The sequence below is a fragment of the Chitinophaga pendula genome (assembly GCF_020386615.1).
Lineage (GTDB): Bacteria > Bacteroidota > Bacteroidia > Chitinophagales > Chitinophagaceae > Chitinophaga > Chitinophaga pendula.
The window spans coordinates 4,267,691-4,498,376 of sequence record NZ_CP077769.1 but is presented as its reverse complement, the minus strand read 5'-3'; the positions used below and the strand labels follow the sequence as shown (position 1 = coordinate 4,498,376).

General features: G+C 47.5%; 206 protein-coding genes, 1 tRNA gene and 1 CRISPR repeat array (2 of these 208 cut by a window edge). Of the genes, 116 read left to right on the top strand and 91 right to left on the bottom strand.

Annotated elements, in window-relative coordinates; translation table 11 throughout:
- A protein-coding gene (dacB, locus tag KTO58_RS16015; RefSeq protein ID WP_095838400.1) for a D-alanyl-D-alanine carboxypeptidase/D-alanyl-D-alanine endopeptidase crosses the window boundary here: on the bottom strand, positions 1–428 show its beginning. It extends 988 nt beyond the left edge of the window; only the first 428 of its 1,416 coding nucleotides appear in the window; the start codon lies at positions 426–428; its stop codon lies beyond the left edge, outside the window.
- Positions 429–658: 230 nt separating this feature from the next.
- Between dacB and KTO58_RS16010 the strand changes: the two genes are divergently transcribed.
- Together KTO58_RS16010 and KTO58_RS16005 are read left to right on the top strand one after the other, a co-directional pair.
- Positions 659–1,912 carry a CinA family nicotinamide mononucleotide deamidase-related protein gene (locus KTO58_RS16010; protein WP_095838401.1) on the top strand — a complete coding sequence of 418 codons (1,254 nt, stop codon included), beginning with the start codon at positions 659–661 and terminating at the stop codon, positions 1,910–1,912.
- Positions 1,913–1,988: 76 nt separating this feature from the next.
- Positions 1,989–3,347, top strand: coding sequence for a dihydrolipoamide acetyltransferase family protein (locus tag KTO58_RS16005; RefSeq protein WP_095838402.1), 1,359 nt, complete (start codon positions 1,989–1,991; stop codon positions 3,345–3,347).
- Between the two features lie 85 nt (positions 3,348–3,432).
- On the opposite strand, the gene KTO58_RS16000 is transcribed toward KTO58_RS16005, so the two are convergent.
- The 4 genes from KTO58_RS16000 to rbp form a co-directional block, all read right to left on the bottom strand.
- Complete coding sequence (locus tag KTO58_RS16000; protein ID WP_095838403.1) at positions 3,433–5,829, bottom strand: TonB-dependent receptor; 2,397 nt, start codon at positions 5,827–5,829, stop codon at positions 3,433–3,435.
- Between the two features lie 145 nt (positions 5,830–5,974).
- Positions 5,975–7,189, bottom strand: a complete 1,215-nt coding sequence (locus tag KTO58_RS15995) for a helix-turn-helix domain-containing protein (RefSeq protein ID WP_157752907.1) — start codon at positions 7,187–7,189, stop codon at positions 5,975–5,977.
- Positions 7,190–7,300: 111 nt separating this feature from the next.
- The gene (locus KTO58_RS15990; protein WP_225859783.1) at positions 7,301–8,437 is read right to left on the bottom strand and encodes a peptide-N-glycosidase F-related protein; all 1,137 of its coding nucleotides are present in this window, start codon (positions 8,435–8,437) and stop codon (positions 7,301–7,303) included.
- Between the two features lie 273 nt (positions 8,438–8,710).
- Positions 8,711–9,034 (bottom strand): RNA-binding regulator, encoded by a 324-nt coding sequence (gene rbp, locus KTO58_RS15985; protein ID WP_095838407.1) that lies wholly within the window; start codon positions 9,032–9,034, stop codon positions 8,711–8,713.
- A gap of 250 nt (positions 9,035–9,284) precedes the next feature.
- Here rbp and KTO58_RS15980 point away from each other — a divergent pair, with 250 nt between their 5' ends.
- Positions 9,285–10,004 (top strand): hypothetical protein, encoded by a 720-nt coding sequence (locus KTO58_RS15980; RefSeq protein WP_095838408.1) that lies wholly within the window; start codon positions 9,285–9,287, stop codon positions 10,002–10,004.
- Between the two features lie 9 nt (positions 10,005–10,013).
- On the opposite strand, the gene KTO58_RS15975 is transcribed toward KTO58_RS15980, so the two are convergent.
- From KTO58_RS15975 to KTO58_RS15945, 7 genes are all read right to left on the bottom strand, one after another.
- A complete protein-coding gene (locus tag KTO58_RS15975; RefSeq protein ID WP_095838409.1) occupies positions 10,014–10,631 on the bottom strand; it encodes a DUF4230 domain-containing protein in 618 nt (205 codons plus the stop codon).
- 58 nt (positions 10,632–10,689) lie between these two features.
- A complete protein-coding gene (locus KTO58_RS15970) occupies positions 10,690–11,202 on the bottom strand; it encodes a cupin domain-containing protein (protein ID WP_095838410.1) in 513 nt (170 codons plus the stop codon).
- A gap of 2 nt (positions 11,203–11,204) precedes the next feature.
- On the bottom strand, positions 11,205–11,654 hold the full coding sequence (locus tag KTO58_RS15965; RefSeq protein ID WP_095838411.1) for a GNAT family N-acetyltransferase: 450 nt from the start codon (positions 11,652–11,654) through the stop codon (positions 11,205–11,207).
- Between the two features lie 121 nt (positions 11,655–11,775).
- On the bottom strand, positions 11,776–12,615 hold the full coding sequence (locus KTO58_RS15960; protein ID WP_157752908.1) for a helix-turn-helix domain-containing protein: 840 nt from the start codon (positions 12,613–12,615) through the stop codon (positions 11,776–11,778).
- A 414-nt stretch (positions 12,616–13,029) separates the two neighbouring features.
- Positions 13,030–15,849, bottom strand: coding sequence for an alpha/beta hydrolase family protein (locus KTO58_RS15955; RefSeq protein WP_095838413.1), 2,820 nt, complete (start codon positions 15,847–15,849; stop codon positions 13,030–13,032).
- 324 nt (positions 15,850–16,173) lie between these two features.
- Complete coding sequence (locus KTO58_RS15950; RefSeq protein ID WP_095838414.1) at positions 16,174–17,859, bottom strand: RagB/SusD family nutrient uptake outer membrane protein; 1,686 nt, start codon at positions 17,857–17,859, stop codon at positions 16,174–16,176.
- An 18-nt stretch (positions 17,860–17,877) separates the two neighbouring features.
- On the bottom strand, positions 17,878–21,147 hold the full coding sequence (locus KTO58_RS15945; protein WP_095838415.1) for a SusC/RagA family TonB-linked outer membrane protein: 3,270 nt from the start codon (positions 21,145–21,147) through the stop codon (positions 17,878–17,880).
- Between the two features lie 341 nt (positions 21,148–21,488).
- Here KTO58_RS15945 and KTO58_RS15940 point away from each other — a divergent pair, with 341 nt between their 5' ends.
- Positions 21,489–22,238 (top strand): DeoR/GlpR family DNA-binding transcription regulator, encoded by a 750-nt coding sequence (locus KTO58_RS15940; RefSeq protein WP_095838416.1) that lies wholly within the window; start codon positions 21,489–21,491, stop codon positions 22,236–22,238.
- Here the strand turns inward: KTO58_RS15940 and KTO58_RS15935 are convergent.
- The 4 genes from KTO58_RS15935 to KTO58_RS15920 all read right to left on the bottom strand — a co-directional run bounded on the left by KTO58_RS15935 (position 22,235) and on the right by KTO58_RS15920 (position 26,218).
- Complete coding sequence (locus tag KTO58_RS15935) at positions 22,235–23,131, bottom strand: DMT family transporter (protein WP_095838417.1); 897 nt, start codon at positions 23,129–23,131, stop codon at positions 22,235–22,237. The two genes, KTO58_RS15940 and KTO58_RS15935, sit on opposite strands and share 4 nt — an antisense overlap.
- Before the next feature lie 63 nt (positions 23,132–23,194).
- The gene (locus tag KTO58_RS15930) at positions 23,195–23,941 is read right to left on the bottom strand and encodes a polyprenol monophosphomannose synthase (protein WP_095838418.1); all 747 of its coding nucleotides are present in this window, start codon (positions 23,939–23,941) and stop codon (positions 23,195–23,197) included.
- A gap of 69 nt (positions 23,942–24,010) precedes the next feature.
- Entirely contained in the window at positions 24,011–24,784 is a 774-nt protein-coding gene (locus KTO58_RS15925) for a 3'-5' exonuclease (protein WP_095838419.1), read from the bottom strand.
- Positions 24,785–24,862: 78 nt separating this feature from the next.
- Positions 24,863–26,218, bottom strand: coding sequence for a UDP-N-acetylmuramate--L-alanine ligase (locus KTO58_RS15920; RefSeq protein ID WP_095838420.1), 1,356 nt, complete (start codon positions 26,216–26,218; stop codon positions 24,863–24,865).
- A gap of 353 nt (positions 26,219–26,571) precedes the next feature.
- On the opposite strand from KTO58_RS15920, the gene ytxJ reads away from it, so the two are divergent.
- The 4 genes from ytxJ to KTO58_RS15900 all read left to right on the top strand — a co-directional run bounded on the left by ytxJ (position 26,572) and on the right by KTO58_RS15900 (position 35,302).
- Positions 26,572–26,904, top strand: a complete 333-nt coding sequence (gene ytxJ, locus KTO58_RS15915) for a bacillithiol system redox-active protein YtxJ (protein ID WP_095838421.1) — start codon at positions 26,572–26,574, stop codon at positions 26,902–26,904.
- Between the two features lie 116 nt (positions 26,905–27,020).
- Complete coding sequence (locus KTO58_RS15910; RefSeq protein ID WP_095838422.1) at positions 27,021–27,581, top strand: UbiX family flavin prenyltransferase; 561 nt, start codon at positions 27,021–27,023, stop codon at positions 27,579–27,581.
- A gap of 28 nt (positions 27,582–27,609) precedes the next feature.
- Positions 27,610–28,026, top strand: a complete 417-nt coding sequence (gene aroQ, locus KTO58_RS15905; protein ID WP_095838423.1) for a type II 3-dehydroquinate dehydratase — start codon at positions 27,610–27,612, stop codon at positions 28,024–28,026.
- 376 nt (positions 28,027–28,402) lie between these two features.
- On the top strand, positions 28,403–35,302 hold the full coding sequence (locus tag KTO58_RS15900; protein WP_198315222.1) for a LamG-like jellyroll fold domain-containing protein: 6,900 nt from the start codon (positions 28,403–28,405) through the stop codon (positions 35,300–35,302).
- A gap of 96 nt (positions 35,303–35,398) precedes the next feature.
- Here the strand turns inward: KTO58_RS15900 and bioB are convergent, their stop codons facing one another.
- The 5 genes from bioB to KTO58_RS15875 form a co-directional block, all read right to left on the bottom strand.
- Positions 35,399–36,391, bottom strand: a complete 993-nt coding sequence (gene bioB, locus KTO58_RS15895; RefSeq protein ID WP_095838425.1) for a biotin synthase BioB — start codon at positions 36,389–36,391, stop codon at positions 35,399–35,401.
- Positions 36,392–36,502: 111 nt separating this feature from the next.
- On the bottom strand, positions 36,503–37,606 hold the full coding sequence (locus tag KTO58_RS15890) for a M42 family metallopeptidase (protein WP_095838426.1): 1,104 nt from the start codon (positions 37,604–37,606) through the stop codon (positions 36,503–36,505).
- 69 nt (positions 37,607–37,675) lie between these two features.
- Entirely contained in the window at positions 37,676–38,527 is an 852-nt protein-coding gene (locus KTO58_RS15885; RefSeq protein ID WP_157752909.1) for a UbiA prenyltransferase family protein, read from the bottom strand.
- Between the two features lie 85 nt (positions 38,528–38,612).
- Positions 38,613–40,151, bottom strand: coding sequence for an acyl-CoA carboxylase subunit beta (locus KTO58_RS15880; RefSeq protein ID WP_095838428.1), 1,539 nt, complete (start codon positions 40,149–40,151; stop codon positions 38,613–38,615).
- A gap of 90 nt (positions 40,152–40,241) precedes the next feature.
- Positions 40,242–40,685 (bottom strand): hypothetical protein, encoded by a 444-nt coding sequence (locus KTO58_RS15875; RefSeq protein ID WP_095838429.1) that lies wholly within the window; start codon positions 40,683–40,685, stop codon positions 40,242–40,244.
- Positions 40,686–40,886: 201 nt separating this feature from the next.
- Here KTO58_RS15875 and KTO58_RS15870 point away from each other — a divergent pair, with 201 nt between their 5' ends.
- A complete protein-coding gene (locus KTO58_RS15870) occupies positions 40,887–41,870 on the top strand; it encodes a LuxE/PaaK family acyltransferase (RefSeq protein WP_095841542.1) in 984 nt (327 codons plus the stop codon).
- Positions 41,871–41,934: 64 nt separating this feature from the next.
- A complete protein-coding gene (locus KTO58_RS15865; protein ID WP_095838430.1) occupies positions 41,935–42,798 on the top strand; it encodes a hypothetical protein in 864 nt (287 codons plus the stop codon).
- A gap of 4 nt (positions 42,799–42,802) precedes the next feature.
- On the opposite strand, the gene KTO58_RS15860 is transcribed toward KTO58_RS15865, so the two are convergent.
- The 4 genes from KTO58_RS15860 to KTO58_RS15845 form a co-directional block, all read right to left on the bottom strand.
- A complete protein-coding gene (locus KTO58_RS15860) occupies positions 42,803–43,510 on the bottom strand; it encodes a DEAD/DEAH box helicase family protein (RefSeq protein WP_095838431.1) in 708 nt (235 codons plus the stop codon).
- Positions 43,511–43,746: 236 nt separating this feature from the next.
- A complete protein-coding gene (locus KTO58_RS15855; protein ID WP_095838432.1) occupies positions 43,747–44,496 on the bottom strand; it encodes an HvfC/BufC N-terminal domain-containing protein in 750 nt (249 codons plus the stop codon).
- Positions 44,483–45,313 (bottom strand): HvfB family MNIO-type RiPP peptide maturase, encoded by an 831-nt coding sequence (locus tag KTO58_RS15850; protein WP_095838433.1) that lies wholly within the window; start codon positions 45,311–45,313, stop codon positions 44,483–44,485. Before KTO58_RS15850 ends, KTO58_RS15855 begins: the two co-directional genes overlap by 14 nt.
- Positions 45,314–45,420: 107 nt before the next feature.
- Entirely contained in the window at positions 45,421–45,741 is a 321-nt protein-coding gene (locus tag KTO58_RS15845) for an HvfA family oxazolone/thioamide-modified RiPP metallophore (protein WP_095838434.1), read from the bottom strand.
- Positions 45,742–46,408: 667 nt separating this feature from the next.
- On the opposite strand from KTO58_RS15845, the gene KTO58_RS15840 reads away from it, so the two are divergent.
- Positions 46,409–47,590, top strand: a complete 1,182-nt coding sequence (locus tag KTO58_RS15840) for an acetyltransferase domain-containing protein (RefSeq protein ID WP_095838435.1) — start codon at positions 46,409–46,411, stop codon at positions 47,588–47,590.
- A gap of 56 nt (positions 47,591–47,646) precedes the next feature.
- Here KTO58_RS15840 and KTO58_RS15835 read toward each other — a convergent pair whose 3' ends face one another.
- Complete coding sequence (locus tag KTO58_RS15835; protein WP_095838436.1) at positions 47,647–48,609, bottom strand: ion channel; 963 nt, start codon at positions 48,607–48,609, stop codon at positions 47,647–47,649.
- A gap of 150 nt (positions 48,610–48,759) precedes the next feature.
- On the opposite strand from KTO58_RS15835, the gene KTO58_RS15830 reads away from it, so the two are divergent.
- A complete protein-coding gene (locus tag KTO58_RS15830; RefSeq protein WP_095838437.1) occupies positions 48,760–49,758 on the top strand; it encodes a zinc-binding dehydrogenase in 999 nt (332 codons plus the stop codon).
- A 64-nt stretch (positions 49,759–49,822) separates the two neighbouring features.
- Here the strand turns inward: KTO58_RS15830 and KTO58_RS15825 are convergent, their stop codons facing one another.
- Both KTO58_RS15825 and KTO58_RS28930 read right to left on the bottom strand, forming a co-directional pair.
- Positions 49,823–52,849: a glycosyltransferase family 117 protein gene (locus KTO58_RS15825; RefSeq protein ID WP_225859782.1), complete on the bottom strand. Its 3,027-nt coding sequence runs from the start codon at positions 52,847–52,849 to the stop codon at positions 49,823–49,825.
- A gap of 127 nt (positions 52,850–52,976) precedes the next feature.
- Complete coding sequence (locus KTO58_RS28930; protein WP_095838439.1) at positions 52,977–53,204, bottom strand: helix-turn-helix domain-containing protein; 228 nt, start codon at positions 53,202–53,204, stop codon at positions 52,977–52,979.
- A 548-nt stretch (positions 53,205–53,752) separates the two neighbouring features.
- Between KTO58_RS28930 and KTO58_RS15815 the strand changes: the two genes are divergently transcribed.
- From KTO58_RS15815 to KTO58_RS15785, 7 genes are all read left to right on the top strand, one after another.
- Complete coding sequence (locus KTO58_RS15815) at positions 53,753–54,421, top strand: HAD family hydrolase (protein WP_095838440.1); 669 nt, start codon at positions 53,753–53,755, stop codon at positions 54,419–54,421.
- A 36-nt stretch (positions 54,422–54,457) separates the two neighbouring features.
- Positions 54,458–55,642: an MFS transporter gene (locus tag KTO58_RS15810; protein ID WP_225859781.1), complete on the top strand. Its 1,185-nt coding sequence runs from the start codon at positions 54,458–54,460 to the stop codon at positions 55,640–55,642.
- A 159-nt stretch (positions 55,643–55,801) separates the two neighbouring features.
- Complete coding sequence (locus KTO58_RS15805) at positions 55,802–57,271, top strand: L-tyrosine/L-tryptophan isonitrile synthase family protein (RefSeq protein ID WP_157752910.1); 1,470 nt, start codon at positions 55,802–55,804, stop codon at positions 57,269–57,271.
- 11 nt (positions 57,272–57,282) lie between these two features.
- Positions 57,283–58,710 carry an L-tyrosine/L-tryptophan isonitrile synthase family protein gene (locus KTO58_RS15800; RefSeq protein ID WP_095838443.1) on the top strand — a complete coding sequence of 476 codons (1,428 nt, stop codon included), beginning with the start codon at positions 57,283–57,285 and terminating at the stop codon, positions 58,708–58,710.
- A gap of 139 nt (positions 58,711–58,849) precedes the next feature.
- Entirely contained in the window at positions 58,850–60,181 is a 1,332-nt protein-coding gene (locus KTO58_RS15795; protein WP_095838444.1) for a DEAD/DEAH box helicase, read from the top strand.
- A gap of 286 nt (positions 60,182–60,467) precedes the next feature.
- Complete coding sequence (locus tag KTO58_RS15790) at positions 60,468–60,677, top strand: hypothetical protein (protein ID WP_157752911.1); 210 nt, start codon at positions 60,468–60,470, stop codon at positions 60,675–60,677.
- Positions 60,678–60,780: 103 nt separating this feature from the next.
- Positions 60,781–61,833, top strand: coding sequence for a hypothetical protein (locus KTO58_RS15785; RefSeq protein WP_095838446.1), 1,053 nt, complete (start codon positions 60,781–60,783; stop codon positions 61,831–61,833).
- 81 nt (positions 61,834–61,914) lie between these two features.
- Here the strand turns inward: KTO58_RS15785 and KTO58_RS15780 are convergent, their stop codons facing one another.
- From KTO58_RS15780 to KTO58_RS15770, 3 genes are all read right to left on the bottom strand, one after another.
- Positions 61,915–62,079: a hypothetical protein gene (locus tag KTO58_RS15780; RefSeq protein ID WP_157752912.1), complete on the bottom strand. Its 165-nt coding sequence runs from the start codon at positions 62,077–62,079 to the stop codon at positions 61,915–61,917.
- A gap of 49 nt (positions 62,080–62,128) precedes the next feature.
- Positions 62,129–62,287: a hypothetical protein gene (locus KTO58_RS15775; protein WP_157752913.1), complete on the bottom strand. Its 159-nt coding sequence runs from the start codon at positions 62,285–62,287 to the stop codon at positions 62,129–62,131.
- 297 nt (positions 62,288–62,584) lie between these two features.
- Positions 62,585–62,749: a hypothetical protein gene (locus tag KTO58_RS15770; RefSeq protein ID WP_157752914.1), complete on the bottom strand. Its 165-nt coding sequence runs from the start codon at positions 62,747–62,749 to the stop codon at positions 62,585–62,587.
- Positions 62,750–62,942: 193 nt separating this feature from the next.
- Between KTO58_RS15770 and KTO58_RS15765 the strand changes: the two genes are divergently transcribed.
- Entirely contained in the window at positions 62,943–63,305 is a 363-nt protein-coding gene (locus tag KTO58_RS15765) for a nuclear transport factor 2 family protein (RefSeq protein WP_225859780.1), read from the top strand.
- A gap of 6 nt (positions 63,306–63,311) precedes the next feature.
- Here KTO58_RS15765 and KTO58_RS15760 read toward each other — a convergent pair whose 3' ends face one another.
- Complete coding sequence (locus KTO58_RS15760; RefSeq protein WP_095838447.1) at positions 63,312–63,935, bottom strand: hypothetical protein; 624 nt, start codon at positions 63,933–63,935, stop codon at positions 63,312–63,314.
- 191 nt (positions 63,936–64,126) lie between these two features.
- On the opposite strand from KTO58_RS15760, the gene KTO58_RS15755 reads away from it, so the two are divergent.
- A complete protein-coding gene (locus tag KTO58_RS15755; RefSeq protein WP_095838448.1) occupies positions 64,127–64,492 on the top strand; it encodes a hypothetical protein in 366 nt (121 codons plus the stop codon).
- Positions 64,493–64,570: 78 nt separating this feature from the next.
- Here KTO58_RS15755 and KTO58_RS15750 read toward each other — a convergent pair whose 3' ends face one another.
- Positions 64,571–66,478 carry an AAA domain-containing protein gene (locus KTO58_RS15750; RefSeq protein ID WP_095838449.1) on the bottom strand — a complete coding sequence of 636 codons (1,908 nt, stop codon included), beginning with the start codon at positions 66,476–66,478 and terminating at the stop codon, positions 64,571–64,573.
- Positions 66,479–66,553: 75 nt separating this feature from the next.
- On the opposite strand from KTO58_RS15750, the gene KTO58_RS15745 reads away from it, so the two are divergent.
- Positions 66,554–67,483: a phosphatase PAP2 family protein gene (locus tag KTO58_RS15745; protein WP_095838450.1), complete on the top strand. Its 930-nt coding sequence runs from the start codon at positions 66,554–66,556 to the stop codon at positions 67,481–67,483.
- Between the two features lie 9 nt (positions 67,484–67,492).
- On the opposite strand, the gene trhA is transcribed toward KTO58_RS15745, so the two are convergent.
- From trhA to KTO58_RS15730, 3 genes are read right to left on the bottom strand one after another with little or no spacing between them, the layout of a single operon-like run.
- Positions 67,493–68,128, bottom strand: coding sequence for a PAQR family membrane homeostasis protein TrhA (gene trhA / locus KTO58_RS15740; RefSeq protein ID WP_225859779.1), 636 nt, complete (start codon positions 68,126–68,128; stop codon positions 67,493–67,495).
- A gap of 60 nt (positions 68,129–68,188) precedes the next feature.
- Positions 68,189–68,410 carry a hypothetical protein gene (locus KTO58_RS15735; RefSeq protein WP_095838451.1) on the bottom strand — a complete coding sequence of 74 codons (222 nt, stop codon included), beginning with the start codon at positions 68,408–68,410 and terminating at the stop codon, positions 68,189–68,191.
- A gap of 60 nt (positions 68,411–68,470) precedes the next feature.
- Positions 68,471–68,854: a VOC family protein gene (locus tag KTO58_RS15730; RefSeq protein ID WP_095841544.1), complete on the bottom strand. Its 384-nt coding sequence runs from the start codon at positions 68,852–68,854 to the stop codon at positions 68,471–68,473.
- A gap of 172 nt (positions 68,855–69,026) precedes the next feature.
- Between KTO58_RS15730 and KTO58_RS15725 the strand changes: the two genes are divergently transcribed.
- Both KTO58_RS15725 and KTO58_RS15720 read left to right on the top strand, forming a co-directional pair.
- Complete coding sequence (locus KTO58_RS15725) at positions 69,027–70,130, top strand: winged helix DNA-binding domain-containing protein (RefSeq protein WP_095838452.1); 1,104 nt, start codon at positions 69,027–69,029, stop codon at positions 70,128–70,130.
- A 50-nt stretch (positions 70,131–70,180) separates the two neighbouring features.
- The gene (locus KTO58_RS15720) at positions 70,181–70,783 is read left to right on the top strand and encodes a hypothetical protein (protein ID WP_157752915.1); all 603 of its coding nucleotides are present in this window, start codon (positions 70,181–70,183) and stop codon (positions 70,781–70,783) included.
- Positions 70,784–70,831: 48 nt separating this feature from the next.
- On the opposite strand, the gene KTO58_RS15715 is transcribed toward KTO58_RS15720, so the two are convergent.
- Positions 70,832–71,398, bottom strand: coding sequence for a dihydrofolate reductase family protein (locus tag KTO58_RS15715; RefSeq protein ID WP_095838454.1), 567 nt, complete (start codon positions 71,396–71,398; stop codon positions 70,832–70,834).
- A 230-nt stretch (positions 71,399–71,628) separates the two neighbouring features.
- Here KTO58_RS15715 and KTO58_RS15710 point away from each other — a divergent pair, with 230 nt between their 5' ends.
- Entirely contained in the window at positions 71,629–72,609 is a 981-nt protein-coding gene (locus KTO58_RS15710; protein ID WP_095841545.1) for a GlxA family transcriptional regulator, read from the top strand.
- A 191-nt stretch (positions 72,610–72,800) separates the two neighbouring features.
- On the opposite strand, the gene KTO58_RS28810 is transcribed toward KTO58_RS15710, so the two are convergent.
- A complete protein-coding gene (locus tag KTO58_RS28810; protein ID WP_255408047.1) occupies positions 72,801–72,932 on the bottom strand; it encodes a hypothetical protein in 132 nt (43 codons plus the stop codon).
- 203 nt (positions 72,933–73,135) lie between these two features.
- Between KTO58_RS28810 and KTO58_RS15700 the strand changes: the two genes are divergently transcribed.
- Positions 73,136–73,942 carry an AraC family transcriptional regulator gene (locus KTO58_RS15700; RefSeq protein WP_095838455.1) on the top strand — a complete coding sequence of 269 codons (807 nt, stop codon included), beginning with the start codon at positions 73,136–73,138 and terminating at the stop codon, positions 73,940–73,942.
- 52 nt (positions 73,943–73,994) lie between these two features.
- Positions 73,995–75,440, top strand: coding sequence for an alpha/beta hydrolase (locus KTO58_RS15695; RefSeq protein ID WP_095838456.1), 1,446 nt, complete (start codon positions 73,995–73,997; stop codon positions 75,438–75,440).
- A 47-nt stretch (positions 75,441–75,487) separates the two neighbouring features.
- On the opposite strand, the gene KTO58_RS15690 is transcribed toward KTO58_RS15695, so the two are convergent.
- The gene (locus KTO58_RS15690; protein ID WP_095838457.1) at positions 75,488–76,225 is read right to left on the bottom strand and encodes an SDR family NAD(P)-dependent oxidoreductase; all 738 of its coding nucleotides are present in this window, start codon (positions 76,223–76,225) and stop codon (positions 75,488–75,490) included.
- Positions 76,226–76,348: 123 nt separating this feature from the next.
- On the opposite strand from KTO58_RS15690, the gene KTO58_RS15685 reads away from it, so the two are divergent.
- A complete protein-coding gene (locus KTO58_RS15685; protein ID WP_095838458.1) occupies positions 76,349–76,819 on the top strand; it encodes a GNAT family N-acetyltransferase in 471 nt (156 codons plus the stop codon).
- Between the two features lie 13 nt (positions 76,820–76,832).
- Here the strand turns inward: KTO58_RS15685 and KTO58_RS15680 are convergent, their stop codons facing one another.
- Positions 76,833–77,906, bottom strand: coding sequence for a class I fructose-bisphosphate aldolase (locus tag KTO58_RS15680; protein WP_095838459.1), 1,074 nt, complete (start codon positions 77,904–77,906; stop codon positions 76,833–76,835).
- Positions 77,907–78,045: 139 nt separating this feature from the next.
- Here KTO58_RS15680 and KTO58_RS15675 point away from each other — a divergent pair, with 139 nt between their 5' ends.
- Positions 78,046–79,002, top strand: a complete 957-nt coding sequence (locus KTO58_RS15675; protein ID WP_225859778.1) for a Nif3-like dinuclear metal center hexameric protein — start codon at positions 78,046–78,048, stop codon at positions 79,000–79,002.
- A 376-nt stretch (positions 79,003–79,378) separates the two neighbouring features.
- Positions 79,379–80,134, top strand: a complete 756-nt coding sequence (locus tag KTO58_RS15670) for a M57 family metalloprotease (RefSeq protein ID WP_095838460.1) — start codon at positions 79,379–79,381, stop codon at positions 80,132–80,134.
- A 128-nt stretch (positions 80,135–80,262) separates the two neighbouring features.
- Here the strand turns inward: KTO58_RS15670 and KTO58_RS15665 are convergent, their stop codons facing one another.
- The 5 genes from KTO58_RS15665 to KTO58_RS15645 form a co-directional block, all read right to left on the bottom strand.
- The gene (locus KTO58_RS15665) at positions 80,263–81,591 is read right to left on the bottom strand and encodes an alkaline phosphatase family protein (protein ID WP_095838461.1); all 1,329 of its coding nucleotides are present in this window, start codon (positions 81,589–81,591) and stop codon (positions 80,263–80,265) included.
- A gap of 17 nt (positions 81,592–81,608) precedes the next feature.
- On the bottom strand, positions 81,609–83,024 hold the full coding sequence (locus KTO58_RS15660; RefSeq protein WP_225859777.1) for a hypothetical protein: 1,416 nt from the start codon (positions 83,022–83,024) through the stop codon (positions 81,609–81,611).
- Positions 83,025–83,037: 13 nt separating this feature from the next.
- Positions 83,038–86,181: a TonB-dependent receptor domain-containing protein gene (locus KTO58_RS15655; RefSeq protein WP_095838464.1), complete on the bottom strand. Its 3,144-nt coding sequence runs from the start codon at positions 86,179–86,181 to the stop codon at positions 83,038–83,040.
- Between the two features lie 167 nt (positions 86,182–86,348).
- Positions 86,349–87,332 carry a FecR family protein gene (locus KTO58_RS15650; RefSeq protein WP_225859776.1) on the bottom strand — a complete coding sequence of 328 codons (984 nt, stop codon included), beginning with the start codon at positions 87,330–87,332 and terminating at the stop codon, positions 86,349–86,351.
- A 75-nt stretch (positions 87,333–87,407) separates the two neighbouring features.
- Positions 87,408–88,010: an RNA polymerase sigma factor gene (locus KTO58_RS15645; protein ID WP_157752918.1), complete on the bottom strand. Its 603-nt coding sequence runs from the start codon at positions 88,008–88,010 to the stop codon at positions 87,408–87,410.
- A gap of 98 nt (positions 88,011–88,108) precedes the next feature.
- On the opposite strand from KTO58_RS15645, the gene KTO58_RS15640 reads away from it, so the two are divergent.
- Both KTO58_RS15640 and KTO58_RS15635 read left to right on the top strand, forming a co-directional pair.
- Positions 88,109–88,585, top strand: coding sequence for a GNAT family N-acetyltransferase (locus tag KTO58_RS15640; protein WP_095838468.1), 477 nt, complete (start codon positions 88,109–88,111; stop codon positions 88,583–88,585).
- A 53-nt stretch (positions 88,586–88,638) separates the two neighbouring features.
- Positions 88,639–89,133 carry a DinB family protein gene (locus KTO58_RS15635; protein ID WP_095838469.1) on the top strand — a complete coding sequence of 165 codons (495 nt, stop codon included), beginning with the start codon at positions 88,639–88,641 and terminating at the stop codon, positions 89,131–89,133.
- Positions 89,134–89,186: 53 nt separating this feature from the next.
- On the opposite strand, the gene KTO58_RS15630 is transcribed toward KTO58_RS15635, so the two are convergent.
- A complete protein-coding gene (locus tag KTO58_RS15630; RefSeq protein WP_095838470.1) occupies positions 89,187–91,547 on the bottom strand; it encodes an ABC transporter permease in 2,361 nt (786 codons plus the stop codon).
- Positions 91,548–91,828: 281 nt separating this feature from the next.
- On the opposite strand from KTO58_RS15630, the gene KTO58_RS15625 reads away from it, so the two are divergent.
- The 4 genes from KTO58_RS15625 to KTO58_RS15610 are packed head-to-tail and all read left to right on the top strand — an operon-like array spanning position 91,829 to position 96,799.
- Positions 91,829–93,493 carry an acyl-CoA dehydrogenase family protein gene (locus KTO58_RS15625; protein WP_095838471.1) on the top strand — a complete coding sequence of 555 codons (1,665 nt, stop codon included), beginning with the start codon at positions 91,829–91,831 and terminating at the stop codon, positions 93,491–93,493.
- 60 nt (positions 93,494–93,553) lie between these two features.
- Entirely contained in the window at positions 93,554–95,059 is a 1,506-nt protein-coding gene (locus KTO58_RS15620) for a sensor histidine kinase (protein WP_095838472.1), read from the top strand.
- The gene (locus KTO58_RS15615) at positions 95,059–96,057 is read left to right on the top strand and encodes a DUF4407 domain-containing protein (RefSeq protein WP_095838473.1); all 999 of its coding nucleotides are present in this window, start codon (positions 95,059–95,061) and stop codon (positions 96,055–96,057) included. Before KTO58_RS15620 ends, KTO58_RS15615 begins: the two co-directional genes overlap by 1 nt.
- Before the next feature lie 28 nt (positions 96,058–96,085).
- The gene (locus KTO58_RS15610) at positions 96,086–96,799 is read left to right on the top strand and encodes a LytR/AlgR family response regulator transcription factor (protein ID WP_095838474.1); all 714 of its coding nucleotides are present in this window, start codon (positions 96,086–96,088) and stop codon (positions 96,797–96,799) included.
- 4 nt (positions 96,800–96,803) lie between these two features.
- On the opposite strand, the gene KTO58_RS15605 is transcribed toward KTO58_RS15610, so the two are convergent.
- The gene (locus tag KTO58_RS15605; RefSeq protein WP_095838475.1) at positions 96,804–97,568 is read right to left on the bottom strand and encodes a metallophosphoesterase family protein; all 765 of its coding nucleotides are present in this window, start codon (positions 97,566–97,568) and stop codon (positions 96,804–96,806) included.
- A 173-nt stretch (positions 97,569–97,741) separates the two neighbouring features.
- On the opposite strand from KTO58_RS15605, the gene KTO58_RS15600 reads away from it, so the two are divergent.
- The 4 genes from KTO58_RS15600 (at position 97,742) to KTO58_RS15585 (ending at position 101,586) form a co-directional block, all read left to right on the top strand.
- Positions 97,742–99,097, top strand: coding sequence for a thioredoxin family protein (locus tag KTO58_RS15600; protein ID WP_095838476.1), 1,356 nt, complete (start codon positions 97,742–97,744; stop codon positions 99,095–99,097).
- Positions 99,098–99,170: 73 nt separating this feature from the next.
- On the top strand, positions 99,171–100,040 hold the full coding sequence (locus tag KTO58_RS15595; protein ID WP_095838477.1) for a helix-turn-helix domain-containing protein: 870 nt from the start codon (positions 99,171–99,173) through the stop codon (positions 100,038–100,040).
- A gap of 117 nt (positions 100,041–100,157) precedes the next feature.
- Positions 100,158–100,946 (top strand): alpha/beta fold hydrolase, encoded by a 789-nt coding sequence (locus KTO58_RS15590; protein ID WP_095838478.1) that lies wholly within the window; start codon positions 100,158–100,160, stop codon positions 100,944–100,946.
- Between the two features lie 133 nt (positions 100,947–101,079).
- The gene (locus KTO58_RS15585; RefSeq protein ID WP_225859775.1) at positions 101,080–101,586 is read left to right on the top strand and encodes a hypothetical protein; all 507 of its coding nucleotides are present in this window, start codon (positions 101,080–101,082) and stop codon (positions 101,584–101,586) included.
- A 41-nt stretch (positions 101,587–101,627) separates the two neighbouring features.
- Here the strand turns inward: KTO58_RS15585 and KTO58_RS15580 are convergent, their stop codons facing one another.
- Together KTO58_RS15580 and KTO58_RS15575 are read right to left on the bottom strand one after the other, a co-directional pair.
- Positions 101,628–102,347 (bottom strand): LytR/AlgR family response regulator transcription factor, encoded by a 720-nt coding sequence (locus KTO58_RS15580; protein ID WP_157752920.1) that lies wholly within the window; start codon positions 102,345–102,347, stop codon positions 101,628–101,630.
- Between the two features lie 5 nt (positions 102,348–102,352).
- Entirely contained in the window at positions 102,353–103,057 is a 705-nt protein-coding gene (locus KTO58_RS15575; RefSeq protein ID WP_157752921.1) for a sensor histidine kinase, read from the bottom strand.
- A gap of 618 nt (positions 103,058–103,675) precedes the next feature.
- Between KTO58_RS15575 and KTO58_RS15570 the strand changes: the two genes are divergently transcribed.
- The 4 genes from KTO58_RS15570 to KTO58_RS15555 all read left to right on the top strand — a co-directional run bounded on the left by KTO58_RS15570 (position 103,676) and on the right by KTO58_RS15555 (position 109,165).
- Positions 103,676–104,593 carry a hypothetical protein gene (locus KTO58_RS15570; RefSeq protein ID WP_095838482.1) on the top strand — a complete coding sequence of 306 codons (918 nt, stop codon included), beginning with the start codon at positions 103,676–103,678 and terminating at the stop codon, positions 104,591–104,593.
- A 505-nt stretch (positions 104,594–105,098) separates the two neighbouring features.
- On the top strand, positions 105,099–105,353 hold the full coding sequence (locus KTO58_RS15565) for a mersacidin/lichenicidin family type 2 lantibiotic (RefSeq protein WP_095838483.1): 255 nt from the start codon (positions 105,099–105,101) through the stop codon (positions 105,351–105,353).
- Between the two features lie 80 nt (positions 105,354–105,433).
- Entirely contained in the window at positions 105,434–108,676 is a 3,243-nt protein-coding gene (locus tag KTO58_RS15560; RefSeq protein WP_095838484.1) for a type 2 lanthipeptide synthetase LanM family protein, read from the top strand.
- 15 nt (positions 108,677–108,691) lie between these two features.
- Positions 108,692–109,165 (top strand): cysteine peptidase family C39 domain-containing protein, encoded by a 474-nt coding sequence (locus KTO58_RS15555; RefSeq protein WP_095838485.1) that lies wholly within the window; start codon positions 108,692–108,694, stop codon positions 109,163–109,165.
- Here the strand turns inward: KTO58_RS15555 and KTO58_RS15550 are convergent.
- Together KTO58_RS15550 and KTO58_RS15545 are read right to left on the bottom strand one after the other, a co-directional pair.
- Positions 109,162–109,935: a LytR/AlgR family response regulator transcription factor gene (locus tag KTO58_RS15550; protein ID WP_095838486.1), complete on the bottom strand. Its 774-nt coding sequence runs from the start codon at positions 109,933–109,935 to the stop codon at positions 109,162–109,164. The two genes, KTO58_RS15555 and KTO58_RS15550, sit on opposite strands and share 4 nt — an antisense overlap.
- The gene (locus KTO58_RS15545) at positions 109,886–110,716 is read right to left on the bottom strand and encodes a sensor histidine kinase (RefSeq protein WP_157752922.1); all 831 of its coding nucleotides are present in this window, start codon (positions 110,714–110,716) and stop codon (positions 109,886–109,888) included. Before KTO58_RS15545 ends, KTO58_RS15550 begins: the two co-directional genes overlap by 50 nt.
- A gap of 796 nt (positions 110,717–111,512) precedes the next feature.
- On the opposite strand from KTO58_RS15545, the gene KTO58_RS15540 reads away from it, so the two are divergent.
- The 6 genes from KTO58_RS15540 (at position 111,513) to KTO58_RS15515 (ending at position 118,531) form a co-directional block, all read left to right on the top strand.
- Positions 111,513–111,902 carry a hypothetical protein gene (locus tag KTO58_RS15540; protein ID WP_225859774.1) on the top strand — a complete coding sequence of 130 codons (390 nt, stop codon included), beginning with the start codon at positions 111,513–111,515 and terminating at the stop codon, positions 111,900–111,902.
- Positions 111,874–113,217 (top strand): aspartate kinase, encoded by a 1,344-nt coding sequence (locus KTO58_RS15535; RefSeq protein WP_198315226.1) that lies wholly within the window; start codon positions 111,874–111,876, stop codon positions 113,215–113,217. Before KTO58_RS15540 ends, KTO58_RS15535 begins: the two co-directional genes overlap by 29 nt.
- 182 nt (positions 113,218–113,399) lie before the next feature.
- Complete coding sequence (locus tag KTO58_RS15530) at positions 113,400–115,583, top strand: biosynthetic peptidoglycan transglycosylase (protein WP_095838490.1); 2,184 nt, start codon at positions 113,400–113,402, stop codon at positions 115,581–115,583.
- The gene (locus KTO58_RS15525; RefSeq protein ID WP_095838491.1) at positions 115,561–116,454 is read left to right on the top strand and encodes a polysaccharide deacetylase family protein; all 894 of its coding nucleotides are present in this window, start codon (positions 115,561–115,563) and stop codon (positions 116,452–116,454) included. Before KTO58_RS15530 ends, KTO58_RS15525 begins: the two co-directional genes overlap by 23 nt.
- A gap of 35 nt (positions 116,455–116,489) precedes the next feature.
- Positions 116,490–117,062 carry a class I SAM-dependent methyltransferase gene (locus KTO58_RS15520; protein ID WP_095838492.1) on the top strand — a complete coding sequence of 191 codons (573 nt, stop codon included), beginning with the start codon at positions 116,490–116,492 and terminating at the stop codon, positions 117,060–117,062.
- A 407-nt stretch (positions 117,063–117,469) separates the two neighbouring features.
- Positions 117,470–118,531, top strand: a complete 1,062-nt coding sequence (locus tag KTO58_RS15515) for a glycosyl hydrolase family 18 protein (RefSeq protein WP_157752923.1) — start codon at positions 117,470–117,472, stop codon at positions 118,529–118,531.
- Between the two features lie 128 nt (positions 118,532–118,659).
- Here the strand turns inward: KTO58_RS15515 and KTO58_RS15510 are convergent, their stop codons facing one another.
- Positions 118,660–119,634, bottom strand: coding sequence for a glycoside hydrolase family 43 protein (locus KTO58_RS15510; RefSeq protein ID WP_095838494.1), 975 nt, complete (start codon positions 119,632–119,634; stop codon positions 118,660–118,662).
- A gap of 195 nt (positions 119,635–119,829) precedes the next feature.
- Here KTO58_RS15510 and KTO58_RS15505 point away from each other — a divergent pair, with 195 nt between their 5' ends.
- Entirely contained in the window at positions 119,830–121,038 is a 1,209-nt protein-coding gene (locus KTO58_RS15505; RefSeq protein WP_095838495.1) for a S41 family peptidase, read from the top strand.
- Positions 121,039–121,221: 183 nt separating this feature from the next.
- On the opposite strand, the gene KTO58_RS15500 is transcribed toward KTO58_RS15505, so the two are convergent.
- Together KTO58_RS15500 and KTO58_RS15495 are read right to left on the bottom strand one after the other, a co-directional pair.
- Positions 121,222–121,863, bottom strand: a complete 642-nt coding sequence (locus KTO58_RS15500) for a YceI family protein (RefSeq protein WP_095838496.1) — start codon at positions 121,861–121,863, stop codon at positions 121,222–121,224.
- A gap of 48 nt (positions 121,864–121,911) precedes the next feature.
- Positions 121,912–122,901, bottom strand: coding sequence for a ligand-binding sensor domain-containing protein (locus KTO58_RS15495; RefSeq protein ID WP_095838497.1), 990 nt, complete (start codon positions 122,899–122,901; stop codon positions 121,912–121,914).
- A gap of 207 nt (positions 122,902–123,108) precedes the next feature.
- Here KTO58_RS15495 and KTO58_RS15490 point away from each other — a divergent pair, with 207 nt between their 5' ends.
- From KTO58_RS15490 to KTO58_RS15480, 3 genes are all read left to right on the top strand, one after another.
- On the top strand, positions 123,109–124,023 hold the full coding sequence (locus KTO58_RS15490; RefSeq protein ID WP_095838498.1) for a winged helix-turn-helix domain-containing protein: 915 nt from the start codon (positions 123,109–123,111) through the stop codon (positions 124,021–124,023).
- A gap of 176 nt (positions 124,024–124,199) precedes the next feature.
- Positions 124,200–124,559 carry a hypothetical protein gene (locus KTO58_RS15485; protein WP_157752924.1) on the top strand — a complete coding sequence of 120 codons (360 nt, stop codon included), beginning with the start codon at positions 124,200–124,202 and terminating at the stop codon, positions 124,557–124,559.
- 357 nt (positions 124,560–124,916) lie between these two features.
- Positions 124,917–125,345 carry a VOC family protein gene (locus tag KTO58_RS15480; protein WP_095838500.1) on the top strand — a complete coding sequence of 143 codons (429 nt, stop codon included), beginning with the start codon at positions 124,917–124,919 and terminating at the stop codon, positions 125,343–125,345.
- 119 nt (positions 125,346–125,464) lie between these two features.
- On the opposite strand, the gene KTO58_RS15475 is transcribed toward KTO58_RS15480, so the two are convergent.
- The 4 genes from KTO58_RS15475 to KTO58_RS15460 all read right to left on the bottom strand — a co-directional run bounded on the left by KTO58_RS15475 (position 125,465) and on the right by KTO58_RS15460 (position 128,131).
- Positions 125,465–125,974: a hypothetical protein gene (locus tag KTO58_RS15475; RefSeq protein ID WP_198315227.1), complete on the bottom strand. Its 510-nt coding sequence runs from the start codon at positions 125,972–125,974 to the stop codon at positions 125,465–125,467.
- A gap of 95 nt (positions 125,975–126,069) precedes the next feature.
- Positions 126,070–126,909, bottom strand: coding sequence for a chromate resistance protein ChrB domain-containing protein (locus tag KTO58_RS15470; RefSeq protein WP_095838502.1), 840 nt, complete (start codon positions 126,907–126,909; stop codon positions 126,070–126,072).
- Positions 126,910–127,207: 298 nt separating this feature from the next.
- Positions 127,208–127,525, bottom strand: a complete 318-nt coding sequence (locus KTO58_RS15465; RefSeq protein WP_095841547.1) for an RNA recognition motif domain-containing protein — start codon at positions 127,523–127,525, stop codon at positions 127,208–127,210.
- Positions 127,526–128,047: 522 nt separating this feature from the next.
- Positions 128,048–128,131 (bottom strand) — tRNA-Leu (locus tag KTO58_RS15460).
- Positions 128,132–128,243: 112 nt separating this feature from the next.
- On the opposite strand from KTO58_RS15460, the gene KTO58_RS15455 reads away from it, so the two are divergent.
- Positions 128,244–128,606: a DUF1304 domain-containing protein gene (locus tag KTO58_RS15455; RefSeq protein WP_095838503.1), complete on the top strand. Its 363-nt coding sequence runs from the start codon at positions 128,244–128,246 to the stop codon at positions 128,604–128,606.
- Here the strand turns inward: KTO58_RS15455 and KTO58_RS15450 are convergent.
- Positions 128,575–129,180, bottom strand: coding sequence for an OmpH/Skp family outer membrane protein (locus KTO58_RS15450; RefSeq protein ID WP_225859773.1), 606 nt, complete (start codon positions 129,178–129,180; stop codon positions 128,575–128,577). The genes KTO58_RS15455 and KTO58_RS15450 overlap by 32 nt on opposite strands.
- A gap of 184 nt (positions 129,181–129,364) precedes the next feature.
- Between KTO58_RS15450 and KTO58_RS15445 the strand changes: the two genes are divergently transcribed.
- From KTO58_RS15445 to KTO58_RS15415, 7 genes are all read left to right on the top strand, one after another.
- Positions 129,365–131,809 (top strand): glycoside hydrolase family 95 protein, encoded by a 2,445-nt coding sequence (locus KTO58_RS15445; RefSeq protein WP_095838505.1) that lies wholly within the window; start codon positions 129,365–129,367, stop codon positions 131,807–131,809.
- A 225-nt stretch (positions 131,810–132,034) separates the two neighbouring features.
- Positions 132,035–134,608 carry an AfsR/SARP family transcriptional regulator gene (locus tag KTO58_RS15440; protein WP_095838506.1) on the top strand — a complete coding sequence of 858 codons (2,574 nt, stop codon included), beginning with the start codon at positions 132,035–132,037 and terminating at the stop codon, positions 134,606–134,608.
- Between the two features lie 531 nt (positions 134,609–135,139).
- Positions 135,140–138,367, top strand: coding sequence for a SusC/RagA family TonB-linked outer membrane protein (locus KTO58_RS15435; protein WP_095838507.1), 3,228 nt, complete (start codon positions 135,140–135,142; stop codon positions 138,365–138,367).
- A gap of 11 nt (positions 138,368–138,378) precedes the next feature.
- On the top strand, positions 138,379–140,115 hold the full coding sequence (locus KTO58_RS15430) for a SusD/RagB family nutrient-binding outer membrane lipoprotein (RefSeq protein ID WP_225859772.1): 1,737 nt from the start codon (positions 138,379–138,381) through the stop codon (positions 140,113–140,115).
- 14 nt (positions 140,116–140,129) lie between these two features.
- Positions 140,130–141,233: a glycoside hydrolase family 99-like domain-containing protein gene (locus KTO58_RS15425; protein ID WP_157752925.1), complete on the top strand. Its 1,104-nt coding sequence runs from the start codon at positions 140,130–140,132 to the stop codon at positions 141,231–141,233.
- 160 nt (positions 141,234–141,393) lie between these two features.
- Positions 141,394–142,125 carry a DJ-1/PfpI family protein gene (locus KTO58_RS15420; RefSeq protein ID WP_095838511.1) on the top strand — a complete coding sequence of 244 codons (732 nt, stop codon included), beginning with the start codon at positions 141,394–141,396 and terminating at the stop codon, positions 142,123–142,125.
- Between the two features lie 174 nt (positions 142,126–142,299).
- Positions 142,300–142,512 (top strand): hypothetical protein, encoded by a 213-nt coding sequence (locus KTO58_RS15415; protein ID WP_095838512.1) that lies wholly within the window; start codon positions 142,300–142,302, stop codon positions 142,510–142,512.
- Between the two features lie 43 nt (positions 142,513–142,555).
- Here the strand turns inward: KTO58_RS15415 and KTO58_RS15410 are convergent, their stop codons facing one another.
- The 10 genes from KTO58_RS15410 to KTO58_RS15365 form a co-directional block, all read right to left on the bottom strand.
- Positions 142,556–142,999: a DUF983 domain-containing protein gene (locus KTO58_RS15410; protein ID WP_095838513.1), complete on the bottom strand. Its 444-nt coding sequence runs from the start codon at positions 142,997–142,999 to the stop codon at positions 142,556–142,558.
- A 12-nt stretch (positions 143,000–143,011) separates the two neighbouring features.
- Positions 143,012–143,896 carry an AraC family transcriptional regulator gene (locus KTO58_RS15405; protein WP_095838514.1) on the bottom strand — a complete coding sequence of 295 codons (885 nt, stop codon included), beginning with the start codon at positions 143,894–143,896 and terminating at the stop codon, positions 143,012–143,014.
- Between the two features lie 224 nt (positions 143,897–144,120).
- Positions 144,121–144,267 (bottom strand): hypothetical protein, encoded by a 147-nt coding sequence (locus KTO58_RS15400; RefSeq protein ID WP_157752926.1) that lies wholly within the window; start codon positions 144,265–144,267, stop codon positions 144,121–144,123.
- A 118-nt stretch (positions 144,268–144,385) separates the two neighbouring features.
- Complete coding sequence (locus tag KTO58_RS15395; protein WP_095838515.1) at positions 144,386–145,150, bottom strand: LytR/AlgR family response regulator transcription factor; 765 nt, start codon at positions 145,148–145,150, stop codon at positions 144,386–144,388.
- On the bottom strand, positions 145,147–146,220 hold the full coding sequence (locus KTO58_RS15390) for a sensor histidine kinase (RefSeq protein ID WP_198315228.1): 1,074 nt from the start codon (positions 146,218–146,220) through the stop codon (positions 145,147–145,149). Before KTO58_RS15390 ends, KTO58_RS15395 begins: the two co-directional genes overlap by 4 nt.
- A 4-nt stretch (positions 146,221–146,224) precedes the next feature.
- Complete coding sequence (locus KTO58_RS15385) at positions 146,225–147,211, bottom strand: NAD-dependent epimerase/dehydratase family protein (RefSeq protein ID WP_095838517.1); 987 nt, start codon at positions 147,209–147,211, stop codon at positions 146,225–146,227.
- 19 nt (positions 147,212–147,230) lie between these two features.
- Positions 147,231–148,040 carry an SDR family NAD(P)-dependent oxidoreductase gene (locus KTO58_RS15380; RefSeq protein ID WP_225859771.1) on the bottom strand — a complete coding sequence of 270 codons (810 nt, stop codon included), beginning with the start codon at positions 148,038–148,040 and terminating at the stop codon, positions 147,231–147,233.
- A complete protein-coding gene (locus KTO58_RS15375) occupies positions 148,033–148,674 on the bottom strand; it encodes an START domain-containing protein (protein ID WP_095838518.1) in 642 nt (213 codons plus the stop codon). The genes KTO58_RS15380 and KTO58_RS15375 overlap by 8 nt, the downstream gene beginning before the upstream one ends.
- A 256-nt stretch (positions 148,675–148,930) precedes the next feature.
- The gene (locus tag KTO58_RS15370; protein WP_095841548.1) at positions 148,931–149,758 is read right to left on the bottom strand and encodes a ThuA domain-containing protein; all 828 of its coding nucleotides are present in this window, start codon (positions 149,756–149,758) and stop codon (positions 148,931–148,933) included.
- Between the two features lie 149 nt (positions 149,759–149,907).
- On the bottom strand, positions 149,908–150,513 hold the full coding sequence (locus KTO58_RS15365; protein WP_095838519.1) for a beta-class carbonic anhydrase: 606 nt from the start codon (positions 150,511–150,513) through the stop codon (positions 149,908–149,910).
- Positions 150,514–150,895: 382 nt separating this feature from the next.
- Here KTO58_RS15365 and KTO58_RS15360 point away from each other — a divergent pair, with 382 nt between their 5' ends.
- From KTO58_RS15360 to lepB, 3 genes are all read left to right on the top strand, one after another.
- Positions 150,896–152,404, top strand: coding sequence for a glycosyltransferase family 39 protein (locus KTO58_RS15360; protein WP_095838520.1), 1,509 nt, complete (start codon positions 150,896–150,898; stop codon positions 152,402–152,404).
- A gap of 163 nt (positions 152,405–152,567) precedes the next feature.
- Positions 152,568–152,768, top strand: coding sequence for a TonB-dependent receptor (locus tag KTO58_RS15355; protein ID WP_095838521.1), 201 nt, complete (start codon positions 152,568–152,570; stop codon positions 152,766–152,768).
- Positions 152,769–152,975: 207 nt separating this feature from the next.
- Positions 152,976–154,160 (top strand): signal peptidase I, encoded by a 1,185-nt coding sequence (gene lepB / locus KTO58_RS15350; RefSeq protein ID WP_095838522.1) that lies wholly within the window; start codon positions 152,976–152,978, stop codon positions 154,158–154,160.
- A 138-nt stretch (positions 154,161–154,298) separates the two neighbouring features.
- Here lepB and KTO58_RS15345 read toward each other — a convergent pair whose 3' ends face one another.
- Positions 154,299–155,981, bottom strand: a complete 1,683-nt coding sequence (locus KTO58_RS15345; protein ID WP_225859770.1) for a lectin — start codon at positions 155,979–155,981, stop codon at positions 154,299–154,301.
- A 435-nt stretch (positions 155,982–156,416) separates the two neighbouring features.
- On the opposite strand from KTO58_RS15345, the gene KTO58_RS15340 reads away from it, so the two are divergent.
- From KTO58_RS15340 to KTO58_RS15325, 4 genes are all read left to right on the top strand, one after another.
- Positions 156,417–156,821, top strand: a complete 405-nt coding sequence (locus tag KTO58_RS15340) for a DoxX family protein (RefSeq protein ID WP_095838523.1) — start codon at positions 156,417–156,419, stop codon at positions 156,819–156,821.
- Between the two features lie 53 nt (positions 156,822–156,874).
- Entirely contained in the window at positions 156,875–157,279 is a 405-nt protein-coding gene (locus tag KTO58_RS15335; protein ID WP_095838524.1) for a VOC family protein, read from the top strand.
- 193 nt (positions 157,280–157,472) lie between these two features.
- Complete coding sequence (locus KTO58_RS15330; protein ID WP_095838525.1) at positions 157,473–158,813, top strand: vanadium-dependent haloperoxidase; 1,341 nt, start codon at positions 157,473–157,475, stop codon at positions 158,811–158,813.
- Between the two features lie 632 nt (positions 158,814–159,445).
- Positions 159,446–159,925, top strand: a complete 480-nt coding sequence (locus KTO58_RS15325; protein WP_095838526.1) for a hypothetical protein — start codon at positions 159,446–159,448, stop codon at positions 159,923–159,925.
- Here the strand turns inward: KTO58_RS15325 and KTO58_RS15320 are convergent.
- From KTO58_RS15320 to KTO58_RS15290, 7 genes are read right to left on the bottom strand one after another with little or no spacing between them, the layout of a single operon-like run.
- Complete coding sequence (locus KTO58_RS15320; protein WP_095838527.1) at positions 159,912–161,159, bottom strand: sensor histidine kinase; 1,248 nt, start codon at positions 161,157–161,159, stop codon at positions 159,912–159,914. The two genes, KTO58_RS15325 and KTO58_RS15320, sit on opposite strands and share 14 nt — an antisense overlap.
- Positions 161,143–162,516, bottom strand: a complete 1,374-nt coding sequence (locus KTO58_RS15315) for a sigma-54-dependent transcriptional regulator (protein ID WP_095838528.1) — start codon at positions 162,514–162,516, stop codon at positions 161,143–161,145. Before KTO58_RS15315 ends, KTO58_RS15320 begins: the two co-directional genes overlap by 17 nt.
- 30 nt (positions 162,517–162,546) lie before the next feature.
- Entirely contained in the window at positions 162,547–163,746 is a 1,200-nt protein-coding gene (locus KTO58_RS15310; protein ID WP_095838529.1) for an ABC transporter permease, read from the bottom strand.
- A 28-nt stretch (positions 163,747–163,774) separates the two neighbouring features.
- The gene (locus tag KTO58_RS15305; protein WP_095838530.1) at positions 163,775–164,998 is read right to left on the bottom strand and encodes an ABC transporter permease; all 1,224 of its coding nucleotides are present in this window, start codon (positions 164,996–164,998) and stop codon (positions 163,775–163,777) included.
- Between the two features lie 24 nt (positions 164,999–165,022).
- On the bottom strand, positions 165,023–165,688 hold the full coding sequence (locus KTO58_RS15300) for an ABC transporter ATP-binding protein (RefSeq protein ID WP_095838531.1): 666 nt from the start codon (positions 165,686–165,688) through the stop codon (positions 165,023–165,025).
- A 10-nt stretch (positions 165,689–165,698) separates the two neighbouring features.
- A complete protein-coding gene (locus KTO58_RS15295; protein ID WP_095838532.1) occupies positions 165,699–167,195 on the bottom strand; it encodes a TolC family protein in 1,497 nt (498 codons plus the stop codon).
- Positions 167,196–167,200: 5 nt separating this feature from the next.
- Entirely contained in the window at positions 167,201–168,451 is a 1,251-nt protein-coding gene (locus tag KTO58_RS15290; RefSeq protein WP_095838533.1) for an efflux RND transporter periplasmic adaptor subunit, read from the bottom strand.
- Between the two features lie 261 nt (positions 168,452–168,712).
- Between KTO58_RS15290 and KTO58_RS15285 the strand changes: the two genes are divergently transcribed.
- Genes KTO58_RS15285 through KTO58_RS15275 form a run of 3 tightly spaced genes read left to right on the top strand, consistent with a single transcriptional unit; the run spans position 168,713 to position 171,129 of the window.
- Positions 168,713–169,720 carry a c-type cytochrome gene (locus KTO58_RS15285; RefSeq protein WP_095838534.1) on the top strand — a complete coding sequence of 336 codons (1,008 nt, stop codon included), beginning with the start codon at positions 168,713–168,715 and terminating at the stop codon, positions 169,718–169,720.
- Between the two features lie 26 nt (positions 169,721–169,746).
- Entirely contained in the window at positions 169,747–170,202 is a 456-nt protein-coding gene (locus KTO58_RS15280) for a DsrE family protein (protein ID WP_225859769.1), read from the top strand.
- A gap of 15 nt (positions 170,203–170,217) precedes the next feature.
- A complete protein-coding gene (locus KTO58_RS15275; RefSeq protein WP_095838536.1) occupies positions 170,218–171,129 on the top strand; it encodes a molybdate ABC transporter substrate-binding protein in 912 nt (303 codons plus the stop codon).
- A 110-nt stretch (positions 171,130–171,239) separates the two neighbouring features.
- Here KTO58_RS15275 and KTO58_RS15270 read toward each other — a convergent pair whose 3' ends face one another.
- On the bottom strand, positions 171,240–172,595 hold the full coding sequence (locus KTO58_RS15270) for a hypothetical protein (protein ID WP_157752927.1): 1,356 nt from the start codon (positions 172,593–172,595) through the stop codon (positions 171,240–171,242).
- Between the two features lie 109 nt (positions 172,596–172,704).
- On the opposite strand from KTO58_RS15270, the gene KTO58_RS15265 reads away from it, so the two are divergent.
- The 9 genes from KTO58_RS15265 to KTO58_RS15225 all read left to right on the top strand — a co-directional run bounded on the left by KTO58_RS15265 (position 172,705) and on the right by KTO58_RS15225 (position 179,538).
- The gene (locus KTO58_RS15265) at positions 172,705–172,968 is read left to right on the top strand and encodes a hypothetical protein (protein ID WP_095838539.1); all 264 of its coding nucleotides are present in this window, start codon (positions 172,705–172,707) and stop codon (positions 172,966–172,968) included.
- A 233-nt stretch (positions 172,969–173,201) separates the two neighbouring features.
- Positions 173,202–174,053: a hypothetical protein gene (locus tag KTO58_RS15260; protein WP_095838540.1), complete on the top strand. Its 852-nt coding sequence runs from the start codon at positions 173,202–173,204 to the stop codon at positions 174,051–174,053.
- A gap of 89 nt (positions 174,054–174,142) precedes the next feature.
- On the top strand, positions 174,143–174,535 hold the full coding sequence (locus tag KTO58_RS15255; protein WP_095838541.1) for a nuclear transport factor 2 family protein: 393 nt from the start codon (positions 174,143–174,145) through the stop codon (positions 174,533–174,535).
- Between the two features lie 296 nt (positions 174,536–174,831).
- The gene (locus KTO58_RS15250; protein WP_225859768.1) at positions 174,832–175,698 is read left to right on the top strand and encodes an STAS domain-containing protein; all 867 of its coding nucleotides are present in this window, start codon (positions 174,832–174,834) and stop codon (positions 175,696–175,698) included.
- Between the two features lie 5 nt (positions 175,699–175,703).
- Positions 175,704–176,099 (top strand): STAS domain-containing protein, encoded by a 396-nt coding sequence (locus tag KTO58_RS15245; RefSeq protein ID WP_198315293.1) that lies wholly within the window; start codon positions 175,704–175,706, stop codon positions 176,097–176,099.
- Positions 176,080–176,493 carry an anti-sigma regulatory factor gene (locus KTO58_RS15240; RefSeq protein WP_198315231.1) on the top strand — a complete coding sequence of 138 codons (414 nt, stop codon included), beginning with the start codon at positions 176,080–176,082 and terminating at the stop codon, positions 176,491–176,493. Before KTO58_RS15245 ends, KTO58_RS15240 begins: the two co-directional genes overlap by 20 nt.
- Positions 176,486–177,535, top strand: coding sequence for an ATP-binding protein (locus KTO58_RS15235; RefSeq protein ID WP_095838543.1), 1,050 nt, complete (start codon positions 176,486–176,488; stop codon positions 177,533–177,535). The genes KTO58_RS15240 and KTO58_RS15235 overlap by 8 nt, the downstream gene beginning before the upstream one ends.
- On the top strand, positions 177,507–179,132 hold the full coding sequence (locus KTO58_RS15230; protein ID WP_198315232.1) for a sensor histidine kinase: 1,626 nt from the start codon (positions 177,507–177,509) through the stop codon (positions 179,130–179,132). The genes KTO58_RS15235 and KTO58_RS15230 overlap by 29 nt, the downstream gene beginning before the upstream one ends.
- Positions 179,133–179,142: 10 nt before the next feature.
- The gene (locus KTO58_RS15225) at positions 179,143–179,538 is read left to right on the top strand and encodes a response regulator (protein ID WP_095838545.1); all 396 of its coding nucleotides are present in this window, start codon (positions 179,143–179,145) and stop codon (positions 179,536–179,538) included.
- On the opposite strand, the gene KTO58_RS15220 is transcribed toward KTO58_RS15225, so the two are convergent.
- On the bottom strand, positions 179,525–180,121 hold the full coding sequence (locus KTO58_RS15220; RefSeq protein ID WP_095838546.1) for a dihydrofolate reductase family protein: 597 nt from the start codon (positions 180,119–180,121) through the stop codon (positions 179,525–179,527). The two genes, KTO58_RS15225 and KTO58_RS15220, sit on opposite strands and share 14 nt — an antisense overlap.
- Before the next feature lie 201 nt (positions 180,122–180,322).
- Between KTO58_RS15220 and KTO58_RS15215 the strand changes: the two genes are divergently transcribed.
- A complete protein-coding gene (locus KTO58_RS15215; protein WP_225859767.1) occupies positions 180,323–181,354 on the top strand; it encodes an SDR family NAD(P)-dependent oxidoreductase in 1,032 nt (343 codons plus the stop codon).
- A 53-nt stretch (positions 181,355–181,407) separates the two neighbouring features.
- Positions 181,408–182,235 (top strand): AraC family transcriptional regulator, encoded by an 828-nt coding sequence (locus tag KTO58_RS15210; protein ID WP_095838547.1) that lies wholly within the window; start codon positions 181,408–181,410, stop codon positions 182,233–182,235.
- A gap of 136 nt (positions 182,236–182,371) precedes the next feature.
- A CRISPR array of direct repeats spans positions 182,372–184,245; the repeat unit is 30 nt; unit sequence GTTTCAATTCTTCAATAGTCCAATTAAAAC.
- 208 nt (positions 184,246–184,453) lie between these two features.
- On the opposite strand, the gene cas2 is transcribed toward KTO58_RS15210, so the two are convergent.
- The 9 genes from cas2 to KTO58_RS15165 form a co-directional block, all read right to left on the bottom strand.
- Entirely contained in the window at positions 184,454–184,717 is a 264-nt protein-coding gene (gene cas2, locus KTO58_RS15205; RefSeq protein WP_095838548.1) for a CRISPR-associated endonuclease Cas2, read from the bottom strand.
- The gene (gene cas1b, locus KTO58_RS15200; RefSeq protein ID WP_095838549.1) at positions 184,718–185,722 is read right to left on the bottom strand and encodes a type I-B CRISPR-associated endonuclease Cas1b; all 1,005 of its coding nucleotides are present in this window, start codon (positions 185,720–185,722) and stop codon (positions 184,718–184,720) included.
- Positions 185,723–185,731: 9 nt separating this feature from the next.
- Positions 185,732–186,277 carry a CRISPR-associated protein Cas4 gene (gene cas4, locus KTO58_RS15195; RefSeq protein ID WP_095838550.1) on the bottom strand — a complete coding sequence of 182 codons (546 nt, stop codon included), beginning with the start codon at positions 186,275–186,277 and terminating at the stop codon, positions 185,732–185,734.
- Between the two features lie 2 nt (positions 186,278–186,279).
- Positions 186,280–189,066 carry a CRISPR-associated helicase/endonuclease Cas3 gene (locus tag KTO58_RS15190; RefSeq protein ID WP_095838551.1) on the bottom strand — a complete coding sequence of 929 codons (2,787 nt, stop codon included), beginning with the start codon at positions 189,064–189,066 and terminating at the stop codon, positions 186,280–186,282.
- Positions 189,050–189,817 (bottom strand): type I-B CRISPR-associated protein Cas5b, encoded by a 768-nt coding sequence (gene cas5b / locus KTO58_RS15185; protein ID WP_095838552.1) that lies wholly within the window; start codon positions 189,815–189,817, stop codon positions 189,050–189,052. The genes KTO58_RS15190 and cas5b overlap by 17 nt, the downstream gene beginning before the upstream one ends.
- Before the next feature lie 10 nt (positions 189,818–189,827).
- On the bottom strand, positions 189,828–190,742 hold the full coding sequence (locus tag KTO58_RS15180; protein WP_095838553.1) for a type I CRISPR-associated protein Cas7: 915 nt from the start codon (positions 190,740–190,742) through the stop codon (positions 189,828–189,830).
- Positions 190,743–190,774: 32 nt separating this feature from the next.
- Positions 190,775–192,691, bottom strand: a complete 1,917-nt coding sequence (locus KTO58_RS15175; protein WP_095838554.1) for a hypothetical protein — start codon at positions 192,689–192,691, stop codon at positions 190,775–190,777.
- On the bottom strand, positions 192,688–193,470 hold the full coding sequence (gene cas6 / locus KTO58_RS15170; protein WP_225859766.1) for a CRISPR-associated endoribonuclease Cas6: 783 nt from the start codon (positions 193,468–193,470) through the stop codon (positions 192,688–192,690). Before cas6 ends, KTO58_RS15175 begins: the two co-directional genes overlap by 4 nt.
- A gap of 425 nt (positions 193,471–193,895) precedes the next feature.
- Entirely contained in the window at positions 193,896–194,249 is a 354-nt protein-coding gene (locus KTO58_RS15165; RefSeq protein ID WP_095838556.1) for a winged helix-turn-helix transcriptional regulator, read from the bottom strand.
- Between the two features lie 550 nt (positions 194,250–194,799).
- Here KTO58_RS15165 and KTO58_RS15160 point away from each other — a divergent pair.
- From KTO58_RS15160 to KTO58_RS15120, 9 genes are all read left to right on the top strand, one after another.
- Positions 194,800–195,288: a thioredoxin family protein gene (locus KTO58_RS15160; protein ID WP_095838558.1), complete on the top strand. Its 489-nt coding sequence runs from the start codon at positions 194,800–194,802 to the stop codon at positions 195,286–195,288.
- Between the two features lie 7 nt (positions 195,289–195,295).
- Positions 195,296–196,228, top strand: coding sequence for a hypothetical protein (locus KTO58_RS15155; RefSeq protein ID WP_095838559.1), 933 nt, complete (start codon positions 195,296–195,298; stop codon positions 196,226–196,228).
- Positions 196,229–196,238: 10 nt separating this feature from the next.
- Positions 196,239–196,697, top strand: coding sequence for a YHS domain-containing (seleno)protein (locus KTO58_RS15150; RefSeq protein WP_095841551.1), 459 nt, complete (start codon positions 196,239–196,241; stop codon positions 196,695–196,697).
- A gap of 37 nt (positions 196,698–196,734) precedes the next feature.
- Entirely contained in the window at positions 196,735–197,175 is a 441-nt protein-coding gene (locus KTO58_RS15145) for a YHS domain-containing (seleno)protein (RefSeq protein WP_095838560.1), read from the top strand.
- Between the two features lie 22 nt (positions 197,176–197,197).
- Complete coding sequence (locus KTO58_RS15140; RefSeq protein WP_095838561.1) at positions 197,198–197,614, top strand: DoxX family protein; 417 nt, start codon at positions 197,198–197,200, stop codon at positions 197,612–197,614.
- On the top strand, positions 197,611–198,114 hold the full coding sequence (locus KTO58_RS15135; RefSeq protein ID WP_095838562.1) for a DinB family protein: 504 nt from the start codon (positions 197,611–197,613) through the stop codon (positions 198,112–198,114). The genes KTO58_RS15140 and KTO58_RS15135 overlap by 4 nt, the downstream gene beginning before the upstream one ends.
- Complete coding sequence (locus KTO58_RS15130) at positions 198,102–199,895, top strand: NRDE family protein (protein WP_095838563.1); 1,794 nt, start codon at positions 198,102–198,104, stop codon at positions 199,893–199,895. Before KTO58_RS15135 ends, KTO58_RS15130 begins: the two co-directional genes overlap by 13 nt.
- The gene (locus KTO58_RS15125; RefSeq protein WP_157752929.1) at positions 199,892–200,539 is read left to right on the top strand and encodes a LysE family transporter; all 648 of its coding nucleotides are present in this window, start codon (positions 199,892–199,894) and stop codon (positions 200,537–200,539) included. The genes KTO58_RS15130 and KTO58_RS15125 overlap by 4 nt, the downstream gene beginning before the upstream one ends.
- Before the next feature lie 270 nt (positions 200,540–200,809).
- Positions 200,810–201,589, top strand: coding sequence for an SDR family oxidoreductase (locus tag KTO58_RS15120; RefSeq protein ID WP_095838565.1), 780 nt, complete (start codon positions 200,810–200,812; stop codon positions 201,587–201,589).
- Positions 201,590–201,653: 64 nt separating this feature from the next.
- Here the strand turns inward: KTO58_RS15120 and KTO58_RS15115 are convergent, their stop codons facing one another.
- Complete coding sequence (locus tag KTO58_RS15115) at positions 201,654–202,574, bottom strand: alpha/beta fold hydrolase (RefSeq protein ID WP_095838566.1); 921 nt, start codon at positions 202,572–202,574, stop codon at positions 201,654–201,656.
- A 283-nt stretch (positions 202,575–202,857) separates the two neighbouring features.
- Here KTO58_RS15115 and KTO58_RS15110 point away from each other — a divergent pair, with 283 nt between their 5' ends.
- The 21 genes from KTO58_RS15110 (at position 202,858) to KTO58_RS15010 (ending at position 225,081) form a co-directional block, all read left to right on the top strand.
- Complete coding sequence (locus tag KTO58_RS15110) at positions 202,858–203,442, top strand: TetR/AcrR family transcriptional regulator (RefSeq protein ID WP_095838567.1); 585 nt, start codon at positions 202,858–202,860, stop codon at positions 203,440–203,442.
- A gap of 398 nt (positions 203,443–203,840) precedes the next feature.
- Positions 203,841–204,257 (top strand): hypothetical protein, encoded by a 417-nt coding sequence (locus KTO58_RS15105; RefSeq protein ID WP_095838568.1) that lies wholly within the window; start codon positions 203,841–203,843, stop codon positions 204,255–204,257.
- Between the two features lie 398 nt (positions 204,258–204,655).
- On the top strand, positions 204,656–205,159 hold the full coding sequence (gene nusG, locus KTO58_RS15100; RefSeq protein ID WP_095838569.1) for a transcription termination/antitermination protein NusG: 504 nt from the start codon (positions 204,656–204,658) through the stop codon (positions 205,157–205,159).
- Between the two features lie 32 nt (positions 205,160–205,191).
- Positions 205,192–206,166 (top strand): JmjC domain-containing protein, encoded by a 975-nt coding sequence (locus tag KTO58_RS15095; RefSeq protein WP_095838570.1) that lies wholly within the window; start codon positions 205,192–205,194, stop codon positions 206,164–206,166.
- A 14-nt stretch (positions 206,167–206,180) separates the two neighbouring features.
- Complete coding sequence (locus KTO58_RS15090) at positions 206,181–207,152, top strand: cupin domain-containing protein (RefSeq protein WP_095838571.1); 972 nt, start codon at positions 206,181–206,183, stop codon at positions 207,150–207,152.
- Positions 207,153–207,190: 38 nt separating this feature from the next.
- Complete coding sequence (locus tag KTO58_RS15085) at positions 207,191–208,150, top strand: cupin domain-containing protein (protein ID WP_095838572.1); 960 nt, start codon at positions 207,191–207,193, stop codon at positions 208,148–208,150.
- An 11-nt stretch (positions 208,151–208,161) separates the two neighbouring features.
- Positions 208,162–209,091 carry a peptide arginase, FlmR/OhkR family gene (locus KTO58_RS15080; RefSeq protein ID WP_095838573.1) on the top strand — a complete coding sequence of 310 codons (930 nt, stop codon included), beginning with the start codon at positions 208,162–208,164 and terminating at the stop codon, positions 209,089–209,091.
- Between the two features lie 53 nt (positions 209,092–209,144).
- On the top strand, positions 209,145–210,164 hold the full coding sequence (locus KTO58_RS15075; RefSeq protein ID WP_198315234.1) for a glycosyltransferase family 2 protein: 1,020 nt from the start codon (positions 209,145–209,147) through the stop codon (positions 210,162–210,164).
- Positions 210,165–210,193: 29 nt separating this feature from the next.
- A complete protein-coding gene (locus KTO58_RS15070) occupies positions 210,194–212,149 on the top strand; it encodes a S41 family peptidase (RefSeq protein ID WP_095838575.1) in 1,956 nt (651 codons plus the stop codon).
- 56 nt (positions 212,150–212,205) lie between these two features.
- Positions 212,206–213,663 carry a FlmE/OhkG family radical SAM/SPASM peptide maturase gene (locus KTO58_RS15065; protein ID WP_095838576.1) on the top strand — a complete coding sequence of 486 codons (1,458 nt, stop codon included), beginning with the start codon at positions 212,206–212,208 and terminating at the stop codon, positions 213,661–213,663.
- Between the two features lie 15 nt (positions 213,664–213,678).
- Positions 213,679–214,836 carry a S8 family peptidase gene (locus KTO58_RS15060; protein WP_225859765.1) on the top strand — a complete coding sequence of 386 codons (1,158 nt, stop codon included), beginning with the start codon at positions 213,679–213,681 and terminating at the stop codon, positions 214,834–214,836.
- 10 nt (positions 214,837–214,846) lie between these two features.
- Positions 214,847–217,183: an ABC transporter permease gene (locus KTO58_RS15055; RefSeq protein ID WP_095838578.1), complete on the top strand. Its 2,337-nt coding sequence runs from the start codon at positions 214,847–214,849 to the stop codon at positions 217,181–217,183.
- Between the two features lie 17 nt (positions 217,184–217,200).
- Positions 217,201–217,467: a hypothetical protein gene (locus KTO58_RS15050; protein WP_157752931.1), complete on the top strand. Its 267-nt coding sequence runs from the start codon at positions 217,201–217,203 to the stop codon at positions 217,465–217,467.
- Between the two features lie 9 nt (positions 217,468–217,476).
- Complete coding sequence (locus tag KTO58_RS15045; RefSeq protein ID WP_095838580.1) at positions 217,477–218,292, top strand: cupin-like domain-containing protein; 816 nt, start codon at positions 217,477–217,479, stop codon at positions 218,290–218,292.
- A gap of 31 nt (positions 218,293–218,323) precedes the next feature.
- A complete protein-coding gene (locus tag KTO58_RS15040; protein ID WP_225859764.1) occupies positions 218,324–220,066 on the top strand; it encodes an ABC transporter ATP-binding protein in 1,743 nt (580 codons plus the stop codon).
- A gap of 46 nt (positions 220,067–220,112) precedes the next feature.
- Entirely contained in the window at positions 220,113–220,289 is a 177-nt protein-coding gene (flmA, locus tag KTO58_RS15035) for a FlmA family RiPP peptide (protein ID WP_157752932.1), read from the top strand.
- A gap of 80 nt (positions 220,290–220,369) precedes the next feature.
- Positions 220,370–220,738 (top strand): hypothetical protein, encoded by a 369-nt coding sequence (locus KTO58_RS15030; RefSeq protein WP_225859763.1) that lies wholly within the window; start codon positions 220,370–220,372, stop codon positions 220,736–220,738.
- 31 nt (positions 220,739–220,769) lie between these two features.
- Entirely contained in the window at positions 220,770–221,843 is a 1,074-nt protein-coding gene (locus KTO58_RS15025; RefSeq protein ID WP_095838583.1) for a lysophospholipid acyltransferase family protein, read from the top strand.
- A gap of 54 nt (positions 221,844–221,897) precedes the next feature.
- Positions 221,898–223,193, top strand: a complete 1,296-nt coding sequence (locus tag KTO58_RS15020) for a LicD family protein (RefSeq protein ID WP_095838584.1) — start codon at positions 221,898–221,900, stop codon at positions 223,191–223,193.
- An 11-nt stretch (positions 223,194–223,204) separates the two neighbouring features.
- Positions 223,205–224,095, top strand: a complete 891-nt coding sequence (locus tag KTO58_RS15015) for a glycosyltransferase (protein WP_095838585.1) — start codon at positions 223,205–223,207, stop codon at positions 224,093–224,095.
- Between the two features lie 101 nt (positions 224,096–224,196).
- The gene (locus tag KTO58_RS15010; RefSeq protein WP_095838586.1) at positions 224,197–225,081 is read left to right on the top strand and encodes a carboxypeptidase-like regulatory domain-containing protein; all 885 of its coding nucleotides are present in this window, start codon (positions 224,197–224,199) and stop codon (positions 225,079–225,081) included.
- Here KTO58_RS15010 and KTO58_RS15005 read toward each other — a convergent pair.
- Positions 225,054–226,730: a glycosyltransferase family 9 protein gene (locus tag KTO58_RS15005; protein WP_095838587.1), complete on the bottom strand. Its 1,677-nt coding sequence runs from the start codon at positions 226,728–226,730 to the stop codon at positions 225,054–225,056. The genes KTO58_RS15010 and KTO58_RS15005 overlap by 28 nt on opposite strands.
- Before the next feature lie 250 nt (positions 226,731–226,980).
- Between KTO58_RS15005 and KTO58_RS15000 the strand changes: the two genes are divergently transcribed.
- The gene (locus KTO58_RS15000; RefSeq protein ID WP_198315235.1) at positions 226,981–228,819 is read left to right on the top strand and encodes a S8 family peptidase; all 1,839 of its coding nucleotides are present in this window, start codon (positions 226,981–226,983) and stop codon (positions 228,817–228,819) included.
- 10 nt (positions 228,820–228,829) lie between these two features.
- Positions 228,830–230,011, top strand: a complete 1,182-nt coding sequence (locus KTO58_RS14995; protein WP_095838588.1) for a ComEC/Rec2 family competence protein — start codon at positions 228,830–228,832, stop codon at positions 230,009–230,011.
- 9 nt (positions 230,012–230,020) lie between these two features.
- On the opposite strand, the gene KTO58_RS14990 is transcribed toward KTO58_RS14995, so the two are convergent.
- The gene (locus tag KTO58_RS14990; RefSeq protein ID WP_095838589.1) at positions 230,021–230,257 is read right to left on the bottom strand and encodes a VF530 family protein; all 237 of its coding nucleotides are present in this window, start codon (positions 230,255–230,257) and stop codon (positions 230,021–230,023) included.
- Positions 230,258–230,379: 122 nt separating this feature from the next.
- Between KTO58_RS14990 and KTO58_RS14985 the strand changes: the two genes are divergently transcribed.
- A protein-coding gene (locus KTO58_RS14985) for an RNA polymerase sigma factor (protein WP_095838590.1) crosses the window boundary here: on the top strand, positions 230,380–230,686 show its 5' portion. It continues 302 nt past the right edge of the window; only the first 307 of its 609 coding nucleotides appear in the window; the start codon lies at positions 230,380–230,382; the stop codon falls past the right edge of the window.

Sequence of the window (230,686 nt, the reverse complement as noted above, 5' to 3'; positions counted from 1 at the left end):
TTTATGGCATCTACCCAATCCTGGAGGACGACGTTGTCTTTATTTTGTTGGTAGCGGGGGCTGCCAAGGGAGGGATCGCCGGCACCTTTAATAATGATATTGCCCTGGAGGGTGCCATTGGTGTGGATGTTGCCATCGTAGGCGACGGTGGTTTTGTACTGGTAGTTGCTACCCAGCAGGCTGAGTGCGGTGGTGGCGGTGATGATTTTGAGGACGGAGCCTGGGGCGAGTGCTTGCTGGGATCTGTCTTCGAATATCCGGGTGCCGGTCTGTGCATTGATGACGGTCATCGACCAGGAGGCATATTTCAGCTGAGGGTCTTTGGTGAGGGTGGACAATGCGGACTGGAGTTGCTGGGCGGTATTTTGAGCGTGGAGTGCGCTGGTAATTCCGAGTAAACAGACACTTGCTAGGATACGTTGGATCATGGGGCAATTTAGTTAATTCCTGCAGTACGTGTATATTGAACAATCTTTAAATAAACGCGGAGCAAGCGGGAGGAATGTTCAGCTGATAAGGGGCTGGTGGCGGGTAATGTATATTTTTGCCCCGAGAAAATTACAAACTATCGATTCTGGTATGAGGGTTGGTGCCGGCGCGCGGTTTTAATTGCTAAAACCAACGTACTTTTATTGCTCAAAATTCAAATATAAGAAGCGTGGAAAAAGTTACGGCCAGTATTGTTACTATCGGTGATGAGTTACTGATAGGGCAGACGATAGATACTAATTCTGCCTGGATGGCGCAGGAGCTGAATAATATCGGCATCTGGGTACAGCGGCGTGTAGCCGTAGGAGATACCAGGGAAGCCATCTGGAAGGCGCTGGAAGAGGAAGGCGCTAATTCGCATATTGTGTTGATAACAGGGGGTTTGGGACCTACTGCCGATGATATTACGAAGCCGGTGCTGGCGGAGTATTTCGGAGGTGTGCTGGTACAGGACCCGGAGGTGTATAAGACGGTGATGCAGTTATTTGAGAGTCGTGGATTGCCGATACTGCAGCGTAACCTGGATCAGGCGTTGGTGCCGGATGTGTGTACGGTGATCCCTAACAGCCGGGGTACTGCTCCGGGGATGTGGTTTGAGCAAAACGGTCGGGTATATGTATCGATGCCTGGTGTGCCTTTTGAGATGAAGGGGATGATGGAGCGTACGGTGCTGGCGAAGTTGCAGGCGTATTTTGAGACGCCGGTGGTATTGCACCAGACGTTGCTGACGGCGGGGCTAGGAGAGTCTTTTATAGCGGAGCGGCTGGTGGATTTTGAGGCGCAGCTGCCTGCTCATATCAAGCTGGCGTATCTGCCTAGTTTTGGTTTGCTGAAGTTGCGGTTGACGGCCTTTGGAAAGGATAAGGTATCGACGGCGGCGGAGGTGTCTATGCATTTTCATCAGTTGAAGGAGTTGTTGCCTGATATTACGGTGGCGGACCAGGATATTCCTTTGGCTGCGGTGGTAGGGCAGTTGCTGGTTGCGCGGGGTAAGACGGTAGGTACGGTAGAGAGTTGTACGGGGGGGTATGTGGCGCACAGTATTACACAATTGTCTGGTAGTTCTGCCTGGTATAAGGGCAGTGTGGTGAGTTATGCGAACGAGGTGAAGACGGCGGTGGTGGGCGTGGAACCTGCGACGCTGGTGCGGGATGGAGCGGTGAGTGAGGCGACGGTGCGGGAGATGGCTGCGGGGGGACTGCGGGTGTTAAAGACGGATTATGTGATCGCTATTTCCGGTATTATGGGGCCTGACGGCGGTACGCCGGAGAAGCCGGTGGGGACGGTATGGATAGCGGTGGCTAATGCGGCGGAGACGATCTCTTTCAAACACCAGTTGCGGTATGAGCGCATGACGAATATCCGGATTACGGCCACCTATGCGCTGAATGAGCTACGGAAGCTCCTATTGGCGGATCAATAGCCCGCAGGTGTGCAAAACATTGCAGGTAATTAAATTCCCTTATTTTTGTCGACATTAAAACGCTAAAATCAATCTTATGGCTATTGTAGAACTGGTAATGCCTAAAATGGGAGAGAGCATCATGGAAGCCACCGTGTTGCGCTGGCATAAAAAGCCCGGGGATCATGTGAAGGTGGATGAGACGGTGCTGGAGATCGCTACGGATAAAGTGGACAGTGAGGTACCTTCCATTGCTGAAGGGGAAATTACCGAGATATTATATGCTGAAAATGACGTGGTGCCTGTAGGTGCAGTGATCGCCCGTATCAATACTACTGCGGAAGCTGGTGTAGCTACTCCTGTTGCTCCTGTTGCTCCTGCTGCTGGGGGATCTGTTACTGCGCCTGTTGCTGAAGCGGCTGCTCCTGCAGCTGAGCCGGTGCAGAAGAGTGGTGGTGCGCGTTTCTATTCTCCGCTGGTGCTTACTATAGCGCAGCAGGAGGGTGTAAGTTTTGCTGAGTTGGAGAACCTGCCTGGTAGTGGAAATGAAGGTAGGGTGACCAAAAAAGATATCCTGGAGTATGTAGCTGCCCGTAAGCAAGGCAAGGCGCCGGCTGGAGCTACGCAACCTGTTGCTGCTCCTGTTGCTCCTGTTGCTGCTGTCGCTACTGCTGCTCCTGGGGCGCCGGCTACCCGTGCGGAAGTGATAGCTGTACCGGTAGCGGGTAGTACGCCTTCTTATGGTGGTAATGTAGAGATCATCGAGATGGACCGTATGCGTAAGTTGATCGCTAACCATATGGTGCATAGTAAACATACGAGTCCGCATGTGACGAGCTTTGCGGAGGCAGATGTGACTAACCTGGTGATGTGGAGAGAGCGTGTGAAGAAAGGGTTTGAGAAGCGGGAAGGGGAGAAGATCACTTTCACGCCTTTATTTGTAGAGGCGGTAGTGAAGTGTATCAAGAAGTTCCCTTTGGTGAACTGTTCACTGGACGGCGACAAGATCATCCTGAAGAAAGATATCAACATTGGTATGGCTACGGCGTTGCCTAGTGGCAACCTGATCGTGCCGGTGATCCGTAATGCGGACATGCTGAACCTGGTAGGGTTGACCAAGCAGGTGAATCACCTGGCTAATGCTGCGCGTCAGAATAAACTGAAGCCGGAGGATACGCAGAGTGGTACTTTCACGCTGACGAATGTAGGTACTTTTGGTAGCTTGATGGGGACGCCTATTATTAACCAGCCGCAGGTGGCGATATTGGCGGTGGGTGCTATCAAAAAGCGTCCGGTGGTGATAGAGACACCTCATGGGGATGCTATTGCCATCCGTCATATGATGTACCTGTCTTTGTCTTACGATCACCGTATCGTGGACGGTTCTCTGGGATCTACATTCCTGAGTGCTGTGGCGCAGGAGTTGGAGAATTTCGATGCGAACAAGGAGTACTAGAATCCTTTATCATAATATTTGAAAGGCTGCTCTATACGGAGCAGCCTTTCTTTTTTTGGGGTTGTATCTATGTCAGGATCATCCGTTATTGAGCTGCCCTTTTGAATTCTTCTGTATTTCCCTGTGTCCTTTTCTTCACATTGATCTTATTGTTGCCAAAGCTGTAGCTGAGGGAGAGCCTGACGAAGCGGCTGCTGTAGTTTTGTGCGTATACTTGCCGGATACCGTTGACGGTGGAGGCATAGTCTTTCAGGGTATTGGTATTGAAAACATCGTTGATCAGCAGGGAGAGCTGGAGTTTCTTATCCAGGAGGCTTTGTTTGATACCGATATCCAGGCCGGACATGTAGCCCACGGAGAACAGGCCTCTTTTGAAGGGGGAGCTGTAGGAGTAGTCTACCTGGAGGGCGGTGTTTTTGCCGAGGTTGAAGGTGTTGTTGGCGGCGCCGAAGAACTGGACACCATTCATGGGAGTGGCGTTGATGTGGTTGGTGAACCTGGTGTTGGAGCCCATGATGCTGAGATTGATCTGTGTTTGCCACCAGGGGGTGATATTGTTGCTGTATGTTTCGCTGATGCCGAAGTAGGCTTCGCGGAAGTAGTTTTGGCGGCTGATGATCTGGATGTTGGTCGCCTGATCGGAGGTAAAGACGGTACCGAAGCCATTGGTGGTATTGGAGAAAAAGAGGCTGGTGCGCCAGGTGCTGCGATATACATGTGATAGTTCGAAGTTGTCTACGAATGACGGCTGCAGGAAGGGGTTTCCTTCGGAGTAGCTGTTACTGTTAATATAGGCACGGGCAGGGTTCAGGTTTCTGAATCCGGGGCGATTGATCCGGCGACCGTAGTTGAACATCCAGGTGTTTTTAGCATTGGCTTTGAAGGAGAGAAAAGCAGTTGGAAACCATTTCAGGTATTCGTTGGTGTTAGTTTCTTTTGTATTGAGGGAGTGGCCTTTGGTGCTGGTATGTTCTGCGCGGAGGCCTAGTTGGAGGCTGAATTTGCTGCCGAAGTCACGGGCACCATTGATATATATAGCCTGGTTATTTTCGCGGTAGTTGAAGTCATTGGAGCGGTTGGGGTCCCATTCGGGGGGGCCGGAGAGGGTATTATAATAATTGACGGAGGCGCGGCTGTCGATGATGCTCACTTTAGCGCCATAGGAGAGGCGGGCGAACTTGAGCGGGTGTTCTATATCGATTTTGAAGCTACCGTTGCGGATGTGTTGGTTGGAGACGTTCCTGGCGGCCTGTATGGCGTTGAGGAATTTGCCGGCGGGGTTGTAGCTGTTGGCGACGAAGTTGTTGTCGAAGCCGGAGTTGAAGTCGAAGAAGTCGATATCGAATGACAGCTGGCGGCCGAGGGTATCGAGGCGGGATACCAGGTGTGCGTTGGCGGTGTGGCTGGTGATACCGAGGATGTTGGTCGCGTCGTTGATGAGGAGGGAGTCGAGTTGATTAGCGGCGTTGTGGATACCGATGGTGATGACATTATTGGTGTTGGGGGTGCTGTGGCTACCCATGTATTGTATACCGATCGTGGTGCGATCGGAGAGGTCGTAGTCGAGGGCCAGGCCGCCGGAGATATTGTTCTCTTTTTGTTTGCCTGAGACGTTGAGGTTCCAGGGGCCGGCGGGGTAGTAGGTGTTGATATCTTCGCGGGTGTGGATGGCGCCCAGTTTTCCGCCCAGGTTGGCGGAGAGTTTTATCCTGTTTTTATTATAGAAGAAGTTGTTACGGAGGTTGAAGGCATTGTATCGTTGTTGGTCGGCGGAGAAGGAGGTTGTATTTTTCCAGGCGTTGGCGGCTCCTTTTTTGAGGATGATGTTGATCAAGCCGCCGGTGCTGCCGGCATCGTAGCGTGCGGGTGGGTTGGAGATGACTTCTACGCTTTTGATATCGTTGGCGGAGATGGTGTTGAGGTAGTCGACGAGGTCGGGGCCGGTGAGTTCTATGAGTCTGCCATCGACCATGACGCGGGCGGCGCCGCGGCCCAGCATGCTGATATTGCCATCTTTGCCGATGATGATGCCCGGGGCGCTTTTGATGGCGTTGATGCCGTTGCCGCCGATGGCGTTGATGTTGTTTTCCACATTGAGGACGAGGCGATCGGCTTTGTATTCGATCATTTTTTTCCTGGCGGAGACGATGACTTCGGCGAGCTGACCGGTTTTTTCGGTCATGTGGATGGTGCCGAGGTCGGTGTCTTTGTCGAGTTGGACGGAGGAGGACCAGTCGTTGAGGCCGAGGAACGATATTTTGACGGTGTAGTGGCCTGGTTTGGCGGTGAGGATGAAGGAGCCATTTTCCTTTGTAAGGGCTCCGGTGGTCATTTGACCACCTGCGTCAGTTAGGATGACGTTAGCCCAGGCTACAGTACTTGTTTTTTGTAATACGGTTCCTTTTAATTGTATCTGTGCGAATGTGCCTTTTGTGTATAAGAGGCTGATGATAATGATGATGATTGTGATGATCCTTTTCATAGTATTCCGCTTTTAGAGTGTTCGATTTAGTCGGATGACACAAAGGTGCGGAAGCGGTAAACGGGCGGCGGCCGACTAAAAAAAGTCGAACTGATTTTTGGGCAGGAAAAGGGTACGAGATTAAAAAGGGACGTTCGACTTTTTTCTAACTATTTGATAGTGAATTGTTTTTGTACTGAGTAGGGGTGAGACCTGTTTGTTTTCGGAAGGCGGTATTAAAGGAGGATTTGGAGTTGAAACCGACCTGATAGAATACTTCTTGGATGTTGAGGTCTTTTTGGGAGGGGTCTCGGAAGATGCTCATGGCTTTTCGGATGCGGTATTCGTTGATGAAATCGAAGAAATGTTGGCCGATGTGGTGGTTGATGAGGAGGGAGAGGTCGCGTACGGGTATTTTGGTTTGAGCGGCCAGTTGTTGGATGGTGATGGCGGATTCGAGGAACGGTTCGGTGACCTCCATGTGTTTGCGGAGGAATTCGATGCGTTCGGTGATGGCGGGGTCTTCTTTTGGTGTTGATGGTGCGGAGGAATTGGGTTCGGAGGTATGGGGAGCCGGAGTACGGGTTGCTGGGATATGGGATGCTTGGGAGGGTGGCGGTGTATCCAGTTCGGCTACCAGTGGAATACGGGAGTCGATGCCGCGGAAGAGTTCGGGGGTGTACATTACTTTGAGGACGATCCAGCAGAGGATGCCCAGGAAGAGGAGGGTGACAAATATCTGGATGTAGTAATGCGTGTAGACATAGCCGTATAGGCGGAAGGCGCCTTTGATGATGCCCAGCAGGTGTGCCAGGGCGGTGATGATGGTGAGTTGCATGAGCCATTTGTAGCTATAGCTGTCGGCATCGGCGTAATTTTCCAGGAATTGTTTTTTGTACCGGTATAGGGTAACGAACATGGCGATGCTGTATCCGAGGGTTTGGAGGTGGCCGATGGCAAATATGAGTCTGCCTTCGATGGAGGTGTTGAAATGTTGGAGTAAGTCAGCGCGGGTGGGATCGTTGGCGAGATAGAAACGCGGTACGACTACCAGGATGACCAGGAAAAAGGGGATGGTATGGAGCAGGTGTATGGGTCGGAGGCGGAAGTTGGCGTAGCAGACGGATACGACATAGAGGTAGATAAGGGGGGCACCGAGGTAGGGCAGGTGGCTTCTTATCATGTTGTAAACAAGGTGTTCGTTGGAAAACTGGTAGGTAAAGAACACACTGATATCGATGGCGTTGAGCAGGAAACAGGCTGCGAGGAGGCGGTTGCTTAATGTACGGCTGCCTTTGACGGTAAGCAGGTAGAGATTAAGCAATAATGTAACAAAAAACGCCAGTAAGCTGATATTACCAAGTATGCTATAATTTTCCATTCGCGGTGATTCGAATGGAAAACTACGGAAATACGCTGTTTTTGCAAGTAGATAAAAAGGCATTTACCACTTTGGTAAATGCCTTTATTTATGATAAGGAGTATAGAAGGTTTAGATTTTTTCGCCTGCGATGTAGATAGAGATTTTGAAATAGTTCTTTGCATCGGCTTTGGCATTGACGATATCGAGTTTGACGGTGTGGGAGCTGCCTGCTTCGATGTTGCCGGAAATATTGATGGTATGTGGTGTTACGATATTGGAGGGGCACCAGTTGCGCGGGCTGGATGATATATCTTCGCTGCGCATGGTGTTGGGGCCGCAGGCTTCTTTGGAGGAGAAGGTGCCTATCTTTGTGCCATCCCAGCTGACGTTGTGGGTGCGATAGTTATATTCTTCTCCGCCGAAGTCGGCGCCCCAGGCTTGTGAGATGACGATGATCCTGGCATTTTTCAGTTTATACGGGACGGTGATTGTCTGGGAGAAGGTGCGGGCGTTGGAGCCATCGGTATTTTTGATGGTGCCAAACTGTACGGCCTGGATGTAGGTGGGGTTGGGATTGGAGCTGCTGTTGTCGGCGGTGATCTTGAGGTCGGCGGTGAAGGTTCTTTTTTCGCCGGCGAGGTTCCAGTCGTAGGCGTGGCCTTCGGACTTTTTGCCTGTCCAGTCGACGCCCCATGCGCTGAGGCCTACCCAGCAGGAGTCTTCTCCGGTGAGGAGGGAAGCGACGTCTTTGAGATTAAAGGTATATGGTACGGATTGTATGGACTGGTACCAGAAGAAAAAGGGGGTGATATAGAGGTAGCCGGTTTTGGGTGTGAAGTTGAGTAATTTTTGTTTGGCGGCGGCATCGAAGGAGATGTTGTTATTAAGGATGGCTTTTACGACGGAGTCGCGGATGAAGAACAGCTGGCCATCGCGGTCGTAGCCATCCCCCTTTTGGTAGATACGGAGTTCGCCTTTGATGTTGGCGGTGGGGTTTACTTTGTTGCGGAGGCTGATCTTTTTGAGAGCGACGGTGTTGTCGAGGTAGATGATACCATCTTTTTCCTTGTAGAGAGGGTCGGCGTATCCGTTGTAGAAGTCGAGGCTTGTAAAGATGTCTTCGGAGTAGTTGCCGGTGAGTGCGTTGGCGGCGGTGTTGTTTTTGACTGGCAGGGAGGTGTTGAGATCTTCTGTCAGGTTTTGTTTACAAGCGGAAAAGGCGATGGTGGTGGCTAAGAGCCAGGTTGAGATGGAGATTGGTTTCATAAATGGATTTATCGGGTTATGTGATGATGAATCCGGGGGATTGGGTCCCGGATCTGTTTCATTGTTCATACTATGCGGAGTGCGTGGAATGCGGGTTTGCGGTTTGCGGATAAGGCAGGCTTTACGGGCGCTGTCTTCGCTGATAGGGCCACACAATATAAAGATACGGAGGGAGGGGGTTTTTACCCAGGGGGGAGGGGATAAATTACAAATGGCTCCCTGGGGGAGCCATTTGCGCTGGTTTAGGACCAAATAAGGTAAGCACCAACTGAATTAATAACGACGATCACGACCGCCGCCGTAACCACCGCCGCCGCGGTTGAATCCACCACCACCTCTGGAATTATTATTCGGTTGTTTTGGTCTAGCTTCGTTTACCATTAATTGTTTTCCTTCTACCTCACTGCCGTTCAAACTTTCCATAGCCTTTGCTGCTTCTTCCTGGTTGGGCATTTCCACGAATCCGAAACCACGTGAGCGGCCAGTTTCATGGTCTTTGATGATCTTAGCGGAGGAAACTTCTCCAAACTCGCTGAATATTTGGTGAAGGTCCTCATCGTTCAACCTGTAGTGCAGGTTGGCTACGTAAATGTTCATGACTAAAAAATTAAAAAAATTAAAAATAATACTGAAGTTAGGGAAATTAGTTTAATAAAAAGATACCCTTTAGAAATAATTTGCAAACGGTGGCTTATTTGGCAGGTTTCAAGGGGTGTTAATCCTTTACTGCATTGAAATACAATGGTTTCAGTAAGTGTTGAAAGTAAAGGGGAGGAGGGGTGAGGAAGGGCAGGATTATGGTGATTTTTTCGTAAATTAAGTACATAATCCATTAAGTTTAATTTGTATGGGTACATTAAGCGAAACCTGGTTTGCGGACGGGTATATAGACTTTGAACTCAAAAAGTACACGCTTTTATCTTACCTGCAGGAGATTCATCGTCATTTTAATGAAACGAGGTTATATCCTCAGTTGGCGGATGTGATCTTTCACTACAACAATCTGATTGCTTTTAAGGAGAACAAACAATCGTTGCAGCAGCGGTTTCCGAAGCGGCTGAACGGGGTGAACCTGGAGCGTTTGCAGTTATTGTATGAGCAGATTGTGGCGGATGATGAGATGATGACGGAGTTGGAGGATATCATTCAGTATGCGATCCGGAAGATGGATCATACGATCCGGGATGGTACGGAAATATTTGAGTTTGTGGAGGGCAGTATGCAGATACACCCGGTGGGTTTGATTCCATTGGATATCAAGGAAGGGTATTTATTGCTTTGTGATGGCCGGTACCGGGATACGTTGGTGTATGAGTACCGGTTGACGATCTTCGAGCGGCATGATGAGCAGTACCGTGGTATTCACCTGCATTATGTGGAAGGTTATCCGCAGGATCTGTCGCATACGGCGGAGCATATCAAGACGTTGCTGATACGGCAGCGTAACCAGTTGCCTAACCCGGCGGTGTACCGGGTGGAGACGAACCTGGTGGCGCCTGTAGCGGAGACGTTGTTGCCGGTGGCGAAGCGTTTGCTGGTAAAGTATATTGCGCGGAATGCTGCTTAGGCTACCGATTTATGGCAGTGCTGGTATGGAAGAATCGCCATCGAAGTGTATTTCGAGGGTATGATCTTTCAGGAAGGGTTGGTAGTATTGGGTGATGATCTTCCGGATCTTTTGTTTGGACTGCTCTATATACGTGGTATTTTTTTCCAGTTGACCGCGGGAGGACTGGTATAGTTTCTTTTGTACATCGGTGTAGGTGTCGTCGTCCTGGAAGAGGAGCCATCCTTTTCTGGTGGCGGTTTCCATTTTATCGACTTTGAGTTCGTAGCTCAGTAGTTTGGGAGCGGGGAGGTTGACGGTGATTTTTTTATCGCTTACTTTGACGGAGAAGTTATTTTTATCTATATCGACCCCATATTTAGCCAGGTAGGGTACGGAGACCCAGATGGTATTTTCCAGGAATGTTTTTTTCATGTTGTCGGACCAGTCATTTCCCTGGTTGACGTTGCTTCTTTTGATGCTGGCTACGCCTTGTACTTCGAGGCTGGACAGTTCGGCTATTTCCTGTACGATGAGGTTATTGGATAGTATTTGTTGATTGACATTTTTGCTACCGAACTTTTGTCCCAGCCAGAAGACCAGTACGATGAGCAGCACGGCGAGTAATGTTCCTATCAATTTTTTCATGAGATAATTTTTCTGCTGATGCTACTACCATTTCCGTGCCTGTGGCGGGAATTGGTTATTAGCGGGTGAGTTCGCCGATGAGGTTGGCATGTTGTGGATATTGTGTCTGGAGGGTGTTTCGATCTGCCAGTTCGAAGTCTTCGAAATCGAAGCCAGGTGCGACGGTGCAGCCGACGAGTGCGAATGTGCCTGGTGTTTCTATGCGAGAGGCGAACCAGTTACCTGCTTTGATGACTACCTGTAGATTTTCGCCCTGCTGGATATTTTTGCCCAGCATATGTTTGGTGAGGGAGCCGTCCTGTTCTATTTCGTATATGTATAGCCGTTGTCCATCGTAGCAATGCCATATTTCGTCTGCGGCGATGCGATGGAAAGCGGAGAATTCTCCATGTTCGAGGAGGAAATAGATAGCTGTGGCGGCGTTGCGGTCGCCTTTAATGGCGGCGGGCAAGGCTGTCTTGGGAAGTATGAGTGAGGAGCGGTATGTTTCGCGGAAAGCGCCTCCTTCTACGTGGTGTGTGAGGGAGAGTTGTTCGCGCCAGTATTGTGCGGTATAAATGGCTTGGCCCATGGTTATTGCTTGTTTAATGTTTGATAGATGTCTGGGTTATGAATGTGCATAAAAGGTTCCGGATTTTGAATGGCGGAGAATCCGAATTGGCTATATAGTCCATGTGCGTCGGAGGTGGCGAGCATCCACCGGCGTAGGCCTTGTAGTTCGGGATGGGCGAGTATGTTTTGTACCAGCCATTTTGAGAGGCCCTGGCCGCGGAATCGGGGTATGATGAATACGTCAGCGAGGTAGGCGAAAGAGGCACGGTCGGTGATGACGCGTGCGAATCCGATCTGGGTATCCTGTTGATAGAGGCCGAAACACAAGGAGTTGTTGATGGCACGAGCTACTATCTCATATGGGACGTTTTTTGCCCAGTATGATTCTTCGGAAAGGAATTTGTGGATAAGCGGTATATCCAGTTTTTGCGGGTCGGTATTGATTGTGAAGGTATTCTGATGTACTAGCATGGTTTATTTGAATAGGAGGTTTGATACAAATTTAGGTGCTTAAGGTAAAGAATATAAGTAAATAAAAAGAGCGGTAACGCAGGGGGCTGCCTTACCGCTCTTTTTTATTGGATTTTATATCTTATCCGGCAGCTGCTACGTGCATGTCTGTATGCGGGAGCATAGCGGTGATGGTGGTATTGATGGCTGGCTCGAAGAAGGAAGGGGATTGCCCGTTGAAGTAGAGGTAATCTTTAATAAATACTGCTTCGTTGTAATAGCCATTGTTTTGCAGGAAGGCGGTCCATTGTGGAAAGCTGACCTGCTGGAGGTTACGCATGGCTGCTTTGAATCGGAGCATGCGTGTGTATAATGTTGGCGGGAGGCCGACTACTTCCATAAATCTGCGTTCCAGGGTAGGGCGGGAGATATCGAAGCGGCGGCTGAGGTAGTCGATACCAGTATTTCCATTTTGTTTGAGAAGGAATTCGGTGATGACATCTATCTGCTGAAGGGGGCGGGGAGTGTCCAATATCGCTGTGAGGGCATTGTCGAGGATATTTCCCAGCAGTGATTGTTGGATGCCATCCTGTAAGGTCCGTCCGAGTGTTTCCCAGGCCGGTTGCTGCAATTTATACAGATCGCGGTAGTAATTGGTTAGGGTGTGCATGCACAGTCCTATGAGGCGGTAGGCGCCATATGCATTCAGCTGTATGACGGTGATATCAACGGGGCCGCTTACTTTGAGTTGGCTGGCGCAGTTGAAGTGACCGATCACGGAGGCATAGGGGAGTGTGAAGGCGCTATGATTTTTCGGTTTGCAGGTCACGGTGCCTTTGTGGATGAAGAGTAAATATTGATCGCCGAGGGAGATCAGATTTTGCGGAATGGAAGAGGTGCCGTGGTTGTCATCCTGCCAGGAATAGTACTGCTTGACATAGGGATGCAGGCTGGCGCTGGGACGATAGATCTGGAAGTTCATAGGCATAAGGTATTTAGAGGGTGATCCGAGCTATCTACACGTTCTGGCTGTAAATATATGTCTAATTATTTTATTATAAAAAAATGTTAATAAGTTCTATGGTGGGTCGTTTGGGAGGATGGATAAGAGTTGGGGCTCCGTGTGTTGTGCGGTTATTTGTCAGTCGGGGGTAATATGGAATGGGTGTACGTGAAGTATAGGAAAGCTATAGGAATGATACGGGAGAGGTGGACGTGAGGTATAGGAAAGCTATAGGAATGATATGGGAGAGGTGGACGTGAGGTATAGGAAAGCTATAGGAATGATACGGGAGAGGTGGACGTGAGGTATAGGATATCCTGGAAAGAGGCAGGGCCGTCCCAAAGCAAAGTTATTGCTTTAGGACGGCCCTGAAAAAAACGTGATTTGTCGGAATTACCAGCCCCAGTTCTTTCCTTTTTCGGTGGCGGGCACCCCTGTTTTGAGCCATTGGGGAGCCGGTTCGTCTTTGAGGAAGTGGTCGAAGAATTGTTGTTCGCGACGTTGTATGTCTTTACGATTCTGGCGTTGTACGAGGTTATGTGCTTCGTTGTTATAGTTGAGCATCCATACAGGTTTGCCGAGGCGTCGCAAGCCGGTGAACAGTTCGATGCCCTGGTACCAAGGTACGGCACCGTCGGCGTCATTGGCCATGATGGCCAGCGGTGTCTGTACGGCGGGTAAGTGGAAGAGGGGGGAGTTCTCGATGTAGAGTTCCGGTTTTTCCCAGAGGGTGGCTCCAATACGGCTTTGAGAATGTTCGTACTGGAACTGGCGGTTCATGCCGCTTTCCCAGCGGATACCACCGTATGCGCTGGTCATGTTGGCTACGGGGGCACCTGCCCATGCGGCGCGGAATAGTGGGGTGCGGGTGATGAGGTAGGCTACCTGGTAACCGCCCCAGCTTTGTCCCTGGATACCCATGCGGGAGCTATCGGCCCAGTTGTTCTGTGCCAGTGCTCTGGCGCCACTTACTATATAGTCGTATGCACCCTGTCCCGGATGTCCATCTTCGTAGGTGATATCTGGAGCGAGTACCAGGTATCCGCGGCTTACGAAGAAGGAGATATTAAGGCGGGAGGGGGTAGGTGCTGGTGGTTGGTAGGAGTATAGGGCATCTGAGAGTTTCTCATAGAAATACAGTAATACCGGATATTTTTTGGAGGCATCGAAATCTTCTGGTTTGTAGAGGATGCCTTCGGCTGGTTTGCCGTTGTATGCGGTCCACTTGAAGAGTTCGGCCGTTCCCCAGTTGTATTGTTGTTGTTGCGGGTTGATATGGCTGATCTGTGTGGATTTGTCCAGGGATGCGCCGGTATAGAGGTCTGGTGAGTGTTTATAATCGGCTTTGGTAAAGAGGTAGGCCGTTGTATTTTTTGCTTTTACTGGTTCGGAGTAGGAGAACGGTTCGAGCAATATTTTGTGTGGTGGTTTGGGTTTGCCTGTTACGCCGGTGGTGTAGAATCCATTGTATTTGGATGTTTCCTGGAAGGTTTCGAGGAGTAAGGTTTGTGACGGTTTGAAGAAACGTTCTTCTTCGTCGAGGCGGATGTTGCGGAAGCGTAGTTGTTCGCGGCGGCCCAGCCCCTGTGTGATCATTTCTGGTGTTTGTTTGCCGGAGGGGTCTACTTTCCAGATATCATATCTATCGTAGATGTATACGAACTGGTCGTTCTGCAGCCATCCTGCGATACCATATTCACCAGGTAGGTCCGGATGATCATCTTCTTCATCGAACATGGCGGTCGGAATGTTTTTGCTGATATTGAGTGTGGTGCCATTGGTGACGTTGTAGGTAAACCAGTGTCTGGCGGCCATATCGTACCAGAGTATGTACTGTCCGGCGGGTGAGATGAGGTATCTGCCATCGAGGGTATCCCGGATGAGTTTGCGGGAGCCATCCTGTAGGTTGATGAGGTAGGCACTTTTTAGGGTGCGACCTACCCATTGTATCTGGACGCGGTTGTTACGATCGGAGGAGCCGAGTACGTAGTTGCTGTTGTTATCAGCGGGGAGGGTGATACTTTCGAGGGAGGTATCGGCCAGTTGTACAAAGCGGCGCGTGTCCGGAGTGTAAGCGGCGAGGAAGGTACGTTTGGTTTCACGGTCGGCATTTTTGAGCTGCATGGGTTGCAGGTAGTCGTCCTGATAGTGCCATATATCTACTTTAGCTACTTCGAAATCGACGATGGTAGTGTCTTTTGGTGCGGGTATGGGTGCGGTACCGAAGAACAGGCGCTGGCCATTTTTGCTGAAGAACAGGTTACCGTTGTCGCTTACGTTCCAGCCTTTGAAGAGGCCTTGTGTGTTTTTGTCGGCTACTATGTGGCCGGAGTCTTGACCTGTTTTGTAATAGTTCAATGCGTAGTAGTGTATGGGTGCTTTGGCGCTGTCGCGAGAGGCTACCCAAGCGGCTTGCAGGCCCTCTTCGTCGAAGGTCAGCTGTTTGCGTTCGGCTTTGCCGCGGCTGAGGGTATCTATTTTGCGGGATGCTACGTCCCAGATGAGGAGTGCATCGCGGAGGGTAGCGTCTTTTTTCTCCGGGGTGATTTCGATCAGTAGTTTGTTGCCCGGTTTACTGATGATATAGTCGGACACCGCTTTGAAGGTATCTACCTGTTGGCGGGAGAGGTTGTTGATAACGAGTATACCATTTTCTTTGGCATCGGCACCTTTGTCGTCGCTGGTAGCAGCTGCGGGTGCTTTAGCCGGTGCGGGTTTAGCGCCTTTGGTTGTATCTGCCGGTATTTCGAGGAGATAGGCGATGATGCCGCTGCCTTTTGCTGGTGCTTTGAAGGATTTGACATTGGGCACTACGGTCAATGCGCTGGCGCCATTGGCGAGTGTTTCCAGGTTGATGATGCCCAGGGAGTCTTTCGGCATTTCTGCCGGTTTCTTTTTTTTGATGCGAGCCTCCCGGGTGTCGGCGAAGGCAGGTTTGATGGTATACAGCACGAAGCGGCTGTCTTGTGTGATGAGCGGAGCCTGGGCCCGGGAGAAGGTGTTTTGTTGTCCGCTTTTATTGTTGTGGATGACGAGTTGTGCATCGCCTTCCTGTGGCGTGATAGTGTATACGGACCATCGTCCGTCGTTACTGATCATTTTAGCGCCGATTGACTGCCAGCTGTCGTATACGGTGTGATCCAGCGGCTTCTTTTGTGCATAGGAATAAGAGTAAAGCCCTAAAAAGGCCAGCCCCAATAGTGATAGTCTCATAATAGCTAAAATATGTAAAGACAAGGAAAGTTGCCAGAAAGGATGGATGAGCGGAGGGAGGGGTGCTGCACTATCCTTCGGAGCGGTGCAGCTTTATTTGGTTACTTTATCCAGGAGGTGGATAGTTGCTCTACAGCTTCGTCGAAGTTGCTTACATATTTGGCTTTTTCCACGATGGTTCCTTTGCCGGAGAGATGGGCTACGCCATTGTGGAAAAACACCCTACCACCGGGATTAAACCGGTAAGAAATTACGACAACGGATCAAAAAAAGGCCGGCGCTGTTGATAGCAGCGCCGGCTGGGTGTAGCAGGTGTTCCGTCAATTACCAACCAGGGTTTTGTAGTAATTGTTTGCCCTGATCACTATATAGTTTGATCTGATCCAGCGGGAGTGGATCGAGATATACTTTCGGGTCTTCGAACAAGCGTTGGGACTCTGCTTTCCATGCGGGGATGATGTAGCCTTCCGGTGCATTGTTTTCGATGATCGCTGTTTTAAGATTCGGATAATCTGCTTTTCTGATCCACACGCCTTTGTTGATATCGGGGTTGGCTTTGGTATCTGTGTAAGCCAGTTTTTTCCATCTGCGGAGGTCGTCGAGACGGAAGCCTTCCATCATCAGTTCGATGCGGCGTTCGCGTCGTATTTCCCATAGTATGGGAGAAACGGTAGGATCGCGTTTGGGATCGTCGTAGGCTGTACCATTAACGGCAGGTTGATTGCCTATTACCTGTAGTGCCGGCATGTTGATAGCGGTACGTTTGCGTAATACATTGACGGACTTGTCGAGTTCACTTTGTGTGAGTAGGCCTAGTTCGGCTGTTGCTTCGGCATAGTTGATCAGTATTTCGCCGTAGCGGATGACGGGTGCATCGGTCGGGTTGAGGTTGGAGCTGCCTTCGGGCAGGTCTTTGATCTCCTCGTTAAGGAACTTCCAGGTGGCATATCCTGATGAGGAGTAGTTGGATACATAGCCATCCAGGCGTAAAGCAGGTACGAAGGTGGCGGTGAGGCGAGGGTCTCTGTTGGACATTACATTGGTAATGGACTTATCTCCTGCATAGCGAGGAGATATGCTGATGGGCAGGCCATCGGAGCAGAGATAGGATTCGATCGCATTTTTAGAGGGTCCGCTTTGTGGTTCTCTGTTGTTGTAGCTATTGAGTGTATGTGTGATGAGTCCTGCTTCATATCTTCTGAACAGCAGCATTTCGGGGTGGCCTGTCAGGTCGAGGGAACTGAACACTTTGCGATAGTCGGGGCCCAGTGCATATTTGCCAGACTTGATGACTTCATCGGCGGCCCATCTGGCATCTTGCAGGTATTCCTGGGCTTTGTTCTGGTCTACATTGTGATATTTTAGCCAGGTACCCTGGAAGAGGAATATGCGGGACATAAATCCCAGCACTACATATTTATTTACTGTCAGTCCGGCTTCTCCATCGCTGACTCTGACATTTTCGGCTGCGAATTTGAAATCTTCGAGTACTTTATCCATGACGAAAACGCGGGTATCCCTTGCGCGGTAGAGTTCTGCATCTGTTTCTGTGAGCACTTTATCATACCAGGGCATGTCGCCATATTTTTTGACCAGGTTGGCATATTCGAGGGCGCGGAAAAAACGGCCAATGCCTGACCAATGTTTTTTGGCGGCATCATCCATTTGTACGCGGTTGATGCGATCTATCATGAGGTTGGCTCTTCTGACATTGGAGAAGGACCAGCCGGCGTCGGTGGCGGGTATGTTGCGGATGAACTGTCCGGGTGAAGTGGGGGCGAAGTCGTCGTTGAGTGCTTGTCCGCTGAAGTATCGTCCCCAGGTAAAGCCGGAGCCATAACCGGAGAAATAGTCGGTATAGAATCCCCAGGCGAATGTGCGTACGTTCTTTTCGTTGGTCCAGTAGGTATCATCTTCCATTCTGTCTACGGGGGATCTTTCGAGGAAGTTTTTCTGACAGGCGGCCAGTGAGGCGGCAGCCAGCAGGAGGGTATATATTTTCTTTCTCATTGTTATTACGTTTTATGGTTAAAAGGATACCTGGAGGCCGAAGGAGAATGAGCGGCGGTAGGGGTATACTCTACCGAAGGTATTGGCATCATTAAGGCCGGCGCTGGTATAGTCGACTTCGGGATCGATTGGTATTTTGAGGTGATCGATCTCTGCCAGGTTTTCTCCGCTGAAGTATACACGAAGTTGGTTAAGTCGTATGCGATCTGTCAGTTTTTTAGGCAGTGTATAGCCGACGGTGAGGTTTTTCAATCGAGTGTAGGCCATGTTCAGCATGTATTTGGTTTGTGGGAGGAAGTTTTTGGCGTCATTGGATTGTCCTTGATCGGTGGGGCGGGGGTAGAAGGCGTTGGGATTTTCTGGTGTCCAGTAGTCCATCTGGTGGGCGTACCATGCTTCGGATACGCGGAATCCCGGAATGAAGATGGGGCCGGAAGCCCAGTAGTCTCGTTTTCCGACACCCTGGAAGAATACGTCGATGTCGAAACCTTTCCAGTTGGCACCCAGGCGTAAGCCATATTGGTAGCGTGGGGTGGTATTACCTATCACACGCATGTCGCCATGATTATCGACTGTTCGGGCGCCGAAGTCGATTTTGCCATCGCCATCGAGGTCTTTGTATTTGATATCTCCGGGGCCGTAGAAGAACCAGGTTTCTTCATATCGGGACTGGCTGGGGATGCCATTTTTCAGGAGGTAGCGACCATTGGGCCCTACGATGAGATTGCCGCTGGCATCTTGTTGAAAATCGTCTTTTGTAAAGAATCGATCTGTCTGATAACCCCAGATTTCGCCCAGTGTTTGTCCTTCGTAATAAGTCTTGTTGAGACCTGGGATAGGGTTGGGGAGGGCTTTGGTGGTGTTGGCGTATTTGGTGATTTTTTCCTGGAAGTCGGATAGTATTGCGGTAGCGGTGAGCCGCAATCCATTATTAAAGACGTGATTGAAGTCGAGTGCGATTTCCCAGCCGGTGGTTTGAAGGGTACCGTAGTTACGCAGGGACGGTGTATTGCCGAAGGAGCTGGGTAAGGTAACGCCGGGAGTTAGCATGTTGCTGGTGGTGCGGCGGTACCAATCGAAGGTGAGGCCCAGTTTATCCTGCAGGAAGCGGGCATCGAAGCCGAGGTCGATGGTGGCTACGGTCTCCCAGCTGAGGGAAGGGGAGATGGATTTGGGGAGGCCGAAGGTGGGCATATTGTTTTTGCCGATCAGCCAGTTGGAATTTTGGAGGGGCATGACGGGCAGGAACTGGTAGTCGCCTACTACCTGGTTGCCGACGGATCCCCAGGAGCCACGTACTTTGAAATTGGAGAGTACGGGTCTGGCGAATTGCATGAATGGTTCTTCTGTTAGGATATATCCTGCGGACATGGAGGGGAAGAAGGCCCATTGGTCATTGCGCGGGAACCGGGAGGAGCCATCGAAACGGCCATTGAGTTCGAGTAGCAATTTGTTTTTATAGGCGTAGTTGATACGACCGAAATAGCCGGCGGTGGCCCAGTGTGTGCGGGAGCCGGTAACGAACTGGTCGCCGATAGCCAGGGGGATCTCTCCTTTGTCGGGATCGAGAAGGTCGCGTCGTTCGGAGCCCTGGTCCCAGGCGCGATATAGTTCTATATCGGTACCTGCTATCAGCTTGAAGGAATGTTGTTGTATGTCTTTGAGGTAGGTAGCGAAAGCTTTGAAGGTATTTTGTTCGTACCAGGAGGAGGTGTATTTCACCTTATTGAAGCTGGGGCTGGTGTAGGGGCCATAGCTGAGGGTACCGCTCCAGAAGTCCCAGGCAGTAACGGTGCCTCCTGTTTCATTGAGGTGAACGTTATTGTTGGTATAAGTGTAGTCTGCATCTAATGTCAGGCCTTTGGCGATCTTAAAGGTGGCGCCGGCAGCTATCCTGGCCAGGTTGGTTTTTTCGGTATTCATCTTCGCCTGTTGTACTTCTGTTACGGCATTGCGGAAGGGTTTGTCTTCGAAGGTACCGTAAGGGTATACTTCCGGCCATCGATACAGGTAGTACCAGGGGTCGAAGGTGGCGGAGGAGTAGGTATATGGGCTTAGGTTTTTGGTGCGGGAGAACATGGCTTTTCCTCTGACGTCGAGCCAGCTTTTTACGGAGGAGTTAACGCTAAGGGTGGCGTTGTAGCGATTGAATTCGTCGGGATTGGCTTTAAGGATGCCTTTTTGTCCGAGGTAGCCGAGGCCGAGGTAATAGGTGGTTTTGTCGTTGCCACCGCTCATGGACACGTCATGTGTTTGTTGTGGAGTCCAGTCGCGGAGGTACATGTCTGCTACTTTCCAGGGGCGGTAGAAGTATAGTTTGCCACCACGTATTTCGAAGTCTCTTCCCTGTATCATTTCGTCGCTGAGTTGTTGATTGCCGTATTGGGTCTGCCAGTCTCTGATTTTTTGTATGCCCTGGGCATCGAAGTACATGCCTAGTACGCCGAAGTCGGTGCGGGAGGGGGTGGTACGTTGGAGGGCGCTGAGGGTTACTTCGGCGCCATCTGCTGCCGGTGCTATTTCGGGCAGGGTGGTAGGTTTACTCCAGGAGAAGTTGTTGGAGTAGGTGACCTGGCTATGGGCGCTTTTTTTGCCGGATTTGGAGGTGATGAGGATGACGCCCCAGGCGGCGCGGGTACCATATATGGAGGTGGAGGCCGCGTCTTTGAGTACGGATATGGAGGCTATATCTGCCGGGTTGACCATTTGCAAGCTGGGAATTTCTACGTTGTCCAGCAGGATGAGTGGTTTAGCGCCGGCGGCGCCGGTGTTGATAGAGCCGGCATTACCTCTGAGGCGGATAACGGGGTCTTGTCCGATAGCGCCGCTGCTGGTGGTGATAGTGAGGCCGGGGGTACTACCCTGGAGGCCGCGGGCGACATCGGTGATGGGACGGGAGGTGAGTGTCTTCTGTATATCAACGGTAGAGACGGCGCCGGTGAGGTTGGCTTTTTTCTGGGTGCCGTACCCTACTACTACGACCTGATCGAGGGAGCGTTCATCTATTTCGAGTTGGATGTTGTAGGCGGTGTTGCCATTGATCTCGATGACCTGGGTTTTGAAGCCTACGGATGTTACCTGGAAGGAGGAGAGGCCGGTGGGTATCTTGAGGGTAAATCGTCCTTCTGCGTTGGTAACGGTGCCTGCTTGTTTGCCGGCGGTGATGGTGGCGCCTATGACGGGTTGGTGGGAGGATTTATCGGAGACGATCCCCTGTACCAACTGTTGCGCCCACGAACTGGCACAAAGCAGCAAAAGCATGAAAGTGCAGAGTAGTTTTGATTTCATGTGAGTGACATTTAATAAAGGTAAGAAGCAACAATATTTTAGTTCAAATTGATTGATTGTTAGACTTATATAAGGATATGCTTTATGTAGTTACAGGTCCTGGTTGATCATTCTTGCTCAAAAAGGCATAGCTAGTATTGCGTTTTTATGCAATTAATTACAGTGAATTTATGCATAAAATAACATAATCAAAACAGATGCTGTAATTCTGTCGTTATTTGGCGGCTAACAAGGTAAGTATGGTTAAAAAAGCAGCATAAAAACGCAATATGGCCATTCAATGGGGTAAAGCCCGGATTTTTCAGTATTTGGTGTATTTTGTAGCCCTAAAATCCCTTTCCATGTTGAAAGAAGAGCGGCAAACATTTATTATGCGGCAGATCAACCTGCACAATAAGGTACTTTCTGCAGACCTGAGCGCCATGTTGTCGATATCAGAAGATACTGTGCGGCGTGACCTGAAGGAGCTGGCAGAAGCGGGGCAGGTGATCAAAGTCCATGGGGGGGCGATTGGCCGTTCTTTTCACTACCCTTTTAATGAGGAAAATGCTGTATACGCGCTTGAAGCAAAACGGCAAATAGCAGCAAAAACTATCAAGTTATTAAAGCAGGATATGCTAGTGCTTACTGGTGGCGGCACAACCATGATAGAGCTGGCTAAGATGATTCCCGATCATCTGCGTATCACCTTTTTTACGATTAGTCCCCTGGTCGCCCTGCAGTTGGCAGAACATTCCAATCTGACGGTGATCAGTATTGGCGGGCAATTATCCAAAAGTTCGAATGTACACCTAGGAGCCAGTGTTATCAATCAGCTGGCTGACATTAAGGTCGATCTATGTCTGCTGGGGACAAACGGGTTATCCATACAGGAAGGAATGACGGATTCGGACTGGGAAGTGGTACAGGTGAAGCGGGCGATGATCCGTTCTGCTAACCGGCTGGGCATATTGTGTATTGCTGAGAAGCTCAGTTCTGTACAGCGGATGAAGGTATGTGACTTGCATGTGATAGATTATCTTGTCACGGAGTTAAATCCGGACCATCCGACCTTGATCCCTTATCAGCAGCTATCGCTAGAGCTGCACTAGTGAGCCAGTTCCACTGTCTGTTGCATGCGATGTTGTCTTGCTACACGTATCATTTGCAGGACGACTGAGAGGATGATGCAAGCTAAGCCACCGTAAAAGGCCCCGTTCAGGTGTTTATTTTCATGAAACAAAATAAAAGCCATGATGATGCTGTAGACCGGTTCCAGATTGAAGGACAGGTTGACGGTAAAAGGGGATATTTTCTTCAATGCGTTCATTGACAGCATGTACATCCATACGGTACATGCCCATGCGAGTATCAGCAGATAAACGAGATCAGGTACAGTGGGCAGGAAGCGGGTATCGGGCAGTGCTGTCATATAGAAAGGCATGATAGCGGAGACTGCGAGGAACCCGGTGGTCAGTTCATAAAAAGTGATGGTACCTGTATCATACTTCTTTACCAGGCGTTTGTTAAAAACGGTGAAGAGCGCTGCGAACATGGCAGAGATAATGCCCAGTATGATGCCGGTGCGGTATTGGGTATCGAAGTGAAAGATGAGCAGGATGCCTATCAGGGTGAGTAGGCTAAGCAGTAATTCGGCGATATCCAGCCGGCGGCGGTTGATGAGTGGGTCAAAAATGGCGGTGAACAGGCTAGTGAGTGAGAAGCAGACCACGCCGATGGACACATTTGCATATTTGATACTTCCATAGAAGAACAGCCAGTGTAGTGCTACGATGATGCCGGTGCTGCCGATGGGCATGATGTGTTGCCAGGAGAGTTTTTTCAGTTGTCCTCTAACCCGGAACAGTATGTACAAGGTGATGGAGGTGAAAAGGAGCCGGTACCATACGAGGGGACCTTCCGGCAGCGCGATGAGTTTGCCAAGTATACCTGTAAAACCGGCCAGGAATACGGATAGATGTAGTTGTAAAAATGCTTTTTTCATGATAGCGCAAAAAATGCAGCATAGAGGATGCTGCATAGATTGTTCCGGTATGAGGACCGAATATTATTCAGCATTGCGCACTCTACGCTCATAGCGTTTGAAGATGCTTTGCCATTGTATTTTAAGTACACCCAGGATACCTTCTTTTACGATGCCTTTGCTCATTTTAGAGTATCCTTCTTTACGATCTACGAAGGTAATGGGTACTTCTTTGATCTTGAAGCCTAGTTTCCAGGCGGTGAATTTCATTTCTATCTGGAAAGCGTATCCTACGAACTGTATGGCATCCAGGTTGATGGTTTCCAGTACATTACGTTTGTAGCAGACGAAGCCGGCGGTCGCATCTTTTACGTTCATCCAGGTGATGAGACGTACGTAGACGGACGCGCCATAGGAGAGGACTGCTCTGTTCCAGGGCCAGTTTTCGGTACGGCCGCCGGATACATAGCGCGAGCCAACTGCGACATCGCCGCCGCCGGTAGTGCAGGCTTCATATAGTCTGGGAAGGTCTTTTGGATTATGGGAAAAGTCAGCATCCATTTCAAAGATGAAATGATAGCCTTTGGCGAGTCCCCATTTGAAACCATGGATATAAGCAGTGCCGAGGCCTTGTTTACCGCTCCTTTCTTCCAGGAAGAGGGCGCCATTGTGTTGTTGTTGTAATGATTTTACTATGGCGCCGGTGCCGTCCGGGGAGCCATCATCTACGATGAGTATGTGAAAATCCTGCTGCAAGGAAAATACAGCGTCAATGATCCTCCGGATATTATCCTTCTCATTATACGTAGGAATAATAACTAGCTTTTCCAATCAGCTGGTATGTTTAGAAACGCGAAAATAATTTAATTCATGAATAAGACCGCATCTAACAGAGAAATATTAAATTTTTTTTAACATCATATTATGGTATATCTCTGTTAGTTTTTGCTTGGTATTCAAAGGGAAATCGGCCTTCATCATCCAGTCGTAGTACTGTGGTTCTATTTTTAACACTTCTCTTACGGGGCGGCCTTTGTATTTTCCGAAGTTGAATACTTCTGTACCGTTTTGCATGGCGATGCGGCGGGCGAAGTCGACGTATTCGTCTTCACGGGTGAAGTCGGCGAGTCCGTCTACATCGGTTTGCAGGCTTTCATAGCGTCCGAGTTGCGCTTCCAGGATCTCATAGGTAGCCAGCGCATCTGCTTCTGCGCTATGTGCATTTTCCAGTTGTTTATCGCAATAGAATTTATAGGCCGCGCTGAGGGTTCTTTTTTCCATCAGGTGGAATATCTTCTGTACATCGATGAATTTACGGTTAGACACATCGAAGTCAAGTTCAGCACGCAGGAATTCTTCTACCAGCATGGGAATGTCGAATCGATTGGAATTATAGCCTGCGATATCGCAGTTTTCGAGGAATTGGCGCATTTCGTTTGCTACCTGTTTGAAGGTAGGGCTGTCTTTTACGTCTTCGTTGCTGATGCCATGGATGGCGGTGGTTACCGCCGGAATGGGGATGCCCGGGTTGATACGTTTTACTTTAGACTGTACGGATTTGTCCGGGAAGACTTTAATGATCGCAATTTCGATGATGCGGTCAGTGGCAATATTGGTGCCGGTTGTCTCCAGGTCTATCACCGCCAGTGGTCTTTTCAGCTGCAAAGAGGGCATAAAAATGTATTAGTAAGTTCTGAGTTTAGTTTCGTTTTGAGTAGTTGTCATTAATAAACAACGCGATCAGGCAGGTTGTTATTGAAGATATTTTTTCAGGCCGTAGAGATCCAGTCCGTCATAATCGCCGGAGCTCATCATCAGCAGATTGGCTTGGGACAGGTTTTGCTGGTCGAGGAATGCTTCCAGTTCTTCTCTTTTGTTGAAGATATGGAGGTCGTTACGTCCGAAGCCTTGTGCGATCAGTTCGGGAGACAGATCTGGCATTCTTTTGATCTCCAGGGCATGTTTGCTGTAGAATACGACCGGGATATCTGCTTTGTCCATTGCTCCCTGATATTGCACCATGAAATCGGCATTCAGGCTACTATACGTATGTAGTTCCAGGACGGCGACTAATTTCCGTTGCGGATATTGATTGTGAACGGCCTGGATAGTTGCTTTTACTTTGGAAGGTGCGTGAGCGAAGTCGCGGTAGATGGCGGTTTGCTCATTTTTACCGATGAGTTCCAATCTTTTGGCTGCACCGGTGAAGGATGCGATGGCTTTCAGGAAGGTTTCGTCGTCTATTCCCAGTTCGTTACAGACGAGGCGGGCAGCGTGCATGTTGAGCAGGTTGTGTTCGCCGAAGACCTGTAAGTCGGTATAGCCTTCATCAAAGTAGACCCTGGTCACTCCCTCTTTGATCATATGAATGGGAAGGTTATAGGGGAGCAATTTCAGATGACGGCCCTCTGCATTTACCAGGGCATTGAGTTCTTCATCTGCATTGTTGTAGATGAGGGTATGACCTGGCGCCATTTGCCGTAGGAAGATGGCGAACTGCTCTTTGTAGATATCGTAAGTAGGAAAGACGTTGATATGATCCCAGGCGATACCGCTTAATACGGCGATATGCGGATGCAGGAAGTGGAATTTGGGTCTTTTCTCAATGACGGACGCCGGGTATTCATCTCCTTCGCAGATGATGACAGGGGCATCGGTAATATTGACAGACTGGGCAAAGCCCTGCAAGCGGGCGCCTACGAGGTAGTCGAAAGCCTTTTCACTGAGCCGGAGTACGTGCATCACCATTGCGGTAATGGTGGTCTTACCGTGGCTACCGCCTATCACGACACGCGTTTTATCTTTACTTTCCTGGTAGATATATTCCGGGAAAGAATATATTTTAAGACCGAGTTCTTTGGCTTTGATCAGTTCCGGGTTGTCGGCGCGGGCATGCATTCCAAGGATGACAGCATCGATATCAGGTGTGATCCGGGCGGCGTCCCAGCCGATGGCGTCGGGGAGGATACCGGCTTGTTTCAGATTGGACAGTGCGGGTTCGAATATTTCGTCGTCGCTGCCGCTGACACGGTAGCCTTTGAGTGCAAGGGCGATGGCCAGCTGGTGCATTACGCTGCCGCCTATGGCGATGAAATGTACTTTTGTCATAATCTGAGGAAGGCAAGAGGAGTGTGGGAAGTACGTTAAAACGGCCGGGCTGGCTTACCTGGCTTGTATTGACTGCAATGTCCCCTCATTCATCTTGTTGTTTTCTTTAATATAATTATTATATTTGCAAAATAACGTCACAAAAGACGATTAAAAAAGAACTATAATTTTTCCCTATGAAATTGCGTTCATCAGTTAAACACTTTCACATGAGATCTTATGCCAAAATTTTGGGCGGCGCATGTATGGTTTGTATCTTTGCAGCTTTGTTAACATCGTGTGCAACGCAGAAACTGGGGTGTCCGATGAAGATCACCAAAGCGCCTGCGGCCGAAAAAAGCCATCGCGTGTAAATGAACTGGACAGCATTAACGTCGACCGAAGAAATTAGGAAAATACAGGAGATCAGCCATCAGCAGCCGGTGGTGATCTTCAAACACAGTACCCGCTGTTCTATCAGCGGGATGGCCAAAAGTCGTCTGGAAAGAGAGGAAGCTCCTGAACAGGTGCTATTCTACTATTTGGATTTGATCCGTTACCGGGAGGTATCCAACGAAATAGCAGCGACTTTTCGTGTAGAGCATGAGTCTCCTCAGTTGTTATTGATACGTAATGGTGAATGTGTATATAATGACAGCCATAATGGTATCAGTATGAGTGAGCTGGAGCATGCACTGGCCAGCTAAGGGTCATAAAAACGAATTGAATTTACCGGCAACATGGCCGGTATTTTTTTGCCTATAAGTGAACGTGGTGAGCCAGCTGGCTGATTTTCATTAGTTTTGCAGTCAGATAAAGGCATATGAAGCATCGTATAGTTGTAGCAGTTACCGGGGCCAGTGGGGCCATTTACGCACGTCAGCTACTGCAGAAATTGGCAGTAGCTTCCGATCAGTTAGACGCCGTCGGGATCATTATGACCAATAATGCCAGGACGGTATGGCAAACGGAACTGGAAGATGAGGGATATATGCAATTGCCCTTTCCTGTATATGGACAGCAGGATTTTCATGCCCCTTTTGCGTCAGGGTCAGGCCAGTATGATACCATGATCATCTGCCCCTGCTCCATGGGTACATTGGGAAGGATCGCTACCGGGATATCCAATGACCTGATCAGCCGTGCTGCAGATGTTGTATTGAAAGAACGTCGCAAGCTGATCTGTGTGGTACGGGAGACGCCCTATAACCTGATCCATATCCGTAATATGCAGACGGTGACAGAAGCAGGTGGCATTATCTGTCCGGCTACTCCGTCATTTTATAGTAAACCCGCTAGCATTGAAGCCGTCGTAGCGACGGTGGTGGACAGGGTGCTCGACCTGGCAGGCATAAAACAAGATACTTATCGCTGGGGAAGTTAATACTACATCATACTTATATCATCCAATAATGAAGATAGCGATCATCAACGGACCTAACCTGAACCTGCTGGGAAAGCGGGAGCCTGGTATCTATGGCAGTGAGTCTTTTGAAGCATACTTTACGACACTACAGGAGAAGTATCCCCAGGTCATATTCACTTATTTTCAAAGTAATGTAGAAGGGGAGATTATTAATCACCTGCATGAACAAGGTTTTTCGGCGGATGGTATCCTGCTGAATGCTGGTGGATACACCCATACCTCTGTTGCCATCCGGGATGCTATCGCCGCGATCAAAACACCGGTGCTGGAAGTACATATCAGCAATGTATATGCCCGCGAAGAATTCCGTCATACTTCCCTGATAGCACCCAAATGCGTCGGCACCATTTGCGGATTGGGTATGAAAGGATATGAATTAGCTGCCAACTACTTCCTACAATAACTAGCAGCCGATCTGACGATTCTGTGATAAACGCTAACCCACCTTTGCCAGTACTTGTACCTGGTTTATCATTTTCATGGCTGTAATATTAAACTTTAGGGAAATGATATTAAATTAGGCAACTGGAATAATTGAGCGCACCAGTAATTTATCAACCAAAAAGTGTGATAACCTCCTTTACCGTAACGTGAGCAACTGAACTATGAAAGTATTCCGGTAAACCTATCAGCTTTTTTCTTTTTACAGTGAACGTGAAATGTGCCTGCAATCAGGTACCAGCTATTTGTATGTGCCTGGTCCGACAGTGCAGTGTTCTGCCGATGCTATGCCCCTGGCCGGTCCCCCCCTATTGTCATCTTGTAAAACCACAATATCCATGAAAAAGATCTACTACCTATTCCTGGTTTTGTTGTGTAGCTATACAGCTGTCGCACAGCAATCGCCACCAGGCAAGCGAGATTACCGGATACTGCACATGAACCGGCAGTTCAGCCCACCGGATAAATTACAATCCTCATCCCAAGGGGTGTTTCACAATGGTAGGCAGGATAACAATGGCCGGTATACCGGTGATGACTACTACCTGCTGCAATGTTATGATATCCCTGGTCCAGCGCAGCGGCAACAGTTGCTGAAGTTAGGGATCACTTTGTTGGATTATCTACCTAACTATGCCTACTATACTTACTTCGCAACGGATATAGATACCAGCCAGCTGCGGGCAAATGGTATCCGCACTGTAATAACACTGGAACCCGCGTTTAAACTGTCTCCCGAAATAATAGAACAACGGATCCCGGCGCATGCCCGTAAAGGGAATCAGTTGGAACTGGAAGTGACGGTATTCGACAATGCAGATGCTCCACGATCGGAAGGTTTGCTGAGACAGGTGGCTGATCATATACAACCCATCAGCCGTCATAGCTGGCGGTTGACAATGACAGCGGATAAAATACAAAATCTGGCTGCGATCAAACAGGTGAAATACATCGCCCCGGTAGCCGGAGAGCCTCAGTCGGAAGATTCTGACAACAGCAATATGGGACGATCTAACTTCATCAATAGCGGATACGGCGGCGTTACTTATAATGGCACCGGTACCAATGTCATGATACGTGAGAATGGCATGTATGCCGGCATAGATCTGCAGGGAAGAGTGTTGCCAGGCTCCCATCAGCCGGGAACGCCTGGTTCCCATTCTTCAGGAGTGTCCAGTTTTCTGGGATTTGGCGGTAATGCCGATCCCCGGAACCGGTCTAATGCCTGGGGGGCCAATATACTTGCCTTTTCCGGAGGAGACCTGTATGCCTTGTATGATGCTGCTGACAAGCAGATACGTGCTGTTAACATGTCTTATGGCTGGACCCTGGAAGATGGGAAATTCAGTCCTGCTGGTTATAACGGCACGACCCGGGAGCACGACAATTTTGTCCGCACACGGCCAGAAGCAATGTTGGTATATTCATCAGGAAATAATGGGGACAATACACCTCGTGGTGGTAAATACAGCGGCCTTGCAGGGTGGGGCAACCTAACTGGCGAACCCAAACATGCCAAGAACATTTTTACGGTAAGCGGTACTGATTATGAAGATAGTTACCTGGCATGGACCAACAGCGGGCCTGCCTATGATGGTCGTATTAAACCGGAATTATCCATAGAGGGTTTGGGCGGTACATCATTTGCCGCTCCTAAAGTGACTGGCATATTCACTATTGTGCGTCATGCTTTCCAGGGAGAGACCGGCCAGCTCCATGTGCCTTCCGGTATGATCAAAGCGATCATGATGAATACAGCAGATGACGTGTATAATCCTGGTATTGACTTTAAAACCGGTTTTGGCCGTCCTAATGTACGCCGGGCTTACCAATTGATCAAACACCGACAGTTTTATACGGGCACCATCGGGCATGCCGGACAACAGACGTTGCAGATCCCCGTACCGGCGGGTACTGCCCAATTACGGGTGATGTTGTACTGGACAGATTATGAAAGCACCGTCAACGCTGCGCAGGCACTCGTAAACGACCTTGATCTTGTTGTTAAGGATGCAGGCAATCAGGCAATACTTCCCTGGGGGCTGGACACTACGGCAATAGCAGCCAGACTTAACGCGTTGCCAACTCGGAAAGAAGATCATATCAATAATGTAGAGCAGGTGACTGTAGAGCAGCCGGCAGCTGGTAACTACACTGTACAGATAGATGGAACGCTGATACCACAGGGGCCGCAGGAGTTTTATGTGGTCTATGAATTCGTAAAAGACGAGGTGGTCCTGAGTTATCCTTTAGGCGGGGAATCTTTTGTACCGGGACAGCAGGAATATCTGCGCTGGGATGCCTGGGGGAACAGTGGTACTTTTTCAGTTGATTACAGCCGCAATGGCGGGAACTCCTGGGATACCATTGCCAATAACATACCGGCTGCAAAACGTGCCGTGAAATGGACCGTGCCGGACTATGCCGGTAAAATCCTGATCAGGGTACGTCGGGGACAGCAGGTAGCTGTATCAGGAGAGGTAGCGGTATTGCCACAACCACAGAGCTTCAGGGTAGATTGGTCCTGTGGTCGTCAATTACAGTTATCCTGGCAACGTGTAGGCGCCGCACAGGAATATGAGATATTCAAACTTGGTGAAAAATATATGCAAGCCGTCGGACGAACAATGGATTCCGTCTTTATCGTTTCGCAAGTAGATGATAATAAGGAAGAGTGGTACGCGATCCGGGCCATCGGTGCCAACGGCATAGAAGGATTACGCAGCAACGCTATAATGAAGGCTGCAGGGACTTACAAATGTTATAATGTAGCTACCGGACAAGCCACCGTGGCAGATTCCCTGCATGTACTGCTGGGAGGGTCTCTCAATCCCCATCAGAAGAACATCACAGATGTGGTATTTGAATATGGTACAGGTACCAATTATGGTCATCGTATGGCCGTCAATCCCGGTACACTGAGCGGGCATATTTTTACCTCGGTGAAAGCACTGGTTCCCATGGATATTTTGAGTACAGATTCGATCTGGCATTACCGTCTGCAGGCGAAGGTAGATGGCGTATTGACAAATGGTGCAGATGCTGTGATCAGACTTTCTCCGGACAGTGCCTGGCAAACCAATGGAACACAGACACTGATATTGGGTAACAACACCGCTATAGCAGGTGCGAGACCACGCACGATAGAGATGTGGGCCAAGGTGACCCAATTCAACCGAGGTCCTTTGTTCCGTGCAGGAAAGAAAAATAATACCAAAGGAGACCTGGCTTTCCGCACCTTTGATATCACCGCAGATACCTGGATGATGGCAGTAGATGGCAATAATACCCGGTCGGTATTATTACCCGGATCTAAAGATAACTGGCACCACTATGCGATCGTATATACGGGTACGAAGATATTAATGTACTATGATGGTGTAGAAAAGATGAACTGGGACATCGCTTTAAATACGGCGCTGGATGATATTACCATCGGCAGCTGGTTTGAAGACTATGCCACGAATTCTATACGCCGATTGAATGCGCAACTGGAAGAGGTGCGTGTATGGAATGTGGCCCGCAGCGTGTCCGAAATAAGAAGTACCATGTATCATTCCCTGCGCGGCGACGAATCAGGACTTGTGCATTATCTTAATTTCGATAATAACGATCCGCAAGCATTTGATATCGTATGTCAGCAGTGGCCGGAGCAAACGGCAGGTAGTACCAAGACGGCTGCTTATCTGCCGGTAGGATACGGTTATACGGCGCAGGGTACAGAAGCAGGTACATTATCACTGCCTTCTGTACAATTACAGCTGAGCTATCAGCGACACCAGTCCCGCGGGGTGAGTTATTCACATATCTATACCATGCCGCAGCTGAAAACCGGATTACCGGATCATTTCCGGCAATTGACAGCTGGGTATTGGTTAGGACAACAATATGGAAAAGATAGTACACAGCTGATGCAAATGAAGTTTAATATGAAAGAAATGTCTGCAGGAGATGTACCAGCAGCTTCGCAGGTTTTCCTTTGGGCCCGACAAGGTAATACGGCGACTTCCGGCTGGAAGCTGATCAGACAGGCTGGTAGGGTAGATACGACCACTAACAGTGTACGATTTGATAGTGTGAAAATTTACGCGCAGTATTTGATTACCCGCAACAATAGTGCTTTCCTGACTACTTCCGTAGATAGTCTACCAGTTGCAGATGCTAAGGTAGGTGTTTCTTCACAGGTAGTCAGCTATCGCATTCAATCCTATCAGCTCAATAATGCATTGCGTATTACGCCTCCCAAAGGATTTGAAGTATCATTACGTGCAGACAGTGGCTTTACCGGTAATGATCAGCCACTAATAATATCAGCGGTAGATGGTGCGATTGCAGATACAACTGTTTACGTTCGTTTTGTACCTTTTGTCGCGGGAGATATCCATGGTTATATCCAGCACACGACTGACGGCCAGTTGTTAAAGTCATTACCCATACAGCAAAAAGGAAATTTGGTAGATCAACATGCCGGCACGGCATTGAAGTTCGATGGTGACGGAGATATACTTACTGTCAGCAACCTGAACTGGCAGCCAAGAACATTCACCATAGAATGGTGGCTGAAGGCAAATACTTCCAAAAACTACAACCAATCTATTGGTAATGGCTGGGGATCATTCCTGGTACATGCGGATAATACCAGATCGCTCAATGTTGGTGTTGCTAATAATAGCAACTCACGTTTGTTGGTGAGTGGTGCATTTAATGAGCCGAATACCTGGCACCACTATGCATATACATTCGACGAAGGAGTTGTGAAGGTATACCGTGACGGTATATTGGCTGATAGTAAAAATGCATCAACGTTCCCGCCGGTATGGAGCTCATTTAATATAGGCTCGGCAGATGGTAACACGATCGATGGTGAACTGGACGAGTTCCGGATGTGGACCAGCGCCCGTAGCCAGCAAGAGATCAGGGAGTATATGCACCTGACGCTTAAAGGAAACGAACCCGGGTTAAAAATGTATTTACAGTTTAACAAGGAAGATAGCAATACTGTTAAAGTATTCGATAAATCAGACAATGGTTATCCAATAGAAGTAGCAGGCAACCCGGTTTATACCATTTCTTCCGTACCTGTAGGCAAAGGAATTAGTCAAACCCGGACAATAACTGGCGGCGAAGTCCTCTTTGAACAGGCCGGTATTACGATGAGCTTTGACCCGGCAGGAACTTCCCCGAATGGAGAAGTAGTGGTAACTAAATTAATGTCAGTACCACACTTGTCTCCGAAGTCAGGAGGTACAGATAGCGGTTATTACATATTTCGTAATTATGGTACCAACAGTAGTTTCAATGGTTTGAAGACGTTGCGTATAAGCGCTCAATCAACGGGATCAGATACCAGCCTGCGTTCCTACCTGTTCGATAGATCATTTAATAGCTTCGGGGACAGCTGGTCACTAAATACAGTGGCGGCAGAGTACGACGGTAATAACTATGTATACCGATTTGATGACAAACGCACATTGTCTTATCTAGGACAGATAGCTATTACACCAGTTAAGACGGCAGCAGTAGGACCAGACGTTACACAAGCCATCCGGTTTGATGGGCAATATGGTCAGCTGGAGATAACAGGATTGAACTGGCAACCTGCCAGATTCAGTATTGAGTGGTGGTTGAAAGCCAGCAGTTCCATAGATTGGAACCAAAGTATCGGTAACGGTTGGGGCAGTTTCCTGGCGCATGCCAACAACAACAAAAGTTTAAGTATTGGTGTAGCGAATAATGAACGTTCCCGTTTAACCGTCGCCAATGTATTTTCGGATACCAGCCAATGGCATCATTTCGCTTATACGTTTGATAGTGGTTATGCCAGAGTTTTCGTAGATGGAGAGCTGAGAGATAGTTTACCGAATTCAAGTTTCCCGCCGGCCTGGAAATCGTTCCTGCTCGGAAGCCGTGATAATGGTACCTTACACGGCGCGATGGACGAATTCCGGATGTGGGAGACTGCCCGTACCCCGCTTGAAATCAGAGAACATATGCATCATCCGCTGACAGGACAGGAAGCTGGTCTGCGCGTATATCTACCTGCTGCCGGTAATGCATCATACCTCATAGAGCAATCTCCTAATCATTATTTAGTACGTAAAAATGGAGTGGCTGATAATGTACCGACGACAGCTCCGGTGGCGCCGGGTATCAGCTATACGACGTTACTGATGAATGGTTGGTCTGCTGCTGGTAATAGTGGCTTACAAGTACACTATCCGTCTATGAATACAATTGGGCAAACAGTGATCAGTCATTTTACGATCGCACCAAACCCTCCTATCGGAAGATCCGGTAATAGTTTTTGGTTAATACGTCCTTATGGACATAACCATCGTCCGGATTCTCTACAGTTGGGCATCTCCGTGGATGGAGCGTTCAACTATGCGCTTTATGATCGTAGACTACAACCATTCAATGGTGTATGGACAGAAATGCCACAACCTGGTAACGTGAATGACAGTAGTGTAGTGTTTGCAGTTGCGGCAGATACTATCGGTATCTTCCAGGTAGCTGTAGGAAGTACATTGAATAAAGCACCTGTTGTCCGTATCACGGCTCCCGGACATGGGCAACGGTTTGGCATCGCCCCTGTTACTATTAAAGCAGATGCCATGGATGTCGACGGGCGTATAAAACGGGTAGAGCTGTATGCAGGTAACCGACTGCTGGCCACACTGGATACCTTACCCTATGTATATAATTGGGGGTATGTTAGTACCGGCACCTATCGCTTGTCTGCAAAGGCTTATGACTATAGCGGAGCGATAAGTACTTCTGCAGATGTAACCATACAAGTGTCCAATCCGGCGGTATGTACAGATCCAGAATGGAAATCGGATGTGGATTACCAGAAAGGAGATCGTATACGCTACCAGGGCTTCATGTATATAGCAAGATATGCCAATAAAGGAACCGCGCCGGTCTGGGTAGGTAAGAGTGCCTGGGAGCGGATAGGACCTTGTGGTTTTGGTAACGTACCATTGCCAATGCCGGTGAAGATCGCGCCTAATCCTACGCGCGACCTGATCCAGGTAAGCATGCCCGCGGTACAGGGGAGAGTAGTGATAAAAGTAATGAACTTGCTGGGACGTGTGTTACAGACACATGTTCAAAATGGCACTAACGGAACACAGCTGATCAATATCAGTCTGGGGCAATATCCTGCCGGACACTACCTGGTAGTGGTGGAAGCAAATGGGTATCTGCCTGCCATAGAAAAAGTGATAAAACAGTAACAGTTAGTGGATGAGTGCATTATCAATGCACCCATATAAAAACAAAAGGGTTGGACATATTGTCCAACCCTTTTTTATGACTTCAGCAACTTTGCTTTAGCAGCAGGCTGCTTCTGTTTTCTCTTCTTTAAATGCTTCTCTGGCTTTCAGACCCAGCAGTTCAAACATCATATGATCCTCTTCGAAGGAAGGGTTGCCGGTAGTCAGCAGCTTCTCGCCTGTGAAGATAGAATTGGCACCAGCCATAAAGCAAAGCGCCTGATCTGACATGCTCATTTCTGCACGGCCGGCACTGAGACGTACCATCGCTTGTGGCATCAGGATACGGGTAGTTGCGATCATACGTACCATATCCCAAAATTCCACCTTAGGCAAGTGCTCCAGCGGCGTACCTTTTACGCGGGTAAGGGCATTGATAGGTACGGAATCAGGATGTTTGGGCAGATTGCTTAGTGTATGTAGCATGCCGATACGGTCCTCATGAGATTCGCCGAGACCGATGATACCACCACAACATACGCTTACACCAGCTCTTCTCACATTATCCAGCGTGCGTAAACGATCGTCATAGGTACGGGTAGTAATAATCTCACCGTAATATTCATTGGAGGTATCCAGGTTGTGATTGTAAGCATAAAGTCCGGCATCTGCCAGTTTCTTCGCTTGTTCTTCTGTAAGCATACCGAGTGTACAGCATACTTCCATACCCAGTTCATTTACCCCTTTTACCATGTCAAGTACGCGGTCGAAATCGCGATTGTCACGTACTTCACGCCAGGCAGCTCCCATACAGAAGCGGGTAGAGCCAGCATCACGTGCCTCCTTAGCTTTCTCCAATACAGCCTCTTTTTTCATCAGGCCATGCACATTCACACCGGTATTGTAACGGGCTGCTTGCGGGCAGTAAGCACAGTCTTCTGAGCAACCACCGGTTTTGATAGAAAGCAGCGTACATACCTGTACTTCCGCAGTGTCCTGATATTGACGATGAATACCGGCAGCACGGTAGACGAGCTCCAGCAAAGGCGTATTATAGATCTCTTTTATTTCTTCAATGGTCCAGTCATGACGGATCTGCACATCTTGCATAAGTCTAACATTTAAGGTAGCAAACCTACATTATTTTTAAAATATCACATATGATAATTCCAAATCACTCTCTAAATTGTTGACAGTGAGCATTTAATGCTTGTCAGGAGTTTAGAGATATTTGAAATTGGTCTTAGGCGTAATGGTCAGTAAAGTGTTGTAAATGAGGGAGATAGTGTGCTCTATGTCATCTTTTTTTACCATTTCTACTGTAGTGTGCATATATCGCAGCGGCAGGCTGATGAGCGCAGATGGCGTACCATCATTAGAATAGGCAAAAGCGTCGGTGTCGGTACCGGTACTGCGACTTACAGCATGTAATTGGTACGGGATATCGTTCTTTTTTGCAGTTTTGATGATCAGATCGCGTAGGATATTGTGTACGGCAGGACCATAAGTGATGCTGGGACCGTTGCCACACTTTATTTCACCTTCAATATTTTTGTTGATCATTGGCGTGGTGGTATCGTGTGTCACATCTGTGATGATAGCTACATCTGGTTTGATGCGTTTGGCGATCATTTCAGCTCCACGTAAGCCTACCTCTTCCTGTACAGCATTTACGATATAAAGCCCGAACGGCAGCTCCTGTTTGCGTTCTTTCAACAGACGCGCCACTTCTGCTATCATAAATCCTCCGATACGATTGTCGATGGCACGGCAGATAAAGTAGTCATAGTTCAGTTCTTCGAACCCATCTTCAAAAGTAGCTACACAGCCTACATGTATACCGAGGTCTTCTACTTCTTTACGGGAACGAGCGCCACAATCCAGGAAGATGTTTTCCACTTTTGGTTGCGGTTCCTTGCCATCGCCACTGCTACGCATACGCGTATGTATAGCCGGCCAGCCAAAAACGGCCTTTACGATGCCTTTCTCTGTATGTATATTCACACGTTTGGAAGGTGCGATCTGCTGATCAGAACCGCCATTACGTACTACATAAATGAGTCCTTCAGGAGAGATATAATTTACAAACCAGGATATTTCGTCGGCATGTGCTTCAATCACTACCTTAAATGGCGACTTGGCATTGATAATCCCCACAACAGAGCCATAGGCGTCTACCTGGTATTCGTCGATATATGGTTTGAGATACTCCAGCCACAATTTCTGACCTTCCTTCTCAAAACCGGTAGGAGAGGGGTTATTGAGATAGGTTTTCAGAAAAGCGAGTGATTCCTTATTCAGTATTGACTTTTGCTTTTTTGACATGATATTAAATATTGTAGCGGCAAAAATAAGAAAAACGCGGGACGTGGCGAGCGTTTGCTGCTGACGGAACTATAATCCGCTGAGTCCTGATAGCAGCATCAGGAGATAATGCAGGAGTGCAGAGAACATCATCATCCCATCCAATACAAAATAAAACAGGTAATCTGTAGGGCGCTGCTGCGCTCTTCTGGTAAGTAATGCGGTGACAAGTACAGCCAACCATAGCGTGATAACTGCGACAGAAGTAGTATAAGACCATAATGCCGCTGCAGCTATCACCGCAATGAGTAAGGATGCATAATAAACCTTGTCCAGATTGGCTTTACTGAGGTAGGTAATGAGGCTACGGATACCTTCTTTCCGGTCCGATTCGATATCACGTAGGTCAAATAATATACAGATGGCGTAAATAAGAAAAAAGCGGTGCAGGTTGAGGTATACGACCTGGGGGGGGATAGGATTGCCCGCAATAAATACAGGCAACAACGTTGTAACATATGTCCAGACCGCTGTCAGGAACAGGGTTTTGCCAATGGCGACCTTACGGAGCCACATAAACACTTTCTGCGGCACTTTAGGCGCAGAATAAAGAAAAGTAAGAATGATAGCGCCGCTGAGAGGTAGCCAGTGTGCACGTAATAACCAGAAATAGTAGGCAGCACCAATTAGACCAGCAAAAAACAATATCAGTTGCAAGCGGCGGTACTTCCGGCCCCATATCATGCGGGGAGCCTCAGAGGGTCCGGTGGTCAGGTACCAGTGGAAATTATAACTGCAGAGTGTGGCGAAAAAAACGAAGGTGTAAAAGGTAGCTACGTCATAGCGAAGGCCTAAAATGCGGTTTGTTTGCCAGATCATCATCAACGCACAGGTGGCGATGAAGATGGATGTAAAAAGCAGGAAATGGTAAATGGCCCGCATAATATAAATCTGATGTACAGCCGGCATAGGAGATCAATGCTATACCCTATACCGGCTGCGACAGCACTATGCTGTGCTGAAATGCTTATAATGGAATATTACCGTGTTTCTTTCTCGGCATATTGACAACCTTATTCTCCAGCATTTTGAATCCCTTGATCAGTTTGATCCTCGCCTGGTCAGGTACAATCACCTCGTCTATATATCCTTTCTCCGCAGCCAGGTAAGGATTGGCGAACCGCTCGGTATAATCAGCTACCAATTCGTTCATCCGGGCTTCAGGGTCAGCAGCCGCATCTATCTCTTTTTTGAAGATGATCTCTACAGCTCCTTTAGCACCCATTACCGCAATTTCTGCCTGTGGAAATGCAAAGTTAAGATCTGCACCGATATGTTTCGAATTCATTACACAGTAAGCACCGCCATATGCCTTGCGGGTCGTAAGCGTGATCTTTGGTACTGTTGCTTCACATAATGCATACAATAATTTGGCGCCATTGGTAATGATACCATTCCATTCCTGGTCAGTACCGGGCAAAAATCCAGGTACATCTACCAAGACCAGTAAGGGAATATTGAAAGCATCACAGAACCGAGTGAACCGGGCTCCCTTAACAGAAGCATGTATATCCAATACCCCTGCCAGATGTGCCGGCTGATTTGCAACGATGCCAATACTGCGACCTGCTATCCGGGCAAAACCTACTATAATGTTTTCTGCAAAATCTTTATGTACTTCAAAGAAGCTCTCCTCATCAGTAAGTGCTGCAATCACCTCTTTCATGTCGTACGGCTGATTAGGATTAACAGGGATCAGGTCATTCAATACTTCCCGGGCTTCCTGTCCTCCCTCATAAGGATACACAGGCGCACCTTCTTCACAGTTCTGGGGAACGTAGCTAAGCAACTGCTTGATATGTTGAATGCAGGCGACCTCATTGGCACAGCTGAAATGCGTAACACCGCTTTTGCTGGCATGCGTTTGTGCACCGCCCAATTCCTCGGCAGTTACTTCCTCATGCGTAACGGTCTTTACCACATTCGGTCCCGTAACGAACATATAGGAAGTTTGTTCTACCATCATAATGAAGTCGGTAATAGCCGGAGAATACACCGCTCCGCCGGCGCAAGGTCCCATAATGGCAGATATCTGCGGTATCACACCCGATGCCCGGGTATTACGGTAAAAGATATCCGCATAACCACCCAGGCTCACAACCCCTTCTTGTATACGGGCACCCCCGCTATCATTAAGGCCAACAAGCGGCGCGCCATTCTGCATCGCCAGGTCCATTACCTTGCAGATCTTTCGTGCATGCGGTTCAGAAAGACTGCCCCCATAGACCGTAAAATCCTGCGAGAAAACATATATCAGTCGGCCATTAACAGTACCATAACCGGTGACCACACCATCTCCCAGGAATTGTTCCTGGTCAATGGTCAACCCTTTATTACGGTTGGCCACCAACATATCCAACTCCTCAAAAGAACCTTCATCCAGCAACAGTTGCAGCCGCTCACGAGCTGTTAGTTTGCCTTTCTTATGCTGTGAAGCAATGCGTATTTCTCCCCCGCCTAACTTGGCTTGGGCTATCATGGACTGCAATTGTGCTATTTTATTCATAAGCTCAATATATGAAGGTTAAAGCTAAAAAATAAAAAGGATTCCCGCTAAAGCGAAGGAATCCTTTTTGTATAATATGGTCAGGAGAAATTAATTACGTATAGGCAACTTCGGTGTCACAATGGTATCACTGATATTACCCGCATTATCATTTATATATAAACGGTAGTTCACACTGTCCCACGGGCCACCGGTATAGGCAACATCCAGATCAGTACGGGCAAGCGTCATCTGGATCTCCGCATCAAGTCGGGTACCCTTGCTGGCTTCCAGTTTGGGCATCTGCCGCGGCTCAAAAGGAACCGTATCCTTCAGTGTCTTGGACTTAAGTATGATTTGAAAATAGATATTCTGCTCTACATCCCCATCCCCATCCTTTACATTGATGTACATGATCATCCCCGGTATCTGCTTGTTTATCTCACTGGTCGAATAACTGAGAAAGGTAAGCGCCGGTTTACTGCTCAACTTATCTTTCTTACAGGATAATGATGCCAAACCTATTACCAACGATAAAAGGAGTAATTTCTTCATATATACAAACCTACATTAATTTAAGAAATATACAAACTCAGGTACACGTTACGGCCTTGCGGGATCCCCCCGGTCGCTTCAGACCATATCGCTCTGTACAAGAACGCTGGCATAGGTACGTTTGTTACTTTTTCAGGTTAAATTTCCCCTTCTCCCTAACTTTGCGTGTTTGCCTTTTAGAAATAGCTTTAAATGAGACCGATGAGTGAAGCATCCCTGGAACAATTTTATACCCTCCAATCTGGAGAACTGGAACCAGCAGCACTGGAACTATTTGATTATCAATATCAAAACAATGAGCTGTACCGCGCCTATGTGGATGCCCTGAAAATAAAACCAGCTACCGTAACCAATATAACCGCCATTCCCTTCCTGCCTATCCAGTTTTTTAAAACCCATCGCATAGTCTGCGGCAACTTCGAACCGGAACTCATATTTGAAAGCAGCGGCACCACACAAACGGTCAACAGCCGCCACCTGGTTAAAAAGGCCGCCCTCTACACCAACAGTTTCATGACGGCCTTCGAACAGTTTTACGGACCCATATCAGATTATGTCATCCTGGGACTGCTACCTTCCTACCTGGAACGCCAGCATTCTTCCCTCGTCTGTATGGTACAGGAACTGATCGGGAGAAGCAACCATGCCGACAGCGGCTTTTACCTGTATGAGCACGACAAACTGGCCGAACGCCTGCAAGCCCTCGAAGCACAGCAGCAGAAAGTATTACTGATAGGTGTCACCTTTGGCCTGCTCGATTTTGCAGAAAAATATACACTAACACTCCCCAATACCATTGTAATGGAGACGGGAGGGATGAAAGGTCGCCGGGAAGAATGGACGCGCGAGCAGGTACATGCCTTCCTGCAACAACAACTGGGTGTACCTACCATCCATGCAGAATACGGAATGACAGAGCTACTCTCCCAGGCATATGCCTGCGAACAGGGACGTTTCCGCACACCCGACTGGATGAAAGTCCTCGTAAGAGATGAAAATGATCCGTTCCAGCTGTATACACAAAAGGCGGCAGGCGTCATCAACGTGATCGACCTCGCCAACGTATATTCCTGCGCGTTCATTGCCACAGAAGACATCGGCCGCCTGCACTCCGATGGCAGCTTCGAAGTACTGGGCCGGTTGGACAACTCTGCCCTGCGTGGTTGTAGCCTCATGGTCAGTTAACTTTAAGGAAAGCTACTTAACTGATTACATTTTATTGTAATTTACCGCCCCGAAAACAATCGCTATGAAAACGCCTATACTGTTTGTAATATGGCTGGCGCTTGCCGCGCCCGTACATGCCCAGTTTTTTAAGAAAATATCCGATAAAGTAAAAGGGATCACATCCCGGAAGGAAGATCCCGACAGAAGAGAGGAACCAACATTACCAGAGCAGGAAACCACTAAGTCCGCTGCCAAACGCTCTGCTCTCACCATTGGTGGAGATGAAACTGTCAGCATAGATTCAAGCTACGAATTTGATGTAGCCGTATACCAGGAATCCGTCGCTTACCAGGCTAACCAGCAAGTAGTAGATGGTGGTGAACAGATCGTCATCTATTACAGTAATACCAAACCGCAGACATGTATACAACTGAATAGCAAAGCTACCGGCGCCCGCTATCATTTCTATGTGGACTTTGCCAACGAGTCGCAATTGAGTATAACCGCCATGAACCGTATCGGAAGCGGTGACAAAGAGAAACTGGACCTAGAACAAATGGAGCCGGTATATCCGGGTGAAATAGGCTACTTGAGCCAATTGACCCGTACCGGCGCAAAAAAAGTCATCGCAGGTGTAGCCTGTGAAGAATATGTAGCACAGAACAACAGGGAAGGGCTACAGATCGCCAGAACCAGCCATGCGCAGGTAACCGCCCATGTATGGATACCCATGGAAGCGCATACCTTGTTCCATGGATACGGCTTGATGCCCGAAAAATACAAACTGCAGATAGAGCGGATGAGAAGGGAAGGTTCTTACCCTCCGGTGGTATTCCCCTTGGAAATGTACCTGCAATACGGTAACGGCGATCGTATCTATACATATACAACCGACATCATAACCGGGGAAAAGTGGAAGGTAAATATCAGGGACATTATCAAATGATTCCTTAAGGAAGTAAAGTAGCCTTTTGGAGTACCGCTGACAATTCGGTACCGTTAGTAAGTTCCTCCATATAAGGAAAACTCTTGTGATCCATCCCGAACTTACTCATCAGGTAAATATCCAGATCTTCTGAAGACTTACGCTGATTGACAAAATCACGCAGGAAAAACAGAAAACTCTGCCGCTCTTTCTCTAATACAAGCAGGATAGCAATCTTCTCTTTCAATTCATCACCAATATTCACGCGAAAGATATCCAATATACGTTGGTACTTGTCTGCATGCAACTGCTGATAGAACTTGGGTAGAAAGTCCAGACAAAAATATTCAACGGCAATGTTATCAAATATGCCTGCTGTGGTCTCACCAGCATCCATATTATGCCAGGTCGCCCAATGAAGTAACTCCTGAACAGTGAGATGACCTGCTACGTACTCTTCCAGGTGATGTAATAAACCTTCGCGGGTAGGCGTAGTATCTTCTGCGTGAGACAGATGGGTAACGATATCAAAATAAAAATGCTCATTCATCTCCCTTGCTGCATCACTGAGCTGATGGGTGATGTCCGTTTCTTCTTCATCGGGTTCACTGTCGAGTGGGATAACGCCCGCGGTTACGGCCACGATCTCCTGACTGGTTTTACGACCTTGCAGATAATCCTTGATTAGTGTAATGAAATACGTAGATGTTACTGATGGCATTTCATTCTTCATGATATAGATTTTTTCTCTTAAAATAGACGGTCGCGATATTACAGTATTGAACGGCATCAGCAGTTCGCCCCCTTGTTGTCATTATGCGAAACAGTTCTCAAAGAATAGCGATTCAATTCTGTGATTTCAATGCCTGTGTCCTACGTATGCTGCGAATGTAGCGAAAAACGGGTAAAACAACATAAAATTCAGTTGCAACATCCATATGGGTTACTTGTTACGAACAACCCGTACCGTTACTGGGCGACACCTAATATCAGCCGCTGTGCAGCCGCCTGCGCAAAAAAAGCAGCGGTAGCTTGTTTAATGTCTTCATTGGCAGGTATCTGCAATAATTCGCAGGTCCTGGAAATAAGCCCCGCCTGCTCCATAGGAGCGGATGCCAGTGATTCCAACATATGTACAAAAGCCGGAGATAGATCGTTGAATAAGATCTCCCCACTCTCCGGATGCCGGTGAAGACACAGAAAATAATGCCCCTCATCCTCAGCTGTGATCGTAGCAGCCTGCTTAAGATGCACCGGGTAAGTAAAATACTGTAAATGATGTTCCGGGTTGATTACCAATGCTTCCGATCCTAAATCGCCGGCCTTAAAAACAGCTGGTATATCCTCCATCATATATAATTCCACCTCTAGCCACTCAAACAGCAACAATTCGCTTAAAAAAGGATATTGCCGATGCAGTGGACTGTCATATCCCTGGTACCACTCATAAAACTCCCTGGGCATATACCATACCTGGGGGGACTGGCAGCCGTGTTCACTGAAAAACGCCTGTACCAGCTCATCCCATTCCTCTGTCTCCAGCAGCTGGAACGTCAACGGGTAAGACGATTGCAAACTATCATCTACCACATTGTAAACCAACCGCCTGTAATGATGCACATGCTGCTCCCGCACACCAGGGATAGCGGAGTACTCTCCCGTACGGCAATAAGTAGCCAGGGAGGATTGCTGCTGTTTGGTATGATCACGCAACAGCATAAGCAGCAGGTTTTAACGCAGCAGACTTGATGGCCTGTAACCGCTCCATCTCCGTTTGCAACAGGTGTAACGCCGGAATATTAAAATCCCGCTCCAGCAAAACAGGCACATCCCTTCCCAATTGCTCCATCGCGTGACCAAATAATTCGTACACCGGGTCAATAATAGCCTCGCCATGTGTATCTATGATCAGGTCGGGGGATACCTGCTCATGTCCCGCCATATGTATGTAAGCTACCCTTTCCAATGGTAACTGATCTATAAACTGACGGGCATCATATTGATGATTGAATGCATTCACATAGATATTGTTGACATCAAGTAATAAGTCACAATCTGCCTCCTGCAGTATCGCATTAATAAATTGCAACTCGCTCATCTCCGGCGCTACCGGCGTATAATAACTGACAATCTCAATCGCCATCTTCCGTTCCAATACCTCCTGCACGGTCCGTATCCTGGCAGCAACATGTTTCACGGCATCACCGGTAAAAGGAATGGGTAGCAGATCATACAAATGTGCATTGTCACATTTGGAATAACTAAGGTGTTCAGAATATAACTGTGCATTGGTCTCTTGAAGGAACTGTTTGATCTTGCGTAAAAAATCAATATCCAGTTCATCCGGACTTCCGATAGACAGGCTAAGTCCGTGCGTAAAAAGTGGATAGCGCTCCAACGCACGCCTCAACTGTTTTTTCCAATATCCTCCAATACCTATCCAGTTCTCCGGCGCTACTTCTATAAAAGCAGGATGGAGTACAGGGTTTTCCAGCATCTCTGTCGCAAAATCTTTTCTGAAACCAATACCTACCATAACAATTAGTTTTTTACAACACCACATTATGCAAAAACACCGGTAGGAAAGCCGGTACGACTTCCTACCGGATGAGTAAGAAATTTAGCAAATAGCCAGATGGTGAGTTATGGCTTCTCTGCTTTCGTAGAGTCTTTCTTATTTCCTTTTTTCTTCTTGCCACCACATTTGCCTTCGCCACATTTACCCTCTCCGCACTTACCTTCTTTACCTTTTACTTTTGCAGAATCCTTTTTCTCGCCGCATTTCAGCTCAAGTGCTCTGCTGGTACTTGCTTTTTCTTCCAGCAGATTAGTACGTACTGTAGCACCGGAACCTAATTCGTTAAAATGAAACGCAGGTGTAGCGCTAACAGGAAGAGTAACAGCTGCTAAGAGTGCGCCGGCCACTAAAGAGCCACTTAACAGACCTTTCTTTTTGTTGTCCATTGTTGTAAGTTTAATAGTGAAGTTTATTTATTAGTGAATGGTGAACTAGATCGACTCAGATCGGGAATCGGATAGCGTAACGTTATGCATTCTATCTACGATGCAATTATACTGCCTGGATTTGGTACCAAAATTTCTTTTTCCCTAAAAGGTTGTTAAATAACATATAGTCTCGATAACTACATCAGGAAAAATAGGTACCACACCTGCTACATAACATTATCCACATAGTATGCCATTTGACCTCTCCCGACGCTAATTCTTTCGCCTTCCCGGGGGGCATTTTATGGGGGAAAAGGTGTAAATTGTACTTTTGACAATATTGTTAAAAGTCATAATAATAACCTACAGCCTTATACGGTCCTGATGATGTTGATCCTGGTGTTATGATTTGATTAAGCGCAAATTGTTGATAATCTGGCAGATAGTAATGCTGTGGCTAGCTTGTCCTGGGTGATTCGGATAGAAAATTGACCGGATAGGCAATTTGCCTGAGCCTGCTGTCAAAATATTAGTTACATCGCTCTTGATCCGGCATTACCGGAGAATAAACTGTTACGTCAAAAACAATTACAGGGAATACAACAACCAAAGCTGTCTATAAACAACACTACATTGCGCTAAATGTTCTCGCAGTCGGAAACTATCACCTAATACCACGCTACTTATGCAACAACTTGCTGTACCCCCTAAGGCAAGAATACATACCATAGATATCCTGCGGGGTATCATCATGGTGATCATGGCACTGGACCACGTCCGGGATTTTTTTCACATAGATGCCTTCCAGCATGATCCTGTCGATCCTGCCACCACCACACCCATCCTGTTCTTCACACGTTGGATCACCCACTTTTGTGCGCCCATCTTTGTGCTGCTCTCAGGCACCGCGGCCTTCCTCGCCGGTCAGCGCAGATCCCCGGGAGAGCAACAACGTTTGCTGTTGTCTCGCGGACTATGGTTACTGGTCGTAGAAATCACTATCATTAACTTCAGCCTCACCATTAACCCCGCCTTCCATCTCATCATCTTACAGGTACTATGGGCGATCGGCTTTAGCATGATCTTGCTGTCCCTAATGGTGAAACTACAGTGGCAGGTTATATTGCTGATCGGTATATTGATCACCGGAAGCCATAACCTCCTGGATGCCGGCGAAGCGATAAGCAAAGGCCAGGTAGGTCCCTTCTGGATATTTTTACACCGGCAGGCCGTTGTGCCCCTGAACAGCCATCTTACTATTTTCTACCTCTATCCCATTCTACCCTGGACAGGGATTATGTTTATAGGTTACGCCCTGGGGCGCTTATATATCGCCGAAGTAACACCCGTTCAAAGAAAACGGCTACTGCTGCTTACAGGTATGGCAATGATCCTGCTGTTTGTGATCATACGATGGGCCAATAAGTATGGAGACCCTCAGCCGTGGAGTATACAAGCTACCTCCTGGCGTACTTTTCTTTCCTTTCTGAACATCAGTAAATACCCACCTTCGTTATCATATACCTGTGTTACAATAGGCACAGGACTCCTAATATTGGCTGCCCTGGAAGGCAAAGCAGGCAAGTGGCTGGAGATAGCTCGAACATACGGAGCAGTGCCTTTTTTCTACTACGTCGCACATTTTTACCTGATCCGGATATTGTCCGTCATCTATTTTTTTATAGCAGGCTATGGCGTAAAAGACATCCCCGGCCCCATGTTTTTCTTCCGTCCGCCTACCGGAGGGCTATCCTTATTCGGGGTATACCTCATATGGATCACGGTTGTAGTAACGCTTTACCTTCCTTGCCGGTGGTTCGCAGCCTACAAACGTACTCATCGTCAGTGGTGGCTCAGCTATGTGTAGTTTTGTCAACTAAGTGGGGAAACACAGGGACAGCTTTATGAGCACGTCCAGTTCTACTACGCTTCTCCTGCGGGGATATGTTTATGCAGGTGCTGCAATTCCAGTATGGTCGTTTTGCCGTTGTGACTTTCCCGGTACATCGGCACGAACTTCCGCCCGTGTTTGATCTCACCATAAGTATAAGAGGTTCGCTGCGCCACGAAGTTGGAATACACGTCGTTAAATCCTCTTAGCATGACATACAACTCTACATCTGCCTGCTGCATGTCTTCTTCCGTTAAGCCGAGTAGCGGACTGTTCTCGTCTATTGGATGTACCACCGTCCAGCTCATAGGGAGGTTTTGTAGGTGCTTACGCTCCAGCGTTAACTCGTAAAATTTATACACCGCCTCTCCGTTTTCCTGCACCTGCAATCCCAGGTTCACCGTTATTGACAGATCACTTAACGTATGGTTCTCCTTATAACAGGCCAATCGGAACTTAAGCCCCTGTCCGCCTTTATACGGACCAATGATCGCATGGTCGCTGAACACCAGGTGTGCCCTGGGTTTGGAAAACCGGCCATATATAAGGCCCGTAGCGATAGCAAAAGAAAGAAACCCACTCATCGCTTCTATCGCCGCCACAAAATTGGCGCCGTCACCAACCGGGTTTACACGTCCGTAACCTACCGTAGTAAAGGTCTCCGTACTGAAAAAGTATAACTCCTTAAATCGCTCCCATCCGTTATGAGCAATAATCCCCTGTAATTGCTGCGCGCCCAGCACGAGATAAACACCGGTATATACCAGGTTGATCACCAGGAAAAAAAGTAATAAAGCCGCAATAAACTGCCAGCCGGGTAAACTCAGTAACATATGATAAACACTGAACCGCTCGAAGAAAGGATACCCTTCCCGGCGCAGATTGTAAGTGCCATCCCGGTTGATAAAACGGCCCCCATAGCCCTCGGCATTTACGCCGAAACCGGTATCATTGTTTTGTTTTGAAAATGGATTGATGCGCGAGATCAACGGCATAATGAGTAAGATTTATTCCCTGCCTTAAGGGAATATAAATGTATAAAATATATGCATCACCACATCAGTATACACTGCAATACCCATATCCGGATTGTATGTTACCTTTAAAGGTAGTTGAAGAACATATCACCCAATAAAAAATAAGGAATGAAAGCAGTCGTATTAAACGGAATCGATCAACCCTTAGAACTGGAAGAATTACCCATGCCGGTAGCAGCACCGGGAGAAGCTGTCGTGAAAATCCAGGCAGCAGCCTTTAATAAAAGGGACTGGTGGATACAAAAAGGACAATATGCAGGTTTGAAATTTCCGATCGTATTAGGATCTGATGGCAGTGGCACCGTTCATAGCGTAGGCGATGAGAAAGATAATACCTGGATAGGCAAAGAAGTAGTGATACTGCCTTCCCTGAATTGGGGCAGTAATGAAGCCGTACAACAGAAATCCTTCACCATCCTCGGACTACCGGAAGCAGGTACTTTCGCAGAATATGTAAAGGTGCCGGTACAAAACCTTTTCAATAAACCAGCTCACCTCACCTTCGAACAGGCTGCTGCCTTCCCGCTCTCCGGACTCACCGCCTTCCGGGCACTCTTCGTCAAAGGACAATGGCAGCCGGGAGAAAAAGTGCTGATCTCAGGAGTAGGAGGGGGCGCCGGCTCCTTCGCCCTACAATGGGCCGTGAACGCAGGCGCCGACACTTATGTCACTTCCGGCAGCCGTGAGAAGATCGAACAGGCCATCGCCCTGGGTGCAAAAGGTGGCGTTAACTATCGCGATGCAGACTGGAAAGAGCAACTGGCCAAACAGGCGGGTGCCTTTGATGTCATCATAGACAGCGCACTGGGAGATGGGTTTGAAAACCTGGTCGCATTAGCTGCTCCAGGTGGCAGGATCGTATTTTTCGGTGGCACCGCTGGCAATATTCCTGCTATCAATGGCCGCCCCATCTTCTGGAAACAACTAAGCATCCTCGGTACCACCATGGGCTCCCCCAAAGATTTTCAAGCCATGCTCGATTTTATCGATCAGTATAAAATAATCCCAATAGTAGATGAAGTATTGCCCCTGGCACATGCAGAAGATGCCGTAAGACTACTAGATAACGACTCCTCCCGATTTGGGAAAGTGGTCCTCGAAGTATAACCAATCAAAAGGGCGGTCATTTACTATGACCGCCCTTTTTCTATCTGGTATGCCTATGTTTACGTTAGTTCAGTTTATGAAGCTCTACCTGGTTCGCAGTGGCAAATGTCTCCTTCATCTTCTGCAATTGCGGAATGATGAACTGTGCCGCCCGATCATAATCCGCCTGCAGATCACCACTGAGTTTATCGGCGGGTAAAGACTGAATGTAGCGGATCTGCTGCGTACAATCCTTGATAATCTTGTCAGAAATATCCTTCGCCTTTTCAGTATCTCCGGCCAGGTAGTAAGCGTATGCCGTCTGCATCCCCGCAATATTGTGGAAGTTACCTTGAGAGGTCATCGCATATGGGAAATTAGCTTCAGATATATGCCGGTCCATCGTATCCAATACCTCCTTCGCCTTCGCCTTGTCTCCCTTTTCCGCCAGGTCTATTGCAAGCCGGGTGCAGGTATCACGCAACCGCTGCAACATCACCCGGTTGGGTTCATCAAAGTAAATACCTTTCTTGTCCGCATTGCCAAAAGCAAATTTTTGCATCACCGCTTTGTAGGTTTTCTCCGTATAAATGGGTATCTCCGCCCGTTGTCCATCCGCTGCTGCAGGGATAGCTGCCGGTACCAACCGGAACGTCAATCCCTCGCTTTGCAGATAATTATCTAACCCTAGCCCTTGCACGATAGCGGGCGTGGTCACATAGATAGGCCGTTTCCAGTCATTACTGGCAATGATATCCAGTAACGCCAGCTCATTTTTGAGCAACCCGTCCTTCTTCAACTGGAAGGTCACCGGTGATACGATCCGGTCCTTGTCCGCTACAGATACCACATCCTGCTGCATGACCTGCTGCTTGTCAACAGGTACGAACAATTGCTTGGAGGGGAGGAAGTTCACCTGGTCGCCGCGTGTAGTCGTCAGCTGCATACGTGGATCGTCAGTCCCTACAAACTGTATCACCTCCCGCAGATTATAAGCCTTGTCCTGAGGAAAGATACCGGCGTCATGATAAAGTACATAGTTACGCTGGTCGCTGTTATACTGTGAGGCACTTAACGTCAGTGGTACCGGCGCACTTTGATTGATACGCTGCCGCTGCTGATTGATATACCATTCCGCCGCCAGCAACCCGGAATGAATAATGCGTACATCCGGCCGAACGCCCTCAACCTCCTGTGCATACCACAAGGGATAGGTCTCATTGTCACCAAGGGTGAACAGGATAGCATTCGGCGCACATGATTCCAGGAAACTTTTGGCCGCATCACGGGCAATCACCTTGTTCGAACGGTCATGATCATCCCACTCCTGGGAAGCCATCAGCACAGGCACTGCCAGCATACAAAGTACAGTAGCGACAACAGGAGTATATGCCAGCTTACTCCGCTTTTTCATCCATTGATACACCGCAAGGGTACCCAACCCTATCCAAATCGCAAAGGCATAGAAAGAACCTACATAAGCATAGTCCCTTTCCCGGGGCTGCGCACCGGGCTGATTGATATATAATACAATAGCAACACCGGTAAAGAAAAATAGTAAACCCACAACAAGACTATCGCCGCGATGACCGCGATAATGATAAAGCAAACCAAGTATACCTAAAATGAATGGCAGGAAGAAGAGGGTATTATGTGCTTTGTTATGTAGTAAACTATCAGGCATGGTACTTTGATCCCCATACAACAGGTTGTCAATAAAAGGAATACCGGATATCCAATTACTATCCCGTACATTACCGTTGCCTTGTATGTCATTCTGCTTACCGGCGAAGTTCCAGAAGAAATATCGCAGGTACATAAAGTTCAGCTGATAAGTAAAGAAGTAACGCAGGTTGTCCGCAAATGTAGGCGCCTGCCCCTCTGCAAGTCCCAGCCACTGACGGTAGGCATTGGCATGCCCCTGCTGCGTATCCGAATCCCATACCCTGGGAAACAGCATCATATCTTTATGATCGTACACCGCCTTATACTGATGCCCGGCCAATGCATAATGATCTCCTTCCCTCACATACATAGGCTGGATCTTTTCGTAATCTACCGGTTTCGCAGTAAACGTCTGACCATACACCAACGGGAAATCCCCGTACTGCTCCCGGCCTAGGTAACCTTTAAGCGCCATGGGATTATCCACATTATACATATCCAGCCCCGGATTGGCATTGGAACGTATCAACGTAGTAATATAAGTAGAATAACCGATCAGCAGGAAAGTTGTACAGTACAACGCCAGCCGCACATGGTAATAACGCTTACGATTAGCCCAGCGGAATCCCGCCCATAATACCACCGATATCAATACAATGAACAATACCACCCCGCTGTTGAAAGGGAGATGAAAACTGTTGACCAGCCATACTTCCAGCACACTGGCGATCTTCGCCGGATATTGTATAAGCCCCGTCTGTATAATGCCTGTAATGGCACAACCCACCAGGAAAGCCATGATACCGCCTTTCACGGTAGGCTTATACCGCCTGAAATAATATACCATCACAATAGCAGGAATGGTCAGCAGGTTAAGCAAATGCACACCAATAGACAATCCCATGATGAAGGCGATCAATACCAGCCAGCGGTCCGCAAAGGGTTGATCCGCCTGCTCCTCCCATTTCAGGATCGCCCAGAATACAACAGCCGTGAAAAGAGAAGAAAGTGCATATACCTCTCCCTCCACGGCAGAGAACCAGAAAGAGTCAGAAAAAGTATAAGCCAATGCACCTACCACACCCGCACCCAGGATAGCAATCGTGCGCTCCCCGTCAGGCAACATCCCTTTCGGTAACAACAGTTTACGGGCAAAGTGAGTAATGGTCCAAAAAAGGAAAAGAATAGTAAATCCACTAGCCAGGGCACTCAATATATTCATACCCAACGACACCTGCGACGGGGGTAACCACATGGTGAAAAGCCGCCCTATTAATAAAAATAAAGGAGCGCCGGGAGGATGAGGGATCTGTAACTTCCAGGCAGCAGCAATGAATTCGCCGCAATCCCACAGGCTGGCAGTTGCCTCCATAGTACTGAGATACACCGTACAGGCGATCAGGCACACCCCCCAACCTAGGAGTGTGTTTAACTTATTGAAATTCATATTGCAGGATGTTAATAGCAACAGTAAATCCGGCACTCGCCGGCAGGGAGTTCAACAAGATCACAGATACGTGGACAGCGCATATTCCTTCCCATCCAAAGGAAGTCATTCTACTCTAAAAATTATGTTAAAAGTGGCTAAGCATATCATCCAGTATCTCATGGATGGAGATATCCAGAATAGAGCAATAACGTACAAAAAGGACAAGCTGCAGAGGCGTGCGGCCATTTTCAACCTTACTGACATACGACTTGCTTACATGTAAATGGCTTGCTATAAACTCCTGTTTGATTCCTTTCTCAAGCCGATGATACTGTAAACGCGAGCCTACAAGTTTGAGAAATTTGTTGTTCATACAAATACCTGTTAAGGGTACAACACAAAGGTCTCCGCAGAAACTGCGTCAGCAACGCTGTTGTAACCAGATAGCGATTTTTTAACGTGCACCAAAAAAATAATTCAACAATATTATCGATACGGATAAAATAGTATCGGAATTGGGTAAAAAATGGGTAACAACTATAAGGGCATTTCAACAATGAGTTTTAAAAATCAGTCATAGTCAACTAAAGTAAACGATTTATCCCAGAGATACAAACATGACCGGTCAAAAAATTATTGTAATAGTGGTATTTATTTCACTGAAATGTGTATGCCGTACACAGCATTAGCGCCGCTTATAGTCATATTACTTGTACCGCATTATCCACTAGCATAACTAAGTTTCCCCTAGGGAAACTATTTTTTATCGTATAATTTCATCTTTCGAAAATAATCAGCCAATTTTATATCAGAATACAGTAACCCTACATCCAATAAATACCTGGTACGTAATCGCTTACTTTTTGAAAGACCGCCAAATACCATAGCAACAACACTGGGCTTTTTGAGAAAAACACGACTATGAACAACAACACCCTGATATTTGATCTCGACGGAACCCTCGTAGACACCGCCAATGGTATCACCTTTGCCATCAACCTAGTACTAACAGCCGAAGGCTTGCTGCCTTTACTACGCGAAGAAGTACTACCTTGCATCGGCACCGGCGGAACCGCCCTCGTACAATGCGCCTTGCAAAAAGCAGGCGTAATACCCGAACCGTCATTGGTCCATCACCTGCAGCAGAAATACCTGTCTGCCTATCTCAAAGAACCCCTGCACGATACATACCTCTATCCAAATGTACACGACACATTATCCACATTGAAAGCACAAAACACCTACCTCGCCGTATGCACCAACAAAGCCGGGACCATCGCCCTGCAAATACTGCATGAACTACAACTCTCCCCGTTCTTCAACACCATCATATGCGGTGATACCCTGCCGCAAAAAAAACCACATCCCCTCCCGGTACAACATATCATCCGCGCTAGCACCCGCCCCCCAAAAAATTGCGCGCTGATAGGCGATACCATTAATGATGAACTGGCCGCCCGAAATGCAGGTATCAGCTTCACCTACGCCGCATACGGATACGGAACCCCAGAAGCACTTACCTCATCACCAGATCAATGTATCCTCGCCTTCTCCGAACTCAGTGAGGTCTATTCCAATATCACTTTGTAGCAGACTACAATCGATTGTAAATAAGCGGCCATGCACATGTCAATATCTGGGAATTTTAATTGGAAAAATATCATCCTCCTGATGATAAGCCAGGCCATATTCATGATAGGCACCGGCACCATTATCGCCACCTCTCCTATCATCGGCAAATCCCTGGCAAACAACGCCTCCCTGGCTACATTACCGATCTCCTTTCAATACCTGGCCACCATGCTCGTACTGATACCAGTAGCCGTATTGATCAGGAAATATGGTTATGCAAACGCCTTCGCAACAGGAGCATTGTTAGGTGCCATAGGAATGGCCCTGAGCGCACTATCGATCATTATCAACAGCTTCACCCTCTTTACAGCTTGTAAAACCTTCATCGGCGGCCACAACGCTGTCTCCCAATACTACCGCTTCGCCGCCGCCGAAAGCGTTTCCCCCGCACATAAAACCACCGCCATATCACTCACCTTACTGGGTGGCATCATCGCCGCCTTCTGTGGCCCTTCCCTCGCACAAGCCACCGCACAACTCACACAACAACCTTTTACCGCCACCTTCATCCTCCTCACAGGCCTCACACTGATCACCGCCTTTATCATCAGATATCTTCAAATACCACAGCAGCCAGATCAGAGCTCCACAGCAGCAAAAAGACCTTATAGTATCATTATTAAACAACCGGCATTCCTGATCGCCGTTACCTGCTCCGCAGTCGGATACGGCGTCATGAACTACCTAATGGTTATGGCCCCGCTGGTATTGGATGCACAACGCTGCTCGTTTGCCGTAGCCGCCAATGTCCTCCAATGGCACCTCGTAGCCATGTTTTTACCTTCCTTGTTCACCGGCTGGCTGAGTAAAGTATTCGGCCTCTCTACCCTTACCATGACAGGAGCCATATTGCTCATACTATCTATACTCACCAATCTCCAAATGCCGGGACTCCACTACTTCACAGGGTCCTATATACTCCTGGGCGTAGGCTGGAATTTTCTTTATGTGGGAGGCTCCGCACTACTCACTACCACCTACAGACCGGCAGAACGCGAAAGCATACAGGCTATCCACGATACGATCGTATACGTCGTCATCGCATTATCATCCCTGCTCGCAGGTACCACATTCTATAAATACGGTTGGCGTACCATCAACTGGACCGTATTGCCATTGCCGTTCATCGCACTGTTTGCCACCCTCTGGTACACCTTGTATCAGCATCGGAAAAAATAGATACTTCGGTCAATATTATTAATGGCATTGCTCCTTTACCAGTCATGGTAAAGAATATCCACAACAAATGGATAAAGCCCTTCTATTGCCATAACCGCCAATAAATAAGTATAAACCTGTCTGGAAAAACAAATGTTAACTCGAAAACTTTTAATCATTATGGACGCAGATGAACTCTTTGGAAGTGACCAATACGCTTCCCGGATATCAAATGGACATCGCATACTGGACACCTGCAGCCGCGATGAGATGAGGCTGTACGATCAGCATACCTTCGATAAGCAGGCCATTCGGCTACCTTACCAGGTATGGATAGAAAATGTGATCGCTTCGATACGCCAGTCTACCAATGATACCCTCTCTACAAGATTGCTGGCACTGATAAAAAGGACGCGTAAAAGCCTATCCTTGTACAATGCCAAACATGCTGGCCCCGCTGAGCTGATCACCGAATTTTTCTTCGACAAGATTTTCTTTAATGTGAAAGAAGCGCATTTTAGCAAACAGCTGATGCATCATAAAATTCGCTCTCTGCTGCAACAAAAGAAACCACTGTCATTATGCCTGCCGCTATTCAGCTGGAAACCCATATCCCCCGTGAAGAATGCCGGATACCTGCCCGACTTCGCAGAAATAGCCTCCCTTGCAAGATGTTATAAAGTAGCACATATCCTCTCAGAGATCTACCCGCATGAAGTAAACTTTAATATCTATGCAGATGGCTCTAAATATCGGCGCGCTTGCTTCACACCTCACTATATGGTGGCCGGCTATCAAAAAGGAATGCACTACTGGAACCAACAACTGGGTACCTCCCACCTGGTCAATATCATCGACTACGAATCAGCCGTATTAAACGCGATAGGGCAGCAAAAAGTAGAAGAACGTACAGGCATGTATCGCAACAGGTTCCGGGAACTGACAGATAAATACACCGAACACTTCGATCCTTATAACATAATGGATAGCATAGAACATGTCCGCCTGATCGACAGCACAGGCGAACAGATCGCTTTTACATTATTAGCCATCCTTTCTATCGTCTACTACAAACATGAAACACTCGCATTACCCTTGCTGAAAAGAGACGATACAGCCAGCCAGTTCTATCTTTTCTATCTCCAATCCATCGCAAAGGATATCAGGATCATCACCGATAGCCAGATACCACCGCAAGTAGATGGCGACTATCGTACCCATTTCAGCGATATCATGATCGACATGCGCACACAGGCCTGGTTTGCCGCACTGAAATATGTAGCCACTTCCATTACAGATCGCCGCCTTGAAATGTGGAAAAAAATAGATCCCGATCAGGTGAAACTAACCATCCATGGTAAAGCTGGAGAGATCAAGTTCATCACCACCAACAGCGCTTGCATGACCCTCACCGCACAACATACTGTCGGTGGCATCAGAAAAAAAGAAGAACACATCAAAGCCGATTTTGTCTATCGCATAGAAAGGGAATCAAAAGGAGAACGTCCCGTAATGCTGGATGGAATGGGTGGCATACTGCCTCCGGATAGCCCGCTAATGCAAATGCACGCATTAAGACAACCCATCTGTTACCTGGATCAGTCAGTCAGCGTCTATGAATTATTACACAATTATCTGGACCTCGATTAAAAAGTAACCGCATGCAATACAAGGAAAAATTTGATGGATTGTGGGAAGTATTGAACCAGATCGATACCATCCCCAACTATGAAACACAATCGCCGGTCATCATCAGCACAGAAGAGCTGAATAAGGTGATCACACAATGGAAGATCAATATGGCCGAACAGGCTCGCCTGTTGGCCAAAAGAGCCCGGCAACAGCTGGAACTCATGAACGCCTTACCATCATATGAATTCTCCGCTGATAAACAGCGACTCCGGGCCGCCGCTTGTGCAGAGATATTTCGTCATCCCGCTATCTCCAAAAATGCAAGCTACCTCGATAGCACCAGCCTGCGCGAACAGATCTGGCAGTGCCAGCAGCAACAGGGCAAACTGGTGTTCGAACTGGGCTGGGGACAACCCAAAAAAGACGCCGGCCTACTCAAAGCATCCGGCCCATTCCCGGATATAGCAGAGATGTTCGCCTTGGCAAGGCTAGGCGTCATACTACAGGCCATACAACTGATCTATGAAGAAGTACCGGTAGAATGCCATATCATCACAGGTGGCACCAGGTTTTTTGAATCAGTCTTCACCCGCTCATATATCGACGATACCTATAATCAGCAGCGTAAATTAATAACAGCCGCATTGGGCCTGGAGCAACACATTTGCTTCTCCGATATCACCAGGTATCACAGCCGCGAATATATCCGCGAGCAACTGCAGCACCGCATGCAACAACATCCGCCCGCCCCCCAGGACGTCGATGCCATATTCCGTATGGTGTTATTCAGTATTGATTGGCATCACCTGCTGGGAATACAATGCAACGCCATGACAACCGCCCCGCATGACCTGCCCGTACCCGAGGCCGCCAAACAATGGTTACGATCACTCCCCGATGAATCCAAAAAGCAATGGCTACGGCAACTATTGGCATCTATTGCAAACCCGGACATACAAGAGCCTGTACAAACAGCAGAATGTCCCCCTGCCGTATGGTTAGAGACCCGGCAATGGATGACCGCAGTAGCCAGAATATCCGCTGCCAAACACCTGCTGTTAGGACTGGGAGAGGTAGCCGGCCGTACTAACACTACAGGATACGCCGAAGCATGCATAATACCGCTCTCCGTTATCGAAAAAGAACACAAACCAGACATCCCCGCCTTACTACTGCTTGGTAAAAGATATGCCAACACAATGCCCCAACATGTAGTGGGCATATTAGAGGAATATGGTATGACCTGCGAAAATGGACTGGATTTTAAACCTTATCTCACCAGCGTAACATCCTGCCGACCGGTATTTTTACAGCCGGATGGCAATGAGCAACAAGCCCTTTTCCAACCCCTCGTTACCCACAATCAGCCACTCCTGCTTATCGGAAATAGCAACAAAGAAGTAGTCAGCGCCCTCTCCGGCATAGCTTTCCTGACAAACATCTCCTTACTCAAATAACAAAGATTCCACCTGCTGAAAAGGGGGCCAGGCTTTGACCTGCCCCTTTTTTTGTCGCCCCTTCTCCGCCCAAAAGCCTCTCAGCTTGTCACACTCTCAGAATAGCCCTACCTTTGTACCTTATTTTTTAAGTAGTGATATGACTTTTCGCGACCTGAACCTGAATACGCCATTGCTGAATGCACTCGATGAACTGGGATTCATCGAGCCTACTCCTATACAACAAAAAGTGTTCTCCGTAACCATGTCCGGAAGGGACGTCTGTGGTATCGCACAGACCGGTACAGGGAAAACTTTTGCTTATCTGTTGCCCTCTCTGCGCCAGCTAAAGTATTCGAAGGAGAAACCACCGCAGATGCTCATCATCGTACCCACCCGCGAACTGGTAGTACAGGTAGTAGATGCCATCAAATCACTTACCACCTACATGACCCTCCGCGTATCCGGTGTATACGGTGGCGTAAATATGAAACCGCAAATGGCCGCCATGCTGGAAGGACTGGATATACTAGTAGCCACCCCCGGCCGCCTGTACGACCTGGTGCTGAGCGGATCGCTCAAACTCAAAAACGTAAAACGCCTCGTCATAGATGAAGTCGATGAAATGCTTAACCTCGGATTCCGTCCCCAGTTGATGAATATCCTCGACCTGCTCCCCACACGCAGGCAAAACCTGCTCTTCTCCGCCACCATCACAGAAGAAGTAGAACAACTTATAGAACAATATTTTAACAACCCGGAAAGGATCGAAGCCGCACGCGCCGGTACCCCCCTGGAAAATATCTCCCAGGTGGCCTACCTCGTACCCAACTTCAATACCAAGGTCAATCTCTTGCACCTGCTGCTTAATACAGACCAGGACATGACCAAAGTGCTGATCTTTACCGCCACCAAACAGCTGGCCGACCAACTCTTCGAACAACTGGAAACCCGGTTCCCGGAAAAAGTAGGCGTCATCCACTCCAATAAAGAACAAAAACGCCGCTTCGAAACCATTCAGCAATTCCAGGCAGGCAACTATCAAATGATCATCGCCACCGACGTAATCGCCAGAGGTATAGATGTCGCCGAAGTCTCCCATGTTATCAATTTCGATATCCCGGAAGTACCGGAAAACTATATCCACCGCATCGGCCGTACAGGTAGAGCAGACCGCAAAGGGATCGCCGTCACCCTCGTCACCGAACGCGAAACAGAACAGCTGGAAGCCATCGAGGCCCTCATGAACTATCAGATACCGCAAGCACCCCTGCCGGCCAACCTGGAAATATCTACCGTCCTCACAGAAGACGAAATTCCCAAAGTGGCCATGCGCAATACCCTCATCAAACCAGTATCCAGAGAAGGTGCCGGCGCCGCCTTCCACGAAAAACTGGCCAAGAACAAAAAGGTCAATCGTAAGGTCAGCCACGCCGATAAAATGAAATTGAAATACGGTAAACCAAAAACCAGGGGAGCAAAACGGAAATAATTCTTAATGCATTAATAATCAATGAAATTATTGCCCTTTGCCGGTATTCGGCAAAGGGCTTTTCCTATACCTCAGGTCCACCTTTCCTGTATCATTCCTATAACTCTCCTATACCTCAGGTCCACCTTTCCCACCCCAGAGATATACGCGCAGGACGATAGGAAAAATATAACAGTTTTGGTAAATGTATCTAGGTACCTTCAAATAGCATAAAAAGGGAGCCAATAAAAGTAGCTATGTCGACCTGGTGGATATTCGCGAACTGAAAAATTATGAAAGCGGAAATGTGAAGTTTAAACTAACTTTAAATACCGGACGCTATTTCCTGAATAATAAAACATGGGGTGGCCTCATCGGTGCCCGGTTCGAATGCGGCTACGAAGGATATACTTTCAATGGCTTCAGCAACTCCGATAGTAGCTCCCGCCCCAGTAAATTCCACCTAAACGGATTTAATGGCGACCTCCGGTACCTCCGGACGCATAAAGCCGTATAACAAGGATAAACCTACTCATTCACTGTAAAAATGATCCGGACGGAGATCGCCATGATCAACTTCATATACAGGAATATGAGCCAAAATTTAAAGAGATCAAAGAATGAAAAACCTGTTCTTAGTATTCACCATTCTACTGGCCTGTAACCAACCGGGTAAAACAGTGGTCACAGACAGCCCGATAACGCCATTATCCATACCCGATACAACCGCCCAAATGGCGCCCGTCAGCGAAGTGCTTACCATCGAACAGGGAGACATCTCCGCCGCTGAATTCGAAAAATACAGATCCACCTATAAAAATATTTTTGATAATAATGCCGGGTCATTCGCAGCAGTCAATGGCGTCACCACCATCCCGCTGACAAATGGAAGTGCCTCCTTCAAAAACAACGAGGGTACCCCTCACGACGAAGACAGGCTCGCTTACCGCTACCTGGGTGCCATCCCCGCACTAAGTAAATACCTCATAGAAGGAAAAGGCTACGAATACCGCTTCTACCTGCTACTCGATAAAAACTCCGGCGCTCAAGACACCATCAACGGTATTCCCTTCATTACACCAGATAAAAAATGGTTCGTCTCCTACGCCGCCAATCCCAACGATGAACCAACACCCACTTCCGAAGTGACCATATACGCTGTTGCACCGGGCGCCATCGCCAAAGCCTGGCAAAAGACCTTCAAACAACTGGTCAAAGAGGTCTGCTGGAAAGACAATAATACCGCCTATCTCAAACTCATCCCCAGCGAAGAGAAGGCCTCCGCACCGGGCTATATCCGCCTCACCATCGCTAACGGCAATACCCCCGCCACCGCCGTCAGCCCATCCTGGTATGGCAACTATGAACTGGTACTCGGCAAAGGAAAAGAAGAACAATGGCAAATTCAATTGCAGGTCACAAAAGAGGGCGCAGTATTCAGCGAAACCGGCTTACAGGTATTCAATCAATACGCCCTCTCCACCAGCCAGGACAATGGCTCCCTGTCCCTCACTTTTAACAAGGCGCTCGAAGGCGGCAGCACCATCCTGCGAAAAGAAGACCACTTCGGACATCTCGAAGCAGCCGGCGACCACTTCGCATTCAAATGTCCCTACCTCGATATCCGCACAAACAACAACAACAACAACACTTATCAGCTCATAAAGAAATAGAAAATAAAGAAGCGTATACCCGGCAAGGTATACGCTTCTTCAATTCATTAACAGCATCCGATGCTGAGTGCTGATTACATACTAAATTTGTATGCTGGTCGGCGGACAGATAAAGCAGCGGGTCAGTTTAGTTGGATCAGTAGTAGTAGCGAAAATACCCGCTAATCCACCACCTGATTTCATATTACTCAGATTAGCTACTTTGATTTTCTTTAATTGCAGTTTGCTTGCGTTTTCCTTTTTCATGATAGATGGTTATGATGGTTAGATAAATGCCATGAATGTAGAATGCAGACTACGCTTCGAAAATAGTAACCGGACAGATGAAACAACGGGTCTTCCTCGTAGGGTCCGTAGTAAGGGTAGTGATAGGGCCAACACCTGCTTTCGTATTGCTCAGATTAGCCACTTTAACTTTCTTTAACTGCAGTTTGCTCAATGTTTCTTTTTTCATGATAGGAGGGTTATGAAGGTTAAACAAATACCATCAAGGTAGACAGAATATTTTAATACAGACATCACCGGAAAGGTGGATTTTTATCACGCACAATCCAACACAACCCAATGAAAAAAAGCGCATACCCTTAGGTATATACTTCTTAAATGCCTTGATCGCATAAAGGGATGAATACGAATTACAAACTTACAGGCCCGATAGTGAAAGTCTCCTCATTTTTCGCAGTCGCAGTTTTCCGGTACTTTCCTCCTTCATACAAAGAAAATTTTAAGGGTGGCAGAAAATAAGGAACAATTACAGCTCGATCACTGTTCCAAAACAGACAAAACAACGGGTCTGATTGGTCGGATGTGTCGGGTTAGTAGTAGTCACCTCCAATAAACCCTTGATAGGTTGCTGGCTCAGGTTAGCCACTTTGATTTTAGTCAGTTGCAGTTTGCTCGATTTTTCCTTTTTCATAATGAGAGGTTATTAATGGTAAACAATACCCGTTAAATTACAGCCCATCTCCCGAAAGAAAATTCACCGTAAAAAATGGATTTTTGCGCAATTTCACTGCTGAAACCAGTAACCTCTCCGCAGTGAATAGCATCCACTGCACAATTGGCGCAATAATTGGCAAATTATTATTTCACCAATAATACCTGAAACCATGATGACCGTACAAAAGATCGCAGAACGCCTCGTAGAGCTCTGCCGTAAAGGCGACTTCGAAACCGCTCAGAAAGAACTTTATGCGCAGGATGTCGTGAGCATAGAACCCTTCGCTACCGACAACTTCGAAAAAGAATCAAAAGGACTCGATCACATCATCGAAAAAGGACACAAATTCGAATCCCTCGTCGAAGAAATGCACGAAATGACCGTCTCCGACCCACTGATCGCCGGCAACATCATCGCCTTCTCCATGATGATGGATCTCACTACAAAAGACAGGGGCCGCTCCCGCTGGGAAGAGCTCTGCGTATACACCGTAAAAGACGGAAAGATTATTGCCGAACAGTTCTTTATGTAACACTAGCTAATGCAATTCCTTTCGTAAGAATAACCCGGCATTGGGCTGGATCGTGGCGGATGGCCCGTACTCATCCAGGTTCATCCCAATGCCAAACTGTACCCCCTTAAGATCAACCCCTACCCGTAAATACTGATACCCCCGGTTGTGATGATAAGGCCCCGCATTCGTCATCGTCTGCAAACGCGTATACAACTTAGCCCGGGCCCCCACCGACGGCCGGTACTCCACCAGCGTGAACAACTCCCAGCTCCCGTTCAGCATCACATCCGCTCGCGGCATCAGTACATAGAACCAGTCCCCCCGCTGCTGCGCAAACTGCACCGCTACCGATCCCCGCAGGTCCGTCACGTTCGTATAATGCGCCCCCAACAACAAAGTAAAAGAACGCGACATCCCGTAAGTTACATACCCCTGGTTCATCAACTCATTACCATACACCTTCGTATCATACACCCGGAGCACATTCGCAATATGCATCCAGCCAAACCGGCCCCCCATAGGCCGCGCAATAGTATGCTGGTAAAAAATACCCCGATAACCTCCCAATACCTCCACCGGAATAGGCGCAGTCTGTGCATAACCGCCAACAAAACATAAACAGAACAAAACAATAAATAATAGTCGCATGAGCCGGTTGAATTATCCGGCAAATGTGATCCTTCCCCCTTCCCTAAAAAATAAAGTGGTTTAAGAAATAACTGCCCCGCCTCCCAACTACGCGTGTTTATATTTGTTTAATATACAGATCGCGGAAATCTACCGCCCTTTCCCTAATTTAGTAACCTGTCCGGATATCTCAATTACTTAAAATCATCATTATGAATAGAAAACCATTATTATTGACCTCCTTCCTGGCCCTGTTTTTTATCATCCAGACCGCCTTCACCTTCATCGCCGATAAAGACTTCGTTGGCACCTGGAATTTTAAAGCAGAAAATGTTCCCGAAGTATACCAACAAGGACAGATCATTTTCGAACTGAAAGACAAACTCGAAGGCCAGTTCGTGATCGGTACCGAAAAATTGCCCTTCGAAAATGTGAAAGCCGTACAAGACACCGTTACCTTCGACTTCCCGATCAACGGCGAAATGGCAACAGGCAAACTCGTACGAACCGATAAAAAACTCGCCGGCTCCGTAAGCGTAGGCCCAGAAGAATACCCGATGACCGCCGAAAAACAATAATATACCCAACATACTATCAACAGGAAGAGCGCGCCAGCAATGGCGCGCTCTTCCTGTTGATAAACAATCGTATTATTATCACTGATCCACAAACTCCCACGCACTCACATAAGCATCCCGCTCCGTAGCATACGTGATAAAGTCCGAATAAAAAGGCAACTGGGATAAGGTCCCACTATCGCCGATCACTACCAGCTTCTTACGCGCACGCGTCATCGCCACGTTCATCCGGCGTATATCAGATAAGAACCCGATGTTATTATCCGTATTACTTCGCGTCATACTGATATATACAATATCCCTTTCCTGCCCCTGGAAACTATCGATCGTATTCACCGATATCTTATTCCCATATGCCTGCAATGCCGGACTATGCTGCAACTGCTCCTTCAATACCTGTATCTGCTGCTTATAAGGAGAAATAACGGCGATACTGGGAAAGCTATCCACCGAATAATGTATCCCTAAAGAAGCCACCAGCTGACTCAAATGCCGGAATAAAAAAGAAGCCTCTTCCGGGTTCGTCGTACTTGTACCTTCCGTCTGCTCGTCAAATCCACAACCTGCCGTATCTATAAAGGTCAGCGGCACATCCTGCTCGAACAACAAATGCCCGGCCACAGAACTATGCGCCTTCAACTTATCTTCATAAAAGATCGCTGAAGAATATCCCATGATCGTCGCATGCATACGATACTGCTCCTCCAGCAACACCACCGCTGACGGATGATGACCGATACATTTCTCCAGCAACGTATGACGCAAGCCCTTCCGCGCAGCCTCGTTCGACTTGATAGTAGGAGACAACTGGCAATGATCACCCGCCAGCACTACCCGTTGGGCCTTCAGGATAGGTATCCAGCACCCGGGCTCCAACGCTTGCCCCGCCTCATCTATCACCACCGTCTTATACTGCAGATGACGTACCGTATAATGATTGGCGCCCACCAGCGTCGCCGTTACCACCTGCGCCTTGTTCAGCAGGTCCTCCGTAATATATTGCTCCGTCTGCTCTACCGACTTCATGATCTTACGCGCCTCGTCAAACAACGCCTTTCGCTGCTCCCGCTCCGCCTTACCAAAATTACGCTTGTACTTATGTGCCATATCCCGGAACTCACCTGCCTGCTTCTTCAACCGCTTGATATCTTTCATAGACGCATGCCCCGCAATCTTACTGTCTAGGGTCAAAGACATCAACCGCTCCGATACCCTCGCAGGATTTCCCACCCGCAACACATTCAACCCCTCATCAGACAACTTCTCGCTCAACAGGTCCACCGCCGTATTACTGGGCGCTACCACCAGTATACGCTCATGCTCCTGCTGCACCAACGCCTTAATAGCCTGCACCAGCGTCGTCGTCTTCCCCGTACCCGGAGGCCCGTGTATAATAGCTACCTCATTAGCACTAAGTATCTTATGCACCGCCGCCTGCTGCGAAGCATTCAGGGTAGGGAAGGAGGACATCGCTCGCTCCGCATGAAAAGTAGCCGCCTTACCACCCGTCAATACCTGGATCAGGTGAGCATGATCCCCCCGCTCCGCTTGCTGGTCCGCCTGCTTCAACGCCTCCTGCATCTCCTCATAACTGTTGTCGTCAAACAACAGGTCAATACCAAGTTTACCTCCCTGGCTCCACTCCGGCAATTCATCCACCTTCAGCGTGATCTTCAATCGGTTCCCGCTCACATACGTAATAGTACCCTCCACATGATCGTTTTGCGGATCATGATTGGAAAACAACATCGCCGATACCCCAAATCGTAACTGATGCACCACATCCTGGTGCGTAGTCCGCTCCACTTCTACCGTCAGATAATCTCCCCGGCTCATCTCCGACCCTCGTATCGCAATAGGATACCAGCTGAGCCCATTAGCCCGCCGCGCCGTCACAGACGCACTGGCAGTCAGCTCCTGGTACGATCTTTTATCTTCATCCCGCTCCGTCTTTAACAAAGCAAGCAACTGTTTGAAATAATCCATCCGGCAAAGGTACACCCTTCCAGGCAGTTATCAGATGGCAGTCATAACCCCTCCCAGGGCCAAAATCACCCAAATATGCAGGCTTTTGATTATTTTGCAGGAATGTTGAATGTTTTTGACCGGAATAGCCCATTAATATGGCTGTTATGTTGTACCCTCCTCACCGTTACCACCGTTTGCGCACAAAAAAAGGAGACCATCCCCGCTGATACAACACCTCCCCTGAGAGATACCCAATACGCTGCCCCGGGTAAGATATACCGCGTCCGGCTTAAATATGAACTGCCCGCCTCCGGCGCATTCCTCGTAGGCTCCTACTTCGGATTCCCCGCCCTCGACAGAACCGCCTCCTTCACCGCCGAAGACATCCGCAGACTGTCCCCCGACAAAGTCAACGCCTTCGACCGCCCCGTTATATTTATGAACCCCGATGGCTTCCCGAAAGCCCAGGCCCGGTCCGACCTCTTCCTCAACATATCCGTACTCAGCCCCATCCTCCTCTGTCTGGACAAAAACATCCGTCGCGACTGGCTCGACCTCGTCACCCTATACCTCGTCACCCAGGCCGTCGACAATACCCTCTATTTCGCCACCAACTTCAGCATACGCCGCCCACGCCCCTTCACCTATAATACCGCCATCAGCGAAGATGAACGGATAGGAGAGGCCAAAAGCAACTCCTTCTTCAGCGGCCACGTCTCATTCAGCAGCACCGCCACCTTCTTCCTCGTAAAAGTCTATACCGATTATCATCATATCAAAGGTTGGAAACGTATCGCCTTGTTCGGCGCAGCTGCAGTACCACCAGCACTGGTAGGATACCACCGCATGAGAGCAGGAAAACACTTTAAGACCGATGTCATCACCGGCCTCCTCGTAGGCGCCGCCACCGGCATCCTCGTACCAGAGATACATCGCGCCAAAGACAAAGATCGCAAATGGTCCCTGCATCCCTATTATGCACCAGACCACAGCGGCTTTAGCGTAAGACTGGCACTCAACTGATCTAACAACCTACATCGCCAGCAACACCGCCACATAATGACAGAGCGCACCGCCCAGCACAAAAGCATGCCATACCGCATGCGTATACCGGTACCGGTCCCAGATATAAAAAAAAGCGCCGATCGTATACAAGCACCCGCCTATACACAACAGAATGATCACCGACCAGGGCAGCTCCTCAAAAAAACGCCGCCCACCTACTAACATGATCCATCCCATCAAAAGATAAATCAAAGTAGATAGCAGATCATACTTACCCGTAAACCGTAACTTGAAAATGATCCCCACCGCCGTCAATCCCCACAATACCGACAGCAACGAAATGCCGAACGCATTGTTCATATAGATCAACAAAAAAGGAGTATAGGTCCCCGCAATGAGAAAATAAATACTGATATGGTCAAATATCAGGAACACACGTTTGACCGCCGCCTCCTGCGTAATATGATAGATCGTCGAACACGTAAATAATAAAAGGAACGAAAAACTGTAAATACCCGCTCCAATAATACCGGGAATATTATTGTGCGTCATCGCCATACCAGCTAATACAGGCAACCCGCTCACCCCAAAGATGACACCAATGCCGTGCAATAAAGCATGTATGATCTCCTGCTGACGATCGTAAGTGATTGATTTCCGCATGCCGCAATTTACCGGTTATTCATTTGCAGGAACAAACGTACCGGGAAATTTAAATGCAGATTAACTTTTCTTAGCCAGATAGGTCTCTATCGCCACCCCCAGCTGATGACTCTCAGGCGTCTCATTGTCACTGCCGTCCTCAAACCAGTGGTTGGCGCCCTCATTATCCTGCTTTAAAATGATCTCCGTACGTTTGCCTGGCAAATGGATCACAAAACGGTCCTTGGAGGCATGCTCAACCTTAACCGTCGTATTATTATAGTCTATGTGGAAGATGTCCATAATATCGGGTATTTTTCCGCATATACCGTCACAAGCATTATGCCTGTATTCCCCGTCTCCCTAATTCCCCTCTAACACCGAAATAATATTACCGGCCGGGTCGGTAAACCACGCAATGGCAGGAGGCCCTCCCTTCGTATCCCGGAAAATGCCTCGCTCATCCGTTTTGATCGGCCCGTCATATTGTAGAAAATGCACCCCCGCCGCCGTCAACTGATCCACTGCCTGCGAGACACTCTCCACAGATAGGTTCAATACCGTAAAACTCGCCGGCTGATGATCCCCCTTCTCGTAAATAATGATCTCATGATCCCCCTTGATATGCAACACCGGCATCTCCGGTTCCTGCGACACCTGCATACCGAGTGTCTGCTCGTAAAACTCCTTCGCCTTGGCCAGATTATCTACGGAAAAACTACTAAAAGCATGGTTGAATGTAAACATGATACTAGTTTTTATGGTGGCAAATAATAGATAACGCTCAAATTTATTGCCATAACAACCGCTCAACATCGGGAATTTTTTTCTGCTCCCCACGAAACCAATTGACATAGGGTTGTCACAACACCACTCGACCTTTACACTAATACTAACTGACTACCAAACCCAAAAACACATGAAGAGCCAGGACATCGCGCCAACCAGGCTGTTACACCAACAGCTCAATCAACATAATATCCCCTCCATCAGCCAGCTGGTCGAACATATGGGATGCATACAAGCCCAGGAATACGCCTCCGCTAAATGGGCCATCAGCTGCCGCATACCCGGTACCTCCGACGCAGATATAGACCACGCCTTGCAATCCGGCGCCATCCTCCGCACCCACATCCTCCGGCCCACTTGGCAATTCGTCTCCCCGGCAGACATCGGCTGGATACTCCAACTCACCGCCCCTAAAATAAAAGCATTCAATAAGCACATACACAATAAGCTGAATATCACTGATAACGATCTCAAACGTAGCAAAAAACGCTTCCGCAAAGCATTGATCGACCAGGGCCCGCTCACCCGCCAGGCCCTCGCCCAGGTACTCATTAAAGCCAGGATCAACATCGACGATATCCGCATGAGCTTCCTCCTTATGGATGCCGAACTCGATGGCCTCATCTGCTCCGGCGGCCGCCAGGGCAAACAATTCACCTACGACCTCCTCGAAAAAAGAGCCCCCCACATGAGATCGCTCGATACCCACACCGCCATCGGCAAACTCGCAAGCCGATACTTCCTCAGCAGAGGCCCCGCCACCATCCACGACTTCGCCTGGTGGAGCGGCCTCGGCATCACCAAAGCCAAACAAGCCCTCGAAATGATCCGCCACCAACTATCCGGTACCGTCCTCAACGGCCAGGCATATTGGTCGCCTAAATCACACATCCACACCAAAAAACAACCCAATAGCCTCTTCCTCCTCCCCGCATACGACGAATACGCCGTCGCCTATAAAGACCGCAGCGACCTCCTGCCCGCCTCACATACCCAAATAGCCGGAAATGGCATCTTCAAACCCATCATCGTCATCAATGGCCAGGTAGCCGGCACCTGGAAACGATATGAACAAAAACAAAAAATAATACTCGAAACACAATTGTTTACAACACCTTCCAACACCACCACCCGCTTGCTCAACACCGCCATCCACCAATACAGCCAGTTCATCGCAAAAGAGATCATCCACATCCCCGGCAATAGCCTCCGCATAGATGCCGGCGCCGCCTGAACACTTTGAAAGGTTTTTCGTACATTCATTATGTAACAAAAACCCTTTATATGAACGGAAGACGGATACCCTTGTTAATGATCTCCGCTACTATCATCGCCGCCTGCGGCAATAACCCCTCCGGATCACCGGCCGCCAAAGACAGCACCGCCGTCGGTATCACCGCCGCCGGCAAAGAAATACCTGCCGAAACCACCGCCGGCCAACAGGACCTGTCAGCATATGGTATTCCCATCCTGATCAACCTGCCTCCCGACGCCCGCATCTTTAAAACAGCACTAACCGGCCAAAAAGGTAAAGGCACCGCCATCGGCATCGCCGCAGGCCAACATTTTAAACTGGAAATAATACCCCAGGCATCCAGCGCAGAAGCAGCCATCGCCGCCAAAAAAGCATTCTACTTCGATCCGGCCAAAGACCACGCCCTCAGCGCAGAAGAAGAAACACCACAATACCTGCAGCTCAAAACACCTAAAGAAGGAACCGTCTACTTCTTCCGCGCCATACCGGCAGATAAAGAAAACAAATCCTCCTTCCTCATCCAGAAAGGCGGCGATGCCATCACCACCGCATTCCCCGATCAATCCTTTACATTCGCAGCCGAAGATGTCAAAAAGATGATCGATGCCGCCAAATCAGCAAAATTGAAATAACTGGCAGGATCTGCCGGAAACATAGCACCGGCAGATCCCCCCTGACCGCTAACGATAATAAAAGATCACAACACCTGTGCTGAAAGTCAACGTCTTCAGAAATTTTAACTTCACCACTTGCAACTCGTCATAAAACAACGGGATCCCCCGCTCCAACTTCACCGGGTGCACCCATAACCGGAACTCATCGATCAATCCCCCCTCCATACACATATTCACAATACTGCCACTCCCGTAAATGATCATATCCTTACCGGGCAACTGCTTCATCCGCCAGATCTCCTCCCGTATATGCTGACGCACCACCTGCGAATTCTTCCACCTCAACTTATCCAGCGTACGCGAAAAAACTACCTTGCGATGCTCATTCATCATCCGCGCAAACCCCGCCTCCTCCTCACTCAACAAAGGCCGGACCCCCGCATAAGGCCAGTAGTCCGCCATCAACTGGTAACTCACCCGACCCAATAATATCGTGTCCATCATACTGAGCTGCTCAAAAGAATAATGAGACATCTCTTCATTCCATAACGGGAAATGCCAGTCCAGCTCTCCGTTCGCTCCCGCCATAAACCCATCCAGCGTCAGGTTCACAGAAGCAATTACCCGCCTCATCGTTGTAAAATATTAATCGTATACATAGTGTTTGGGTCAGTTATTTACGCTCTCGCAAAGGTACCACTACCGTATTCGGCAACTGTGTGCAAACAAGACTTCTATAGGGGGGGATTTCGACTTTTTTATTATCTTTATCAGTGGAAAAATTGGCTGCAATAACGGGGCAGTGGCGCCCGCCAATATGCCCCGTCAACAGCTACCGGCCCACCAAAAAAGCAAAGGAAGCAATGAAACACATTTCTATTCTCGTGCCTGAAGACGCAGTCCTGGCAAGTATCGGAGATCCCCGTTATATGTTCACCGCCGTCAATGACTTCCTCGTACAAGCCGGCAGAGAACCCCTGTTCAATGTACAACTGGTCGGCCTCTCCAAAGAGGTTAAATTGAACAATGGCGTCTTCTCCGTACACACCGATGCACTCATCCACGATGTGAAAAAAACAGACCTCATCTTCGTGCCCGCCATCATCGGCGACCTGAAAACAGCCATCGAAAAAAATAAAGCTCTCTTCCCCTGGATCGTACAACAATACCGCCAGGGAGCAGAAGTCGCCAGCCTCTGTATCGGCGCATTCCTCCTCGCATCCACCGGCCTGCTCAACGGAAAAGAATGCTCCAGCCACTGGCTCACCGCCAACGAATTCCGCGAAATGTTCCCGGAAGTCAACCTCGTCGATGGCCGCATCATCACCGAAGAACAAGGACTATACTCCTCCGGCGGCGCCAACTCATACTGGAATCTCCTCGTCTATCTCGTCGAAAAATATACCGATCGCGAAATAGCCATCAAAGCCTCCAAAGTGTTCGCCGTCGAAATAGATCGCAAAACACAATCCCCGTTCGTTATGTTCAACGGACAAAAAAAACATGAAGACCTACCCATCAAACAAGCACAGGAATTCATCGAAAAGAACGTGGAAAATAAAATATCCGTCGACGATCTCGCCGTACAATTCGCTATCGGCAGACGACACTTCGACCGCCGGTTCAAAAAAGCAACTAACAACACGCCCGCCGAATACATCCAACGCGTAAAAATAGAAGCCGCCAAAAGACAACTCGAAACAAGCACCAAAAACGTCAACGAAGTAATGTACGACGTCGGATACTCCGACACCAAAGCCTTCAGAACAGTATTCAAAAAATTAACAGGCCTGTCTCCCATAGACTATCGCAACAAATACAACAAAGAAGCCGTAGTCGCCTGAACAGGTTCCTCATAAAATAACACTGCCGCAGCAAAAGTATACCTACTTTACTGCGGCAGCATTTTTATCATCATATCCGCTATAACGACATAAAAAGTAATGGAAAAGGTTTCCCCATACCGTCCGTCTCAGAACGCCCCGTTACCTTAAACCCATAATGCGCGTAAAATCTCACCGCCTGCACATTCTGCTCATTCACCTCCACCGTCCGGATCTATAAATAACATCGCTACCTTATCACCGGCAATACCTATAAACCCTTGTATCTTCCCCAACACATCCTTCACACAATATAACGCCACCGCATTCAGATACTCGTTCAATATAAGTGGCTTGAAAAATAATATATCCGACTCCGTTAAAAAATCATGCGTAGCCCGCACAGATGCCTCCCATACCGTTACAATTTCAGCATGATCGGCCGTAACTACAGGTACTATAGGTTGTGATATATATTTTTTATTTTAGCGACACGAATATAACGCTTACAGCGTGCAATACCTTGCCCAACTGATCATGATCCGGTATGATTGAAATATTCGATAATATCCGCAAACTATACACCTTCCAGCATCCCTGCGAAGCACTGGCCAGCTACGTCGAATTTTTCTCCGAAACCTGCCTGCCCGCAACACAACAATATATCGGCACCGAAAAATTTACTGTCACCCTCTTCCCCAGCTATACCCCCACCATCTGGATCAATCTGGGCGCCCCATACCTCCTCCGCAATGGCAACAAAGACCTCTGGGTAGACGAATACACCGATGTCCTCCTCCTCAGAAATGAGATCGTCCACCGCGAAAACCGCCCCGCAGATAATATATTCACCGTCAAATTCTTCCCGGGTGGATTCGAAGCCATCTTCGGCTGGAGCCAAACACGCATCGGCAGCAATATCGTCCCCCTCTCAGAGGTCATGCCCAATACACTCATTCAACGCCTCAGGTCCCTGGGAGACCTCCACGACCGCCGCATACTGCTCGAAGACTACTTCCTCCGGCTACTACTTCGCAAAAGAAAAGACCACTATTTCAACAGCGTCCAACAGATCATCAGCAACTATTGCGACTCCGGCATGGAAGCAGGTATACTCCAACTCGCAGCCTCCGCCTGCATCTCGGAAAAAACATTGTGCCGCTACTTTACCAACGTAGTGGGTACCAGCCCCAAAGCCTACTTCGCCACAATACGCGCCCGTAACGCCCTCAGCGCTTTCATCATCAACCCGCACACTTTTTCCCCCTACGACCATGGATACTACGACAGAAGCCACTTCTATCGCGAAGTGATCAAGTTCACAGGCCATAAACTTTCCCACTTCCATTCCTGAAATTGTCGTTTTTTTACTTTCTCAGCGGCTTACACCATCCTAACTTGCCGCCATGAAAAAGATCGCCGTAATAATATCCCTGCTCATCAACGTATGGAACACCACTTACGCACAACAATACACCCCGCGTATCGAACCTTGCCCTTGCATGATCAAAGTAGATCCCGCACTCCTCACTCAATGCGGCTACCTGGTAGTACCGGAGAACAGAGCCCAGCCCAATGGCCGCATAGTCAAAGTACCCTTCGTATTCACCCGCCCCAAAGGATACGACGCCAACCGCAATGTCATGTTGATCTCCGTCGGTGGCCCGGGTTACAGCACCATCGACAACTTCGATACCATCCCTAAAGAAGCAGGGTTCTTCCAATATGGCGCCTTCCTGGCATTCGACCAGTGTGGTACCAGCAGGTCCATCCCTCGCCTCGACTGCCCCGAAGTAGAAGAGGCCGTCCGCCAATCCTACCGCCAACAACTATCCCGTGATAGCCTCGTCGCCATCGCCGTCACACAATGCCGCAACAAATACAGGAAACAGGGAATAGATATCTCCGCTTACAACACCATCGAAAATGCAGCCGATATCAACGACCTCCGAAAGGCCTTGAAGATCGACTCCCTCAATCTGATGGGCATGTCCTACAGCGCAGGCCTCATGCTCACCGTCGCCCGAAACCACCCACAGGGCATACGCTGCCTCATACTCAACTCCCCATTGCCCGGCTTCGTTAACTACGAAGAACATGCCTCGTTTAACCTGGAAGAAGCACTCCAACAAGTATTCGACAACTGTACCAAAGACTCCGCAACATTGCCGCAATACGACAACCTGCAACAACGCTTTCGCCATTACTTTACCGCCGTCACCGGCAAAGAATTCCATATCCGCTATGCAGAAAAAACAAAACAAAACTCCCTGGATATCATCTATACCAAAGCAGAATTGCTCAAAGCCATCATCAGCAGGTTGAATAATAAACAGATCGCCTCCGCACCATCCGTCATCAATGAGATCATCAATGGCAATCATAACGCCTACGTAAAGGAAGTACTGGATGCAACATTTGCAGGCGATAAAAGAATGTCATTAGGAATGCGCTACTCCGTATACTGTGCAGAACAAATGCTTTGGACAGACCAGGCTTTAATGGAAAAACAAACAACCGTACTACCCTGGTTGACAGGCTATGTGGATAACAACGTCGATCAGCAGATCTGCGATTGCTGGAAAGTAAATAAAGGCCCCGCCGCCGCTAAAACACCGGTATATAGCAACATCCCCACACTGATCGCTTCCGGCGACGCAGACCCCTGGTGCCGCCCCTTCTATGCCAAAACCATCAAAAGATATATGCCCAACGCACAGGCCATCATCATCCATAACACCGCCCATACACCACCCCTGCGCGTCAATGGAACCGATTTCCTGAAAACATTCCTCGAACATCCCTACAGGAAATTACCCGCAGATGTAAAAGATGTCATTGTAGAAAGATAAAAAACAAATGGTCCTGCTACACAACAATAGCAGGACCGTCAGTTCTTTTAAGCATTAAAGCCACCGTCCGCAGTGATCGCAGTACCCGTCATGAACTTCCCTTCATCACTGGCCAGAAAACCCACCAACGCCGCTATATCATTCGGATCACCAAACACCGGTATTGCCATCATCTGCCTCATCCCCTCCGCATGCACACCATCCGCCGGATTCATATCCGTATCCGTCGGACCCGGCTGCACCAGGTTCACCGTAATACTACGTGACCCCAGGTCACGCGCCAACCCCTTGGTCAATCCTATTAATGCAGATTTACTCATCGCATAAAAAGTGCCGCGCTGCATCACCACCCGGTCAGCCATATTACTGCCGATAGTAATGATACGCCCTCCGTCGGTCAGATGTTTCGCGGCAAATAATACCGATGCTACCACCGCATCCACATTCACCGCCATCACCTTCCGGTAGTCCGCCATCGTATGCGCAGTAATGTCATCACCAATATATACCCCAGCATTATTGACCAGTATGTCGATCTGGCCATACTTCTCCAACGCCTGCTCCATCGCCTGCGTGATCGCTCCTTCCTTCGTATTGTCCGCCTGCACCGCCAACGCCTCCGCGCCGGGAGCTAAACTCCTGATTAACGCTTCCGCCTTATCGGCACTATTGGCATAGGTAAATACCACCTTGGCGCCCATTGCTGATAACTTGCGCACAATACTGGCGCCAATACCACGGCTACCGCCGCTTACAAATGCTACTTTATTGACTATTTGTTGCATAACTATAGATTGTTGCAACAAATGTAGACCTCCCCACACATTTTTAGAAGCACTTACAAAATTATCAGCTACTTGTAAGTGTCAACCTATTATCGTATAAACAGGATTCAGTAAATTTATAAGATGAAGATCAGACCGTATAACGCGAACGATAAACAGGCATGCATCACCGTGTTCAAAAGCAACATGCCCAAGTATTTCGGTACAGCAGAACTGCCGGACTTCGATAAATTCCTCGACGACTATCTCTCCCGCAACACCGCCCCCGAAACAGAACAGTACTACGTCATCTCACTAGATGATACCGTGATCGGCTGCGGTGGATATCACATTGATCGTCATAAAATGGAGGCCTCCCTCACCTGGGGAATGGTGGATCAGCAATACCACAAACAAGGTATCGGCAAACGACTCTTCGTATACAGGGTCATGGCCATACAGGAAGTATGCCCTGCCTGCCGCATAAGATTGGATACCTCTCAGCACGTATTCCCCTTCTTCGAAAAACTGGGATTCGTCATCACCGGTATCACCACCGATGGCTACGGACAAGGATTGGACAAATACGATATGGAACTGAAAGGTACCCGTTAAACATCAAGCAGGCTTACGCTACCGTGATCTCCGGCTGCAGATATACAGATTGTATCGCCTCCAGCAACGCAATACCTTCCTGCATAGGACGCTGAAAGGCCTTACGACCCGATATGAGACCAGCGCCGCCGGCCCGCTTGTTGATCACCGCAGAGCGTACCGCATCCGCCAGGTCCGCTTCACCTGCCGAAGCACCTCCCGAATTGATCAATCCCATCCTGCCCATATAACAGTTCGCTACCTGGTAACGGCAAAGGTCTATAGGATGATCACTCGTCAATGTACTGTAAATACGCTCATCCAGCTTGCCATAAGAGGAACTGCCCGTATTCAACGCCTTATAGCCGCCATTAACCTCGGGCAACTTCTGCTTGATGATATCCGCCTGTATCGTCACACCAAGATGATTGGCCTGCCCCGTCAGATCCGCCGCCACATGATAATCCTTGTCTTTCTTAAAGGCATCATTACGCAGATAACACCACAGGATAGTCGCCATTCCCAACTCATGCGCCTGCTCGAATGCCTCCGCTACCGCCACCAACTGCCGGTCCGCCTGCTCCGACCCAAAATAAATAGTCGCCCCCACCGCAACAGCACCCAGGTTCCAGGCCTCCTGCACCGTACCAAACATCACCTGGTCAAACCGGTTCGGATACGTCAGCAACTCATTATGGTTGATCTTCACAATAAAAGGAATCCGGTGCGCATACGTCCTCGATACCGCCGCCAGTACGCCAAATGTAGTCGCCACCGCATTACACCCGCCTTCCAGCGCCAGCCGCAGGATGTTCTCCGGATCAAAATAAGCCGGATTCTTCGCAAAAGAAGCACCGGCACTATGCTCTATACCTTGGTCCACCGGCAGAATAGACATATAACCCGTACCAGCCAGCCGCCCCGAATGGAACAACTGCCCCAGACTCCGCAATACCTGCGGATTACGACTGCTGGGTACATATATCTTGTCAATAGTATGACCGTCAGGCAAATGAAGAAACTCCTTGCCAATCGTCTTACATTCATGCTCCAACAGGGTAGGGGCCTGCGCACCCAATAACCCCGTGATCTGATCCAGTGTTAACATGTAAAGCTATTTTGGTGTCTTTAAAGTTACCGATTTTGTACTTCCCCCAACCAGCCCGGCCGCCCCCTGCTCACCACCATTCCACTTTCCTCCCTGCTCATCACCAGCCCGCTTCCTTTCCTGCCGCTAAATCATTATTTTGGGTAAGCTTAAAATCACCGCTATGCAGCATATGGAAAAAGAAGAATCCACGCACCCGCAATGGGGCAGAAGAACATTTATCACCAACGTAATGAAGACCGCAGGAATAGCCGCCTTGCTCAAAGTACCAGGCCTGACCATCGCCGCCGGTAAACAACCACTACCCAATACCTATACCGTCAAAGATGTCATAGACCTTATACTCCGCGAAATACCCAACGCCCCGTTCCCCAATACCGTAGATACCCTCAAAAACGGTAACCCGGATCAAAAGGTAACAGGTATCATCACCACCATGTTCCCCACCGTCAAAGTGATTGAAGAGGCCGTCAAAAGAAAAGCCAACTTCATTATCGCCCACGAACCTACGTTCTATAACCACCTCGATGATAAGAACTGGGTACCGGGCAGCTCCGTCGTTAAAGAAAAAGAAGCATTGCTGAATAAATACAATATCGCCGTATGGCGCTTTCATGACTACTGGCATGCCTATCGGCCCGATGGTATCGGTTACGGCGTACTCAAACAAACCGGCTGGCTCCAATACTGGAAACCGGGAGAGGTCACCGTACATATCCCCGCCCGCCCACTCCAAGCCATCGCCTCCCATCTCAAAAGAACTTTAGGCATCCAACAGGTACGCGTATTGGGCAACCTGGCTCAGTCCTGCAGCTCCGTCACCTTCCTCCCGGGTGCCGCCGGCGGACAAACACAAATGCGATTCGCCGAACAGGAAAAACCAGACCTGCTCATCGTCGGTGAACTGCACGAATGGGAAACCGCAGAATATATCCGCGATGCCCGCCAACTAGGCCACAAAACGGCCCTCATCGTACTAGGCCACAGCGTCAGCGAAGAACCGGGTATGTACTGGCTGCAGGAATGGCTCCAACCTAAAATAACCGGCATAACGGTCACACATATACCCTCCGGTAATCCATTCGTCTGGATATAAAATAACAATAGAAAAGGCCTGCCATTCAATTGCAGACCTTTTCTTTAAAGAAGAGAGTAAAATGCATAAATACCATCGCGTTACCTGATAATAAATTAGGTCACATGAATATTATTCCCTATTTTTATTTAAGCCCTTATGCTAAAAAATATAACCCTGATCAGAGCAATATATTAATGTAGAGAGAGTAGTACCATTCACGTTATCGACAGGCACAAGCTAACAATACTACAGGCTATAAACCCAGCCTGCAGTAAGGGTCAAGAGCATTTATTAGTAAACCCTTTCAACAGGCATCCCGGAATGCCTCAATATTACCGTGCACAATAAACCCACATATTCAAATCATCAACCTCAAAATTTAAATCAACCTAACATGAAAAAGAACCTAAGAGCCCTTTCTCTGATCGTGGTTACGGCATTCTCTATCGCTGCATGTAACAAATCTGCCGACGCCCCTGTCAACACGCCCCAACCAGAAGACAACGCCAAAAAAGTACTGGAATACATCCAGGCGCTGGGCGCCCCCGCTTCCATCATCGAAGACAAAGGCGACAAATATGTAGTAGATGGCGACATCGTTTTTCCTAAAAATATGAAAGTGCCGGAACACAATGGCAAGATCACTACCGAACAATACTATTCCGGTAGCCTGATCAACGCAGCCAGCAGCCGCGATATCCGCTTGTATGTAGATCCTACCATGACTAGCATGATATCCGAAATCAATTCCGCAATCGCACAGTGGAATACCACCGTACCTGGTAGCCGCATCCGCTGGAGAATAGTATCCGGCGCCCCCTACGATGTACGTATCGTAGACTCTAACCTGGGTACTGGTGTCTGCGGTCAGGGTACATTCCCCTCCGGTGGCCTCGCTGGTAACATGATCTGGATCAACAAAGCCTACATCGCCGGCAACAGCTTCGCACAACGCGCTCGCACCATCTGCCACGAAATGGGCCATAACATCTCCTTATGGCATACTAACCAATCCGGTGGCGTAGCCGTACCAGGCGTTGGCGGCTCCGATGCCGCTTCCCTCATGAACGGTGGCCAGTGCGGTAGCGGCGCTACCGTATTATCTGCAAAAGATAAACAAGCAACTGCCGTATTGTACCCTGCTCCTTGATAACAATGCGTCGCCGGCAGGATAACACCTTTTATTGTGCAGGTGTCTGCTCCCCGCCTCGACTAAATAAAAAGATCCCGGTAGCCACCGCTACCGGGATCAACTTTTAATATCCGGTCAATAAGCACTTACTTACGCAACATACCGGGATACACCGTACCACTGGCTTCTTTCAGCGATACCCCCAACAACTGCGCAACCAATGGCGCCACATCCTCCAGGTGCATCACCGGTATCACCTGACCCTTGGCCAGCCCCGCGCCATAAGCAACAAAACCCGTCTGTATCTCCCTGAAATCAGGATAATAACCGTGCGCACCACCACGCGCAGCGCGCATCGCAGGCCCCTCCTTACTGGTCGTAAAACTGATACCGGGCACCGCCGTCAACGCCAACGCCGCATGAGGGTCCGCACCGGATTTGTCCAGCTCCGCCCGCTCTACCACCCGGAATAACTTACGCTGCGCCTCCGGCAACTCCGATAATATCTTCCGCACCTGCCGCAATGTCTGCTCATCCTTCTCCTGCTTCAGCTGCAAAAAAGTAGAACCACCACCACTATGGAACATCGCCTTCCATCCGTCCTTACCGATCAGCCCATTCGCCGCCAACCACACATTAGGCGCCAACCCCGTATGAATATCCACAAATCCATGATCACCAGTAATGATCACCGCCGTACTGTCCTTAATACCTGCCTTGGCAATAGCCTCCAGGATAGTTCCTATACCGTGATCCGCAGCCGCTACCGACAGCGTCACCCGATCCCCCCGGCGCCCTTCATCATGCTGCGCCTCATCCGTACAGGGCAAATGTATCGTCAGCAGGTTCGGCTTGTATCGGCCGATCAGGTAAGCTGCCATCCGGCTCAACGTTTCATTCATACCGAAATAATGCAAATTCAGATCCGTAGCAGAAAGCTGACCGGTCGCCTGCTGCTGCACCTCCTCAAACAAACCCCTCGGAGTAGCTTGCTCACTGGTAGCTGCCCGGCGATCACCAGGATTACTCAGCGAAAACGTCTCCGGAATGTTGTAATCTACAGGCGCACCCACCGATACCGGCCATGATACCGATGCCGTACGTAAACCAGCCTTGCGTAAAGCCTCCCACAGCGTCTCCGCCTTAATATCCTTCGCCTCCGTATACCATCGGCCACTGGCGCCCTGCGGCTCAAATGGCGTATTGTAACAGATACCGTGCTTGGAGGGCGTCACACCCGTGATCAACGTCGTATGAGATGGATAGGTCACCGTAGGAAAAATACCTTGTACCCCTTGCGCATACACGCCCTGCTCCTTGATCTGTTGCATATAGGGAGCAGGCCAGGAGGGTTCCATATAAAAATCCGGACGGAAACCGTCCACACTGATCAATACCACATACTTGGCTTGCTGCGCCCGCACCGCCTGCCCGCCGATCGCCAACACACATATAGCAAATAATAACTTCTTCATTTTAATGACTAATTAAATTATTGAATAAAAGGAAAGAGCTCTTTAGCGTGTTTGTTCTTCACCAACACCGCATTCATATCATACTTCATCGTCACCACACCATTGTCCTTATCATAAGTAAAATCATCCATACCCCTGTTCAATGGGATAAAACCAGGCAACTGCGCCTGTATATGCTCCGCCTTCACATTAGGATTGTTCAGCTGCTCCGTCTGCGACACCGGAAACCGGATACCCAGATCCGTCATCCGGCGACCTTCCGCAATAAAAATCTCCTGACGCAAACGGTATAACAGATACAACAGCTGATCCTGGCTCACAGCAGCATCCAGATCCTCCGCCTTTACCAACGTCCCGGATATCGTATACGCCTTAATGTTGCCAGCCTGACGGTCCAGTACATAACCGCTGCGCGCATTATCACTCACGTCAAACTTCACCTTCACCGCCGTCAACGGATAGTCCTTCCGGTTACCTCCATTCCGCGTTTCCTTCTTGTCATCTATCGATACCGAACCGCGCGCACTCACCACATCCAGCAACTGCTTCATCGTCACCCTCGACGCATCCAGCTGCCCCGCAGACAACTGCACCTCCGCTTGTATCAGGTACGCTTCCTCCGCCTTCGTAATAGTCACCGGCTTCTGATCAGTAGCCGCTAACCCCGTATGATAATACTTAGGATCTAGGAAATCCAACCGCGGCAATGGCGCAAACTCATTATTGGTAGATGAATAAAGATAAGTCTGCATGTCATTAGGCACGTTGTTGAGACCGTCAAACTTCGCCTGGCGCAACAACGTTGTCTTACTCATCACCGCCGTAGCATACTTGCTGGCATTAACCGCATCGCCCAGCTGATAATAAGCGCGCGCCTTCAATAGCGTAAACGCATTACGGTCATTCTCATTGGTCGACAACGCCAGCGCTTTGTCCAGCAACAATATCGCACGCTCCAGGTGCTGCGTAGGCGTCAGCACAGGCCCCAGATTACTGCCAGGCAACCCCACAAACAACTCGCCACTGAGCAAATGCGCAAATGCATTACTGAAATATACTTCCGTAGAATCCGCCGCCGTAGCCGTAGGATCACCCTTTAACACCGTTGATAAACCGTATTCTGACATCTCCCGCAAACGCTGCACCTGCACCTGCAGGTTATTCACATCCAGGTCAAAATAATCGATCTGCGGAATGTCAAATACCTTACTGCTCAACGTACGGTTGTTGTAATAGTTGTCAGATACCAACTCCGTACTCACCACCACCTGGTTCATCGTTAGCGCCAGCTGCCGGCGCAACCCGTTCACCCAGCTCTTCGCCGCATTTTCATTGGAAAGGAACACCGGTTCCGTTACATTCGGATTCAATACAGAACATCCGCTAAAGGTCATCAGACCTATCACTATATATCGGGAAAAATGTCTTCTCATGTGATTGTTGTTTTTAGAAATTTAGACGGATAGTACCGAGGAACTGTCTGGGCGCAGAATAAGTAGCATAGCTGATACCACCGGTAGTAGCTCCTCCCTGACCTTGCGCACTACCACTGATAGTAGCCTCCGGATCAAAATCCGAACTGGCAAAATTCAATGGATTGATAGCACTCAGGCTCACCGTCGCCGATTTGATCACCTTGCGGAACAACGCTGGCTGTAAAGTATAACTCATACCGATCACTCGTACCTTGATAAAGTCCGTACGCTGCACAAACTTGTTCGTAAAATTCAACCAGTTCGTACGTTTGTTCTTGTCGATCTCCGCCTGAGGAATACCTTCATTGCTGGCGCCGTAGTTAAAACGGAACTGCGCATCAAAAGAATTCGCATACGCCCCCTGCTGGTAATCTGCATTGGCAAACAGGTTGAAATGACGATATCGGAAGTTCAAACCCATACTACCAAATAAAGTAGGAATAGTAGTACCCAGGTTCTGCTGCGCCAAGGTACTCTGCAAGGTACCGTCAGGTCCAAATACACCATAGTTACCGCGTAAGAATCCTACCGGGTTGCCTTCCTGCACCACCGTCTGTATAGTACGTGCACTGAAACCATTCAGGTTAAAGGGAGGAATACCGGCCGCATCCTTTACCGTATTATACAGCGTATTCACAGAGGCATTGAGCCGCAGGGAATAGTCTTTGGTCTCCAAAGGAATACCTACCACACTGAATTCCCAACCGCGGTTCAATATCATGCCTATATTATATTGCTGCGGCTGTGATTGACCACTGGAGGGCGTAGGGGGCACAGAGAACAACGCCTGGTTGGTAACAGCCTGGTAATAACTGGCGGTCAGCAACAATCGGTCCTTCAGAAAACCCAGGTCCAAACCGCCTTCTACAGTACGGGTCTTCTCAGGCCCTAACCCGGCATTACCGGGTATGCCGAAAAAGGCTGCTTGCTCATTGTTGAATCCCTGGAAAGCGATCGTACGCAGATTATAGAACGGGAAAGGCAAGTTACCAGCCAGCCCTATACTTCCCCGCAACTTGGCAGACGATACCACCGGCGAGATCGCCTGGAACCAACGCTCATCATTAGGTACATAAGCAATACCTGCCTTTGGATAATATTGAATACCAATGTTGTTACCGAAAGCAGGATTACCGTCCCCGCGTAAACCCAGATCCAGGAACAATTTATTCTTATAACCAATGTTCTCCTGCACATATACCCCATAGTTCACCGCCTGCACCAGCGCTTCCTCACCGGTCTTCGTAGTAGCATCCGATATCAGCCGCGCCCCGTCTCTGATATTACTGCCGTTATACGCACTCTGATGATCTTCCGTCCGGAAATACTGCGTGCCGGCAGTAGATACAAAAGAGAAATCACCGGCCTTAAACTCATATTGCCCGTTCAGCTCCAACGTAATGCCCAGGTACTTCCTGTCCGCATTGGTAATGCTACCCTGGTCCTTTACAGGATTGCCGGTAGTGAAAGAAAGATACTTGTTGGTAGTGATCACCTGGTTCTCCTGCACACGGTAATCCACCCCGCCGGTAGCCTTAAATACCAGGTGTTTTATAGGCTCATATTTAAAGGATTGGGAAGTCTGGAAACGGTTGATCAGGATATTGTTATCCTGCAAACGCTCCGCCTCGTTCACATAAGCTTTCATCTTCGCAAACTCCGCATCGCTCAGCGCATCCAGGTCCGGATTGAACTTCGGTCCGGTAATAGCAGATGCCCCGCTCTCCGTAAACCACAACCCGGTATAACCGCCCTGATTACCATTACGGTTACGCTTATACTTATTATTCACAAAAGAGAAAGAACTTTCATACGTCACCTTACTGCCAAGACCAGCACGGAATCCTGTGCTGAAATCGATCTTACGGTTGCTGTTCTGGTTATACAGCTGCGTACCGCTCGTATTCATATAGTTACCGGAAAAGCTGTAACCAAAGTTGTCACGCCCACCGTTAATACCCACGTGATGACGCTGATAAAAACCATCCTGCATCAACAACTCCTTGGTACGTTTGAAATGCAGGAAGTCCGCCGTAGGGGTCTCAATGCCCATCTGCGTCTCCGCCGTAACCGATGTCTTGTCAGCACCGCCTTTACGCGTAAAGATCTGGATCACCCCATTCGCCGCATCCGATCCGTAAAGTGTAGTGGCCGCACCGCCGTTGATGAATTCTATCTTCTCAATATTATCCATCGGAATGTCAGATATCGAACTGATAGCTGCTCCTTGTGTACTGCCGCCGCCTAATGCCGCCACCGTATTGAGATTATCCATCCGCACACCGTCCACATAGATGATAGGAGTGGAGTTCTTATAAGCAGAGATCACCCCGCGCGAACGCATAATAGAGGTAGCTCCCGCCTGACCACCCGTCAGCCGGATCTGCGCATTGGGCAACCGCGACTGTAACAGCTGATCCAGCCGGCCATTAGGCGCGTCTTCTATGTCACGCGCCCCGATACTCACCACATTAGTCGACAGCCGGCGCTTCGTCGTATTAACACCTTGACCCGTTACCACCACCTCATCCAGACCCAGCCGGTCAGCCTCCAGCGATATATGCAAACCACTGGCATGCTCTCGGCTTACGACAACCTCCTGTCTCTTGAATCCTAAAAAATAGATCACCAGCGTAACCGACTCCTGCTGCGCAGGAAAACGGAGCGAAAAACGCCCTTCCACATCCGTCGACGCCCCAGAACTACTCCCCTTGATACTCACACTCACACCTGGCAAAGCCTCCCTCGTCAACCGGTCCGTTACCGTACCCGTGATCTGCACCTGCTGCTGAACACCGGCAGCATCCGCCTGTATCAACACATACTGACCACTCACCTGGCGAATATGCACAGGAAACGCCTTAAATAACTCCCGCAATACGTCCGCTACCGACTTGTCATTAGCATTGTAACTTATCTTACTGTTGTACGGTATCGCATCCGTACTATAACCTATTCCCAGAGCGGACTGCCGCTCTATCATCTCCAGCACCTTACGCAGTGGCGTCTCCCTCACGGAAAGACTGACCTTTACCTGCTCCATGGTCTGCCCCGTCGTTACACCGGCAAAGGCCATAGATGTACTGAACAAAGCAGAAAACAGTGTCAGTTTCATGGTTAATAAAAAAAGAGTTTTAGCCGGTCTGATACAACCGGAGTAAAAATTGCTCATTTTTGTAGCGTTTTTAATGGTTTACGATCTGTTAAAAATGTTGCACTCCCCCAATGAGTGCAGGTTACGCCGGAAGTGTTGCAAGCGCTTCCGGCTTTTTTTCAGCAGTACTACTTTACTGGCACGGTATAAGATTTTGTGTGAATAATGATGGTCCCCCCTTTTTTATAATATTGAATGCCGGTCAATCCGGACAAAACAGCGAGTATCTCCTCCAGCCCCTGACGCTGAAAACGGATCATATAATGCCCCGTATCAGCTGGCGTGGACTTTAATTGCATAGGAATGTCAAACTGCCGTTGCAGCTCATGCACCATATCCGCGATCGTATATTGTGAAAAATTCAACACACCGGATTGCCAGTCCGCTGCCGCATCCCCGGCAATCGCCTCCAGCTGTACCTGCTGCTGCGCCGCCAGATATCGCAACCCCTCATGAGCATGTAATACATAACTGGATAACGCCGTACCGCCATCACCCCTACGCACCTGTACCGCCCCACTATTAACAGTGATATATTGCATCTCCTGCCCGGGATATGCCTTCACGTTAAACGTTGTACCCAATACCGTCGTCTGTAAAGCACCGCTCTGCACCTTGAAAGGACGCGATGCATCCGTCTTTACATTAAAACTAGCCTCCCCCCGCAATACCAGCTGCCGCTCCCGCTGATTGTAATCCGACGGTATCAGCAACGTTGTAGCCGCATTCAATATCGCCGTACTGCCGTCCGCCAGTTGCACACGCTTATGCACGCCGTTTTCAGCACGCACGATCGTATAAGTATTCCGCCCGTCAGAAAGTACCTGGTAATAGTAATACAAACCACTACATACCACCAGTGCTGCAACAGCTGCTGCAGCCACCCAACGTAAAGGCCGCCGCACAGGATAGGTCCTCCGATGCACCTCGTCTATAATAGCCGTACGTATCCGCTCCTGATCCGCCGCAGAGGCAAATACAGCATAATCCCGGTCCTCCAGACTGTCATACCAGGTCGATATACCTTGCTCATCCTGTGGAGATACCCGCCGGCCTAAATAGCGCCGGAGCAATGCTTTTAATGTGATACTACGTCGTTGTGGTCGTTCCATACAACTACTATATCTCTCTGGAACTACACTGGTACCGCCGTTTTGTGTTAAGGAATTATGAAGCCCTGAAATGGCCTAGTGAGAATGAGATTGTAAAAGGATCATCAGCAACAATACAGATAACGCATCATCGTGCTGCAACCGCATCCTTAAATGTTGCAAAGCCGCACTGATATTATTCTTGACCGTTTGCTCCGAAAGCGATAACTGCTCCGCGATCTCCCGCAAACGCAAACCCGTATCCCGGCTCATACGGTATGGTATCCGCAACCGGTCAGGTAATAAGGCGATCTCCGCCTCCAGCCTTTGTTGTAACTCTTTGAACTCTAACTGTACAGTAGTGGCATTGTCCGCTAATTCTTGTAAAGTAGCCTCCAGCAATGCCTCATTATAAATAGTCGTATGAGGACGCGAATAGTGATCAATAATACAGTACCGCGCCGCCTTGAATAACCACGATGCCAGGCTGTCATTCGCATCCGTATATAACGTATCCCGGTTATTCCAGCAGCTGATAAATATCTCCTGCACGATGTCAACCGCATCAGCTTCCTGCCGTATGCGGGAACAGGTATACCTGTACAATGCCTCCCAATGCCGGTTCACAAGTGTGGTGAAAGCAGGATGATTGCCGGTCCGTATCAGGTCCAGGAGCCGTTGATCCGAAAGCTTTTCCATATCAGACCGCAAATTAGTAGCCCGATATGAACTCAGCATTAAGTTAATGTAATGAAACCAACAACCTATCTTTGTAGCCGATACAAAAAGAAAAACCCATGACCATCAGACCCATCACCCCTGCCGATGACCAACAGGTAGGAAATATCATCAGGACCGTTCTGGCAGAATTCGGCGTCAACAGACCAGGCACCGCATATTACGACGAACAGATATTTACCCTCTCCGCCGTGTTCGATACCCCCGGTGCCGCCTACTGGATCGCCACCTCAGAAGATACCCTCGTAGGTGGCGCCGGCATATTCCCCACCGCCGGACTACCCAACCATTACTGCGAACTGGTGAAATTTTACCTGCTCCCCCAAAGCCGCGGAAAAGGCATCGGGCGGTCCCTCCTGCAAAAAGCAATAGATACCGCCCGACAAATGGGATATACACATATGTACCTCGAAACATTACCAGAACTCACCATCGCCATCCCCCAATACGAAAAGGCTGGATTCAAATACCTCGATGGCCCCCTCGGAAATTCCGGCCACTACGCCTGCACCGTCTGGATGCTGAAAGAACTCTGATCCTGTCAATACTAACCGATGTCCGTCAATGATCAAACTACAATCCCCCCCGCATGACACACAAATTATATAGGACCGGCGCAATCGGCGCACTACTTGATGAATACGAAAAAGCAATCAACGAAACAATCGACCTCGTAGAAGATCTCTCCGATAACGCACTCACCACTATAGTAGATCACAAAACCTCCGATCCCAATTGCCGATCCGTACAAACAGTACTGGCACATGTTATCGCCTCCATGTATAGCTACGCAATCTATATCCGCACCGCTTACGGACAGCCAGTCCCCAGACCTGGCAACATACTCCGGCCATCCGTCGGACAATACATGGAAGATTTTAATGCCGCCATGCAGTTCACCGCAGATTCCTTCTCTAACATAAACGATGAAGAACTCGACCAGCCGGATCCGGCAAAACAAATGGATACCACATGGGGCAAACACTACGACCTGGAACAACTCACCGAACATGCCATCGTCCACGTACTACGCCACAGAAGACAACTCGAAAAATTCAGAATACTACTACGGCAAGTACCATAAAAAAAGCCCTGTTTGCCACTCCGCAAACAGGGCCTGTATAATACACCAATTGGTTATTCCGCTTTCAATGCCTTGATAGGATTGGTAAGCGCCGCCTTGATCGCCTGGAAACTGATCGTAACGATCGCTATCAGCAATACCACAACACCCGTACCCACAAATGTCCACCAGTAAATACGGGTATGATAATCGTACGATTGCAGCCAGCGCGCCATCATAAACCAGGCAATAGGGAAAGCGATCAGGTAAGAGATCGCAATGAGTTGCAGGAACCCTTTCGCCAGCAACGCCATCAACCGGATACTGGTCGCCCCCAACACCTTTCGTATACCCATCTCCTTAGTCCGGCGCTCCGCAGTATAAGCCACCAGACCAAATAATCCCAGGCAAGAGATCAATATAGCCAGCAAAGCAAATACACCGGCTAACTTCCCGATCAACGCCTCCGTCTTGAACATACGATCGAAATCTTCGTCAACGAATTTGTAGGCAAATGGATACCCGGGATTGTTGCGGACCATGACCTCCTCTATCCTGGACAACGCCGTAGGCACCGATACCCCGGAAGCAATCCGGATCGTCATATATTTAGGCATCTCCTTTGAACAAAACAATATCAAGGGCGCACCGGCATTGTACATGTCACTGTATAAAAAGTCCTTTAAAATACCAACGATCTCATAGGGCGTTTCCTCGCCGGAAGAATGAATGATATTGCCCACTTTCCCCGCAGGACCCATCTGCCTGGCCAACTGCTCGTTGATAATAATACTGGTACTATCCGTATTCCCTGCAGGATAAAAATCCCTTCCACTGGCTAGCTGCAACCCCATCGTCGATACATACTCAGGACTGGCATACTCCTTCGTAATCAATATATCCTGCTGCGGGTCCTTCCCCTGCCAGCTGAAACCATCCGAATTAGTAGACAGATTCAATATCTTATCCATGCTCAATGTCGCATTAGCCACCATACCACTTGCCTTTAACTCCTGCTTGATCACATCAAACTTGTCCGCAATAGCACCCCGTACCTGCAGATGTATCAACCGGTCCTTGTTATATCCCAGATCCCGGTTTTTAACGTGACTGATCTGCTGATACACAATCACCGTCGCAATGATCAATACGATTGAGACCGCAAACTGTGTCACCACCAACCCCTTCCGGATAAATATAGCTCCACCACTGGTCTTTAATACCCCCTTCAATACAGACACCGGATGAAAAGAGGATAGATAAAAAGCAGGATAACTACCAGCTATAAGCCCCGTAATAATGCCGATCCCCACCAGCCATAGCAGATGTAGCGGCTGAAAAAGCCCTACAACAAGCGATTTGTCCACCAATTGGTTGAAAAACGGCAGCAACAGGTAAATAAAAACAACCGCCACGATCACCGCAATAAATGATAATAACAACGAGTCGCTGATGAACTGCCATACCAGGCTGCCTTTCGTCGCGCCAATGGATTTCCTTACACCAATCTCCTTCGCCTTCCGCTCCGAACGCGCCGTCGCCAGATTCATAAAGTTAATACAGGCAATGATCAACACGATCCACGCAATAAGAGAAAATAACCGCACATAACCAATCCTCCCCCCGGTCTGCTTACCGTTGGTAAACTGCTCTCGCAGGTTCCAGTCGTTCATAGAAAAAAGAAAACACTCCGTAGTGCTCTCCGGATGTTTCGTAGTAATAAACTTGCGCAACTTATTGTTTACAGCCGCCAGCTCCACAGCAGGGTCCAACTCTACAAAAGTAGTAATGGAATTATTCCCCCAACCCCTCAGCCAAATATTATTATTTTCAAAACGGGCAAATGGACCCAGCCAGTCAAATTGATACGTAGTATTCTTAGGTAAGTCCTTAAATACTCCACTCACCACCAGGGCATCAGTAGCATTCATCTTCAGTACCTTCCCCAGCGCATGCCCGTCCGGAAAAAACTGCTTCGCCATCTTCTCACTGATCACAATCGTATTCAGTTCACGGAAAGCCGTCGAAGCACTTCCCTCCAGCAACTGAAATGTAAACATGGAAAACAAAGACGAGTCAACATAACGGCCGGTAAAATAACTGGAACGTTCTGCCTCCCCAAATAATAACTCAGTCCCCCAGCTCATCCTCGCCGTATGCTTAATACCGGGTATCTCCCGCTGTATCGCCTCCGACAGCAAAACAGGCGTATTCCCAAATGTATACACTACCCCGTCATACGTCTGGTTCTCCATAATCCGGTACAAATGATCCCGCTTCTCATGCACGTGATTATAAGTGAGCTCATCCTCCACCCATAAAAATATCAGTGAGGTACAGGTAATACCAATGACCAGACCGGCAATATTTAGAAAACTAAATGTCCCGTTCCGCCAAAGACTACGTATCGCGATCTTAAAATAACTAGTAAGCATGCATTCCCTTTTTTATGCTTCTGCGAACGGCAAAAACTGCACCCGGACAATATAAAATAGTCAACTTTATGTTTTTCATGATCATTACCTGCCTAATAATCAATGAATAATACCCGAAATTGACAGGTCCGTACACCAAAACAATCCGCAATATACACCATGGCAGACTCCTCCGGTGTACGATTTTGATACACCAGACGTTCGGTTTTGATACAATCACCATCCCGCTGCAAAAGATGAAAAGACAAATAACCTTAAATTGAGTGGGTAAAACCCTCGTTATGATAGCACCCGATTTCGACTTCCGGCATGTGGTTAACCAGGCACCCTCCCTGCAAGACTACAACGCCTTTACCAGCAATCAGATATTGCAGGCATTGGTCAACACCTATGGCGCATCGTGGATCAACACACCAGCCACCGATTTCGGGGCCATCATCGGTAGCGCCGCTTTGATAGAAATGGGACACCTGGCCAATAAACACCTTCCGGTGCTGAAAACACACGACCGCTACGGCAATCGCCTCGACATAGTAGAGTTCCACCCCGCATACCACGAGATCATGGAGCTCGCCATCCGCCACCAGGTACATGCCGTCTCTTGGAACAATAACCACAGTGGCGCCTACCTCGCACACAGTACCTTATCCTATCTTAAACAACAGGTAGACGAAGGTACCAGCTGCCCCATCACTATGACCTTTGCCGCCGTACCTGCGCTGCGCATAGAACCGGCAATAGCAGCAGAATGGCTACCCTTGCTGCTTTCCGGTCATTACGATCCGCGACATATCCCTTACTTCGAAAAGAAAGGCATCACCTTCGGAATGGCCATGACCGAACCCCAGGGCGGCAGCGACGTAAGAGCCAACCTCACCACCGCCACCCCCACAGGAAATGGAACCTACCGTATCACCGGCAGAAAATGGTTCTGCAGCGCCCCCATGAGCGATGCCTTCCTCGTACTCGCCCAAACAGGTAAAGGACTGAGCTGCTTTCTGGTACCCAGGTTCACCCCCGATGGAATAAAAAATACCTTGTTCTTCCAGCGGCTGAAAGATAAACTGGGCAATAAATCCAATGCCTCCGGTGAAGTGGAATTCCACCAGTCCTGGGCACGTATTATCGGCGAAGAGGGAAGGGGAGTAGCCGCCATCATGGAAATGGTCAGACATACCCGGTTGGATTGCGCAGTAGGGTCCGCCGCTACCATGCATCGCGCCGTCGCAGAAGCAATCCACCACTGCAGACACAGGAACGCCTTCGGCAAAAAACTCATAGAACAACCCCTCATGAAAAACGTACTGGCAGACCTGGCCCTCGAATCAGCGGCAGCAACCACCTTGGGCATGCGCCTGGCGAAAGGATTCGACGATGCCCGCAACGACGAAGAAGCCATGTACTTCACCCGCATAGCCACCGCTATCGGCAAATTCTGGAACACCAAAAGAGCTGTAGCCGTACTGGGAGAAGCACTCGAATGTATCGGTGGAAATGGCTACGTAGAAGAATCAATATTGCCCCGGCTGTATCGCGATATCCCCGTCAATGCCATCTGGGAAGGCTCCGGTAACGTACAGGCCCTCGACGTACTCCGGGCCATGCATAAAGAACCCGAATGCACAACAGCACTCATGAACTATTTCACAAAAGCTAAAGGCCTGCACCCCGCACTCGATACACAACTAAAAGCACTGCAACAAGTACTGGCCGACCCCGCTGCCTACGAATTCAAAGCTCGTATCATCGTGGAAAAAATGGCCTTGGCCATCCAAGCCGTCGAACTCATACATACCGCCCCTCCCGATATCGCTACCCAGTTCTGCCAATCCCGGCTATCAACAGATCGACACCTCACCTGGGGAACCCTCGACGATGACAAGGCCGCCGATCAGATCATTCACCTAACACATCATGTATTTTTATCCCAGATACCCCCGGTTTAATCACATTTTATACGATCGCTTTTCCACAATAACTAATATTGCGCTAAAGTTATCGCCTTCATGAATAAAGTCCGTAAAACAGAGCTGGCCGTCGTTACCGCCATATACCTCCTGCTACTGTTCCCATTGCTCTATACCAGCGTATCCAGGAACGTATTCGAATTACAGGACATGTATGGGCACAAATTCGCCCGATACCACCAGGTATTCGACTACTACATACACTACCTCCTGCCCTCCCTGGCAAGGATGACCATATTATACCTGGCATTGCTGTGCATACATTTTGTCATCGTTCCCCGCTATCTCGAACAACGCCGCTGGTGGATAGGGATACCACTGGCCATCATCACCATGGCGTTAGTATTTGTAACCCTGATGGTAGCCGGATCCTATTACAATGGATACCTCCTCGGCGTATACGATACCGTGCAAGGTGCACATACACACTTTGCCAAATCCGCTTTTATACTGACTATCTTCTGTGCCGTACTCTATATTATCTATTATATCCTGCGGGAGGTCTACTGGCGCTACGGCCATGAATGGATCAGCCGCACCGGTTTCTCAAAACAACTATCCTCCGAACTGGGAATAGCCCTCGCATTGTGGATATTGTTCATCGTACTGGCCGTCTCCTCCGATAGCCATACCATCATGCGCCTGATATTTATGGCCGGCCCCGTTTTTATCGGTCTACTTTTCGTCTGGAGCTATATCGTATTACCCCAGTTTCAGCAACATGGCGATAAAAACAAACTGATCCGGGATATATTATTGACAACGGCTGCCACCTGTGTCTTGCTGGCACTGGTGTTAACCGTCATTGGCTGGTACGGAAGAAAAGGTTTCCTGATGGCTGGATTAATGGGCGGATTGGCTTTACTGATCATCCTGCCCCTCAGCTGGTGGCTCTACCGTATCCGCCGGTCACAACAAGCCACCGTCAGCGGATTACAGATCGCATTAGGCACATCCGCCGCCACCCTCGACTTCCATCGCTCGCAGATTAATCCACACTTCCTGTTCAATGCACTCAATACCCTCTACGGTACCGCTCTTCAGGAAAAAGCATCCCTCACAAGCGAAGGCATACAACGCCTGGGAGACATGATGCGGTTCATGCTGCACGACAACCACCAGGAAAAAATACCACTCGAAAAAGAAGTCGCCTACCTGCGTAACTATATAGCACTACAAACACTACGCACACAAGCCGCTCCTAACATCGTCATCGAAGTCAACATCGAAGAAAAAGACTGGGACCTCTGGATCGTACCCATGCTCCTGATCCCCTTCGTGGAAAATGCCTTTAAACATGGTATCAGCATGCGGTACCGGTCCCGCATAGTCGTCTCGCTAAGCTGCACACAAAAACATATCTTTTTCGATGTATATAATACCGTACACGAAAGACCCGAAAATGACCCCGAAAGAGAAAACCTAGGAATCGGACTCAATAACGTCAAACAACGGCTCAACCTGCTGTATCCTGGCAAACATGAGCTGACCATACGACACACCGCCACCGAATTTTTTGTTCACTTAACGATAGATACCGAATAATGCCAGCCTCATCCTCCTCACATACTACAATAGATGGTATGGACCGTTTCCTCTGGTGGCTCGCAGCTGCCGACGTGTCCGTCCTGCAAGAATCACCTGCCGATCACGAAAGATATCGCCTTACCGGCCTCGCAGTACTGGTCACCTGGATATTTGCCACCTTGGCCTGGGGATACTTCTTCTCCACTATTACCAACGATAGCCTCGCCGTAATCGCCTTGGCATTATTTTTCGGATTTGCCATCCTCAGTATAGACCGCGTACTTTTAAGCGCAATGACCCGCAGCCAGGGCCGCAGAAAATGGTTGCCGGTCTTCTTCCGGCTCACCCTCGCTATCACCATCGGCCTCTTTATCTCCCAACCCGTCGTACTAATGCTCTTCAAAAAAGATGTACTGGCCCAGCTGGAAATCAGTAAACAACGCAAACTGGAAGAGTTCCGCCGCAAAGAAATGACAATGGATGCTGCCATGAAAAACACCTGGGACAATGATATCAAACGCTGGCAACAACAGCTGGAAGAAAAAGAAATACAGGTAAAAGCATACAAAGATGCCTACATCCGCGAAACCGATGGCACCGGCGGATCAGGGAAAATAGGAGATGCCGCTATTTCCCGTGTCAAAAAAACAGAATACCTTAAAGCAGAAGAGGAACTGATACTGCTACGCCGTACACTGGCGCCACAACAGACCGCCCGGCTGGCTAACCTGGATACACTGAGACAAACACAGGAAGCCAAAGCCCAGGCCTATCGCAGCCAACTGTCAGATGGATTCCTGGCCCAGATCGAAGCCTTGCAGGAACTGACCGCCGAACACAGTGCCCTGCAACAGCAATACCGGCTGGTCGTTTTCCTCATCACCCTGATCGAAGTACTGCCGGTCCTTAGCAAATTATTAATGCCGCCGGGAGAATATGATGCAAAGATCGCTGCACGTGGAAATAAAAGCAGCACAGGACAGCTGCAACAATTGCAAAGAACCTTACATCAATAGAAGAACGTACATAATATAAAGAATAGGTATGCTGACTGCTATCGCTATAGATGATGAACTGGTGGCACTTTCCGTAATAAAAAACCACGCCGCATTCACCCCCTTCCTGGAGGTAAAGGAGTATTTTACCAACGCATTCGAAGCACTCGACTTCCTGCAAAAAGAAAAAGTAGACCTGATATTCCTGGATATTAAAATGCCCGATATCAGCGGCATGGAATTCGTAAGCAGCCTGGTAGATCCCCCCATGATCATCTTTACGACCGCCTACTCAGAACATGCAGTACAGAGCTTCGAACTCGATGCAGTAGATTACCTGCTAAAGCCATTCTCCCTGCAACGCTTCCTGAAAGCCTGCAACAAAGCCAACCAACTGCAACAGCTGAAAAAGAAAGCCCAGCAGGAAATACCGGCAACTCCCGAATACATCTTTATAAAAAGTGGTTACGAACAACTGAAAGTAGCCCTCGACGATATTTTATACCTGGAGAGCGCAGGTAACTACGTGAGCTTTGTATTGAAACAACGTAATATCCTCTCCCGCCTCTCTATGCAGGAGGCGCTGACACTATTGCCCGCATCCTCCTTTTCTCGCGTTCATCGATCCTTCATAGTAGCCAACAACAAGATCGAAAAAGCCGACCGCTATGCGATCTATATAGGCGATGCCACCATCAGCATAGGGGCCGCCTATGCCGCCATAGTAGAACGATTGTTAAAAGGCGATACCAACAGTTACTGATAGATTAATACTCATACACACATAACAGCTCCTTCTTACTGATACGTGTCTCATCAGGATAAGCAAAAGCATTATTGATGTATTCAACCCCATCCAGGCTCACCCGCCTGTTCAGGTGACTATGCCCATATATATGCATAATAGGACTCACCCGCCGCAACTGCTCCTCCAGCCCGCTACTACCCAGGAAAGGATAAATGAAACGGCGCTCCTCAGGAATATAGTCAGGCATCACATCGATCCGGGGCAAAAAATGAGAAAAAGTAATCCTCGGAATATCGGGCCGTATAGATAACAACGCTGGCTCATTGAGTCCCAGAAAATGCCGGGTCACTGCCGCCATGTCAGCAAACCCACGCCATTGACAGGCATAAAAATCCTGCCAGCTGTCCATCGCATACTGGGTAGGAAACCCAAACGAATAGTCATACCACCCTAACAATGGGATAATGGTTAACTGCTCCAGGTGCAAAGTAGTCGTATGTATACCATAAGACTTAGCCAACTGATTGGTCAGCTCATATTTCTCCAGCGAATGATTCAACGTACTGGCCTTTATCCACAGATCATGATTGCCGGGTACGAAAATCACCTCCTTGAATATTTTCTTCAGATGATAAAAAGCAGTCTCTACAAGCGGAATATGATGGGAAATATCCCCTCCAAGTATAAGAACATCCTCTTGGTAGTCATATCGGGAAAGACCTTTCAGCCATTTGAGATTCTCCGTATAGTCAATGTGCAGATCAGATATTGCCTGGATTTTCATGTTGATACTTATTCCCTGATTTTCCCCGCTTATATTTTGTAATTGTAAGCAGCGTTTGTAAGAACTGCAAAATAACTATAAAACATCATCCGAGAGAATTATTACCCGAATGAAAAAACCTCCTTATATTCGCCCTTGAATTACACCCTGTACTGTTATTAATAGCAAACCCCATGAAAAAAATCACCCTCATGCTGGCGGTATTATGTACCGTACTCCGCGTATATGCCCAGGAAGGCATACAGTTTACCACAGGATCCTGGAATCATATCCTCCAACAGGCCAAAGCCGAAAATAAACTGGTATTCATAGATGTATATACCACCTGGTGTAAACCTTGTAAAATGATGGATGAAGAGGTCTTTACCCGCAAAGACGTGGGCGAGGCTTTTAACGCCGCATTTATTAATGTCAAAATGGATGCGGAAAGAGGAGGGGGCAGGATAGCCCGCCTGTACGATGTCAAAGGATATCCCACCTATCTGTTTGTAAATGGCGACGGCCAGCTGGTGTATAAGGTCGTAGGAAGTACTAATGCGGAAAGATTTATATCGTACGCCCAGGCAGCACTCATCGAAAAAGAAGACCCTAAGCCACTGATACAATGGAAAGCCGAATACGCAGCAGGTAAACGCGGAAAAACATTCCTTGTCGCCTACTTCAAAAAGAAAATGACCCAAAACATCAGGGATGCACAACTACTGGAAGAGGTCTTCGAAGTATTATCTCCCGAAGATGCAACGGATACCACACTCATGAAAATGGTATATACAGACGACCGGATGTTTCAGCCGGGCGGACATGCCTTTCGCTATACCATAAAGCATTACCAGGCTATAAACAATACCTTGGGAGATGCCCGCTCACTACAGGTATTATTTGCCGGTATCTATGCTTCCAGCATAAAAGGGGAAGAAACAGGATTGCGCCTGGCCCAATCTAATTTACTGAGTATCGCCATGACCATCGACGATAAACATGGAATACTGATGGCCAAAAGCCTGCCAATGATCTACTATCGATACAATGGCGACTCCGTCAGAATGTGGAAGGCTACCCACGACCTGATAGAGGATTTTGTGATTCCGGCCCTCCCCGCCCTCGCACAGCAAGATTCCGCCAACTTCCAGGCATTTATGGCGCCCTACCTCAATGGTACACAGGATTCATCGAAAGTGCCCGGCTGGAAGATCAATTGCCGTCTTAAACAGGCAGAACAAAGGATCACCTACGCCTACCAGCTACGCGATGCCGCAGAAGCCGTATACAAAAACTATCGTAAACCCGCCGCCATGAAAAAAGCAATGGAATGGGCCCGCCTGGCAGATGCTTCCTTCCCCCATTTTTCCGCTAAAGCCGTATATGCAGGATTGCTATTCAGCAATGGCGAAAAAGCCGCCGCCATCAACATGATGCAACAAGCCAGCGAAGACTTTTTCCTGGATGGCCATCCGGATAAAAAAAACATCTTACTCGCTAATGCAGAAAAACTGAAAGCAGCACAACTACCCGAACAACTCTGGCCCTAATCACCTACACCCATATAAAAAAAGGCTGTCTGTCTATTGTAGTATCTTTGCACGCTAAATAGAACAAACAGCCATGTCTACGCCCAGGTATTTTGAATCTAACTATAAGTTCTTCGGACACTTAATAATAGACCAGCAAGCAGTACAGGACATCAATGCCGGAAAGTACAAAATGTACATCCAGATATTCTATTTGCCCCAGGGATATAAACTGAAAATCGATTTTAACGAATACACCACCGACGGACCGGCTTTCTTTTTCGTAAGCGGTAATCAATATATACAGATCCTGGAAACGGGAACAGCAGAAGCCCATTATATCTACTATACCCGCGATTTCTATTGCATACAGATACACGACGCCGAAGTAGCCTGCGATGGCATCGTATTCAATAATATCTATAACATGCCCATGACAAAACTGCCGGCGCCCGAAGCCAAAGCAGTAAATGATGTGTATACACTCCTCATAGATGAACTGACACAAAAAGAATCCTCCCACGAAGAAATGATCCGTACCTGCCTCAAACAATTGATCATAAGAGGTACCAGGCTGTGGAAAAAACAACAATTAAACCACCTGCAGGATGAACCGGAACGAGAGATCGAATTTTTTAGGGACTTTAGCAAATTAGTAGAGATTCACTACAAGAGTAAACATGCCGTCTCAGAATATGCCGACCTGCTGGGCCTGGCTCCCAAAACCCTATCCGCCAAATTCAGCCGCCTGCACCTTACCCCTCCCAATGATATCATCAAAGACAGAATCGTACTCGAAGCAAAACGCCTGCTATGTTATACCTCCAACAGCGTCAAAGAAATAGCCTATCAACTGGGATACGACGATCCCGCTTACTTTAATCGCATGTTTACCAATAAAACAGGGGATTCTCCGGCCGTTTTTAAGAAAAAGTACCATCAGGAGGAAAAAGTACAATTTTAATCAACTTTTTGATATTTTTTTCGGCGTGTAGCCGGCGTACTTTTGTATCGTCAACGAATCGGAAACAGAACGATACAAGACAGAAAACTTATTCAATCACCAGCTAATACTAAAGAAATGAAAAACTTTTCCCTGATAAACAAGATCAAATCCCTGGCCGCCGCCGCCATATTATTCGGCACGTTCGGTAATGTATCCAACGTAGCCGCCCAGTCTGCAAAAGCAATTAAAAATGTAGTGCTCGTTCATGGCGCCTTCGTGGATGGTTCCGGTTACAAAGGCGTATTCGACATCCTCACCAAAAAAGGATATAACGTCACAGTAGTACAAAATCCGTTAAGCTCACTGGCCGACGACGTAGCAGCCACCCAGGCAGCTCTCGACAGACAAGATGGCCCGGCGATCCTGGTAGGCCACTCCTACGGCGGCTCCGTTATCACAGAAGCCGGCGAACATCCAAATGTTGCCGCCCTCGTATACCTGGCAGCCTTTCAGCCGGATCAAGGAGAATCAGCACTGGATTGGGCCAAAACAGAACCTTCCTCCCCTAAAGCAGGCATCCTGCCTCCGGACGAAAAAGGTATCCTGTACTATGATAAAGCAAAGTTCCATGACGGATTCGCCAGCGACCTGCCCAAAGACCTGACAGACTTCATGTACGCCTCCCAGGGCCGGTTCGCATTCGCTGCATTGGATGCTAAAATGACCAAAGCAGCCTGGAAGACCAAACCCGCCTACGGTATAGTAGCCACCCAGGATGAAGCCATATTGCCCTCCATCCAACGCAAAATGTATAAGAGAGGAAATGATAAAATCACAGAGATAAAAGGCAGCCACGCTGTATTTATCTCCCATCCGAAAGAAGTAGCAGATGTCATCATCAGAGCTGCTCAGGAAGTAAAATAAAATGAATACTAATGATAAAAAGAGCCGTTCCCGGACATCGGAACGGCTCTTTTTATATCGATAATAATCGAATGACCAGAAATATTAAGATTTCGTTAGCAATATTAACAAAAAGGGTGATTAACTTCATACTATGAAACGCGCCGTCCTATTCATTGCAATTTTGATATCCGTAATGTCTGTAAAAGCACAGTTTGCTGCTCCGTATAACACATTGTCAGGATATAAAAGCATGAACCAGCCAACCGATACTGGCGGACTTCAGAAAAAATGGTCCTTCAGCAGGTACTCCGCCGTTAATGCCGGCTTTATAGCATTCAAAGGCGGAGGCGCCAGCTTCCTGTCAGTACCCTTAGGCTTGCAGGTAAGCCGCCAGCTGCATAATAACGTATATGCATTCGGAGGCGTCTCCCTTACACCATCACTCATACAAGGCTCCGGCCCTGCATTTTATCAGCCTGGATTCGACATGACCTACAACCCGATGCAGCCGAATCGGAACTTTAGCATAAACCCCGCCGCACAAATAGGCGTCATGTATATCAGCAACGATAAGACCTTTTCGGTTTCTGGTAGTATAAATGTTAGCAGAAGTACTTACAACGGCTATTCCCCACTCTATGCACCCACTGCTTTCTAAATACACGCTTCAAATACACGCGTCGAAAATTATTAGCCGCACTATTTCGACAACAATCGGCTATTCACCACCCGCATCAGCAGGTCACGCTGACTTCTACTTACCGGCAACGCATAAGGCCCTATCTGTACCATATTACTATCTACCGTATGCACCTGCCGTAAATTGATAATATAAGATTTATGTATCCGCAGAAAGGTGTCAGATGGTAACTGCTGCTCGACACTCTTAAAAGTCAGATAAGCAACAATTTTAGTACGTATCGTCTGTATCACCACATAGTTCTGCATACCCTCCACATACAAAATATCTGATAACATCACCTGCTCATATACCTGCTTGTGCTTTACAAAAATATGATCAGCAATAGCATTCGTTTGGACCAACGGTGCCGGCCTGCGCAAGCTGAAGTACGACAGCGCCTTCTGGACCGACTTGGCAAAACGATCAGGAGAAACAGGTTTTAAAAGATAATCCAATACATCCAGCCGAAAACCCTCCAGCGCATAATCCGGATAAGCAGTGACCAATATCGTAACCGGTGGCGTAGTAAGCGTCTCCAGGAGATGCAAACCACTCATCCTCGGCATATTGATGTCCAAGAACATAAGGTCGACCGGCGCCGTTTCTAATATCTCCCTGGCCGCCATAGCACTGTTGCACGACGCCATTAGCGTCAGATATTCACTTGCCTGTATATAGTTTTCTAACCCCTCTCTGGCCAACGCTTCATCATCTGCAACTAAACATCTAATTTCCATCTTGTTCAATTATGCTGTTTTGGATATTGTGGACTGATATCAATTTCAAGGAACACGGCAAAACGCTCCGCCGTTTCTTTAATCTGTAGTAAATGCCGGCCCGGATAGAGCAACGATAATCGCTTCTTCACATTGGCCAATCCTATCCCTTTCCCCCGGTGTAGCGGGTCAGGAATAGCCGGTAAGGACTCCCGGCTGTTATCTACAGTCAGGAACAATTGATGCCCCTCCACATAAAGTGATACGCGTATAAAACCAGCCGTTCCCTCCCCGCAAGACACATGTTTAAAAGCATTTTCAATAAATGGCGTTAGTATCAATGGAGAAATGTAACCGGAAGGTAAGGCATCTCCCCAATAACAGTCCACTTTTAACACATCCCCCCTTCGTTTTCGCTCCACACTTACATAATGCTGCAAATAGTTGATTTCCTGTTGTATAGATATAAAAGGCTGCGAACAGTCATATAGCTGGAACCGAAGCATATCGGAAAACTCCAGTACCATGTCCGCCGCCTGCCGCGCATCCCGCTGGATCAACACGTGTATCCCGTTCATCATATTGAAAACAAAATGAGGATTGAGCTGCCCACGCAACAAGGTAAGCTCCGCCTCCAGGTGCGCAGTACGCAACTGCTCATGCGCTATAACAGTAGTCGCATACTCCTGGTAAAAACGAAACCCGCAAACAGTGCCACTGGTAAAAAGCACACTAATGAAATAACCCGGTACCAGGGATATAAAACTGCAACTACGGGGTGTAATCAGCAAATCCTGATACGAACTACATAACAATGGCAGACAGAAATACACAATAACACAGCTTACCAACAAACAAAGCAACACCGCTAATACAATAAATAACAACAAGCGCTGTAGCCGTATCAACCTCGGTAACAATATATAACTGAGAAAACTAGCACACAAACACGAAAATACAGAGCCCGTAAGCGCCAGCGTCAACGCCCTGGAATATGAGATCCCCTGCATGTGAACCTGGAAACTGGTAAAACAAGTGTCTAACGTCCAAACAATAAGTATGATCAGCCAGCTGCGGTTAAGAAGAGATTGTCCAGGCATCAGAACAGATTTACTGCAAAAAAGTAAATAAAACGCAAATCATCGGTGATAGCATACATCATTTTATCGTTATTTCTGACAGATAGTAACGCATTCCTGCACATTAGTCAACAAATGCCGTCAACTGATCAAAATCAAAATCCCCAAGTAACTAATTACGTTTTCTTTGTGTGCATAAACCGCCGGTAACACCTATAAGCCGGTATTGAAAAACCAATTCTCTGACTTAAATACCTAAACCGAAACTTTATGAAACATCGGGTAACCAGTTCCCAACGTCATCGCATCCTATTGCATATCGCGATAGTAGCCACTTTACTAACAACAGGTACCGCCTGCGAAAAGTCAATTTCCCCTGTAGAGGCACCCGCCGGGATCGGTGCCGATCCCATCGAAGTAACCCCGGAAGGAGTAGCTGCCGGCCTGCTTACACGTATCAACATCGGCAACAATGGCATAGTACAACAAATAAGCTATAATAGCCGCCAGCAACCACTTGTAATGACCCGCTATGCCGGTAACCTCCTTACAGAAAAAGATTCGGTGATCTATAACACAACCGGCAAACTGCAAAAAATAATACACTATACACCTGATTTTTTTAAAAAAGGGAAATTCACCGTTTCAGGAAATACAACCTTTGAATGGAATAACAATAATAAAATTGTAAAGAAATTATTCAACGATCAGGAAAGCAGCACACAGGAAGATACCCGCTATACGTATGATGCAACGGGTAAAGTACACACGATCAGCACCACCACGGCAAGCAAATATGATAACCTGAAAGTACTGACTACCCTGTATTACGAACAAACAAATGTGGTCCGCATCACCCGCTCCGGCAACGGACAGGCTATCTCTGAATTAACCGTAATTGCCGTTGATGGACAACAATCCTATGTCACCGGCTCTTTACTGCCCTACCTGCTGGATATCGTGGAAAATGAAGCATTCAGCGAACAGAATGCATCGGAAACAAAAAACATACAATATGTCAACTTCAATAACAAAAGAGATACTATTGTGACCATAACAAAGAACAGTTTCCAGTATAATACACAAAAACGCCCCGTAAAAAATACTTTCACCAGCACCATTTATAGTCCCGGCAATCCAAAACCGGTTACTTCCGCTGCTACCATTGACTACACCTATGGTAAATAATAAGGTCAGAAGCTACCGTTACCGTGAAGTTTAAGAAAAAGAAATAACGACAATACTAATACAACATAACAAAAAGGACAAGTAACTACTTGTCCTTTTTTACATACGACCTACAGACCGTTCAGCATAATGAAAAAGTAGAATCGGAAGAAAACAGACTACTGAATGCGGTTTACCGCATTGTCTATCTTCATTATATGTAATAACGGTTACGGATAAAGGTTAGTGCCCCGCGCCTTTATCCATAAATAGCCATTTTCCGGGATTCTTTTGCTGGGCAGAAATACCCAACTTTATATAAATGTCAACCGAGCAACAAAAAACCGCTATATAATTATCAGATCTCTTTACCGGTAAAACACAACATACACCCCAGCTATTGGCCATACGCTGGTGGCCATGTTGTATGGCGGCATCAGGCCCGCTTAATAACCCTGACGTTCAACCCAGGTATAATAACGTTAAACTTTTACTGTCACTCTTATCCACAAATTTTTAACTCACCATGAAAATCACACAAGTTGATGTCGTTCGTGCATGGAAAGATGCATCCTATCGTAACCAATTATCCGCTGAGCAACTGGCAACCCTTCCCGCTAATCCTATCGAAGATGCTCGCGAAGGACTGGATGCCATGCTGATGGGCGCCGGCACAAAATCACAGGCACAACAAGCTAACTCAAGTGGCTTGATCTGTACCTGGAGCGGTGAATGTATGGGCGGCCAAAGCTGTAACCCATTCGTAAATATCTTTAACTAATAGTAACCTGCCACATACAGGCTGATCAGCAATGGTCAGCCTGTAGCTACAGCCCTACCCATCTCTACAATAACGACCTCATGATGACAGTGGATACAGAGCTAAGCCCCGCCTTGCTGCTAAACGGCCTGTACCTGTATGAACGTATACAGTTGGTAACCAGTAACGCTGCATTGAGAAATGCCCTGGTCACCCTAAGCAGCAGCCCGGCCGCAATACAAGCTTATCAACGTTTGATTACCCAGCCGCCATACAATGAACCGGTATACCTCGATGAATGGCTAACCTCCCGGCAAATCAGCAGAGACGAGCTGGCAGCCGTCTGTACAGAAGAATTTCCCGCCTTGGTAAGCCAACTGGATATCCCGCTGCCGGATTGGACCTCCAGCATTATTCGCCTGTATAACACCTATGATCAAAGTAACAGTAGCTTTGCAACACTGATAACCGGACAGATACCATTGGCTGGCTTCTTTAATGTGGCTGATCCTATTATTATCCCCTATGTCACAAAACTGACCAACGCCCTCCGGCAATATACCGCACATCAAAAAAAAGGTCCCTTCGAACTGGAACGTATAATACCCCAACTACTAAACGAAATAGCTGTCTCCGTATTCGAAATGGTAGACCGCACCCTCGTACTGGAACTAAATGTCGCCCGGGTCAAAAACGAGCTGCAGGGAAATACACCCGGAGAAAGATTCGAAAGTTTTATACACCTGCTATCCACACCGGAAAAAAGGAACACCCTTGTAGCAGAATACCCCGTACTCTTTCGCTGCATCTATGAATACATGCAACGATGGGAATTAAATTGTTTTACCTTACTACAGCGGCTAAACGACGACTGGCAGGATATCAGACAACATTTTGATATAGCCGGCGACGACAAGATCACCGGCCTCCGGATGAACGCCGGAGATCGACATAATGGCGGACAAACAGTAGTAATTTATACATTCACTTCTGGCAAACGGCTGGTTTACAAACCACGCAGCCTATCCCTCGATGGACACTTTCAACAACTCCTGCAATGGTTTAATAGCAAACAACTCCAACCCGCTTTCAAATTGTTGAAAGTACTCGATAAACAACAATATGGATGGATGGAATTCATCTCTTACCATCCCTGCCGCACAACCACAGACGTACAGGAATTTTACACCAGGATAGGATACCTGCTGGCAGTCCTATACGCCATCAATGCCACTGATTTTCACTACGAGAACATCATCGCAAATGGCCCGCACCCCATGCTGATAGACCTCGAGAGCCTGTTCCATCCTGATCCGCTGCCTGTGGAAGATACACTCGATGGCAATGTCACCGGCAAAATAAGACAGTCCGTACTTAACATACACCTGCTGCCCTTTAAAATGTATGTGGAAGAGGGCGTCATCGATATGAGCGGTATCACTAACATAGATGGAAGAGAAATACCCAAACCAGTACCTACCTGGGAAAATACCGCTACTGATCACATGAGAAGTGGGAAACGACAGGCCCAGTTCAAGGCGGGTACAAATATTCCCCGCTTCAATGAACAACTGGTGCAACCGCTCGAGTATGCTGACATCATCAACAATGCCTTCAGACATTGTTATCAACTCATAAAAGAACACCGCGACGAATTGTTGAATACAACTTCCCTGCTACCTACATGTTTTGATACCCATGTCAGGATCTTATTACGCCCTACCGCTGCCTATTCTCAACTACTGAAAACAGCTTTCCATCCGGACCACCTTCGGAACGCACTGGAACAGGACGCCCTATTTAACTTGTTATGGCAATCCGAACCGCGTACCAATGCCTATCGACATATCGTTCCGGCAGAAATTACAGCCTTACAAAATAGGGATGTACCCTTTTTTAATGCCATCCCTTCGGAAAAAAATATATACAGCGCCAACAAATTAACGACCACCTCCTTTTTCTCAAATTCCGGACAACAAGAAGTGACCGACAAACTCCGGCAACTATCAACCACTGATATGGAGCAGCAATGTTGGTTTATAAGGGCTGCCCTGGCTTCTTCTACCGCCAGGCATGCAGATACGATCCAGTATGCATATAAGAAACGGTATCATATTATACCTGCCGTCGGAAGTCCGGACAAAAATGCTTTGATCAACGCCGCCTGCGCAATAGGAGAAAGATTAGCCGAACTGGCCATCACACAAGACGACAACGCACAGTGGGTAAGCCTGATCGCCGTAGATAATGATAATTTTGATGTAAAACCCCTGCAAACAGACCTCTATAGCGGCCTGCCAGGCGTAGCCCTCTTCCTGGGAGCATTATATCACGAAACAAAGCAGGCAGCGTTTAAAGAATTGGCAGATCGTTGCGTCAATAAGATGTTACAAATATCCGATCATCTCTTGCAGGCAAGCTTTACACAAAATATGGGCGCATTCGACGGGTGCGCCGGCATAGCCTATAGCTGCTACCATCTCAGCTATTTTATGCAACAACCTTCCCTGCAGGAACATGCCATGAAATGTGCCCGCTTTATAGTAGATCATTGTGAAGAGATAATAGATCATGATATCATCAGCGGCGCCGCAGGTATCATATGTGCACTTAAAATATTGTATCTGCAACAGCAAGAGGAAAGCCTGTTAGCAACTATGACCAAATTGGGAGATAAGATAATAGCCGATGCAGAACAACTGGAGCAGGGGATAGGCTGGAGGAATAATATTACCGGTAATGTCCTGGGAGGCCTGGGGCATGGTGCCGCTGGTATAGCGTTGGCACTGTCGGAACTATATGGATTGACAGGTATGGAAAAATACAAACATCATGCAATAGCAGCATTGGAATTCGAAAACAGCCTTTTCATGCCGTCAATAGGTAACTGGATGGACAAACGGCAGGTACGTAACCAGGAACTTTCTCACCAGGAACACTATCATATGATCGCCTGGTGCCATGGCGCAGCTGGCATAGGCCTGAGCCGCATAAAAATACATCGCCATCTTCCACTGGAGTCCATTACCAAAGATATCCGGGTCGCCATCGCTACTACCCGTGAAAGCGGATTAGGTACCAACCAATCTATCTGCCATGGAGATATGGGAAACCTGGAACTACTCCTATCTGCTGCCCTACACTTCGACGACCAGGTACTGCTAACAGATACCTACAGGATGGTAACCACCTTGTTACAACAAACCGGAAGAGATGGATACACCTGCGGTGTCGCATTGGGCGTGGAGAACCCCGGATTTATGTTGGGATTATCAGGAATAGGATATCAGCTCCTGCGATTCGCGCGCCCGGACATATACAAAGCAGTTGCCTTGCTGGACTAAAAAATACCGGAAACAATGTATTGGACAGCATTAAAACAACGGTATCTTTTCCCTTTTTACAAACAGCTGCATAACAAGGATTGTGGCCCTGCCTGCATCCGCATGATCGCCAGGTATTATGGCCGCAAATTCCACCCTGATTATCTCAACGGGATTTCACAGCTCACCGAACAAGGTGCCAGCCTGCATAATATCGATAAAGCAGCCCAACAACTGGGATTTCTTACCATCAGTGGCGCTACCACCATCCGGCAACTTACAGATACTATACCCCTGCCTTGTATCTTACATTGGACAGCATCCCATTTTGTGGTCTTATATAAGATAAATGCAAAAAAAGGGAAATACTATCTGGCAGACCCCGCTCGTGGTAAACATATAGTTGATAACAACACCCTCAGGCAAAACTGGCTGTATGACGAAGAGAAAGGATATCTGCTGCTATTGTCCCCTTCAGAAAAATTCTATACGCACATCGCGAATACCTAGAATAATAGCAACTGTTGCTTGATGATCTCCGAATAAGAATAAGCACTTTTGATCCGCGTCTGATGCACATCGGCCATGATCAAAAGATAAGTGCCCTTCAGATACTTATGTATCTCCTGGATTTTTAGCTTATTGATGATAAAACTCCGGTGTATACGAAGGAAGCCCGCAGGAAGGCGCTCCTGTAGGTAAGTAAGTGTAAAGTCAGTCAGGTAAGACTCGCTTTTAGTATGTATATAGCAATATTTTTCACGTGCCTCTAAAAAGTGAATATCACCCACCTGTACAAGCATGGTCTTATTCCCCGTCTTCACAGGGATAGTACTGATAGTCTCGCTGCTCGGCTGGTTAGTCAGTAACGTCTTTATCTTCGACAACACATCAACGTTATCTGCGTAATGTGCAATAATACGTTTGATGGTCACCGCAAGGCGCTCCGGTACCACTGGCTTGAGGAGATAGTCCAGCGAATTTATCTCAAACGCTTTTATCGCATAAGCATCGTAAGCAGTAACAAAAACCACCAATGGCATATATTCCAACGCTGAAAGCAAATCGAATCCATTAATACCTGGCAGCTGTATATCCAGAAATACCAATGCCGGCTTATGCCGGTTAATGAAGGTAATAGCTTGTCTTCCATCAGTAGCCGCTCCGGTAATATGTATTTCCGGATGCACCTGCAAGAGCTTTTTTAATCTGCTGATGGCAACCTCTTCATCATCTACAAGCAAGGTTGTCAGGCTGCCGGGGAATGGTAATTCGGACATGTTTTTCAGGAGTATTGCTGAATACAATTTGATAGTTAGTATCGTAAAGGAACTTTAATTTGTTCATCACCAGTTGCAGGCCGACTCCACCCCCTGGTAAATCAGGAAATGGAGGACCTGAGTCTGCTACAGTAAAAGTAAGATTAGTATCGTCAGATTGAATGTCTACGTGTACAAATCCATCTCCCGCATTTGCTTCTATACCATGTTTGACCGCATTCTCTACTATAGGCTGTAATATAAAAGAGGGCATAAGAATAAATCTTGTGATCGCAGCCACATGGATGTTAGAAGTCATCCTGCTGCCAAACCGTAACTGCTGCATTTCGAGATAAGTATAAAGGATGTCCAGCTCTTCATGAACAGCATGAAAAACAACATTGTCTTTTGTTAAAGTAGACCGGAAGAATTTAGACAACAACAATACAAGAGACTCCGCCTTGGAAGGGGCTTCAGTAATAAGCCCCGCAATAGTATTATGTATGTTGTAAAGAAAATGTGAATTGATCTTTGCCCGCAATAACTCCAGCTCGAAAAGCGTCTGTTGCTGCTCCAGTTGCAATACACGATACTGTTGTACCAGCATCCTGGAGTTAAGCTGGCCCTTCCACTCCTCACTCATATAAATAGGAAGTCCGGTTACCAGAACGATCAATATATTCAAAAGATAAGTATCGCTGCCGTTCGCCCACCGGAAGGCAGGTGCTGAAGGAAGTAGCGATTGTACCAGGAAGATAATAATAGTGCCGGCTACTGCTGCAACTATCAGAGCTACAGTCATGATAATGGCCTTGCCTGGCTGGGAAGCTGTAACATGGATGAAATAATGCCGGTAGTATATACAGTACATCATTAATATACCTATCGTGACGCTCGATAAAAGCGATTTAAATATGCGGATCAAACGGTGATCAAATGCAATATACAAGTACGTACCAAAGGCAAGACCAATGAGTATACAGATCAGTAATGTTTTAATAAGTCTATGCATACTGATTCGTTAGTGGATCAGTATGCGCTTGTTTTGATGAAAACCTTTTACTACTGATCCTTGTAAATATATAAATTATATAAATAATGCGGGCTGCGGAGGGAAGTAACTGGCTGTATGGTTTGTAAGCTGATAATACAGGGCCGCTGAATGCTGATACCATCGCACTCTAAACACTTATCATTTTATAACTGCGCTCATATAAGATCGCCGCTCTAAGCATCCGGATCGGCATAATACCTTTAAATAGATCATACTATGGTCACGGTCATTAAGGCTGCCACCGTTGAATAATAACAAGTAAAGTAAGCACCAGGAGAAAGGTAGTACGGTCAAATATAATTACACCAAAAAGAGCAGTGCCGGTCACAATAATAGCCAACCTTGGCACATATGCCATTTGCTACCTTTACCGACCATGATAGCGGATAGCCCTGCAAATAATGCCAGCACGCCGGCGCCTACATGGATCGAAATATTGATGTCGGGTGTTATTATTATACAGTATGTATTATGATGACAAAAGAACAAATTCCTACTGGCGACAACAACGGAATTCCGACGAGTAAGGATATTCGCCGACGAAATGGCAGTGGGAGGGGGCGTCAAGATCGACAATGCGACCCGTGTGGAATGGGACCGGTTTGTAAAACAGGATGACAAACAATCCAGCAAGGGCATTGAATTCGGAATTTCCACCAACCCGCTCCGTGGCCTCAACATACTGCTTGCCGGTTGCCTCAATGAAGATAAATACCCCCAGGCCGCAACAGGGAAAGAGAAAACCGCTGCTAACGCACCCGCCGGTTTTGTAAATTACTGGAACCAGGTAACAGGTTGCAGATGCGAAAAGCCTGCAGGTATCTATAGCCCATATGCTTTTATTACACGAATAAATTATATAGCTTCGCTGCATGCTAACAGTGGAAAAAATTGGCGGCACCTCCATGAGTGCCCTGAAAGACGTAATAGATAATATCATTTATTATAACCGTACCGGCAATAACCTGTACAATCGCGTATTCATTGTTTCCGCCTTCTCCGGCGTCACCAACCTGTTACTGGAAAATAAAAAAACAAAGGCCCCCGGCGTCTATCACCAATTCGCCACCGGAAACGACTATCGCAGTGCACTTGAATCCGTTAGACTGCATCTCCGTCAGCTGAATGCCAACTACGGCCCGCTGGGACTGAACATCACCCATGCTGACGAAGTGACCGATAATATGATTAACCGGGTACTAATGTATCTCGATAGCGCAAACACCATGTTGGCTTCCGGATATCTCAACGAAGGCATCCTGCTGGCTGTACGCGAAATACTGGCCTCCATAGGAGAAAGCCATTCCGCCTTTATATTGGCAAATATCCTCCGCAACAAGGGGCTTAATGTAGCATTGGCAGACCTAAGTGGCCTGGGAGATGGACGCTCCTTCACAATTGATGAACGTATCAAAGAAGAATTCGCAAACATCGACCTTAAAAATTGTCTCTGTATTGCCACCGGTTATGTAAAAGGTACAGAAGGGATCATGAGAGAATTCGACCGGGGATACTCAGAAGTAACTTTCAGCAGGATCGCCGAGCTGCTGCGTCCCGAAGAAGCTATTATCCATAAAGAATATCACCTCTCAACCGCAGATCCGGGGCTGGTAGGCATAGAAAACGTTAAACCCGTTGGCTATACCAACTATGACATCGCTGACCAGCTGGCAGATGTCGGCATGGAAGCCATTCATCCTAAAGCAGCCAAACCACTCGAAATAGCACGTATCAACCTGCGCATTAAAAATACCTTCGAACCGGAACATCCGGGTACCCTGATCACCAAAAATTATATTTCCGAACATAAGAGAGTGGAAGTGATCACCGGTACAGACCAGCAACTGCTCATCGATATATACGATCCGTTAATGGTAGGTGCGGTAGGTAGCGATCTCGATATCATGCAGGTATTCGCCCGTTACGACATCAGCTACATCTTTAAAGCTACCAGTGCCAATAGCATCAGTATCGTCATCTGGGAAAATGACTTGAAACAACAATTGCTGAAAGACCTGAGAGAAAAGTATGAACAGGTCACCGTCGAACCCGTCGCTATGGTCTGCCTGCTGGGTTCTAACATGGATCAACCAGGATTGCTGGCAAAAGCTACCGCAGCCCTGGCAAATGCAGAAATTAACATCCTCAGCGCTGGAGTAGCATTAAGAAAAGTCAATTTCCAATTCCTCATCGCCCGGCAACATTTCAAAGACGCAATCATCGCACTCAATAAAGCAGTAGGACAATAACTCCATACCAGGCCGTGAAGAGCTCGCTATTGTTTCAAAAACTACCCCACAAAGGCCGCCTTTTTTAAGGAAAAAGATGTATATTACTTATACCCTAAATTCAAATTTTATAGGATACATAATCCAACTTTGAATGCAGATCTATGCCAATTTATTAACCCGCATATCGTTTATCCCGGATCATGATTGTATGTATCTTCCTATTACTTGTTACAGGCTTGCTTAAAAAAGTGAAGTGGATAGACCGCATACACGAAGCATTGAAAAGAAAATTACTACTCCGCTATCAGGTTACCTTGGACTACAGCACTTTTAAACTAATGGGTGTAAATGGTCTAAGCATGACAGCCGTAAACTATAGGGACGAACGCAGAGGATTATCACTCCTTGCAGAAGAATTGAAAATACGGATAAATATCAGCCGCCTGCGTTCATGCCGGAAAATTAGTCTACTCACCGTCACCAACGCAGTATTAAAAATTCAAGGCAGGAGTAGTGATACCACAGCAAATGCCCGGACCAATTACGATGCCATACTGAAGAACATCTATAAGAGCACCTTCAGGAAAGCCAGGCACCTGCATAAATACCTCCCCATAACACTGCACCTTACCAATGTGGATATTATGGCAGACCAATCAGGTAATAGGAGAATAAACATCTATACCTGTCTGCTGAAGAAAGATACCTGTATGCTTAAAATGAAAGTACTACAGGCAGGTAAGGAACATCAGTTGGAGTTACAGGGCCGCACTCATATAACAACAGCGGCAGCGGCCTTAAAGATGGAATTCGAAATAGACTCAAAATGGGTGATAAATGGCGCCTCATCGCCGGTTAGTATGGCAGATAAGGCGCTGCAGCTCAACATGGCTATCAGCTGGAAGACTGCTTATAGCTCCCACTGTTCACTAGGGGTAAAAGCCAATACCCTCGTATTGGAAAATATACCGGGCCTCGATAGCCGACCCGGCAGCCTGCAGCTGGACCTGGTGGGTAACATGGACCACACCGGCTTCTTCATACAGGATACAGCCACTATCCGCTTTAATGATCTCACCATCTCCGGTTTTCTGAAACACCTGTTTTCCGGCGATGGATCGCTTGAAACCAATATCAGGCTAAAGCCTTGTACCATGGAAGAACTATTGAGCGCATTGCCTGCATTTCAATATAAAGCCCTGTACTCAGCAACATATAAGGGTGAATTGGGTGCTGCCGCAACCCTGAAAATGAAACTTCAACCTCCTTTTCGCTTTGAATGGCAACTGCTTCCCGACAATAATATCACCGTCATCAATCCCGGTCAGCTCAACCTGGATCGCCTGAATAGTTCGTTTATACATACGGTATACGAGCAGGAGAGAGAACTGAAAGCACTAACGCTTGACTCCACCGGCGCTAACTTCCTGCCATTACACAAAATCCCTGTCCATCTGCGAAATGCTATTCTTATATCCGAAGACCGCAAATTTTATAAACATAAAGGCATCGATCTGGCCGCAATCGGCCAGGCTATCATGGTCAATCTGGTAACCCGGAGATTCACCAGGGGAGCCAGTACACTGAGTATGCAGCTGATACGCAACCTCTTCCTCCATAAGGATCGTACCGTCTACCGTAAAATAGAAGAACTACTCCTGACCTGGCTCATGGAAGATGTTTTCAAAGTAAGTAAGAACAGAATACTCGAACTCTATTTAAACATAATAGAATTCGGTCCGGGTATCCATGGCATTAAGGCAGCGGCAGATTTCTATTTTTCCAAATCCCCGGAATCACTCTCCTTAACAGAGTGCCTCACCTTATCGTATATAGTTCCCCGCCCTAAATTTTTTATAGAAGCACTAAAACAGGGCTCATGCATCCTCTACGAAAATTTGACAAAACACCTGGACAGTATTTCAGAAGAAATGTTCGAGAGCGGATTGCTTACCGTAGAAGAAAAAAACGATAGGCAACAGGAACTTACATTTGCAAACGGCCTGGGAAGCATTCCCCTGGATGATTACATGAAGAGACTACACCCCTCGCTGAGAACAATTTTTATGAACGCTGCCGAAGCATGGGACCTGCAATATGGAGAGCTGCCCAAACCTGGCATATCACGAACAGAACAGTCCCCTAGAACAAAAGAAGCCTCAGTATGCTATATTTTATTCCGGGACCGCTTTGGAATTAACCGGTCTGCAACATCACTCTTCGTAAAATTCGCCGGACTCATCGCAGCAGCAGACCTCACAGGAGAGATCAGCTGGGACGGAAACGCACCTGATAAACAGGATATAGCCTGCTTCAGAGTGAAAAATGTGCATTTGAATATTACCAATAAAGTAATTGTAAATGGAAGTGTATCTGACCTTTGACGACGGGATACAACCGGGAACAGAAGAGGTGCTGGCCATATTGAAAGAGATGGGCGTCAAAGCCACTTTTTTCCTGGTAGGTATGCAGGTATTTTATGCCTATAGACGGAATAGTACCGCATGTCTCCGGGTATTGAAAGAGATCTGCGAAGAGCATGCCATCGGTAATCACAGCTTCTCACATGCTAATTTCTTTTACGCAGATTATTACCGGGAAGATGGCCCCCGTTTGAACGACAGGGGAGAGCGAATGTCTATCAGGATGGATTTCGATAAGAATAGAAGCGTATTGAATCATTATCTAGGAATCATCTATAATAAAAATGGGGAGGAACGTAACGGGTTGCTGGCAAGAGGACAGAAGAAACAATTGGCCCGGCTTCCGGGTAGAAACTCCTGGTACCTACCGGCAGGCACAGTTACAAATACCGGTCAACCATATTTTCACTGCGAAGAAGGCACCCAACGTCCGGCAAAGACTTTATTCGAAGATGGATATCACCTGTATGGCTGGAATGCAGAATGGTGTATGAGCTTTGAATTCCACAAAGAGGCTGTGTCCAGAATAAAAGAAGCACAGCAGGAAGGACGCCTAAACTACCACGATAAAGATAGCATACACCCGGACTTCGATATGTACGACGCCCAACACCTGGAAAAAGATCGGCTGATAGAGGGTTGGGAAGATGTTGGACAGAGAGTACTGACGTTGGGAACACATAACAGCGTCGTACTGTTGATGCATGACAGGGCTTTCAGAAAAAGTGCCGCCCCTGACTTTACACGAGACGCCAGGCAGCTAAAGTCGTTGATCCTTTTTCTGAAAGAAAACAATGCTGTATTTAAAACCCTGGACCATTTCACCGGATAGTGACGTCACATACACTGCAAATGATCAGATAATTTATGAACAGATCCGACACATCGTTTAACAAGAAAAAAGACCTTTGGGACCGCCAATATGCCGCGGGACAATGGGAGGTGCTCAGATCTCCGTTGGAAGAGCCACGGCTCAATACCCTTGCAGCACTCACGAGTCAGTATTGCCAGGGCGGGAACGTATTGGAAATAGGCTGTGGCGAAGGACTGTTATTACCCCGGTTGAAGTCGACCTATCAATACTTCCTGGGACTGGATATTTCCGAAGTAGCGATCCGGAAAACACAGCACCTGCAAAATGCCAATACCGTATTCAAATGTGCAGATATGGAAGATTTTGTACCCGGAAGCAAGTTTGATATCATCATTTTTAATGAGTCATTGTATTACAGCGATACCCCCCTGGAACTACTACACCGGTATACAGATTATTTGGAGAAAGACGGACTTTTCGCTACCTCTATTTATCATGATGAATGGAATATCTCTCTGGTAGACCTCATCAGGAAAAAGTTTGAAGGGGTGAAACGCCAAGAGACCAGCAATGAAAGAGGCACCTGGTATTGCGACGTTTTCAAACCTTCACGCACCAAAGCATAATATTACAAGACAGACATAGAACGCTATCCCGGAATAATCGTCTTAGTGCTGATAGCCTGCTGTCAGTCGTTGTTGTATTATGAATGACATTTGTTGTAATCGCACACCCGTGTGCTGCACGACTGTTACTGCTTTCTACATCCACTCCTGTGCTGAAAATTAGCAGTACCATAATAACTCCCCACTTCTTTAAGAAAAGATTTGATTTTTTAATGATTATAGTTAAATTCGTGTACGTTAACGTCGCATGGATTTTTCACAGTTAATTAGTACCCTATTCAGCCAGGATCAACGCTTGCCTTTTAAGAAGGCATTATTTTTTCAATTATGACGTGTACGTACACGGATATCAGCAGTCCCTGTTAAAGATGCCAATTATAATTCCACAAACCCGTAAATCAGCTAAAATGAAAACCCTACACAATCTCTTCATCCACTTTACCTCGCTCACCATCATCTTTTGTGCATGCAGTAAGCAAGCGGATCAATCATTAGGCAAAGAGTCCGGGCAGGCGCATACGCAAAATGAAGCGTTGCCACCCCCGGCCACTAATCCTGGCAAAGTAGTAGTAGGATACGTACCCGGATGGGTAAATGTTCAGAGCGTCACAGATGCGATTGACTTTAATATCGTAACCCATATCAACCTCGCATTTTTTGCCTCCAGTACCTCCGGCGCCGTCATGTCCAACGGACAGCCCCTCTACAGCGATTTCAATGCAGCCGAAATTAACTATGTCGTAAGTAAAGCACATGCAAAAGGACGCAAAGTACTGGCTTCATTGGGCGGTGGTTCACCCGATCCGAATGCAGGCAACATGGCCGTGCAGTTCAGAGCGGCTAACCGGACAAACTTTATTAATAACCTAGCCGCATTCGTCACTTACTTCAACCTGGATGGGATAGATATCGATGTAGAAGGTAATACCCTGTCCACCATTAAGAATGAACAGAACTATGCACCTTTTATCGCCGCTTTACGGAATAAGATCAATCCGATGGGCAAGCTGGTAACCGCAGCAACCGCTGGTTACGATGATGGTATGATACCTTCATCATCATACGCCTACCTGGATCTGATAAACATCATGTCTTACGACAACGGCTGGGGCGGAACCGGGAATCACGCTACCTACGATGCTGCCATTGCGCATATCCAAAAGTTCTTGCAATCAGGTGCCCCGGCGTCAAAACTCGTACTGGGTGTACCATTCTATGGATATAAACCAACAGTCGGTGCAGGAGCGATCTCCTTCAAAAATCTATTATCACAATACGGATCGGCTGTAGCATATGTAGATACTTATGATGGCTACAAATACAATGGCATTACTGCAATAGAGGCAAAGACTAAATATGCCGCCCAGTATATTAAGGGCGTGATGATATGGGAACTTTCCCAGGACCTGCAGGGCACTTACAGCCTCTTACAGGCCATAGGTCGTAACATTAATACGCCTGCACCTTAAGAAGGCAAGCCAGTGAATAATGAATATAAAAAGGCCGAAGCACTACACACATGCCGGCCTTTTTATATGTGCCAGCGGCGTCAAAGCCCTGGTGTTGTAACATCATTATCATTCAGTATCCCCCTTGTTTATGGCCCAACTGTCAACCATCGGAACGACTGGCCGTCAGCTTCCAGTACGTCTGCTCCGTTTTTTGTCGGCCGGAACGTTAATCTCACGGCAGCCGTTGCCCGGGGAGATACCGCCGCTGCTGAGCGGTGGGTATGAAAGACGTAATACATACTACCGTCTTTACCGTAAAACACATCGCCATGACCCGAACCATTTTGATGGACCGTTTGCCGGCTGATGATGGGATTACCGGAATATTTCTTCCAGGGACCGGTAGGAGAGGTGGCGGTAGCATATCCTACCGCATAGTCTTTACTGCGGAAATCGTTAGCAGAATAGAGCAAGTAGTAAAGGTTATTGCGTTTGAATACCGTCGGCCCTTCAGTTACCGGCCATTCCGATCCGGCAGTATTTTCCCACGCTTCCGTACTGGCAATACATTCCTTTTCCGTTCCAGGTACTACGTCACTCAGGTCTGATTTCATTTCCGCAACGAAGATCCGGTTACCTGCTTGTAGCTTAACATGGTAGAGATACACTTTACCGTCCTTATCGAAAAACAGGAAAGGGTCGATTTGCCTGCCTGAACCACTGAGCGACACGGGAGCATCCTGCCGGAAAGGGCCTGCCGGACTAGACGCCTTGGCAATAGCGATCTGCTCATTGGCCGTATATGCCATATAGTAATTGTTCCCTCGTTTAAACACCTGCGGAGCCCAGAAGCCACTGCTCCCATAAGCATCTCCATGTGTTAGTGCCAAACGGTGGGCAGAATCGGGGCCCTGGCGCCAGCTCTTCCCGTCCAAAGAGGTATAATAGGGGAAACCCTCACTACTGCCGGTACCATACGAATAGAATATTCCCTTGTCGACGAATATGGTAGGGTCCGCAAGAAAAATAGCAGGTGGCTGTGCCGCACTATTGACCGCCACAGCCATCAGGACAGCAATAATCACCAGAGAGCATAAACGTTTGTAAGAGGTGTTCCACATAGCCTTAAAATAATAATTATCCTGGATAATTTAGAGAGGATAAAGACATTTAAAGCCGGCAGCTCACAGAGACTTAAGGGGAAAACAAATAGCGGTATCGGTTTTATATTTATATTGATGTCTCTTTCTACATAGGAACCAGGAAGCACAAATAATATGAAAAGGCATCCATTTTACATTTTATTGTTCTGCCTATTGACAACTATTTCGGGCTGGAGTCAACAAAATGCAGATGATCAACCTATAAGTCTGACTAAAAAACAGTGGCAGGATGATCTGCATGCCCTGTATGATAGCCTTCAGGCAAATCATCTGAACATTTACCATTTTTCGTCAAAGGCCGAATTTGAAAGGAAGTATTCGTCTTTTTATGAAGAGATACCTACGCTGAATAACTACCAGATCTTTTTGCGCTTCAAACAATTGGTCTCCCTGGCAGGAGATGGTCACACTATGCTGATTGAACCTGAAAATTACAGGAAATATCCACTTGACTATTTTATATTCAACAACCAGGTAATATTGATCAGAAGTGATGCCGCTTATAAAACGGCCCTCGGATTACCACTCCTTTCCATCAATAACCACCCGATAAAGCAGATCAGGGACTCATTAAACACTATTGTGGATCACGGCGAATCAGCCACATACGTACTTAAACAACAAACAGACCGGCTGAATATACCGGAATACCTGATGGCGTTTGGATTTATTTCCGATAAAGATGCCGCCGTTTTTGAATTCGGAGATGAAAAAAAGAGGATAAAAGTCAACGTGCCAATACCAGCCAATAAATCCATCAATTGGCAATGGGCATATAATCCGTTGCCGTTGTTTTTGAAAAATGGACTGGAACCTAAGGAGCCAATCACGCATCAATCTATCAATCCTACTACTTACTATGTTAATTTTTCCGGCTATCCTTCGTGGGAAGATTTTGAAAAGACTACCATGTCCATCTATGATAGCTTAAATCTTAAAAAGACAGCCACCAAAATTATCATTGATATGCGGTTGAATAGTGGTGGCAATTTTGACAAAGGCCTGAAATTGATGTTACCCATGTTTCTGAACTATAATGCACTGCATCCGGGTGTAAAATATTATGTGCTGATTGGCAGACAGACTTTTTCTGCAGGTATGTCCAACGCAGTACATTTTAAGGATTGCCTCGGGGCTGAACTGGTCGGAGAGCCCACAGGCGCGAGGCCCAATGGCTACCAGGAGATCAAATGGTTCAAACTCCCCAATTCTCTGCTGAACGCTTCCTGTTCGCTGCTGTTTTATACATTTCAAAAGAAAAACTCGGATGGTATCCGCCCGGATAAGCAGATACTACCGTCGCTTGAAGCATATAAACGAGGTATTGATCCGGCCATAGAATGGATTCTAAATGGAAAATAAGAGGGCTCCATTTAATGCAAGAGCCTTGGGCCAATGACCATCCTCCCGATACAACTTTTATACAGCTTCAGTGCCTGCTACGCGGGTATCTTCTATAAATGTCTTTTAATAAGATACCCGCGCCGACTTAATTCGACATAATGTTTACCAGGATGGATGGTCCGTTGCCAGGCATGCAGGTTCTTATTTTTTAGCGATGATCTTTATATTGAATTCAACAGAATCCGAAATAGTTTCATCAGCTAAATTGTCATAGAACTTTCCGGAATTATAACGGACATCCCATTTCGTTCGATCAATCACAAGCCTCCCATCCGCTTCGACAATCCCGTCCTTAACTTCTATTTTGACTGGAAAAGTAATGGGATGTGTGATACCCTTAATAGTTAGCTTTCCCGTGACTTTTATATGTGCACCACCTGCTGGTGCAGCATCGGTGATGGCAATTGTAGAAAGAGGGAATTTTTTAACATCAAAGAAATCGGGCGATTTTAAGTGTTTAATAAGGTCATTGTCACTCCCATCGTTTTTTTCTCCCATTGTATTCATGTCGATCGTAGCGGTACCACCCACAAGTCGACTGTTCTCAATCAGCAATTCCCCTGATGATATATGCACATACCCGGTATGAAAATTAGCACCAATGAGCATAGCACCTTTCCATATTACAACACTTTCCTTTGTATCTATAGTATATCCTTGCCCTACAGATACCGGGCTTGCCAATGTATCGCTTTTATTTTCGGCTGTTACTGCCCCACGGCAACCAAAGAACAAAGGAGCGATAAGTAAAATTAAATAAGTGATGGATAGTTTATTGTTCATACTACGGAAATAATATTGATTAAGAATAAAAGACAAATGATGTGAGGGTCAGCAACGATTAAAGTTCGTGATGTTCTTTCCATCATAACGATACACACCATCGATGGAGCCAAACCAAATACTTCCATCGGGAGCTTCCAGGATACCACAGAGCATTTTTTTTATGGAGGTTATCTCAGTTACAGTGGGCTTTTGATCGTACAAAGACTTTTGATCATAGCGGGAAAGGGTCCAGCCCGTCTCATAGGGATTTCGTTCACTGGTAGTCCAGATGTTTCCTTTACTGTCTTCGTAGATATTACCAATAAAATGTTGGGTAAGTTTGGTAAATGTATGGCCATCATAACGCCAGAGACCATCACTACCGCCTAGCCAGATATTGCCTTTTTTATCTTTGATGATGCTGCGGACATTCCTGAAAGGTTGACCTTCATGTGTTAAAATGGTAAATGTTTTCCCATCATATATGCAGGCATTACCCCTCGTGCCAAACCAGAATTTACCTGTCTGGTCTTCAATAATAACATTGACATCATTATTGGACAGTCCATCTTTCGTGGTGAAATTTCGGAAGGACTTTCCATCGTAGCGGCTGGCTCCACCTCCGGAACCGAACCAAATATGACCGGCTTTATCTTCATAAATAGCAAGGGCTTGATTCATAGGAAGCCCCTGCCGGGTAGTAAAATGTTGAAAGGACTTACCATTGTAATAATAAACACCCGAATCTCTGGTAGATAACCAAAGATGGCCCTTTCGATCTTCCAGCACATCCCAGAAGCTGGGCGAACTAATATTACTTGTTAAATTGGTAAACGATTTTCCATGGTAGCGAAATACAGCCCTGAGAGAAGCAACCAAAATGTCTCCGTTGCTGGCTTTCTTTATATTCCGGGTCAGCCCTTTGGGAACCCGGGGAATAGTGGTGTCTGTAGTCTTGGTCTTTATAGGGCCTTTGGGTGCGTTTGTTGGATGTTGTCCACAGGAAGTATGAACGACAGACATCAAGCACAAAAAATAGACAGGTATGGATTTCATAATTTATTTATTTAATATTTGTAATAGCTGCACCTTTCCAATAGCAGACGATACAGCGCTCTTTTTTCTTTTTTTGCAGATAGTAGGACCGTTTTTATTTTGCATATCGTATCGAAGTGACGTGGCGAAAATACTTTGATATCGCTCAGAGTAGGGGATAGGGATTGTAAATAAAAATGTAAACTTTGTAAATAAAACGTTGACACTATGAGACTTAGGCTGAATCCACTCTCCGGGAAACGCAAATACCTGTTCGGGTTGACACTACTGCTGTCTATCTCAGTGATCTGCGTAGCTTTAAGCATGGAGGGTAGGGGAGATGTTGATATGTCCAGGAGAGAAATCTTACTCCGTAAGATCGGACATGAACTGCTTTTACAGTCGGGAGACAGTACCTCAAGGGTGCTCCCGGTAGAAAAGATCGCAGAAAACGAATATCAGATCAGATTCGAGAATGAGTTTACTTTTCAACCGGACTCCCTGGTGAATACTACCCGGCGCTTATTGACCCACGACCCCCTGGCACATAATTATGTGGTTAACGTACTAAACTGTGCCGATTCCGGCGTCGTCTATGGATACGTGATGTCAAAAAGTGGAAAGGACGATATTATAACCTGTACAGGAAGAACACAGCCTAAAGCATGTTATAAGATTAACATCAAAATTGAAACGCCGGACCTAAATACTGCAAAAAGCGGGTACCTTCTAGGTTGCCTGCCATTTTTAGCATTTGCTGGTTTTCTCTTGCTGAAATCTGCTCATCCTACTATAAAACCTGTTAAGCCCCAAAGCACCTCTCCCGATAATAGCCAGCATACTGGCATGATTACTTTAGGCGCAGTTTTATTTGACGCCAGGAATCGCAAACTCATAATAAATGGACAGCCAATAGATTTGACCGCTACTGAAACCCGTGTACTGCACATTTTCGCATTGTCGCCTAATGAGACTATTGAACGAAGCAGGCTGCAAAAAGAGATATGGGAAGATGAAGGAGTGATTGTAGGTCGCAGTCTGGATATGTTCATATCAAAACTTCGGAAAAAACTGGAACTGAACCCTGATATTAACATTGTCGTTGTGCGTGGCAAAGGATATAAATTGGAAATCACGGCTTAAGAAAGATCGCCTTACTCCGAAGTCCGAACATTTTAAACCAGTTTGTAAAACTACCAGGTAGTTGTATTTTTACAACTTCAGGAATTAAATACCTGGCAACAATAAACACCAGACGCTACTATTCGCTCTGATGGCATAGCAACCATTTAATTCCCTTTTAACTAAATCTTATGAAGATGTACAAACTATTATGTGGATTCCTATTGCTTTTTTGCCTGCAGGCCAAAGCACAATCCAAAGATTCATTGAACCTAAAGCTAACGGAAGCCAAACGTGAGGTATTGGCAAATGTCGTTATTAACGACAACGCGAATAAGTCGTTTGATCTTTTCACACAGAGAGCAACAGAGGCATATCAGCGAGATAGGTCAAGTAAAAGCCTGGCCAAGATCATTGAACGCTACCGGACATTGTTAACAGAAATTAAAGGTGCACAGACCCCTACAGCAAACAATAGCGAAGAGTTTGAAGTGAGTTACGAATCTATCAAAAAGGCGAAATTGAAACTCTGCCCGCTTTATCCTTTTTGCGATTAATGCCGTTCATTACGGCATTTGCCAGAATCAAACGATTGGAGATGGAATATGAACTACTCGTAAAATAAAATAGTAAGACCCGCTCTAAGAGCGGGTCTTACTATTTTACTGACCGGTAACGGGGCCTCTTCGCCCCCCCGATCTTGAGGAATTAAGCTGCCTGAGTTGAAATAAAGGCCACCATCAACTTAGCAACTTCATATTCCTATAACAATGCTTCTGAAGGATTTTACATAAATTGATCATAAGAAAATGAGCGGGGCTTTGAGATCGGATTTACAGGCATGTTAAAAGATTGGGCGATCTATTCGATGCTTTATTGCAGAATAATAACAAAGTAAACCAAAACTAGCAATCATGAGAGCAATTAATCCCTGGATTAACTTCAATGGCAATGCTGAGGAAGCATTCACTTTTTACAAATCAGTTTTTGGCGGCGAGTTTACAAAAATCACCCGGTTTAAAGATTTAGCGAGTGCTGAGTTTCAGGTGCCGGAAGAAGAGGCAGATAAAATAATGTACATCGGCCTGCCACTTGGCAAAAACAATGTGTTAGTAGCCAACGATGTTCCGGGATTTTTGGGGCCGGTAAGCGAAAATGAAAACCGGTCTAAAATATACGTGAATGCTGAAAGCCAGGAAGAAGCAGATAAAATATTTAATGGCTTGTCAGTGGGTGGAGAAGTGGAAGGTCCAATTGGCGACAGCCCATGGGGTACCTATGCTGGAATGTTCAGGGACAAGTATGGTATTGAATGGATTATAGAGTTTGACCCGGGCAGTTAACGATGTGTAAGCATAGATACCGGAAAAAAAAGATCGAATCATTTTAACATGACATTGTAGAAAATAGATCACCAGCTCCCGCAGCCTATAAGGCGTGATAGATTGCTCATTATTCATTGTTAGAAGGCAATGCCGAATTGAAAGGCCAACGATACAGAGGCTGGCTGGTCATTGCCAAAGCGTGCCGGTACCGGTAGTGCCACGTAGTAGCTACTGTTTGCTCTTTTGATGACTGTTTTATTCAGCACAAGTGTAACGCCATAGCGGCCGGAGGTTTCAAAAGCGGCCCTCGTTGCTAACACGAAGCCATGCCCCAGTTTAAACAAAGCACCAGGGTGGAACAGGAGGTTATTCATTTTGCTGGTACCATTAGCGGCACGTACAAAGGGCACAAACTCCATCGAAAAGCCCACACTATTGGACTTCCAGATATTGATGCCACAGGGAAGGCCACCTACATAAGCGCCGTCAAAATTGTAATGCGGTTTGTCGCGGCCGAAAGTCACCACGGGGTGCATGACGCCTACATAGCCGGTGATCTTTGGAAAAGAAGCAGACATGGGCTGCGCAACCGTCGGTGTTGCGCCCATAAAGACTAGTAGAAATAATAAGAGGAAACCGTAATTCATCAGCGAATAATATTTGTGATCCGTTCAATCAGATCACAATACTATTAATAGCTCGTCGGCTTAAATAGAATAGAAATTACTGGTTGGTACAGGAATTACTTTTTCTTATTCTTTTTCCGGTATTCAGAAGGACTCTCGCCGGTGTGCAGCTTAAAAATGCGGGTAAAATGACTTTGGTCTGAAAATCCTGTGAGATAGGCAATATCTGTAAGTGAATGGGAAGTAGCAGCCATCAGCTCAATGGCCTTTTCTATCCGTTGCTTTCGGATGTATTCGCCGAAGGTCAGGTTATCAAAGTGTTTGGAGAACTCCCTCGATAAATAAGAGGGATTGATATCGAGGTCTTTGGAAATTTCCTTCAGACTCAGGTTGTCATCGATATGATCCTGGATCAGGTCTTTAAGTTCCTGCGCCCAGGCGGGCATTTTTTTACTTCTTCCGTGTTTGCCTTTCAAAAATTTTTGTAATACCTCCAGTAACAGGCTCTCGAAAGGTTGTTGTGTATGTTTTTCTTTTTGCAGATGGGTGGCCCAGCTATACAGGGCATCGTAGACCAGCATGCCTTTCTCCAGCAGTTCGTAATCGTCTTTATGGTTGTAGGCAAGACCGGCAGATATAGCCCATAGCCCTGACGCCTGGGCTGCGATCTCATGCCGATCTGTATCTGCACCCCGGATGATCGGCGCCATGGCGCTCAGCGCAGGATCGGTGAGCTTGTGCTTCCTTATAAAATAGTCGAAAGTGCAGGCGTCACCGTAGTGGGTATATTCTACGCCTGGAATATCAAAAGGGGTCGCATCCATTTCTATGCTTTTGGACAGCACTTCGTCAAATGGTACGTAGATGATCTCAGCATGCGGGTCAATAAATCTTCGTATGAGCCATGGACAGGCAATGCGATCTATTTTAGGATGCTGACGAGTGATCCATCTCATGAAAGTTATTTTACCTTAATAGATACCAAATACGCAGAATGCTGTGTAAGATAAAAATTTACTGTTAGACTTGCCTCATTGGAACGCTGTCCTATATCCTTCGTCCTGACCATCGGACGGAAATAAAATAAGCCTGTAAGTGATACTTACAGGCTTTCTTAAGAACCTGGATTTTCTGCTGGCAATACGCCCGGTATCAAAATATCGTCCAAGCAAAAATAGCAAAAACGCAGACTACCAATCGTATGCTGCGATTTTGCCCATATCTTCTAAAAAGCTAATCAGATTATAAAACCTATTAGTATCTCGGTCTGAAGCCTCTACCGCCCGGCCTTGGTCCGGATCTGGAGAAACGGTCATTCTCCGGTCTTTCAGGTCTCGGACGAGCCTCGTACACTACGATGGTCTTGCCGTCAACAACTGAGTTATTCAGTTCCTGAATTGCCTGCGCTGCATTGGAATCATCCGGCATCTCAACGAATGCAAAACCTTTGGGGCGACCGCTGTACTTGTCTACAGCCAGGTTAATACTATACACCACTCCGAATGGATCAAACAGTGACCAAATCTCAACTTCAGTTGTTCTGTCACTTACATTGCCTACAAAAATGTTCAAAATATACAATTTTAGCTTAAATCATACACCACTTAAAAACAATGATGAATAATGAAAAAAACGTCAAACCAAATCACAAAAAGTAAAATAATGACTTACTGAAGGTAGGGCAATAGTATGGATATTACAGGATTATTTACAATAAATTATTTTCGGGTTCAAAAATCCCTTTAAAATTTACTACCAGCCTCCGGCGAAACTCCAAGCTGGAACAGCGGCAAGAGACTTCACAACCCCACTTGTCGCCAAACCTTCTATACCAAAGGTAGCCACTGTAATAACGGTTGGCTCAATGTAATTAATGCAAAATTGAATGATTTCCCATAGGCACCAATAGCATCACGCATAGCTTGCGGTGTGGCATTTAAATCCTATGACGGAATCAATTATCAAGCCGCCCGGCTTAACGAAGCTGTTAAGCTAATATATGCATTGAAAGCGGGTTATTATATGCATTGAAAGCGGGTTTCCCCGAAAATAAAAATGGACAAACCGAGATAAATTTCGATTTGTCCATTTTTGTGCCCAGAACTGGATTCGAACCAGCACATCCTTGCGAACGCTGCGACCTGAACACAGTGCGTCTACCAATTTCGCCATCTGGGCAGCTTTCCCCGTGTTGGGGGTGCAAATATAACCAGTAATTTTATTTCACCAAACATTTATTGAATTTTTCTTAGAAAGTGTAACTTCCCGGTATACAAACAATACACCACGTATGCACTTAGTTACTAAGATCATGATAGCCCTCGTCGCTATCGAACATGTTTACATCCTATGGCTCGAAATGTTCGGCTGGACAACCGTCGGCCGCAAAACCTTCAAATCCCTTGCCCCCGAATTATTCGAACCTACCAAAGCACTCGCTGCCAATCAGGGCCTGTATAACGGCTTCCTCGCAGCAGGACTGTGCTGGTCATTACTGATCAGTGATGTGGAGTGGGCAAAGAATATAGCCTTGTTCTTTCTCGCTTGTGTGGTAATAGCAGGCATTTATGGTGGACTCACCGCCAGCAAAGGTATCATCGTCAAGCAGGCACTACCTGCCGCTATCGCCCTCCTTTTGCTTTTGGTGCTGTAGGCGCTGCCTTAGAAGCTGGCTTCGGCGCCGCTTTAGGAGTGACAGCAGTAGCGGCAATACCTAACTTACGCCTCACGGCCGGCAGGAGATCATCTCCTGCTGGCTTTACCAGCAACACCTCTCGTACATTATTCAATACCGTCGTATAACCTTGCTCGTTGGCAACAGCCTGTATCGCCTGCTGCGCTTTCTCTACCAGCGGAGCCGTTAACTCCTGCTCTTTTTGCGACACCTTCTCCGTTACCTCTTCCTGGTAATGCTCCATCCTCTCCTGCGCTGCCGCAATCTCCTGCATAAGAGATAGCTTTACGGAATCACTGAGTGGCTGCACCGGTTTATTCAACGCCCTTAGCTTTTTAGTATAGTCATCCAGCAAAAGCTGCCCCTGACTATTCAGACTCTTTTCATATTGCTGTAAGCTGGCATAAGCCTGTTTGGCCTCCGGCATACTTCGGAGTAACAGTTGCAGGTCTATGTAACCCGTTTTGTCTTGCGCTGTTGCGCGCACGCTGTACATCGCCGCTATCACAGCAAAAAGTATCAGCAGATAGGTATGTCTTTTGGTTAGTTGCACATTGCAAGGATAGCATCCAGGTTGTGAAAAATTCGTCAACAGGTTTCTAATTTTTTGTTAAATGCTTTTTACACCAATACTAATACTTTATTCAGCGACAGTTGCGATTCTTTACCCGCTGCGCTATTTTGTGTCCAGGCCGTATTCCACGTAAAATGGCTCTGACTAAAATTGTTCTCCGCTTATGCAGATCGTATCCTCGCGTCTCAGGCGCCTATTAGTAGCATGTGTGATCGCTGTCCCGGTAATGACCCAGGCACAGCAACGTCAGCCTTTAAGGATCTGGTATCAACAACCGGCTAATGCCGCCGCTGTCGACAGTCTCAAAGGCTGGAAGAATGAACCGGAATGGGTATATGCCCTCCCCATCGGCAATGGCAGCCTCGGTGGTATGGTCTTCGGCGACGTCAACCGCGAACGCATTCAGCTGAATGAAAAGAGCCTCTGGTCCGGCAGCCCCGACGATAATGATAATCCCAATGCCTATGCCCACCTGCAGGAGATCAGGAACCTGCTCTTCGCAGGCAAATATAAAGAGGCCGTTGCCCTCACCGAAAAAACACAGGTGTGTAAAGGTGCTGGCTCCGGAGAAGGTAATGGTGCCAATGTACCTTTCGGTTGCTTTCAGACCATGGGCGACCTGCGACTCAACTTCCATAAAGATCAACCCTGGTCCGACTACTACCGCGGCCTCGATATAGAAAAAGGACTGGTCACCGTTAAATACAGCCAGCAAGGCGTTAGCTACCAGCGAGAGATATTCGCCAGCTATCCCGATAAGGCAATGGTCATCCGCCTCACCGCATCCGCTAAAGGAGCGTTGTCCTTTAGCGTAAAAGCCGACAGACCCGAACGGTTCACCACCAAAGCTACCAACGGCCGCCTGGAAATGTCCGGCGCCATGAGCAATGGTAAAGGGGGCAACGGCATGCAGTATAAGACCATCGTCACCCCCGTAGTGAAGGGAGGAAAGGTCTCCGCACAGGGCGATAGCCTACTCATCACCAAAGCGGATGAAGTGGTGCTCATCCTCACCGCCGCCACCAATTACCGCTTACATTATCCCGACTACGTAAACGATAACTATGCGGCCCAGCTGGAAGCACAGACGAAAAAAACAGCCGCACAGCCCTATCAGGCTTTACTTAACAGACATGTTGCCGATGTCGCCGGTCTCATGAACCGCGTCACCTTCCGCCTCGATAACACACCGCCTGATAACCTGCCCACCGACAAGCGCCTGGAACAATTTACCGCAAATGGCAACGACCCGCTGCTATACCAGCTGTATTTTCAGTACGGCCGCTACCTGCTGCTGTCATCCTCCCGCAAAGGCAGCCTGCCTGCCAACTTGCAGGGCATATGGGCCAATCAGATACAAACCGCCTGGAACGGAGACTATCATACCGACATCAATGTACAGATGAACTACTGGCCGGTAGAAGTGGCCAACCTCGCCGACTGTCAGGAACCACTCACCGATCTCATCGCCTCCCTGGTTACACCGGGCAAACGCACCGCCGGCATACATTATAAAGCCAAGGGCTGGTGCGTACATCCCATCACCAACGTATGGGGATATACGGCGCCGGGCGAACATCCCAGCTGGGGCCTCCACCTCGGCGCCGGCGCCTGGCTATGTCAACATCTCTGGGAACATTACGCATTCACCGGCGATAAAAAATACCTGGAAAAAGTAATGCCCGTCCTCCTCGACGCGTGCCGGTTCTACCTCGACTGGCTCGTAAAAGATCCTGCCACCGGCAAACTGGTATCCGGCCCGGCCAGCTCACCCGAAAACACCTTCATCACCGCCGATGGCACCCACGCACAGATCAGTATGGGCCCTTCCCACGATCAGGAAGTGATCCATGACTTGTTCAACAATACGCTCAAAGCAGCCCAATCCCTGCAAAGCAATGACCCGCTGGTAACACGCATCAGCGCCGCCCGCGACCAGCTACTGCTGCCGGGTATAGGCCCCGATGGCCGCCTCATGGAATGGGCACAACCCTTCGGCGAAGCAGAACCTACCCACCGCCACTTCTCCCACCTCTTCGCACTATATCCGGGCGACCAGATCACCATGTCCGGCACCCCGGCACTGGCCACCGCCGCCCGCAAATCCCTGGAGAAAAGAGGCGACAGCGGCACCGGATGGTCTCTGGCATGGAAAGTAGCCTGCTGGGCCCGCCTCTATGAAGGCGACAGAGCCCTCAAACTACTCGACCGCCTCCTGCGCCTCGTACCAGTAAGAGAAGTAGATATGTCAACAGGGGGTGGTACCTATCCCAACCTCTTCTGCGCACATCCCCCCTTCCAGATCGATGGTAACCTCGGCGCCGTAGCTGCCATATCAGAACTACTGCTGCAAAGCCAGGATGGTAAAATATCCTTACTGCCAGCACTACCTTCATCATGGGCCAACGGCGAAATAAAAGGCCTCCGCGCAAGAGGAGGCTTCATCATCGACATCCGCTGGAAAGAAGGTAAAGTAACCAACGCTACCGTACATGCCACGCAAAATGGCGCCTGCCAGCTCCGCACCGGCAACATACAACGTACACTCACCGCCAAAGCAGGCATGGCCTATCACCTCGATAGCCAACTGCACGATGCAAAAAAATAATAAACCTTACGGGTCTGCCCACACAGAGGCAGACCCGTATTCACCACACCAAGCACCTGCTCGCCAATCTCTCTGGTCAATCCCACGACTGCAAACCAACATCGACCGACTTTCGGTATCTTCCTCCATATCAGCATCCACATCACATCATTTAATCCACAATGGTGTATCTGTATCAAAATATCTTTAAATTAAGGAGTTATTAACTTTAGCTCCTGCGTTAGCATGCGAAAAACGACCCTTTTATTATATCTGCTGGTGCATCTGCTGAAACCGATCGCTCACGCTCAGTCCTATGGATTAAGGTTTTTAAGTCATGAGGTCGTTCAGGAAAACAGAACCTCCTTACAACTCACCCCCGCAGCACCTCTCTGCTTCGATAAACAGGCAGAGCTCACTTTCAGCCTCAAACTAAGACCAGGCATGGAGATATATTTCGGATATGTCTTCCGCCTCATCATCGGCAACAAAGAAAATATTGACCTCATCTATAACCAACGCCTCCGCCAGTTCGATTTTATCGTCGGCGAACAGGTAGCGGGCAGCTATAAGATCGATACCCCCCGGCTGTATCACCTGTGGAATACCTTCCGGGTACAATTCGATGCCGCCGCAGGAAAGGTCGCCCTCTACGCCAATGGCCGCCCCGCCGCCGCCCACAAATGGCAACCCGCTGGCAAAACATGCTGCCAGCTCTACTTCGGTACCAACAACCTCGAAGAGTTCCGGACCGGCGATATACCACCCATGAACATCCGCGATATCCAGGTCAACATCAATGGCCATCCCCGCTACCATTGGCCCCTCGATGCTACCTCCGGCACTCAGGTGGTGGATATCCTGCAAAGAAAAGTCGCCACCGTCAGCAACCCCGTATGGCTGAAAGACAAACACCAGAACTGGGAGCTGGCAGCCGCCTGGCAAGTACAGGGCAGTCCCGGTATCGCCTTCGACCGCCAATCCGCTACCGTATACATCACCACCGCCGACTCCATATACGACTACGCCCTCCAGCGGCAAAAACGTTCCGCCGTCGCATTAGCCATCCCCAGAGGTAGAGTGCCCGCCGGCAACCAGTCCATATTCATCCCCGCACTACGCCGCCTCTGTAATTTCTATATCGATGAAAAGATCGTTACCGCCTACGACAGCACCCGCCGCCAATGGGATAGCACCTACAAAAGCATGGAACTTACAGAATACTGGCAGGCCAACAAGTTCTTCAACCCCGCCGATACCTCCCTGTATATCGTAGGCGGCTACGGCCAGCTACGATACAAGAACAAAGTACAGCGCTACCACTTCCCCTCCGGCCATTGGGACAGCATCCCCGTACATGGTGATACCCTCATGCCCAAATACCTCTCCGGCCTCGGCGTCAACGACACGGGCGATACCGCCTATATCCTCGGGGGCTACGGCAGCGCCACCGGCGAACAGGTCATCAACCCCCGATACAACTATGACCTCACCGCCTTCAGCACTAAAAACCATCGCTTCAAAAATATATATCACCTGCCCCGGCCCGACCGGCAGTTCTGTTTCGCCAACAGCCTCGTCATCGACAGCCAGTCCGGCCTATACTACGCACTCACTTATCCTAACGACGTTTTCAACTCCTCCCTACAGCTCATCCGGGGCTCCCTGCATACCCCCACCTGGGAACCCCTGGGCGGCGCCATCCCATACGCATTCTATGATATCGCCTCTTTCGCCGACCTCTGGTACAGCCCCCTGACACAACAGCTGGTCGCCGTCACCTTGTATACCGATAAAACCAACACCACCAGCATTAAGATTTATACCATCCAGTTCCCACCAGACAAGTGGCAGGCGACCAACACAAGTACCGCCTTCCTGCAAAGAAGCAGATACCTGCTCCTCGCCCTGCTGGCAGGTGCAATCCTGGTAGTCATACTCACAGGGACCACCGGCCGCAGACGCAAGTTGCCCCCGCCGGCAGCAACATCCGCTCCCGAACCTACCCCCGAAATAACTCAGCCACCGCCAGCGCCAGTAGCACCTGCATCAGCCACCACTACTACGCCTGCACCGCCCGAACCGGTCGCCACCGCTCCAGCCAGGTCACGCATATTCCTGTTCGGCCCCTTCGAAGTGATCAACAGCCGCGAAGAAGACCTCACCCGCCTGTTCTCCCCTCTCCTGAAGGAAATGTTCCTGCTCATTACCGTATTTACCCTTCGCTCCGGCAAAGGGGTATCCTCCAATAAATTATACGCCACCCTCTGGGAAGACAAATCCAGCAAAGACGCACAGAACAACCGCTCTGTCAACATGGTCAAACTGAAAGGCATCCTCGATAAGCTGGGACATTGCGCCATCCAGAAAGAATCCGATAGATGGCTCATCCAATGGGAAGAACAGGAAATAGAGATCGACCTCGCCCGCTTCTTCTTCCTCCTGGTCAATAGCGACCACACCAGCAAAAACTGGATCAGAGAAATACTCTCCCTCGTCAACAGAGGAGAGCTACTACTCCATACCGACTACGATTGGCTGGATGATATCCGCTCCGAAATATCTGGTAAAGTACTCAACACCTTGCTCGACGCCGCCACCCACACCTCCACCGACGCCGAACTGCAACTCGGGATCGCTCATGCCATCTTCCTCTTTGACCCGGTCAACGAAGAAGCCTTACACCTCCGCTGTAAAAACCTAAGCGCACTCGGCCGCCACTCCCAGGCCAAAACAGCCTACGAAAAGTTCCGCCGCGAATACGCAGAGATCTACGGAGAAGATTATCACGAATCCTTCCAGGATGTCATCAGCGAATAATCCATCAACATAAACAGGCTCCGCGTAACAGTAACACAATGCCTGTTTATGTCTATCGATAATGAACGTCTTAACCGCTTGCGTCCACCTCTCCTGTATCATTCGTATAGTTCTCCTATAACATTCCTATAAGCAAAGCCTATATACACACCTTGTACAGATCACTCCCTGCAATACAAGGATCATTCACCCCATAGCCTTCCCCTGAATCCCCTTCGGGAAAGAATCACCTAGTCCCTCTTGCCCGTAATCGTATAACCGCTAATGATATATTGACCACTAATAAGTTGTTTAATATAAAAACAAAGAAAAAACTACTGTTAATGTGCGCGTTAGGCCATTTGTTAGGGGAGTCGGGCTTCATTTGTAAACACGTACTGAAAAAGTTCCACGTCATGAATATCAGGTCTGTCACACAGCCGCTGGTAAATACCCGGCTGTTAGCATATTCCACCTTCCAGTTGATTCGAACAGTATGCCAACCGGCATACTGATCGGTCATATATCCCTTTACAGTTAAATACCACGATTATGAAAACTTATCTACTGATGCTCCTGCTATCGCTATGGACAATATCCGCCAGCAGTCAGGAACTACTCCGGGGAATAGTGACCGATGATACCAAAGTCCCCCTTCCGGGTGCGACCATCCGTATCAAAGGAACAACTACAGGCACCGTCACACAGCCCGACGGATCATTTTCCATCAGGGTCAACGACCCCAAACAGACCACTGTCCTCGTTAATTACATCAACTACCTCACCCAGGAAATACCCCTGGAAGGCCGTCTTCAACTAAATGTGAGCCTGGTCCGCGACCCGGTAAAGCTCAAAGACGTAGTGGTCACCTCCGCACTGGGCCTTACCCGTAAAGCCAAATCCGTCGTATATTCCTCCCAGTCCGTCGATCCCACCCGCCTGACAGAAGCACGCGATGTCAACATCGCCAACACCCTCGCCGGTAAAGTAGCCGGCCTCCAGGTTACCACCAGCGGCCAGCCAGGTGGCTCCAGCAGGGTCATCATCCGTGGCGACAACTCCATCACCGGCAACAATCAACCCCTGTGGGTAATAGATGGTGTCCCCATCGATAACCCCTCCGGCGATGGGCGCGGCGACAACCTCGACTATGGCAATGGTGTCTCCGATCTCAACCCCGACGATATTGAATCCATAGAAGTACTCAAAGGTCCCAACGCCGCCGCCCTCTACGGCTCCAAAGCCGCCAACGGCGCCATCCTCATCACCTCCAAAAAGGGGAGGGGCAGAGGCGACCGCTCTCTGGGCGTATCCGTCAACCAGAACATGATGTGGAACACCATCTCGGAATTTCCCGCCTATCAAAACGTATACGGAGAAGGCAACGCCTTCCGCCTCGTACAAAATGCCAACAATATCGTCCCGGGCACTAACGCTATCAACATGGGCACCAACACCCGCAGCTGGGGTGTCCCCATGTTAGGCCAGCCATACAACGATTACAGCGGTAAGCCCCATGGATACCTGCCACAACCCAATAACGTCCGCGATCTGTATAGGTCTAGCCTCACCAATATCACTAACGTCGCCATCGCCAAGTCCGACTCCGTTAGCGCATTCCGGCTGTCATACACCTACACCCGCGCCAACGATGTCCTGGAAAACCAGAACATCCGCAACAAACACAATCTCAACCTCACCGCCAGCCGCGGCCTGGGCAAAAAGGTCAATGTCGATACCCGCCTCCTCTACACCTACGACAACATGCGGAACCGCACCTATCGTAACATGGACCCCCAAAGCCCCATGAACGCTTACATATACCTGCTCAGAAGCATAGACATCGCCTCCCTGCATCCCTATCGGGACGACAACGGAGATGCCTACGCCTATGGCGCACAAGGCGATGGCTACGAAAACCCATATTGGAGCATCAACGAAAATGAAAACCAGGACCTGCACCATCGCGTCATCGGTGGCGTCACCACCACCATCGACCTGCTGCCCGACCTGAAATTCCGTGCACAGATAGCCGGCGATCTCGCCTTCGGCAACGGCTACCAATACCGCGAAAAAGGCGCCCGCCAGAACAAAAATGGCTTCTACTCCAACTTCAACCAGCAAAACCAATACTGGAACATAGAAGGACTCCTGCTGTACAACAAACAACTTAAACCCGACTTCAGCCTCACCGCCAGCCTGGGTACTAACTTCAACTTCGGCAACTCCCTCTTCCGCCAGGCTTCCGTAGCCTCGCTGATCAATCACGATATGCCCAGCATCGCCAACAGCAACGCATACCCACGGGCAACCGAATCACTGGTACGCCGGAAGGTCAACTCCGTATTCGCCGCCACCACCCTGGGATATAAAGACTTCCTCTTCCTCGATGTCACCGGCCGTAACGACTGGTCATCCACCCTGCCTACCGGCAACGCTTCCTTCTTTTATCCATCCGTAGGCGGTAGCTTCGTCTTCACCCAGTTCCTGGAAAGTATCAGCAACATCGTCAACTACGGCAAGCTCAGGGTATCCTGGGCCCAGGTAGGCAACGACGCCCCCGCATACTACCTGCAATCCAACTACCAATACGGAGGCCTCTTCCTGGGTACCCCCTGGCTCGACTACGAAAACCTCCTCAAGAATAAAAACCTGAAACCCGAACAAACCACCTCCCGAGAAGTAGGCCTGGACCTCTCCCTCTTCAAAGACCGCATCTCCATCAACGCCACCGTATACAAGTCCAATACCATCAATCAGATCATGCGCGCACAGGTGGCAAGAGAAACCGGCTTCACCGAACAGATACTCAACGCCGGAGAAATACAAAACAGCGGGATAGAACTGTCCCTCAAAGCCACGCCTGTACGTACCAATAAGTTCACCTGGGACCTCCTCGCTAACTGGGCCACCAACAATAGCAAAGTAGTATCCCTCACACCTGGCGTCAATCGCTACGTACTGGGTAGCTGGTGGATGATGAGCTCCAACGCCGAAGTAGGACAGCCCTACGGCGTACTGCGTGGCAACGTCGCCTATCGTAACCAGGGCAAACTGATCATCAACCCGGCCAATGGACAGCCCTACTACGATGAAAATGCCTACCTGGGCAACTTCCGGCCCGATTGGATAGGCTCCTTCGGCTCCACCTTCCGCTATAAAGGTTTCGATCTCTCCTTCCTCGTCACCGTTAAATGGGGGGGAGATATCTATTCCGTATCCAACCACAAAGCTAACGTCACCGGCAACACCATCGCCAGCCTGGAAGGCCGCGATGCCTTCCTCTTCAGTTCCCTCGTCCTCGGAGAGTCCGGCGACGAACAAAAAGGAGTAGGCCTATACGGTAACCCTTACCTCGATGCTCGCAACAAAGGCATGCGACATCCCGGGTACTACCCCCTCCTCGATGCCAGCGGCAAACCCATACTGGACAAAAATGGCCGATATCAACCAGGAGCACCCAACGCCCACTGGATATCCCCGCAGGGCTACTGGCAGACCATGGACTTCGATATGGAACACAACCTCTTCAACGCTACCTCCATACGCGTGTCAGAACTCGTACTCGGATACTCCCTGCCTCTCAGCCGCAACACCCGCCGCTTCTTCCAGGGCGCCCGCCTCGCACTGGTAGGGCGTAACCTCTGGACCATCCTAAAACATACTCCCAAAGGCATAGACCCCGAAGCAGCCAACACCTCCGGCAACGCACAGGGCATAGAACAAGGGGGCTCATTCCCATACGCACAATATGGTTTCGATCTCAAATTCAACTTCTAAAGTATCCAACCATGCAAAAACTACTACGATATATCATCCCACTCATACTCACACTAGCTGCGTGTACCAAAAACTTCACGGAAACCAATACCGACCCTAACCAGTTCGGTAAATCCACCCCCGAAGCACTCCTCGCCGGTGCCATCAAACGTACCGGCGATATGATGGGAATAGCCAACACCAACTATCACTGGACATACTCCCATCTTATCACTATGACCGCCGGCAGCTCCCGCTACGGAGTAGGAGAGGATGGCTTCTGGGAAACCGCCTACGTAGAACTCCTCGGCAACCTCCACCAGGTAAATATCCAGTTCGCAGATAAAGAGGGCTTCGGCAACCGCGTGCAGATCGCCCGCATATGGGAACAGTTCGTATATGCCTTGCTGGTAGGTACCTACGGACCCATCCCCATGAAAAATGCGCTCAAACCCAATCAAGGCCCTACCATCCTCTTCGATACCGAAGATGAAGTATACACCGCCATCCTCGACAACCTAAAAGACGCCGCCGCCAAGATCGATCCGGCAAAAGATAAACTCACCTACGATGTCCTCTACGGCGGCGACCTACTCAAATGGAAACATTTCGCCAATACCCTCCGCCTCCGCATCGCACTCCGCTGCCGCAGAAACCTGCAGACCGTCGCCGACAAACACATCAGCGAGATCATGCAGGACCCCGCCAGCACCCTCAGCGCAGAAAATGAAACCGCCAAAGTAGCCTACGAAAATATCGATGGTAACCAAAACCCTTATTACACTAAGTTCATTCGTAACTACTACCCGGTCGATATCATGCCCAAAATGAGTGACCTCCTCTTCACCTACTTCCGGTCGTATAAAGACCCCCGCATCGGCATCTACTTCGATTCCATACCAGCGGTCATCAATCGCTTTCAACTCACCGACACACTCACCAGCACCCACGACGACTCCCTGCGCATCGTCACCTATCCCATCCCTTATTTCGGTATCCCCAAATCGCCCTTCCTGCTACCAGCATGGGGCCTCTCCGGCGATCCGATCGGTGGGCTTAATATCAACGCCTACTCCGATCCGCGCCGCAGTACCTTCTATGCCCCCGAACGGCCTTTCATCTTCCTGTCATACGCCGAGTCCGCCTTCCTCAAAGCAGAAGCCGCCCTCCTCGGATTCGGTGGCCCCGCCGCCGCCGAACAGTACTACAACACCGGCATAGATGCCAATTGCTCCTACTGGAACGTCCCAGCTACCGCCGCCGCTACCTACAAAGCACAACCAGGCATACTATGGGACACCGAAGGCAAAGGCTTCCGCACCTACCTCAACATCACAGGAACGGATATACCGGCAGATAACCTCCATAAGATCTGGATACAACGCTGGATCAACTACTTCCCCGATGGCGGATTCGACTCCTGGTGCCTCGAACGCCAAACCAGGTTCCTCGACCTGCCACCTCTCACCAACCCGGCTAATCAATACATCTCCGAGATATACGCCGACCTACCCAACAGATGGATATACCCGTCTACCGTAGTCACCTACAATGCCGCCGGATACGCCGATGCCGTCAGCAAACTCAGTGGCGACGAACACTCGCCGTACACCAACCTCCGCTTCCTCCAGCCACTACAACGCAAAAACTGGAACACCGCACCGGCAGCATTCAACTTCTCCTTCATCCAGAAATGGTTTGGCAACAACGTCGAAGATCTCAGCGCCAAAGGCATTCCCTATAAGATCGTCCGCGCTTATAAACAATAATGAAACACCTCGTTATGAAAAGGAACTTCCAAAACATCATATACATCACCTTACTATGCATCGCCACCATAGCTTGTAAAAAAGAAAATGGCCCCGATGCAAAAGACAACTTCCTCAATTATGAAATACCCGAAGTGCCCGTCACCGACAACTACGTCGTAGGTGCCTTCTACCAGGATGTACCGGCTTTCAACGCCAACGTCACCCAGGTACCCATACTGGGTAAATACAACATGCTCAATGGCATAGTCCCGCCGGATATCATGACCAAACACCTCCAATACGCCGCCACCGGTGGACTGGACTATTTCCTCTTCTCCTTCCGCTCAGCAGCAAGAGATGTCTCCGGCTTCCGAAGAGACTCCGCCATCGTCAGCGCCTACCTGTCCGCTGCCACACCCACCAGCGTTCGATTCGCATTGGCATACAACTTCTCCAACGATGTATTCGGTATCTCACCCAACGCATTGCTGGAAAACGATCCAGTCAAATTAGAACAGTTCTTCAACGATGTGGAAAAAGTAGCCGCCTGGATGACAGATGCCAAATACATGACCGTCAACAACAAAAAACTGCTCTACATCATGAATGCCCATAACCTCTTCTCCGCCAACAACCCGGCTATATATAACACCCTCCGTAGCCGCCTGTCCACAAAAGGAGTGGAGCTCTACATCGTAGGTATGCAGGACAGATGGTCCCCGCCAGGCAGATACCCCTTCCGCTTCCAGCATTGCGTAGATGCTATCTTCCACCAGCCCTTCCTGCCCGATGGCTACGATCGCTTCTACCTGCTCCCACAGATCATGGACCAGAACTGGAAATACTCCACGAAATATTTCGCCGAACAAATGGGCGTTGACTACGTACCCAACATATTCCCGGCATACGACTGGCGTATACAGAACCCGTCCAACCAGAACCCTACCGTAGATCGGAAGGACAATGGAACACTGTATAAGAAGTTGTGTAATGTGGCTAAGATGAACGCCAGCAAGTCCACCCGCCTCATTCTCATCAGTGCCTTCAACGACTGGAACAACGATGCCCAACTCGAACCGGCACAGAGCTACGGCGACCTGTACCTCAACATCACAAAAACGCAGTTCAAGCGCTAACGCGCCTTTTTTTACTTCCATGGCTCACGCGGCAGGACCTTCCTGCCGCTTTTTTTATACGCCCCCACTCCCGAAAAACAATATAAAAACCCCGCTTTTACAGTATACAAATCCCCTTATGCAAAACAACCCCTCGCCCCCCGATAAGTAATATTGTACCATGAAAAAGATACTTTACATAGGCTGCTGCCTGCTGCTCGTCAGCTGGCAGTCACAGGCACAGCAGGCCCCCGCCCAACACAAACGTATCAATGTAGCAGTACTCATCTATCCGGGTGTCGAACTTATGGACTTCGCCGGCGCCACCGATGTATTCATCAAAGCAGGTAGCCTCACAAAGGATAGCTATCATATCTATACCATTGCGCTGGAAGCCAACGCTATACAGACAGAAAAAGGAATGATCCGCTTACAACCGGATTATAACAGCCACACTGACTATCCAAAACCAGACCTGTTCGTAATACCCGGCGCCGCTATGGAAACGATCGCCGCCCTCAAAGACAGTACCGATTTGCTCACATTCATCCGTGATATGTCGGCCCGCGCAGGTACGACCATGTCAATATGCACAGGCGCTTATCTCCTCGGCCATGCCGGGCTGCTCAAAGGCCGTAATGCCACCACTCACTGGTTCGTAGCCGATAATTTCCAGGAGACCTTCCCCAGCCTCCACCTGCAAAAAGACGTACGTTTCGTGGAAGATGGTAATATCATCACCGCCTCCGGTATCACTTCCGGCATCGACGCCGCTATATATGTGGTCGGTAAATTCAATGGCCCTCAGCTGGCAACCATCGTATCCAAGGCCATGCAATACGTACCGCACAAAGAAGAAAGCTGGCCCAAGCCCGTGGCAGGCATTAAATACGTACCTGGAAAAAACAAATGATAATGGAAAAAAACATACAACAACAACGCCTGATCAATACTTTATATGTAGCCAATAGGGTGGCTGTGGCGATCGTGCTGTGCTGCCTGTTGTTACTGCTGCTGAAATGGATATAAGTGGCTGAGAGGAGATTACAGCAACAGGCCGTAGATTCCTGCTACAAAACCTTTACGTATGAAAAGCATCAAAAACATTGGAGCAGGACTGAAGCGCGAAGCGCTCAAAAACATTAAAGGAGGGATCGCAGCACATGCTGCTGCCTATTGCAGAGGCACTTGTCTGCCAGGTCGCTGTCCCGAAACAGATGGCCCTTATAGCTGTGTGTGTGATACCGGCCTGGCAGTGCCCATGCCGCCGGGTATCTGTAAGATATACAGCCATGAATAGTTGTCCATACAAAAAGAAATGCCCTCCGGAGAGGGCATTTCGCTTAAGACACAGTCTGTTGCGGGAGCGTGTGCATATGCGCTTTATAATCTGGCTGGTATCGCACAAAAAACGCCAGCCATATCGTCCTGGACAACCGCATCAACGGTGGCTGCAACAATATCAACAACAAAGCATTAAATCCTAACCACCAGAATAAACGATTGTCATACAGGGAAAATCCAAGGATCACCCACCAGGCAATAAAAGACGCCACACTGATCGCTACCGTCAACGCATAGCTCACATACCCCGTCCCAAAGTAAAATCCTATCTCCATCTCGATAGATTGCCCACATTCCGCACAGGTCTGATTCATCTCCGTGAAATGTTTCAGGTTATAAGCATTGTCAGACTTGAATATCTTACCGCTGCGGCAACGGGGACACTTATTCTGTAAGATACTGAGCAACAAATTGGGCTTCTTCTGTTTAGCGTGGGCACACATGATCTGATAATTTTATTGATGAATAAATTCTTTTCTGAACTCTTCCGGCGTCATCCCCTCATTTTTCTTGAAAAACCGGTTGAAGTAAGAGTTGTCCTGGAAGTTCAACTCATAGGCGATCTCCGTAATGCTCATATGTGCATTCGTCAGCAACCGCTTCGCCTCCAGCAACACCCGCTCCCGTATCAGGTCGCCGGCTGTCTTGCCAAGCAACGCCCGGCACAACGCATTCAGGTGGTTAGGCGTGATATACAACAACTCCGCATACTCCTTCGGCAATCGCATCGTACGGTAGTACTGGTTGATCAACTGCTGAAAATTGTTCAGCAACACCGACTGCTGCTTCGGATGTTTAATAGCATCCGCCGTCATACAATGACGCTCCACCGTCAGGAATAACTCAATCAACCGCAACCGGATAATATCCACATCAGGATGCGGCGCCTGCTTGCCCGCCCGCACAATATCCTCCAGCAACCCCGTCACCAACCCCTGCACAGCGCCGGGCAACTGGCACACACCTTGCCGGCTGTTGCCGCTGAAAAATGGAAACTGCTCCAGGTAATTCGGGTCCAGCAAAAAAGAACGGAAAAGATCAGCAGAAAAATGCACCACAAACCCATCTATCCCCTCCTCAAAATTCCAGCTATGCACCTGTCCGGGTGCCATAAAATACAACTGGTATGCCTTCACCTCAAACTTGACAAAGTCTATCGTATGCGTACCACTTCCTCGCGTAAACAACGCCAGATGATAAAAAGTATGACGATGCGGATGATGCAAATACTGGTAATGCTGCTCCAGGTAATCCGGAAACCGCTCCGCCAGCAGGTCCTGAGGATGTCCATTTTTACTGATACTACAAATATCATATACCGGTATCGCTGCACTTGCCATATTGGATCACTTGGTTGACACAAAATTATCGAAAACCTACCGCCCCCAATGGCACCTTTCCTCCTTATTATGGTACTTTTTACCGATACCCCTAAAAAGTACCATAAAATAAAACTGCCACCCGTTTCTCAACAGATGGCAGCGTCGAATTTTTGAACACTAAAGGATTGACTAACAGGTAGATCTCTTATAGGGTAATTACGGATAAGTAATAAAGGACAAAACTAATACTCCAATGCCTCCAGCACCACCGCCCCCAAATGACCGCGTACCGCCAGCTGGGACTGCATCCGGAATACTTTAGTATTCACAGCGGTCAATGGGGAAATAACAGGGAGCATTAATAACAAATAACAACGTAAATACAACATATTCACCTCCTTCTTTAAAAGGAGTTGCTAAAATAATACTATTTTGGGGTAAAATTATATAGTAATTATCAAAGAGGCAAGGTTGTTTAACAGTATTTAACGGATGGGGTAATATTAGCTACATACCTTCATATTTGCCTTCCAGCCAGTTCTTGAAATCCGCCACCCGCTCCCGGCTGATGATCACATCCTCATCCACCGCAGGCTCCAACTGCAGGATCAACCGGCTGTTATAATAAGCCGTGATCTTTTTAATAGCGTCTATATGAATGATAAATTGCCGGTTAATACGGAAAAACTGGCCCTTGTCCAGCATCTTCTCTATCTGATCCAGTGAATAGTCCAATGGCACCCGCTGGCTCGTATTGGTCGTCGCCCACGTACCTCCTTTCACAAACTGGATAAACGAAATATCCTTCGCCTTCACATAGATCAACTGGTTGTTCAGCCGCCCGATAAAACGCGTATTGTCCCGCCGTAAAAACTCCTCCGCAATCTTTGAAATATCAATATTATAAGGCTGTGCAGGCCGGAACTGCTCATACTTCTGCAGCGCCTGCTGCAACTCCTTCAGATCGATCGGCTTCATCAGGTAGTCTATACTATTCACCTTAAAAGCCTGCAACGCAAATCCATCATAAGCCGTCGTAAAAATAATAGGCGTATGCACCTTCGTCTGGCTGAATAACTCAAAACAATTCCCGTCAGAAAGCTGGATATCCATCATCATCAGGTCCACCCGGTGTGATTCCTCCATCCATCGCATCCCCTCCACTACCGACGAAATAATAGCCACCACCTCTATCGCAGGATTACATTGATGCAACAACTGGATCAGCCGCTCCGCATTATGCATTTCATCTTCAAATATGACCACTCTCATGACTGGAATATAATAGGTATTTTAACAATGAACAGCGCTCCCTCCTGGCTCACAAGAATACCCTGGCCACTGGCCAGCTCATAACGTTTATGGATATTCTCCAAGCCAATCCCCCACGAATGATCCGGATGCAGCTTGGGCCGTATATGATTGGTGACCGTCAGCGAATGCTCATCACTACGCACCGTAATGATCAACGGATCATTCACGGAAAAACGATTGTGTTTAATCGCATTTTCCACCAGCAACTGCAACGTCGCCGGTGGTATCATCCCCTTGTGTTTCACCTTTTCCATAATCTCCGAAATGAACTGTATACTATGCTGATGCCGGATACGGATCAGGAAAAGATACGAATCCAGAAAGTCTAGCTCCGTCTGTATCGGCACCAGGTTCTCAAACTTCTTGTCCAGGATATACCGGTACGTCTTCGCCAGCTGCGTAATATAATCAGCTGCCAGGTCAGGACTCTTGTAAACGATATTGGTCAACACACTGAGTGAGTTGAAAAAAAAATGTGGATCTATCTGGTTCCGTAACGCATCATATTTCGCCTGGATATTCTCCCGCATCAGCCGCTCCGTCTGCAACTGGTACTCCTTCCACCCCTTGTAGTAAAACACCACCCCGTTAAATGTCAGTATCAATAAGTAAAAAAGGAAAGTCCCGAAGTTCAGGTCATAACTAAATGCCTTAAAACTCTCCCAGGCCTCATAACGGTTAAATACCAGCACATCCAGCAACCCATATAGGAACCCGAATAACAACGCCGCACACAGCCCATACAACAACAATACCCCACAGATATACCAAAGCCGGGCCGTAGAGTGCTTACGCTCCACCGCCCGCTCCGTCTTACGCGATACCCATATCGCTCCCTCCCAGACCAACAAACCGAATAATACATAGAACAGGCTGAATAAATGCCCGCGCATATTAAACACATGCAGCTCCTGGAAAGAAAGGTCAAACGACTTGAAGATCGTACTGAATACATACAATACCAATATCCTCGATAAATACCGGAATAGCTTGCTCGAAAATAATCGCTCGCTTTTTTGAAAGTCCATTAAATTAAAAATAGGCATTTTCCTTAAACCAGTTCAACGCATCACCTACCGCCGTCTTCATCGGCGTGTACCGCACCGACAACTCCCGCTCCGATTTTTTACCGGTATAATAATTCTCCAGACACAACAGGTAAGCCGAAGAATAGTTCAGCTTCTGCGAACGACGCGTCACCCGCTCCACCATCGACCCGATCAAACCACCCACCTTCAACACCACCGGCGGAATACGAACGATCAGCTTCGGCTCCCGAGCCACCTCGTTCACCAGCTGAAAGAACTCCTTATAACTCAGGTTATGACCGGCCAGCAAATAACAATCACCTATACGCCCCCGCTCTATCGCCTTGATAATACCCATACATACATCCTGTATATGCACAAAGTTCTTACCGCCGGGAGGATAAAACACCACCTTCTTCCCCAAACCGTATAACAATAACTTGCCACTGCTGGGCTTCGTATCATGAGGCCCTATCATAAACGTCGGATTCACAATCACGCCGGGCAGCTTACAGTGCTCTATCTGCTCCAGCACATACTGCTGCGCCAGGTACTTACTGTTGATATACCCCGAATTAGCATTGAACAGCGCAAAACCGTTCAGCTCACTACCAGGATTTTCCTTATTGCCAGGCCCCATCGTATTCGCAGTACTCACATGCACGAACTTTTGCACTCCCTGTGCCAGACAAGCCGCTACAATATGTTTGGTCCCCGTAAAGTTCACTCGCTCATAAGCCGCAAAGTCAATATCCCATTGCTCCGTAATACTGGCCGTATGCACCACAATGTCACAGCCGGCCACCGCCTGCATCACCTCCGCTGCATCGTCTATATGCCCGAAAAACAACTCACAGGGAATATCCGAAATGCCTTTCAGATCCGCAGATGGCCGCACCATCGCCTTCACCTCATACCCCAGCCGGAATAACTCCCGGGTCAGATTCGCACCCAAAAAACCATTGGCGCCCGTTACTAATACTTTACTCATACTTACTGTCGTTATCACCTCAGGCGGGCATAGAAGAGTAGGGGATCTCCTTCTTCACCGCCTTCGACACAATTTTTAGTTTTAATGCTAAAGGAATAATGTTCATCAACATATGATTCAGCCGGTTCATAAACCCGGGAATGATCACCCCATCCCCCGCCAGCGTCTTCCGTAGCGCTATACGCGCAATCTCCGAAGTAGGCAATAACCCCATCTTACCCTTCGCCCCTTGCACAATGATCCGCCGCGATGTCAGCGAATTCGTCATAATAGGACCGGGATACACCACACTCACCGACAACCCCGTACCTGCCAGCTCCTCCTTCAATCCCAAGGAGAAAGAAGAAACAAATGCCTTCGAGGCAGGGTAAACAGTCTTATAGGCAATAGGCGTAAATGCCGCCATACTCGAAATATTCATGATATAACTACGTTCATGCTGCAACAAATGCGGGAGCAGCAACCGCGTCACCAACGCCGTACTACGCACATTCACCAGGATGATCTGGTCGATCTTGTCCACCGGCGCACCCGTAATAGCCGCCGTACCCCCCACACCAGCATTGTTGATCAGAAAGTCGATCGCATAACGCCGCATGATCTCCTCCAGCTTACACTTTAACAACGATACATCCGTAAGATCAAACTCAAATACCTGCACATCCACCTGGTACTCCAGCATCAGATGATACGCCAGCGAACTCGTATTCCCTCCGGGCAACGCAATCAGGATAATGTTCATCCCCTTCCGCGCACATTGAATGGCAAACTCCTTCCCCAAACCGGAACTCGCCCCGGTGATCAGTGTGTATTTACTTGGATTACTCATGTGCAGTAGTTTCTAAAAGGCGCTTAAATTTGGACATAGTCTTGAACAGGTGAGAATGAACGATCGGATCAGAAACCCAACGGGGGATCTTTTTACTACGGTCCGTCGTGATAATATAAGTGATCCGCAACTCATCCCCGGCTTGCGGCTCCAATACCCACTTCCCCCGCGTACCGGTAATGCGCGTTACATTCCTGCTCTCCGGAAACTGACTGTGCAACGCACTCTCAAAAGAGATCTCCACCGAACGGTCCGTCACCCCCGCCTGGTAATGATATGCCAGCAGACAGTCCTGGTCCTCCAGCGGCCAGGGAAAATCATATTGTATATATGTCAGCCAACGGTGCTGGTCAGCACCTCCCACCACCTGGTAAGTCCGCACATCCGGGTTCCATTGTTTCCCCTTGGAAGCATCCTTCAACAGGTGAATAATATCCGGCGTCCGGCTCCGCACCGAAAACACCGCCTTGATCTCCCGTACCTTATCCCCACTCCTCGAAGCGATCCACCGCTCGTACAACGATAACGTCCCATCCCGCTTCACCAGCTTGAAATCATCCGGCGCCGGCGCCACCGCCAGCATCGCCTGCAACAGCACCGTATGAATGATCGTCAATAATCCCGCGTGTACCATGTCAAAAATATTTATGGTGTAAAATTGCAGGGATAGCCGCGCTAATCAAATCATTTTCCGTTGAACCGTCAATTGAAGATGTTGAACCGTCTGATTAGTGATTGATCTGTTGTGATGCCCTGTGGTGGCGGATTTGAGGGTGCACAAAAGCCCCGGCAACACACCTTTTACAGTGCGTGGCCAGGGCTTCTTACTTACATGTGACACCGCACATGCATTTACCCCCTACGGCGCACAAAAAATAAAGGGAAAAAAATCACTTACGGCCGCCTAACCATAATAAACTGTTTAAAACCAGCTTGTTCTGCGTCTCGTTGTCAAAAGAAAAAGATAACTCCTTATTAGTACCCCCATCATAATCAATGTCATTATGACCCATATTGAAATAGATCATCTTATACCGCTTGTTCGTCCACACCACCGGGTAATACCCCCTATGCCATATCTCATGCGGCTTAGGTCCCGTACCCAACGGAAAACTACTGGGGTCAATAGATAATAATATCCGGATATCCCGGTTCTTACGCAGATCATGCTCCCAACGATACCACTCATTAGGCGCAGACGTAAATACCGCCGGTAACCCCTTCACCGCCGCATGCCGCTGGTCCTCCACCCGCAAACGCGCACTGGTCGGATGCCACGTATTACTCACATACGATCCCGACCCGAGAAACCGGTTATGATACCAATCCCAATCCTGCGGATAATCCGATGGCGTCAACGCAAAAGCAGAGAAATGAAACCCCATCCACGCACCGCCGCCTTCCATATACGCCTCAAACGCCGCCCGCTGATCCGCCGTCTCCGGCCGCGTATCCAAAAACACCACCACCTGGTACTGCGACAAAAATTCCTTATTCATCTTACTCCAGTCAGCAGTAGAATCATACACAAACGCATGCTCCCGCGCCATCCGCGGAAACCAACGGTTCGCCTCATGCACAAAACTAATATGCGCACGGTCATGCCTACCCGTATAAAAAGCAATCACCTTAAAAGGTACCGTCTGCGCAAAACAAGGGAAAAAGGCCAGAACAAATAAGACGCCGAGCAGCGTCATGCGGCGGAATTCAGATAACATGAGCATTACATTCTTTAGAATGTAATAAAGATAATCGTTAAAAAAGGATATTCATAACCGTATAAACGAAGCCGTCTTCCGGCTGGCGAGGTGGGCATCCGGCAAAAAGGCGGCTTCCTGAACAAAATGGGTCAGCAACACACAGATAGCTAATTCGCTCTGCCAGCCTGCGTAGCCGCCGCTACCTCCAGCAGCTTACCAGTCTTCACATCATAAATGTACCCGTAAATAGGAATGTCACCGGGTACCAACGGATGCTGCCGGATACGCGTCACATCCTCCACCACACTCCCCGCCAGATCCCGGAACGTCAGAAAAGCAATATGACGCGCCTCCGCAGAACCACCGCCTTCCTCCACATTCCGCCAGCCGTGCTCATCCACCGTCGCCGTCTTCAGACTGCCCGCCAACAAATCACGGATCACATCATCCGTAAACAACTGCATCCCGCAATCCGTGTGATGAATCACAAACCACTCCCGCGTTCCCAACAGCTTGTGCGAAATCACCAACGACCGGATCGCATCATCACTCGCCCGGCCACCGGCATTACGGATCACATGCGCATCGCCTTCCGACAATCCCGCATACTTCGCAGGATCCAGCCGCGCATCCATACAAGTCAATATAGCAAATCGACGCCCGGGAGGAAGCGGCAACGCCCCCTTCTCCCCAAATTCCGACGCATAACGCTGATTCGCAGCCAACACCTCCTGGTGTACCTCGCTGCGCTCTTGTTGCAATAATGTAGACATGGGTTGGTTTTTTTTAGGGTGATAACTGTAAAAATAATTAGTCCACTAAATACATAGACTATATACGAGCCGCCGGAACAGATAGTTTTTACCGGCCTCAACCACATCTCCACAAAAACATCCTTTTTCCCTCATTATCAGAAAGAAATGAACTTTTTGACCAACCGTTTGTAATAAGTAAACACAAACTTTGTATCACCTCGCCAACAATGGCGATACAAAAACATGTCTGAAACACTTTGCCAGCAAGATCAATATGCGAACTTGATTTTCTTTGATTTTCTCCCTTTATATTGCGGCATCGCCCATGACATTTGTCACACTGCTACTTTATCCCTTATACCCGTACCGCGAACTAATCAGAATGAGCAAATAATCCAGCATGGAGAGAGCCGGAGCGGAGCAACAAATACTACCTACTGACAGATTCCGAAGTCACCTGCTGTTAAAAGCAGTAGGCGCTATCGTTATACTAAGATGGTCCTTCGTCGGATTAATGGGCCTCATGCCACAAGATGCCTACTACGCCTTCTATGGCCAACATCCCGCATTGTCCTACTTCGATCACCCGGGTGGTATCGCTTGGATACTAAAAAGCATCACCTTCCTGTTCGGTAAAAAAGTGTGGGCACTCAAACTCGCCGATACTATCATCACCACCGCCACCATAACAGCCTTTTACGCCCTGGCCAAATGTTTCCTGAGCACACATAAAGCCATCCATGCACTGCTATTCCTGCTGTCCACACTCATGATCACCGTGCTCTCATTGGTATCCACACCCGATGTACCACTCCTGCTATGCTGGACACTCACCTTACTTTGCTGCTACCAGGCCGTCTTCCGCCAGCGCAATACCTACTGGATATGGACCGGCATCGCCATGGGGCTCGCATTCAACAGCAAGTACACCGCCGCCGCACTTCCCCTGGGCATCCTCTTGTTCCTCCTCAGCAGCCCTCCCCATCGTAAACACCTATCCACTCCCTGGCCCTGGATCTCACTGGGCTTCGCGCTACTCACCACCGCACCGGTATGGATATGGAATATACAACATGGCTTCGCTTCCATCCGCTTCCAATCCACCGCCCGCGCCGCCGATATCAGCCTTAATCTGCCCGACGTACTGGGCGTCATCGGCCACCAGGCACTACTCATAATGCCCGTCCTCTTCTGCGCACTCCTATACTTCATCTATCGCAATTACCGCCGCTATAAAGATTGTCAGCCACTCATCCCCGCCGCGCAACTGTTCCTGCTTTGTTTCTTCCTGCCCACCTTCCTGGGCTTCTTCCTCATATCCCCCTTCTACTGGATAAAACTCAACTGGATGATGCCTGCCTATATCACCGGCATCATTTGGGTCAGCCAATGGCTGAGCAAAAAACAACTATACTGGCAATGGATATGCACCGCCGTCATACATATCGCCGTCGCCATAGAGATCATCTGGTATCCCATCCCCGTCAAATCAGACGATATATGGCTAGGATGGAAAGAACTGTCCATAGAGATCAACACTCTCCAATCCCGCTACCCACAGGATTTTGTCTTCTCCGCAGATAGCTACAAAACCAGCGCCGTACTCAACGTCTACCTCGATAGCACCGTCTACGCCGCTAACATATTGGGCGAACCTGCCTTGCAATTCGACTTTATCGGTACCAACCTCCAAGCCCTCGAAGGCCGCAATGCCCTGTTCATCAACTCCGTCCCCGACATCGATAATGAAGAAAGCGAAATAGAATTCGCCGCCAACCTGCAACCCTACTTCGAAAACGTAATGCCACTACCAACCGTCATCGTCAGAAAAGGAGATCGAATCATCCGCAAATTCCTCGTATATCGCTGCTACAACTATCGCCCCCCGGGCAAAGAAGATCACCCGTAATATTTTCCCGATCTCGTAAATAGCACCCATCCCGCCATACTTAACTTCACGCCTTCTTCCGGCGTCTGCAGCCCTGCATATCATCAAAAAAAAACCGCTAAGCAAACCATGCGTCAAAGCACTCTTATTACCGCATTACTCCTCAGCGCCTCCGCTATATGATGTGCTGAAAAACCTCCACCTCAGCGGCTCCCGAAACCGATTTGCAAAAAACAACAATAATACCTACAACGGCAACGAAGGCCCCATACAGGCGTATAACTTGTTCAACTTCGGTGGCAGCCTCCGCCTCAATAAAGCCACCACCCTCACCGTAGGCGTCGAAAACCTGTTCAATGAAGACGACCTCCCCGCCAGGGCATAGTGGTTCATGATCCCGGGTTTCTACGCCAAAGGCAAAGACCGCGCCTTCAACACCGGCCTCACCCTTACCTGCTAACACTACTTGATAATATTATAATATTCGCTAACCGCCATCCCCGAAAAGGATGGCGGCTTTTTTGCCGCTGATCAATATACCCTGGACTTCCGCTGCCTCATTCCTTACTTTTAGTAACATAAATCGCATACCATGAATCGTCTATGGAAGAAAAAGGATCCCGCCGCCAACCCGCGCAAAAAGTCCATATTCCGCGAATGGCTCGATGCCGCCGTATTCGCCGTAATAGCCGCCACCCTCATCCGCACTTTCATCTTCGAAGCCTATTCCATCCCCACCGGCTCCATGGAACGTACCTTGCTGGTCAATGACTACCTTATCGTCAGCAAGATCAGCTACGGCCCCCGCACCCCCATGACGCCGCTGGCAACGCCTTTTGTACACAACAAATTGCCTTTCACCGCACATACACCGTCCTATACCACCGCCATACAATGGAAATATCACCGGCTACCAGGGCTCGCCAATATCCGTCGTAACGATATCGTCGTATTCAACGCCCCCGAAGGAGATACCGTCGCCCTCGAAATAGAAGATAAAAGCAACTACTACGACCTCGTCAGAAGATATGGCCGCGAAAGCATCTGGAAAGAATTCCACGTCATCGCCCGCCCGGTCGACAAACGGGAAAATATCATCAAAAGATGCGTCGCCATACCTGGCGATGTAATCCAAAGCATCGATGGCGTACTCTTTGTCAACGGACAAAAAGCTTTCACCCCTCCACAGGGAGAAACCACCTACTGGATTCAAACCACCGGCGATGCCCTCAACCCCGACCGGCTGGACGAATTGGGCGTCATCGACCCCATACTGGCACAGACAGAAAATAACAAGTTCCTCTATAATCTCACCACCGCCGACTCCGCCACCTTACACAACTTCCCGGTAGTAAAACAGGTGCAGAAAGATATCAACGGCAGGGGAGTGGCCGACAGAGCCGTCTTCCCCCACGATACCGCCTTGTACCACTGGAACCAGGACAACTTCGGCCCCATCACCATCCCGCATAAAGGCACACAAATCTCCCTCAGCCGCAATAATATCGAAATATATCGCCGCATCATCAGCGTATACGAAGGCAACACCCTCGCCGAAAATGAAGGTAACTTCCTCGTCAACGGCAACCCCGCCAACACCTATACGTTCAAAATGGACTACTACTGGATGATGGGAGATAACAGGCACAACTCCCTCGACTCCCGCTTCTGGGGCTTCGTACCCGAAGACCACATCGTCGGCAAACCCTGGATCACCTGGATGAGCTATGGCAAACATGGCCCCCGCTGGGACAGATTCTTAAAAGGGATTCAATAACAAACTTGTAACATCTATAAGTCGCGTCCACCGCTCCCGTATCATTCGTATAACTGCTATATACCGTTTCTATATCCCCTCCCGCATAAAAAAGGCCGGTCTTCCAAGACCGGCCCCGGAAAAAATGGGTATCGGGTATTAAAAAGTAAATTGCTCCGTAGCAGATATCGTCGTACGGTTACAGGTCATCCCCTGCGTACCGCCCTCACTAGAAAGATAACGCCCGTTACTTCCCTTCAGCGAAATCGTATTGTTCGCATTCACCACCCACTCAAACTGCTCCCAGGGACCTATCGCCGGCCGGTTACAATTCACAGGCTGTGTACCGTTCTCAGAACTCACATACTTACCGCCGTTCAGCAAGGCCACCTTGCCGCCACCGGCATTCACCACCGTAAACTGCTCCCAACCTTGCGCCACCGCACGGTTACATTGCATCGGCTGCGCACCGTTCTCACTGCTTACATACTGCCCGTTAGAACCGCGTAACGTGATCGTCTGGCCAAATGGGACCGTCGGATTACTACCGCCTGGCACCGGCGGCGTAGGCCGGATAGCCGTCAATGCAAGCTGCTTCTTCAACATCTTCCCACCATCACCCGTCAATCGCAGATAATAGTCCGCCGAACATACAACCCCGTCCTCATCCAATGTCACAAAGTTAGAACCCGCCGGTATCATAGCGGCATTCTCCGCCGTCTTCGCAATCTGGTTACCTTCATTGTACTCGTCAAACATCGAAATATACAACCCCTGCGCACCTACCCGTATCATATTGTAAAACTGCCTCCACATAAAATCCCCGTGCGCACGCTGATGCTCCTGCAGATCACCGGGTAATATACAGGGCTGATAGTCAATGCCATTAGCATTACAATACGACTGGTCAGGCGTATTCACATTATTGAAGAAATTATCAGCGTCGTTAATGTTACCAATACGGCCCACCATCCAGGGAGACAACATGTTAAATGCCCGGTACACCCCAATGAAATTCGGCCGGGAATCACTTTCCTGGTTACGCCAGTGCGTAGGTACCCCGCCAATCACATAACAACCCCTCGCCTTAAACCAGTTGATCACATCCAGGCACACATCCGCCGGCCATGGGTGATTGTCGTCGTTAAAACCAAATCCCCAGATACATACCACCGGCTTCCCATTCTGATACGCATATGCAGAAGAAGAGGTATAAGCCGACATCTTATTCGTCCAGTCTGCTTTGATCTCCTGCTGCATATGCTGCCAGCCGCTCACATCATACATGATGTAAAACTTTCGCCCATAAGTCTGCGCCGCATTCCGCACCTTCGCCGTGATCGCATCCCGCACAGGCCCTTCCTGCCCGTTGGGATTAAATCGTTGCAACGCCGCCGCATCAATACCGTTCTGCTGCATCCACAGGAAATGCGTATTGATCGTCTGATCAGAAAAAGAAGAGAACAATCGCGCCGGCTGACCGTTGTTCAGATTAGGCCATGCCGTCACATACGTAGCAGTATAATCCCGCACATCCGGCCACGACTTAATACCGTTATTACCGGCCGAGGGCAACTGCCCCCAGTTCTGCGTCCAATGCCACCAGGCATTGATAGGTGAGCCATCCCCCGCACAGGCAAACCACCCCTGGTAACCTACCGTCACCTTGCCAACTACATCCCCCACAGGCGAAGCCTCCGTTTTCACAACACGACCGTCACCGGCTACATCCTCGTGCTGCTTCGTACAACTAAAAAGAAATAATGCCACAACGGCAAGCAGAAAAGTAGATACCCGCTTCATTCGGATAAATGTCTGTCCGACATTTTTACTGGTTTTCATAGCTTCTTGAGTTTTTAATAATTGGATATGGTGTGCAAATAAGGCGCGCAAGATAATACACACTAGGGTCCGGTAGGTAGTATGAACAGGTGCATAACATGGAATTTTAATGGAATTTTAACAAACAACACAAAGCAAAGCCAACTGCCTTAACAAACAAACTAACAAATGCACTAATCGTATTTTTTTGTATTAATATCCCCTGATATGCCGCTAAGCCCTTAATAAAATATCAACGGCACCACCTCCTTGCCTCGATAATATATATCATACCTCCACAGATAGCGCGCTAATCCCTCCCGCAATTACAGGCCGGCAGATAACAAAAAACACTTTTTGTCCTGATTTCCCCCCTGGATTGTCGCAATCACACAGCCTGATAAAAAAGAAATCAAACTACGTTTGCATTATCAAATCAATCAAAACATAATAATCATGGAAGCTGTTCACATCACACCCACCATACAGACACCGTCAAAAGCGGCATTATGGACCGGCCGTATCATCGGTATCCTCGTCATCCTGTTCATGCTCGTCGATGCCATCATGAAAGTCATAAAAGCCGCCCCTTCCATGGAAGGCTCCGTACAGCTGGGCTGGCCCGCCGACGCCGTACAAGGTATAGGCATCGCCCTCCTCGTCAGCACCATCCTGTATATCATCCCTCGGACCGCCGTACTCGGCGCCATCCTCCTCACAGGATACCTCGGTGGCGCCACCGCCGTCATGATACGCGCAGGCCAACCCATCTACTTCTGCCTCATCATGGGCATACTCACATGGGCCGCCTTGTACCTCACCGACCCCGCCGTACGTAAACTCATCCCGATACACAAATAGTAATACCATCAACATTAAAAACGAATTAACTTAACTTCCTAAATCGCAACATCATGGCTAAAATGATCTTCGTTAATCTCCCGGTTAAAGACCTCCAGCAATCAAAGGACTTCTTCACCCAACTGGGATATAGCTTTAATCCGCAATTCACCGACGATAAAGCCGCCTGCCTCGTCATCTCCGATACCATCTTCGCCATGCTGCTCACAGAAGAATACTTTAAATCCTTCAGCAACCAAGAGGTCGCCGACACCTCCAAAGTAAATGAAGTGATCCTCGCCCTCTCCGCAGACAGCAAAGAACAACTGATAGAGCTGGTAGACAAAGCAGTAGCCGCAGGCGCCACAGAACCCAAGCCGGCCACCGACTATGGCTTCATGTACAGCCGTACCTTCAACGACCTCGATGGACACCGCTGGGAGATCGTTTACATGGATCCCAACGCCGTACAACAATAAAGAACAGTGACCATACTTAATTAACGGACAGGCCCATCCTGTCCGTTAATGTTTTAGTGAACACCCAAATCCCATCACGCCGATACACAGCGTAGCCCCTCCCGACCTTACAACCGGAAACCAGCACCATCAGCACCATCATAATTCATTAGCAACCCTTGTCATTATTGTTAACACCTTCAATGTTTAAACCATGCAACCCAACTATTTGCGCAACGGACTTTGTTGCCTGCTACTCCTCTGCATCTTCGCATGCCGCAAAGAACAACAGATCAAAGACGATCAACGTGCCCCCATCACCGAATCCCTCGCCCGCATCGGCGAAACAGCCATACCCGCATCCTGGTACCAGCTGCAACTCAAACTGATAAAAGAAACCCCCGGCTTCAGCCCGCCCGTAGCCGCACGCGCCATCGCATACACCGGCGTAGCCGGCTACGAAGCCGTCGCCCCGGGCATACAGGGATACCCCTCCCTCAATGGACAACTCAATGGCCTCTCCCAATTACCCCGCCCCGACAGGTTCAAAAGATATAAATGGAGCATCGCCGCCAACAGCGCCCTCGCCGCCATCACCAAAAACCTGTATCCCAACGCCTCCCCGGCAAACGTCACCGCCATCAACCAACTCGAAACCGATAACCTCGCCGCCCTCTCCAACAACTGCGACTCCGCAGAGGTCAGCCGCTCCGTAAACTTTGGCAAACAAATCGCCGCCGCCATCCTCCAATGGTCTAACACCGATGGTGGCAAAGATGGCTATGCCAACAACTTCCCCACAGACTACATCCCGCCAGTAGGCCCCGGCCTATGGGTACCCACACCCCCACAATTCCAGCGCGCACTACTCCCATACTGGGGCAACAACCGCCCACTGGTACGCCCCGCCACCCCCGATGTACCCAACATCCCACACCCCCCATACGCCACCGACACCACCTCCGCATTCTATAAAGCCGCCTGGCTCGTATACCACAAAGGCATCACCCTCACCCCCGAAGAACGTACCATCGCCCTCTACTGGGCCGACGGTGGCGGCACTTTCACCCCGCCAGGTCACCTCATCGCCATCGCCGTTCAACTGGCAGGTGAACAACAACTCTCCCTGGCCCGGACCGCCAGACTCCTCGCCCAGGTAGGCATCAGCCTCAACGACGCCGGCATCCTCTGCTGGAAGTATAAATACAAATACAACCTCGTCCGCCCCGTCACCTACATCAAAAACCAAATAGACTCCGCCTGGAACCCTCTCATCAACACCCCGCCATTCCCTTCCTACACCTCCGGACACGCCACCTTCACCAGCGCCGCTGGTAACGTACTGGCCGGCAACTTCGGCAATAACTTCACCTTCTCCGATAAACAAAAAATACCGGATGGATTCTCCGCCCGCTCCTTTAACACCTTCTCCGCCATGATAGACGAAGCTGCCATCTCCCGCGTATACGGTGGCATCCACTACGAATACGATAGCGAAGCAGGCAAAACCACCGGCAAACAGATCGCCAACCGCGTACTGTCACTCCGCTTCTGATCTTAAGATATTAGAACGCTGATAGCTGATGCCGCTAATAAAAAGAGGATGTCTCAACAAGATCGTTGAGACATCCTCCGTATCATCTCCACACCAGTAGTCGGCAGTACCGAACTGCTCCACACCTGATCGTTCTAATCAGGAACAGTAGTCGCTTCCGTTACCACCGCTTGTTTCAGGAGCAGCGGCCAACGGAGAGCGTCTTTACCACAGGAAATAATAAAGCAACACTTACAGACTAACCTCTCGTACAGGCATACACGCCAGGGCTGCTGGTCGAGCCGCAATAACACATGAACTGCGTACTCACATCGCACTGGTTCGGCTGGAATGGCACACAACGCCTGTTCTCACAGAACACGGCACTAACACTCATGCCGCCGCCTTTTAATGTGCGCAATGCCGCACGGTCCATCGATTGGAATGACAACGATGACAGGGATTTTTTCATACTAGGGATTTGAAGGGTTAAAAATGCTTTTCTTGGTCCATACAATATACAAATTCAATTATTGGAATGAAAGCACTATTCTTTACGTTATTTATCTAGACCCATTTATTCCCTCAACATCCCCCTTTGATCCCTTAACCGTTTGTATATCTTTGCACCAACAATGAAATACTCACCCGTTATGAAATCTACTTGCTTCGCCTTCACCATCATCGCAAGCGCCGCCTTGGCTTGCAATCAGTCACAACAACAACCTGCCACTTCCCGGCCCGCCTCCCTCAATGGCTCCTATCGCCTGCTCAACAGCTGGCAGATCAAAAACGGAGACACCCTCAACACCACACCGCCCGCCGGCCTCGAAACCATCAAGTTGTTCAACGACAACCACTTCGCCTTCTTTTCACACGATCTCAATAAAGGTAAAGACAGCGCCGCTACCTTCGGCGCCGGCAGCGGTACCTACCAACTGTCCGGCAACGAGTATAAAGAACACTTACAGTTCTGCAGCTATCGCGAATGGGAAAACAGGGACTTCTCCTTCCAACTGGAAATAAAACAAGATACACTCATACAGAAAGGCATCGAAAAGATCGATAGCCTGCAGGTTAACCACGAAATAATAGAAGTATATGTGAAAATGCCGGCAGCTAAAACTGAATAACAAACTCCGTCCTGCCGGGTGCTACCGTCGTCAGCGATAGCTCATACCCGTGTTGGTGCAATACCTCCCGGATCAGCGTAAGCCCGATCCCTTGCCCGTTCTTTTTAGTACTGAAAAATGGACTGAACAGCTGCTCCGCAATAGCGGGGTCTATACCACTTCCGGAATCCGCAATAACCAGCACCCGCTCCGGCTGCCGCGTGATAAATTCAACAACACCGGGCCCGGTAGTAGCCTCCAGCGCGTTTTTGACAATGTTGATCAATACCTGCTCCAGCTGCGCCGGGTCCGCCTCTATAAGAAAAGATCCCGCCGATAAATGATATGCAAAACGGATATCCCGCTCCTGCGCCTTCATCTCCATCAGCCGCGCTACACCTGCCACCAGCTGGTGCAGGTCCACCGGCTGACGGCTGGGCTCCGGTAGCCGCACCACATCCGCAAAATTACGCATGAACATATTCAGATGCTGATTACGTTGTATCGCTACCTGCAACGCATGTTGTAACACCTCCGAAGAAGACAACCCAGGCGTAGCCAGCGCCGATTGTAAAATAGAATTCACCGGCCCGATCGTATTGTTCACCTCATGCGCCATCATCCGGATCACCTTACCATACGCCTTCTTCTCCGCCGCCAGTATCTCCGCCGTCAACTCCTCTATCAACACAAACTGACGGGCAAAGCCCCGGTCCATAAAATGAGACTTCTGCAACTTATACGTCACCGCATTGTTATAGGTCACCGTCATCGATCGGTCCGGCTCCAGCTGCTGTATATGCGCCAGCACCGGATGAAATCGCAATATCTCCTGCGCCTTCGGATTCGCCTGCGAGACCTGCTGATCATAATCCAATATCACAATGCCGGTAGGAGAAGTGTGTATCAGCTTCTCCAGGAAAAGATGCTGCTGCTCCTGCTTGATACGCTCCTGCCGCAACTCATCGATCATCCGGTTATAAACCGCTATCAGCTGATCCATCTCATACTGCCCCGATGGCAGCAACTTCACCGCGAAATCCTTACTGCTGATCGCCTCCGCACCCTCCACCAGCAACCGCAAGGGAGAGATCAGCTGCAAATAGAAACGCCACGACAACCACAACGAAAACAATAACACCGCCTCCGAAACAATAAACAATACCTTGTTCGACCGGAACACAGAGTAACTTAATACCAGCGCCACCAGGTGCAACAACCCGATAAACAGGATATACTTAGTCCTGAGCCTCATCGTAAGGAATATTATATTTCTCCAGACGACGATACAGCGAACTACGGGTTAACCCCAACGATGCCGCCGCCTTCGCAATCTTGTTCTTGTGAAAATCCATCGCCTTCCGTATCATTAATACCTCTATCTCATCCAGCGTCACCGTACCCACCTGGGGCAACTGTATACTACCCTTATGAGCCGCCGACAACTCCAGCTGCGCTCGGAAATCCGCCGTATCCAGGTCATCTCGCCGCGATATCAGCACCGACCGCTCCACCAGGTTCTTCAACTGACGGATATTACCTGGCCATGGCAACTGCTGCAACCACTTCATCGCTTCCCGCGTCACCGTCAACGCCGGCCGGTTATAGATCTCCTTAAGATTATTAATGAAAAACTGCACCAGCAAAGGTATATCCCCGGGCCGCTCCCGCAACGGCGGCAAATGCACCGTGATCAGGTTAATACGGTAAAACAAATCCTCCCGGAAACTACCTGCCGACACCATATGCTCCAACTGCTTGTTAGTCCCGCAGATCACCCGCGTATCCACCACACGCGTACGACTACTCCCTAATACCTCGTAAGTCCGGTCCTGCAACACCCGCAACAACTTCACCTGACTCCCGAAGTCAAGATCACCTATCTCATCCAAAAAGATCGTCCCCTTATGCGCCAACTCAAAACGACCCACCCGGTCCGTACGCGCATCCGTAAATGCCCCTCGCACATGCCCGAACATCTCACTCTCAAACAACGTCGTCGAAATACCGCCTAAGTTCACCTTCACAAAGGCACGGCTCCGCCGCATACTGTGCTGATGTATTGCCTCCGCAATCAACTCCTTACCCGTACCACTCTCCCCCGTGATCAACACCGGCGCATCCGTAGCCGCCACCCGGCCCACCGTCTCCAACAAAGACAACATCCGCTCATCACCCGTAATAATAGCCCCAAAATCATATAACTTATCCAACTCCTTCCTATGCTGCGGTTGCACTGCCTGCTCCCGCAACTGCAATAACGTCTGCACAGATTGCAACAAATGCTCGTTCGTCCAGGGCTTATTGATAAAATCACTGGCGCCCAGCTTCATCCCCTGCACCGCCAGCGCAATAGTACCCCACCCCGTAATCAGAATCACCGGAATATCAGCATACTCCCGCCGGATGATACGAAGCAATGCCATCCCTTCCTCACCACTGGTCGCCGCACTGAAGTTCAGATCCAGGATGATCAGCCTGATAACTCGCGTAGACAGCAGATCCAACGCCTCCCGCTCAGAAGAAGCACTACATACCTTATACCGGGCATTGCCGAATAATAATTCCATCGAAGCGCGTACCGCTATATCATCGTCTATTATAAGTATCATAGCTGGTATGCAAGTTACAAATTGAAAAATTTAATCCTCGTGCAATGCCACCGCCGGGTAAATCGCCGCCGCTTGCCTGCCAGGATATATAGCACATAAAAACACCAGCACATAAACAGATACCACCGATAATAGGATCGCCGTCAGATAAATACCAGTAGCCAGATCAAATACATGCAGCAGCGGAAACTGCATCGCAAAAAACAACCCGATCAGTATCGCAAATGTCGATAATATCAACGACTCCGCTACCAGCTGCCCCGACACAGAACTACCCGTCGCGCCAATCGCCCGCCGCAACCCGATCTCCCCGCGCCGCTTGTTAATAGTATACCAAAGCACCCCAAACAACCCCAATGCCACGTTGATGATCAGGAACCCCGCCACTATCGAAGAAACGATCAGTGGCACCAATGCCAGATTGTTAATACTCGAACGCTGCGCCGTTAAATGCTGCACGTCAATATTCGATCCCTTCATCGTACGCGACAACGTATTATACAATCGACCTTCCTGCGCAATCCCACTCCCGGGAGCCACTTTCACAATCATACTCCCTAACCACTTGTAATCAGTACTGTCCGCCCGCACGAACATCGCCGGCGATACCGTCGAGTAATCTCCCTTGAACTTCGCATCCTTGACTACCCCCAATACCCGCGGCCCCCGGCCCTTATTACCCTCACTCTTATAATCCTCACCGATAAACTCTCCCACAGCGTTCTTATTGCCAAACAACCGCTCCCGCAGCGTCTCATTGATCACCACTCCTTGCGTCGTACTGGCCTTATCCGTATTATCAAACCAACGACCCTCCGTGACAACCATACCCAACACCTTCGCCAGGTGCATATCCGTACGGTAAATATCTACCCCCGTCACCTTAATGTCCCTGTATTGCGTGCCGGTCTGTATCGTCGAATTCGCAAAGGGCGCATTACTCGTCATATAACTCACTCCCTCCACATGCGGCAACGTTGCTACCGTACGCCGCAACGTCTCATAAAAAGTCAGCAACGAATCACTATCATTCGTCTCCATCGTATTGTTATAAGTAGCAATCCAAACATCCCGGTCCGTCAAACCCATCGGCTTACGGTAGTTGTTGAAACAAAAAGCCATCAACGTAAATACCGCAAACAACACAAAGAAGGATACCACCATCTCTATGATGAGTAACACGTGCTGCCCCTTCTTGTTCCATATTAATGTAAATAAATGCCTGAACATAGTTATTGATAATTTAAAGGGTCTGTAATTAAGAGGCCGTACGTAAAGCCACGATCACATGCATCCGCGACATCCGCCATGCCGGGTATACACCGGATAATAATCCAAATACGATACATGCCAGCAGACTAAGCAGCAACACCGGCACATTCAACGATAAATGAAAATGATCGATCAGCGATAAATAATTGAAAAGCGCCAGCGCCGCCAACGATAAGGGAATACTAAGCAAACCTCCCCCCAGCGTTAATATCAGGTTCTCTATAATGAACTGACCGGTCAACGTCCACGAAGTAGCCCCGAAAGACTTCCGCACCCCGATCTCGGAAGATCGTTCCATAATACGTGTAATATTGATGTTCACCAGGTTGATAGCTGGCAGAAACATCACCAGGCACACAAATATAGCAATGGCCAGATAGACATTGCCTGCCGTCCCCAAACGTCCGAAATCCAGGAACGCATGCAAATAATCCTGTGCCTTACTCTCGATCTTATCATACCCGGATTGCGTGATCGGTAACTTGGATGCCATATGCTCATACTCCTGACGCATCTTCGCCACATCCGCAACACGCCCCGCCAGCAAGATCACCCGGAAAGAACCAAAATACCCGCTTTCCTTCCGGTAATCCTTCTTCGACACCGTATAAGGCAGGTACATGTCGCTGAAAAACATCTGGCTGGATGCCGCCACATCCTTTACCACGCCGATCACCCGGTACTGGATATCATCCGCCGTAATAAACTTGCCAACTACCTCGCCACCTCCAAAATACTCCTGCTTCAAATGCTCCGAAATTACAGCCACCCGCTCCGCATTATCCAGCTGCTGCCGGCTGAAGGGTTTTCCTTCCGTAAAATCATAGTCCAGCACATCCCAGTAAGCCGCATTCGTATACTTATACTGAAGAGAGATCTTCTTGTTGTTAAGATACGTGTTCGTACTGCTGGCCCAGGTGGAAATAGCCACACTCACCGGTGTTTTCAACTTGTTGATATAATCATCCACCAGGCTTTTCGACAACATAGACCTGTTCATCGACTCCGGCCCCGTCATCGTCACAGCATTAATATATAAAGAACGATCCCGCTTACGGTCAGGGTAATTGTCGTTAAACATCTTGTTGACAAAAGATGCCAGCACCGTCAGCAACATCAGCGTAAAACTGATCACGAATAAACTCAGAAAGGTGAAGAACTTACGTCGTTGCAACACCGCAATAGCTATCTTGAAATAATTTTTAAGCATAAGGAAATAGTTGAAATGAATAGACTATTGTACCTGGCTGCCGTCAAACAAACGTACCAGCCGGTGTGTCTTCCGCGCCATATGTTCATCATGCGTCACCATCACGATCGTAGTACCCTCCCGCTTGTTAAGATCCAGCAGGATGTCCATGATCTCATTACCCATCGCACTGTCCAGGTTGCCCGTCGGCTCATCCGCCAGTATGATCTCCGGGTTCCCCACAATAGCCCGCGCAATAGCCACCCGCTGCTTCTGCCCACCCGACAACTGCTTCGGGAAATGTTTCAGCCGGTTGCTCAACCCCACCTTGCCAAGCGCCGCCGTCGCCAGCTCCCGCCGCTCGCTGCCACTGGCCTTACGATACAGCAATGGCAACTCCACATTATCCAACACCTTCAGATCATTGATCAGGTGATAACTTTGGAAAATAAAACCCACCTTCCGGTTCCTGAACTCCGCCAACCGGCGGTCAGACAGCTGCTCCGTACGCTGCTGATCTATCAGCACACCGCCCTTCGAAGGTGCATCCAGCAAACCCATCACATTTAACAGGGTGCTCTTCCCGCATCCCGAGGGCCCCATAATGGAAACAAACTCACCCTTCGATACCTCCAGGTTGATATTGTGAAGAGCCAGCGTCTCGACCGTATCCGTACGGTATACTTTTTCTATGTTTTGTAAACTGATCATATGGCGTTAGTTAAAAGTCGGTTGATGTATATTTTTTTTGATAAGTGATCTTCTGCTGTTGCTCAAAATCATAAAGCGATAGATAACGTAACTGGTAATAGGAACTCCACAGGTCTCGTAAAGCCATGATATGATCCCGCTTCGCCTGGTCCTTCTCCTGAAAAGCAATGCTGAGATCCGTAATGCCGAAGTTCCCCAATATATACTTTTCCTCCGCGATACGGTACTTCTCACTGGCAATACTATCTGCGTCCGCCGTCAATAATACCTGCCCCCGCATCATGTCATACAATGTTACCTGTGTCAGTATCTCCTGCGCAAAGGTCTGCTTGTCCTGCTCCACTGCATAGTTGGTGAACTGTAAGTTGGCCTCCGCGGTCTTCGTCCGCGACTTCGACCGCCCCCAGTCCAGTATCGGTATCGTAAAGGCAACCTGCACCTCCTGCTGCTCCTGCGGCGACCGGTACGCTTGCGAAATACTACTGCCACTCTTGGAATAACCTAGCTGCATCTTCAGCGTCGCATTCAACCCGTTCTCCCCACGTGCCTTCGCCACATCCCGCCTCGCTTCCGCCACCCGGCGGATAAATGCCGTCGCATCACTACGGTTCTCATAAGCCTCCGTCAACGCCTTGTCAATAGATACCTGCATCCTCGTCTGTGTACCAGGTAATAACAATAATATCTTGTCCATATGCTGCATACCTATATACGATCGCAGATTCAATGAGGCAATCTCCCGGTCCCTGCGCGCAACCCCCGCCGCCTTCTCCGACTTCAGCTGCTCCAGCTGCAATTGCAATATCTCATTGCGCGATAGCTTACCCAACTTGTACTTCTCATTGGCAATACGCAGGATGTTACGCGTATTCACCAAATTAGTCTCCGCAATCTGCTGGTTCACCTGCGCCAGCAACAACACGAAATAATAACTGCTGGCCTGTATCGCAATCTGCTCCATATCCTCCGTAAATGCCTGTACACTCTCCTTATACTTCAATGGCGCTATCTTCCGATCCCATCGCAACTGGTTGAACTGGAACAATGGCTGGTTATAGCCGATCCCAAATGGCGTACTGTTATACAATGGATCATTCTTCCGGTCAAAATCATCAAACCGCTGCAGCTGGGTAGTACCGAAAATAGTACCACCCGTCGCAGCGATGCTTTGGCTGAAGGAGAGATCAAGCGAAGAGTTGTTGTTATGCACCGATTGGAACTTGATCGTACCATCCGGCTGCAATACCTCCGTAAAGGTTTTCTTATACCCGGGCAATGTCCCGCTCAATGACAACTGTGGCTGATAGTTCGACCGGTACGTCCGGTATTCCCAGTACTTGGTCTCCCGCGTCGTAAGCGCCTGCTTCGAAGCGATGGATGCCGATTTAGCCAGCTCCACCACTTCAGGCAGACTTAATGCTACAGTGTCCGGGTGTACTTGCGAGACCCCAGTAACAGATATAAACTGGTATAGGAATAAGCAGGTATAAATAATATATCGGTTCATGACAATCAGTTGATAATAGACAGTACGTTCGCGTGTTTAAAAGCACTCATATCCGAAATGATCACACTATCCCCCGCCCGTAACGGCGCACTCACTTCCACATAATCAAAATTGCTCAACCCCGTCTGTATCCGGTGCCGCTCCGCCTTCCCTTGCCGCAACACAAACACATCCTGGCTCGCAGGTCCCTTGAAAGTAGGCCCGTTCGCTACCCGCAATATCCCCTGCTTGGCTGCCGTCACCAGGAACACATCTACCTTCATATGCGGCCGCAACTGTTGCTGCTGCTGCACATCCAGCTGCAGATCAAACGTCACGATCCCATTCTGTATCGCCGGCTGTATATTCACCACCGTACCGCGTATCGTCATCGTCTCACTCACACGGATAATCGCAGACATCCCGTTACGCAACTGACCCAGGTACTGATCCGCTATCGTCCCCTGTACCTTGAAACTGCGCAGATCCGCTATCCGCACCAACGCATCCCCCTCCCGTACATTCGCTCCTATATTACGGTTCGCCCAGGTTACCACACCCGCACGGCTCGCAGCAATACTGGCCAACTTCAGCTTACGCCCCAACTCCTGCAAGTCGTTCTCCTGCACCGCCGCCGCCAGCTCCGCCTCCCGCATCTCTATCTGCATAGACTGCTGCTTACTCTTGATCTCATTCTCCAACTGCTGCTTCTCCAACCGCGCTACCTGCAACTCCAACTCCGCCTTCTCTATATCCGCTCGCGTACCCCCGCCTGCCTTGAACAAATGCTGCGCATTGTCTACCTCCGTCTCCAGACTGCTGATACGCAACTGCTTCACCTGGTTGCTGGATTGTATGTCATAAAAACTCTTGTCAAGCGCTACCTTCAACTTCTTAATAGCAGCCTGCTTAGACTCCAACTGTATCCGCTGCTTCGCATACTCCGCCTCCGCCATACGCTTGTCCAACGTCAATATCGATTGACCACTGCTCACCGTACTGCCCGCATCCAGCAACACCTGCTGCACCGCCGCATTGATCGGACTCGTAATCACCTCCTCAAACTCCGGCAATACCTCCCCACCCGCCGGCAGCGTGTTTTCTATATTGCCCGTCTCCACCACCGCCACCCGTATATCTCCCCGGTGCACACTGGGCGACAAGAAAAAACGTAACAGCAATATGATAGCTACCAGCACCATCACCACCATCACCGCTAAACGTATCAGCTTCCTCTTTTTTTGTAAACGAACCGCCGGCTCGATCAATGTATCCATGGAAAGATTTTATTGTCATTCCCCTTTCCAAGGGAAATGCCAAACATATCTTATTGATAATGAAATTGTTATGTATTTTCTGAACTGAAAAACTGTCCGGTTCCGGACAAAAGGTCCGCTACCGGACCTCTTTCGCTATGGGCGTATAGGGATTACTGTTATATTGCGTGGATGTTGATATTACAATTGGTTATTGCGCATAAACAGTCGTGATGGGGTGCTTTCATACCGCCAGCCTACTTTTGATGTGCAAAAAGAGTTATGAAAAGTGTGAAGTCCAACATATTCGCCATCCTGTTATTCCTCGTCGTTTCCATCGTTATCGGCAGTGAAGTACATGGAAGCCTGCAGAAAAGGAAAGAACAAAAAAAGAAATTTGAAACCTACCTGGCCACAGAAGCCGCCGACAGCACCTGGCAAGCGCCAAGCCTGTATTGCGATGTCGCACTCAAAGGTGCACAGAGAGACCTCGTCATCTACGGCCAGCAACTCATCGCCCACACCGCCGTCTATCTCGGCCCGAAAGGCACCGTCGCCCGCATCACCAATGGCATGAACTGCCAGAACTGTCACCTCGATGCCGGCACTCGCCCCTGGGGCAACAACTATGGCGCGGTATATGCTACCTACCCGCAAATGAGAAGTCGCTCCGGAAACATGCAGGATATCTACGACCGCATCAACGACTGCCTGCAACGCAGCCTCAACGGTAGCGCGATGGATACCAGCTGCCGCGAAATGAAAGCCATACAGGCCTATATCAGCTGGCTCGGCATCACCGTACCCAAAGGCCGTAAACCTTATGGCGCCGGACTACCTCGGCTGCCATTCCTCCCCAGAGCCGCCGATCCCGTTCAAGGACAGATCGTCTATCGCAACAACTGCCAATCCTGCCACGGCGATCAGGGACAAGGCGTGCTCGCCGCAGACAATAATGAATATACATACCCGCCACTATGGGGCGAACATAGCTACAACGATGGCGCAGGCCTCTATCGCCTCACCAAATTCGCCAGCTTTGTATACAACAACATGCCCTACAACCAGGCTGCTCACTCACAACCTTCACTAAGCATTGAAGATGCCTGGGACGTAGCCGCATTCGTCAACTCACAATACCGCCCGCATCTCGACCAGCACAACGACTGGCCCGACCTGGGCAAAAAATCATACGACGCCCCCTTCGGCCCTTATGCAGACGAATACAGCGAACAACAACATAAATACGGTCCCTATCAACCACTGATATACGCCCGTAAAACCAGGTAAAGAAAATGTGTCAAAAACCACCATATATGAAGAGAACAGCAATGATACTCGCACTGGCTACCGCCGCACTCACCGGCGCATACGCCCAGCAAAAGACCTCCCCGCAATCCTTCCACGGAGCCGCCGCCACCTTAAAGGAATACAAAGCATTGTATATCCTCAACAACGCCGATGATAAAAAGATCAGAGGCACCCTCCGCAATATCAAAAATGCCCTCGAAGACCCACGCCTCAAAGGCCGCCTCCAGGTAGAATTGGTCGTATTCGGCGATGGCGTAGAGGCATTCAAAAATACCAGCGCCTACGATACACTCCTCCTGCCACTACAACAAAAAGGCGTCATCCTCGCCCAGTGCGAAAACACCTTGCGCGAAAGAAATATTAACAAAACAGCCTTGTGGCCTTTCATCTCATTCGTCCCCAGCGGTAACGGAGAAATCATCATCCGCGCCCACCAGGGTTGGGCCACCATTCACCCGTAATTAAAAAAGACCTCCATGAAAAAGATATTCCTCAGCATACCACTCTGTATCATCACCGCCACCACCACATACGGCCAACAACATCACTTCGACCCTCCCTGGAACAAACCGCCCGAAAGTGCCGTCCACTTCACCGTTCCCGGAGTAGACAACATACCCGACCTATTCGGAGATATCAACAATCCAGATCTCGTCATCTTTTTCGGTGGCAACCAGTTCATGGTCATCGACGAACTGATCGCTGCCTTCAAACAAACATACCCGGCTTACAAAAAAGTGTTCGTAGAAACGCTGCCCCCGGGTATCCTCGCTAAACAAATTGCAGGGGGCGCCCTCACCATCGGCAACATGCGCATCGACCTCAAACCCGATATATACACCGCCGGAGAAGGTCGCATCGCACAAACACCAGAGTGGTTCAGCCAAACAACCGTCTACGCCAAAAACCGCCTCGCACTCCTCGTTCCCAAAGGCAACCCGAAAAATATCCAAAAACTAACCGACCTCGCCACCGCCGGCGTCAAAATCAGCATGCCCAATCCCGAATGGGAAGGCATCGGCAAACGGATAGAAGAAGCATACATAAAAGCAGGTGGACAACACCTCCGCAACACCGTCATGCAAACCAAAGTAGCCGATAGCACCACCTATCTCACCTACATACACCATCGCCAGTCACCCATGCGCATCCTCTACGGCCAGTCAGATGTCGCGCCCGTATGGTACACAGAAGCACAATACCAACAATCCATCGGCCACCCGGTCGACATGATAGAAATACCAGCTGCGGAAAATATCGAGGCCAAAGCAGTAGCAGCGCTCCTGAAAAATGCCCCGCACAAAAAAGCAGCAGCCGACTTCATGCAGTTCCTCGTCAGCCCCACCGCAAAGGCCATCTTCAAAAAATATGGTTTCATCACCACCTGAATAAAAACAAAGAGGCGACCCCAAAATATCTTTGAGGTCGCCTCTTTGCGCCATATCAAACATATCCATATCAAACATATCCACACTATTCCTTCACGCAGAAGACCAATTTATCGATGCGCCGTCTGGAATTTTATCGCCCCATTATCAGTACCGAAATTCGACGTATTGACACCGGAAACAAAAGTGTTTTTAGGAATGATCTTAATAGGTACCGTGATAAAGGAACCTTCATTGGATGGATACTTGATATTCTCCAGGAAGTTGCCACTGGCCGAATAAAGCTGCTCCTTTTCATTATTAGTGGCAAGACCCAGGGAACTCGCAAAACCTTCCCAGAAACCATTGTCCAACTCATAGATGATGAGATACATATAATCCCCATCCGATGCATAAGGATGATGATCCCAGGACCACCAGGTAGATAGCGTAGCAAAAGTAGTATTGATATACTGGGGTGTCTGTTTCTGCACCTGCTTCCTGGAAAAGAACGCCACCTCCTGAGGATTACCCAGCTGCTGATAAAGCGTGAGCTGTTTACTACCAGTCGCCGGATTATATCCCGTAAACCAGCTCAGATACCACCCTACAGCAATCTCACTGCCGCCCTTTATCCAGCTTTCCTTATGCACCTTCACCGTCATATTAGGAAAATAGACATCCGGATTATTAGGCGCTGTCGTAGGAGTAGGAATATTAGGCAGGGAAGGGATCCTGCCCGTGGCATCAACACGCTCATTGAACGTAACCGCCCACACCCGGTTCCTTTGCGCAAAACATTCCGATATATTACCGCAAACAGTCTGGTTGCCGTTGGCATCATACGTATAACCGCTGAATACATCATTACTCATAGTTTCATCCCCGTCAAAGGGCACAACTACCGGGTAAGGAAGCGGCTCCACAGGAACCGGAGTAGGAACAGCGGCATTCGCACATGGATCATACTCATCAACCACAACCGCTTCGTCACCGAAAAATGGTATATAGATCTGAGGATACAACGTGTCCGCATTTACTACCACCGGCTGCTGCAACAGATCAGCCAACGCGTTAAGATCCACCGGAGAAGGCAGACCACCGCCTCCGGGCTCAGGTACCTCAGGACCAGACCCGCTTCTCTGCAAATAAAAACTACCCGTATTTCCTGATAAAAGCGCCGGCAGATCCTTGATCAATACATTGTAATCTCCGTCAAATTTCTTCGCTACCGCAGCCTCAACAGCAGCCCGCACACTTTTGCTCCGGCTTAATGAAGCAATAACTTTTGCATACCGGTTCAATACATCATTAACATACGCTTTCGCAGTAGCCCTGTCCGTAAAGGTAGGAACAGGCTTTGCCGCTGGCCCTATTATATGATTCTTCGAACACGATAATGTCAGCACAACAGCCAGCACGAGAGGACATAATTTTCGGGCCGCCAGAAAGACCGGCCTCTTTACAGGGGTAAAATGGTGCATCATAGATACGATTTTGGTTTTGCGAATTATGCATTAAATATGCACTAACGCCACAAAGCTACCAGGAAGAAAATCCCCCATATAGTAAAAATCGGACATTCCAAATATTGATTTGCAAGTAATTGCCATATTAGACAACTACCAGCATGTCATTGAAAAACTCGACTGCTTCCAACTGTTAGCTGCACACGAAACCATAATATCGCGCGACACCAACGTCGCATGGTGCAACATGCCCAACGTCATCTGCACACCCCATCTCGGATACATCGAAAAAGCAAGCTATGCACTGTACTTCGGCAAAGCATTCGAAAGTATCGTTAGCTACCCCAACGGACCCCCGGTGAATATAGACAACCCACAGCTACTGCAATAAATACCCATATTGGGTCCACATATCCTGTAGCTAAAGCGGCCTTCTCCTAGCCTGCATGACGCCTGCTGCCAACTACTGCCCATACCGGCAAAAGAACCGCCTGTTCGAAATTTCATAACAACGGTCGAAGCCATATTAGCAAATATCTAAGGAGAGTAAAAGCACCGTTGAATATTTTCGATACTTATAATAACATTCATCCCTTTGCTGTAACTTCCAGGAAAACACATCCAATGGCCAGACAAACCGGGCCAATAACTTTTACGGGTAAACTGGGAAACCTCGTCGGATACTATCGCAACGGTGTATACTTCCTGCGACGCAACGTAGATGGCGTCCGGCAAACCCCGGCCACCCGTAAAGCCGCCCAACACTTCGGTACCGCCAGCACAAAAGGTCGCCTCATTCGCAGCGCATTCATCCCGCAGCTGGATGTCTGCTATGAAGGTACCATGGTCAACCGCCTCACAAAAACACTCGTCCACACCGGCAGTACCAAAGACCCGGATAGCATAGAAGGATTCCGGTTTAATAAACATGCCACACTGGATAAATTCTTCCGGCTACCACCCATATATAAAGGGCCGGGAGAAATACACATACCCGCACAAACAATATTGCGCCCGCAACATACCACCCACCTGCATGTTAAACTCGTCGCCGCCCGCATCGACTTTATCAATCGCAAAGTCATCGCCACCCGCTCCATATCCCAACGCATCGACCTCCATGCCGCGTTCACAGGATTGACCCTCCATGCCGATATCCCCGGCCCTGGCACATGCATACTCGTACTACAAGTACAGGACTATAAAAATGAAATACCTCGCGAAGACAGGCTAAGCATCGCCGCAGATATCGTCGCCTTCAACAGGCAACAACCCACCACCCCCGCCCGCAAAACAGCCAGAAGAAAACCCGTCACCGTCAAAAAGATTGTACGGAACAGCCTCACCGTCCACCCCGGCAGACGCAACCGCCGCATACAAACATACCCACACCTACGAACATACCCGCAAACATACCTACACCCACAAACATACCCACACTCGCTGCTGCCGCATAGAGAGATACTAAAAGAATGAACGTTGGCATAGGAAGATAACGATTTGGCGTACGGGGATAACAATACATGCTCCCCATCACCCCATCTTTGTGTCATAAATAAACAACTATGACACAACACATATTCGATCGCTATTTTCAGGCATTGGCCCAAAGAGACTTAAATACCATATTAGACTGCTTCGCAACAACCCTGGATTGGCATATACCAGGCGACGAAACCCTGGCCCCATGGGTAGGTACTCGCTCCTCCAAAAAGGAGATCGCGGAATTCTTTGCCTTACTATGGCAGGAAACAGAACCCGTAGCCGGAGAAATATTCCACTCCTTCACACAGGGTAATACCAACCTTACCGCCGGCCGCTTCGTCACCCGCATGTTACGGACCGACCGCGTATACACCTCTCTGTTCTTTACAGAGATCACCATACACGAGGGCCTGATCATAAAATATCGCCTCCTCGAAGACACCAACGGTCTGGTACAGGCTTTGTCCGCATAGATAGGAAGACACATCAAACAATAGCTGTCAGCCGCCCCATCGCGTCTCACACAAAGATGTTATGTGGATGCGCAGGAATCGTCATGCCACATTTTCCGCATTCTGGGCAATAAAGTAAACAGGATTTCTACAGTTCTTAGACATAATTGCACCGCTGAACAAAGGAATTAAAATAGTTTTTATCACAGGTAACCACGTTGTAGACTGAATTCCACAAGATTTACCATATAAGCACACCAGAAGTTATAAATCGTTGGCTAGATTATTAATATATGTCTCCTAAATCTTTCTTATTAATGGCAACCGACATAGCGAAACTACTGCAACGCAAACAAAAGAAGGTACTGGAATACTGGATGAACAACCAGCTAATGAACGAAGGACTCCGCCAGGACCTGATGAGCAATGATGAATTACGAAACCTATCCAATGAATTCCTCGAATCATTGTTGAAAGCCCTCACAGACAAAAACCTGAAAGAAACCAACTCCGACGATCTCGAAGATGTCAGGGAAATACTCGCCGGTATCTCTATCTCCCGCGCACAGCAGGGGTATTCACCGGCAGAAACAGGGATCTATCTATTCAGCCTCAAAGACGCCATCATCTCCATATTGCAGGCAGAAGTGAAAGATGATTACGCCCTGCTGTTCGATGCCATGTACAACATCAATCGCCTCATGGACAGCCTGGCCATCATCTCCTTCGAAACCTTCATCAAAGGAAGAGAAGAAGTAATCTTGCGCCAGACAGACGAAATATCCGAAATATCAACACCCGTGATCCGCGTATGGGATGGCATCCTGGCCCTCCCCATCATCGGTACACTCGATAGCGCCAGGACACAGGTCGTCATGGAAAGCCTGCTCCAACAAATAGTGGACAGCGGCAGCACCATCGCCATCCTCGACATCTCCGGCGTCGCCGCCGTAGACTCCCTGGTAGCACAACACCTCATCAAAACTGTCGCCGCTACCCGTCTGATGGGTGCAGAATGCATCATCAGCGGCATCCGCCCCGAAATCGCACAAACCATCGTGCACCTCGGCATCGACCTGACCGGCATCATCACAAAAGCTACTCTCGCCAGCGCCCTGAAACAAGCATACGCCATGCTCAACCTGACCGTGAGGAAATTAGAAAAAGATAAAACCCTCAATTAAAGGTTATGGACCGTATTCCTATTCTCCGCATGGGGAATTTATTACTGGTAACCATTCAGATCGACCTCTACGACAGGTTGGCCACCAACCTTGAAAGCGATCTCGTACAAATGGTAAGTAAAACCCAGGCTAAAGGCGTTTTAATAGATATCTCCGCACTGTCTATAGTCGACTCCTTCATGGGACGCATATTAGGCAACATCGGTAGCATGTCCAAGATCCTCGACGCAGAAACCGTAGTGGTAGGCATGCAACCAGCCGTTGCAATCACCTTGATAGAACTCGGCCTCGAACTCAAAGGCGTACACACCGCACTCAATGTCGAAAAAGGAATGGAACTGCTCAGAATAAAGATAGGCCCTGACGAAGAAACCGACAGCGATGAAGATAGTCCTGAGTAAAGACCGCATGCGCATAGAGAGAGAACAAGATGTCGTACCCTTTCGTGCCCGCGTCAAAGAAATGGCTGTAAAAATCGGCATGTCACTGGTCAACCAGACCAAACTCATAACAGCCGCCAGCGAACTGGTACGAAATATGCTCAAATATGCGCATGGCGGCATCGTCGTCATGGAAATCATCAGCCAGGGCCGTGATAACGGCATCCGACTCGTATTCCAGGATCACGGCCCCGGCATACCAGACACGCAACTCGCAATGAAAGATGGCTACTCAACCGGCAAAAGCCTCGGAATAGGCCTCCCCGGAGCCAAAAGATTGGTGAATGAGTTCGACCTGAAAAGTAAAGTAGGAGAGGGCACAACCGTCTCCATTATCAAATGGAAAAATGGGTAGAACACATCTGGCATTCCTGGTAAGAGACAGGAGCTACTTCGCGATCATAAAAAAAGAAATTCATACCCTCGTACTGTCAGCAGGGTTCCCCGCCAGGAAAGTTGCTGAAATAGATATCATCGTATCCGAAATATTGACCAACATCGTCAAACATGCCGGAAGCGGTACGCTGCTCCTAAAAATTACAGCACATATCGATCAGCAACAGGAACTGGAATTGATCGCATTCGATAAAGGTCCGGGAATGGCTGACGTAAACCGCATGATGAACGATGGCGTATCTACCACCAACACACTAGGCGGAGGACTAGGCGCCCTCAAAAGATTATCCGACGACTGTCAGATATACTCCCAGAAAAACTGGGGAACCATCGTACTCATACGCGTATTGAGTAAACCCAATAACAGCAGAGCCAAATCTCCCAAAGCATTAGTAAGATCCATCCTCGTCCCGAAACCAGGAGAATCTCAGTGCGGCGATGGCAGTTACTACACCGTCAACGACCAACACCTGAAACTATTACTCTGCGATGGCTTGGGACATGGCCCCGACGCCGCCAAAGTAGCCGAACTGGCTGGCCAGGCCTTTCTCGACTATCCCACCGAAGATCCGGTCGACATGATTGGCCACCTCAACGTCGCACTCAAAAGAACACGGGGCGCCGTCGCCACAGTCGCCATATTCGACCTGAAAAAGAAAATATGGAGCATCTGCGGTATCGGCAATATTATGACTAAAATATTGAGCCGCGAAGGACACAAAAACTATATGCCGTACAACGGCATCGTCGGCTTGAATGTCCCCCGAAACCTGAAAACCCAGCAGATCATGCACGACGATACCCAGCAGCTTGTCATGTGCAGCGACGGTATCCGGTCCCGCTGGGATATGCTGAAATATCATGGCATTACCCGTTACGATCCCTCCGTCTTTTGCGCCGCCCTCTTAAATGACTACGCACGCAACACAGACGATATAGGGATCTTGACTTGTAAAATAAATGCAGCTGCTTATGTACGAACTGGCCAAGGTCACCCTTGAAAATGAAATGGATCTTATCCTCGCACACAAAAGATCCATGAAATTGGCTGAACTCACCGGCCTCACACTCGCAGTACAAACGACGGTAGCCACCGCCGTATCCGAAATATCACGCATCATCATGGAAGATGGCCGCACCGGATCACTTATACTCTGCATAGAAAATACTTCTAAAGAAAAAAATATAGTCGCCCGCCTCGTCGCCTCCCAACAACAACTTAAACTAGAATCAAAAACAGGACTCGAATACGCCAGAAGACTCGCCGACAGACACAAAATATCCACCAGCGGTCAACTCACCTACATCGACCTCTTCTTCAACATCAGCAACCTCCTCAGGATCGATGCCCAGAAGATCGATGAATGGAAAATCGCCCTGCGCAACGAATCCTCCGTTTCCCCCTACGAAGAACTCAAAAACCGCAATAGCCAGCTGCTCGAACTGTCAGAAAAAATACGCTATAGCGAAACACAATACCGCATCCTGACAGACAACCTGCCCATGCTCATATTCTCCGTAGGCCTCGATGGAACACTCCGCTATGGCAACGCCTGGATGGAACAGTTCACCGGGCAAACCATTACACAACTCAACGATAACAACTGGCGCTCCGTCATACACGAAGAAGACTACAATGCCTTCCTCAATATCATGCCCCCCGTATTGTCCTCCGATGTAGAACATCCCAAGGCACAACTCAGGATCAGGAACGTTGTCAACAACGTATTCTTTTGGCACCAGGTCGCCCTGCACAAAGCCAGCGAACAATACTGGATCGGCTATATGGTCGACATCCACGCCCAGAAGGTATTCGAAAAAACACTGAAAGACAACTTCGAACTCAAAGAAGCCCAGTCTAAACTCGAAGATAACCAACAGGTACTAGAACGGTATATCCAGGAACTCAACCGCAGCAACCGCGAACTCCAGCAGTTCGCCTTCATCGCCTCCCACGACCTCCAGGAACCCGTTCGCAAACTCCTGTTCTATAGCGACTACCTGCTGAACAAATACAGCGATGCCATGGACGATAAAGGCCGGAACTTCCTGTCCAATATCCACCAGTCATCCACCCGCATGAGAAACCTCATCCAGGATATCCTCCTGTTCTCCCAGATTGACAAACAAGATTCCCGCTTCCAGGTAGTCGACCTCAACATCGTCGCCACCGAGACCTGCCAGGACCTCGAAATGAAAATCAGCGAAAAAGAAGCCTTGATCGACATAAAAGTGTTGCCTTCTCTCCACTGTGACCGGGGAATGATGAGGCAGCTTTTTGCCAATATCATCGGAAATTCCCTGAAATATGCCGCCGAAGGCCGCCGCCCCCTCATAGAAATATGGGCCCAGCAAGCAGATGGGTTCGTCGACCTCCATTTTAAAGATAATGGCATCGGGTTTGATGAAAAGTATTTACCGAAGATCTTTACCTTGTTCCAACGACTGCACACAAGCCGTGAATTTGCAGGAACAGGAGTAGGGTTGGCTATCTGTAAAAAGATAGTAGACGTGCATAGAGGAAGGATCAATGCCGTATCAACGGTAGGAGAGGGATCGACCTTTACGGTCTCTATTCCGGTAGACACCGCAATTTAAACCGCTAATTATGAACATCACAGGCATCCTTTTAGTAGATGATGATGACAGTGACAAAGAAATACTAGAGGAAATAATCTCACTACATAATCTCAGCATCCTGGTCAATTATGTCGAAAATGGGGTGAAAGCACTTGAACTGCTGGATATCGATTATGTTAATGGGGCCCTCCCCAAACTAATCATTCTCGATCTCAATATGCCTATCATGAACGGTACCCAGATACTGGAAAAGCTAAAGGCAGATAACAGGTTCAGCGGCATCCCCGTTATCATATATTCCACCTCTATCAATCCCTTCGAAAAGGATAAATGCATCAGCCTCGGTGCCTGCTCTTACCTGACCAAACCAACCTCTTTGAAAGAAGGCGTAGAACTCGTACGCTCCTTTTCTACCTTTCTGTAAGATCACCCGTCACCACCTCGCCAGCACGCTTGTAATGCGCGATAATAACCCCCTTCGATGTTACCACACTTTCTGCTAAGGTAAACGCTGCCGGTAGGATACCATTTTGAAACAGCTTCTTACCCTCGCCAAGGATCAATGGATATACCTTAAGCCGGAACTCATCTACCAGGTCATGCTGCAGCAATAGCTGGATAAGCTCACTACTCCCCCAAATCTGTAAGTCTGCGCCCTCCGTATTTTTCAACTGCTTGATGGCTTCCACATCTCCGACAAATTGGGTGTTTTTCCAGTCAGATGATCGTTGGGTCTGCGACAACACATATTTATTGCCTTCATTAATACCAGGCCAGAACTCCGCATGGTGAGGCCAATACGAAGCAAAAATATCATATGTTTTTCTACCCAGCAGGTAATCCGTTTGCTGCAGCTCTTCTTGCAGGATCTTACCAAACTGCTCGTCACTATAAGGAGCCGTCCAGCCGCCATGTTTGAAACCACCGGAAGTATCTTCTTCTGGACCACCGGGTGCTTGCATTACACCATCCAGGGAAAGCATCGTTAATACAGTTATTTTTCTCATCGTATTCGCGTTTATAATAAAGACAAATGTTATTGACAATACAAAACTACGGTGCATAGCAATAGGCAATACGGTATGAAAAAGACAACTTAGGGGGTGATTCCCGACAAAAAACTGACGCGCTAAACAAAATATCTTTGACAGGCTGAACAAACTCGCCAGTCTGCTTCCATACTACCTTTGTCATACAAAGACAAAAAAATGGAAAACGTAATAATCGCAGACAACTACAACGGAGCATTGCAAAGACCCCTCCATAACGGTAATACAGCTACTACCACCACTACTGATGTAATTAAGGGGATAGACCTCACTAGTAAGGTCGCCGTCGTTACCGGCGGATATGCCGGCATCGGTCTCGAAACCGTAAAGACGCTCACCCGGGCTGGCGCCACAGTATGGGTACCCGCCCGCGATATCGATAAGGCGGCTAAAAACCTCGAAGGAGTAACCGGTGTCACCCTCAAACCGCTGGATCTGATGGACCCCGCTTCTATCGATCGCTTTGCCGAAGAGTTCCTGGCTACCGGCAGTCCCTTGCACCTGCTCATCAACAATGCCGGTATTATGTGGGTACCCCTGCGCCGCGATGCGAGAGGGTTTGAATCACAACTATCAACAAACCACCTGGGACATTTCCGGCTTACCGCTCGACTCTGGCCGGCATTGAAAGCGGCGGAAGGCGCACGTGTGGTAGCAGTCTCCTCCTACGGACACCATATCGCTCCCTTTGATTTCGAAGATCCCAATTTCGAACAGCGGGAGTACCAAACCCTGCTGGGATATGGACAAGCCAAAACGGCTAATAACCTGTTCGCCGTAGAATTGGATCACCGCGCCAGGGCATTCGGTGTAAGGGCATACTCCCTGCATCCGGGTTCCATCAATGGCACCGACCTGGGCAGAGAAGCCCCTATGGAGCTGTTCATCCAGATGGGTACACACGACAAAGAGGGCAATATCATCCCCGAAGTAGAACAGCGCCTGAAGACGATACCACAGGGTGCCGCTACCACCGTATGGTGTGCTACAAGTCCGTCACTCAATGAAATAGGAGGGGTGTACTGTGAAGATGCCGATATTGCAGACCTGGATAATGGAGACATCGACCACCACTTCGACGATCCTTCCAGCCTGAGAGGCGTAATGCCCTATTCCGTAGATGTCGCTAATGCACAGCGCCTATGGGCACTCTCCGAAGAGATGACAGGTATTAAATTCCCGGTAGTATAACAAACGCACCTGCGTCTTTGTGGTTTTGTCAGCATTAAAGTAATTTACAGTACATGGATTTCGAAATACGATATATAACACCCGATATCAAGCTGTCCGAATTCAAAGGAGAAGTATATAAAGCGGAAGCGGCTTTTCAGCACCATATCCTGATATGGTACATATTGGGAGAGTCGAAGATCATACAGGGAGATAAGAGTTTTACACTGGGAACAGGGTCCATATTTCTGATCCCCAGGAATCACGTGGCGACATTCATCAACTATGCAAAAGAAGGACAAAACCACAAAGCCGTGGTGATGCACCTGGAGCCGGAACGGCTGAAACAATATTACCAAGAGAACCCACCGGTGGCAGTCAGAAATCCCATAAAAGGCATTGTCAGCTTTGAAAAACATCCGCTGCTGGAAAGTTGCCTGGCCTCATTGATCCCATATTTCGATATACCAGGTACCTTCCCGGAAAACATCGCCTCGATGAAGATCAACGAAGCGATCACCATACTGCGTACCATACACCCAGATATCGACAGCATACTGGCCGATTTCGAAGAGCCGGGTAAGATAGACCTCGCAGGATATATGGAACAGCACTACATGGTCAATCTACCTCTCGAACGTTTCGGCTACCTCACCGGTAGAAGTCTCTCTACCTTCCACCGCGACTTCCGAAAGATCTACAACACCACACCCCAGCGCTGGCTGACAAAAAAAAGATTATCACTGGCACACTATCACCTGCAGGAAAAGAAAAAACGCCCTTCAGATGTATACCTCGAAGTAGGATTCGAAGACCTGTCGCATTTCTCTTTCGCCTTCAAAAAACAATTCGGCTATTCCCCTGCAGAACTATCTACCCGCGCCCGATCGGCCGGTATGTAACGGTCCAGTCTTAATTCCTATAGGTTCAATTACAACGCTACTTGCCACGATGGCTGACGACGAAACTATGGAATTTCAATTCCTGTATGGTACAATTAAATCCATCGCATTCAACATGGACGCAATGATCAAGATGATTTCAATTACTCAATAGTCCAATTAAAACGGTTGGTAGCAACCGCCTCTGCATCAACTCTACCAAGTTTCAATTCTTCAATAGTCCAATTAAAACTGGTGCAAGCAGCATGAGAAATACCGGCAATTACACGTTTCAATTCTTCAATAGTCCAATTAAAACAAAACAGCCTACAGAATTATTCAGAGACGATTTCATGTTTCAATTCTTCAATAGTCCAATTAAAACAAAACAGCCTACAGACTTATTCAGAGACGATTTCATGTTTCAATTCTTCAATAGTCCAATTAAAACTGGGAGGTGGCGCTACAACTTTCGCCGGATTAACGTTTCAATTCTTCAATAGTCCAATTAAAACGATCAGGACGGTAAATTCCGCCACGAGGTAATCATGGGTTTCAATTCTTCAATAGTCCAATTAAAACTTAGTTGGCCCCCCGGCAGTAATGTTGCTGTCAGACTTTTCAATTCTTCAATAGTCCAATTAAAACTAAAGCAACGTTTAAAGGTCAGTATTTGAGCTTCTGGTTTCAATTCTTCAATAGTCCAATTAAAACACCCTGGGCTTCAAAAGCGTAATCTCCGGCAGCCTGTTTCAATTCTTCAATAGTCCAATTAAAACGTAGTAAAAATAGAAACGGAAATCGAATTTGAAATGTTTCAATTCTTCAATAGTCCAATTAAAACAACCGGTTCGATGCAACCTCGCTTAGAACTTCGCTCAGTTTCAATTCTTCAATAGTCCAATTAAAACTAATAACCCTTTGATTAACAACAATAACGTAGATCAGTTTCAATTCTTCAATAGTCCAATTAAAACCATAGGCCATTTTTATATCTGTCCCGATAATAATCCGTTTCAATTCTTCAATAGTCCAATTAAAACTACAAACACATATAGGGGAGTTGTGGGTAATATGTAGTTTCAATTCTTCAATAGTCCAATTAAAACCACGAATAATGTCACCAAATTGTAATCTTAACCGCGTTTCAATTCTTCAATAGTCCAATTAAAACCAGCAGATTACCGACAGCCTGCCCAATGCCAGATAGTTTCAATTCTTCAATAGTCCAATTAAAACATTCACCCGGTAGTCGCCAACAAGACCACAGTAAAGTTTCAATTCTTCAATAGTCCAATTAAAACGGATTCTATGTATTGCGGCTTAATGATTACGTCTATCGTTTCAATTCTTCAATAGTCCAATTAAAACACACGCCCTGGCCCATTGCCAAGAGTGTAGAAAAGGGTTTCAATTCTTCAATAGTCCAATTAAAACTCACTCCGCCCATCAGTTGCAGGTAGTCAACGACAAGTTTCAATTCTTCAATAGTCCAATTAAAACGAAGCTGCTCTTCGCTAAAGGATATTACGTTTTTGCGTTTCAATTCTTCAATAGTCCAATTAAAACGGAGGAAAATAACGACGAAATAAGAAGCGGTATCTAGTTTCAATTCTTCAATAGTCCAATTAAAACTGCAAAGCTCACATTAGAGAAGTATGGTTCAGAAAAGTTTCAATTCTTCAATAGTCCAATTAAAACGTGATGCCTGGTGATCGTAATGCTTTCATGCCAAGGAGTTTCAATTCTTCAATAGTCCAATTAAAACGAAAGCCCAAGGGATTATAAATGGTATATAACTGCGTTTCAATTCTTCAATAGTCCAATTAAAACGGGATATCAGGTGTCTAATCAGGTAGAGAATCAAGGTTTCAATTCTTCAATAGTCCAATTAAAACTTTGGTACATGTAAAAGCTCGTCAAATGTTAGAATGGTTTCAATTCTTCAATAGTCCAATTAAAACCTAACCTTTCAAATAACTGAACCATGGAAAGAGATTTGTTTCAATTCTTCAATAGTCCAATTAAAACCCGTTTCAATGCGCACCAAAAAAAGGCCATTTTACGGCCTTTTTCCATTTCTAACAATAAACTTTTTAAGTAAAAAGTCGTCGAACTAAAATAGTAAGATTTCGCCTGGAGAACGACGACTTGTATAATACTTTAGTATTCAATTAATTATCAATAAATGTATGTCAAAGAACTGGTTAGTCGGAGTATAGAATTACTTCTTCGACGACTAGAGTATGTTGTCAAGTTCATTACGCTCTATACCTATGACTTGCTTTTCCAGCCATTTTTCATCTCTGCTACTGAAGATGATGATGCTGTCTTTATGAACGTTCATGATATCTTTTGCTGTTGCTAATAGTTCTTTCAGTTTTACTTCGGTTATTTCACCTTCGAATACGCTATTTTGTATCCAGTTGAGATAGCGTCGGCAGAGTTTGAGCATTTTTCCTACACGTTGTTGTTCTATATCGTAAACAAGTATAATATACATTTACCACCAGGCTTTAAATGGTTGATAGCCTTCCATGTCCAGAATATGTTTGACCAACTTATAACATTCAAGTTTTACCAGGTGTTTGTAGCTGACATTCCTTTTTAAGGAGCGGTGCATGATAGTCTCTGATAGACGTTCATCCCAGGATTTTACTACTTTTTTCCGTCCGCTTTCTTTCAGTAGACAACTATTTAATTGAATATCAAAGTCACCTTTGGTAACTATTTTCTTATTGAGTAAGGTGAATATAAGGCGGTCGGATAAAATAGGTTTGAATATTTCAGCCAGGTCTAATGCCAGTGAATATCGGCGGAATCCAGGCTGATGAAGAAAACTGATGGTGGGATGCAGTTGGGTGTGATATATAGCATCCAGGCAGAGCGTATAACAGAGGCTATTGATAAACGATATCAGGGCATTGACTTCATTGGAAGGAGGTTGCTTGCTGCGGATGCCCATCTCAAAATCGTTAATGATAGTGTCAAACGAGGAGTAATAGGTGATCCGGATATTGCCCTCTATACCCATTAACATTTCGATGCTGTCGGTTTCCCATATTTGTGATGACAGATCTTCAATTCGATCGATCTGTATGGAAGTATCTTTATCGCGATTGTGATAGTATTTAAGGTTTTTAAGCATATTGCCGGTAGCACCGGATACAAACTTTTGGGCCAGTAGTAGGCGTTTCTTTTGATGAGTGTAGTGCTGAGTCTGTGCGATTAATACCTTCCCACTAAGAAGATAGTCTTTAGGCATGAAACTGCCTGTATAGTGCTCATGGTAATCAAAAAAGTGTACAGAGATTTGCTCTTTTCCGAGGAAATTATACATACTGCTATTTGCATCCAACGCCCCGAATGCATATAGATTGGCGACACTTTCTACCGGAATATACTTCGGGGTACCTTCTATGCCAGCTGCATCCACCGGAATAAATTGCAGTGTATTATCCTTTCGGCTCATACGGCCGGGATTGAAAAGGTAATAGCTTTTTTTCATGAATAGATATTAGTAGGATGACAGATCTTCCCCTGAATAACAAAGGTCATGGTAAGAACAATGCTTACATATTTTCTCATCTAATCTCGGTGGACACAAATCGCTTCGTAATAAATGATAAACCTCATCAACAGTGTTCGATAGATATACACTATCAGCCTCGGATAGAAAAATGTTTGTTCGCTCCCGCGATTTGGGATACTCTAGTATTGCCTGTACATCGTCAATGCCATTTAAGGCAAATAGCCAGATATAGAACTTACATTGCCATTCATGAGCAGCAGCGGTTTTGTTACTACGTTTGGTTTCATGGATAGTTCGTGCTTTGCTGTCATAAAAATCAACTTTCCCGGTAAGTACGATCTCGTTGGAAAACTCGGCAGTAAGTGATATTTCTGTGTGACGGTCAGCCCTTAGTGGATAACTCATTTCATGCAGTAACTTACCATCATATACAGTATCTGAAGTATGTTCCATCCTGATACCATTCGCATGCAGCCAACATTCTCTCGCGCAGATATGATATAAATTAATGAGCGTGGCATTAATATGCATAACTACAAAAATTGAGTGTTCGAAGGGTCTCCTAATTGACAAGCATCCAATCCTTTTTCTACCGAGTAGATGTCAATCCACCTCGATAGGTACTGGTACCCATATGCAGACTTTTCCATGTCTGAGAAGTGTACTAGCTTCAACAGCATCTCCGGGGTATGAAAAATCGAAAATATATACTTGGATAAGAGACCTTGTAAGATCTTCTGCCTGATCTGCTGTTGGGTGAAATCAATTCGGTGGTGTATAGAGGCAATATAAAGATCGAAGATGTCCGCCCCGGAGATGGTGTTATTTTGATCTGGATACACATGATGTTGCTTAAGGAACTTTAACTCGGACTCACTAAACGTATTATAGGCACCACTATTCGTTGATAATGGAATATTAACAGGTACAAAACAACTGATTTGCTGTTGCGCGATCAGTTGGAAATCTTTATGTACAGATTTGAACTGGAGTTGTTTAATGCTACGCTCGTAATCTGCAAATCCTGCAGCCATTGCTTTTGTATTCCAATCGTTGCGGGCGTCGAATACATGATTGTACAGTACGTCGAAGTCTTTTTGTTGTAAGATTCTTTTGTACTCCTCTATGTTTATCTTTTCTCGGGTGAGCTCAAACCGTTTATCTTTCCCATAGGTAACAGAGGCCTTGCTATAGCTGAATAGGTACAACACACAGTGGTGTTTTTTTGCATTTCGGTTAATACGCCCCGCCAGTTGTTCATCTGAGTCGATGATGGAGCGATCCTTGAAACCAATATCCATGTCGATATCTACACCCGCTTCTACTACCTGAGTGGTGATCAGTAAGATCTTTTTATGCCGGTTGTTTTTGTCTTTTAGGTAATGGATGATCTCTTTGCGGCGATGTTCCAGTATAGTACCGGACAGGACAAAGATCACGTCAAAAAATCTATCGGAAGAAACTATTTTATAAAAATCAGTAGCTGCCTGCTTATGGATAAATTCAACGACGGTATATACACTCCCTTTTGGTTTATCTGGTCCCTGATCATACTGCGCGTAATCCCGGGAGGCAGCGACTACTTTTTCTGCCAGCTCCCTTAGGGTCAAGTCTTTACGTTGGAGCAGGTCAAAATTGAAATGTACCCTTTCAGAGAAGTTGGGATTGTTGAAATAAAGTGCTTTCGCGTCAGGCAGTAAGTACACAAAATCCTGTACCTGATCCTGTATGACGGATAGCTGATTCAGTTTAGGCAAGGTCGCCGACATAAGGATGAACTTAATATTAAACAACCGTGCATACTGACGTATAAAGTAAATGATCTTATCCCAATGCGCCGGATTATAAGACTGTAACTCATCTATTACCACGATCGAATTCGCCATACGGTGTAATAGATAATTACTTTCTTTCTCATTGGTCTTCAGGATATCAAAGAATCGTATATGAGAAAGCAGCGAAAACGGAAATTGAGCAAACAGGTGGCTGATATAATTGAGCCGGTCGGCTCCATAGTCATCATCTTCCGTACCTAAAGCATTGTTAGCAGCAAAACCGGCTTTTGAATGTAATGCTATAATTTCTTCATCCTCCAGGCTCAGGGTTTCTTTGATACTATCAAAAGTCTGGGTGATGAGCGTCGTAAAAGGAAATACATAAAATACCTTATTGTAAATGGCCTTATGTATTTTCAGCAACTCCATTGTCGCCAGGAAAGACAAGTTGCTTTTACCACCACCGGTAGGCGCTTCCAGATAGAATAGTTGCTGATCGGCATACTGGCGTATACGCTGGATCACCGTCATAGCCATTTCTAATCTGAGTATATTCAGGTTGTCTGCATTGCGCTCCCTGGGGTTTTGAAAGAGATAGCCCTTCCCCAATAGCGTGTAAATATCTTTGTTGTAATTACGTTTTGCCAGCGCTTCGTTGAGCCACTCGTTGGTAGTAGCAGACTTATATAACGCTTCTATTCTGATTTTATCTAATATACCCATATTAGCAATCGGCTGACGATGCATATATTCATGCGTAGCCAGGTAATCCGCTGCTGTTAGCAGCGAAAAACTGAGTTTGCATAGTGCATAGAGCGAAAAAGAGCTAAAAGAAGTACTAACAGCCGATATATGGGTACTTTTGATATAGACAATCGACTTAAGTAGTGCTGCCGGGATCTCCCAATGATAGAGACAGGCATAGTCAGATAGCACTTTTTCAATGGCTTCGCTTGCAAAACGGGCCTTCAGCGTTTCAAAGGTCACGGTATGCAAACTGTCATTGTCCAGCTGGCTATTGTGATGTTTGAATATAACATAGGAGAGATAGTAACAACAGGTAAGCAGTAATGACCGATCTTTCTGCCGCAGATGGATATCTTTTAAATGTCTGGCAAGATAGATGAACGCTCCCAATGATGAATGAGTGGTGCCAATAGGACTGTCTGCTACCGATCTGCCTGGAAAGCAGGGATTTTTCATTTTCTTAACCTGGAATGCCGTATTCACCTTGCCAAAGTCATGAAATACAATAACATTCACAAAAAGCTGCTTGATATGATTCCCTGTCTCAACGGAAATGCCTGGCGCCAGATCTCTTATAAGGGTGTCTATAACTATATCGAGCTGGTGTTGGTCCACCAGTCGTTGCAAATACCCGTTAACCAGCCGGATATGTTCTTCCAGTTTCTCTGGCGCAAAGGTAGTCCCACCGGTCTTGGGTAACGGCAGGTGGGCATAATATTTATCTGCAGCAGTTAAATAACTATCTAAAGCCGGCAAAGTCTCCAGACACGCGCGGACAGTTTTAAAACAATTGGACATAAGTATTTAAGGCTTCGAGAAACACCAGGTTCTCCAGTTGATGAGCATTTTTTATCCGATAGTTAGAATAAGCGAAATCCCCCATCTTATATTGCAGCAGGGTAAGATCAAAACCCAATGGCAACCGTTCAAAATAGAGGAAGGGATCTTCTATTGCCTGAACATTAAATAGATCAGGAAAAGGCGCTTCGCTATTATCTTTCAATACCTGCTGTTTTTGAAAGATACTTCGGATATATACTTCCTCCGGATCAGCCACATCATGACCAAATCGATAGTCACAATAGCTGGTTGCTTCCCACCAGGCAGTATGTTCATTTTTCCCAAAGTAGGGTAGATACTCCGCATACCCCTGTTTTAAATATTGATCCAGCTGCATATGCGCTTCAATATTCACATCTAGCAAAAGGTAGATGCGATATGCCGGCGCAAGCAGTGTAAGCTCTTCCGTCAAAAAGTTAGCACCGCCATTAGCATAGCCCACGGTATTGGTATATTTAATAACTGTTTTGCTGTAGTTGCCCTTATCGTGTTGTAATGGTTCAATACCAACTTTAATGTCCTTAAGTATCTCATAGTATGCCGGGAGTTTCCCCTTTTCACGATAGCCTTCCAGGCCTAGTATAGCCCCCAATATCCCCAGTAAAGCGGGTTTGTGGATAATATTATAAGAGAGGTTAATGGTATTATTGGTGTCCGGCTTCCGGAAAAAGGCAAAGTCTGCTTTAAGGTCGAAAGAGACTAGCTTCATAGATCGTTATTTACAGTTCTGAGAATATAGCCCCTGTTGGCTCGCTACGTACAATGGTGTTGGATTTGTCATAATAGATCTCTATCCGCTCAATATCCCCTTTTATATGAGGCTCGGCCAACAAAGCACTTACCTTGGAAAGGTCAATCTCTTTGTTTTTATTGACATCGATCAGTGTTACAAATGATGGCAGCACCACCTTTGATGCTGGTTTCAGTTGTACCCAGAGTAATAACTCGTTTTCGGTGCCGGCCTTAGCGGCGGAGTCATAATAAGTAGCGCCCTTTCTGAGGCCTTCTTTCAGTTTGTCAATGTCTGTTGAGGACAATCCACCTCCACCCACTCGCTGACTATCCTCTTCAATATTTTTCGGATTCACAGAAAAGTGATGTACATAATGCCCTTCCTCCAACCGCGATTGACTACCTAGTGTCGTCATAGCATTATCTGCACTGGCTTCGCTGGAGTTACGAAACGGCGACATGATTTGCTCAGAATAAATCACACTCTCGGGAAACCTGTTCACCCCGTGCGTGATCTGGCAGGTACCGTGAATAGAGATATTGGGTTTCTCTGCATAGGTGGCTCCAAATAACCTGACATCCAGGCATTGGAGAATGCTACCTAATACCTCCAGCCGTAGTTGAGCATCTTGTGCCTTGCCCTTCGCCTTGTATTCCCCAAAGTGTAGGTTGTAAGTCTCCTGCAAGCTACGGGGAGTCATCTCCTCACTTAGTGACTTAAAGTAAAAGATCTTTTCCCCCAATACGTCCTTCCAATAGTTTCTGATAGCGTATTTCAACGCTTTATCTGTTGCATATGCGGTCGCATTAGGTAGCATACGCGGACGACCCGAAAAATCAGCGTTGTAGTTGGAGTTAATAGATTTTATAATGGCAGCGCCATATACACGATTACTGAACATAACTATCTTAGTTTTACTTTGACGATTTTGAACTATAGTTGATTCTTAGAGAATACTCCTGAAAGTATGCTGGGGAGTAAATCTTTCATATTAATATCTGTTCTATGACCGAGTACAACACTGGCTACTGTCTCAAAGTCATCGGAGAATTCCCCATGTTTATAACGAAACATGTCGTTGCTAATCGCTTTCTGAAACTCCAAACACTTTGAATGCTGTAAATATGGTTCTAATAAAGCGCGATTTTTTTTTGAAGATTTACTCTTGCTCAACATATAATCAATTACTTGCCCGGCAGCAAATGCAAACTCCTCATCTTGGATATTGTCGGGTATGTTCCCGGAAATTAAATCATTTACAAATGCCCTAAATACTGGTACCATGTTTGACATTTTTGTTTCGTTTTCGTTATGAAATAAATGGTATGCGCCATACCAGATGTTTAATTTGTCTTTTACGCCATCATCCTTATCGTTTTTGATATCATCAAGGATGGCACCGAATACCATATCGTCAAACATACGCCCATCAATAAAGTGCCGATGAGATTTGTACACGTAGTCATACACAACCTTCCTGTACCTGCAGTAGGAATGGAAAACACGGTCAGTACTCGTATAACCATCCTTGCTTAACTCTCCGAAGTAATCTAACCGATGATACTCATTTTGCAGCAAGGGCTTAAATACCTGCTGCTCCAACGAAAAGATGTCTTTAATAATAGAGTAGTGCTTAAATGCTTTTCCTTCATTTACTTTGGCGCCGAACAGGTTTTGTATGACTACTGGAGAGGCCAGCTGGTACTCAAATCGGGACACAAAATCAAAATCTTTGAATACAAGCCCGTCTTTAGTATTCTGCCAAAGCAAAAGGTAGTAATTGGAGACATCGGATGCATGCTTTTCTGTCACCCGCTCTATAATCTCCCTATAGCCAAATTTGAACTCGCTTTCCTGGTATATGGAAATGACTTCCTGCTGCAATTCCTCCTGATAAACAAAAACAGGCAAGGGATTCGGTAAAGTTTTATTCGGGAAGATGTTTTTAAGGTCGTGAAGCAACCTCGCGTCTCCTTCAGATATCCTGCCACTAATCTCAAAAGGAGCAGTATGATGTAGTAGGAATGGCATGGTGCTATTATAGCTATTCATAAAGTTGCTGGTCCCGAATACAGGTCCTCCTTCGTCTGAGGTTACATTATATTTGGCACTGTTAAATAGCGCATTATTCAGATACCTGTCATAAACCTCCTGGTATTGGGAAAGAGTAACATCCAGGTAGAATATGATATAATTGCCTTCCTCTAAGGGCATGTATTTGTACGATGCCTTTGTCAGTTCAGCCACTTGCTCTTTCGCCTTCTCCTTTTCACTTTTCTCTTTGGTTTGCTTCGCCTCTTCGTTAATAGCAGCTATTTGCTCCTGAAGAGATATGCTATGGGTCTTATTGTCCTGTTCAATCTTTTCTATTATAGCGGAATAATGTCCCTGTAGGAAGAAATCCCGGAAAGGGACATATTGCGCAGCTATCTCCGGAGGGACAAACAGTTCAAACGCTTTACCGAAATAGACGCCAAAACGCGCAGATAAAGCATTTTTAGTGCCTGTGTTTTTCTGGTATTTACTGCCACCAGCCCAGTGCTCCCTTTTAAATCCAACGGCAAAAGGAGAACAGGTATGTATAGCCTTGGTAGGAAGATCGAAACACTTATTCGTATCAATACACCAGGCTTGCTGCTGTAGCAATTTGCACTGATGCAGGAACGATGAAACATCGTCCTTCGCCTTTTTAGAGAATCTCTCATGCTGTATATCAGATAGATCAATACTTACCTGCTGATTGATCTCCTTGATCTTAAGTCGGATATGTAATCCTTCCTTAGGATACGTATTCTGCATCTTGAAGGAGTCGTCCAGCAAACTGGTGAAGTTCACAAGCTCTTTTATCATGCTGATTTTTTTTGTCGTTCATAGGGAAAGGGCTTGTTCACGGTGATCATACCCATGCCTTGTGCATTATACAGCCCGATGCCGGCATGCAAAAGAATATCCAAAAAGCGGCGCTCTGCCGTTATCCTTAGCCCGAATTGCATCCAGCCTTTTATTTTCGTCTCCGCAGGTGTCCCTGCTTTAATTGTAATCAACCGACACTGTGGTGTTTGGTAGCCATTGGATGTACTGACAATCAACAGCGCATCCCGGGCAGTATCCGCATCATAACAGGAAGCTATTTTATTTCGCCAGTTATGCACTATGTTACCTGCAAAATCATTACTATCTGGAGACAGGAAATCATAATACCCCATCCGATCCGGAAGCCCTGCCACAACAGGAGAAAGCGGCTTCGCCACTATTTGCACAATTTCCTGTTCTGCATGATGCTGCAGAGGCTCCGGTATCCGCGCTACAGCACTCACAATGAAGGAGGCCTTAGATTGTCTGTCCGCAATATCTATCTCCGAGGACTGGAAAAGCCCCTTGATAAAGTGCTCCGCCGCCAAAGGCAGGTGAAAAGCGATATATATAGATATGTCCGGTTTAAGTATATGCATTCTGTCTCCAATGATGCTAAATGAACAATTGATCTGTGAAAAAGAGAATAGCTTGAAACCCTTACCATACCCTTGTCCATGTAAAAAATCACTGTACGCAGCGTCCCCCTTCGATAATATCTTATAAATAGCCGCCGATAAAGGATACGGATAGTTGATCGGTATTATGGGGCTCATGCTTTTGGACGTTAACTTTAATTCTATAATCATAATCAAATAGATTATTTATATCTAAAGTCAGATATAGTTCATGAGCATACTATTTGCGTTTGTATTTTATGCAATACAAAATGAGCATTTTTTTTGCAGAAAGTCAGAGGGGAATTTTCCTGTTTTTTTGGAGAGAAAAATATATATAATGTCAGGAGATCACTAAAAGTCAGCTATAATTAACAGATGGCGCTCATTACATACAACTTGCATAGGTAAACAATAAAATAAGGAATTCCTCTATGGTACGATTACAGAATTACCGGCGATGAATAAGCTATTATTTCAATTCCTCAGGGTACAATTATACGGTGTAGTATGCTATTAGATAATGGTAGCTATCCGGACGCAGCCTGTAAGGTACAAAATTATCCGGGATCATATCGCCCAAGCTACTCTCTCCCCATCAACATCTCCCTTAGTTCTTCCAGGTGGGCATCTCCCCATAGGCCGAGTGTCTCTATCACAGGTATAAGCGAAGCCCCCAGTGGAGTCAGCCGGTATTCCACCTTCGGTGGCACTTGTGCATAAGTCTCCTTGACGACCAGCTGCGCCTGCTCCAGCTCGCGTAATTGCATTAGCAGCACCCGCGGCGATGCATCAGGTATCTTCTTCTGCAGCTGCGTTGGCCGCAGATGCCCTTCGTGTATGAAATACAACAGCCGCATTTTCCACTTGCCGTAAAGCAGCTCTCCGGTGACATCCAGGCCACAGGTTAAAGTAGGAGGATTCTTTCTGGTGTACATAAGATAAAGATAGCCATTATACCGCCCAGTGTCAATAGTGATAAATTGTTCACTATAGGACGCATTGCCGGTTATTGTGCCGGGGTAATCGTAACCTCCCGGCAAGAACTGTTCGAACCTGCAGCAGATGAAATGCGCTTCAGCACATGCACTGACAGCTATTTAGACACCACTATGATGAGCGGTAACGGTACAACCAAGATCATTCAGGTGGATGGTCAACAGGGCTACAATATTTGGGTCGTCTTCGATTATCAATACTTTTCGCATAGTGATCATATTACTTCCGGATACAAAAATCAACAAAAAAAGCCCCAAAGCGTCGCTGTGATACTTTTGTTATAATTCGCTTATTGCTCCGGCTATTCCCGACTCAACGGAAATGCCAGGCACCTCCCTCAATAATGACCGTGATACTTTTGTTATAATCCTGCAATCTTATTGAGATACCGTTTTGTTTGTTTTGTATAATAAATGACAACTAATACACCCGCCGCCAACACAGGGGGAGGTGTACAGCACAGACTAAAAATACTTAAACAATAAACGGATGATGACAAGGCAAATAATTACCAACGGGATAAAAGGTCTGCTACCCGCGCTGTCGCTCATAAGTATATCCCTGCGCACACAAGCCCAGTCAGATCGTATACATACCCCGGCACAAAAAAGTGATGGCAAAACAGCCATACATTTTGTCGATGATAAATGGAATGCCGCATTGGAACAAGCCCGGAAAACAGGCAGATATATCCTGGTAGATGCATATGCCGTCTGGTGCGGCCCTTGTAAAGTACTAAAACAAACCACCTTTACAGATAAGGCCGCCGCGGACTTTTTTAATACGCAATTTATTAACGTGGCCATAGATGTAGAAAAGGGGGAGGGGCCCGCACTCACTGCCCGGTGGAAGATAAAGGCCCTTCCTACCTTACTTATCTTCGATCCGCAAGGTAAACAGGTGGCAGAATCAATAGGATATATAGATGCCGCAAAACTCATCGCCTTAGGCAAAAAGGCATTGTCTGTTAATAAATAACAAACCTATGAAACATACCTCCTGGATAAAATATAGCAGCTTAAGCATATTATGCCTGCTATTCACACAATACCTGCTGGCACAGGGTTGCAGTGATGCCGGATTCTGTAGCCTGGCAGCCCTGAAGCAACCTGGCGGCACCAAAGGCAAAAAGAACCAGCTGGACCTGGGCACTAACATCGGAATAGGAGAGGGCCGGACATTTACAGTCAATCCATATGTACAATACACCGGTAACTTAAATGAACACATCTCCTTGTCAGGTAAAGTCACCGCTACCTACGCCAGCGGATTCCTGGGCCGTGGAGCAGGATTAGGCGACTTCTTCGGTTTACTTACCTACACCCTGCATCCCGCACAGAAAAATAATGTCAGATTGCTGGGCGGCGTAAAGATCCCGCTCTCAAATGCAGGGACAAAAGCAACAGATGGAAGTGTCCTGCCACTGGACTATCAAGCCAGCCTAGGTACCTATGACCTCATCCTGGGAGCTTCCTATACCTATCAACGTCAATGGGAATTCAACACAGGAGTACAACTACCGGTCATCCAAAAGAATAACAACACCTTCTTGCCAACACAATACAGCGATCCAAGAGCCAAACAATTTGCGCCTACAAACCTGTTCCGACGCAAACCAGATGCACTGCTCAGAGCCGCTTACAACTGGCAGGTTACACAGCGGACCGTTATTAAACCTTCCGTCCTGGGACTATACCACCTCGGAGAAGATACCTTTCAGGCGCCCGATGGTAACCGATATGCCATCAATGGCTCCGCAGGTATTACCATTAATGGCGGCCTCGCCGTCAGCAGACAGTTTGCAAATAATAGCCGGTTAGAACTGATCGTCGCTACCCCCTTTGTAGCACGTGAAGTGCGCGCAGATGGCCTGACCAGGAAAGCCACTATCAATATCCAATACAGTATTTTATTCTAAAAAAATGAACATGAAAAAGTCTTTTATTGGCTTCCTCTCTTCACTACTCCTGGTGGCCATGTCCGCAATGGCACAGCAAAAGCCCCGGTTAAATGTCAGTAAAACCGGATTGGCAATAGAAGGATACGACCCGGTAGCATATTTCACAGAGAATAAAGCGATAGAAGGAAAAAAAAGCCTCAGCACTACCTACCAGGGAATCACCTACCGCTTCTCCTCCGCTGGCAATAAAGCAGTATTTGCAGCTCATCCGGAGCAATATCAGCCCCAGTATGGCGGATGGTGCGCCTACGCAATGGGCGCCAAAGGAGAAAAAGTAGAGATAGATCCGGAAACATTTAAGATCATAAACGGAAAACTATACCTCTTCTATAACAAGTTCCTGAACAATACACTCAAAACCTGGAATAAAGACGAAACTCGCCTGAAAGCAGCAGCAGATCAGAACTGGACGAAAGTGTCCCAGTAAAGTAGTACCCGTATAAATCATCCTAAAATAAAAAAATATGAAACTAATGATGTCAATGCTGGCGCTACTATTTAGCTCCTATATAGCTTCCGCCCAAAAAGCAGAGATATTTTCCACGGATGGAAAAGCAATCAGGGGATACGACGTAGTCGCCTTCTTTCAGGAAGGAAAAGCCATAAAAGGGACAACACAATACACCCTGACCTGGAAAGAAACAGAATGGCTTTTCGCTTCCAAAGAACACCTGGAAACATTCAAAGCCAATCCGGAACACTACGCACCGCAATATGGCGGATATTGCGCCTATGGCGTCGCTGAAGGACACAAAGCACCCACCGAAACAGATACCTGGAGCATTGTAAATGATAAACTGTACTTCAACTATAACAAAAAGGTCAAGGAAACTTGGAGTAAAAACCAACAGAACTTTATCAATAAAGCAAATGTACAGTGGAAAACAGTGAAAGACCAGCAATAACTAATCAATACAACAGTAAATCATGAACAGATCTGTCAATATAAAGAACGGCATAATGTGGGTGTTAAGAGTAATAGCAGCAATAATCATGCTACAGACACTTTTCTTCAAATTTACCGCAGCCCCCGAATCCGTATACATCTTTTCAAAGATAAATATGGAACCCACAGGGCGTATTGGCATAGGCATCATGGAACTGATCGCTGCTATACTACTACTCATCCCTAAATATACCCGCTGGGGCGCATTGCTGGGAATAGGACTAATGAGCGGTGCATTATACTTTCATATCACAGCACTGGGAATCGTCGTAATGGATGATAATGGACTGCTCTTTAGCTATGCACTGATAGTATGGACAGCTTGCATCATATTGTCCGTGATGTGCAGCACTGAATGGACAGTGATAAAGAATGCGCAAGAAAATGCAACAAAATGAAACAACTAACCACACCCATTGCCAGTCTGTTGTCTCAGATACTGCAACTGTTAGAACAATTGACAGATAAAGAGTACAGTAATAAGATAGCACTACTGTCAGACGCAACAATAGGGCAACATATACGGCATATAATCGAATTCTACCTCGAACTGAATACAGGATATGCATCCGGCATCATCAATTATGATAAACGAAAACGTGATCATAGTATTGAAGTAGACAGAACCTGCGCTATCAATAAACTACAACAGCTGATAGCAGAATTGGAGAAAGAAAATATTTCACTGATACTAGAGACAGACTATAGTACGATCGATAGCACCGCTGAACTAATTAAAACAGACTATATGCGCGAACTGGCATACAACCTGGAACATACGGTACATCATATGGCACTGATCAGGGTAGGGATATATATGTTCAATAGACTGGAACTGCCAAAGGACTTTGGCGTGGCCATCTCTACTATAAAATATAGAAGCACATGTGCACAGTAACATTTATCCCAACGCCCAATGGCATCTACCTGACGGCTAACCGGGACGAAAAGAAAGAAAGAGGCCAGGCTTTACCACCACAGGAACACTGTCGCAAAGGACATCAAATGGTATATCCCAAGGATACCGACGCAGGAGGCACCTGGATACTGTTGAAAAATAAACGGGATGCAGCCGTATTGATGAATGGTGCCTTCGAAAATCATCAACGGCAACCGTCCTATCGCGAAAGCAGAGGCGTAATAATGTTACAACTCCTGGAGACAGATGAACCGGATAACGCTTTCCATCAGGCAGACCTGACCGATATAGAACCGTTTACCTTGATTCTTTTTATCGGAGGTAAACTATTGGAAGCCCGCTGGGATAGTAAGAGAAAATATGTTAAACAACTAAATGCAACCCGGCCCAATATATGGTCGTCAGCAACCCTATACGACGCCCTTACAGCCGTCGAAAGAAAGAAATGGTTCCATTGCTGGTTGTTGGAAACACCCGAGCCGGATATGGCAGATATCCTCTATTTTCATCAACATGCCGGTAATGGCGATATCCGGAATAACCTCGTCATGGATCGGGATCAACGCATGTACACAGTAAGCATCACAACCATACTCGTCGCCAAAGACCAATCATGGATTCGATACAAAGATCTTCAGGGTAATACCGACTTTCAGAAGAAGTTTAACGCACTTGCTCCTTCCTCCGCTAACAACAAAGGATGGCAACGCTACTACGACACCATGAAAATATGGCGCGTAAGGACAAAGTATTGGGAATACTGGCCAGCCGCCCTCATATATGCACCGGTGTTTTTATATTGGTGCTGGCTAAGCCTGAAAGCAAAATCTTTCTTCTTCTTCAACACCGCAAATCCCCGCATCAGGTATGCAGGCTTTGTCCAAGAACGTAAAAGCGATATCTATAAACTGATACCAGATCAATATTACCCGGTATCAGTATACTGTGAGCCGGATACGACCATTATTAGTATCATGCAATTAATGAAAGACAATGGCCTGCAGTTTCCGGTAATCGCCAAACCCGACATCGGAGAACGAGGCGTACAGGTAAAACTGGTAAAGTCCCTCACCGAATTGACAGCATATAACAGAAAAAACCGCGTCCCCTTCCTGATACAGGAGTTTATCAACTACGAACAGGAAGTAGGCATATTTTACTATCGCCTGCCGGGAGCAAAGACCGGAAACATCTCCGGAATAGTAGAAAAACAGTTTCTGACCGTAACAGGAGATGGGATATCTGCCGTCATTGATCTGCTGAAAAAAGATAGCCGCTCATTGCTACAGCTACAGGCATTACAGTTTTCTCATGGAGAAATGTTATATGCCGTACTGCCAGCCGGACAACAACTGCAACTGGTACCCTATGGCAACCATAGCCGGGGCGCTAAGTTTATAGACAGAAGTGATAAGATATCTCCACAACTGACAGCTGTCATCGATCAGATCTGTACACAGATACCAGATTTTTACTATGGCCGGCTGGATATCCGCTTCACAAACTGGACAGAACTGCTGGAAGGACGTAACTTCTCCATTATAGAACTAAATGGAGCCGGAAGTGAACCCACACATATCTACGATCCGGGGCATTCCATTTTTTATGCATGGAAAGAGATTTGCCGGCACTGGAAACTACTCTATGAGATAAGTAAAGAAAATGCAGTCCGGTATAAATTGCCCGCAATGAGCTTCGCCGCAGGAATCAGAATGTTGAGGGACCATAAACAATATCTGAGATCATTAGTACAGGTATGAGAAAAAAATGGAAATTGGTCTTACTCACCGCGACGATAAGCTTTACTGGCTCACTACCATTAGGGATATTGAATTTGAGTGTCGCTTATTTAGCCACCCGGCATAATATCACAGCAGCAATGGCTTTCGCTGCCAGCGCCCTGATAATAGAACTGATAGGGGTACGGCTGGTATTACTGGCAACAGACCACATCGGAAGTTGGGAAAAATATATAAGGACATTGAAATGGTTGGGTTGCCTCACGTTATTCATATTAGGGGTAACGACATTGACTACAGCATCCCATACCAACACGCATTTTCAGATTACATTGCCGTTCGCAGACCCGGTACTTTCTGCCGTATTCCTCAGTGTCTCCAATCCTTTATACATCCCCTTCTGGATAGGCTGGATCGTAATCCTCAAATCTAAAGGAATGCTCGGCTCGGAGACATGGACAGAAAATTATTTCGTGTGTGCAATTGGAATAGGTGCCGCTATCGCCTTTACATTATATGGCCTGGCCGGCTGGTATCTCATTCACCTCCTGGGAGAGTACCAGGGTGTGCTCAACTGGCTGAGTGGTATGGTATTGCTGATGATCGCTGTCATACAGCTATACCGTATGATCACTACACAGGAAAATAGTCCGGCTTGTAGATGAAAAAGTTCCACGTTATTGCCAAACCAACCTGCCGCAATACTTCTAAAGAAGGTAATTGAGACGACCGTTTACAAGCAGCCCTAACGGGTATAGTTGTTTACATTCCCGACATATATCTATATGTTGGGATTTTTTTTAACAGGATACCTAACGTGACAGGCAAAATACGCCGTCAGAACGCAATAGTGATAAATTGTTCACTATATGAATCATTTGTCGGTTATTGTTTAAAACGTAGCTTGGAAGGAACTTTGCATAAAAATAAATGTTATGCAGACATATGAGCTGAAAGATAAGATAGCGCTCATTACCGGAGGCACTAAAGGAACAGGACTGGCAATCGCTGCACACCTGCATGCCGCCGGAGCCAAAGTGATCGTTACAGCACGTCATCAACCGGAACAGCTGGACGCAGGATGGGATTTTATAGGAGCCGATCTGAGTACAGCAACAGGTACCAATACGGTAGCCGCCGCACTGAAAAAGAGCTATGGAGGCGTAGATATATTGGTCAATAACCTGGGCGCGTCGGAAACACCGGGTGGCGGCTTCGCCGCGTTGACAGACAACGACTGGCTACAGGTACTGCAGACAAACCTCATGGCCCCGGTTCGGTTGGATAGAGCATTATTGCCGTATATGTTGGAAAGAAAAAGGGGCGTTATTATTCACATCGCTTCCATTCAGGCAAGACTCCCGCTATATGAATCTACATTGCCCTACGCTGCAGCTAAAGCCGGCCTGCTGAATTACAGTAAAGCACTCTCCAACGAAGTCGCTTCCAAAGGTGTACGGGTACTGACCGTCTCACCAGGATGGATCAAAACAAGCGCCTCCATCAGAATGATGGAGCGGATTGCACAGTCCGGTAATATATCGTTGGATGCAGCGACCCAAAGCGTTATGGATGCACTAGGTGGTATCCCCATGGGCCGCCCGGCAGAACCAGCAGAAGTAGCCGATTTGGTAGGGTTCCTAGTATCCCCCCGCGCCGCATACTTAACCGGCACAGAATATATCATCGATGGAGGAACCATCCCTACAATATAATACCAGCAAATAAAAATGGCCCAAAGCATAAACAGGGAAAGAAGTATGCTTTGGGCCTCCTGCATTACCGTATATCCTGTTGCGATAAAAACTCGTCAATCAGCTGCGCAATAAGCGTACCGTCCTCTTCCAATGCAAAGTGCCCGGTGTCAAGCACGTGAAGACTCACATTGTTCAAATCCCGCTGGTAAGGATATGCCCCCGAGACAGGAAAAATAAGATCTCCCTTACCCCACGTAATCAACGTCGGTGGCTGGTACTGCCGGAAATAACGATGCCAGGTCTCATACAACTCGGGATTCGTACGATAAGAATAGAAAAGCGCCAGCTGTATGGCATCGTTGCCGGGCCGGTCTAATCCTGCCTGTGCAACGATCCAGTTATCAGGACTGATGGCCTCCGCATCCCGTACACCAATCAGGTACTGCTGTTTGGTAGCCTCCAGTGTCAGCTGAGTTTTCATATTGGCAATGTTAACAGGATCTTCCGGCGCCGCCCAAAACTGTTTGATTGGATCCCAGAACGGGGATAACCCTTCCTCATATGCATTGCCATTCTGAACGATAAAAGCCTGCACCTCCGTCGGCCGCCGCGTAAATATCCGGAATCCCACCGGTGCCCCATAATCCATCACATACAGACTATAACGTGTCAGCCGCTTGGCAATAATAAACTGCTCCACAATATTCGCCAGGTTATCAAACGTATAATCAAAGGCACTAACATCCGGCATGGCACTGTTCCCAAAACCTGGATAATCCGGCGCCACCAGATGATACTTGCCACCTAACGCAATCATCAGGTTCCTGAACATATGCGAAGAAGTAGGAAACCCGTGCAGCAATAAAAGTGTAGGATGCGTAGGATCGCCTGCCTCCCGGTAGAAGATATCAAGCCCGGCAACGTTGATCGTGGCATGTCGCACCACATTGATATCAGCCGCATTCCGACCATTTACAGCATACGTAGCATTGGTTGCTTTCATAACTTTTAGTTTTATGTAGATATTAGTTGAATATATTATTGATAATGTACTAATTGGTACAAAATATAAAACGGCTTCCTCAACACAGTCCCGATACGACCGCACCACATAACTCCCGATCAGGCGGTACCCCCCTCATCGCTACCCCATCATGGCTGTTTGATAGGGTAAAGGTATATAATGTACTAATTGGTACAAAATATATTTTCTGCACGGTGTAATGTGCCTGCATCGCAGCCATTTGAAAATAAAGTCGTATCCTTGTTAGTCAAAAACAGCAATCATGGCGGGAAGGCCCAAGATATTTGATGATAAGGAGATACTGCAGAAGGCGATCAAAGTGTTCTGGGATAAAGGCTATGAAGCCGCCTCCACTGAAGAACTCCTGGCCGCAATGGGCATCGGGAAAGGAAGCTTTTACCTGGCTTTCAAAGAGGGTAAACGCGAACTATATGAAAAATCACTGGAATATTTCGCCGATCATTATCATACACAACTACGGGCAGAGATACAACGTAGCAATAATCCCGTAGAATTTATCAAACAGTTTTTCCTCAACCTCACCGACGAATCCGAACGCAAACAGGCACAAGGCTGCTACCTCGGTAACGGATTGATCGAAATGTCCACCAAAGATCCGCATACCAAAAAAGTTATCACCAGACTGATGGCCGGACTGGCAGAAGTATTCACCGATACCCTCCGGGACGCCCAGGCAAAAAAATTAATGCGCAATAAAACCAAACCTGAAATATTAGGCAGATACCTGCTCAACCTTTGGAACGGGATCAATATCACTCGCCGCATATATCCTAAAGACTCCTCTCTCAAAGAAGAAATAATGCTAAGTCTGAACATATTGAACTAATCTCCCCCAGCCGGGCAAACAAAGTATTTGTTTTTGACAAATAGTCATCAATATATTTGCGCGTCAAGTTTCATAACCATGTCTGAAAAGCGCCGACCAGAACCAACCGAGTGTTTCACCAATGTATTTGATTTACGCCACCAGCGTGAACAGACGTTGCATGCTCATTCTCTAGAAGACCTCGACTACGTCGAAGAATAACCAGAAGTATATTTTTACCTGGTTATGCCTATTAATAGTAATTTAGGTATAGAAAAAATGCTCCAATACGCATGACACTCGCCGAAATTAAAAATAACCTCATCCACAGATTCATCGCAGCCTGGGGTGAATATCCGCTAATAGCAGAAAAAGTGGAAATAGCCACCGAGACCGTGTATGCAAAATCTCCCAGGTAATTGGAACTGAATATACGGGAATGCGATTCCTATGACCCTTATCCCTATTATCTGACAACAGAAGAGCTCCGTATAGCCATCAGCGACAATGATCAGACAAACAGGATGTCCGCGCTCTTTTTTTCCGAAAGGCCGACCATTGCTATTGACAACAAAAGCTATGAATACCTGTATGTGGCATTTATGCAAATGATAGTCGGACAAGAAAAATATGACCTGGCAATGGAAATGATCCGGGATGCTGCCAGGATACTCAATGAAAATAGATGGGATGGAAAAGTGCCGCTGGACGAACATTTTATTGCATATGCAGTAGACTGGAGCCTGGCGCCGGAAGATATAAAAGAGATACTAAAGCAAAGTGGCGCAGAGCCCAAAGCTATCGCATACTATGATACACTTGGCGCGCTGGCCTAGAATCCTATTCCTGATTTATTGTGTAAACGACATCCCTTGATAACAATGCCTGTAGAATATTAACATTACTTAAACAGGGCTGATCTTAAAAGGTGGGAATGGCCAATAGTAGCAGGCTTGAAACCAATATTACAGCAGACTGTATTTTTTTTATCAACAAATTCGGCGAATATCTTTTTGAAAGTTTAAAATATTTTTCTTTACTTTTAATAGAGAAGCGTTTGATCAAGTGGCGACATATGCTCTGATGAGAAGCACTATGAAACTTTAGATGTAATTCCTTTTAAACTCCTTACTTTTTTTACAACTCATTGATCCTGAAGTAAAATTCCCTTTTACCGTAGCGACAGCCGTATCCTTTCTTTCCAATTTATAACCATTGTTAAACTCGTTTACTAATGCCACAGTTAGTAGCAGGTTGGTATGTGATGTATACCAAAGCCCACCATGAACAAAAGGTAGCCAGGCAACTATCCGATAGTAATATCCAACACTACCTGCCTATGATCAGAGTAACAGGTACCGGCAAAAACGTAATCGTAATAAGAGAAAAACCCATGTTCCCTTCATACGTTTTTGTATACGTGGATATGCCCGCCACCTTCTATAAAAGCACCGGTATCGATGGCTATGCGAAGTATGTCAGGTTCGGAAATGAAATGGCCACACTGTCTCACGACACCATCGAAAGACTAAAACTGATCACCACACAAGGCCGGCATATCAAAGTCGAAAACGAGATGTTGATGAAAGGTCAGAAACTGATGATCCGCGAAGGCCCACTCTCAGGACTAGGCTGCGAAGTCATAAAACAAAGACAGAAAAACGTCATGGTCACCGTCAACCTGCTCGGAAAAGTAGTCACGGCAGTGATCGCAAGACAACACCTCAAAGCCGTCTGATCGCCTTAATTCCACCAAACGCATACTTGTCTATGAAAAATGACTTTTCCTGGATCATATCCCCATGCGCAAAAACGTCCTTCCTCCAGGACTATTTTGAGCAAAATATACTTCATATCAAAAGAAACGATCTTCATTCCTTTGATCAATGCTCCTCACTCGATATAGTCGCAGCATGGCTCGCAAATGCAGTAGATCCCGTGCCCTATCAGGTCGTCTTGGAAGATAATACCACAACGCTTGCAGCAGCAAGATACATGCATATAAGAGCCCTGCCTGGTAATGTCCGACTTAATTATGGTATCGACATAGAAACCGTATTCCGGCTTTTCTCAGAAGGAAAAGTGAATATAGCCTTCAAAAACATACAGGGGCAACTGCCCATGCTGGATGACCTCACAGCAGCACTCACCGAAGAACTGAACTGCTCCTGCGAAAGCCAGCTGTACTTTACACCGCCAACAGGCGTCCCCACATATCCTAGGTATGAAACTGCAGACATGTTCATCTTGCAGATAACCGGTAGCCGGAAATGGAAAATATATCAGGGGCCCATCTCCTTGCCACTACCATCCCAGGCCAATCAACCGTTTGACCTGTCCCAACAATCACTAATACACCAATGTATCACCCAACCTGGCGATACATTGTACATACCCAGAGGATTCATCTGGGAATCATTCCCCCTGGAACAAACAGCCGTATTCGCCGCCGTTAAATTTACCTTCCCCACTTATCTGCGGCTAATACTCGATATCCTGAAAGATATCGGCAACACCGCCGGTACATTACGGGAAACAGCCTTCCTCAACGACCTGGAAGATAATAACAGCTTGAAAAAAGCAGCGAACCTGCTGGGAGAAAAGATTGAAACGCAATTTAATACGACCACATTCGATAACTTATCCGGAAAACGACGGCCCCCCCATAACAGGCCCTCTTCCTGTGATCCGCAAACACTAAAAGCGATGCTGACTGCACTCGCCAGCCTTCACGCCAACGACTGAAAATAGCTCCCTATATGAATACCACATTCGGGTTTCATCAGCTGATAGCTCCCCTGAAAAAAGGGGAGTTTATAAGCGAATACTTTGAGAAAAAACCACTGATCATAAAAAGAAATAATAAACATTATTTCGATAACCTGCTGACCCTCGCAGCAACAGATCAGATCATTGATGCAGGTACCCGGCATGCCGACCTGAAACTGACAATGAGCCACGCAGGGAAAAAAATAGTTCCGGAAGATTATACCAATAGCTGGCATACCGAAAAAGTAAGCATGCAGACCGGCGTAAACCGGGAGAAACTGTTCAATACCTTCACACACGATAAAGCAACCATGATCATACACAACGCCGCCAGCTATCATGCAACATTAAACGAACTGGTGGTAAGTATGGAACAGGAATTCAACTGCAACTCAGGTGTCAATCTATTCGTAACACCCGCCAACGCACAATGTTTCCAATGGCATTACGATGAACACGACCTCTTTATTATTCAGATCGCCGGCAACAAACATTGGAAAATATTCGAAAGTGCCGTCTACCTGCCATTCGAACCACAAAACCGGAAACAAGTAGATTTCTCCGGGCTCGCGCTATTACACGACGTATGCCTCGAACCCGGCGACCTGCTGTACCTCCCAAGAGGATACGTACACGAGGTGATCACGACCGATGTGCTGTCCTGCCATGTTACATTAGGAATACTAAATACCAGCTGGATCAAACGGTTTGCAGACTATATCACCCATCTCGCATACCAGGACCCGTTGTTCAGAAGATCATATATCACCGGCATGGATATACCTCAACAATATAAAGAGGATAAAATCAACAGTCTGAAACAACAATTGCTGCAAAAGATATCGGAAGAAGAACTGCTGGCCTTTTTTTACCAGCACCGGCATAATACCGCAAAACCGTCAGCTATGACCATACCTTCCCTGGCAGCACTGATCAGTGATCACATACCCGCACAGCACTGATACCGATACATCGCCATTCACCTCCTCAATATAAAAAAATGCACAGCCCTTCAGAGATCCACTTCGATCACCTCATCGATCCACTGGATAGCACCACTTTTTTCAGCGAATACTTTGAAAAGAAACCCCTCGTAATAAAACGGGAAAATAGCAGCTTCTTTTCCTCGCTGCTACAACTACAGGATGTGGATAAGATCTTGTATATGGACGATATACTGAACAGGGCAAATATGAGAATGGTGAAAGAGGGAAAACCAGTCCCCGTACAACAATATATACAGGTAGAAAAGATGAGGAATGTTGAAGTAAAGTCTAAAGTGCTTACAAAAGAGGTAAATCGCTTGTTTAAAGAAGAAAAAGCCACTTTTATATTGGAACAGATCAAAGAGCTGTGGCCGGCTATATCCCGCTTACTGCTTTCCATCAACGATACTTTCCACTGTACCTCTAACGCTAATGTATACATCACACCTCCGGATGCCTGTGGATTCGATGTCCATTATGACTCGCATGATGTCTTTGTCCTGCAGATCGCCGGCGCAAAACACTGGAAAGTATACAGCAACCCTTATATCCTCCCGCTGGGTATCCACAACGCCGTACCGTTTGATGTCGATAGCCTCGAACTGCTTTATGACGTAGAACTGGAAGCCGGCGATACCTTGTATATGCCCAGGGGCTTCGTACACGAAGCAGCAACCTCCGCGGATATGTCCGCCCACATCACCGCCGGCGTCTATAACACCACCCTGGCCAAGATATTATCCGATTACGTAGTTAGCCTGGCGGCCAGCGAAAGCCTGCTACGCCGTAGCGTCCTCTCCCTCATTCACAAGGGAATACCCGAAAATGAGCTGATAGATAGTATCCGAAAACTACTCCTCGACAACCTTTCCATAGATATACTCAACAGAAATATAAAACAAACCAGGCCAACACCACTGACAGACCAGCAAAAAACACTGTTTGCCGCACCTAGCCAATCACAAACAAACTGATCAATGCCTATATGAGAAAGAAATCAACGATTTTTATAGTAGAAGAACATCACGAAGCATACCTCATCTGGAAATATGCAGTGGCACAAGGACGTATCAAGCCAAGCAACAACATATTGATACATATCGACGAACATTCCGATATGGGAATTCCATATCTCAACATACCAGCCCCCAAGCTGAATGGCGACCTGTCTCAGATCAAAGACTTTACCTACAAAGAACTGACCATCGCTACTTTTATCCTGCCCGCTGTCTATGAAGGCTTATTCGACGATGTCTACTGGATCAAACATCGCCATGGCAAAACCAACAGGAAAGCCCATGAAATGTACATCCGCTCCCAAAACAATGCGGGTACCTTCCTCGCCGGCGGACAGGCAGGATTGCTAGATAAATACGATGATGCCTCAGGTAGCAAAAGCCAGGACGCCCGCCGCTACCGCTTCTATAAACAACATATCAATGAACTCAAAAAGTTTGGTACCGTCGTACTGGATATCGATCTCGACTACTTCTCCTGCATCCAGAACCCCTTGCAAAAAGAACTTCGTATTGAAATCACCGAAGAAGAATACAAACATTTCCACCAGACGCCTTATCATCGCATCCGCTTTTTTGACTTCGGAAGAGTAGATGCTGTATGTGAGAACGATCGATACTACTATTACTTCAACAGGATCGCAGACCCCCGGGAATCTCCGCTGAAAGTAAGCGCAGATACCATTCAGCAACGGATCGATCGTACCATCGGGTTCCTGAAGGCCAAAATCACCAATCCCCCGGTGATCACCATCTGCCGGTCCCGTAAAAGTGGATATACCCCCGATGATCAATGCGAATTCATAGAAACACAACTGATAAACGCACTTAGCAAAATATACGATATCGAAGACTGTACACACGTTAACAACGTCCCACTGTCCACCGATTCCCAATAAGACAATTACACCCAATGACACCGCCTGCAAGAATTTCACTTTGCACCGTGTCGATGAACAGACTGTTCACACTGAAAGAAACACTGCCTGGCAACATCGCCTGCAGCAGAAGATTTCCCAATACAGAGATCATCCTGCTGGACTATAACTCCTCAGATGGCCTGGAATCCTGGGTGAAAGAAAACTGCCTGCAGTACATAGAAGAGGGCATATTGAGCTTTTACAGGATCATCGACCCACTACCTCGCTACTTTTCACATGCCCATTCCAGAAACATTGCCTTCAGACTGGCCACCGGCAACATCATCTGCAATGTCAACGCCGACTACCACGTCGGAGACAACATACTCGGATATGTCAGCAACGAATTACCCGTCAATGACCCACTGGCACTGATCGCCGACCTGAACGGAGCAGATCGCGACAACATAGGACGCATCTGCCTGAGAACAGCCGACTTTCATACTGTAGGAGGATTCGACGAAAGTTTCAAAGGATATGGATATGAAGATATCGACCTCAGCTTGCGCCTGAAAATGTCCGGCGTACATCTGAAATACCTGCCCAACACCTTTTTTAATAACTATGTCAGCCACGACGATATCAGACGGTTTGAGAACAGCTACGACTACCACCACCTTCAAAGGGCATTCGTCAGGAAAATAGACCCTGGCACCAGTAGCGTATTGTTCCTGTACAAAGATGGAAAGATCGAAGCAGGTACCCTCATCAAAGCAGAAGATCATTTCCCGTCTATTCAGGAAGGTGGCTGGCGAAAAGGCCATTGGAACAGCATCGGAAATCATATCCACATAGAAGAAGTAGGAGAGGAGACACGGACATTCCTCGAAGACCACTCCCACAATGTTCCGCAACTGGTTCATGGCGAAGAAATATACCGGGAAGTGATCCGCTCCGAAGACTGGAACGATATCCTGCTCCGAAAATCCATTATCGGTAACTACCAGATGATGAAGAACCGGCGAAAAAGCGGCAACTGCAGAGCAAATGAAGAAGGCTTCGGAAAGGGAATAGTAATGAAAAACTTCTGCGAAATAATTGAACTCAAATAGACCGGTCTGGTCTTAATCATCCCCGTAAAATGAACAATAGTGCTTCGTCAGTAAGCCCCTGGCATAATTATCTGTGCCTCCTCCTGTGTCTGTGCTACACTACCGCACACGCACAATGGAAAGCTATATCCTATACTTCCGGGTTCACTACCAAATGGGATCTAACAACGACTACCGGCGCCTATGTCCAAAGCCCCGTATGTTTTCCTGATCATAAAGATTGTCAGGGCATCATCGTAAATGAAAAAGGTACAAAAACATCCGCCACAACGGCAATACTCGCTGCCGCAGATTGGCAAACGGATACGTTTTTCCTCCGGCAATTGCTCCCCAGTAATAAACCCACACTGAACTACGATAAAGCAAAGGCCAATATCTCCTGCTATACCAGAAATGTTAAAAAGCTGCTACTCGTTCTAATGGGAAATGATTCCACCTGGCACTTCAAGGACATCACCATCGACCAGGATGGATTCCAGTTGCCATTGTCCTCCTTCATCAGTACCTGGGATCATAGTACCGGCCATGAGTTCAGTGACGACAATATTACCTTTAATAGCCTGACGATACTATACCAACCGGCTCATCCCACAGAAAGATCAGATCTTATCATCAGCGACCTTACTATCGGAGAGATCAATAATACACCCACCCGGAACGTATTCGCGTGGATCGATAGCCTCACCGGACACCCGCAGGAAACCTACACCAGGATGTTCGACGACTATTCCCGGTTCGTCTACGCACAGCCGGAAACTTCCGAAAAAGAGAATACAAAGCCACTCACCTTCGAAGACTTTGGACGGGAGAATGGATACCTGTCAGGATACGTCACCTTCATACCCGCCGATACAAAGGCGGAAGAAAGAAAATTACTGGCAGCCTTGATGAAGAAATTCGCAGAACTATATCCCTTCTATCAACAGAGAGGGATCAACAAAAAAGAAGCCATCGCTACTTTCAATAAGATATTCAGTAACACTAACCGTCCTTATGCCTCCCTGCTGGCCGACCTGCAGGCAAATTTTAAACGCCTGTATCCCGACCCGCATCTGGGTATTATACTACCATCCACCCCTGCTGCCGATGCACCGGTAGCCCGGCCCAAAAATGGCCCCCTGCGCCTCAAAACTATCGGAGAAGAGGTAGTGGTCGCAGCCATCCTGAACGATCGCTATCGGGATTCAATCCCATTGGGAGCCAAAGTAATAGCCATAGATGATAAACCCGTATCCACCAGTGGAGATCCTAATCAACTCCTGTTCAGGAAAGAAACCGAAATACTCAACATCAGCATACTGGCAGATAGCAACCGTTCCCTACGGACATTTCATATCCCATATACCACACCTGTCCGGATGACAAAGAACTTCCTGCCTGCACCCGAAATACGACTACTGCCGGATAATACCCTGGTCTTCCGCATCGCCAGCTGGAAAGGAGAAACCTACTACAAACTCCTGAATATCTTCTTCGCACAACAGGATATCAAAGGAATGATCATCGACCTGCGGGGAAATGGCGGTGGCTACAGCGCAGACGTATTGAAAACACTTTCCCTGTTCACCAACCAGGAATATAGCCTCGGCAGAAGACACTACCCCTGGTTCGAAGAATCCATCCTGATCTCACCGGCAAGAAAAGAATTCAGATGCCGGGCTGCTAAAGTGATTATCCTGACAGATAAAAATACCGCCTGTGCCTCCGAAATATTTATACTGGGCATGAAAAAAAGACCTGGCACCTTCGTATTGGGAGATACCCCTACCATGGGGGCAGTCGCCAGCGCTACTATATTCCGCCTGCCCTCCGGATTAACATTGCAACTACATACCAACTTCAGGCAATTCATATTCGATCCGGCCATCTATACCGAAGGAAAAGGTATAGAACCGGATATCTGGGTCGCTAAAACACATGCCAGAGACCTCGCTCCCTATGAGGACAAATTGCTGAAACATGCACTACAGTTGATCCGGCTATAACATACCGCTCACTAGCAAAATATCACTGACAACTTTTTACCAGTAAAAATTAAGACATGATAAAGTCTAGCTATTATAATGAGTTAATACCCATTAAAAGTACCGGCGAATTCCTCCTGTATAATATCCTGACCGGTGGATTACAAGTGCTGGAAAATAACCTGGGACAGACCGTCACCGCACTGAAAGAGCTGCCAGCCTTTCAACTCACCGACTACCCCTCCCTGGAAGAAGAACTGGCAGGCCTGTCAGAACTAGGCTTTTTCGTCGACAGCCAACTCGATGAAATAGCGGCCTACCAGGAAGACTATCACAAAAGCCAGCTGAGAAAATATACGAACAACCCCCATATCGGCCTTACAATAGGTACCACCATCACCTGCAATATGGGATGCCCATATTGCTTCGAGCTGATAAAACCCAACAAAAGCTTGCGAAAAAAAGAAGTAGTAGAAGGGATCGCCAACTACATAGAAGATATGATCCTGCGCGCACCAGTCAAAAAATGGGGCGGCCTCTCCATTATATGGTATGGCGGCGAACCCATGATCAATAAAGAAGCCATCCGCCTGCTCTCCGAACACTTTATCCCACTGTGTGAGCAATACAACATTCCATATGAAGCGTCTATCATCACCAATGGAATATTACTCGACAAAGAAAACTGGGATTTCCTGGTAGAAAATCGTGTCACAGATGTACAGATTACGATCGATGGTGCCAAAGAAGTACACGAAGCCTACCGGCCTCTGAAAAATCAAAATGGTAAGAACTACGAGAAAATACTGGAGAACCTCTCTATCATGCCCCCGGGCGTCAGCGCCAACATCCGGGTCAATACCGATAAAAAAGTAGCAGCTACCCTACCTCGCCTACTCGACGACTTACAGACATACGGAATATGGCCCCAGCGATATAAAAATATATCCATCAAATTGGCCTGGCTGCGCTCCTATAAAGGTGCCGACACCGAGAACATGGCCTTCATGACACAGGAAGAGTTTTTCCATACTGAAAACGAATTCAGTCAACTCATGATAGACCGCTTCCAAAGCTGGCCGGCGCATACCGGTAAGCAACGTCCCAAACTAAAATGGAAATTCCCCACAAAACAAAGCGACTGCGCGACCTATGTATCGCCATACTCCTTTACATTCGATCCGGAAGGAAACATCCACAAATGCTGGGAAACCATTCACGATACCAACATCTCCTCCGGTAAAAAAGTATTCGAAGCCTGGAATCCGGCCGACTTTAAAAAATATCTCGACTACTCCCGCACCAACATACATCCCACTTGCTACAATTGTAAATTCAATCCCGTATGCGAAGGTCTTTCCTGCGCATACGACTCACTACACGCCGTAGAAGAAGGGAACTTTCCCTGTACCGCCTGGAAATCCCAACTACCGGCCTACTTCGAAAAAATGTACAACCTCATGCAGGAAGATGCCGACAACATAGCCATCGCCGCTCCCCAGGCAGCCGAATTTCAAACACATGCCAATAAATAAAACTCCGGCCGCATTATGAGCAGACAACCGGTAGTCGCCATTATTGACGAAGGATTGCTGATGGATCGGTTTGCAGCTCAAACCACTCCCGTCCAGGAGATCAATATCTACGAATCCACCAACACAAATGTGGATAACATCGCGGATATGGCAACCAAACGCCTCCATGGTACGAATATAGCCTCCATTATACTCCAGGTATGCCCTTCCGCAAGTATCCTCTCCGTAAGAATGGTACCGCTCAAAACGATCAACGTCCCCCTCCTGTGCAAAGCACTCCGCTTTTGCGCAGAACTACCGGTCGTTAACGTAATCAATATCAGCCTGGGTATCCTAAGCACAGACACCTATTCACAGGAACTATTCGAATGCTGTCGGTACTGCCATCAGAAGGGGAAAATACTGGTGGCAGCCGCTCACTTCAACTGCGAGAAAAAATGCTACCCCGCCGCCTTCCCTTTCGTATATGGTGTAGGCGCCGGCTTGATAAGCGATATTAACCAATACAGCTATCTCGGTGATGGATACATTAACATCCTCGCAAAAGGCATCCACCAACGCCTGCTACATGAAAACGATAAATATATCCTCCGGGGAGGTACCAGCTACGCAACCGCCGCATTCTCCGGTATCTTGTGCAACAAGCTGATCAATGAAACGGCAGATAACACCATCAATATACATGATCATATCAGGCAGGGGGGAACGAATACTTTAAATCTTCATTACCTGATAGAATATCAGCCGGAGGAAACCACCACCCATATACCCGTAACAGGAATAAATAAAGCGTGGAAATGCCTCTCATATGCCCTCGATCACACACCGGTAAAAGATCCGGCTGTATTGGCAGATCAACTACTGTTCAACATGAACTACTTTCTGCAGGGGAATACCCCGGAGATCCAATATCCCGGTATACCGGATCTGAAACCGCTCGTTTCCGGAAAAATGTTCAATCGGGTCAATACGTTGCTTATAGGTAACTTCTTCGACAACAAACACCTGTTGAATGTATATTTCGGATACACCCTCATCCGCCAGTTCATCGAACATAATGGGAATTTCCTAGTTTTTGACGAATACATAGCCAATGTTATTAGAAAAACAGTACTTTTATTCGGAAGTAGATTTAACGGGCAGATTGTGATTTTGGAAACACTATCCATTTAATCATCAAAGTATGAGTACTTCAATCTTAAAGAAAACCTCTAGGATCTTCAGCAGGAACAAACTTACATTCATCATAAACATTTCCGGATTTTCCATCGGCATAGCATCGTTCATCATACTGATGCTGTGGATATTCCGGGAGAAAGGATATAACCGCTTCCTCAAAGATCAACAGGTGTTTCAGGTAGTAACAAACTACCCGGTCAATAACGAGATAAGATCAGCCCGCGCTACCTCATTACCGCTGATACGCGCTATCAGTCAGGGAATACCCGGTGTCGAAAATATTGTTACTACCAAAACGATGGACGAAGTGGACATCGAAATGGACAAAAAACAAACACGGTCAAATGGAAGATATGCTAGCACGGACCTGTTTAAAGTCTTCCCCAGACCATTCCTCACAGGAAGTCCCGAAGGTGCCCTGAATGATCCGGCAGCAATTGTCATATCCTCTGATGTCGCCAACAGGTTATATGGCCCCGAATGGCGCACAAGAATGGATAATGGCGTACTGACGATCTCCACCGATAAAACCCGGGAATGGCAAGTAAAAGGAGTGTTTGAAGCTTTCCCCGAACAGTCCAGCTTCCGTAGTGACTTCTTTATCCCACTGCCTAAAGACACCAACGAACACATAGGTAGCTATAACTATGAAGCATATCTTAAACTCAATCCTAACAGCAACATCGCAGACATAAGGGCCAAAATAAATCAAAAAGTAACCGGCCTCTCAAAAGCCGGTATCTATTTGCAACCTTTCGAAGATATTCACCTCTACTCGAATTTTGAGAACGGTGCCGTAAGCGGCGGCAGGATCTTATATGTACGCCTCTTTACCATAGCAGCTATCTTCCTGCTGGCAATGGCATGTATCAATTTTATGAACCTGAACATCGCCAGCTCTTTCAAACGCACAAAAGAATTAAGTGTAAAAAGAATGATGGGCGCAGGAAGAATGTCTCTCATCAGGCAATTGATCGGGGAAGCTTATCTCACCGTGTTCATTGCTATCGTACTAGGCCTGCTCATCGTCTTCTTCTGTCTGCCTACTATCAATACCTACCTGGCAGAAACACTCCGGTTCCCACTCACCTCATGGGAATTCTGGTTGTTCATCGCCGTAATCTTTGGCATAACAGGCCTGGTTGCCAGCATATACCCAGCCCTGATACTGACCTCCTTCGACCCTATAAGCGTACTCAAAAACAATAAAGGTACCAGGATAGGCGGCATCGGCGTAACAAAGATCCTCTTTACAATACAGTTCTTTATATCTGTCATACTGATATATATCGCCTTTACCACCAACAACCAGGTACAATACCTACTGCATAAAGACCTGGGATATGATAAACAACATATACTGGGCAGAAAACTGACCGAAGAAGAAATACAGAAGATGCCACTGATTAAAGAAGAACTCAAATCCAAGTCCTTCCTCGCAAGCAGTACCTTCTCCAGCTCTAACCTCGTGACCGGCTGCCCGGTTACCGGAGACGTCAACTGGCCGGGTAAGACCCCGAATGATAGCGTCAGGTTTGCCGTGTTATATACCGACAAAGACTTCGTTAAAACATTTAAAGTAAAACGGATAACCAAAGACCCCGGAGACGAATTCAGCGCAGACCTCGCAGTCGTGATCAATCGGAGAGCCGCAAAACTAATGGGGGGCGAAGATGCAATCATCAATAAAATGATTGATGTCTTCGGCGAAAAAGGCCGCGTTACAGGTATCGTTGAAGATTTTAACTTCAGCTCCCTCTACAATCCCATAGAACCACTCATCATAGCAGACTTCCCACCCGAAGCAGAATACCTGTTTATTCAACCCATACCCGGCAGAGAAACCGATGCAATCGCCTTCATGGAAGCACTGGGTCGGAAAGATCCGTCGAAAAAAACCGAAAACTACTTCTGGGTAGAAGACCAACTTAATACTATCTATAAAGATGAGGCCAACCTGGGCAAACGATCCTTTATATTCAGCATCGTATGCATATTGATCGCCTTATCCGGATTCTTCGGACTGATAAACTTCTCTATCATCAAAAGAATGAGAGAAATGAGCATCCGGAGAATATTCGGAAGTACACAACAACAAATAGTAAATCTCATATTCGTGGATTTCCTTAAGCTGATAGCTGTAGCGGCAGTAGTAGCTATACCGGTATCATACCTGCTGTTACACAACTGGCTGGAGAAATTCCCCTACAGGATACAAATGAACCCGCTGTCATTCGCAATACCCCTGTTGGGAATGGCCGGACTCATCTTATTAATCATCCTTTTTTATGCAATCCGGTTGAAGACCATCAACCCTGCCCGCGTACTCAGAGAAAATTAGCCTTAAAAAATATCGTCATGATTTCCCAACAGACGCTGGAAAGCTACCTGCTTGCTGCGCTGAAGGAGCGTATCCATATACCCCAGCATTTTTCCGACGAATTGATAACACTTAACCTGCTCTACCTTTTCTCCAGAGATGATGACGCCGCTATTAAATGGGTCGCCTTTATCGAAGAGAAGTTTGAGATAAACATTCCAGACAACGAAGTCGACTACTTCTTTCTCAGTAGCATCCGGCATATGGCCACCGTCATCAACAGGTGCATATCGCCAGGTATCTAAAGATAACTTATGAATATCCTTTCAGCCTTTCGCCAGACGAAGGAGATAATGCGTGCCGCAACTCCCGGTCAGCTGATAGATGAACATTTGCCGGTACTATACAATGGTATGATGAATGATTGGGCTTCGTACCCCAAATGGAACATCCAATACCTGGTCGACACATTCGGCCATCAAAAAATATCAGCAGATCATAAGATCGGCGAAGACACAACATATATCCACACAACAATAGCAACATATGCCGAATACATCCGCCAAACGACAGATGAAAACCCTTACTACGCTAAATCAACATTACACATCGGCACCGGTATGGAAGAGGAATACCAGGTAGACCCGGCTTTTAGTTGCTGGTACAAAGCCTATTACAAAGCCTTGAATATACCGCGGAAGATCACACTTTCTTGCCTCTACTTCGGACCTCGCGGCGCAAGAAGTACCTTGCATAAAGACATATGGGGTACCAGCTTCTGGAACGCATTGTACGAAGGACGAAAACTATGGCTCTTCTTTCCCCGTGAACAGGAACACCTGCTATATAATGGCGAAGTAGACCCGTTAACAGCAGATCCGGACAGATTTCCGCTGTTCTACAAAACTACACCTGTTGTATGTATCCAGGAACCAGGAGAACTCATATACTGCCCGGGTAACATCTGGCATTGGGCATACGTGCTCGAATCTGGGCTGGCCCTGTCAGAGAACTTTATCAATAAAGACAACTATCTTAATGTGCTGCAATATTTCAATAGCGTTGGATATACAAATGCGGCACAGAAAATGGAAGACATCATCCGTATTTACCTGGATAAGCAGCAATAATACCACGGCTGCCCTCTCCCAAATAGCATAGATGAATCCAAAGACAATGATCTGGAAGCGGCTGCTGTCCTTCCTCCGGCCATATATTAAGTATGAAGCCCTGCTGCTGCTTTTAATGCTGCTCGGAAATGCCGCGGCACTGGCTTCTCCCTACTACCTGAAGGTCATAATCGATCAGGTATTGATAGAGAAAAAAGTCTCACTCCTGGTCGAAATACTATCCCTCATATTTGCCACATATATCGCTCGGATATTAATGGGCATCGCGTCAGAATACCTGTATAACTGGATCAGTAATCAGGTCCTTAACACGTTGTCCCTGAAATTATTCAATCATATCATCCGCTTGCCCATGCACTTCTTTAAAGAAAGAAGCCTCGGCGACGTGATCCACAGGATGAATAACGAAGTGAATAACGTTCGTAAATCACTTACAGGCGTACTCATTCACTTCATCAACAATGCTATCACCATCATAGGGCTCATCGTGGTGATGTGCGTGCTGGATACAAAACTTTTTCTGGCTATCTGCCTGCTATACCCCCTCCTGTTCTTCAGCATAAAACGATTCAACCCCCGCATCAAAAAATTGGCGGAAAACGTGAAAGCAGAAGAAGCAGGAATACTCGGCCATCTCACAGAAAGAATAACCAACGTCCGGTTTATAAAATTGTTCAATGCATATGATCATGAGGGAAACCTGATCAAAAACCGGTTTAAGCAATTGGTCAAACTCAATATCGATGGTGGTCTCATGCTGTCGGTCTCAAAAGGGATCAGCATCTTCCTGCTCTCCCTCGTACCGCTCGTTACATTAGGGCTGGGGGGCTGGCAGGTCATCGCCGGCCTGATGACAATAGGTACGCTGGTAGCATTCCTGCAATACGCCAACAAACTATACGACCCCTTCCAGAATATCATATCACTGTATGTAGAACTGATAAACACATCCGTATCAATATCACGCATCTTCGAATTGCTGGATCATCCCATCGAAGTAAAAGACAGTACATACCAGCAACTCGATAGCCCCATCAAAAAGATCGAACTGGAAAATGTCAGCTTCCTGCATCAGGACAAACAAGTGATCAACAACCTGGATTTTACGTTTCATACCGGCCGGCATTATGCAATCGTAGGCGCCAGCGGCGGCGGAAAATCTACCATCGTAGACTTGCTATGCAAATTTAATATCCCGCACAAAGGGCAAATACTCGTCAACGGCAGAAACCTGCAGGAAATCGATATGGAAGATTGGATGCATCACCTGACCGTAAATAGCCAGGGATACTTCCTGTTCAACGATACCATCCTGGAAAATATACGCTACGGAAAATTAAATGCCGGCGACAATGAGCTGGTAGAGGCTGCCCAACTATCAGGGATCTTTACCGATAATAATGACTACCATAAAAGGGCTTTACGTAAGATCGGCGATGGTGGCGTAAAACTATCAGGAGGACAAAAACAGAAACTGTCCCTAGGCAGAACACTATTGCGCAACACAGAATGGCTGATCATAGATGAAGCGACATCAGAGATCGACTCCAAAAGCGAAGAATCCATATATGCTCACCTCTTCGGAAATCCCGCATTCAAAACCATTATTATCATCTCACATAGGCTTAGTGCCCTGAAATATGCAAACGAGATTGTCTGCATAGATGCCGGTAGAATAATAGAACATGGTACCATGGCAGAACTGATTCAAAAGAAAGGCCATTTTTACCAGCTGTTCGAAAGCCAGCTCGACCTCACGACCGTTAAGATCTGATTATCACCTCTTTTTATTTTTTATTCACTTTTTAAAATTTGATTTTATGCAAAAAAATGAAAATCCAAAAAGCAAACAACTGGCTGAACCCAAAAACCTCGGTAAAGCAGTAGAAGAAGTATCCCTGGAAGTCCTGGAATCCCTCTGCTCCAGCTTCAACAGACGTCCTCGCGGTTGCAACACCTTCGACTCTGTAGGAAGCAATGACGATATCCTGTTCTAAGAACAGCGATACCGAGATTTTACTTTCCGGAGAGCCTGCACCTGCAGGCTCTCCCTTTCTTCACACTAATAACCGGCTATATGTTTTTAAAGTGGCTGCTCCTTATCTCCACTATAGGTACTACCGCTAACACCGGCCTCCATAACACACAGGATACCGACTTCTCCGGAACATACCAGTACGAAATGAAGAATACTCCCTACGGAGACTTTATGGGAAAAATTATTCTGAAAAAGGAAAAAGAAACTTACAGGATTGAAGTGGTCAACAACAAAGGAGAACAATTCAGTGCCCGTATAATCCGCCTGAAAGGCAACAGGATCGTAATGGCCACCAACTTCGAATATGCCGATGCCACGCTGTATGGTTACTTCCGGGAAAATGCCTTGTCTGCAAGAATAGAAGCAAAGGGAGACCCCTTTCTCTATAAGTTCATCGCCAGGAAGTGATCGGTAGTTACTCATCCTAAAATAATACTATATGCGACCGAATGAAGCGCTGCTATATGCAGCATCTTCCGCCAACCTGTACAACTTTATGGGAAATGATGACTTTAATACGCATCTTGATATATTTAAGACGATCGTCAGTCATTCATCAAAGGCATTCAGAGACTTGTTTGACTTTACCGTAGAGGAACTACAGCTGCTTGATGAAGGAGCTGTCTTTAAGGGACTTAAGGAAAACTCCCGTATCTTTATCAGCTTCCATACTGGCTCCTACTACATGCTCCTGGCCCAACTGTTAAAAGATGGACACGACGTGATCGCTATGTCTGATACCCATTCTATCGACAGCGGCGACTTTACAGACCTCACCAGCCTGTACCAGGGGCAATATCACAACAATTGCCATTTTGAGATGGTAAATGTGGAAAGCCCCGGAGCCATTTTTAAGCTGATTAAAAGACTCAAAGCAGGCGCCGTTGGTATCGCCTATATCGATGGTAACAAAGGTGTAGGTGGACAGACCATCCACAACGAAAACATGCTGACACTCGATTTCCTCCACGGCAAAGTGAAAGTAAGAAAAGGCATCGCCTATATCTCTTATCTCACAGGCATACCCGTCCAATTAGCCCTGAGCCACCTCGAAGAAGAACGTATCTACCTCAAAGTATACGCAAACAGCTTTGCCCCGCAGGGCGAAGAAAAGGAAGTTTTCGTACAACAAACTATGCAGGCAGTACTATCTCACTTTGAAGAATACAATAAAAAATATTTTATGCAATGGGCCAATTGGCCTTATGTGCATAACTGGTCGCTCATCGATGCATTTAACGTAGAAACACCCACACCGTCCCGGCAATGGACAAATATCAACGAAAAATGGAAACTCAACCTGACCAGGTTCTGCCCGCTCAGACTAAAAGAGAAAAATTATCTCTTTGACAGACTACGCTACTCCCTCTCTGAAGTGGAAGATCAATACCTCCCCCTGTTCTCCTATAAAACCGGTATACACGAAAAACAAATGCTGGTAACAGATATTATAACGCATGATCCGGAAATGACAGCAAAACTGATAGCAAAACACTTCATCGCACCCCTATAGCCCCACAATATTTAAAACGATCCACCTCATTACTAAAAGACGTATTGCTTAATTATGTTAGTATATAAGATACCACTCCTAAACACCCAGAAAGTAGCGGGCAACGTTATTCCATCATTTGACCTGTCTGGAGGATCACTAAATGTGATCGACATGCTACCTGAAAAGAATAAGCAGGCTTTAGAGGTAGAAACCAACTGGCATACCAATAGGTACGGATTCGACATCCCTGCCTCTGATGTTGAAAATTACCAACTGCACTATGCAGCATGGCAATCCTTTAAGGAAAGAGAAGAAGAGTGGTGCCTGATCATAGATGAGTCCGTGAAACTGGAAACCACCTTAGCAGATATACTGGAACGGATACAGGAGTTACCGGCTGGATGGGATGTGTATTTCCCGTTTGACAGGTTCCGTATCCATGAGAAACAAAAAGAACAGATCCAGATACATAATAAGTCTTTATTGAATCCCAATAAGCGGGAATATAATGACTTCTTACCCTTCGTACTGGGCTTTGAGTGGGGCAATAGTATCTATTTCCTGAGCCGGAACGGCGTAGACAAACTGCTCATGTCAGATGTAGTCAAACAACGGGTAGATGACGAGATCATTAGCTTATCCATCAGGAAGCTGATCGATGCCTTTTTTGATGAAGTCGCCTGGTTTAATTACGAAGAACAGCCTAAAGTAGTAACAAAAGACAGGGACAATGATATATTAAATGCAATCATGAAAAATAGCCGCTGGTCTGTAGAAAGCAAAACGCAGATCAGGACCATATTGGGTATCATGAGTGAAGTGGGAGAACGACTGCATATCGACCTCCTGCTACAGGGAGGATCACATCTTGGATATATCAGGCATGGAGGGATCATGCCCTGGGATGACGATGTAGACCTGGGTATAGAAGAACGCCACCTGGAGAAATTCTTACAGGAGATTGAAAACAATACTCCACTGAAACATGGCCGGTTTATCGAAGAATCTACCGGTTTCCCCTTTTATAAGATCTGGCTGGAAGACACTGCCACTATCGAAGAACGTGAATATAACTTTCCTTTTGTTGATCTCTGGATGTTCAAGGTAGTAAAGGATGACCTGGTTTTCTGGAACGGGATCATCTGCCCTAACTCCGCCAGGTATCCCCTGGAGAATGTTTGTTTTGAAGGTGTCAACTTCAAAATGACCGCTAATTCTATGGAAGTCCTGGATTCCAGGTACAGGACCTGGAGAAGCGGCATACGGGTGTATAATTACCACCATAGCTTGGAAAAAAGCAAGGGATTTTCACTGAGAGTACCCGTTGCCTTGGACGAAAATGGCAGGATTATATTACCTCACGAATGATCAGATAACAAATGCATGTCACAATAATTGGCAAGAATAATAATGGCGGCCTGGAAAAAGACAAACTTATAGTAACCGCTCTGCTACAACAACACGATATACAGGTCGAATTCCGCAACCTGGACGATTTTATACCTATGCCCACACACACAGATCTTTGTATACATCTCGAGATCGTGGATGAACGTTGTTTCGCGAAAACCAATATCCTGGTACCCAACCAGGAATGGTTCATGCGCGATTGGATAAAATATCTGGACCGGTATGATGCGATATTCTGCAAGTCCCATTACGCCTACGAGATTTTTAGTACTTATCACAGTAATGTAAAATATACTGGCTTTACTTCACTGGATTGTTATCATGAAATTGTTAAGCTGAAAGAATGTTTTCATTCCTCAGGAAAGTCTCGGGCAAAAGGAACACAAGTGCTCATCAATGCCTTTGCTACCTTCGACAGAGCCAGAATGCATATCGTAACACATCATACCGACTATACCAGATACGATAACCAGCAAGTATCTTATTATGATCGTATGACGGCAGAAGAGTATGACAAGTTCAGAAACCGCTTCCTGATTCATATATGCCCTTCTGTAGTAGAGGGTTTTGGCCACTGCATAAATGAAGCGAAAGCATGCGGCGCCGTCGTGTTGACTACCAACTTTCCGCCCATGAACGAACTGTCAGATCATTTTCTGATACCTATAGAAAAAGCATATGTTTTACCAGACAGGTTAGGGGGGATTGTCAGCATCAACCCCTCCTCCATAACAGAAGTCCTGGATAAACTATTGCAACGGGATGATCTGTATGAAATAGGTCAGGAGAACAGGCGATCCTTTCTGCACAATGACCAGCTTTTCCGCGAACAGTTTATGCACGCACTGTACACGTTGTAAAATGTAGCATATGAAAATAAATGACTAACTTTCGAAGCTGATACACAAGATGCTATACTGGCCGCTGACGCCTGACCTTTGATAATTATCGCATTTAGTATATGAACAATATTGGCTCCTCCGTTTTTCGCGCATTAGTTATTCTCCTAGTAGTCCTGTTCCCATGTAGGTCGCTATGGGCACAAACCATAAAAGGAACACTCTATGACGGGAAAACAGGAGAACCTATTCCATATGCCAGCATCGGTATTAAAAATAAAAGCAGGGGAGGGATTGCTGAAAGAACAGGTTATTACTCAGTGAATATAGCTGGCATGTCTCCACAGGACTCCATCGTATTTAGCCATATAGGATATGTAACTATGGCATTCCGCCTGGCAGATATCGACCCTTCAAAAAAGATGGATATCCGTCTAAAACCCCGTGACCAGGTGCTGGCTGGTGTGACCGTCACCGCGTTAAGGGACGTGCTGATGTTCGGAAGCGACAAAGCCACGTCCCGGTTTACCGGTTGGGGTGATTACTCAAGCTCAAGAGGCCGGGCCAGGGGAATACAGATAACACCTAAAGAATATCCCGTCAAAATAGTGTCCTTCGCCTGCCGGATTAAACACAATACCTTCGACAGCGTAAAAGTGCGGTTTAATATCCTGAAGAAAGTAGAAGGAGAGGAGCAACTGAAAGAAGTATTACACCAGAACATCTATTTTGATATTCCTCATAATGCAAAGTGGGTCACCCTGGACCTGGCTCCCTACAATATCATATTATCAGACACAGTTGTAATCGCCCTGGAATGGGTCGATTCCTGGGCACAGCCTAAAAAACCGGGAGAGAGTTCCGATATGTTCACCATCGCATTAAGTAAAGAACACGGATACACTTATGAACGCAATACCCCCAACGAATTACCCACACTTAGACAATCAATGGAATTACCCGCTATGTACCTGAAGGGCTACAGGGTTGCAACAGCAGATAAATAAGACCATAACATCTCAGCAGAAATAGATCGTACTTCCCCCGCAATAGCCAAGAAAGTAGCAGCGTCATCCGGACTTTCTTCCAGCGGTACCAATACCTGCTGCCCGCCTTTTGCTATTAAGTGCACACAGTGTACCCATGAATGATTCCACCAGTTTTTAGGCAAATAGCCTTCATCATGTGCTTGCTTTCCAGTATAGACCAATAGGAAAGGAATGTCGTCTATATCCCGCAGCCCATTATTTACCTGGTAAGTGATTACCCCGTTGGCCAGATGAAATATACCCGTACAAGGGCCGATCACAAGTTGGGTGTACTGACTGGCTATCAAGCACATGTCCTTTCTAAGTCCTCTTCTCCCCGCAAAAATAACACGGCTATTCTGTACCGGCGTCAGGCATTGCCTGATAAATGATTGTTCTTCTTCCAATAACAGCACCTTCACACGATCCCGCTCTAGTAACTTGCTGACAAGTGTTATCAACTCCTCCAATAAGATCACCTTCTTTTCCTCCGTCGAACTATTCTGCAGCATCACCAGGAAATCACCGGCTTCAATACCCCGCTCCTCCAGCCAACGATCTGCCATTTCCATCTCTTCCTCCGATACATAGATCTCTTTATCCACATTGTTTTTCCCCGACAGGGTGAACGGACGTTTACCATTCTCCATAAAGTCGAGGTGATAGCGGTCTACTGAAGGCTCTTCCAGCAACGTAAATACAGTATAAATGCTGGCACACAAAGGTGCTGTGCTCCCATCTTTTGTCAAATACACGAGGAACTTGAGAAAGGCATCGCCCTCCACAAGGATAAGATCAAAGGATGAAAGCGGAAGCTGAGCTAAGGGTTGACAGGTGATCTTTACCTGCTCTCCAAAGACACCAGGATAGAGCGATTGTAAACGTGGTCCTATGGTCGGATGATGGCAGTTGATCACTACTTCCTCGTACGGGCCGCAATGCCGCAGGATCCTTTTGAAAAACCTTACCCAGATAGTCGAATCACCAATAAAAAAACTTCGCTTGTAGTCATCCAGGATCAATATCCTGGTATAGCTATTTCCTTTTTTCTCCTTATTTACAGCGGAAATGTTGGTAAGCAGCGCATCAAAGGCACGCTCCAGGCATTCCCGCCCACAGGGGGTATAGCTACTATTTAACTCCTCTTTAAACGACGACAGTATGCCCTTCCTTATCGTTTCCGTTACCTCCCATAGGCCCCCCGGTCGGAATAAGACCTGGACACTTTTAAAATGGCTCTTGGCAGCATTATAACTGGGATCAGCCAGCGTATAGATATGGTCCGTTTGGAACTGACCTTTATATCGCCTGTCCAGGTATTGGGCAAGAAGCAGGTCATGATCAAAATGACATACAATCAGATCATCTTCGGAAAAGCTAATTTCATCCCAGTCGGAACTCACCAGGAAGCGGTCCGCGAAATGCCGTAAAATACTATCCTCCCGCCATAAATGTTGATAACCCATGTTCGATCTGTCATTCCATTGAATGACGGTATCACTGTGTTGAGTAAAGTGATCAAAGAGGAATAGAAGGGTATAGAGTTGCCTGATAACGGCCGGGTCGACTTGCTGATATTTGATCAAATCAGGATAGTCAGACAATATCAGTATCCTTTTAAAGAACATGTGCAATACCTGGATTAACGGGTATTAAGATAAGGAAAATCTGGAGGAGCAACAACGGAAATACCACATTGTTGGTATTGTTGAATATTCAATATTTTACTACCTTCAACTAGTGAATGAAAAAATATTAATACTCCCTTTCCTTTGAACGATAACTTTAAGGTAAACAATAGCTGGTAGTCAGCATGTAAATCAAATCCCAAACATGCCGGATCAACCCCATTGATCTCTCCTTCAAATAAAAAAACGGATGAATATTGACGAAAAAACGATTGAACGGATCATTTTCCGCCAGTACGGACAGATGCCAAGATTTACCCAGGACTCCCCGGTATATCCCGATGTCTGGATGACCTATTTTAAAAAAATAGAAGTGTTGAGCACCTTTCGTATTGACCTCATCCTGACTCCGCATTATCGTTCAAATGCGGCTGATTTGTTCGTGGCTATATCCAACCGGCTGGACAGGTGGGAGAGGGAATCAGACCAGGGATGGCAGCTCGCCAATAATGGAGAGACTGTAGTGGCACGCTTAACATTTTTCGAGCTGATTCAATATGTCTTACCCTTATCAAGCTGGTGGCTTCAGGTGACAGATGAATCAGAAGATAGAGAAGGCTGGGAATGGCTCCAAATATTGGCAGGCGCCTTACTCTATGTATCCAGGGGAGATCGGGAATTTGTTCGCCTGTACGATCACCAAGCTTCTGAACAGCAGGAAGAATATGACATGTACCAGGTGTTTAAGGCGATGTTCAGGGATTACCTGCGTGACCTGGTCGAGCCCAAACGGGAGGAGAAGGGAATACTATATTCCGTTAGCCGCAATAGGCCCGCTACCATTTCTATTCAACAATCAGTCGGATTGACAAAAGCAGATGCCGGTAGGCGCCTGTTCGACATTGATGGCAAAGATATTACCTGGGCCGTACTCGACTCCGGTATCGACGCTACACACGACGCATTCCGAAAGAAAGACCCCAAAACAGGCCTGCCGTATACCACTGCTTTTGGACCTACCCCCGACAGAGAATCTAACTTTACCCGCATTGTCGCTACATACGATTTCACAAAGTTCAGAGATGTAATGGCTAGCATTCATGAGAAAGAAAATCTCAGGATGGATACCCCCGACATGAGTGAAACACTGAAAGGCACCGAAAAAGGACAACTACTACATGAAGAAAAACGTTCGGAATATATTCAGGATATCAGTAAAGCCCTTAAATCAGGCCGTTTATTCGACTGGAGCCTGATAGCCCCCTTGTTACGTATACCGCATAGTTTCCCGGGATATGAAGTACCAAAACATCCCCATGGCACACATGTCGCAGGTATCATCGGTGCGTGCGACGAAGGAGGAGGGTATAAAGACCCCTTAGTAGGCATGTGTCCGGGTATTGACTTGTATGATATCAGGGTCATGAACGAAGAGGGACAAGGAGAAGAGTTCAACATATTGGCAGCGCTTCATTTTGTACGTTGGCTGAATGCAAAAAAAGAAGGTACTACCATACATGGCGCTAACCTCAGTTTTTCCATGACACATGAGGTGGCGAGTTACGCTTGTGGACAAACACCTGTCTGCGAAGCCTGTGAACGACTGGTGGCAGAAGGAATAGTCGTCGTCGCTGCTGCCGGCAACCTGGGACAAGCTTTATTCAAAGGAACCAATGGCGCCGATACGCAAGGATTCCGTATGGTGAACATCACCGACCCCGGAAATGCGGAAAGCGTAATTACAGTGGGCGCCACCCACAAGACCCGCCCGCATGCATACGGAGTATCCTACTTCTCGAGTAAAGGCCCCACAGGAGATGGACGCATCAAACCGGACCTGGTAGCCCCAGGCGAAAAGATCACCTCTTGCGTACTGGGCAACGGCACACAAAAAATGGATGGCACCTCCATGGCTGCTCCTCACGTATCCGGCGCCGCAGCCTTGCTACTGGCCAAACACCGTGAGCTCATAGGCCTGCCTCGTCGCGTAAAGGAAATTTTATGCAAAACAGCTACCGATCTGGGCAGAGAAAGGTATTTCCAGGGATGTGGTATGGTAGACGTATTGCGGGCCATTCAATCAGTTTAATCATTGTCATATGATATTTACATTGGAAGTATTGCAAGCCAAATATGGCGATTGCCTGATCCTGCACTTCGGAACACCCGACAACCATCAATTGATGATCATCGATGGCGGCCCCGCAGGTGTATACCGGGACGTACTCAAACCAAGATTGCTGCAACTCAAAGCACAGCTGTCTCCTCACGATCCCTTACCCATCTCCATGGTAATGGTCAGCCATATGGACGACGACCATGTAAATGGTATCGTAGCGCTCACCAATGATATGGTCGACTACCTCGACCAGGAAAAAGATCCTCCCTTTCAGTTAGATTACTTCTGGTTCAACACATTTGATGATATCATCAATAATCTGCAAATACCCAAACTGTCAGCAGTAGCGGCTGCCGCATCTGTCGCCTCAGTTGAACAACTACCGGGTATCGGCAACGTAGACGCTTCCGTCGCTGCCGTGATCGCTTCTACACAACAAGGAAGAGATTTGCGTAATAACGTGACAGCGCGATTAAATGCCAGCCTTAACGAACCTTTTGTCAATGAAGATGATACTCCAGGTTTTGTACGTGGGGATATCGACAACCTGCCCATAGATTGGGATGACTTATCCATACAGGTACTGCACCCAAATGAACAACGACTGGAAGAATACCAGGCCAAATGGGACGAAGACCTGCGCAAATATCACGACAAAGGAGATCCCGGCATCATCATTGCCGCCCTGGCAGATAAAGACAAATCCCCCTTCAATCTGTCCAGCATAGTTTGCCTCGTATCCTACGGTGGAAAAAAGATACTGCTGACCGGAGATAGCCGCTCCGATGATTTTTATAACGGCCTGCAGGAAAATGGCCTGTTGGATGAAAAGGGTAAATTACATGTGGATATAATTAAAATGGCGCATCACGGTAGTAAAAATAACGCCACCCAGTCAGTATACGAAAAGATAACAGCAGACCATTACGTGGTTTCTGCCAATGGAAAATACGACAACCCCGACCAGGAACTGCTGGATATGTTAAGAGAAACGCTCGCAGATAGTACGATCTACTTCACAAATCGTAACGGAGAGAATGATCTGGCCAATAAGATGAACAATTTCGATGAAGCACTAGCGGCTGCCGGAACAGGCGTAGCGACCGTATATAGAGAAGACGATAAACTATCACTCTTCATTCACCTGGGCGAAAAATTTTGACAAGGTGGATTACTTCAGCTTCCCTTCCCGCAAGGCGTCTTTATAGAAATTCTCCACCTTGGTCCTTGCCCAAGGTGTTTTACGCAGAAATTTAAGACTGGATGGTACGGATGGGTTACTGATAAAACAATTGATCCGGATATGATAACCCAACTCATCCCATCCAAAGCTATCTACAAGCCGTATAATCAGCTTTTCAAGTGTCACCCCATGTAACGGATCTTTTGACGTATGCCCTGCTTCCATATGCTGCTTTTTGTAACACAAAGATACATACAACTATTAAGCCTAGACTGATTATTATATATTAAAAAGTCATATTTGACACTATTATTGGAATCCCGACTTTTTATTACTTTTATCTCGGTATGATGTCGTCCCATTCCAATTATATTGAAAGTGAATTGCTACGCCGTATTTCGGATGGAGAGGAACTAGCCTTTACGGAATTATACAACCGATACTGGCAAAAAGTCTATTCATACCTGCTGCGTATGACTAAATCTCATGAAATCGCAGAAGAACTGCTATATGACATCTTCACCAAACTATGGATAGGCCGGGAACTGATCACAGAGATCCGCAACATGGACGCATTTCTCTCAAAGGTGGCCTATAATAAAGCCATGAGCTTCTTCAGGTATACAGCCTCACAACGTAAAATGCAACAGCTGG

Coding starts and splice junctions, on each gene's coding strand:
- KTO58_RS15230 (WP_198315232.1), top strand. CDS start 177,507: ATGTACGAACTGGCCAAGGTCACCCTTGAAAATGAAATGGATCTTATC.
- KTO58_RS15395 (WP_095838515.1), bottom strand. CDS start 145,150: ATGAGAGTGGTCATATTTGAAGATGAAATGCATAATGCGGAGCGGCTG.
- KTO58_RS15940 (WP_095838416.1), top strand. CDS start 21,489: ATGTTGAAAGAAGAGCGGCAAACATTTATTATGCGGCAGATCAACCTG.
- KTO58_RS15785 (WP_095838446.1), top strand. CDS start 60,781: ATGAAAAACCTGTTCTTAGTATTCACCATTCTACTGGCCTGTAACCAA.
- KTO58_RS15640 (WP_095838468.1), top strand. CDS start 88,109: ATGACCATCAGACCCATCACCCCTGCCGATGACCAACAGGTAGGAAAT.
- KTO58_RS15920 (WP_095838420.1), bottom strand. CDS start 26,218: ATGACAAAAGTACATTTCATCGCCATAGGCGGCAGCGTAATGCACCAG.
- trhA (WP_225859779.1), bottom strand. CDS start 68,128: ATGCGGAAATCAATCACTTACGATCGTCAGCAGGAGATCATACATGCT.
- KTO58_RS15310 (WP_095838529.1), bottom strand. CDS start 163,746: ATGTTCAGGCATTTATTTACATTAATATGGAACAAGAAGGGGCAGCAC.
- aroQ (WP_095838423.1), top strand. CDS start 27,610: ATGAAGATAGCGATCATCAACGGACCTAACCTGAACCTGCTGGGAAAG.
- KTO58_RS15095 (WP_095838570.1), top strand. CDS start 205,192: ATGAAAAATGACTTTTCCTGGATCATATCCCCATGCGCAAAAACGTCC.
- KTO58_RS15885 (WP_157752909.1), bottom strand. CDS start 38,527: ATGCGGGCCATTTACCATTTCCTGCTTTTTACATCCATCTTCATCGCC.
- KTO58_RS15020 (WP_095838584.1), top strand. CDS start 221,898: ATGTTAGTATATAAGATACCACTCCTAAACACCCAGAAAGTAGCGGGC.
- cas1b (WP_095838549.1), bottom strand. CDS start 185,722: ATGAAAAAAAGCTATTACCTTTTCAATCCCGGCCGTATGAGCCGAAAG.
- KTO58_RS15475 (WP_198315227.1), bottom strand. CDS start 125,974: ATGAATTACGGTTTCCTCTTATTATTTCTACTAGTCTTTATGGGCGCA.
- KTO58_RS15060 (WP_225859765.1), top strand. CDS start 213,679: ATGAGCAGACAACCGGTAGTCGCCATTATTGACGAAGGATTGCTGATG.
- KTO58_RS15525 (WP_095838491.1), top strand. CDS start 115,561: ATGGAAGTGTATCTGACCTTTGACGACGGGATACAACCGGGAACAGAA.
- KTO58_RS15840 (WP_095838435.1), top strand. CDS start 46,409: ATGCAACAACTTGCTGTACCCCCTAAGGCAAGAATACATACCATAGAT.
- lepB (WP_095838522.1), top strand. CDS start 152,976: ATGAATCGTCTATGGAAGAAAAAGGATCCCGCCGCCAACCCGCGCAAA.
- KTO58_RS15455 (WP_095838503.1), top strand. CDS start 128,244: ATGCACTTAGTTACTAAGATCATGATAGCCCTCGTCGCTATCGAACAT.
- KTO58_RS15330 (WP_095838525.1), top strand. CDS start 157,473: ATGCAACCCAACTATTTGCGCAACGGACTTTGTTGCCTGCTACTCCTC.
- KTO58_RS15510 (WP_095838494.1), bottom strand. CDS start 119,634: ATGTGGAACACCTCTTACAAACGTTTATGCTCTCTGGTGATTATTGCT.
- KTO58_RS15385 (WP_095838517.1), bottom strand. CDS start 147,211: ATGAGTAAAGTATTAGTAACGGGCGCCAATGGTTTTTTGGGTGCGAAT.
- KTO58_RS15080 (WP_095838573.1), top strand. CDS start 208,162: ATGAGAAAGAAATCAACGATTTTTATAGTAGAAGAACATCACGAAGCA.
- KTO58_RS15560 (WP_095838484.1), top strand. CDS start 105,434: ATGATGACAGTGGATACAGAGCTAAGCCCCGCCTTGCTGCTAAACGGC.
- KTO58_RS15595 (WP_095838477.1), top strand. CDS start 99,171: ATGTCTACGCCCAGGTATTTTGAATCTAACTATAAGTTCTTCGGACAC.
- KTO58_RS15515 (WP_157752923.1), top strand. CDS start 117,470: ATGAAAACCCTACACAATCTCTTCATCCACTTTACCTCGCTCACCATC.
- KTO58_RS15490 (WP_095838498.1), top strand. CDS start 123,109: ATGAGACTTAGGCTGAATCCACTCTCCGGGAAACGCAAATACCTGTTC.
- KTO58_RS15280 (WP_225859769.1), top strand. CDS start 169,747: ATGAAGAGAACAGCAATGATACTCGCACTGGCTACCGCCGCACTCACC.
- KTO58_RS15725 (WP_095838452.1), top strand. CDS start 69,027: ATGAAGAGCCAGGACATCGCGCCAACCAGGCTGTTACACCAACAGCTC.
- KTO58_RS15880 (WP_095838428.1), bottom strand. CDS start 40,151: ATGAATAAAATAGCACAATTGCAGTCCATGATAGCCCAAGCCAAGTTA.
- KTO58_RS15540 (WP_225859774.1), top strand. CDS start 111,513: ATGGCAGTGGGAGGGGGCGTCAAGATCGACAATGCGACCCGTGTGGAA.
- ytxJ (WP_095838421.1), top strand. CDS start 26,572: ATGAACTGGACAGCATTAACGTCGACCGAAGAAATTAGGAAAATACAG.
- KTO58_RS15125 (WP_157752929.1), top strand. CDS start 199,892: ATGAGAAAAAAATGGAAATTGGTCTTACTCACCGCGACGATAAGCTTT.
- KTO58_RS15250 (WP_225859768.1), top strand. CDS start 174,832: ATGGCAACCGACATAGCGAAACTACTGCAACGCAAACAAAAGAAGGTA.
- KTO58_RS15795 (WP_095838444.1), top strand. CDS start 58,850: ATGACTTTTCGCGACCTGAACCTGAATACGCCATTGCTGAATGCACTC.
- KTO58_RS15800 (WP_095838443.1), top strand. CDS start 57,283: ATGCAATACAAGGAAAAATTTGATGGATTGTGGGAAGTATTGAACCAG.
- KTO58_RS15285 (WP_095838534.1), top strand. CDS start 168,713: ATGAAAAGTGTGAAGTCCAACATATTCGCCATCCTGTTATTCCTCGTC.
- KTO58_RS16005 (WP_095838402.1), top strand. CDS start 1,989: ATGGCTATTGTAGAACTGGTAATGCCTAAAATGGGAGAGAGCATCATG.
- KTO58_RS15965 (WP_095838411.1), bottom strand. CDS start 11,654: ATGCTAGTACATCAGAATACCTTCACAATCAATACCGACCCGCAAAAA.
- KTO58_RS15845 (WP_095838434.1), bottom strand. CDS start 45,741: ATGGACAACAAAAAGAAAGGTCTGTTAAGTGGCTCTTTAGTGGCCGGC.
- KTO58_RS15955 (WP_095838413.1), bottom strand. CDS start 15,849: ATGAGACTATCACTATTGGGGCTGGCCTTTTTAGGGCTTTACTCTTAT.
- KTO58_RS15390 (WP_198315228.1), bottom strand. CDS start 146,220: ATGGACTTTCAAAAAAGCGAGCGATTATTTTCGAGCAAGCTATTCCGG.
- KTO58_RS15925 (WP_095838419.1), bottom strand. CDS start 24,784: ATGCCCTCTTTGCAGCTGAAAAGACCACTGGCGGTGATAGACCTGGAG.
- KTO58_RS15750 (WP_095838449.1), bottom strand. CDS start 66,478: ATGGATTATTTCAAACAGTTGCTTGCTTTGTTAAAGACGGAGCGGGAT.
- KTO58_RS15010 (WP_095838586.1), top strand. CDS start 224,197: ATGAACAATATTGGCTCCTCCGTTTTTCGCGCATTAGTTATTCTCCTA.
- KTO58_RS15225 (WP_095838545.1), top strand. CDS start 179,143: ATGAACATCACAGGCATCCTTTTAGTAGATGATGATGACAGTGACAAA.
- KTO58_RS15215 (WP_225859767.1), top strand. CDS start 180,323: ATGGAAAACGTAATAATCGCAGACAACTACAACGGAGCATTGCAAAGA.
- KTO58_RS28930 (WP_095838439.1), bottom strand. CDS start 53,204: ATGAACAACAAATTTCTCAAACTTGTAGGCTCGCGTTTACAGTATCAT.
- KTO58_RS15335 (WP_095838524.1), top strand. CDS start 156,875: ATGGCTAAAATGATCTTCGTTAATCTCCCGGTTAAAGACCTCCAGCAA.
- KTO58_RS15260 (WP_095838540.1), top strand. CDS start 173,202: ATGGCCAGACAAACCGGGCCAATAACTTTTACGGGTAAACTGGGAAAC.
- KTO58_RS15290 (WP_095838533.1), bottom strand. CDS start 168,451: ATGGATACATTGATCGAGCCGGCGGTTCGTTTACAAAAAAAGAGGAAG.
- KTO58_RS15680 (WP_095838459.1), bottom strand. CDS start 77,906: ATGTTAACACTGGATCAGATCACGGGGTTATTGGGTGCGCAGGCCCCT.
- KTO58_RS15180 (WP_095838553.1), bottom strand. CDS start 190,742: ATGTTCAGTAATCGTGTATATGGCGCTGCCATTATAAAATCTATTAAC.
- KTO58_RS15760 (WP_095838447.1), bottom strand. CDS start 63,935: ATGCGACTATTATTTATTGTTTTGTTCTGTTTATGTTTTGTTGGCGGT.
- KTO58_RS15220 (WP_095838546.1), bottom strand. CDS start 180,121: ATGAGAAAAATAACTGTATTAACGATGCTTTCCCTGGATGGTGTAATG.
- cas2 (WP_095838548.1), bottom strand. CDS start 184,717: ATGTATATTATACTTGTTTACGATATAGAACAACAACGTGTAGGAAAA.
- KTO58_RS15565 (WP_095838483.1), top strand. CDS start 105,099: ATGAAAATCACACAAGTTGATGTCGTTCGTGCATGGAAAGATGCATCC.
- KTO58_RS14990 (WP_095838589.1), bottom strand. CDS start 230,257: ATGGAAGCAGGGCATACGTCAAAAGATCCGTTACATGGGGTGACACTT.
- KTO58_RS15425 (WP_157752925.1), top strand. CDS start 140,130: ATGAAAAGGAACTTCCAAAACATCATATACATCACCTTACTATGCATC.
- rbp (WP_095838407.1), bottom strand. CDS start 9,034: ATGAACATTTACGTAGCCAACCTGCACTACAGGTTGAACGATGAGGAC.
- KTO58_RS15270 (WP_157752927.1), bottom strand. CDS start 172,595: ATGATGCACCATTTTACCCCTGTAAAGAGGCCGGTCTTTCTGGCGGCC.
- KTO58_RS15440 (WP_095838506.1), top strand. CDS start 132,035: ATGCGAAAAACGACCCTTTTATTATATCTGCTGGTGCATCTGCTGAAA.
- KTO58_RS15535 (WP_198315226.1), top strand. CDS start 111,874: ATGAGTGCCCTGAAAGACGTAATAGATAATATCATTTATTATAACCGT.
- bioB (WP_095838425.1), bottom strand. CDS start 36,391: ATGCAAGATGTGCAGATCCGTCATGACTGGACCATTGAAGAAATAAAA.
- KTO58_RS15865 (WP_095838430.1), top strand. CDS start 41,935: ATGAAAACGCCTATACTGTTTGTAATATGGCTGGCGCTTGCCGCGCCC.
- cas5b (WP_095838552.1), bottom strand. CDS start 189,817: ATGAAGCTAGTCTCTTTCGACCTTAAAGCAGACTTTGCCTTTTTCCGG.
- KTO58_RS15470 (WP_095838502.1), bottom strand. CDS start 126,909: ATGAGATGGATCACTCGTCAGCATCCTAAAATAGATCGCATTGCCTGT.
- KTO58_RS15970 (WP_095838410.1), bottom strand. CDS start 11,202: ATGGGCCAAGCCATTTATACCGCACAATACTGGCGCGAACAACTCTCC.
- KTO58_RS15305 (WP_095838530.1), bottom strand. CDS start 164,998: ATGCTTAAAAATTATTTCAAGATAGCTATTGCGGTGTTGCAACGACGT.
- KTO58_RS15400 (WP_157752926.1), bottom strand. CDS start 144,267: ATGTTGTATTTACGTTGTTATTTGTTATTAATGCTCCCTGTTATTTCC.
- KTO58_RS15065 (WP_095838576.1), top strand. CDS start 212,206: ATGATAAAGTCTAGCTATTATAATGAGTTAATACCCATTAAAAGTACC.
- KTO58_RS15145 (WP_095838560.1), top strand. CDS start 196,735: ATGAAACTAATGATGTCAATGCTGGCGCTACTATTTAGCTCCTATATA.
- KTO58_RS15635 (WP_095838469.1), top strand. CDS start 88,639: ATGACACACAAATTATATAGGACCGGCGCAATCGGCGCACTACTTGAT.
- KTO58_RS15340 (WP_095838523.1), top strand. CDS start 156,417: ATGGAAGCTGTTCACATCACACCCACCATACAGACACCGTCAAAAGCG.
- KTO58_RS15555 (WP_095838485.1), top strand. CDS start 108,692: ATGTATTGGACAGCATTAAAACAACGGTATCTTTTCCCTTTTTACAAA.
- KTO58_RS15325 (WP_095838526.1), top strand. CDS start 159,446: ATGAAATCTACTTGCTTCGCCTTCACCATCATCGCAAGCGCCGCCTTG.
- KTO58_RS15850 (WP_095838433.1), bottom strand. CDS start 45,313: ATGGTAGGTATTGGTTTCAGAAAAGATTTTGCGACAGAGATGCTGGAA.
- KTO58_RS15130 (WP_095838563.1), top strand. CDS start 198,102: ATGTGCACAGTAACATTTATCCCAACGCCCAATGGCATCTACCTGACG.
- KTO58_RS15140 (WP_095838561.1), top strand. CDS start 197,198: ATGAACAGATCTGTCAATATAAAGAACGGCATAATGTGGGTGTTAAGA.
- KTO58_RS15120 (WP_095838565.1), top strand. CDS start 200,810: ATGCAGACATATGAGCTGAAAGATAAGATAGCGCTCATTACCGGAGGC.
- KTO58_RS15300 (WP_095838531.1), bottom strand. CDS start 165,688: ATGATCAGTTTACAAAACATAGAAAAAGTATACCGTACGGATACGGTC.
- KTO58_RS15420 (WP_095838511.1), top strand. CDS start 141,394: ATGAAAAAGATACTTTACATAGGCTGCTGCCTGCTGCTCGTCAGCTGG.
- KTO58_RS15405 (WP_095838514.1), bottom strand. CDS start 143,896: ATGGCAAGTGCAGCGATACCGGTATATGATATTTGTAGTATCAGTAAA.
- KTO58_RS15755 (WP_095838448.1), top strand. CDS start 64,127: ATGAATAGAAAACCATTATTATTGACCTCCTTCCTGGCCCTGTTTTTT.
- cas6 (WP_225859766.1), bottom strand. CDS start 193,470: ATGAGCCCCATAATACCGATCAACTATCCGTATCCTTTATCGGCGGCT.
- nusG (WP_095838569.1), top strand. CDS start 204,656: ATGCCACAGTTAGTAGCAGGTTGGTATGTGATGTATACCAAAGCCCAC.
- KTO58_RS15085 (WP_095838572.1), top strand. CDS start 207,191: ATGCACAGCCCTTCAGAGATCCACTTCGATCACCTCATCGATCCACTG.
- KTO58_RS15615 (WP_095838473.1), top strand. CDS start 95,059: ATGCCAGCCTCATCCTCCTCACATACTACAATAGATGGTATGGACCGT.
- KTO58_RS15825 (WP_225859782.1), bottom strand. CDS start 52,849: ATGAATTTCAATAAGTTAAACACACTCCTAGGTTGGGGGGTGTGCCTG.
- KTO58_RS15025 (WP_095838583.1), top strand. CDS start 220,770: ATGCGACCGAATGAAGCGCTGCTATATGCAGCATCTTCCGCCAACCTG.
- KTO58_RS15870 (WP_095841542.1), top strand. CDS start 40,887: ATGAGTGAAGCATCCCTGGAACAATTTTATACCCTCCAATCTGGAGAA.
- KTO58_RS15910 (WP_095838422.1), top strand. CDS start 27,021: ATGAAGCATCGTATAGTTGTAGCAGTTACCGGGGCCAGTGGGGCCATT.
- KTO58_RS15345 (WP_225859770.1), bottom strand. CDS start 155,981: ATGAAAACCAGTAAAAATGTCGGACAGACATTTATCCGAATGAAGCGG.
- KTO58_RS15950 (WP_095838414.1), bottom strand. CDS start 17,859: ATGAGAAAGAAAATATATACCCTCCTGCTGGCTGCCGCCTCACTGGCC.
- KTO58_RS15430 (WP_225859772.1), top strand. CDS start 138,379: ATGCAAAAACTACTACGATATATCATCCCACTCATACTCACACTAGCT.
- KTO58_RS15210 (WP_095838547.1), top strand. CDS start 181,408: ATGGATTTCGAAATACGATATATAACACCCGATATCAAGCTGTCCGAA.
- KTO58_RS15630 (WP_095838470.1), bottom strand. CDS start 91,547: ATGCTTACTAGTTATTTTAAGATCGCGATACGTAGTCTTTGGCGGAAC.
- KTO58_RS15900 (WP_198315222.1), top strand. CDS start 28,403: ATGAAAAAGATCTACTACCTATTCCTGGTTTTGTTGTGTAGCTATACA.
- KTO58_RS14995 (WP_095838588.1), top strand. CDS start 228,830: ATGATATTTACATTGGAAGTATTGCAAGCCAAATATGGCGATTGCCTG.
- KTO58_RS15500 (WP_095838496.1), bottom strand. CDS start 121,863: ATGAACAATAAACTATCCATCACTTATTTAATTTTACTTATCGCTCCT.
- KTO58_RS15360 (WP_095838520.1), top strand. CDS start 150,896: ATGGAGAGAGCCGGAGCGGAGCAACAAATACTACCTACTGACAGATTC.
- KTO58_RS15530 (WP_095838490.1), top strand. CDS start 113,400: ATGATTGTATGTATCTTCCTATTACTTGTTACAGGCTTGCTTAAAAAA.
- KTO58_RS15585 (WP_225859775.1), top strand. CDS start 101,080: ATGAAACGCGCCGTCCTATTCATTGCAATTTTGATATCCGTAATGTCT.
- KTO58_RS15030 (WP_225859763.1), top strand. CDS start 220,370: ATGTTTTTAAAGTGGCTGCTCCTTATCTCCACTATAGGTACTACCGCT.
- KTO58_RS15550 (WP_095838486.1), bottom strand. CDS start 109,935: ATGTCCGAATTACCATTCCCCGGCAGCCTGACAACCTTGCTTGTAGAT.
- KTO58_RS15710 (WP_095841545.1), top strand. CDS start 71,629: ATGAAACACATTTCTATTCTCGTGCCTGAAGACGCAGTCCTGGCAAGT.
- KTO58_RS15660 (WP_225859777.1), bottom strand. CDS start 83,024: ATGAGAAGACATTTTTCCCGATATATAGTGATAGGTCTGATGACCTTT.
- KTO58_RS15990 (WP_225859783.1), bottom strand. CDS start 8,437: ATGAAACCAATCTCCATCTCAACCTGGCTCTTAGCCACCACCATCGCC.
- KTO58_RS15995 (WP_157752907.1), bottom strand. CDS start 7,189: ATGGAAAATTATAGCATACTTGGTAATATCAGCTTACTGGCGTTTTTT.
- KTO58_RS15945 (WP_095838415.1), bottom strand. CDS start 21,147: ATGAAATCAAAACTACTCTGCACTTTCATGCTTTTGCTGCTTTGTGCC.
- KTO58_RS15480 (WP_095838500.1), top strand. CDS start 124,917: ATGAGAGCAATTAATCCCTGGATTAACTTCAATGGCAATGCTGAGGAA.
- KTO58_RS15695 (WP_095838456.1), top strand. CDS start 73,995: ATGAAAAAGATCGCCGTAATAATATCCCTGCTCATCAACGTATGGAAC.
- KTO58_RS15115 (WP_095838566.1), bottom strand. CDS start 202,574: ATGAAAGCAACCAATGCTACGTATGCTGTAAATGGTCGGAATGCGGCT.
- KTO58_RS15000 (WP_198315235.1), top strand. CDS start 226,981: ATGAATATTGACGAAAAAACGATTGAACGGATCATTTTCCGCCAGTAC.
- KTO58_RS15005 (WP_095838587.1), bottom strand. CDS start 226,730: ATGTTCTTTAAAAGGATACTGATATTGTCTGACTATCCTGATTTGATC.
- KTO58_RS15050 (WP_157752931.1), top strand. CDS start 217,201: ATGATTTCCCAACAGACGCTGGAAAGCTACCTGCTTGCTGCGCTGAAG.
- KTO58_RS15605 (WP_095838475.1), bottom strand. CDS start 97,568: ATGAAAATCCAGGCAATATCTGATCTGCACATTGACTATACGGAGAAT.
- KTO58_RS15150 (WP_095841551.1), top strand. CDS start 196,239: ATGAAAAAGTCTTTTATTGGCTTCCTCTCTTCACTACTCCTGGTGGCC.
- KTO58_RS15890 (WP_095838426.1), bottom strand. CDS start 37,606: ATGTCAAAAAAGCAAAAGTCAATACTGAATAAGGAATCACTCGCTTTT.
- KTO58_RS15415 (WP_095838512.1), top strand. CDS start 142,300: ATGAAAAGCATCAAAAACATTGGAGCAGGACTGAAGCGCGAAGCGCTC.
- KTO58_RS15980 (WP_095838408.1), top strand. CDS start 9,285: ATGGGTACATTAAGCGAAACCTGGTTTGCGGACGGGTATATAGACTTT.
- KTO58_RS15255 (WP_095838541.1), top strand. CDS start 174,143: ATGACACAACACATATTCGATCGCTATTTTCAGGCATTGGCCCAAAGA.
- KTO58_RS15315 (WP_095838528.1), bottom strand. CDS start 162,516: ATGATACTTATAATAGACGATGATATAGCGGTACGCGCTTCGATGGAA.
- KTO58_RS15735 (WP_095838451.1), bottom strand. CDS start 68,410: ATGGACATCTTCCACATAGACTATAATAATACGACGGTTAAGGTTGAG.
- KTO58_RS15015 (WP_095838585.1), top strand. CDS start 223,205: ATGCATGTCACAATAATTGGCAAGAATAATAATGGCGGCCTGGAAAAA.
- KTO58_RS16000 (WP_095838403.1), bottom strand. CDS start 5,829: ATGAAAAGGATCATCACAATCATCATCATTATCATCAGCCTCTTATAC.
- KTO58_RS15775 (WP_157752913.1), bottom strand. CDS start 62,287: ATGAAAAAAGAAACATTGAGCAAACTGCAGTTAAAGAAAGTTAAAGTG.
- KTO58_RS15445 (WP_095838505.1), top strand. CDS start 129,365: ATGCAGATCGTATCCTCGCGTCTCAGGCGCCTATTAGTAGCATGTGTG.
- KTO58_RS15135 (WP_095838562.1), top strand. CDS start 197,611: ATGAAACAACTAACCACACCCATTGCCAGTCTGTTGTCTCAGATACTG.
- KTO58_RS15570 (WP_095838482.1), top strand. CDS start 103,676: ATGAAACATCGGGTAACCAGTTCCCAACGTCATCGCATCCTATTGCAT.
- KTO58_RS15040 (WP_225859764.1), top strand. CDS start 218,324: ATGAATCCAAAGACAATGATCTGGAAGCGGCTGCTGTCCTTCCTCCGG.
- KTO58_RS15320 (WP_095838527.1), bottom strand. CDS start 161,159: ATGAGGCTCAGGACTAAGTATATCCTGTTTATCGGGTTGTTGCACCTG.
- KTO58_RS15805 (WP_157752910.1), top strand. CDS start 55,802: ATGGACGCAGATGAACTCTTTGGAAGTGACCAATACGCTTCCCGGATA.
- KTO58_RS15835 (WP_095838436.1), bottom strand. CDS start 48,609: ATGCCGTTGATCTCGCGCATCAATCCATTTTCAAAACAAAACAATGAT.
- KTO58_RS15610 (WP_095838474.1), top strand. CDS start 96,086: ATGCTGACTGCTATCGCTATAGATGATGAACTGGTGGCACTTTCCGTA.
- KTO58_RS15665 (WP_095838461.1), bottom strand. CDS start 81,591: ATGAAGAAGTTATTATTTGCTATATGTGTGTTGGCGATCGGCGGGCAG.
- KTO58_RS15620 (WP_095838472.1), top strand. CDS start 93,554: ATGAATAAAGTCCGTAAAACAGAGCTGGCCGTCGTTACCGCCATATAC.
- KTO58_RS15655 (WP_095838464.1), bottom strand. CDS start 86,181: ATGAAACTGACACTGTTTTCTGCTTTGTTCAGTACATCTATGGCCTTT.
- KTO58_RS15545 (WP_157752922.1), bottom strand. CDS start 110,716: ATGACTGTAGCTCTGATAGTTGCAGCAGTAGCCGGCACTATTATTATC.
- KTO58_RS15975 (WP_095838409.1), bottom strand. CDS start 10,631: ATGAAAAAATTGATAGGAACATTACTCGCCGTGCTGCTCATCGTACTG.
- KTO58_RS15935 (WP_095838417.1), bottom strand. CDS start 23,131: ATGAAAAAAGCATTTTTACAACTACATCTATCCGTATTCCTGGCCGGT.
- KTO58_RS15650 (WP_225859776.1), bottom strand. CDS start 87,332: ATGGAACGACCACAACGACGTAGTATCACATTAAAAGCATTGCTCCGG.
- KTO58_RS15045 (WP_095838580.1), top strand. CDS start 217,477: ATGAATATCCTTTCAGCCTTTCGCCAGACGAAGGAGATAATGCGTGCC.
- KTO58_RS15435 (WP_095838507.1), top strand. CDS start 135,140: ATGAAAACTTATCTACTGATGCTCCTGCTATCGCTATGGACAATATCC.
- KTO58_RS15520 (WP_095838492.1), top strand. CDS start 116,490: ATGAACAGATCCGACACATCGTTTAACAAGAAAAAAGACCTTTGGGAC.
- KTO58_RS15685 (WP_095838458.1), top strand. CDS start 76,349: ATGAAGATCAGACCGTATAACGCGAACGATAAACAGGCATGCATCACC.
- KTO58_RS15590 (WP_095838478.1), top strand. CDS start 100,158: ATGAAAAACTTTTCCCTGATAAACAAGATCAAATCCCTGGCCGCCGCC.
- KTO58_RS15720 (WP_157752915.1), top strand. CDS start 70,181: ATGAACGGAAGACGGATACCCTTGTTAATGATCTCCGCTACTATCATC.
- KTO58_RS15745 (WP_095838450.1), top strand. CDS start 66,554: ATGCAGGCTTTTGATTATTTTGCAGGAATGTTGAATGTTTTTGACCGG.
- KTO58_RS15110 (WP_095838567.1), top strand. CDS start 202,858: ATGGCGGGAAGGCCCAAGATATTTGATGATAAGGAGATACTGCAGAAG.
- KTO58_RS15645 (WP_157752918.1), bottom strand. CDS start 88,010: ATGGAAAAGCTTTCGGATCAACGGCTCCTGGACCTGATACGGACCGGC.
- KTO58_RS15670 (WP_095838460.1), top strand. CDS start 79,379: ATGAAAAAGAACCTAAGAGCCCTTTCTCTGATCGTGGTTACGGCATTC.
- KTO58_RS15365 (WP_095838519.1), bottom strand. CDS start 150,513: ATGTCTACATTATTGCAACAAGAGCGCAGCGAGGTACACCAGGAGGTG.
- KTO58_RS15055 (WP_095838578.1), top strand. CDS start 214,847: ATGAGTACTTCAATCTTAAAGAAAACCTCTAGGATCTTCAGCAGGAAC.
- KTO58_RS15375 (WP_095838518.1), bottom strand. CDS start 148,674: ATGGTACACGCGGGATTATTGACGATCATTCATACGGTGCTGTTGCAG.
- KTO58_RS15815 (WP_095838440.1), top strand. CDS start 53,753: ATGAACAACAACACCCTGATATTTGATCTCGACGGAACCCTCGTAGAC.
- cas4 (WP_095838550.1), bottom strand. CDS start 186,277: ATGCATATTAATGCCACGCTCATTAATTTATATCATATCTGCGCGAGA.
- KTO58_RS15370 (WP_095841548.1), bottom strand. CDS start 149,758: ATGTTATCTGAATTCCGCCGCATGACGCTGCTCGGCGTCTTATTTGTT.
- KTO58_RS15495 (WP_095838497.1), bottom strand. CDS start 122,901: ATGAAATCCATACCTGTCTATTTTTTGTGCTTGATGTCTGTCGTTCAT.
- KTO58_RS15770 (WP_157752914.1), bottom strand. CDS start 62,749: ATGAAAAAGGAAAAATCGAGCAAACTGCAACTGACTAAAATCAAAGTG.
- KTO58_RS15245 (WP_198315293.1), top strand. CDS start 175,704: ATGGACCGTATTCCTATTCTCCGCATGGGGAATTTATTACTGGTAACC.
- KTO58_RS15070 (WP_095838575.1), top strand. CDS start 210,194: ATGAACAATAGTGCTTCGTCAGTAAGCCCCTGGCATAATTATCTGTGC.
- KTO58_RS15090 (WP_095838571.1), top strand. CDS start 206,181: ATGAATACCACATTCGGGTTTCATCAGCTGATAGCTCCCCTGAAAAAA.
- flmA (WP_157752932.1), top strand. CDS start 220,113: ATGCAAAAAAATGAAAATCCAAAAAGCAAACAACTGGCTGAACCCAAA.
- KTO58_RS15730 (WP_095841544.1), bottom strand. CDS start 68,854: ATGTTTACATTCAACCATGCTTTTAGTAGTTTTTCCGTAGATAATCTG.
- KTO58_RS15160 (WP_095838558.1), top strand. CDS start 194,800: ATGATGACAAGGCAAATAATTACCAACGGGATAAAAGGTCTGCTACCC.
- KTO58_RS15860 (WP_095838431.1), bottom strand. CDS start 43,510: ATGAAGAATGAAATGCCATCAGTAACATCTACGTATTTCATTACACTA.
- KTO58_RS15235 (WP_095838543.1), top strand. CDS start 176,486: ATGGGTAGAACACATCTGGCATTCCTGGTAAGAGACAGGAGCTACTTC.
- KTO58_RS15190 (WP_095838551.1), bottom strand. CDS start 189,066: ATGTCCAATTGTTTTAAAACTGTCCGCGCGTGTCTGGAGACTTTGCCG.
- KTO58_RS15485 (WP_157752924.1), top strand. CDS start 124,200: ATGTACAAACTATTATGTGGATTCCTATTGCTTTTTTGCCTGCAGGCC.
- KTO58_RS15960 (WP_157752908.1), bottom strand. CDS start 12,615: ATGAACTTCCAGATCTATCGTCCCAGCGCCAGCCTGCATCCCTATGTC.
- KTO58_RS15830 (WP_095838437.1), top strand. CDS start 48,760: ATGAAAGCAGTCGTATTAAACGGAATCGATCAACCCTTAGAACTGGAA.
- KTO58_RS15625 (WP_095838471.1), top strand. CDS start 91,829: ATGATAGCACCCGATTTCGACTTCCGGCATGTGGTTAACCAGGCACCC.
- KTO58_RS15765 (WP_225859780.1), top strand. CDS start 62,943: ATGATGACCGTACAAAAGATCGCAGAACGCCTCGTAGAGCTCTGCCGT.
- KTO58_RS15715 (WP_095838454.1), bottom strand. CDS start 71,398: ATGAGGCGGGTAATTGCTTCTGTGAACCTGACGCTGGATGGGTTTATG.
- KTO58_RS15165 (WP_095838556.1), bottom strand. CDS start 194,249: ATGTACACCAGAAAGAATCCTCCTACTTTAACCTGTGGCCTGGATGTC.
- KTO58_RS15410 (WP_095838513.1), bottom strand. CDS start 142,999: ATGTGTGCCCACGCTAAACAGAAGAAGCCCAATTTGTTGCTCAGTATC.
- KTO58_RS15780 (WP_157752912.1), bottom strand. CDS start 62,079: ATGAAAAAGGAAAACGCAAGCAAACTGCAATTAAAGAAAATCAAAGTA.
- KTO58_RS15175 (WP_095838554.1), bottom strand. CDS start 192,691: ATGATAAAAGAGCTTGTGAACTTCACCAGTTTGCTGGACGACTCCTTC.
- KTO58_RS15875 (WP_095838429.1), bottom strand. CDS start 40,685: ATGAAGAAATTACTCCTTTTATCGTTGGTAATAGGTTTGGCATCATTA.
- KTO58_RS15075 (WP_198315234.1), top strand. CDS start 209,145: ATGAACAGACTGTTCACACTGAAAGAAACACTGCCTGGCAACATCGCC.
- KTO58_RS15855 (WP_095838432.1), bottom strand. CDS start 44,496: ATGCTGTTGCGTGATCATACCAAACAGCAGCAATCCTCCCTGGCTACT.
- KTO58_RS15240 (WP_198315231.1), top strand. CDS start 176,080: ATGAAGATAGTCCTGAGTAAAGACCGCATGCGCATAGAGAGAGAACAA.
- KTO58_RS15155 (WP_095838559.1), top strand. CDS start 195,296: ATGAAACATACCTCCTGGATAAAATATAGCAGCTTAAGCATATTATGC.
- KTO58_RS15690 (WP_095838457.1), bottom strand. CDS start 76,225: ATGCAACAAATAGTCAATAAAGTAGCATTTGTAAGCGGCGGTAGCCGT.
- KTO58_RS15380 (WP_225859771.1), bottom strand. CDS start 148,040: ATGAGTAATCCAAGTAAATACACACTGATCACCGGGGCGAGTTCCGGT.
- KTO58_RS15580 (WP_157752920.1), bottom strand. CDS start 102,347: ATGGAAATTAGATGTTTAGTTGCAGATGATGAAGCGTTGGCCAGAGAG.
- KTO58_RS15295 (WP_095838532.1), bottom strand. CDS start 167,195: ATGAACCGATATATTATTTATACCTGCTTATTCCTATACCAGTTTATA.
- KTO58_RS15810 (WP_225859781.1), top strand. CDS start 54,458: ATGTCAATATCTGGGAATTTTAATTGGAAAAATATCATCCTCCTGATG.
- KTO58_RS15275 (WP_095838536.1), top strand. CDS start 170,218: ATGAAAAAGATATTCCTCAGCATACCACTCTGTATCATCACCGCCACC.
- KTO58_RS15700 (WP_095838455.1), top strand. CDS start 73,136: ATGATTGAAATATTCGATAATATCCGCAAACTATACACCTTCCAGCAT.
- KTO58_RS15600 (WP_095838476.1), top strand. CDS start 97,742: ATGAAAAAAATCACCCTCATGCTGGCGGTATTATGTACCGTACTCCGC.